This window comes from Maribacter antarcticus DSM 21422 (genome assembly GCF_000621125.1).
Lineage (GTDB): Bacteria > Bacteroidota > Bacteroidia > Flavobacteriales > Flavobacteriaceae > Maribacter > Maribacter antarcticus.
Genome location: NZ_JHZC01000008.1, coordinates 173,014 through 339,358, shown reverse-complemented (window position 1 = coordinate 339,358; position 166,345 = coordinate 173,014). Strand labels below are relative to the sequence as shown.

150 protein-coding genes and 3 pseudogenes (1 of these 153 cut by a window edge) are annotated in these 166,345 nt (G+C 37.9%); 58 read left to right on the top strand and 95 right to left on the bottom strand.

Annotation, left to right across the window (positions count from 1 at the left end):
• From Q360_RS0110010 to Q360_RS22935, 3 genes are all read left to right on the top strand, one after another.
• Positions 1–306: RagB/SusD family nutrient uptake outer membrane protein (locus Q360_RS0110010; protein ID WP_027076971.1), on the top strand; the 306-nt coding region annotated here is incomplete at its 5' end.
• A gap of 828 nt (positions 307–1,134) precedes the next feature.
• Positions 1,135–2,478: a vanadium-dependent haloperoxidase gene (locus Q360_RS0110005; protein WP_027076970.1), complete on the top strand. Its 1,344-nt coding sequence runs from the start codon at positions 1,135–1,137 to the stop codon at positions 2,476–2,478.
• Positions 2,479–2,664: 186 nt separating this feature from the next.
• Positions 2,665–3,534 (top strand): NHL repeat-containing protein, encoded by an 870-nt coding sequence (locus tag Q360_RS22935; RefSeq protein WP_036195575.1) that lies wholly within the window; start codon positions 2,665–2,667, stop codon positions 3,532–3,534.
• Here the strand turns inward: Q360_RS22935 and Q360_RS27180 are convergent.
• Together Q360_RS27180 and Q360_RS27175 are read right to left on the bottom strand one after the other, a co-directional pair.
• Positions 3,531–5,714, bottom strand: a complete 2,184-nt coding sequence (locus Q360_RS27180; RefSeq protein WP_316931511.1) for a BamA/TamA family outer membrane protein — start codon at positions 5,712–5,714, stop codon at positions 3,531–3,533. The genes Q360_RS22935 and Q360_RS27180 overlap by 4 nt on opposite strands.
• Positions 5,617–7,242 (bottom strand): metallophosphoesterase, encoded by a 1,626-nt coding sequence (locus Q360_RS27175; protein ID WP_316931510.1) that lies wholly within the window; start codon positions 7,240–7,242, stop codon positions 5,617–5,619. The genes Q360_RS27180 and Q360_RS27175 overlap by 98 nt, the downstream gene beginning before the upstream one ends.
• 51 nt (positions 7,243–7,293) lie before the next feature.
• On the opposite strand from Q360_RS27175, the gene Q360_RS0109990 reads away from it, so the two are divergent.
• Complete coding sequence (locus Q360_RS0109990) at positions 7,294–8,496, top strand: Pycsar system effector family protein (RefSeq protein WP_027076969.1); 1,203 nt, start codon at positions 7,294–7,296, stop codon at positions 8,494–8,496.
• Positions 8,497–8,499: 3 nt separating this feature from the next.
• Here the strand turns inward: Q360_RS0109990 and Q360_RS0109985 are convergent, their stop codons facing one another.
• Complete coding sequence (locus Q360_RS0109985) at positions 8,500–10,872, bottom strand: cell surface protein (protein ID WP_027076968.1); 2,373 nt, start codon at positions 10,870–10,872, stop codon at positions 8,500–8,502.
• A gap of 112 nt (positions 10,873–10,984) precedes the next feature.
• On the opposite strand from Q360_RS0109985, the gene Q360_RS0109980 reads away from it, so the two are divergent.
• On the top strand, positions 10,985–11,881 hold the full coding sequence (locus Q360_RS0109980) for a metallophosphoesterase (RefSeq protein ID WP_027076967.1): 897 nt from the start codon (positions 10,985–10,987) through the stop codon (positions 11,879–11,881).
• Between the two features lie 16 nt (positions 11,882–11,897).
• Here the strand turns inward: Q360_RS0109980 and Q360_RS0109975 are convergent, their stop codons facing one another.
• Positions 11,898–13,157 (bottom strand): aminotransferase class V-fold PLP-dependent enzyme, encoded by a 1,260-nt coding sequence (locus Q360_RS0109975; protein ID WP_027076966.1) that lies wholly within the window; start codon positions 13,155–13,157, stop codon positions 11,898–11,900.
• A gap of 383 nt (positions 13,158–13,540) precedes the next feature.
• On the opposite strand from Q360_RS0109975, the gene Q360_RS27170 reads away from it, so the two are divergent.
• From Q360_RS27170 to Q360_RS0109930, 9 genes and pseudogenes are all read left to right on the top strand, one after another.
• Complete coding sequence (locus tag Q360_RS27170) at positions 13,541–13,681, top strand: hypothetical protein (RefSeq protein ID WP_316931509.1); 141 nt, start codon at positions 13,541–13,543, stop codon at positions 13,679–13,681.
• A gap of 23 nt (positions 13,682–13,704) precedes the next feature.
• Positions 13,705–14,205, top strand: a pseudogene (locus tag Q360_RS22925) (aquaporin).
• Between the two features lie 151 nt (positions 14,206–14,356).
• Complete coding sequence (locus Q360_RS0109965) at positions 14,357–15,673, top strand: gluconate:H+ symporter (protein WP_027076965.1); 1,317 nt, start codon at positions 14,357–14,359, stop codon at positions 15,671–15,673.
• Positions 15,674–15,735: 62 nt separating this feature from the next.
• A complete protein-coding gene (locus tag Q360_RS27420; protein WP_394331947.1) occupies positions 15,736–15,912 on the top strand; it encodes an isochorismatase family protein in 177 nt (58 codons plus the stop codon).
• Between the two features lie 476 nt (positions 15,913–16,388).
• The gene (locus Q360_RS0109950) at positions 16,389–16,850 is read left to right on the top strand and encodes a RidA family protein (protein WP_027076964.1); all 462 of its coding nucleotides are present in this window, start codon (positions 16,389–16,391) and stop codon (positions 16,848–16,850) included.
• A gap of 6 nt (positions 16,851–16,856) precedes the next feature.
• Positions 16,857–17,969 carry a D-TA family PLP-dependent enzyme gene (locus tag Q360_RS0109945; protein ID WP_027076963.1) on the top strand — a complete coding sequence of 371 codons (1,113 nt, stop codon included), beginning with the start codon at positions 16,857–16,859 and terminating at the stop codon, positions 17,967–17,969.
• 2 nt (positions 17,970–17,971) lie between these two features.
• Positions 17,972–19,036 carry a dipeptidase gene (locus Q360_RS0109940; RefSeq protein ID WP_027076962.1) on the top strand — a complete coding sequence of 355 codons (1,065 nt, stop codon included), beginning with the start codon at positions 17,972–17,974 and terminating at the stop codon, positions 19,034–19,036.
• Positions 19,027–19,773 (top strand): SGNH/GDSL hydrolase family protein, encoded by a 747-nt coding sequence (locus Q360_RS24650; RefSeq protein ID WP_027076961.1) that lies wholly within the window; start codon positions 19,027–19,029, stop codon positions 19,771–19,773. Before Q360_RS0109940 ends, Q360_RS24650 begins: the two co-directional genes overlap by 10 nt.
• 164 nt (positions 19,774–19,937) lie before the next feature.
• The gene (locus tag Q360_RS0109930; protein WP_245603241.1) at positions 19,938–20,480 is read left to right on the top strand and encodes a hypothetical protein; all 543 of its coding nucleotides are present in this window, start codon (positions 19,938–19,940) and stop codon (positions 20,478–20,480) included.
• A gap of 223 nt (positions 20,481–20,703) precedes the next feature.
• Here the strand turns inward: Q360_RS0109930 and Q360_RS0109925 are convergent, their stop codons facing one another.
• From Q360_RS0109925 to Q360_RS26630, 3 genes and pseudogenes are all read right to left on the bottom strand, one after another.
• Positions 20,704–22,902 (bottom strand): acylase, encoded by a 2,199-nt coding sequence (locus tag Q360_RS0109925; protein WP_027076959.1) that lies wholly within the window; start codon positions 22,900–22,902, stop codon positions 20,704–20,706.
• Positions 22,903–22,952: 50 nt separating this feature from the next.
• Positions 22,953–23,324, bottom strand: a complete 372-nt coding sequence (locus Q360_RS26635) for a hypothetical protein (protein WP_027076958.1) — start codon at positions 23,322–23,324, stop codon at positions 22,953–22,955.
• 51 nt (positions 23,325–23,375) lie between these two features.
• Positions 23,376–23,927 (bottom strand): annotated as a pseudogene (locus tag Q360_RS26630) (TPM domain-containing protein).
• A gap of 201 nt (positions 23,928–24,128) precedes the next feature.
• Here Q360_RS26630 and Q360_RS0109905 point away from each other — a divergent pair.
• Entirely contained in the window at positions 24,129–25,865 is a 1,737-nt protein-coding gene (locus Q360_RS0109905) for an ABC transporter ATP-binding protein (RefSeq protein WP_027076956.1), read from the top strand.
• A gap of 112 nt (positions 25,866–25,977) precedes the next feature.
• Here the strand turns inward: Q360_RS0109905 and Q360_RS0109900 are convergent, their stop codons facing one another.
• The 5 genes from Q360_RS0109900 to Q360_RS0109880 form a co-directional block, all read right to left on the bottom strand.
• Positions 25,978–27,051, bottom strand: a complete 1,074-nt coding sequence (locus Q360_RS0109900) for a GEVED domain-containing protein (protein WP_027076955.1) — start codon at positions 27,049–27,051, stop codon at positions 25,978–25,980.
• Positions 27,052–27,215: 164 nt separating this feature from the next.
• Complete coding sequence (locus tag Q360_RS0109895; protein ID WP_027076954.1) at positions 27,216–27,545, bottom strand: 2Fe-2S iron-sulfur cluster-binding family protein; 330 nt, start codon at positions 27,543–27,545, stop codon at positions 27,216–27,218.
• Between the two features lie 75 nt (positions 27,546–27,620).
• Positions 27,621–28,682, bottom strand: coding sequence for an NAD(P)/FAD-dependent oxidoreductase (locus Q360_RS0109890; protein WP_027076953.1), 1,062 nt, complete (start codon positions 28,680–28,682; stop codon positions 27,621–27,623).
• A 76-nt stretch (positions 28,683–28,758) separates the two neighbouring features.
• Entirely contained in the window at positions 28,759–28,998 is a 240-nt protein-coding gene (locus tag Q360_RS0109885; protein WP_027076952.1) for a NifU family protein, read from the bottom strand.
• Positions 28,999–29,009: 11 nt separating this feature from the next.
• Complete coding sequence (locus tag Q360_RS0109880; RefSeq protein ID WP_027076951.1) at positions 29,010–30,149, bottom strand: Mrp/NBP35 family ATP-binding protein; 1,140 nt, start codon at positions 30,147–30,149, stop codon at positions 29,010–29,012.
• Positions 30,150–30,346: 197 nt separating this feature from the next.
• Between Q360_RS0109880 and Q360_RS0109875 the strand changes: the two genes are divergently transcribed.
• The gene (locus tag Q360_RS0109875; protein WP_036195572.1) at positions 30,347–32,020 is read left to right on the top strand and encodes an amidase; all 1,674 of its coding nucleotides are present in this window, start codon (positions 30,347–30,349) and stop codon (positions 32,018–32,020) included.
• 12 nt (positions 32,021–32,032) lie between these two features.
• On the opposite strand, the gene Q360_RS0109870 is transcribed toward Q360_RS0109875, so the two are convergent.
• From Q360_RS0109870 to Q360_RS0109780, 19 genes are all read right to left on the bottom strand, one after another.
• Positions 32,033–32,698: an ABC transporter ATP-binding protein gene (locus Q360_RS0109870; protein WP_027076949.1), complete on the bottom strand. Its 666-nt coding sequence runs from the start codon at positions 32,696–32,698 to the stop codon at positions 32,033–32,035.
• A 48-nt stretch (positions 32,699–32,746) separates the two neighbouring features.
• Positions 32,747–35,161 carry an ABC transporter permease gene (locus Q360_RS0109865; protein ID WP_027076948.1) on the bottom strand — a complete coding sequence of 805 codons (2,415 nt, stop codon included), beginning with the start codon at positions 35,159–35,161 and terminating at the stop codon, positions 32,747–32,749.
• Positions 35,162–35,308: 147 nt separating this feature from the next.
• Complete coding sequence (locus Q360_RS0109860; protein WP_027076947.1) at positions 35,309–35,953, bottom strand: GIN domain-containing protein; 645 nt, start codon at positions 35,951–35,953, stop codon at positions 35,309–35,311.
• Positions 35,954–35,978: 25 nt separating this feature from the next.
• Positions 35,979–38,405 carry an ABC transporter permease gene (locus tag Q360_RS0109855; protein WP_027076946.1) on the bottom strand — a complete coding sequence of 809 codons (2,427 nt, stop codon included), beginning with the start codon at positions 38,403–38,405 and terminating at the stop codon, positions 35,979–35,981.
• Positions 38,406–38,547: 142 nt separating this feature from the next.
• A complete protein-coding gene (locus Q360_RS0109850) occupies positions 38,548–40,998 on the bottom strand; it encodes an ABC transporter permease (protein WP_027076945.1) in 2,451 nt (816 codons plus the stop codon).
• A gap of 52 nt (positions 40,999–41,050) precedes the next feature.
• Positions 41,051–43,432, bottom strand: coding sequence for an ABC transporter permease (locus tag Q360_RS0109845; protein WP_027076944.1), 2,382 nt, complete (start codon positions 43,430–43,432; stop codon positions 41,051–41,053).
• A gap of 29 nt (positions 43,433–43,461) precedes the next feature.
• Positions 43,462–45,864, bottom strand: coding sequence for an ABC transporter permease (locus Q360_RS0109840; RefSeq protein ID WP_245603239.1), 2,403 nt, complete (start codon positions 45,862–45,864; stop codon positions 43,462–43,464).
• A 367-nt stretch (positions 45,865–46,231) separates the two neighbouring features.
• The gene (locus tag Q360_RS0109835) at positions 46,232–47,470 is read right to left on the bottom strand and encodes an alkaline phosphatase family protein (protein ID WP_036195569.1); all 1,239 of its coding nucleotides are present in this window, start codon (positions 47,468–47,470) and stop codon (positions 46,232–46,234) included.
• Between the two features lie 109 nt (positions 47,471–47,579).
• Entirely contained in the window at positions 47,580–47,795 is a 216-nt protein-coding gene (locus Q360_RS27415; RefSeq protein ID WP_394331946.1) for a hypothetical protein, read from the bottom strand.
• 190 nt (positions 47,796–47,985) lie between these two features.
• On the bottom strand, positions 47,986–50,367 hold the full coding sequence (locus Q360_RS0109830; protein WP_027076941.1) for an ABC transporter permease: 2,382 nt from the start codon (positions 50,365–50,367) through the stop codon (positions 47,986–47,988).
• A gap of 159 nt (positions 50,368–50,526) precedes the next feature.
• Positions 50,527–52,926, bottom strand: coding sequence for an ABC transporter permease (locus Q360_RS0109825; RefSeq protein ID WP_027076940.1), 2,400 nt, complete (start codon positions 52,924–52,926; stop codon positions 50,527–50,529).
• Between the two features lie 59 nt (positions 52,927–52,985).
• Positions 52,986–55,415, bottom strand: a complete 2,430-nt coding sequence (locus Q360_RS0109820; RefSeq protein ID WP_027076939.1) for an FtsX-like permease family protein — start codon at positions 55,413–55,415, stop codon at positions 52,986–52,988.
• A 205-nt stretch (positions 55,416–55,620) separates the two neighbouring features.
• Positions 55,621–58,056: an ABC transporter permease gene (locus Q360_RS0109815; RefSeq protein ID WP_027076938.1), complete on the bottom strand. Its 2,436-nt coding sequence runs from the start codon at positions 58,054–58,056 to the stop codon at positions 55,621–55,623.
• A 432-nt stretch (positions 58,057–58,488) separates the two neighbouring features.
• Complete coding sequence (locus Q360_RS0109810) at positions 58,489–60,906, bottom strand: ABC transporter permease (protein WP_027076937.1); 2,418 nt, start codon at positions 60,904–60,906, stop codon at positions 58,489–58,491.
• A gap of 327 nt (positions 60,907–61,233) precedes the next feature.
• Entirely contained in the window at positions 61,234–63,585 is a 2,352-nt protein-coding gene (locus Q360_RS0109805) for an ABC transporter permease (protein ID WP_027076936.1), read from the bottom strand.
• A 49-nt stretch (positions 63,586–63,634) separates the two neighbouring features.
• The gene (locus Q360_RS0109800) at positions 63,635–66,022 is read right to left on the bottom strand and encodes an ABC transporter permease (protein WP_027076935.1); all 2,388 of its coding nucleotides are present in this window, start codon (positions 66,020–66,022) and stop codon (positions 63,635–63,637) included.
• A gap of 396 nt (positions 66,023–66,418) precedes the next feature.
• On the bottom strand, positions 66,419–67,114 hold the full coding sequence (locus tag Q360_RS0109790; RefSeq protein ID WP_027076934.1) for an ABC transporter ATP-binding protein: 696 nt from the start codon (positions 67,112–67,114) through the stop codon (positions 66,419–66,421).
• 62 nt (positions 67,115–67,176) lie between these two features.
• The gene (locus Q360_RS0109785) at positions 67,177–68,427 is read right to left on the bottom strand and encodes an efflux RND transporter periplasmic adaptor subunit (protein WP_027076933.1); all 1,251 of its coding nucleotides are present in this window, start codon (positions 68,425–68,427) and stop codon (positions 67,177–67,179) included.
• Positions 68,428–68,522: 95 nt separating this feature from the next.
• Complete coding sequence (locus tag Q360_RS0109780; RefSeq protein ID WP_027076932.1) at positions 68,523–69,869, bottom strand: TolC family protein; 1,347 nt, start codon at positions 69,867–69,869, stop codon at positions 68,523–68,525.
• 309 nt (positions 69,870–70,178) lie between these two features.
• Between Q360_RS0109780 and Q360_RS0109775 the strand changes: the two genes are divergently transcribed.
• The gene (locus Q360_RS0109775) at positions 70,179–71,543 is read left to right on the top strand and encodes a sigma-54-dependent transcriptional regulator (protein ID WP_027076931.1); all 1,365 of its coding nucleotides are present in this window, start codon (positions 70,179–70,181) and stop codon (positions 71,541–71,543) included.
• A gap of 330 nt (positions 71,544–71,873) precedes the next feature.
• On the top strand, positions 71,874–73,094 hold the full coding sequence (locus tag Q360_RS0109770; RefSeq protein WP_245603238.1) for a sensor histidine kinase: 1,221 nt from the start codon (positions 71,874–71,876) through the stop codon (positions 73,092–73,094).
• Here Q360_RS0109770 and Q360_RS0109765 read toward each other — a convergent pair.
• The 5 genes from Q360_RS0109765 to Q360_RS0109740 all read right to left on the bottom strand — a co-directional run bounded on the left by Q360_RS0109765 (position 73,091) and on the right by Q360_RS0109740 (position 76,766).
• Positions 73,091–73,438, bottom strand: coding sequence for an MGMT family protein (locus Q360_RS0109765; RefSeq protein WP_027076929.1), 348 nt, complete (start codon positions 73,436–73,438; stop codon positions 73,091–73,093). The genes Q360_RS0109770 and Q360_RS0109765 overlap by 4 nt on opposite strands.
• 1 nt (position 73,439) lies before the next feature.
• The gene (locus tag Q360_RS0109760; protein WP_027076928.1) at positions 73,440–74,069 is read right to left on the bottom strand and encodes a LysE family transporter; all 630 of its coding nucleotides are present in this window, start codon (positions 74,067–74,069) and stop codon (positions 73,440–73,442) included.
• A 4-nt stretch (positions 74,070–74,073) separates the two neighbouring features.
• Entirely contained in the window at positions 74,074–74,742 is a 669-nt protein-coding gene (gene trmB / locus Q360_RS0109755; protein ID WP_027076927.1) for a tRNA (guanosine(46)-N7)-methyltransferase TrmB, read from the bottom strand.
• A gap of 273 nt (positions 74,743–75,015) precedes the next feature.
• Positions 75,016–76,080 carry a sensor histidine kinase gene (locus Q360_RS0109745; RefSeq protein WP_027076926.1) on the bottom strand — a complete coding sequence of 355 codons (1,065 nt, stop codon included), beginning with the start codon at positions 76,078–76,080 and terminating at the stop codon, positions 75,016–75,018.
• A complete protein-coding gene (locus tag Q360_RS0109740) occupies positions 76,080–76,766 on the bottom strand; it encodes a response regulator transcription factor (RefSeq protein ID WP_027076925.1) in 687 nt (228 codons plus the stop codon). The genes Q360_RS0109745 and Q360_RS0109740 overlap by 1 nt, the downstream gene beginning before the upstream one ends.
• 224 nt (positions 76,767–76,990) lie before the next feature.
• Here Q360_RS0109740 and Q360_RS0109735 point away from each other — a divergent pair, with 224 nt between their 5' ends.
• From Q360_RS0109735 to Q360_RS0109710, 5 genes are all read left to right on the top strand, one after another.
• The gene (locus Q360_RS0109735) at positions 76,991–78,415 is read left to right on the top strand and encodes a hypothetical protein (RefSeq protein WP_027076924.1); all 1,425 of its coding nucleotides are present in this window, start codon (positions 76,991–76,993) and stop codon (positions 78,413–78,415) included.
• A gap of 106 nt (positions 78,416–78,521) precedes the next feature.
• The gene (locus Q360_RS0109730; protein WP_027076923.1) at positions 78,522–81,359 is read left to right on the top strand and encodes a TonB-dependent receptor; all 2,838 of its coding nucleotides are present in this window, start codon (positions 78,522–78,524) and stop codon (positions 81,357–81,359) included.
• 156 nt (positions 81,360–81,515) lie between these two features.
• Positions 81,516–81,824: a T9SS type A sorting domain-containing protein gene (locus tag Q360_RS0109725; protein ID WP_027076922.1), complete on the top strand. Its 309-nt coding sequence runs from the start codon at positions 81,516–81,518 to the stop codon at positions 81,822–81,824.
• Between the two features lie 179 nt (positions 81,825–82,003).
• Positions 82,004–82,327, top strand: coding sequence for a T9SS type A sorting domain-containing protein (locus Q360_RS0109720; RefSeq protein WP_027076921.1), 324 nt, complete (start codon positions 82,004–82,006; stop codon positions 82,325–82,327).
• Positions 82,328–82,485: 158 nt separating this feature from the next.
• Positions 82,486–83,475: a LuxE/PaaK family acyltransferase gene (locus Q360_RS0109710; protein ID WP_027076920.1), complete on the top strand. Its 990-nt coding sequence runs from the start codon at positions 82,486–82,488 to the stop codon at positions 83,473–83,475.
• Here the strand turns inward: Q360_RS0109710 and Q360_RS22905 are convergent.
• Both Q360_RS22905 and tyrS read right to left on the bottom strand, forming a co-directional pair.
• Positions 83,472–83,921 (bottom strand): hypothetical protein, encoded by a 450-nt coding sequence (locus Q360_RS22905; RefSeq protein WP_051554651.1) that lies wholly within the window; start codon positions 83,919–83,921, stop codon positions 83,472–83,474. The two genes, Q360_RS0109710 and Q360_RS22905, sit on opposite strands and share 4 nt — an antisense overlap.
• 107 nt (positions 83,922–84,028) lie before the next feature.
• Positions 84,029–85,324: a tyrosine--tRNA ligase gene (gene tyrS, locus Q360_RS0109700; protein WP_027076919.1), complete on the bottom strand. Its 1,296-nt coding sequence runs from the start codon at positions 85,322–85,324 to the stop codon at positions 84,029–84,031.
• A gap of 102 nt (positions 85,325–85,426) precedes the next feature.
• Here tyrS and Q360_RS0109695 point away from each other — a divergent pair, with 102 nt between their 5' ends.
• Entirely contained in the window at positions 85,427–86,431 is a 1,005-nt protein-coding gene (locus tag Q360_RS0109695; protein ID WP_027076918.1) for an NAD-dependent epimerase/dehydratase family protein, read from the top strand.
• Here the strand turns inward: Q360_RS0109695 and Q360_RS0109690 are convergent.
• From Q360_RS0109690 to Q360_RS0109680, 3 genes are read right to left on the bottom strand one after another with little or no spacing between them, the layout of a single operon-like run.
• The gene (locus Q360_RS0109690; protein WP_027076917.1) at positions 86,415–86,858 is read right to left on the bottom strand and encodes a DUF4296 domain-containing protein; all 444 of its coding nucleotides are present in this window, start codon (positions 86,856–86,858) and stop codon (positions 86,415–86,417) included. The two genes, Q360_RS0109695 and Q360_RS0109690, sit on opposite strands and share 17 nt — an antisense overlap.
• Positions 86,855–88,192 carry a dihydroorotase gene (locus Q360_RS0109685; RefSeq protein WP_027076916.1) on the bottom strand — a complete coding sequence of 446 codons (1,338 nt, stop codon included), beginning with the start codon at positions 88,190–88,192 and terminating at the stop codon, positions 86,855–86,857. Before Q360_RS0109685 ends, Q360_RS0109690 begins: the two co-directional genes overlap by 4 nt.
• Before the next feature lie 2 nt (positions 88,193–88,194).
• Positions 88,195–88,923: a polyprenol monophosphomannose synthase gene (locus Q360_RS0109680; RefSeq protein WP_027076915.1), complete on the bottom strand. Its 729-nt coding sequence runs from the start codon at positions 88,921–88,923 to the stop codon at positions 88,195–88,197.
• Between the two features lie 129 nt (positions 88,924–89,052).
• Between Q360_RS0109680 and Q360_RS0109675 the strand changes: the two genes are divergently transcribed.
• Genes Q360_RS0109675 through Q360_RS0109665 form a run of 3 tightly spaced genes read left to right on the top strand, consistent with a single transcriptional unit; the run spans position 89,053 to position 92,131 of the window.
• Positions 89,053–90,729, top strand: coding sequence for an ArnT family glycosyltransferase (locus Q360_RS0109675; protein ID WP_027076914.1), 1,677 nt, complete (start codon positions 89,053–89,055; stop codon positions 90,727–90,729).
• Positions 90,726–91,391, top strand: coding sequence for a DUF4271 domain-containing protein (locus Q360_RS0109670; RefSeq protein ID WP_027076913.1), 666 nt, complete (start codon positions 90,726–90,728; stop codon positions 91,389–91,391). The genes Q360_RS0109675 and Q360_RS0109670 overlap by 4 nt, the downstream gene beginning before the upstream one ends.
• Positions 91,388–92,131: a uroporphyrinogen-III synthase gene (locus Q360_RS0109665; protein WP_027076912.1), complete on the top strand. Its 744-nt coding sequence runs from the start codon at positions 91,388–91,390 to the stop codon at positions 92,129–92,131. The genes Q360_RS0109670 and Q360_RS0109665 overlap by 4 nt, the downstream gene beginning before the upstream one ends.
• A gap of 140 nt (positions 92,132–92,271) precedes the next feature.
• On the opposite strand, the gene pckA is transcribed toward Q360_RS0109665, so the two are convergent.
• The 4 genes from pckA to Q360_RS0109645 all read right to left on the bottom strand — a co-directional run bounded on the left by pckA (position 92,272) and on the right by Q360_RS0109645 (position 97,189).
• Positions 92,272–93,888: a phosphoenolpyruvate carboxykinase (ATP) gene (gene pckA / locus Q360_RS0109660; RefSeq protein ID WP_027076911.1), complete on the bottom strand. Its 1,617-nt coding sequence runs from the start codon at positions 93,886–93,888 to the stop codon at positions 92,272–92,274.
• A gap of 263 nt (positions 93,889–94,151) precedes the next feature.
• Positions 94,152–95,282 (bottom strand): glycerate kinase, encoded by a 1,131-nt coding sequence (locus tag Q360_RS0109655; RefSeq protein ID WP_027076910.1) that lies wholly within the window; start codon positions 95,280–95,282, stop codon positions 94,152–94,154.
• Positions 95,279–96,748 (bottom strand): SLC13 family permease, encoded by a 1,470-nt coding sequence (locus Q360_RS0109650; RefSeq protein WP_027076909.1) that lies wholly within the window; start codon positions 96,746–96,748, stop codon positions 95,279–95,281. Before Q360_RS0109650 ends, Q360_RS0109655 begins: the two co-directional genes overlap by 4 nt.
• Positions 96,749–96,805: 57 nt before the next feature.
• A complete protein-coding gene (locus Q360_RS0109645) occupies positions 96,806–97,189 on the bottom strand; it encodes a DUF423 domain-containing protein (RefSeq protein ID WP_027076908.1) in 384 nt (127 codons plus the stop codon).
• A gap of 81 nt (positions 97,190–97,270) precedes the next feature.
• Between Q360_RS0109645 and Q360_RS0109640 the strand changes: the two genes are divergently transcribed.
• Together Q360_RS0109640 and Q360_RS0109635 are read left to right on the top strand one after the other, a co-directional pair.
• Positions 97,271–98,644 carry a saccharopine dehydrogenase family protein gene (locus Q360_RS0109640; RefSeq protein ID WP_027076907.1) on the top strand — a complete coding sequence of 458 codons (1,374 nt, stop codon included), beginning with the start codon at positions 97,271–97,273 and terminating at the stop codon, positions 98,642–98,644.
• 90 nt (positions 98,645–98,734) lie between these two features.
• Positions 98,735–99,205 (top strand): Lrp/AsnC ligand binding domain-containing protein, encoded by a 471-nt coding sequence (locus Q360_RS0109635; protein ID WP_027076906.1) that lies wholly within the window; start codon positions 98,735–98,737, stop codon positions 99,203–99,205.
• Positions 99,206–99,539: 334 nt separating this feature from the next.
• Here Q360_RS0109635 and Q360_RS0109630 read toward each other — a convergent pair whose 3' ends face one another.
• The 5 genes from Q360_RS0109630 to Q360_RS0109615 all read right to left on the bottom strand — a co-directional run bounded on the left by Q360_RS0109630 (position 99,540) and on the right by Q360_RS0109615 (position 104,895).
• The gene (locus Q360_RS0109630; RefSeq protein ID WP_027076905.1) at positions 99,540–100,235 is read right to left on the bottom strand and encodes a zinc metallopeptidase; all 696 of its coding nucleotides are present in this window, start codon (positions 100,233–100,235) and stop codon (positions 99,540–99,542) included.
• A gap of 148 nt (positions 100,236–100,383) precedes the next feature.
• Positions 100,384–101,484: an alanine dehydrogenase gene (ald, locus tag Q360_RS0109625; protein WP_027076904.1), complete on the bottom strand. Its 1,101-nt coding sequence runs from the start codon at positions 101,482–101,484 to the stop codon at positions 100,384–100,386.
• Between the two features lie 142 nt (positions 101,485–101,626).
• Positions 101,627–101,803 carry a PQ-loop repeat-containing protein gene (locus Q360_RS25190; protein ID WP_245603237.1) on the bottom strand — a complete coding sequence of 59 codons (177 nt, stop codon included), beginning with the start codon at positions 101,801–101,803 and terminating at the stop codon, positions 101,627–101,629.
• The gene (locus Q360_RS26620; protein ID WP_245603236.1) at positions 101,761–101,880 is read right to left on the bottom strand and encodes a PQ-loop domain-containing transporter; all 120 of its coding nucleotides are present in this window, start codon (positions 101,878–101,880) and stop codon (positions 101,761–101,763) included. Before Q360_RS26620 ends, Q360_RS25190 begins: the two co-directional genes overlap by 43 nt.
• Positions 101,881–101,916: 36 nt before the next feature.
• Complete coding sequence (locus Q360_RS0109615) at positions 101,917–104,895, bottom strand: leucine--tRNA ligase (protein ID WP_027076903.1); 2,979 nt, start codon at positions 104,893–104,895, stop codon at positions 101,917–101,919.
• Positions 104,896–105,030: 135 nt separating this feature from the next.
• On the opposite strand from Q360_RS0109615, the gene Q360_RS0109610 reads away from it, so the two are divergent.
• The 6 genes from Q360_RS0109610 (at position 105,031) to Q360_RS0109585 (ending at position 110,753) form a co-directional block, all read left to right on the top strand.
• Complete coding sequence (locus tag Q360_RS0109610) at positions 105,031–106,962, top strand: T9SS type B sorting domain-containing protein (RefSeq protein WP_051554650.1); 1,932 nt, start codon at positions 105,031–105,033, stop codon at positions 106,960–106,962.
• A 123-nt stretch (positions 106,963–107,085) separates the two neighbouring features.
• Positions 107,086–107,964 (top strand): cell division protein FtsX, encoded by an 879-nt coding sequence (locus tag Q360_RS0109605; RefSeq protein ID WP_027076901.1) that lies wholly within the window; start codon positions 107,086–107,088, stop codon positions 107,962–107,964.
• Between the two features lie 75 nt (positions 107,965–108,039).
• Positions 108,040–108,303, top strand: a complete 264-nt coding sequence (locus tag Q360_RS0109600) for a DUF3098 domain-containing protein (RefSeq protein WP_027076900.1) — start codon at positions 108,040–108,042, stop codon at positions 108,301–108,303.
• The gene (locus Q360_RS0109595; RefSeq protein WP_027076899.1) at positions 108,304–109,101 is read left to right on the top strand and encodes an undecaprenyl-diphosphate phosphatase; all 798 of its coding nucleotides are present in this window, start codon (positions 108,304–108,306) and stop codon (positions 109,099–109,101) included.
• Positions 109,102–109,270: 169 nt separating this feature from the next.
• On the top strand, positions 109,271–109,975 hold the full coding sequence (gene truB / locus Q360_RS0109590) for a tRNA pseudouridine(55) synthase TruB (RefSeq protein ID WP_027076898.1): 705 nt from the start codon (positions 109,271–109,273) through the stop codon (positions 109,973–109,975).
• 106 nt (positions 109,976–110,081) lie between these two features.
• Entirely contained in the window at positions 110,082–110,753 is a 672-nt protein-coding gene (locus Q360_RS0109585; protein ID WP_245603235.1) for an energy transducer TonB family protein, read from the top strand.
• On the opposite strand, the gene Q360_RS0109580 is transcribed toward Q360_RS0109585, so the two are convergent.
• From Q360_RS0109580 to Q360_RS22900, 7 genes are all read right to left on the bottom strand, one after another.
• Complete coding sequence (locus Q360_RS0109580) at positions 110,736–111,347, bottom strand: thioredoxin family protein (RefSeq protein WP_036195562.1); 612 nt, start codon at positions 111,345–111,347, stop codon at positions 110,736–110,738. The genes Q360_RS0109585 and Q360_RS0109580 overlap by 18 nt on opposite strands.
• A gap of 322 nt (positions 111,348–111,669) precedes the next feature.
• On the bottom strand, positions 111,670–112,035 hold the full coding sequence (locus Q360_RS0109575) for a hypothetical protein (RefSeq protein WP_027076895.1): 366 nt from the start codon (positions 112,033–112,035) through the stop codon (positions 111,670–111,672).
• A gap of 256 nt (positions 112,036–112,291) precedes the next feature.
• Positions 112,292–113,176: a YitT family protein gene (locus Q360_RS0109570; RefSeq protein WP_036195559.1), complete on the bottom strand. Its 885-nt coding sequence runs from the start codon at positions 113,174–113,176 to the stop codon at positions 112,292–112,294.
• A 14-nt stretch (positions 113,177–113,190) separates the two neighbouring features.
• On the bottom strand, positions 113,191–114,594 hold the full coding sequence (locus Q360_RS0109565; protein ID WP_027076893.1) for a TolC family protein: 1,404 nt from the start codon (positions 114,592–114,594) through the stop codon (positions 113,191–113,193).
• A 2-nt stretch (positions 114,595–114,596) separates the two neighbouring features.
• On the bottom strand, positions 114,597–115,949 hold the full coding sequence (locus Q360_RS0109560) for an HlyD family secretion protein (RefSeq protein ID WP_027076892.1): 1,353 nt from the start codon (positions 115,947–115,949) through the stop codon (positions 114,597–114,599).
• Positions 115,942–117,621 (bottom strand): peptidase domain-containing ABC transporter, encoded by a 1,680-nt coding sequence (locus tag Q360_RS0109555; RefSeq protein WP_027076891.1) that lies wholly within the window; start codon positions 117,619–117,621, stop codon positions 115,942–115,944. Before Q360_RS0109555 ends, Q360_RS0109560 begins: the two co-directional genes overlap by 8 nt.
• A gap of 6 nt (positions 117,622–117,627) precedes the next feature.
• Positions 117,628–118,302 (bottom strand): TetR/AcrR family transcriptional regulator, encoded by a 675-nt coding sequence (locus tag Q360_RS22900; protein WP_036195557.1) that lies wholly within the window; start codon positions 118,300–118,302, stop codon positions 117,628–117,630.
• A gap of 143 nt (positions 118,303–118,445) precedes the next feature.
• Between Q360_RS22900 and Q360_RS0109545 the strand changes: the two genes are divergently transcribed.
• The 3 genes from Q360_RS0109545 (at position 118,446) to Q360_RS0109535 (ending at position 119,657) form a co-directional block, all read left to right on the top strand.
• A complete protein-coding gene (locus Q360_RS0109545) occupies positions 118,446–118,835 on the top strand; it encodes a hypothetical protein (protein ID WP_027076890.1) in 390 nt (129 codons plus the stop codon).
• A gap of 18 nt (positions 118,836–118,853) precedes the next feature.
• The gene (locus tag Q360_RS0109540) at positions 118,854–119,237 is read left to right on the top strand and encodes a hypothetical protein (RefSeq protein WP_027076889.1); all 384 of its coding nucleotides are present in this window, start codon (positions 118,854–118,856) and stop codon (positions 119,235–119,237) included.
• 102 nt (positions 119,238–119,339) lie between these two features.
• Positions 119,340–119,657, top strand: a complete 318-nt coding sequence (locus Q360_RS0109535; RefSeq protein WP_027076888.1) for a hypothetical protein — start codon at positions 119,340–119,342, stop codon at positions 119,655–119,657.
• Between the two features lie 7 nt (positions 119,658–119,664).
• On the opposite strand, the gene Q360_RS0109530 is transcribed toward Q360_RS0109535, so the two are convergent.
• A complete protein-coding gene (locus tag Q360_RS0109530; RefSeq protein ID WP_027076887.1) occupies positions 119,665–120,585 on the bottom strand; it encodes a LysR family transcriptional regulator in 921 nt (306 codons plus the stop codon).
• A 615-nt stretch (positions 120,586–121,200) separates the two neighbouring features.
• On the opposite strand from Q360_RS0109530, the gene Q360_RS0109520 reads away from it, so the two are divergent.
• The 5 genes from Q360_RS0109520 to Q360_RS0109500 all read left to right on the top strand — a co-directional run bounded on the left by Q360_RS0109520 (position 121,201) and on the right by Q360_RS0109500 (position 124,610).
• Entirely contained in the window at positions 121,201–121,509 is a 309-nt protein-coding gene (locus tag Q360_RS0109520) for a hypothetical protein (protein WP_027076886.1), read from the top strand.
• 259 nt (positions 121,510–121,768) lie between these two features.
• Positions 121,769–122,731, top strand: coding sequence for a sodium-dependent bicarbonate transport family permease (locus Q360_RS0109515; protein ID WP_027076885.1), 963 nt, complete (start codon positions 121,769–121,771; stop codon positions 122,729–122,731).
• A gap of 36 nt (positions 122,732–122,767) precedes the next feature.
• The gene (locus Q360_RS0109510) at positions 122,768–123,331 is read left to right on the top strand and encodes a DNA-3-methyladenine glycosylase I (RefSeq protein WP_027076884.1); all 564 of its coding nucleotides are present in this window, start codon (positions 122,768–122,770) and stop codon (positions 123,329–123,331) included.
• A gap of 12 nt (positions 123,332–123,343) precedes the next feature.
• Positions 123,344–123,934: a hypothetical protein gene (locus Q360_RS0109505; RefSeq protein WP_051554649.1), complete on the top strand. Its 591-nt coding sequence runs from the start codon at positions 123,344–123,346 to the stop codon at positions 123,932–123,934.
• Complete coding sequence (locus tag Q360_RS0109500; protein WP_156950071.1) at positions 123,921–124,610, top strand: DUF2490 domain-containing protein; 690 nt, start codon at positions 123,921–123,923, stop codon at positions 124,608–124,610. Before Q360_RS0109505 ends, Q360_RS0109500 begins: the two co-directional genes overlap by 14 nt.
• On the opposite strand, the gene aat is transcribed toward Q360_RS0109500, so the two are convergent.
• Both aat and Q360_RS0109490 read right to left on the bottom strand, forming a co-directional pair.
• Complete coding sequence (gene aat, locus Q360_RS0109495; RefSeq protein ID WP_027076881.1) at positions 124,602–125,234, bottom strand: leucyl/phenylalanyl-tRNA--protein transferase; 633 nt, start codon at positions 125,232–125,234, stop codon at positions 124,602–124,604. The genes Q360_RS0109500 and aat overlap by 9 nt on opposite strands.
• A 162-nt stretch (positions 125,235–125,396) precedes the next feature.
• The gene (locus Q360_RS0109490) at positions 125,397–125,774 is read right to left on the bottom strand and encodes a DUF3127 domain-containing protein (protein ID WP_027076880.1); all 378 of its coding nucleotides are present in this window, start codon (positions 125,772–125,774) and stop codon (positions 125,397–125,399) included.
• Positions 125,775–125,904: 130 nt separating this feature from the next.
• Here Q360_RS0109490 and Q360_RS0109485 point away from each other — a divergent pair, with 130 nt between their 5' ends.
• Positions 125,905–127,053: a sensor histidine kinase gene (locus tag Q360_RS0109485; protein WP_027076879.1), complete on the top strand. Its 1,149-nt coding sequence runs from the start codon at positions 125,905–125,907 to the stop codon at positions 127,051–127,053.
• Positions 127,054–127,055: 2 nt separating this feature from the next.
• The gene (locus Q360_RS0109480; protein ID WP_027076878.1) at positions 127,056–127,412 is read left to right on the top strand and encodes a hypothetical protein; all 357 of its coding nucleotides are present in this window, start codon (positions 127,056–127,058) and stop codon (positions 127,410–127,412) included.
• Here Q360_RS0109480 and Q360_RS0109475 read toward each other — a convergent pair.
• A complete protein-coding gene (locus tag Q360_RS0109475) occupies positions 127,399–127,791 on the bottom strand; it encodes an HIT family protein (protein WP_027076877.1) in 393 nt (130 codons plus the stop codon). The genes Q360_RS0109480 and Q360_RS0109475 overlap by 14 nt on opposite strands.
• Before the next feature lie 69 nt (positions 127,792–127,860).
• Complete coding sequence (gene greA, locus Q360_RS0109470) at positions 127,861–128,337, bottom strand: transcription elongation factor GreA (protein WP_027076876.1); 477 nt, start codon at positions 128,335–128,337, stop codon at positions 127,861–127,863.
• Between the two features lie 133 nt (positions 128,338–128,470).
• Here greA and Q360_RS0109460 point away from each other — a divergent pair, with 133 nt between their 5' ends.
• Both Q360_RS0109460 and Q360_RS27165 read left to right on the top strand, forming a co-directional pair.
• Positions 128,471–128,908 (top strand): Rieske (2Fe-2S) protein, encoded by a 438-nt coding sequence (locus tag Q360_RS0109460; protein WP_027076875.1) that lies wholly within the window; start codon positions 128,471–128,473, stop codon positions 128,906–128,908.
• A 135-nt stretch (positions 128,909–129,043) separates the two neighbouring features.
• Positions 129,044–129,199: a VOC family protein gene (locus Q360_RS27165; RefSeq protein WP_316931508.1), complete on the top strand. Its 156-nt coding sequence runs from the start codon at positions 129,044–129,046 to the stop codon at positions 129,197–129,199.
• Between the two features lie 337 nt (positions 129,200–129,536).
• On the opposite strand, the gene Q360_RS0109450 is transcribed toward Q360_RS27165, so the two are convergent.
• The 11 genes from Q360_RS0109450 to Q360_RS22890 form a co-directional block, all read right to left on the bottom strand.
• Entirely contained in the window at positions 129,537–130,442 is a 906-nt protein-coding gene (locus tag Q360_RS0109450; RefSeq protein ID WP_027076874.1) for an ABC transporter substrate-binding protein, read from the bottom strand.
• 26 nt (positions 130,443–130,468) lie between these two features.
• Positions 130,469–131,059 (bottom strand): nicotinamide riboside transporter PnuC, encoded by a 591-nt coding sequence (gene pnuC / locus Q360_RS0109445; protein ID WP_027076873.1) that lies wholly within the window; start codon positions 131,057–131,059, stop codon positions 130,469–130,471.
• Positions 131,060–131,848: a 2OG-Fe(II) oxygenase family protein gene (locus tag Q360_RS0109440; RefSeq protein WP_027076872.1), complete on the bottom strand. Its 789-nt coding sequence runs from the start codon at positions 131,846–131,848 to the stop codon at positions 131,060–131,062.
• A gap of 10 nt (positions 131,849–131,858) precedes the next feature.
• Entirely contained in the window at positions 131,859–134,033 is a 2,175-nt protein-coding gene (locus Q360_RS0109435; protein ID WP_027076871.1) for a TonB-dependent receptor, read from the bottom strand.
• Positions 134,034–134,484: 451 nt separating this feature from the next.
• Positions 134,485–134,658: a hypothetical protein gene (locus tag Q360_RS25755; RefSeq protein WP_156950070.1), complete on the bottom strand. Its 174-nt coding sequence runs from the start codon at positions 134,656–134,658 to the stop codon at positions 134,485–134,487.
• Positions 134,659–134,868: 210 nt separating this feature from the next.
• Complete coding sequence (locus Q360_RS0109420) at positions 134,869–135,174, bottom strand: hypothetical protein (RefSeq protein WP_156950069.1); 306 nt, start codon at positions 135,172–135,174, stop codon at positions 134,869–134,871.
• 91 nt (positions 135,175–135,265) lie between these two features.
• Entirely contained in the window at positions 135,266–136,798 is a 1,533-nt protein-coding gene (locus tag Q360_RS0109415; RefSeq protein ID WP_027076869.1) for a DUF4301 family protein, read from the bottom strand.
• Positions 136,795–137,358, bottom strand: a complete 564-nt coding sequence (locus tag Q360_RS0109410; protein WP_027076868.1) for an AAA family ATPase — start codon at positions 137,356–137,358, stop codon at positions 136,795–136,797. Before Q360_RS0109410 ends, Q360_RS0109415 begins: the two co-directional genes overlap by 4 nt.
• Entirely contained in the window at positions 137,319–137,951 is a 633-nt protein-coding gene (pnuC, locus tag Q360_RS0109405; RefSeq protein ID WP_051554648.1) for a nicotinamide riboside transporter PnuC, read from the bottom strand. The genes Q360_RS0109410 and pnuC (Q360_RS0109405) overlap by 40 nt, the downstream gene beginning before the upstream one ends.
• Complete coding sequence (locus Q360_RS0109400) at positions 137,935–138,195, bottom strand: thiamine-binding protein (RefSeq protein ID WP_027076866.1); 261 nt, start codon at positions 138,193–138,195, stop codon at positions 137,935–137,937. Before Q360_RS0109400 ends, pnuC (Q360_RS0109405) begins: the two co-directional genes overlap by 17 nt.
• On the bottom strand, positions 138,196–138,852 hold the full coding sequence (locus Q360_RS22890; RefSeq protein WP_036195550.1) for a 4'-phosphopantetheinyl transferase family protein: 657 nt from the start codon (positions 138,850–138,852) through the stop codon (positions 138,196–138,198).
• An 83-nt stretch (positions 138,853–138,935) separates the two neighbouring features.
• On the opposite strand from Q360_RS22890, the gene ahcY reads away from it, so the two are divergent.
• Both ahcY and Q360_RS0109385 read left to right on the top strand, forming a co-directional pair.
• Positions 138,936–140,252, top strand: a complete 1,317-nt coding sequence (ahcY, locus tag Q360_RS0109390; RefSeq protein ID WP_027076865.1) for an adenosylhomocysteinase — start codon at positions 138,936–138,938, stop codon at positions 140,250–140,252.
• A gap of 73 nt (positions 140,253–140,325) precedes the next feature.
• Positions 140,326–141,429 carry an SDR family oxidoreductase gene (locus tag Q360_RS0109385; RefSeq protein ID WP_027076864.1) on the top strand — a complete coding sequence of 368 codons (1,104 nt, stop codon included), beginning with the start codon at positions 140,326–140,328 and terminating at the stop codon, positions 141,427–141,429.
• A gap of 31 nt (positions 141,430–141,460) precedes the next feature.
• Here Q360_RS0109385 and Q360_RS0109380 read toward each other — a convergent pair whose 3' ends face one another.
• Positions 141,461–141,796 (bottom strand): CCC motif membrane protein, encoded by a 336-nt coding sequence (locus Q360_RS0109380; protein ID WP_027076863.1) that lies wholly within the window; start codon positions 141,794–141,796, stop codon positions 141,461–141,463.
• A gap of 141 nt (positions 141,797–141,937) precedes the next feature.
• Here Q360_RS0109380 and Q360_RS0109375 point away from each other — a divergent pair, with 141 nt between their 5' ends.
• Both Q360_RS0109375 and Q360_RS0109370 read left to right on the top strand, forming a co-directional pair.
• Entirely contained in the window at positions 141,938–142,459 is a 522-nt protein-coding gene (locus Q360_RS0109375) for a 5' nucleotidase, NT5C type (RefSeq protein WP_027076862.1), read from the top strand.
• 80 nt (positions 142,460–142,539) lie between these two features.
• Entirely contained in the window at positions 142,540–142,887 is a 348-nt protein-coding gene (locus Q360_RS0109370) for a DoxX family protein (RefSeq protein WP_027076861.1), read from the top strand.
• A 5-nt stretch (positions 142,888–142,892) separates the two neighbouring features.
• On the opposite strand, the gene Q360_RS0109365 is transcribed toward Q360_RS0109370, so the two are convergent.
• From Q360_RS0109365 to Q360_RS0109330, 10 genes are all read right to left on the bottom strand, one after another.
• The gene (locus tag Q360_RS0109365; RefSeq protein ID WP_027076860.1) at positions 142,893–143,258 is read right to left on the bottom strand and encodes a DoxX family protein; all 366 of its coding nucleotides are present in this window, start codon (positions 143,256–143,258) and stop codon (positions 142,893–142,895) included.
• 196 nt (positions 143,259–143,454) lie between these two features.
• Positions 143,455–143,637: a hypothetical protein gene (locus Q360_RS27160; RefSeq protein ID WP_316931513.1), complete on the bottom strand. Its 183-nt coding sequence runs from the start codon at positions 143,635–143,637 to the stop codon at positions 143,455–143,457.
• Positions 143,638–143,791: 154 nt separating this feature from the next.
• Positions 143,792–144,313 carry a phytase gene (locus Q360_RS27155; protein WP_316931512.1) on the bottom strand — a complete coding sequence of 174 codons (522 nt, stop codon included), beginning with the start codon at positions 144,311–144,313 and terminating at the stop codon, positions 143,792–143,794.
• A gap of 27 nt (positions 144,314–144,340) precedes the next feature.
• Complete coding sequence (locus tag Q360_RS27150) at positions 144,341–144,472, bottom strand: hypothetical protein (RefSeq protein WP_316931507.1); 132 nt, start codon at positions 144,470–144,472, stop codon at positions 144,341–144,343.
• 99 nt (positions 144,473–144,571) lie between these two features.
• The gene (locus tag Q360_RS0109355; protein WP_027076859.1) at positions 144,572–147,448 is read right to left on the bottom strand and encodes a TonB-dependent receptor; all 2,877 of its coding nucleotides are present in this window, start codon (positions 147,446–147,448) and stop codon (positions 144,572–144,574) included.
• A 284-nt stretch (positions 147,449–147,732) separates the two neighbouring features.
• On the bottom strand, positions 147,733–147,855 hold the full coding sequence (locus Q360_RS26970; RefSeq protein ID WP_262493213.1) for a hypothetical protein: 123 nt from the start codon (positions 147,853–147,855) through the stop codon (positions 147,733–147,735).
• A 73-nt stretch (positions 147,856–147,928) separates the two neighbouring features.
• Complete coding sequence (locus Q360_RS26615; protein WP_245603242.1) at positions 147,929–148,168, bottom strand: DUF3332 family protein; 240 nt, start codon at positions 148,166–148,168, stop codon at positions 147,929–147,931.
• A gap of 212 nt (positions 148,169–148,380) precedes the next feature.
• Positions 148,381–148,641, bottom strand: a complete 261-nt coding sequence (gene rpmA, locus Q360_RS0109340; RefSeq protein WP_027076858.1) for a 50S ribosomal protein L27 — start codon at positions 148,639–148,641, stop codon at positions 148,381–148,383.
• Positions 148,642–148,704: 63 nt separating this feature from the next.
• A complete protein-coding gene (gene rplU, locus Q360_RS0109335; RefSeq protein WP_027076857.1) occupies positions 148,705–149,403 on the bottom strand; it encodes a 50S ribosomal protein L21 in 699 nt (232 codons plus the stop codon).
• Between the two features lie 98 nt (positions 149,404–149,501).
• Entirely contained in the window at positions 149,502–149,957 is a 456-nt protein-coding gene (locus tag Q360_RS0109330; protein ID WP_027076856.1) for a DUF4199 family protein, read from the bottom strand.
• Positions 149,958–150,128: 171 nt separating this feature from the next.
• On the opposite strand from Q360_RS0109330, the gene Q360_RS0109325 reads away from it, so the two are divergent.
• Both Q360_RS0109325 and Q360_RS0109320 read left to right on the top strand, forming a co-directional pair.
• Positions 150,129–151,451 carry a M16 family metallopeptidase gene (locus Q360_RS0109325; RefSeq protein ID WP_027076855.1) on the top strand — a complete coding sequence of 441 codons (1,323 nt, stop codon included), beginning with the start codon at positions 150,129–150,131 and terminating at the stop codon, positions 151,449–151,451.
• An 8-nt stretch (positions 151,452–151,459) separates the two neighbouring features.
• Entirely contained in the window at positions 151,460–153,532 is a 2,073-nt protein-coding gene (locus Q360_RS0109320) for a M16 family metallopeptidase (RefSeq protein ID WP_027076854.1), read from the top strand.
• Between the two features lie 63 nt (positions 153,533–153,595).
• Here the strand turns inward: Q360_RS0109320 and Q360_RS0109315 are convergent, their stop codons facing one another.
• Entirely contained in the window at positions 153,596–154,339 is a 744-nt protein-coding gene (locus Q360_RS0109315; RefSeq protein WP_027076853.1) for a head GIN domain-containing protein, read from the bottom strand.
• A 72-nt stretch (positions 154,340–154,411) separates the two neighbouring features.
• Positions 154,412–155,299, bottom strand: a complete 888-nt coding sequence (locus Q360_RS0109310) for a DMT family transporter (RefSeq protein ID WP_027076852.1) — start codon at positions 155,297–155,299, stop codon at positions 154,412–154,414.
• Between the two features lie 277 nt (positions 155,300–155,576).
• Here Q360_RS0109310 and Q360_RS0109305 point away from each other — a divergent pair, with 277 nt between their 5' ends.
• Together Q360_RS0109305 and Q360_RS0109300 are read left to right on the top strand one after the other, a co-directional pair.
• Positions 155,577–155,921: a heavy-metal-associated domain-containing protein gene (locus Q360_RS0109305; protein ID WP_156950068.1), complete on the top strand. Its 345-nt coding sequence runs from the start codon at positions 155,577–155,579 to the stop codon at positions 155,919–155,921.
• A gap of 2 nt (positions 155,922–155,923) precedes the next feature.
• Complete coding sequence (locus Q360_RS0109300; RefSeq protein ID WP_027076850.1) at positions 155,924–156,349, top strand: hypothetical protein; 426 nt, start codon at positions 155,924–155,926, stop codon at positions 156,347–156,349.
• Here the strand turns inward: Q360_RS0109300 and Q360_RS0109295 are convergent.
• From Q360_RS0109295 to mutY, 6 genes are all read right to left on the bottom strand, one after another.
• Positions 156,342–157,451, bottom strand: a complete 1,110-nt coding sequence (locus Q360_RS0109295) for an MBL fold metallo-hydrolase (protein ID WP_027076849.1) — start codon at positions 157,449–157,451, stop codon at positions 156,342–156,344. The two genes, Q360_RS0109300 and Q360_RS0109295, sit on opposite strands and share 8 nt — an antisense overlap.
• 119 nt (positions 157,452–157,570) lie before the next feature.
• The gene (locus tag Q360_RS0109290) at positions 157,571–158,518 is read right to left on the bottom strand and encodes a pyridoxal-phosphate dependent enzyme (protein ID WP_027076848.1); all 948 of its coding nucleotides are present in this window, start codon (positions 158,516–158,518) and stop codon (positions 157,571–157,573) included.
• Positions 158,519–158,523: 5 nt separating this feature from the next.
• Positions 158,524–159,090, bottom strand: a complete 567-nt coding sequence (gldD, locus tag Q360_RS0109285; protein ID WP_027076847.1) for a gliding motility lipoprotein GldD — start codon at positions 159,088–159,090, stop codon at positions 158,524–158,526.
• Entirely contained in the window at positions 159,080–160,408 is a 1,329-nt protein-coding gene (locus Q360_RS0109280; protein ID WP_027076846.1) for a gliding motility-associated protein GldE, read from the bottom strand. The genes gldD and Q360_RS0109280 overlap by 11 nt, the downstream gene beginning before the upstream one ends.
• 17 nt (positions 160,409–160,425) lie before the next feature.
• Positions 160,426–160,890 carry a single-stranded DNA-binding protein gene (locus Q360_RS0109275; RefSeq protein ID WP_027076845.1) on the bottom strand — a complete coding sequence of 155 codons (465 nt, stop codon included), beginning with the start codon at positions 160,888–160,890 and terminating at the stop codon, positions 160,426–160,428.
• Between the two features lie 27 nt (positions 160,891–160,917).
• Entirely contained in the window at positions 160,918–161,967 is a 1,050-nt protein-coding gene (mutY, locus tag Q360_RS0109270; RefSeq protein ID WP_027076844.1) for an A/G-specific adenine glycosylase, read from the bottom strand.
• A gap of 125 nt (positions 161,968–162,092) precedes the next feature.
• Here mutY and Q360_RS0109265 point away from each other — a divergent pair, with 125 nt between their 5' ends.
• The 3 genes from Q360_RS0109265 to Q360_RS0109255 all read left to right on the top strand — a co-directional run bounded on the left by Q360_RS0109265 (position 162,093) and on the right by Q360_RS0109255 (position 164,806).
• Positions 162,093–162,383: an HU family DNA-binding protein gene (locus Q360_RS0109265; protein ID WP_013306152.1), complete on the top strand. Its 291-nt coding sequence runs from the start codon at positions 162,093–162,095 to the stop codon at positions 162,381–162,383.
• A gap of 262 nt (positions 162,384–162,645) precedes the next feature.
• Complete coding sequence (locus tag Q360_RS0109260; RefSeq protein ID WP_027076843.1) at positions 162,646–164,196, top strand: Rne/Rng family ribonuclease; 1,551 nt, start codon at positions 162,646–162,648, stop codon at positions 164,194–164,196.
• Between the two features lie 124 nt (positions 164,197–164,320).
• The gene (locus Q360_RS0109255) at positions 164,321–164,806 is read left to right on the top strand and encodes a regulatory protein RecX (RefSeq protein ID WP_027076842.1); all 486 of its coding nucleotides are present in this window, start codon (positions 164,321–164,323) and stop codon (positions 164,804–164,806) included.
• On the opposite strand, the pseudogene Q360_RS27145 reads toward Q360_RS0109255, so the two are convergent.
• The 3 genes and pseudogenes from Q360_RS27145 to bioB all read right to left on the bottom strand — a co-directional run.
• A pseudogene (locus tag Q360_RS27145) lies at positions 164,803–165,270 on the bottom strand (DUF6646 family protein). The gene Q360_RS0109255 and the pseudogene Q360_RS27145 sit on opposite strands and share 4 nt — an antisense overlap.
• Before the next feature lie 116 nt (positions 165,271–165,386).
• Positions 165,387–166,235 carry a cupin-like domain-containing protein gene (locus tag Q360_RS0109245; RefSeq protein ID WP_027076841.1) on the bottom strand — a complete coding sequence of 283 codons (849 nt, stop codon included), beginning with the start codon at positions 166,233–166,235 and terminating at the stop codon, positions 165,387–165,389.
• Positions 166,236–166,313: 78 nt separating this feature from the next.
• Positions 166,314–166,345, bottom strand: the 3' portion of a protein-coding gene (bioB, locus tag Q360_RS0109240; protein ID WP_027076840.1) for a biotin synthase BioB. The gene runs 1,063 nt beyond the window's last position; only the last 32 of its 1,095 coding nucleotides appear in the window; its start codon lies off the right edge, out of view; the stop codon is at positions 166,314–166,316.

Genomic DNA, 166,345 nt, shown 5'->3' with positions numbered 1-166,345 from the left:
GCTAACTATGAGATATCTCAATACAACGATGCTTGGACAAATCCAGCGACTGCGCGTAAAGCAGTTCGTTTTGAAACTCGTTTAGAGTTCTCCATGGAAGGTCACAGATTCTTTGATTTAACACGATGGGGAATAGCTGCCGAAACACTTAGCGCTTATGTCCAAAGTGAATCTCAGGGAAGAGTTTATCTTGCAGGTAAGACGTTTGTAGAAGGAAAGCATGAGTATTTCCCTATCCCTTTAGAGGCGATAGAACGTTCTGTAGTTGACGGTGTACCAACAATAACACAAGATCCTGCATACTAATTATAAATAAAAATCTTCTCCGAAGATTTTTAATACCAAAAGCAGTGATTATATTCGTATAATCACTGCTTTTTTGTTACCCAATATTTAAAAGCACCTTACTACAATATGAAGAAAAACCTATCGATTTTATGTATGCTATTGCTATGCATTTATTCCTGTAAAAAGAAAGAGACCAGTTTATTTCTTTTAAAGTGAATAGCATTACAGACCTTATAGAATAGGAGCAAGAACTATGTTCTATGGTACATATGAATATCTAAAAAAACACCCTAGCAAAACCATTGCCATAAGAAGCGCAGTTGAGTACCATACCAAATTTTAAGGTATTGGAAAATGGAACTCTCCTCTATGTTAGTAACTCTTTAGACTATATCAATGGACTAGGGGAGTAATACCTATTCCGGTGGCTCCTTATTCGTGATAAATATGGTATTGCAAACTACACGGAAAGCGCCTAATCTTTAAAGAACCCTAAACGCAATGCGCATCACTTCTTTAGGGGATAATAAGTTTTTAGTAATAGCCAATACTAATACATTTTATATAATTTCAATCATAAAAAAATAGTGCATCTCTAGGAGTATTATTCTCAATATAATGGCTTGCCTAAAATATTCATATGTTAAAGTAAAAAACTAATATTAGATTCAGGTATGTCCTTTCATTTAAAGCTAGTCCTAGCCCTTTTCTTGGATATGGATATATTAAGACCCTCTTAATCTTGCGATCAAAAATAAAATTAGTGTAATTTTACAGACAAATTAAAGCTTGTCTTTAAGAATATATTCTAAAGATTTTCAATTAGCTAATATAATTCACATTTCCATGAAAAGACTATTGATTATCCTCCTCGTTATAATAGCACCAACCTCATGCAAAGATAAAGGAGCTACGAATAATAAAGAGATTATCGTAAGTGCAGAGGATTTACATGCAACGGTCGATAAGGTAACACAAATCATGATTCATGATATTTTTTCACCACCCGTGGCAAGCAGAATTTTTGCTTACCCTAATATTGCGGCGTATGAAATTATTTCTCAGAGTAACTCAGAATACAGATCACTAGCAGGTCAGCTAAACGGTTTAACACCAATCCCAAAAATGGATAGTGTTACTAGTATCAACCCTAACTTATCCGCTCTGATTGCACATATGACAATAAGTAAACAGCTGATCTTTTCCGAAGATAAGTTTGAAGTTTTGGAAGACAGCCTTTATCAAAACTGGCAAACTACCAATGAGGAACAATTTGAAGCGTCAAAAACCTACGGACTCTCGGTTGCAGCGCATATAAAGAGATGGATGGATAAGGATAATTACAACCAAAGCCGGACCATGCCAAAATTTACGGTAGATACAGACAACACTGCTCGGTGGCAGCCAACACCACCAGCCTATATAGAAGGTATTGAACCTCATTGGAATAAAATACGTCCATTTTATCTAGATTCCGCAGCGCAGTTCAAACCGATACCTCCTCCCCCATTTTCACTAGAAAAGGACTCGGATTTCTATAAAGAACTGGTAGAAGTTTATGATATGAGTAATGAAATTACTATAAACGGAGATGATTCCGAAGAGGTTCAAATTGCCCAATTTTGGGACTGTAACCCATATGTATCTGTTTCTCGAGGCCACTTAATGTTCGCCACTAAAAAAATCACGCCTGGTGCCCATTGGATAGGTATTACTAAAATAGCCAGTAGAAAGACCAATAGTAACTTTGACGATACGGTATATGCTTATACTAAAACATCCTTAGCTATCGCAGATGCCTTCATTAGCTGTTGGGACGAAAAATACCGAAGTAACCTAATTCGACCGGAAACTCTTATTAATATACATATAGACGATAGCTGGCGACCCATTTTGCAAACACCTCCGTTCCCAGAGTATACTAGCGGGCATAGTGTTATTTCTGGCGCGGCCGGTCTTGTCCTAACACATATTTTTGGTGATAATTTTGCTTTTGAAGATGATACGGAAGTCCCGTACGGACTTCCAATTCGTAATTTCACTTCTTTTAACCAAGCCGCAGATGAAGCAGCCATAAGCAGAATGTATGGTGGCATCCATTACCGAGCCGCTGTTGAAGTAGGCATAGGCCAGGGAAGAAACGTTGGTGATTTTATGCTTCAAAAAGTTAAAATGAGGACCAACGAGTAATAGCTAAACCATAAAGTAAAAAAGCTAATTCTATCAAGATGTGAAAGTAGGAAAAGTCTATTTGAGTACTGAGTTAATTTAGAGTACTACAAAGTTTAGAAATGAACAACTTAATCATTTACAACACGATTGATTGGTAGTAGAACTATTATAAGAACTGATTTAGCAAAACATATAAACTACATTATGACTAAACCGCTCTTTGCCTTAACGACATTTCTAATCATATCATGTACCAATTTTGGACAATTAAAGCACGTAGCAAATTTCCCCAATGCACTTGACGAAGTTTCAGGAATCTTATATGCAAAGGACAGCACAATTTGGGCTATAGAGGATGGTGGTAACGAGGATGAAATCTATAAAATTGACTTTAATGGGGATATCCTTAAAACCTTTGAAGTAAAGAATGCTAAAAACAACGATTGGGAAGATATAACCAAAGACCAAAATGGTAATGTCTACATTGCCGATACCGGAAACAACGATAGCGATAGAAAAGATATAGTCATCTATAAGATTCCTAATCCGGAAATAGAAAAAGGGAATAAAATTGATGCCGAAAAAATTGAATTTTATTATCCAGAACAAAAAAAATACCCTCCAAAAAAAGCGAATAAAAACTACGATGTGGAAGCGGTGTTCCATTTTAAGGATAAACTTTTTTTAATGACCAGAAACAGGGCAGACCCATTTGACGGAAATGCACGTATCTACACCGTACCGGACACTAAGGGAAAGTATGCCGCTACCCTTGTTGGGACTATAAAGCTTTGTGAGGATTGGAAAACCTGTCAGATTACCGGAATAGCCATTTCTTCAAATGCAAAAAAGATTGTAGCATTGAGTTATGGTAAGCTGTTCGTATTTACAGATTTCACCTTGGACGATTTTTCCAAGGGAACTATTAACACCATCGATATTGGAGCTCGAACACAGCTAGAATCTATATGTTTTGTAAATGATACCACCTTGCTATTAGCAGATGAAGTTTCCCATGGCGGTGGCGGCAATCTTTACAGTTATCAACTATCCGATAAAGCAAAATCCAATTAAAAGGCAAAACCTACTCCAAACGTAAACCGAGGTCCCTCTTCACTATTAAAAACAGCTATTTTAGCCGAAAGTATATCCGAACCATTCACAAAAAAGCCGCCGCCATAAGAGGTATGCCAACGGTTGGAACTATTATTTGGCAACCACACCCGACCATAATCATACCCAGCGAACATTCCTAAGGATGTGGGTATAATACTTGTTTTCACTTTACGTAAGCTAAAGCGTAGGTCCGTGTTTTGATAGTACGCTGTTTTTCCATTAAACCGCTGATTTCTAAATCCTCTTAAACCATCAACACCTCCTATACTTGCGCCTTGGAAAAATTCATATCCATTACCAATATTAAAATGTCCCTTCCATTTTGTGGCAAGTACTAAGCGCCCATTAGGTATTAACTTATAATCAAAAGATAAGCTGGGTATCACATAACCAAAATTCCCTCCTTCGGCACTAATATTCTCCTTAAAACCAACCTTTAATGACGTAGCCATACCCATAGTAGGAAAGCCCACGTTGTCTTTGTTTTCATAGGAATACTCCCCATGTGCTCCTATAAAATCATTTTGCGTTTCATCTCTGTTCTGCTGATAAAAGGTGTTCACAAAACGATTACTCGTCTCTTCAACCTCTATAGCTTCATAAGAAAACCCTGTCTTAAACTTAGCTCCTAATTTACCACGCCAAACCAACGATGGTGAAAATTCAAAACTCTGGATTCGAACCCTATTGAAGTCCATGCCTAGCTCATCATCATCATTTTCGGTATTGTTCCCAAAGCCAAAAAAGTTACTCGCAAAATTTGGACTAGTAAATCTCGAATTGACTTCCAAATTCCAATTTTCGAAAAGTTCTGCAAATTCACCCGAATAGGAAAGGTCAAAACCGCTGGTTGCAAAATAATAGGACGCTTGTATCGTATGCAGTTGCGTAAAAGGATTTTGTCTAAAACCGTTGTATGTGTATGTATTTGAGAATCCTATTTTAATACCGTCATCTGGATTAAAACCTATCGTAGGCAGCAATTGATTGTTGCTGTTACGAATATTTTGCGGAATGTAGGTGTTTACATTATAATCATCTATTCGTTTAACTTTAGCGCCATTTATCTCCTTAAAGGTATTGCGCTTGCTTTTGTAGTCATAAACGGTAATATTTTTACCGTTTTCAATCTCATATACATCGTTGTTCTGTCCGCCAATAAGCCGAACTTTTATACCCGTATGGTTCAGAATATTTTCAACTTGAAAAATATCATCATCGTCTAGGCCGTAGACCCAAATCTCCTTCGTTTCCTTCGAACTGAAAATTTTACCGAAGAATTGCCTTTTCTTTTTCCCATCAATAATTCTATAAGCCTTGACTTCAGTCCTACTTGCGTCCAATCTGGTAATTTCAAACCAGTCGTCCTTATCCGTTCCTGTGACTACTGCATATTTATTCATAATATCATAATAAGCATCAGCTGTGCCATCAATACCTCGTAGTCTAGAGAGTAGGATGCGTTTAATATCTAAAACCGTTTCGTCTCTTACTTCCTTAGGAAAAGCCTCAAGTGCTACATCTATAGCTGAACCATCTAAATTATCCTTTAAATATTGAGCGGCTGCCCTCCACATATCTTTTGTAGTTCCGCCTAACAATGCAAGGTCTAAGACATAGGTTTTTGGAGAGGAGTTGAAACCTTTTACATTTCTTATTTCTTCATTGAAACCCTCCATTAGTCGTAAACCAGGTATGGTTCTGGTCGCTACGCCCATAAATGCCCCATCCCCCATTTTGGAAAAAGCTTGATCTCTATCTCGGGGCACCGGTCTATAGACTATCTTTTTTCCTTCCTTAAATTCTGCCCAGCGCCATTGGTCTACATGCCTATCCCAATCACCAATCACCATATCAAAAAGTCGTGCGCGAATATATGCTTGGGTATCAACGGTATATTTTTCATCGTCCCTTAAATCTTCTAACATACTATTCGTACTCTTCAAATCATTTGAAAACCCAAAACTAGCCAAGTCTCCATGACCGTCTCCAGTATGCTCTTCTATCATATAAAGTTCGTCCCCAAATATGTCATTATAACTACCAAGGGACTTTTGCTTGGGAATATAATACAAAACAGGGGTTCGTATGATAAATCCCAACAGCATCAGATAGCTTTCCAATAACAAAAGGAGCATAAGGGTGGGAACCCGTATAAAAATCCTCTAAAATTTCTTGAGTGTAAGTATCCTTTAAGTCATCCAATACATATTGGTCTTGAAAGGCCATAGACTGCAAATACAACACCGCGCTCTTACGTAGCGCTCGCATGACATACTCCCTACCATCCTTAGCCCTAAGCCGGAGGGATTTTGATTGGTGTCCTCCTCCTTTTTTCACCGGAATCAAACCTCCAAATAAAGTATCTAACCGTACCGTTGGCGCACTTACCTTAGTACCATATAATTTTCTGTATCGCTCTCCCCATACCCATTTAAAAAAACTACTTTTATCTACCTCTTCATTGGTATAGATTGCGGCTTCCATCTCTTTCGGAAAATTCTCTTCATATACTTTTGCCGTATTTTGGAATTCCTCCGGCAACACTTTAGAAGTAAATAGAAATGACTCTTCCCCATTTTGTCCAACACCATAGAAGCGTACTCTAGATGAGCCATCTGTATATACCTCTAAAGTCGCATACCCCATGTGCCCCGTAGAAAAAATACTCCCATTTAAAAGTCTTGAAGCTCCCTTTTTGGCACCTGACCCACTGACAATTTGCGGAGTATTATTCTCTAAGATATATTGCAAGGTGTGTTCATGACCCGAAACAAAAATCACCTTTTCAGAATATTGCGCCAATGTGGTCACCCGTTTTGTAAGTTCCCGATAGCGTTTGTTCTGCAAATCTGCATTGGATGCCCCAGAGGTTCTTCGCAATACATTGATAAATGTCCCTAATACAGGAACAGGAAATGGCAACTTCTTAGGATAAAACTGCTTTTTTAAGGAAAATTGACCTCCATGTGACCCATAACTGGTCATAGGATGATGCATTGCTATTAGCGTTGTTTTCTGGAGATTGTCCTTGATAGCGTCTTCTAATTCTAAAAAAAATCGTTCCCTACTTTTTATATTACATTTGTCATTGATGTTCGTCCTTTTATCCCAGTTAGTCAAATACCACTGTGTGTCAATAACAATTATAGCAAGCTTATCATTTATGTCTACTACTTCTATTGGGCAACCATTTTGAGGTTGAAAAGCCTCCTTATCACCTAGTACTTTTTGAATATATTTCTCCTGTCGCTCTAGGCCCACCAAGCCATCTGCATACCAATCGTGGTTCCCAGGGATAAAAAGTGGCTTTCCCTTAAAATTATTCAAAGTTCTTAATTGAGCGTCCAAATGACTTTTGGCTTCTGCATAAGACCGTGTAGAATCTTTGGAATCCGGTAATCCCGCAGGATAAATATTATCACCCAAAAAAATAGCCGTACTATTCTCGTTGGCGTCATTCAGCCTCGTTTTAAAGATTTTTAATACGGAGTTCATTCCACCAATCGGAGAAAGACCAGCATCGCCTATAAGATAAAAAGTGTGTAGCACTTCTTTATTACCCGCTAAATCTACTGCCTTTTCCGCATGTGCGTACTTAGAGGTATATGTCGCACAACCAGTTAAAACAATGAGCAGTGCCAAGACACTATACTTTTTTTTCATATCGATGTTCTTACGTTCAAATTTTCGTAATTTGGAAACTTATTATAGCGTATGTCTGATATCTTAAAGAAAACTAAACATTATGTAGTGGCATTATTGTCCAAGGACTTAAGTCAAGACTTTTTATACCATAATTTAAGGCATACACAACGTGTGGTTAAAAGTACTAAAGAATTATTGAACGCAACTAGCCTAGACGAACAGGAAAAGGACGCAATCGAAATCGCCGCATGGCTGCACGATACCGGATACATAGCGGGATGTGAAAATCATGAAGCTCAAAGTTGTCTCCTAGCAAGGGAATTTTTGACTAAAGAAGGCTACGCCCCAAATATGATAGCCAAAGTAAACGAGTGCATCATGGCAACTGTTAGATATACAGAGCCTAAAAATTTTCATGAAGAAATTTTAAGGGATGCGGATGCCTCACACTTTGCACAAAAAAGTTATTTGGAAACTTCCGAGTTGCTGCGGGAAGAACTTGGCCTTCTTGGTGTTGCCAAGTACACCCAAAAGGAGTGGTTGGATCTCAATATCAGAATGTTCCGCACAGAACACCGGTTTTACACTGATTACGCAAAAGAAAACTGGCAACCCGGAAAAGACAAGAATCTAAGGCGTTTAATCAAAGAGAAAAAATCCGAGAAAAATATTGCAAAAAAGGAAGCCTTAAAAGCCAAATACAAAAGTGAAAGCCCCGATCGTAGTATACAAACGCTTTTTAGGGTTACGCTAAAAAACCATATTACCCTTAGTGATATTGCAGATACTAAAGCAAACATTCTGCTATCAGTGAACGCAATTATTATTTCATTGGCCATCTCCAACCTTATTCCAAAACTAGATAATCCTTCTAATGATTATCTAATATATCCAACGTTTATATTTATCGTATTTAGCATTATATCTATGATTTTGGCCGTATTAGCCACAAGACCCAACGTTACTTCTGGAGAATTTACCAAGGAAGATGTAGCACAAAAAAAGGTAAATTTACTGTTTTTTGGAAATTTTCATAAAATGAAACTCGATGAATACCAATGGGCAATTAACGAACTCATAAAGGACAAGGAATATATTTATACTTCCTTAACGAAAGATCTTTACTTTTTGGGGCTCGTGCTGAACAGAAAATATAAGCTCCTACGCTGGACCTATACTATTTTTATGATTGGCATGGTAGTTTCGGTTTTGGCCTTTGCGATATTTTTTAAGTTTTTTGGGCCTGAGCGGGTACTAGAAACTTTGTCTTAGACCCTATTCGCTCAAGGTTTTCATTAAATCTTCGTAGGTATAGGTTCGTTCATCCGTTTTATCTATTTTATATAAAATTTCGGCACGAATGGCCTTTAGCCCGGATACTCCTTGTAAACCTTCCAACTCAACAATTTCGACAACATCGGTAAAATACCCTTTGGACCTTAGGAATTTAATATAACGTAGATACTCTAATTCGTCCTTCTTTTGCGAATAGACAATAGTCATTTTACCTGCTTTGGTAAGACGCTCATCAGTACCTTTTATAAACGATTTGTCTATTCTTTTTTTAATAACCTCGTAACGAGCATTGTACGTGCCATCTACATCAAATTGCTTTTCATCCATCCGAAAACGTATGGACAAGGGGGTATTGTGTACTAGTATAAGCGATGCCGTATCTAAGGGTATGGACAACTGTGGTTTTAAATCATAATGCACATTTTCCATCTCACACATCACCTGTAATTGCCAAAGTCGTAAATTATTTAGGTACAAAGGGTTAAAATCCCTGTTATCCGAAATAGCACCTCCTATATACATATTGTGTTCCACACCATCGGTCTTATACCGTTCAAAATAATGTGGAAACATAGCCTGCGCCTCTTCTTGTTTCTTATCAATTACAGCAGCTAACTTTTTATTTATAAACATTACACTCTCGTCATAATTTTTTCTGTGGTCGTAATAAGAACCTGTTCCCATATCTATGCTTGACTCGTAAGAAAGGATATGTTTCGAAATTTTATGGTCCGATTTTTTTAAGTGGGAAAATACTGGAATAATTTCTTCTTTTACAAATTCAAAAATGGATTGCTCGCTATTGGTAAAGAGCATTTCCTTTATACTTTCCAAATGATTATTGACACGAAACATTAATTCCTCATAAATAGGAAGCTTGTGCTTTTTATAAACCTGATGCAAAACGTCATTTATCTGAGAGAGCTGAATCATTAAATCGCTCCGAATAGCCTTATTTCTTGCCTTTGAAGAGTCTTTAATATCTATTTGGCCATATAACGGATGTACCTCATTAAAAACGATTTCTTTAAAAAACGGCTGTTTACCCTCCAACTGGTCATTAATAAACTGTTTGGCCTCTTCTTGAAATTTCCAGTATACAGAAGAATGTACCGATGTACATTCGTTTTGAATGATGGCATCTATTAGGTTTCCTTCTTCTATTTTAGTTCTGACAACTGCGGAAGCGATGTATGGCATTACGTCGTCGAGTTTTTTGGCATTTACAGCGTTAAGAACATTCTTAGAGGTAGAAACTATTTCTAAAACGCCTAATAATTCGCCGTTGAACGCGATAGGTGCAAAAATGGCACTTTCAAAACCTTGATTTCTTAAACTTATATAAGGTTCTACTTCGTCCGTTTCTTTTCCGTACTTGGTCACATCCGCTATAGCAAAATACGTATTTTCCTTTATAAGCTTACTGTAGGAATATTGGCAAAGTGCATCGTTACATGCTTTTTTCCCTTCTCCATTTAGAATAAAACTGCTGATTTTTTTACCATGAACCGGCTCAAACTGATCCTCATTTGGATTATAGATAACAAAACCTACTTTAATTTCTGGTATTTTAAAAAAGGACCTGAAAATATCCTCTAAATCGGTAATAAAATTATCGTTGCCTTTTTTACCGCTGGAAATGAGTTTTGATTTTATCTCAGAAATAGAATGCTCTACTGTTACATCGAACATGTTTGAAATAACGAATCCTTTAGAAATAAAACTATCCGGTGGTATTTTTTCCATCCATAACGCTAAATTAGATGGATTTTCCAACAATTCATCAACATCATCTTGGGTTATCTCCCTTACCTTATCGGTAGGTATAATCTCAAGAAAATCTGCATTGTATAAGATGCGATAGTGCCGCATAACACCTTTTGCATCCGGAATATCATAGAAGAACGGCCTACTAAAATCTAGATGAAAGCCATAGTGAAAATTAAGAATAACAATACAACCATCTATATAATCCATTCCCTCCTGTTGGTTCCTTATCACAGGTGTAAACCCTAGTCCTGCTTCATTTATGATTTTTTGGAATCTGTTGGAAGTATTAAAAAAAACATCGTAGTACGGAAGGGATGCCGCTTTAATTTCGTTATTGCTAAGTAGTGGCGAAAAACTGTCTTGGAGCATAAGATGTATGACATCCTTATGTTTTTCCAATAAAGTAAGATCTTGAAAACCCTCCCTTAGTTCTGGATAAGGTGCTTGTGCTTCTAAAATAACGGTTGCACGGTTGGCTACCACTGTGTCCTCGCTATCCAATAATGCATCGTAATGCGTCAATAGTTTATCAAAACTAATGAATGGTTTTAACGGCATTAATTTATTGGCATCCTTCATCATACCTGCATTAGTCTAACTGTTTTGGTTAAACTTACAAAAGCAGCACTAGTTTTTTGTTAAAATTTAGTGTAGTCGTCACTTAGTTTTTCGGATATTTATAGAAATTCAAAAAATGTCTTCTGCCAATAGACTTTCAAGGGCATACAAAAACGCAAAACGCATCCCGTTTGATGATAGTTCTAAATTTATCCTGTTTAGTGATTGCCATAGAGGAGACAATAGTTTTGCTGATGAATTCGCTAACAATAGGAACATTTATTTTCATGCCTTAAACCATTATCACCAAAACGACTTTCACTATTGCGAATTGGGCGATGGCGACGAACTGTGGGAGAATATTAATTTTGAATCGATATTCCAAGCTCACAAAAACGTTTTTAAATTACTCAGGAAATTCCATTTAAAAAAAAGGCTACACATGATTTGGGGCAATCATGACATGGTATATCGGGACCAAAACTACGTAAACAAACACCTATCAAATTATTTTGAACCTATCGATGATACGGATAAAGAGCTTTTTGAAGGGATTACCTATAATGAAGCTATTGTTTTAGATTACACGGAAACAGGACAAGAACTATTCTTGACTCATGGCCATCAAGCAGATTGGTGGAACTATAGATTCTGGAGATGGGGGCGTTTTCTAGTACGTGTTTTATGGAAACCATTACAAGTATGGGGTATTGCAGACCCTACCAGTCCTGCTAAGAACTACACCGAGCTTATAAAGCTGGAACGTAGAATAAAAAGATGGATCGTACAAAACAATCTCCTTATGACCATTGTGGGGCATACGCACAGACCTCGATTCCCTGAACCAGGAGATATTCCATTTTTTAATGATGGAAGCTGCGTACACCCGCGCAGTATTACGGGAATAGAAATTGAAAATGGTCAGATTGCCTTAATTAAATGGCATATAGAAACGGCTACGGACGGAACCCTTAAAGTCGTAAGAATACTTTTAGAGGGACCGCAAAGACTAGAAGATTATCGAAATGGTTAACATATTATATAGTTCATTAAACCCGCTGCGCTAAAGTTTTCATTGCATTGACAAAAACATCTAATTCCTTTTTTGTCGTATAAACATTAGGCGTAATACGACAACCTTTCACATTAGCATAATCAATCGCTACAGTGAAAATTTTAAACTCATCCAGTAGATTCTTAGCCAAATCCTTTGGGTTTATGTGCGCTATTCCAACATTGGCTATACCACAACTACGTTCTATCTCTTTTGGCGTATTTACGTTTATATACTTTACTTCTCGTAATTGATCACTCCAGTATTTTTGTAAATAGCGTAAACGTTTCTCTTTGCGATTTACACCAATAAGCTCTAAATAATCAATGGCATCATCAATTGCCAAATCCGTATGTACAGGTATAGTCCCCGTATGGTTTAAGCGCTGTATTTCTTTCGTAGCATCATTATAATCCGCAAAAAGGGGCCAAATTTTGGTGATCTTTTCTTTGGCAACATAGAGCATCCCAGATCCCAATGGAACACTTAGCCACTTATGCAGACTACTCCCATAATAATCGCATTGCAATTCTTTAAGGTTTACATCAAAATGCCCAATACAGTGAGCGCCATCTACCAAAACTTCAACCCCATAGGTATGAGCCATATTACTAAGCTTTCTAATTGGTAGTATTTGTCCTGTTATGTTAACCATATGACAAACCATCATCAATTTGGTTCTAGATGTAATCTGGGCTTCATAAAGTGACACAATTTCTTCATCGGATTCAGGATGGTTAGGAATAGAAACTACCTTGTTTATGATTCCATATTTTTTAGACATTAATTGAAAATGATCCTTCATAGCACCATAATCCTGTTTTGCAAATATCGCTTCATCACCTTTTTCCCATGGATAGCCCCCAATTATTAAATCCAGAGATTCCGTTGTATTTCTTGTTATAATAAGTTCCTCCGAAGTAGTACCGACAAGTTTCGCCAATCTGTCTCTGACTCTAGCCTTATTATCCCATTGATCGGTACGCATGTAATAAGAAGCCTCATAGTTAACCATCTTTAGATGCTCAATATATTTTTCCATAGTAGGCTGAGGAATAAAATTATAATACCCATTTTCTAAATTAATGTAATCTGGTTTTAGACAATAATCCTTTCGAATACGTAACCAAAATTCTTCTTCATCCAATGCGTATGGCAAAGAACTTAAATCATCTTGGGCGTTTAGCGAAAGAGGCAGAAAGGGTGTTACTAAGGCTACTTGGCCTAGACGTCTTAAAAATTGTCTTTTTTTCATAATTATTTAGATATTAAAAATATGACTCGTATTTTAGACTAGTAACCGTTTTCCTATTTTGAAAAAAACTTTAGTATATCATTAGAAAATTTACTGCTAGTTCAATCAGTTTTCCCTTTTAAATATAGTAAAAAAAATAATCAAATAGCGCTCTTAGATATGAGTTATTATATTGATATATATATAGTTGTATTATTATAAATAGTATATTTTAAATATGCGAATAGTATTAATATCATCTTAGCAAAAAGTATATTGGTAGCGTTGAAAGCAATTTTAAAAAAGTGACTTTTAACCAATAGTATGGTTTCTCACCATAAACAGGCATTATTAACTTAGCGTAAGTAACACTATTAAATTTTATGCCAAACCATACTTATTCAATGACCAAGAACTTAGAAAATAAAAAAATGACAACAGAGTTTATTGGCACAATCTGGCTCGTTTTGGGAGAATGTAGAAGTGCAGTACTAGCCGCAGGATTGCTAGGATTGTGGGTCGGTTTCGTTGGGGGTTTCCCCTAGTCTTTGGTTTAACACTAGTTACCATGACATATGCAATAGGACATATTTCGGACCGTCATCTAAATCTCACAGTATCCATAGGACTATGGATGGGCGGTCGTTTTGAAGGCAAGAACGTAGTGCTCTATATAATTGCACAAGTTATTGTTGGTATGGCGGGCGGTTTGATACTTTATTTAATTGCAAGCGGAAAATATGGATTCGAGGTAGGTGGGTTTGCAGCAAGCAGATTTGGTGAAAACTCACCAAGCGATTATAGCATGATATCCGAATTGGTAATGGAAGTAGTGATAATATTCATATTTCTATTTGCAATCCTAGGAGTTACACATTGAAATACACCAAAAGTATTTGCTAGATGGGCGATTGGACTGTGTTTCATACTTATTCATCTTATTAGTATTCCTGTAACCAACACATCGGTAAACCCGGCCGAAAGTACTAGTCAGGTACGTATTGCAAGCGGTTGGGCCATAGACCAGCTATTGTTGTTCTGGGCAGCACCAATCGTTGGAGTTATTTGAGTAAATCTAGTATATAAAATACTTTCTTGAGAAGTGACGGATTAAACTAATTTTTGACACGACACTATCTATTGCGCATGCTTTATTCAAAATATAGGGCACGTATTTTTTTGTGGTATCTTAGAAGACAAAATAAACAACCGTTACTTTTATGCCACTGCTCATCGTTATTTCTGGAATACTATTGCTATTTATTCTTATTGCAAAATTTAAACTTAATCCGTTCATAACCTTCATCATCGTTTCCTTGTTCGTTGGTATTGCAGAGGGTATGGAACCTGTCGCGGTTGTGGACTCGATTCAAAAAGGAATTGGGAATATTCTTGGTTTCTTAGTTATTATTCTTGGCCTGGGTGCCATGTTGGGCAAGTTGGTTGCAGATAGTGGTGCTGCCCAAAGAATTACCACTAAGCTAGTCGAAAAATTCGGTAAAAAAAACATACAGTGGGCGGTTGTATTGACTGGTTTTATTGTGGGTATTCCTATGTTCTATTCCGTTGGTTTCGTTATTCTAATCCCTTTGGTCTTTACCATTGCAGCAGCTACAGGACTTCCTTTACTTTATGTGGGATTGCCTATGCTAGCGTCACTTTCTGTTACGCATGGCTATCTACCACCACATCCGGCACCAACAGCGATAGCTGAAATATTCCAAGCTGATATTGGGAAAACCTTATTCTACGGCATCCTTGTAGCCATACCTGCTATTATCGTTGGAGGTCCGTTACTTTCGCGAACCATGAAAAATATTAAGGCGAGCCCTTTAAAGGAATTCATTAACCCTAGCATTTTAAAGGATAACGAAATGCCAGGAACGGGAATTAGTATTTTTACGGCATTATTACCCGTTATTCTTATCGGAATTTCAGCCGTAGCAAGCTTGATGCTCCCAGAGGGTTCAACAGCACTAAAAGCCCTTGCCTTTATAGGTAATCCCGTAATTGCTATGTTAATTTCCGTACTGGTTGCCATTTACACCTTAGGCCTTGCAAGAGGTAAAAAAATGAAAGAGGTGATGGATTCCATAGCTAGCGCTATAACCGGAATTACGATGGTATTACTCATTATTGCTGGAGCAGGCGCGTTAAAACAGGTATTGATAGACAGCGGTGTTAGTGAATACATAGGAGAAATGCTCCAAGGCTCGGCTATTTCACCTTTGATATTGGCATGGCTCATTGCTACGGTAATACGGGTTTGCGTAGGTTCCGCTACAGTGGCCGGGTTGACAGCGGCCGGCATAGTACTTCCCTTAGCTACTGGTGCAAATGTGAGTCCGGAATTAATGGTATTGGCCATTGGTTCTGGAAGCTTAATGCTTTCACACGTTAATGATAGCGGCTTTTGGCTTTTTAAAGAATATTTTAACCTATCCATAAAGGACACCCTTAAAACATGGACCGTAATGGAAACCACTGTAGGGGTAATGGGGTTGGTAGGTGTTCTGGTTTTGGATATATTTGTGTAACCTTAGAAGTGTAAATAAAGCAGATTGAATTCCTAGGTTTGGAATATAGAAAAGCTTTACTAGTGATTGATATGCAAAAAGGCTGCTTCACGCTTAAAACGCCAAGATATGATACCAAAGGAGTTGTTCAGCAAATACATAAACTTGCCCAAGTATTTAGGAAACAAAACAATCCTGTCATTTATACCCAACACGATAGAACTGGGATTGGAGTATTTGAAAAAAACACACCCGACTGAGAAACTTTGGACGATTTAAGCTTGGCATTAAGTGCTATTAGAATTGACAAATATGCTAACGATGTGTTTTTTAAATCTCAACTTCACTCTAAATTGAAAGAACTGAAAGTTGGTAACGTATTCATTACCACTTGTGCAACTGATTTTTAGGTAGAATCAACAATTCAATCCGCTTTAACCAAGGATTACAATAGTACGATTGTGGAAGACGGACAAACAACAGGAGAAAGATTCCATTTGAAAGGAGCGCAAATAATTGAACACTATAATTGGGTGTGGCGAGATATGATACCGATAAAAGAAAAAATTAAAGTACAGAAAACCAACCGAATAGAGCGTTTAATACTGCCGACTATAACAAATGATTAATACTGAATGCGAGTATGCTTGCTTCCATAAGATTTAGTTCCTATTTTACAGAATCAATAAGATAAAACCGATTGCATACCTTAAATCAAAACAAACAATTACAACATATGAAACCATCAGAAAAAATAAAGGAACTCGGACTTTTACTACCCCCAGCCCCACCACCGGCCGGACTTTACAAACCGGTATTGGTTGTAGATAATTTTTTATACATCTCCGGACAAGGCTGCTTACGTGAAGACGGCACCTTGATTCTGGGCCGTGTTGGAGATAATTTGACTTTGGAAGAAGGAAAAGCAGCAGCGCGTCAAACCGCGCTGACTATGCTCGCAACGATTACCACTCATTTTGGTGACGTAGACCGCATAAAACGCCTCGTCAAGAGCTTGGGTATGGTGAACTGCACGCCCGATTTTGGTGACCACCCTCTCGTTATAAACGGCTACAGTGAGCTAATGGCAGATGTCTTTGGCCCTGAAAATGGTGTTGGCGTACGTAGCGCTGTAGGCATGATGCTTCCGGGCGGTATCGCAGTAGAAATTGAGGCGATGTTCGAACTTCATAAATAAAAATAAATGAACCAAAATCAATGGTATAGCGTAAATAACACAGATACGGTAATTTCACCTTCCTTATTGGTATATCCGGAGCGTATTCAACATAATATAGAAACGATGTTGCGGATGGCAGGAGGACCGGAGCACCTAAGACCGCATATTAAAACCCACAAGAACGCGGAAATTATTGCCATGCAACTAGAAAAGGGTATCACAAAATTTAAATGTGCTACCATTGCAGAAGCCGAACTTCTGGCAGATTGCGGTGCTCCCGATGTACTTTTGGCGATGCAACCCGTTGGAGCCAATCAACAGCGTTATATCCAATTGACCAAAAAATATCCGATGATAAGCTTCGCTACACTAGTGGATAACGAGGCAACCATGGACGATTTTGGTGACATTGCAAAAAAACATAGCCTCACTATATCATTATATATCGATTTGAACGTAGGCATGCACCGTACAGGTATTACTCCAGGAAAAGATGCCTTGGAACTATATACATCTATTTCGGAACATCCTCATTTGAAAATAATTGGTCTTCACGTTTACGATGGTCATTTAAGAAATTCGAACGTTGAAATCAGAAAGTCGGACTGTGACGAAGCTTTCCAAACTGTATTGCAGCTCAAAAACGTTATTCTGGAAGCCGGACTTCCAGAACCCATTATAATTGCAGGAGGCTCTCCTACTTTTCCGTTTCATTGTAAACGGGACAAGGTAATTGCCAGCCCAGGAACTACTTTGCTTTGGGATGCCGGTTACGGCGGACTTTTCCCAGAAATGGATTTTCTTCCAGCAGCGGTGCTGTTCACAAGAATAATAAGCAAACCTAAAGCTGGGATTTTATGCTTTGATTTGGGTCACAAATCCATTGCACCGGAAATGGACTTTCCGAGGGTACAGTTCCTCACATTGGAACACGGAAGGCAAATCAAACAATCAGAAGAACATTTGATCGTAGAATATGACGACCTTAAAATTGTTAACGTGGGCGATGAACATTACGCCGTTCCAAAGCACATTTGCCCTACAGTAGCCAAATACGACAGCTTACTCGTTGTAGAAAATGGCGAAATAGCTAAAGAATGGAAAGTCGTTGCACGTAACCAAAAAATCACGATTTAAGTATGTTTATTTTTGATGCACATTTAGACCTTTCCATGAACGCTATGGAATGGAACCGAGACCTCAGATGGCCTGTGGCGGACATCCGAAAAAGCGAAAACGGCCTAACAGACAAACCAGACCGTGGTAACAATACTGTTTCTTTTGATGCCATGCGAAAAGGAAATATTGGCCTATGTGTTGCCACGCAAATAGCACGTTATGTACATAAGAGCAATCCGCTTCCAGGTTGGAATTCCCCTCAACAAGCATGGGCACAGACCCAAGGTCAAATAGCATGGTACAAAGCCATGGAGGCTATTGGGGAACTAACACAGATCACCAGTGCCCAAGAACTTATGAAGCACATTAATGCCTGGAGCCAAGATAAAGAAAAAACGCCCATAGGATATATTCTAAGTTTGGAAGGCGCCGACTCCATTGTAAATTTAGATTATCTGGAAAAATCTTACGAGCAAGGCCTTCGTGCCATTGGACCTGCTCATTACGGCCCGGGAACCTACGCTTTTGGCACAGATTCTGTTGGGGGTATTGGGCGAAAGGGTAGAGAACTGCTTAAAGAAATACAAAGACTAAATCTTATTCTAGATGCTACCCATTTGTGTAACCAAAGCTTTTGGGAAACCATGACCTTTTATGAAGGACCCGTCTGGGCCAGCCATAATAATTGCAGGACTTTCGTAGACCATAATCGCCAGTTTTCAGATGAACAATTATCAGAGCTAATCAATAGAAAAGCAGTCATAGGAATGGCTCTAGATGCTTGGATGATGGTTCCCAACTGGCAACGAGGTGTTTCAAATCCAATAAATACCAACGTTACTTTAGCACATACCATTCAAAATATTGATCATATTTGTCAATTGGCAGGGAATTCCTTACATGTAGGCATAGGTACGGATTTAGATGGAGGCTTTGGCACAGAACAAGGTCCTTCCGATGTAGATACCATTGCAGATTTACAGAAGATTCCACAAATGCTAATAAACAAAGGATACACTCCTGAAGATATAGAAAACATAATGCACGGAAATTTTGTGCGTTTTTTAACCGATACATGGCAGTAGACCGAAGAACATTTTTGCAAACTTCCACGATGGCCGCACTAGGCACACTACTGTGGAATTGTAGCGACACCTATGAAATTCGATTACAAAAAGGGCTTACCATCGCCTGTTTAGGAGACAGTATTACTGCTACTAAGGATGGATACGTACAGATACTACAAGCCTATGTAGATACGAACCATCCCGGTTTGAACCTTACATTTTTGAACTGGGGCAAAAGTAGCGAGACCATTACGGGCCTTACAGAAAAAGACCATCCCGGTCCAAGACCCTATCTTTTTGAACGTCTAGATAGCCTGCTAAACACACCAGCAGTAGATATTATCATTTTCTGCTACGGAATCAATTGTGGTATTTACGGCAAACCATCACCTACCCTATTTAAAAGTTACACAATTGGCATCTATTCTTTTCTGGAAAAGATAAAAGAGAAAGGTATAAAAACAATACTACTAACGCCTCCACCCTTGGTTCTGGAGGTTGTTAAGGATAAAGCAATCTCTATTGAGACCGACTATGGGTATAAAAATCCGTATCCTAACTATCAGGAGGATGTACTTCAAGAATTCGTTAGGATTATATTGAATATTAGTCACGAGACCATATTAGGAACCTTAGATATTCACACACCGCTATTAAATTATAAACACCAATGCTATTCTAACGATCCAATTCATCCAAATAAGAACGGCCATCAACTCATCACCAACACTATCGTTGAAAATTTAACAATTTAACAAGCTCTTAAGCCCCCATGGCAGGGTATTTGTTATCTTTATTTGAATTTTATAGGCAGATGATCAATTACACTTATTTATTCTTCTTATGTTGCCTGTTATGCGGTACAACAGTACTAGCACAAACAGATTTACCCACTCAAAAGCCCTTAAAGATTGAAGCCATGAAAAAAGAAGACCCTATTGGCAACATAAAAAAAAGCCCCCTTTTGAATATTCCGTCGGTAATAAAGGAGCCGATATCATTGGATTTAAGAAGACCGAATCCAGTTAAAATGGTACCCGACGAAGAACTGGTTCAAGCGGGTGCAGGACTCAAAATAGACCCTCGTATAGGTCCAGGTGAGCGACTGGGAGGGTCGGGGCAATATTTTCCAGACCAATATTTGGGAGATGTAAAAAGTGCAGGGAAATTTATTGGTATCGTTTGTAGAGATCATGAATATGTAGATGGAGATCGGGTGAAAATTTGGGTCAACGAAGTTGTAGTAGAATACAATCTTCTGCTAACTGCAGGGTTCAAAGGAATAAATGTTGATCTCCAATCAGGCTTTAATAAAATTGAGTTTGAAGCGCTTAACCATGGATCATCAGCACCTAACACCGCTCAGGTAGATATCTATGATGATAAAGGGAATAAAATTTATTCCAATAAATGGCTGTTATCTTCTGGGTCCAAAGCTTCACTTATTGTTACTAAGGAATAGCTGAATTCTGAAAAATACGATTAAAAGACTTTTCATTTTATACTAATCTCCTTAGGAATAGCAACTATAAATTTTACCTTTTCCCAATAGAATAAAGGTGATATTCCAAACCAAGAAGAATACACTATAATTTTTATCTGTAAATTTAAGAAACCCCTTTAGTAGGACTGTCAGCGGATATGTGCGTTTTGCCTCAAATACTGGCAGAGGATGGGTAAAAAAGTTATTTTCGTTTGCCAGGCACATATGTCTCCTTGGCCCTTTTGAGTACGTCTTCCTTGTAAAAGGCAGCATCCTTCCATTGCACATCGGCATAGGGTTGTATCTGGTCATCAAAATGAGTAGAGGTAGGGTCCCCACTTTGCCCACCGGCCAAGATGGTCTTTGCTTTTACTTTCTCACCAAATTCTACTGCGGCTACAAAACTATTACCACGAGTTCCATAAATTTTCTTGGCACCTTCGGTGGTGTAGCGGGCTCCATATGCGGCAAGTGCTCCCCATCTACCGGAAGCAAAACCAATAGGGATACTAGGTTTGATATCATCAAACTGCTGCCGAATATCTCCTGTTGTTCTCTGATATCGGTTGACTGCTCCCCAAGGGATATTCCATGTCCCAAAATCAGCCGTAAGCTGAGCTATCACCTCTTCAAAAATCTTTCTTTTCTCTCCGTTTGGAGATTCGCTACCCCAATATTGAACACGTTCCATAGGTGACATTCCTTGAGAATAATTCCCTTCTTGGTAGTATCGTGTTCCGTAATAATGTGCCAAGGTCATGGCTACGGATTCTTTAGAGGTTTTAAAATCCCAATCATTTAGCACTTCTATTGCTCCTTGTATTTTTGGATTTCGATCATCATATTCATAATACGCCTTTATCAATCCAGGAATCAAGGCTTCAAATGCAGGTAAATAAGGATCATGGGCCAAGGCTATCAAACCATCGAGCGTTACATCTTTCTTATCTTTAAGTAAACCAATAGCATGTACACCCCTGAAATTCTCTTGATCTTTGGACATATAATACGGATAACCTTCTTTTTTAGGACTAAACTGTAAAGCGGATGTGAATGGTGTGGAATTACAATTCTGTATCCACCCGTTCTCTGGGTTCAAAACCCAAATATTTTCATCTACGGTGTGTAGACCTTGCCAGTCTGTTTTTGGGTTCCAACCCTCCACAGGTTCGGAATAATCAAAAGTAACATCGCGCTTGGGAACAAAATTCCCATGGAAATAAGCAATATTTCCCTCAGCATCCGCATAGACTGTATTATTACTTGAATTGGTCCGTATATCCATCATTTCCCGGAAACCTTTGTACCCTTGTTTTTTAGTTCTTACAAAAGATTGCTCTAGCGCCTTTACCGGTTCCCACATCATTGCAGAGGCTGTCCAATTTCCATCCACAGCATGGGTAATAGGACCGTGATGCGTTCTGTAGGAAGGAAAATCCTTTTCTTTCATACCCTCGGATGTTACATATTTTAAGGTCACTTTTGAGGAATCTACCTTGCGTAGTTCTTCCCCATATTGATATAGCAATTGCCCCTCTTGCTTAACGATACTTTCCTTAAACTCGTCCATCACATCGGTGTAGGTAGAGGTATGCATCCAACCTGTTTTTTCGTTAAAACCTTGATACACAAAAAACTGTCCCCAGGTTACCGCTCCGTAAGCGTTGAGGCCCTCCTCGGAAACTACATGTACTTCACCCCGAAAAAAGAATGAAGTATGTGGGTTTATGAGCAACATGGCGTTACCGGATTGCGTTAAACTACCCGAAATAGCAATACCATTAGACCCTTGTGGTTCTTCCATTTCAGCTTCCTTTTTAAGCTTAATACGTTCCATTTCAGGTAACTCCATATCACTTTCATAAAAAGCTTTTATTTTCTGTGTAGATATACGCTCTATATCGCCCCCAATACTACCCTCGCTAAAATACATAGGCATCCAAGGTTCAAAACGGGTCAGTAATTTTGGTGTAACCTCTGAATGTGTTTCCAAATAATAATTAACTCCGTCAGCAAAGGCATCGCACAGTTCCTTTAGCCAGGCCGGACTCTTATCATAATTAGCCTTCGCTTGTTCTTTAGTCATAAAAAGCTTTGCTCTAAGATCACTATACAGTGCGCCTTCACCTTCAACTTCCGCTAAACGCCCTGTGGCCCAAATATAATTTTGCTCCACGCGATTAAAATCGTCCTCGCATTGGGCATACAACAATCCGAAAACAGCATCGGCATCCGTTTTACCATAAATATGAGGGACTCCAAAATCATCTCTAATAATCGTTACCCGTTCTGCCTTTTGAGCTAGGGACAACGTATCATAATCTTGCGTAGCCGTAGTATGAGGTTCTGTTTTACAGGAAATAATTAGGATGGTAAACAAGAGGTAAGCAACTCGATTCATAGGTGTGGTTTTACCCGATGAAGATACATTAATTTATGCAGTACAAAAAGTTACCAACTACCGCTAGAACCGCCGCCGCTAGAGCTACCGCCACCACGCGAAAATCCACCTGAACTGCTTCTGGAAAAACTAGAACTAAAAGAATGGGAACATGAGGAGGAAAAGATTTTTCTGTAATAGGTTTTGTCATTGTCAATTAACGAGAATTTAAACGCTTCTTTCCCGAAAAACCTAATTTTAATAAACGCTAAGAGCATGGCGATACCTAAAAAAGGGACTAAAAAGTAAAATCCCATTTCAGGACTCTTGATTAATTTTTTGCTCCACACAAACTCAGGCATATAAATAGCAGCAGCAACACCAATTGGAACTATCACGAAAAGAAGCCCAAAAAAAGAAGAGACTAGTCCAGCAACACTCATAAATATTCCTGGGATTACGGCTAACTTTCCAATAAAAATACCTCTAAAAACCTAAATAAGCCCCTTGTAGGCTCTAAGAAATAAAAAACTACCAACTCCCACAAAGACAGACAAAAACAGGCCTAAAAAAATAATCCCAAGCATTCTGTTCTTCTCCTCGCTACGCTGCATATCTGCCTTGAACTCCTCCAATGCTTCCGGGTTGTTCAAAAATAAAATCAATTGCTCGCTTGCACTAGAGATACCGTCATAGTACAGTTCTTCCTTGAACTTGGGAATCATAGTATTTCTAATAATTCTAGACGCGACTGCGTCGGTAATGTATGGTTCCAGGCCGTAACCAACTTCTATCCGTACTTCCCTATCTAATTCAGAAAATAAAATTAACAGTCCGTTGTCCTTGCCTTTTTGACCAAGTAAGTTTTGGTTAAACAGTCCGTGAGCATATGTTTCTATCGTTTCAAAACCCGGTTATTCTATGCTTACTACAACCAATTGATTCGTAGTTTGCACTTCAAAATCGGTAAGCTTTTGTTGTAGTTCAAAAAGCTGATTTGGAGTGAAAATGTTCGCACTGTCCGTTACGATTTCACTGAGTTGCATATACTGCTGCTGCGAGTAAGTGTAAAAAGATACGAGCAACACAAGAAAAGTGATGGACCGCCTTGCCCATTTAATGCGGAGGTGTTTTTTTAATGAATCTGGCACAGACCTTAAAATAATTTACAGTTACTTACATTTTAGTAACGGCAACTATTCTCTTTAATTTCAACTAACTTGCAACTTCTTTTGAAAATAAGGAACATGGCTGAGAAAAAGGTAAGTATTTTAAGTGCATTCAAAACTATTATTTGGCCTAGACGCAATCTCGTTTTTACGGGTCTATTGTTGATTGTTATTAGCAAAGCAGCTAGTTTTGTAGCACCTCTATCGCTTAAATATTTAATGGACGATATTATCCCCAACAAGGATATCGATTTCCTAAAATTACTTGTAGGTGCAGTTGCCATAGCTATTTTGGTACAAGCCGTCACTTCTTTCCTATTAACTAAAATATTAAGTGTACAGGCACAGTTCCTTATATCGGAACTACGGGCGCAAGTACAGAGAAAAGTACTTTCCTTACCCATACGTTTCTTTGACAACGCAAAGTCAGGTGCTTTAGTTTCTAGAATTATGACCGATGTGGAGGGGGTTCGGAATTTAATTGGTACGGGGCTAGTGCAACTTGTTGGTGGAACGATTACAGCGGTAGTCTCGCTTATACTTCTTCTAAGAATTAGTTGGACCATGACGCTCTTTACCCTTGTCCCTTTAGCCATATTTGCTCTAATAGCGCTAAAAGCATTTAAAATAATTCGTCCGATTTTCAGAAATCGAGGAAAAATAAATGCAGAGGTTACGGGAAGATTGACAGAAACTCTCGGTGGAGTTCGCGTAATAAAAGGATTTAATGCTGAGGCCCAAGAAAACAAAATTTTCGAAGAAGGGGTTGAAAAGCTCTTTCAGAACGTAAAAAAGAGTTTAACCGCAACGGCATTCATGACCAGCTCTTCTACCTTTTTATTAGGCATTGCAACAACCGGAATCATGGGTATTGGTGGCTATAAAATTATGATGGACGAACTAACGATTGGTCTGTTTTTGGAATTTACATTTCTATTGGCACTAATGGTAGCGCCTATTGTACAAATGAGTAATATTGGCAGTCAATTAACCGAAGCCTTGGCCGGTTTAGACCGAACCGAAGAGCTTATGAATATGACTCCAGAATCGGACGAAGAAAATCGCACTATTTTATTGGATAAAATGAAGGGTGATATTGTATTTAACGATGTGTCCTTTGCCTACGAGGAAGACAAAGAAGTGTTGCATAACATAAATTTTGAAGTAAAATCTGGTTCGGTAGTGGCTTTAGTGGGTAGTTCTGGTTCTGGCAAAAGTACTATTGCAGGTTTGGCGGCAACATTCTTGAATCCTGAATCTGGTACCATAACTATTGACGGAAACGATATTTCCAAAGTAAACCTCAACAGCTATCGTAAAAATTTAGGGGTTGTGCTACAGGATGAATTTTTGTTTGAAGGTAGCATTCGAAAAAATATTCTTTTCCCTAGACCTAATGCTACAGAAGAAGAATTACAGACAGCAGTTAAAGCCGCATATGTTGATGAATTTACAAATCGTTTTGATGATGGCTTAGAAACCTTGATTGGGGAGCGTGGAGTAAAACTTTCTGGTGGTCAGCGTCAACGTATTGCAATTGCTAGAGCTATTTTGGCCAATCCAAAAATCCTGATTCTGGATGAAGCTACGTCTAACTTAGATACAGAAAGTGAAGCCTTGATTCAAAAAAGTCTAGCCACACTAACCAAAGGCAGAACAACTTTTGTCATCGCCCACAGGTTAAGTACCATTCGAAAAGCTAATCAGATTTTGGTTATTGAAAATGGCAAGATAGCTGAACAAGGAACGCATGACGAATTAATTGCAACCGAAGGCAGGTATTTTAATCTATTTACGTATCAGGCGAGGATTTAAGGGAGACTGCTATCGCTATTGGATGTGAGATTTGAGAAATTAAATTCTTACTTAATATTCTAATGTCTGTTAAGTTGAAGTATAGAATCGTTAGTAGTAGAACAAAATTATTCTAATTTTTATTTACGCTATAGGTAACCCTTCTATTAGTAATTATTGTCTTTGGCCTAACATTTAGCCTACCAGGATTCGAATTTATTGGTGGACACCCTGCTAAGGCATTGGATACAACTACACGATATTCGTAGTTATTCTTGTCTATATCTGAGGAGATAATAGTTAATGACGCAGTCGTGGTGCCGCTGTAAAGTACTCCGTCGTTAATGGCATTAAAACCGATTCCTCCATTAGTCCTTACCTGCCACTGAAACGTGTCAGCATCCGCAGTGCCTGCAGAAAAAATAGCATTATCTCCTACAAAAACTGTTTGATTAACGACAGGCTGAATGTTTATTCTAGTATCAAATACTGACATAGTTATGCCAGTACTAAACGTATCACAACCACTCAGATTATCAAGAGCTCTGACGGTTACCACATCTCCTTCGTCTAAAGATGATGTACTGAAGGTGTTGCTAGCTGACTGGGCCTGCGCACTGCTTCCATTAACATAAAATTCATAGGCATCACCATCTGTACCTGTAAAAGTAACATTATCTCCTTCACAGATTGTATTGTCGACGTCGGTACTCGTTAATACAGGTTCTGGGGGTAAATTAACCGTAATTGTAAAATCAATTATATCACCCCATCCACCGGGAAGGTTTGCACAGGGATTAGTTGTTGCGGTGTTATAAACAAGATGCGCTCTTGCATTGTAAGTAGTTGGTACCGTAACCGTAGGTGCAACAACTGATAAATCTACATTACAACCTCCAGGTCTTGTATAACTACAAGAATCATTTACACTAGTTTCAAACTCACCGTCACAATCAAAATCAAAAAACAAGGTGACGAACTCAATATCTCCAGTTGCTGCTTGATTTGTAGTCCCAGGACCTACACCAATGGTAAACACTCTTGTTTGCCCCGAACAGAATACAGCATCAACAATGGATGAAGGGTCAATTTGCTCATACCCAGAATTAAAAGCCCCAGGTGCACATGGATCGTCACCAGGGCATTGAGCACTCAATATTATAGCGTTCAAAAAGAAAAGAAATACAACTATATATTTATGAGACATACTTTATGGCAACTAGCACAAACGTTTTAAGGGATATTTTGCAACAAAGCACAAAAAAGCAACATGTAAACAAGGTGCACAATACAATGTTGTAAAACAGCTATTTATGTATACCAAACATATGTAAAAGCGTTATTTAATAAAATAAAAAGATACTTTTAATATTATTCAGCAGGCGCCAGTTCTACCTCCAAACCATCCATTACATCTGAAATATTAAGTTGGCAGCCCAAACGGGAGTTCTCTTTTAAATTAAAAGCTTCGGAAAGCATGGCTTCCTCATCATCCGATTTTTCCGGAAGGTGGTGATTTGATTGCACATAGCACTGGCAAGAAGCACACATGGCCATACCACCACAAATCCCAATGGTTCCTTCTGGAGCTAATTCATAGGCCCGCACTACCTCCATGAGGTTCATATTCATGTCGGTGGGAGCATCTACTTCGTGAGAAATTCCTTCTCTATCGGTAATTTTTATTTTGATATCACTCATGTGAGGTTACATATTCAAACAATCCCCTTTCTAGCCCTTAGACTAAGAAGTAGAAAATATTCTTATTTCCTAGCCTTAGTTAATAGCTTTTACCACTGCTTTGGGTGCTTCTTTCTTAGTGCCATCAAATCCTGTAACACCACCTACAGTCGTATATTTCATTACATATTTTTTATCTGGAAAAATACGCTGGTAGGCACTTTGGCACATTAACGTAGCTTCGTGGAAACCACAAAGAATCAATTTTAACTTCCCGGGATAGGTATTGACATCCCCAATAGCATAGATACCAGGGATATTGGTCTGATAATCTAATGTATTATCCACCTTAATAGCATTTTTTTCGATTTCTAATCCCCAATCACCAATAGGTCCCAATTTCGGAGACAGGCCGAATAAGGGTATAAAATAGTCGGTCTCCAACATGATGTTTTCAGCAGCATCGGTAGATTTTCTAATAATAACTGATTCCAAGGTATCGATACCTTGTAACCCTACAATCTCGCCTGGAGTAATTAGTTTAATTTTACCTAAATCCTTTAAATGCTGTACTTTTTCGACAGAATCCAGAGCACCCCTGAACTCGTTACGTCTATGTACTAACGTTACTTCAGATGCCACATCAGAAAGAAAAATACTCCAATCCAAAGCAGAATCACCACCACCGGCAATGACTACCTTTTTATCTCGATATACCTCAGGGTCCTTTATCATGTATGCCACTCCGTTATCTTCATAAGCAGCTATGTTCTCTAATTGTGGTTTGCGCGGTTCAAAGCTACCCAATCCACCTGCAATGGCAACAATAGGCGCCTGATGCTTGGTTCCTTTTGAAGTGGTCACAACAAAAGTACCATCTTCTAATTTTTCAATTGTTTCCGCTCTTTCTCCTAACGTAAACCCAGGCTGAAAAGGCTTTATCTGTTCCATCAGATTATCTACCAAACTTCCGGCAAGTACCTCTGGAAAACCAGGGATATCATAAATGGGTTTTTTTGGATACAGCTCAGTACATTGTCCACCAGGTTGCGGCAGGGCGTCAATTAAATGGCATTTTAACTTTAAAAGTCCGGCCTCAAAAACGGCAAAAAGACCCGTAGGCCCGGCTCCAATTATCAATATATCGGTTTGAATCATCTAAAATTTCTTTTGAAAACACAGCAAAGATATCGTACTTGAAAGGTATTAAAGTATGATATTCATCAGTTTTAAACTATACAACATTAACGACCTCTTCTATTTGTGGAGCGTACTTTTTAATGGTCATTTCAACCCCACTCTTTAAAGTCATTTGGTTTACGGAACAGTCAACGCAGTTCCCTTCCAAACGCACTTTTACAGAGTTTTCATTATCTATAGACAAAAGGGTGATATCCCCACCGTCACTCTGTAAAAAAGGACGTATTTCAGCAAGGGCTTTCTCTACATTACTTTTCAGCTCATCTGAGGTCATTGTAACCATAACTACTTCTTTTTAACGGCGGAACACCCTGCCATTGTTGTTATTTTTATTGCCTCTGTAGGCGGTATATTCGTATTTCTATTCACTGTTTCTTGAACCACATTCTTCGTTATCTCCTCAAAAGCTAGCTGCACTACGGTATCATCTTGTAGTGCTGCCGGTCTGCCTATATCTCCTGCTTCACGTATACTCTGTACCAAAGGAATATCTCCTAAAAAAGGAACTTTTAAGTCTTGAGCTAAGTTTTTGGCACCTTCCTTACCAAAGATATAGTATTTATTATCAGGAAGTTCTTCAGGAGTAAAATACGCCATATTCTCTATAATGCCCAACACAGGTACATTTATGGAGTCTTGTTGAAACATAGCCACCCCTTTTCTAGCATCTGCTAGTGCCACTTCTTGCGGTGTACTTACAACTACAGCGCCAGTCACCGGCATAGCCTGCATAATGCTCAAGTGAATATCTCCAGTCCCTGGAGGTAAATCTAATAACATAAAATCTATCTCGCCCCAGTGCGCATCAAAAATCATCTGATTCAGAGCTTTAGAAGCCATAGGACCTCTCCAGATTACGGCTTGGTCTCGTTGTGTAAAAAACCCAATGGAAAGTAATTTTACACCATAGCTTTCTACAGGTTTCATCTTAGATTTACCGTTAATGTTTACCGCTAGAGGTTTCTCTTGGGCAACATCAAACATAATGGGCATTGAGGGACCATAAATATCAGCATCCAACACTCCTACTTTAAATCCCATTTTAGCCAAGGTTACTGCCAAATTTGCCGTTACCGTAGACTTACCAACACCACCTTTACCCGATGCTACTGCGATAATATTTTGAATACCAGGAATAGGTTTTCCTTTTATCTCATTTGTTTTGGGTTTTACCGGAGCATCTACCTTTATATTTATCTTGATTTTAGCCTTTTCGTAAACCTCTTTGTGGATGATCTTTAAAATCTCTACTTCGGTCTTTTTTCGCGCCTGCAAGCTTGGGTTTGAAATGACAATATCTACCTCTACCTCATCGCCAAAAATCATTATGTTTTTAACGGCGCCACTTTCCACCATATTCTGGCCTTCCCCAGGCACAGTAATAAGTTCCAACGCCCTTAATATATCCTTTTTATCTAGCTTCATTATACATATCAATTCTATGCCACAAAGATAGTTCTTAGGGCTGAGATTATGAAGTTACTGGATTGAAAATGAACATGTCAGTATAAACAATATCTACTGCTATTAGAAATAAAATTTTATTTCATTTAGCAGCGGGTAAAGCAACAATACAATGCAAAAAGCGTACTTTAGAATTAGTAATTAAAATTCAAAAGTATATGTCATTATTTTATAAGAAACTACGTGGATTTATTTTATTGTGCTTTCTGGTATTGCTCCTAACTGACTGTAAACAATCTAAAACTGAATTTTCAAAAGACGATGTGGCTAAAAGTCTAAAAATCATTGGTATAGAATTCAATAAGAAATACATAGACACCCTTTATCCTTATTTAGAGCAAAATAAAGAAGGTTTTGATTCTTTACGAAAATACACATTGGACAATGACGTCTTTCCTGCGATACGCTTTGACCCCTTGCCTAAAGACTTTTCCGCCAGACCACAAGCCGGTTTTCCAGATTGGAACATACCCGTTGGAGTTGAATTACCGAGAGACAAAAACAATCTTGCTTTTTATTCTATTCCCCAACTAGCCTCGCTGATTAAACATAAAAAAATAACCGCAGTAGCGCTGTCCGAATTTTTTATAGAACGTCATAAAAGGTATAATCCGATTCTAGAATGCACCATCACCATTACCGAAGAAATGGCTCTTGAACAGGCAAAAAAAATGGATAAAGAGTTAGCAGAAGGCAAATACCGTGGCATACTTCATGGCATACCTTATGGCGTTAAGGATTTAATGTCTGTAAAAGGCTACAAAACTACCTGGGGCGCTGAACCCTACAAAAATCAAGAAATAGATATGACGGCAACCGTCGTTGAACGACTCCAAAATGCAGGTGCGGTTCTTATTGCCAAATTGGTCTCGGGTTCCTTAGCTCGCGGGGATGTTTGGTTTGGTGGTAAAACAAAAAACCCATGGGATACCAAAGAAGGTGCCAGTGGTTCATCTGCAGGTTCTGGATCCGCTACTTCTGCAGGCTTAGTTCCTTTTGCCCTTGGAACGGAAACCTTAGGCTCCATTACATCACCAAGTACAAAAAATGGTATTACTGGTTTAAGACCTACTTACGGCAGGGTAAGTAGGCACGGAGTAATGAGTCTTAGTTGGTCTATGGACAAGGTTGGACCAATGACCAGAAGTGCCGAAGATTGCGCAATCGTTTACAGTTTTATTACTGGAAAAGATCCGAGAGACCAAACAACAACAGCGTATCCTGACGGTTTTGAACCTCAAAAAGATATCTCGACCCTACGGATAGGTTATCTAAAAAAAGACATAGAAAAAGATACCACTTTAAGTAAGCATAACTCAGAAAGGGCTATTAAAACTTTTAAAAAATTAGGCCTAACCCTAAACGAAGTAGAATTACCGGAAGATATCCCTTACAAAAGCTTTGATATCATACTAAGGGCTGAAGCTGGAGCATTTTTTGACGATTTAGTACGCTCAGGTGATGTGGACCAAATGATGGAACAGAATCAAAAATCTAGAGCAAATTCATTACGGCAAGCACGCCTAATCCCTGCGGTGGAATACTTACAAGCCAATAGACATCGTCAAGTTCTTATCGAAAAAATGAACACCATCATGAAGGAATATGACGTACTTATATCTCCAACTTTTGGTAACCGGCAATTAGTTGTCACTAATCTTACGGGACACCCTGTAATTTCAATTCCCACCGGTCTTGATAAAGAAAAACATCCTACCAGCATTACACTTGTTGGTAATTTATATGATGAGGCAAGCATCCTTTTATTGGCTAAAGCTTTTCAAAAAAATACCCAGTTTGACGAAATGCATCCAGCAGGGTATACAGATTAAATACCCCTTATCTTATACCTTCCGCCCATCCAATAGTTTAAGTATTCTTGAACCATAGGCAGCATTCTTTTCCGAATGGGTAACTTGTATTATGGTGACACCATCTTCTTGATTCAATTTTTTGAATAGCTCCATAATTTCTGCACTTTGCTGTGAATTGAGGTTTCCGGTGGGTTCATCTGCTAATATTAGTTTTGGACTAGCAATTAAAGCGCGGGCAACGCCAACTAACTGTTGTTGTCCACCGCTCAATTGCGCTGGAAACAAGTCTTTTTTCCCCACAATATTAAATCTGTCTAGCATATCTGCTACCATAGCTTTACGCTCCGCACCTTTATATTTTTTATACAGTAAAGGCATTTCTAAGTTCTCTTGAACAGTCAACTCATCTAACAAATGATAGGATTGAAAAACAAAACCTATATATTCTTTATACAAGTTTGCTCTGTGCTTTTCTTTTAAGGTATGAACGGATTCATCCAAAAAGTTATACTCCCCTTCATCAAAACCATCCAGCATTCCAATGACGTTCAAAAGTGTAGATTTTCCAGAACCAGAAGGCCCCATTATTGAAATAAACTCCCCTTCTTCTACCTGAAGATTGATATCCTTTAACAGAAAAATACGTTGGCCTCCTGAATTGACCCATTTAAAAATATTGTTTAATTCTAATAACATAATGAATTGTTTTTACTCCGATTTCCGAAAGGAAATCTATTAATATCTTTACTCGTCTCGTAAGCTATTTACAGGGTTCTGCATGGCAGCGTTTATAGTTCTACCGCCCACCGTGAGTAGTGCTATGCATGTAGCCAAAAATCCTGCTGCTAGAAAAAATCCCATATTCAATTCTATCTTAAAAGGATAATTCTGTAACCATTCCTTCATAAACCACCAAGCAATCGGCGACGCTATTAGAAATGAGATTCCAACAAGTTTGAGAAAATCCTTAGTCAACAAAAATGTAATATTGGCTACGCTTGCCCCAATTACCTTTCTTACCCCTATTTCTTTTGTACGTTGATTTACTATCAATAAAGAAATCGCAAAAAGACCGATACAACTCAAGGCAATAGCTAAAATAGAACCGCTTGTAATCATAGTGGTCATACGTTCTTCTTTTCTAAAGGTTCTATTTATATTCTCATCCAAAAAAGAACCTAAAAACTTAGCGTTAGGTTCAATCTTTACCCAAGCCTGCTCTACTACTGCGTAAGATTTAGCTAAATTCCCAGGAGCCACCTTGACATAGGCGTAGTACAAACCCCATTGCTTATTCATAAACATAGTAATCGGTTCGACCGTCTTGTCTAAATTTTCAAAATTATAGTCCTTTACTACACCAATTACAGGATAATTTAAGGAATCTCTAACGCTTACATACGCTGTTAATGGATCTTCTTCTCCAAACTCCTTAGCCATAGTCTCATTAATGACCACACTTAAACTATCGTTAGCAAACCCCCTATTAAAATTTCTACCAGCTACTATTTCCAAATCCAGCGCAGCTACATAATCATAATCTACGACCAACATATTGGTCTTAACAACCCTATTTTTATATTCAAATCCAAAAACACTTTTGGATACACTCCCATCCTTACCATAGCCCAAGTTATTATCGGCCCCCGTTATTTCTAAAATATCAGGATTTCCGGCTAGCTCGTTTCGTAATAACTCAATGGCTTTATAGCTCTCTCTTTTTCCATCCAAAGGAAAGGAAAGTACATGTTCCTTGTTAAAACCTAAATCCTTATTCCGCATAAAATCCAACTGACTACGCAGAACTAAAGTCCCAGTTATCAATAAAATAGCAATACCAAATTGGGCAATCATTAAAACATCACGCACCCTGTTTTTGCTAGACGCACTCAATTTACCCTTTAAAGATTGTAGGGTTCCTAACTTGCTTAACAATACCGCAGGATAGCCTCCAACTAATAAGGTAATAAGTAATACACCTGCTAAAAAGGATAGAATTAGTGTGGGTGATAGTAGCAAATCAAAAGTGACTTTAGTTCTAAAAACAGTTTTAAACTGATCTATAAATAGCATGCTCAAAACCACACCACATAAAATAGACACCAAGAACACAAACAGGCTTTCGCTCCAAAATTGAAAAAATAACTGTTCCCTCTTAGCACCAAGTGTTTTTCGCATTCCGATTTCTCGAAGCCGCTGCCCACTTTTCGCAACACTCATATTTATGAAATTTACACAAGCAATGAAAAGAATTAAAAAAGCAATACTCAAAACAAGATACGGAGTACTTCTACTAACCTCTGCGTATCCGTTTCTGAATTTTACAAAATTAACATCATTAAGAGGCAATAATTCATAACTAATAAAGCGACCCTCAGCGTTCGCCAGTGCCCCATCGCGTTGGGCATTTTCTATTTGCTCTTTAAAATTTATATCGATTAAAGAGCGGGTCGCCTTCTCAAATTGAACAGGAGAAACTCCTGCGGTCATTTGCACATATACATCATGATATTTAGCGTTCCAAGCGTCTTGGTTTTCTAGATAATCCTCATGTTTTTCAAACCTAACCGCTAGTTCAAACCCTATTGTACTTTGCGGCACATGGTTTGCCACTACCGAGGCAACTGTAAAGGATTGATCTTCTCCATTAATCAATATCTGTACCGTTTTCCCCACTGCTTCTTCATCTCCAAAAAGAGTTTTTGCGGTGTTCTCCGTAATTACAACAGAAGACAACTCGTTGAGTGGACTTTGCCTTTTTCCTTTTACAGAAGGAAATGTAAATATGTTAAAAAAATCAGTATCTACCCAACTGATATCCATGTTAATCTCCTTGTCTCCAAAAGAAACAATAGCCTCATCCTGTACATACCGAGAGGCCATTTCAATTCCGGGAACACCCTCTTTTAAAGAAGTTATCAATGGGGCCGGATGACTTACACTTGCTTGGGGACCTTTAGTGGTTTGCTCAATAGCGTATACCTTATAAATACGATCTCCGTTCTCGTGGAATTTATCATAGGACAAATCAAAAAACCCAGCCATTGCCAAAAGAATAGCCACCCCAAAAGCAACCGAGAGTCCTATGACATTAATGGACGTGAAGGCCTTATCCTTCGATAGGTTGCGAAACGCAATTTTTAAATAGTTCTTAAACATAATTCTTGTCTATATTCCGCTCTTAAGGCATTAACCTAAAATTAGATAAATTTGTTGTCTACTTTTCAATTACTCCTTAGACACCTTACTGGAACCAGAAGATTTACTATGCATTTTTTCTGGGTTTCCGTGATACTTAATGCTACTCTATCCCAGACATCTTGAATCAATTAGGCTGTTAACTGCAATTCGAATATTAGAGGAGCCAGAAGGTCTAATCTCGGCGGTATTCAATATTAATTCCAAAGCCCTTAGATTAGATGAGCCTGAAGCCGTGATATCCAAACTTTCAGCGCTACCATCCAAAGTAATAGTACTGGAACCAGAAGAAATTACCCCAATTCGTTTCGCCTTCAACTTCAGTTCTGCATTTCTAGACCTTGATGTATGCACTTTAAAATTTGACGCCTCCAGCGTTAAGGAAGAGCTTACTTTCCCCGAACCAGGTAATCTAATTGCATTTATCTTATCCACGGGAATGGCAATAGAAACCTTCTCTACTAGAAATCGCTTCAATTGCGTATGATCCTTAGATTTTATGGTTAAGGTACTGACTCCTAGCTCCGGGTCTGTGTATTCTAACATATTATCTTCAGTAGTCATGGTAATGCTGCCTTCTTTCCCTTCCACCAAGGTTACTTCGTAAAATACACCCTCAGTAATACCCTCATAGTTTCCCACTTTTCTTTCTGCAGTAACCACGTTTCCATTCCCTTTTGTTTTTTTACAACGTTGGGCATGAGTCCATGAGGCACATATAATTAGTGCGAAAAATGGTAGTATAGCTTTCATGATTTATTTGTTTTTTGATTGGTTATTATTCATCTCTAAGTGAATCTACTGGATTGGTGACCGCTGCTTGAAAACTCTGCCAACTTACAGTTAACAAGGCGATTAAAAGTGCTGAAATTCCCGCCAAAGCAAACACCCACCAACTAAGTGTTGTGCGGTATGCAAAGCCTTCTAACCATTGATTCATGGTATACCAAGAAACAGGCACTGCAATAACAAAAGCCACACCTACCCATTTAACAAAATCCTTATTTAAAAGTGCAAGCACTTGTGGTATGGTCGCCCCATTTACCTTACGTATGCCTATTTCCTTTTTACGTTGCACCACAGTGTAGGATGTAAGTCCAAACAAGCCCATGGCAGCGATAAGAATTGCTATAACAGTGAAAACCTGAAAGGCAGACCCAAAGGCTTTATCTTCTTTGTATTGTGCTTCAAATTTTTGATCTAAAAAAGTATAGTTGAACGTACTTTTTGGGAAGATTCGGGTCCATACTAATTTTATTTGTGACATAGAAGATTCGATACCTGAGAGTGATGCCGCAGAAGGGTCTAGTTTTACTAACAGATTACTTACATCACTCTGATAACGAATAATCATAGGCAACACGGGGCTTTTGAGTCCAAAATGATAGTAATCCTTAATTACACCGGCTACCCTCCATTCATCATAGCCCCAAAACCCAAGTGTTTTATTCAGCACATCATCGGCAGATGAGATACCCATATTCTTAAGAAAGGTTTCGTTGACTATAACCTGTCGTCCCTTCCCTTCCGATGAGGCAAGAAAGGTTCCGCCGGCCAAGAATTCAATATCCATTAAATCAAAATAATCGGGCTGTACGTGATAGGTATAGAATAACTTGTCCTCTTCGCGTTTCCCATTTGGTAATGAAATCCCACGGGTAGAGGATAGATTATCAAAACTATCGCCAGGATAGGTTTGTGCAATAGCCACTTTTTCCACAAACGGCAGTCTTTTCAACTCTGCCTCCAAAACCTTGTAATCATTAATTAACAAAGAATCTGCCTTTGCAGTTATTACTTCACCCTTTAATGCGATAACTTGATTGACGTTGGTGCCAATGGGCTGACTTTCCAAAAAATTAATTTGTTTGGTCACTACAATAGTGCCTATCAATAAAACAATCGTAGCTAAAAACTGGGTAACGAGGAGCCCTTTCCTAATGGCTAAACCTTGTGTAGAAGTCTGTATTTTTCCTTTTAACGCTTTGGCGGGAGAATAGCTGCTCAGTAAAAGTGCAGGATATAGGCCTGCTAGAATCATACCCAATAAAATAAAAAGGAAGTAAGGCAAAAAGCTGCTAATATTTGATAAACCTGAGCTGAGCTCCTTACCAGTAACGGCATTATACAAGGGCAGTGTTATAGCCACCAGCACTAAGGATATTGAAATAGCAATAATGTTTAGCAATATAGATTCAATTAAAGATTGAAGTATCAGTTGTGATTTTTGGGCTCCAGAAACTTTACGAATACCCGCTTCCTTTGCACGCTCCATAGATTTTGTAGCGGAAAGGTTTACGTAATTTAACCACGAGAGAATAAGAATAATAAATGCAATGGCCGTCAAAAATTTGATTCTGGTAACGCTGCCGTTCGCGGAAACCTCATAGGGCTTATCCGAATACAAATGAATATCTTCAAGAGGTTCAATATTGTGTTGTTCCTCTGTATCTTGCTCTAGATCACTATCCATTATTTTTTGGCGTAAAAGAGATACGTTGGCATTTGGATCTAGTTTTAGAAACGTATAATAATTGTTCGCATTCCAATTAAGTTCGTGTATCTCAGTGCCATAATAGGTCCACGTTTTCTCAGTTTCATATGATATTAAAAAGGAGTTTCTATAATGCGCGGTTTTTGGCATATCGACCATTACTCCCGTTACGGTGAGTATTGCTTTTTCCCCATCTCTAAATGCAGAAATTGTTTTTTGCATTGGATCTTCGGTTCCAAATAATTTCTGTGCAAAAGATTGGGACAGTACAATAGAATAAGGCTGAGATAGCACCTTTTCTTTTTCTCCTTTTAGCAGTGGGTAGTTGAAAATATCAAAGTAGGAAGGGTCTGCCAATGAACCTAGCGGCTCTTCTAATATGCGCTCTCCTAGTTGAAAGGTCATTTTTTCAAAATAGAACAATCTAACGTAGTCCAACACTTCCGGGAATTCCTCCTTTAGAGAAGGTCCTGTCGAATTATAAGTTTGGGCATCTCCTGCTACAAAAGTATCGCCTTCTAGGTAATCCATGTAGGCTCGATAAACGTTCTCAGATCCTTCAAATTTATCATAACTCTGTTCGTAATTCACATAGAGCATAATGAGCACGAAAGAAGCGATGCCGATAGCCAGTCCAAAAATATTAATGAAAGAATAGAGCTTATTCTTAAGTAAATATCGTGTTGCGATTTTTAGGAACAGTTTATACATCAATTGATTTTAGTGGTTCTTATAAAACGTACCCTATTATTATGCCATAATACAACCTACTGATATTCAATATTTTGAATATCATATAATTCAAATACTGTCAAAATATTTTACAGTATTTGTACATTATTTTTACAGACCATTATTCGGACCGAAGGCTTTTTACAGGATTTACCCTAGCAGCTGCAATGGTTCTAATACTTATAATAATCAAAGCGATTACAAGCATGGCAAGTCCGCTACCCACAAATACCCACCAACTCATATTGGTCTTAAAAGCAAAACCCTGTAACCAATTGTACATGCCCCACCATGCTATTGGTATTGCAATTAAGAACGCAACGCCTACCACCATCAAAAACTCTTTACACAACAACATATTCAGTTGTAGCAAAGAAGCCCCTACTACTTTTCGGATTCCAATTTCCTTGATACGCCTTTGCGTGGTGTACATCACCAATCCCAAAAGCCCTAAACAACTAATTAAAATCACCAGGCCAGTAGCCCATCTCAAGAGCACAGAAACTTTGCGTTCTTGGGCATAAAACCGCTCAATGGTATCGTCCATAAAACGATGCTCAAAATCGGAAGCTGGATAAATACCCTTCCAAATACTTTCAATTTGGGCGATGGTTTCCGGCCACTGAGAACTGTGTTCTGTAGCCAATTTAAAACTTACGACCCTAAATTGAGAACGTCTACTCCCATTTGTATCGCCCGTAAATGCCATGGGTTCTATTTTTGTCTTTAAAGAACGCTGATGAAAATCTTGCATTACCCCTACAATGGGGTGGTTCTCATCATCTGCCTTAAATGTCTTTCCAATGATACTTTCCGGATTTTCAATACCTAATTGCTTTAAATAGGTTTGATTCACTACATATTCTCGTATGGTATCATTGAGCGGTAACCGACCTGCAAGTAATTGAAGGCCGTAGATATTGAAATAATCGGCATCGCCATAAATGAGCTGTAAATCTGAGTTGACTTCCTGATCGCCCTGTTGAAATAATACACCCATAGAATGGGTACTAAAAGATGCCGGTGGATTCCCTCCTAAGGTTACCTCGGTAATCATAGGCAAGGCTTCCAATTTGGCAATAAAGCGTTCTTTCTTCTCTGGTGCAGGGTCGCTCCAAGGCGTATAGAAATAAGCAATGGCATCAGTCTTGAAACCCATGTCCTTTTTCATTATATAGTGCAGCTGTTTCCCTACCAAAAGTGTCGCGATAATAAAAATCTGTGCAATAGAAAACTGGAATACCGTCAAGTACTTCCGAAGCCCAGCACGCTGATTTGCTTTTACCCCCTCATTTTTTAAGACGGAAATAGGTTTGTAGCCCGATAAGATTAATGCGGGATAAAAACCCGAAAGTAAGGTAACTATAAGCAATAAGGTCACAATACCTAAGATAGGCAAGGCATCATAATACAAACTAAGATCGATACCAGCCGGAATATAATCACTAAAAATACCGAGCAGTCCATTTGCTAAAACTAAGGACAGCGCCCCTGCCGCCATTGTTAATAATAGCGTCTCGCCCAAAAACTGGAAAATCAATTGTTTTTTAGACGAACCTAAGGTTTTACGAATCCCAATTTCTTTGGCACGCTGTGAAGCCTGCGCAGTATTAAGATTGATAAAATTAATACAGCCTAAGAGAAGTAAAAATAACGCGACGAGCCCTAAATTTCTAAGCACCAGAAGACTTGCCCTCTGATCATCAAAATCAAAGGTATTATAGTTACTATCAAAATGTAAGTCGGACAAGGGTTGCATATAAAAGGAATTAGACCGGCCTATTGCTACGCGTTCCTTTGCTTCATGTTCTTTGGATATGCCATCCAACACTTTTTGAACTTCGATTTTACTGGCGTTTGGGGTAAGTTTTACAAACAATTGAGAAGCAGAGTTGGTATTATGCCAATGCGCATCTACGACGGCACTGGTCATATCCTGTACATCTGCCGTTTTTAAGGAGAGGAATTCCTCAAAGACCAAATCGGTTCTCTGGGTAAAGTTGGCGACTATACCGGTTACTAGGGCAGGAATGGTATCGTTATAAATTAAAGTTTTACCGATAAGTGAGGTAAGTTCTTGATCTGGAAAATATATTTGAGCCCGAGCTTCGGAAAGTACAACCGTATTGGGTGCACTCAATGCCTCTTTTTGAGTGCCGGCCAACCAGATATAGTCCAAGGTCCTAAAATAGTCGTCATCTGCATAGATAACAAACTCAGGATTTTTAAAGCTAAAATCCAGCTTCTTGTTCTCTACACGTAATGGGTATGCAGTAAAAAATGGTGCTACTGTTTCCAGTTCGGGCATATTCAAATCGCTAAGGGCTCCTGCCAAAGGAACCGTTACCCCTGCATTATAAAAATCACCTTCTGGACTCAAGAATGCTGTCGTGATTCTGTAGATACGTTTGCTATCCGAATGGAACTTGTCAAAGGTCATGTCGTAATAAATAATCGCTCCAATGACAAAAGCCGCACTTAAACCAATGGACAGACCAATAATATTGATTAAAGAAAACACCTTATTTTTTAAGATGTTTCTCAAAGCTATTTTTAGATTATTTTTAAACATAGGTTTCTATTTTTTTAAGATGCATCTATCCCTTTCGGATTTGATTATTGACTTACTCCGTCCTTAAACTCTTAACCGGATTCGCTAGGGCTGCTTTTATGGCTTGAAAACTCACCGTGAAAAGTGCAATCCCTATCGCGACAAAACCGGCCAGCACGAAAATCCACCAAGGGATATCTATGTGATAGGCAAAACCTTCCAACCAGTTATTCATCAATATATAAGCTAATGGAAAAGCAAGCGCGATGGAGATAAGTACTAATTTAGTAAAGTCGATGGTTAGCAATCGAGTGATCGTTACTATGGAGGCACCTAGTACTTTTCGTATCCCAATTTCCTTTCTTCTTTGTTCCGCCATAAAAGCAGTTAGACCAAAAAGTCCCATTGCGGCAACAAAAATGGCCAATAGACAGAAAATGATGCTTATTTGACCGGCACGCTTTTCACGCTCGTATAATTTTTCTAGTTGCTGATCTAGAAAGGAATAGCTAAAATCTAGCGTTGGCAAGACCTTTGTAAAAGCTCCCTTTAACTGTTCCATCGTATTACTTAGATTACCCGTTTTAAAACGGACTAGCATATACGATTTACCTTCATCTGTATTATTATGAAAGGCATACGCACCAATAGGTTGATGCAAAGATTCGTAATTAAAATCATCTACCACGCCAACTATCGTATTAGGTACCCCAATGTAAACCTCTTTCCCGATGGCTTCTTCAGGTGAAAAACCCAAATACTGAACTGCTTTTTTATTCAATACGACTTCCACTAAGGTATCTTTTTCGTTTTTATTTTTCGGCAATGTAGTTCCTGCCAATAGTTTTAATCTAAGCACGTCTAAAACCGCTGCATCGGCCACATTCGTTTGTATGTTTAAGGATTGTTTTTGGGTAACAGTTTTACGCAAAACACGTCCACTTACATCAATTCCAGGATAGCCTTGAGCAAAGGCAACAGATGATACATCTACCAAACTATTAAATTCTGTTACTAAGGCATTTTTGTTTTCCGCACCTCGCAGTCCCTTTACAGAAATTGCCACAACGTTATCTGGCTTAAAACCTAGGTTTTTATTCTGAATAAATTGGGATTGTTGGTAAATGACCAATACCCCAACGATTAAGGCGGCAGATGCTGCAAACTGAAGCACCACAAGACCTTTTCTTACCAGTGTATTACCTTTCCCCTGTTTTAAGGAAGGAGAAAGAATCTCCTTAGGCATAAACCGAGATAGATATAAAGAGGGGTACAATCCAGAAACTAAGGTCGTGACTAACCAAATCCCAATGATGATCATTAAAAACGAACTATTGAACAATACACCTATCTCTAATTCTTGATTGGTGATATTATTGAAACCAGGCAATACTAAAACGGCCAAAACAAACCCCAAAACAATAGAAATTGCCGTGATTAGTCCCGTTTCTATATAAAAACGTGCTACAAGAGATTGCGAAGATGCGCCCAAAGTTTTGCTCATACCCACTTCTTTAGACCGTTTCTGTGACTGTGCCGTGGTAAGGTTCATATAGTTCATACAGGCAATCAAAAGAATGAGAACCGCTAGATAACTAAGGTTGAGCACCTCATTGATGTCTCCTATCCGTGATACGTATGAATTACCGTACGTCGCAGAATACAGATGTATTTCATTTAAGGGCTGTAACGAAAACTGATACCACTGTTCCTCTTTTTCTACATTGGCATCCAACATTATTCCCATTTGCTTCTTGGTGGCTTCCAATGTTACCTTGTCCTTTAGTAACACATAGGTTTCAAAACTAGCATTGGACCATGTTTTTCTATCGTAAAACCAATAGCCGTTGCTCGATGCCAATACCTTTGCGTCTATACTGCTATTTTTAGGGAAATCCTTATATATACCGGTAACCTCCAGTTCCTTGCTATTATCTATTTTTATAGTCTTCCCCATAGGGTTCTCTCCCTTAAAATAAAGTGCAGCAGCAGTTTGTGACAAAAGCACCGTATTAGGTCTTTCCAATGGGTTTGTACCATTCTTCTCTACTAATTCTACATCGAACATGGATAGCAGCTCCTTATCAACCCAATAAAATAGGTCCTCTGTGAAATTCTCATCATTTACCCTGACGGAGGTAGTTCCCCCAAAGTCATGCTTAAACACCCTTGCGGCAGTTTCAATATTGGTCACCTCCTCTTTTAGTGCGGTAGCGGTTACTGGTGGCGCAGTTGCCCATATGTCAAAACCAAAATCGCCATCAGTCTCTACCAAAACTCTATGTATGCGGTCCTTTTTAGAGAACATCGTATCAAAGCTTCGCTCATGCGAAATATGAAGGAATAATAATATCACTATCGCCAAACCAATAGATAGTCCAATAATGTTTATAGCGGAAAACAACCGATTGCTCTTCAAGTTCCGCAAGGCGATTTTAATATGATTTTTAAACATACTATTTCGTTTTTTGATTGATGAATAATTTATTCAGACCGTAAACTCTGCACAGGATTAACGGTGGCTGATTTTACTGCCTGTATCCCCAAGGTTACCGATGTGATTACAAAAGCGATGAGTCCTGCCAAAGCAAACATCCACCATTGTATGGAAATACTATAGGCGAAACTGCCCAGCCAAGCGTTCATCATATACCAAGCAATAGGAAAGGCAATCAGTGCTCCAATACCTACGAGTAGGATATAGTCTTTAGACAGTAATACCACTATTTTCAAAACACCTGCGCCCAATACCTTACGGATGCCTATTTCTTTTATCCTTCTTTTTGCCATGAAGGAAATAAGTCCGAACATGCCCAAGCAGGAAATAAAAATGGTCAGCAAGGCTACTATATTGACTGTTTTCAGCATACCTTCTATCAAGCGGTATTGACCACTTACTTTTTCAGTCAGGAAGCTTTGGGCAAAGGTTTTTCTAGAATCTATTTTGGCAAAGGCAGCTGCCATGATATCTTGTACTGCTTTTTCATGTCCTTCCACGACGCGGACGCTGAGATAGCGATGTGCTGCCAAATCTTTTTCGTCATTGTAATAATGTACCAAAGGTTCTACTACATTCTGTAAGTCCTGATAATGAAAATCTTCCATTACACCTACAATTCGGTGACCGTTAGAATCATCATTCTTCCACTTTAGACGTTTTCCTTCAATGGATAGCCACCCAAAAGCTTCCATGGCGCTGCGATTGATGATTACAGCGCGCTCGGCTCCATTGTCCCTTACACTATCAAAATCCCTACCTTCCACTATCGGAATTTTAAGGGTTTCCAAGTAACCGTCATCCGTATAGGAGCGACGAATGCGCACATCGGTATCTGTATTGGCATCGTAAAAGCTAGTGTAATTAAAGTAATAATCAGATGGAATAGCCTGACTCGTGCTCACATTAGTGACATAGGGATTGGCCTCTAAATCATCCAAAAGGACATTAAAATTAGAGCTTGCGGCATCAATATTTTTATAATCAAGGTCGATGTTGCCTACGATAATATTTTCGCGCTCAAAGCCTAAATCGGCCTTTTTCATAAATCCAATCTGACTATTCAAAATAATGGCGACACAGATAAAAAGTATGGCAATAGAAAATTGAAGAATGATAAAAGTGTTTTTAAAGAAGAAATTTCCTTTTGCACTATCTATTTTTCCTTTAATCCCTTGGGAAACTGGCAAAGAAACAAAACGCAGCGTGGGTGAAATACCTACCACCAAAGTTACTGCCAGCCCTAATGCTACAGCCCCTAACACCACGGGGTAGTCATCTGTAAAACTAAAGTTTATAGTACCAAAATCGGCACCAAAGACACCATTCAACTGAGGCAACAAAACGCCGAGGAAGAGTCCGCCAGAAATTAATATAGACAACAAAACTAAAATACCATTTTCCAAACAAAACTGGGTGATTACACCTTTTTTACTTCCGCCCAATATTTTCCTGACCGCAATATCCTTAGTTCTCCTGAACATGGTAGAAGTATTCAAATTCAATAGGTTTACCAGCACCAATAGCAGCACAAAAAATGAAGTAGCCATATTGCCGCCAATAATAATACCTACTACAGGAATATTGTCAATTCGCAGTTCTTTATGCGGCATCAGTTCCATTCTTGAAATAACGGTAGGGTCCGAATAATTATCCTGTACCAATTGATTAATTCTGCTTTCTAATTGCGGAATATCAGCATCAGGACGTAACTTTAGAAATAGGGGCGAAAAACTATTGCCCCAATTTGTCTGCCTTTTAAAAATAGGATTGTCTTTTAACAAGGTATTCGGCAGTAAAACCCCCATCCTGAAAGAAGAATAGGGACTAATGGGCTCTAGAACTCCTGTTACGGTCAGGTTTAGGGTATCGGCAGCTAGTAACGTCTTTCCCACTGGATTTGTGGCCCCATAAATTTGCTGACTTACCTTATCGGTCAAGACTATAGAATACTTTTCGGTTAAGGCCGTACTTTGATTTCCGTGTTTTAATGGTAGTCCAAAAACTTCAAAAAAATCGGGCTCGGCATAGTTCGGCTCTTTCTGAAATTCGGTATCCCCTACTTCCAACCAAATATTTCCCCAGCCATGCAAATGGGTGCCCGCCTCTACCTCGGGAGAGGTACTAATTATTTTATCTAGTAACGGATAAACGGCCTCATTATAGTCGTTTCCGTCATTTAGATGAGTTTTTACATAGTAAATTTGCTCTTGTTCGACAATATTATCATCGGCAATGTAATAAGCGTATGTGGAAAACATTAGCGTTAACACACTTCCTATTCCAATGCTCAGCCCCAGAAGATTTAAAAAGGAGAGCATTCTGTTCTTCCATAGGTTTCGAAACGATAATCTTAAGTGGTTAAGTAGCATCAGTATGTTCTTTGTCATTCCCACCCTTGTGCCGTCCCGAGACTTCGGGAGATTCAGTAAAGAAGGAAATCTGTATATTTATATCAAAAAAAATCTACGGTCTTCAAAAGTTGTCCTCTTGTTCACTTGTACATGAAATCGATTTTCATGCCATATTTTTAATATACTGAAAATGTGATACTTACCTGATATTATAAATAAAATAGGCTTTTTTTATGTAAAATTTTTGGACAGTTTTTGTATAAGAATTTTACAGTGAATTATCCTATTCGCTCTATTTGATTAAAGGTAATTATAAAAAAAGGCTAACATGGAAAAGCAGTTGAACGTACCAATCTTACTACGACGATAACCGATCTTGAATAAAGCAATAAACACCTTTTGCCTATTTCTTCTTTAACCAGCGCGTAATGGAGTTATGTTCACCTTCAAGGACAATTTTGTAGAAATTTGATGGTAAATGAGACATATTTATACTTGCTTTTTCGTCCTTGATTTTGACCTCGGCGATACGTATGTATTCATCCACACCCCCTTTTTTAAAGGAATTAGTTGGACTCATCCAGACTTTAAGTTTTCCTCTTTGGTCATATGCGTCCCATGTCAAATTTAAAACATCATCCTTAAAAACAGCTTCGACGCTAGAAACGGAAATTTTACCGGTTAGCGGTACGCCATCTATTTCCCAAAGCTGTTCCTTTTCGGGTTTGATATTCAAAGTCCGCAGTATCGAAGGCATAATAGCGACAATACCGGGTCGTTGCTGCCTGAAATAGTCATTTAGTTCCTTGGCATTGGTCACAATCCACGTGTCACGCTCCCGATCTGACTGACCCCCATGTCCTTTTCCATCTTTTGCAACTCGCCCATGATCGGTGGTAATCCATAGCTGCCAATCTTCGTTGAAGTTTTTTGTTCTGTATTGGGTCGCTTCCCAGATGCGACCAATTTGACTGTCCATTATTTTTATCGCGTCATAAAACTGTTGGCTATCTCCATATTTATGCCCCATATCATCCGTGTATTCTAAATATACCCAGGAAAGGTCCGGGCCCTCCATTTTAACATATCGGGCTGTTTCGTTTGTGACATGTTCGTCTATCTTGTGAATGTATAACGTATCATCATCATGGGGAAATGCAATGGTGTCTAGTTCAAATCCGTCAAAATGATAGTCCAGTTTGATGTTTCCGTTAGCTGGCAGTTCTTCTCCTACCAATTTGGTGCGGTTGTCTAACCAAGTAGAAAAAATAGCTGTTTTTAATTCTGGCCTATGTTCTTTTGCAAACCTAAAAATGGTCCAATAGTTATAATTTGGAGCTTTGATGCTATTTCCCCAAACATTATGTTTATTAGCCCAAGTACCCGTAAGTAAGCTATTGTAGCCCACAGATGAAATGGTCGGGCTTTCAGAGTATCCGTCTTTTTGGCCACCAACATAGGCACGGGTGTACCCTCCTTCCTTTGCCAAGGCATCAAGGTTTGGGGTTTCTACTTTTTCGATGGCATCAGAAGAAATACCGTCAACAAGCACAAAAATTACTTTTGTTTTCGACTCTTGTGAAAAGACAAAAACACCTATAAAAATTACAACTATTAAAGAAAAGGCGTGTTTTATCGACATATGTTTAATTCTAATTAGCTACTCCAGCAGATGTACCCTGACGTTTCCAAATCGGTTGATTCTCAATACTAGATGCGGTAAATATAAAATTTTTGTTTTTGATACAACATCAAACCAAATTCGTCCTTATGGGATACAAAATATCTGATGACCCTTTCCTATAAAAACCAGCATCGCTCCCTAAGGTCTCCATCGGCCCTGAAGTTTCTACGAATAAATCAAATTCTTCCTGTTTATGAAAAATCCAAAGCCTTTGAACGGTATCTCCCTTATCCTTAAAATACTTATAAATCGTACCGATACCAACATTGGCCTCTTTTACAATATCATTGATTTTACAGTATGTAATACTTTATGGACTATACGCTTTAATGATGCCCTTAAAATCAATTCTATTTTTTCCATCCTAAAATTCAATCTACATGGCGAAGATAGCATTTATACAACGTGTCTGACTTATTCATTTAACCTTCCAAAACTATCATTAGTTTCAGTTTAAACGGGATAATAAAAGTTTATTCAGTTCGTAAACTCTTTACCGGATTCTGTTTGGCAGCTTTAAAACTATGCCAGCTTACCGTTAACATCGTGATTAAAATAACAATACTTCCTGCCATGAAAAACATCCATAGACCTATATCAATTTTATAAGCAAAGGCTTCCAACCATTTGTTGGCAGCAACATATGCGATGGGCATGGACACTACAAAAGCAACCAATACCCATTTTAAAAAATCAGTATTGAGCATAACTAGTATTTCTGAAATACTCGCCCCATTTACCTTTCGTATGCCTATTTCCTTGAACCTGCTTTGAGACATCATTAAAGAGAGCCCCAAGACGCCCATAGCACAAACAAACACGGCAATAAGGGCAAAAATTAAGATCAAATTTTTCTGTAGCAACTCTGTTTTATACTCGTTTTGATACAGGGTACTAACCTCAAAATATTCCATGGGATATTTTGGAAACATTTCTTTCCATGCTTTTTCAATAGCGGCTACAGCCTCCGTTTTGGAAAACGGTGTGTAGGAAATCGCAATGTTTTCCAACCAACTATTATCCCTTTTAAAAAGCACCAAGGGTTCCACTTTAGTCTGTAACCCGGAGAGATGAAAATCTTCGACTACCCCAACTATTTTCCCTTTTGGAATAGCCACGCCTTCCACAGGAGAAATTAGAGCAAAATCTTTACCGATTACAGCACTGGCTTCCTGAAAACCTAAATAACCTAAAGCCGTTTCATTGATAATATATTCCCCATTCCCATCTTCATCTGTATTACTCTTGGTGAAATTTTGTCCCCCCAAAAACGGTAGGGCAAATACATCTGTAAAAGAGTAATCACAAGAAAACACACCAATGTATTTAGTATCTGTGTTTGGAATACCTTGCATGGTAAACGCAAACATGTCATTTGTCTCACCCCCAGGTGGAGCCATCATTGCGGAAACCGAACCGATGCTGTTTTGTGTTACCAATTCTGACTTAAAAATATCAAACTTCTTCTGCACCTCAGCATGAACAAAAGGGATACATAGCACATTATCTTCTTTGGCTCCCATAGAATTACCAAGCGCATAATCCGTCTGGCGCGAAATAACAATAACACCCACCAGCAATACAATCGCTAAGGCAAATTGAGAGACCAAAAGTATTTTATGTGTCTTTACGGTTCCTTTTCCCTTCATCTTTTTATCCAATGAGAAGTGCTGAAAATGGCTTTTGAAAACGGGTTGTATTCCTGCGAATAAACTCAAAAAGGAAAAAAATAAAATAACGCCAGCTGCAAACCATCCATTTCCTTCCGATAGATTCAATTGGTAGCGGTCGAAAATAAACTGATTCAGTTTTACAGCACCAAATAGCACCAAAACCAAAGAGGCAAAAACCATAATTCCACTCTCCAAAAGAAAATAACGAATCATGATACGTTTAGAAGAGCCTAGTATTTGATTTAAAGCCAAAAACTTGCTGAGATACCCCGCCATACCCAAATTTAAGCTGGTGAAATTACTCAGCGAGATAAAAAGCAAAATGAATGCAGAAATCCCAAGAAGGTATAGATTGGCCATGCTTCCATTCGGTTCTATCTCACGCAGCAGATTTGAGTTTAAATGAATCTTTTTTATATTCATTAAATGCCCCTGCATTTTTGCCTCCTTATCGATTTCAATTCCCTGCAATTCATTTAAACTTGTGGAAATCTTATCGGCAAGACCCGTAGCCTTTACCTTTTCTTTTAATAGCAGGTAAACATACGCCCAACCCGCAATAGCATCGTTGCCTGGCATAATTAGTAAATCTGGATGTAAGTGACTTTGCTGAGCAAAATCTTCCATGACACCCGTTACCGTAAAATCCGTTTCCAGTGAATTATAATGCCCTGGTGGCAACGAAATAATCTGACCCATGGGATTTTTATCTCCAAAAACCTTTTGTGCCAAGGAACTTGATAGTACTACAGAACCAGGTTCAGCTAGAGCAACATTAGCATCTCCGTCTATAAAACGAACATCAAAAACTTGTAAAAACGTATCGTCTACAGCAAAGGCTTGGGCTATGGCGTAGTGTTGTTCTCCTTTTAGAATAAGTTTATCGCGCAAGGGCATCAATCGCACCGCAGTTTCAATTTCAGGAATTTGCTTGGCGAGTTCCGGAATTATTTTTGAATCGGAGACACGTGCAAACTCATTCCCCTCAAAAATATCAGGATGCGTAATGGTTAGCCTATATATTTTATCAGCATTCGTATGGGCCTTATCATAGCTGAATTCGTTCTTTAGAAAAAGGGCAATAAACAACACTCCACATAAGCCTAAGGATAAGCCTACTAGTTTAATTCCATTTAAAATAGGTCGCTTCCGTATATTCCTAAGTGCATATTTTAAAAGCATAGTTCTCTTTTTAATATTTTAAATTTAGGCTTTCTTAGCTGCTTGATATGTTGGTTTTTAGACCCTAGATACACCATTGTGCTTCGACTGTGCACAACGTGCTATGCCATAGTGTAACCCTATATCCTAGGACTACTGTGCATGGATTTAGCGGTTTTTCTATTCCATCCTTAAACTTTTTATTGGATTCTGTTTCGCCGCCTTAATTGCTTGGAAACTCACCGTAAGTACGGTTACTCCCATGGCACCGAACATAGCCAATGCAAAAATCCACCATTTTAGAATTACTCTATATGGGTATTCCTGTAGCCATCCATTCATAACATAATACGCAATAGGTATGGCAATGCAACAGGAGATGATTACCAATTTTAAAAAGTCTTTGGAAAGCATATTCCATACATTGAATACAGTTGCACCTAATACTTTACGTACACCAATTTCCTTTGTGCGCTGTTCAGCTACAAAAGAGGTCAATCCAAAAAGTCCCAAGCAACTGATTAGAATCGCTAAGGCCGTAAAGATTCCAGATAAGGTTCCTATCCGTTCTTCTGATGCAAATTTCTCTCCATATTGATCGTCTACAAATTGATATTCAAACGGTACATCTGCAAAATGTTCCTTAAATACCCGCTCCACAATAACCAAATTCTTACTGGCGCTCTGCTTTGGATTTAACCGTAAATTATAATAGCTCCCATTATCGGAGCGGTCATACACATACATAGCCTGTTTTACAGGTTCGTATGGGGACTGTGCAATCATATCCGCTACTACGCCAATAATCTTTAAAGGTGGGTTTGGATCTTCTTCGCTATCATCCTTCAATAATTGTCCTATCGGATTTTCCATACCTAGATATTTTTTAGCGGTTTCATTAATTAAAACACCCAAGGAATCTGTAGCGAAATCCCTAGAAAAATCCCTTCCTTCCACTATTTCCAAACCTAAGGACTTGGCATACTCGGGAGAAACTTCGGTCCATGCAAGATCTTCTTGAAACCCTTCTGGTTTTCCTTCCCAAGTAAATCCGCTTCTATTGGACCATATTTGTGTAGTGGGGCTACTGGAGGTGGACATTTCTAGCACTGCGCCAGAGCCTAGAAATTCAGTCCGCATCAATTCTGTCTTCCCTGAAAAATCTTGACTAAAGGTTGGTATTTGAATCAATCCTTCCTTATCATAGCCAATAGGTCGGTTCTTAGCATAATTAATTTGTTGCATTACGATAACCGTTCCAATGATAAAAGCTACGGATACCGTAAACTGTATCACTACTAAAATTTTTCTTGGTAGCCCGGCATATCGCCCCACTTTAAACGTTCCTTTTAATACATCAACAGGTTTAAAAGAAGAAAGATACAAGGCCGGATAACTCCCCGCCAATAATGCCGTAAAAATGATAAACCCAACGGATATACCCCAAAAAGAACCACTTCCCCATGGGAATACAATTTCCTTTCGGGCTAGTTCATTAAACCCTCCAATACATAACAACACAATGACTAAGGCTATGACGTATGCCAAAACAACTACCAAAAAAGACTCGCTCAAGAACTGATAGATCAACTGCCCTTTCTGCGACCCAATAGATTTTCGGATGCCTACTTCTTTTGCTCTTTTCTCTGACCTTGCCGTACTTAAATTCATGAAATTGATACAAGCCAATAACAAAACAAAAGCACCGATAATACCAAATAGCCATACGTATTTGATTCGACCTCCTACCTGTTTTCCATTCTCAAACTGACTTCTCAGATGCCAATCCTTCATTGGAAATAGAAATAATTGCGGATTAAATTCCGCCGCATCTTCCGCTAAATTCTTTTTAACATCTTTTATAGTAGCCGTAACATTAGCTATAGTATTATTGTCCGCTATCTGTGCGAACATCTGAAAGGAATTATTGCCCCAGCTATCCTCGGAATTTCGTACCCATTCCCGCGTAGCCAAATATTTCTCCCACGGAATGATAAATTCAGTATCACTAAAAGCATTGTTAAACGGAATATCGGTGTAGACAGCACTTACGGCCAGGTCAAATTCATTACTCACCTTCACTACTTTCCCAATAGGGTCCTCATTACCAAAAAGAGCAGTAGCCGTAGATGCTGATAGCATTATGGAATTAAGTTCCCTAAGCCCGTCTTTTTCTCCTTTTATAATTTTGAGATTGAAAAGTTCAGGTGCTTCGCGCTGCATATAGTTCCCTGGTCTAGACAAGCTTTTATCACCATACTTCAAATAACTATCATTGGTCCATGAAGCCATAATAAGGTGCTTAAAATTATCCTTGTAACCGTCCCTTAATGCCTTTTCCAACGGTCTAGGAATGGCGGGGCCTGTTCCCGTATTTCCATTAAAAGTTTGTGACTGGAAGATTTGTGCGATTTTTTCCTTGTTGGGAAAGTAATTGTTATAGGAAAGCTCGTCCTGTACCCAAAGCCCAATAATCAGCGTAACGGCCATTCCTAATGCGAGTCCGCCAATATTGATGACCGAGTAGCCCTTATTGTTCCAAAGGTTCCGCCAGGCGATTTTTAAATAGTTCTTAAACATGATTGATGATTTTGATTGCTGTTGTTCTTATCAAAAGAGTCAAATTGCTGCTAAATGTTTCACTCTGTTCGTAAACATTTTACAGGGTTGGTAATTGCAGCTTTGATACTTTGGTAGCTTACGGTTAAAACAGCAACACCAACTGCCAATAAAGCGGCCAATGCAAATACCCACCACCCTATCTCTATACGATATGAAAAATCTTCCAACCATTTGTTCATTACGTACCACCCTAAGGGCAGTGCGATGAGAATGGAAATACCTACCATTTTTAGGAAATCTGTTGTAAGTCGATAACTAATCTGGCCCACGGTGGCACCCAATACTTTTCGGATACCTATTTCCTTGGTACGCTTTTGGGCATTGAAAGCAGCCAATCCAAATAACCCCAAGCAGGCAATTAAAATCGATAAGAATGTAAACACCGTAAATATTTTACCTAAACGCTGTTCTGCATCATAGGTAGCATTGAAAGATTCATCCATAAATCGATAATTAAAGGGTTGGCCTGGTGCCATCTTGTTCCAAATACTTTCGATATTGGTAATTGCCCCCGAAAAATCGCCTGCCTTCAACCGTATCGCCAAGTTTCCAGTTGATTTATTAAGAGACATGCCTAAGGGTTGAATATTTTCCCGTAGGGATTCGTAGTGAAAATTCTTTACCACGCCAATGATGGTATAAAAAGGAGGTACGTCCATATCTACATCATCCGAAATCTTAATACCCAAGGCATCTTGAGCACTGACGCCAAGAATCGGCAGTGTAGCTTCGTTAATGATAACAGACAGGGAGTCACCCACTAATTTTTTATTAAAATCGCGTCCAGCAATCAATTCTATATCCAAAGTAGCCAAATAATCAGCATCTACCTCCCAATCCTGCATGTGTATAGCATTCTCCTGATCTCTATAACCTTCCTTAAAAAAAGAACTATTGGAACGCCATGATGGTGTTGGCAAAAATCCACTTATAGTAGCATTTTCAACTTGCCCCAAAGCTGTAATTTCATTTTTAAAGGCCCTGATTTGACTTCCCAAACTATTGGTGTCGTCTAAAATCAAAACTTGATTTTTGGTAAAACCAAGGTCTTTTCCCTGGATAAAATTCAATTGCTGAAAAACCACCAAAGTACTAACAATGAGGAATACAGAAATAGCAAATTGAAAGACAACTAGGGCATTTCTCACTTTACCACCTCCAACACTACTTTGTCCTCCTTTCAGTGTTTTTACCGGCATAAAGCGGGACATAAAAAATGCAGGATAACTACCAGAGAATGATCCTAACACAACGGTGGCCATTACAACACTAGCCCAAAATAAGGGACTTGTAAAGGGGATGGAGATATCTTTCCCTGAAAGTTCATTGAAAAACGGAAGCAATAGCGTACTCAACAGAATACCTGCTAGGAGCGACAACAGCGAAATCAAAACTGATTCCGTTAGGAACTGCCAAACCAAATCGCCCTTATTGGACCCCAATGTTTTTCGAACTCCGATTTCTTTAGCCCTTTTTAGGGAATGTGCGGTGGAAAGGTTCATAAAGTTCACACTTGCCAAAATCATCAAAAATAGTCCGATAAAGGACAAAATATATACGTTTTGGATACTGCCATTAGCACTAAGTTCGAAATCTCGTTGGGAATACAGATGAATGTCGGTTAAGGGCATCGTGTGATAACGTATATAATTTCCGGAGGCAGCAAAGGTTTCTGCCGTCATACCTGGAAAAAACTCTTGTGCCCAAGGCAGCATATAATCCTCTAGCATACCCAGTAATGGCTTCTGAAATTCTTTTATATTGGCGCCGGGTATTAATTTTATAAACGTGTAAAAATTATTACCACCCCAATTATCCTCTTTAGAAGCAGGGTGACCTTCCATAGCCATGAAAATAGAATAGTCCCGTAGAAACGAATTTTTTGGCAGGTCTTCTATGACCCCACTAACCGTAAAGGTATCGGTATTATTAAGTAGCAAACGTTTTCCCAAAGCGCTTTCCTTGCCAAAATGTTTGGTTGCCGCTGTTTGGGTCAGTACCAAGGTATAAGGTTTGGCCAAAGCTGTATTGGCGTCACCGGAAATTATATCGATTCCAAAGAATTCAATAAAAGAGGCGTCGGCGAAAGCAACATCTGTCTCCTTGGCATTAGCATCTTCCCCCACAGGCCTTACCAGCGCACTGCCTCTGCTCCTTAGCCTTACGGTTTGCTCCACTTGAGGAAAATCCTTTTGCATTGCTGCTGCCATTGGAGCGGCAGCTTCAGAGGCTTTCATTTCTGCACCCCCAAACTTGATGTCCGTATCTATACGGTAGATGCGATTGACATCAGCGAACATTTTATCATAACTGAGTTCGTCATAGATATAGAGCGAAATCAAAAGGGCACCGGTAATTCCAATAGCCAAACCAAAAATATTGAGCAGCGTAAAAAAAGATTGCTTTTTTAAGCTTCTCCAAGCGATTTTAATATGGTTTTTAAGCATGATTGTTTTGATTGATGTTCATATGTATTACATACCTATAAAGTCCATTTTCATGCCAAATGAATAACTAGCTAATTATTAGATAATAAAATAAATAATTTTAACTGTAAAATAACTGGACATACCTTGTATACTATAGTTACAGAAATAGATTGATAACCAACCTGTTCTACTTCTTTTTTTAGGTGAAAATTTAAAACTGTATTTATTCCGTGCGCAAACTTTTAACGGGGTTCGCAATCGCTGCTTTTATACTTTGGTAGCTTACCGTTACGACAGAAATTAGAACTGCCAAGAAAGCCGCAAGTACAAATATCCACCATGGTATATTTATGCGGTAGGAGAAATCCTCTAACCACTTGTCCATAGCAAACCAACCTAAGGGTAGAGAAATTAAAATAGCAATCCCTACCAGCTTTAAGAAATCTAAAGTAAGCTTCATAGATATTTGGCCTACACTTGCACCCAATACTTTGCGCACCCCAATTTCCTTAGTTCGTTTTTCAGCATTAAAAGCGGCTAAACCAAACAAACCCAAGCAAGCAATTAATAGAGACAGAACTGTGAAAATGATGAAAATATTACCCAACCTTCGCTCACTTTGATAGGTGTTATCAAAGGCATCCTCCATAAAATAGTAATCAAATGGTTCCCCAGGCACTATGCTATTCCAAATACCTTCTATTTGTGTAATCGCATTTGGAAAATCACCTGCCTCTATTTTTACCGCCATAGCATAGGCTCCATCTCCTAAATGTAAACTTACTGCATCAATATCTTCCTTCAATGAGGCTATGTGAAAATTTTTCATAACCCCTATAATGGTAAAATAGGTTGGGTTTTCTGAACTAATGCCTGATGTGTATCGCTTGCCCAAAGCTTCTTGTGGACTCATTTTCATTACCCTTACCGCTGTTTCGTTTATAATAATGGAAGTAGAATCATTTCCGAAATTTTTATCAAAATCACGACCTGCTACTAGTTCAAAACCCATGGTAGTAACGTAATCATAATCAACACTCCACGTCTGCATACTCACCGCATTTTCTTGGGTAGTTTCGCCAGTTTCAGGGCTAAAAGTAGTATCACTACGGGATGATGGAGTTGGAAAAAAACTACTTAAGGTAGCATTCTTAACAAAACCTAATTGTTTTACCTGTTCTTTAAAGGTAGTACCCTTATCACCTGCTGTGTATATATCATTAATGATTAAGACCTGATCTTTTGAAAAACCCAAATCCTTACCCTGTATATAGGTTAACTGTTGGTAAACCACCAGGGTACTCACAATTAGGAAGACTGAAATGGCAAACTGAAAAACGACGAGGGAATTTCTTATTTTTCCGCCACCCACGCTACTTTGCCCTCCTCCTTTCAGGACCTTAACGGGTTTGAAACGCGACATAAAAAAAGCTGGATAACTTCCTGAGAACACTCCCAATACCGCTACTGAACCTAGTAAAATCAACCAAAAAATAGGGCTTGTAAACGGAATGGAAATATCCTTATTGGCCAAGGTATTAAAAAATGGTAATGCTATCAAGCTAAGAACAAGAGCCAATGCTAAGGATAGGAAAGATACTAATCCTGATTCTACCAAAAACTGACGTATTAATTCTATTTTATTGGACCCTAGGGTTTTACGAACACCTACTTCCTTAGCCCTTTTAAGAGAGTGGGCGGTCGACAAATTCATAAAATTAACACTTGCCAAAACAATAAGAAAAATTGCTATAAATGAAAGAATATAGATACTTTGCATATCATTATTAGCACTCATTTCTGCAATTCGACTAGAATTCAAATGAATATCAGTTAAAGGTATAGTGCTGTAAACTAAATGATTGCCAGCCTCTTTAAATTGTTTTTCAGTAATACCAGGCATAACTTTTTGTACCCCAGGTACCACATATTTTCCCAAGAACCCACGCAGTTGCTGCTGTATATCTGCGGCATCAACACTTGGTATTAATTTAATGAAGGTTTGATAATTATTACTACCCCAATTCACCACTTTAGCATCATCGTATCCTTCCATTGATTCAAAAATGGAATAGTCTCTTAAAAATGAATTTTGTGGAAAATCATTTATGACTCCTACTACGGTATAGAGTTCTTCATTATCAAGTAGCAAGTTTTGTCCTATTGCACTACGTACGGCAAAATGCTTTTCTGCAGCAGTTTTGGTAAGTATGATTGTATTTGGGTCCTGTAATGCCGTTTTTACATCCCCTTCCAATAATGCTACACCAAACATTTCAAAAAATGTTGGATCCACATAAGTAGTCTGCTCTTCTTTTACATTAGTTTGGTCATTTGCTTTACGCACTAGTGCGCTACCCCGTGTTCTAAAACGAGTAACTAACTCTATTTCCGAAAAATCATTTAGTAATGCCTCTGCCATAGGAGCAGGCGTTACTGCGAATTCTCTAGCGTTTCCACCAAATTTAATGTCAGCATCAATTCTATGGATACGATCCGCGTCAATAAACATCTTGTCATACCTTAATTCATCATAAATATATAATGAAATAAGTAAACCTCCGGCCATACCAATAGCAAGTCCGAAAGTATTTAGGAAGGTAAAAAAAGGTTGCCTTTTTATACTTCTTAGAGCTATTTTAATATGATTTTTGAACATGATTGATGATTGTTTTGATTGATGCTCTTATGTATTACATTTTTATAAAGTCTATTTTCGTGCCAAATAAATAACTAGCTAATTATCAGATAATTAAATAAAATAAACTATTTTAACTGTAAAATAATTGGACATACCTTGTATAATATATTTACAGAAATAGATTGATAACCAACCTGTTATACTTCTCCCTTTTGGTGAAAATTTAAAGTTGAGCAAAAACAAATAATAAAATGGCAAGGCAGCTAACTGTTCCTATGGTAAGTCATAATACATTTATAATGGTCTGCTGTTTATTTTTGGTTAGATTCCTCCAAGCTATTTTTGTATACTGCTTTATCATGATGCGTTCGTTTTTCTTGTGCTAAACTTGTTTTAGTACATTTTTGATTGATTTTTTAAAAGCTTCCCTTTTGGCAATTGTGAGGCCGTTTACTCCGCTCGTAAGCTTTTTAAAGGTTTTATCAATGCCGCTGCAACAGATTGATAACTAATGGTAGAAAAAGCAATAATTAGAGCGATACAACCTGCCACCAAAAATACTTCCCAACCTATACTGATGCGGTATGCAAAATCTTCCAACCATCTGCCCATCAAAAACCAACCCAAGGGTATCGCAATAGCTATAGATATCAAAATCAGCTTCATAAAATCCAAAGTCAATAACTGGTAAATGCTTTTGAAAGGTGCGCCCAATACCAAGCGGATACTGATTTCTTTTTTTCGTTGTTCTACCATAAAAGCGGAGAGGGCAAAGAGTCCCAAACAGGCTACAAAAATGGCGAAAAGCGCAAAGCTGTTGAAGATGTTACCCATGCGTTGCACATCTGCATGCATCTGGCTAAACTCTTGGTCTAAAAAACTATACTTGATGGTTTGGTTGGGTACGTTCCTACTCCATATCGCCGCTATTGCGACCAAAGCCTCGTTGACATTCCCTTTTTCGAGTTTTATAGAAACTGTACCATTGTCCTTACCGATAACCAAAGACAAGGAAGCGATATCTTCCTTTAAAGACTTAAAATGAAAATCCTCCAGGACTCCGATGATAGTCCAATCCCTGTCGTTATTATTTATCTGCTTGCCTAAGGGGTCAGTCAGTCCCATCTCTGCAACCATTTTTGAATTAATGATAATAGAGTTTATAGAATCGGAAGCGAATTCCTTTGAAAAGTCGCGGCCTTCTTTTAGTTGTATGCCCAGCGTTTTTAAATAATCATAATCTACCCGCCAAATTTGAGCAGGAGTACTAGCTCCCACATTACCTTCATTGGCCCTTCTAAACGTATTCCCATTTCTATTGCCCCCAGCTATAGGTAAATAATTTGTAGTCGTTGCTTCTTTTACTTGGGGCAATTGCAATAGCTGTTCTTTAAAGGAATCGGAACGATCACCCAGAACACCTGTTCCTTCCAAAATCACTACCTGTTCTTTATCATATCCCAATTCTTTCTTTAGAATATAATCCATTTGCTTATAAATGATTAAAGTACCGATAATCAAAACAACCGATGTAGTAAATTGAAAAACCACCAAACCACTGCGTAGTCGTCCGCTTTTACTACCCACACTAAGACTACCTTTTAAAACGTCTACCGGTCTAAAAGCTGATAGGTAGAACGCCGGATACAACCCTGCAATAGCTCCGACCAACAGCGCAGAAATCAGTAGCGTTGGCAAGAACCCCCATACCATCCATGGCATTAATATCGTCTTGGCAGCAAGGGTGTTAAACGATGGAAGTAACACCCAAGCCATAAGAACACCAAGTACAAAAGAGATAAAACTAAATAGAACGGATTCGGTCAGAAATTGGGCCACAAGATTATGTTTGAAAGCGCCTACTGTTTTCCGAAGTCCTACTTCCTTCGCCCTATTGGCTGATTTGGCGGTTGATAAATTGATGAAATTTATAATCGCCAAGAGTAATACAAAACCGGCAATGGCAGCGAACAACCAAACAAAGCGGATATCCCCATGCTTTAGGCCATCTCCCATTTTAATATCTGAATACAAATGGATATTGGTTACAGGTTGCAATTTGTATTCTATCCCGCGAAGTACTTCGATAAAATCTGGCGCACGACCTCGTTCCATTTGTGCAGGAATGATATAATTCTCTACAATAGATTTCATTTTCTGCTCCAGTTCTGGAATACTTGCTTTCTGATCTACCAATACGTAAGTAAAGTAGTTCTGGTTGGTCCAACCACCGTTAGTATCCACAATCGGAAGTACAAAATCAAATTTCAAATGCGAATTTTCAGGCACTTCTTTCATCACCCCCGTAATTCTGTACGGTTTGGCATCATCATTATCTAGAATAACGGTCTGGCCTAGGGCGTTTCCGTTTGGAAAGTACTTCTCTGCCTTAGCCTTGGATAATATCATACTTCTGGGATCGGTCAAAGCAGCATCTGGATTACCTTGCTCCAACGAAAGCTCCAAAATCTCAAAGGCTTCTTGGTCCGCAAGAATAAAGCTTTCCTCAAAATTATTCTGTGATTCTCCTTGCAAACGCATACCACGTTTTCCAGCACCAAAAATCTCAATAGTATTGACTTTACCCGCTTTTTCGATTTCTGGAAAATCAGCCTGTAGTGCATCCGCAAAAGGTAATTGAAAATGGGTGCTTTTAAAAAGCTCGCCTTGAAACTCTCCCTGCATCACCACCCTGTAGATTTTATTTTTGTTGGTATAATGTTGATCGTAGCTTACCTCATCTCGAATGAACAAGGCAATTAATAGACATGCAGCAATACCTACGGCAAACCCTCCAATTTTGATTGTAGTAAAGAATTTGTCCTTTTTAATGCTTCTCCAGGCAATTTTAAGGTTATTTTTAAACATGACTGTTTGATTTTTGATTGCTATAATGAATTATATACAAGTCGATTTTCATGCCATATACTCAATTCCTTTAATATCGTATAGTTGCGTTGTAATATGAATACTCCACTGTAAAATATTTTGACATAATATGTACAAAATATTTACAAGATTAGCCATAAAAACTAGCTGCTTTTTATTGATGCCTCGTGTTGTTCTTTTGAAGAACTTATTTCAGTATTTGTTACTGAGTTAATTCCCTATCCATGTTTCGCGCTTTCACAACTCCATTGCGACTAAACCATCGCGCCTCCTACTATATCAGCGGCACCTCTTAAAAGTGAAGATTTATTCCGCCCTCAAACTCTTTACAGGGTTTGCAATAGCCGCTTTAATCGCTTGGAAACTAACGGTTAAAAGAGCGATGAGAATAGCCACAACTCCGGCAATTACAAACACCCATATATTAATCCATATACGATAAGCAAAACCTTCCAGCCACGTATTCATAGCCCACCAAGCCAAGGGGCCAGCTATCAAAAGGGCAATGAGCACTAGCCGCATAAAATCTTTTGACAACAACGTTACGATACTAGAAACAGTGGATCCTAACACTTTTCGCACGCCAATTTCCTTTTTGCGCTGTTCTGCTGTGTAGGCGGCTAACCCAAATAATCCTAAGCATGAAATCATAATGGTCAGAAAAGCGAATATCTTAGAGAGGTCACTCAATAATTTTTCACTTTTAAACTTCGCGTTGAAGGCGTCGTTAACGAACTCATATTCAAAAGGGAATGCAGGGTTGTGTTGTTTCATAACTCTTTCCATAGCTGCCAATGCAGTAGTACCCGACGCATCAGATTTTGTTTTTACATACATGAAATTAGCATAATTAGGATTGTGAAAATACATCACTGGACCACTAGTATTATACATATCACCATATAAATAATCCTTTACGACCCCAATAACCTTAAGCGATTGTCCGCGGGTCACTACTTTTCCCACGGGACTTTCCGTTCCCATCAAACGCGCAAAGGTTTCTGAAATCAATATATTGGAACTGTCTTTTGCTACATCTTTTCCAAAACCTCTTCCTTCGATAATTTGCATACCTGTAGTTTCAAAAAAATTAGGAGTAACGTGTCTAAATGAAATCAGCACGTCTTCCGCATCCGTAACTCCTTTCCAGTCAAAACCAGATCCGTTATTGCCATCGGAAAGAATATTGGAATTATTAAGTGCCACATTCTCAACAAGACCAGTAGCAATCATGTCGTTTCGGATGGGGTCAAAGTTCATCACCACATCCCCATTAACTGGCATTTTTATAAGGTTTTCTTTATCATATCCTATATCCCGACCTTTTACATGTTGTATTTGTTGGTAGACGACAATAGTGCTTACGATGAAGATATTGGAAACAACAAATTGAGCTACCACCAGTCCCTTTCGTAAAACCACCGCACCACTTTTTTTGGATTTCATACCATTTATGACCTCTACTGGCTTAAAGGCCGATAGAAAAAAGGCAGGATACCATCCAGCCAGAAGACCACATGTAAGCGTAATCCCTAGCACAGTTCCTATATGTGCCGGTTCCCAAAGTCGGAAGGCCAGTTCTTTACCCACCATGATATTGAATTGAGGTAGTATTAATAGCAGCAAAATAATACTGATAACCGCTGCAAGCATCGCAGTAAGTAATGCCTCGGTCATAAATTGTATAATCAATCTTTTTTTAGTGGAACCAAGTACCTTTCGCACACCCACTTCCTTAGCTCTCTTTTCGCTTCTAGCTGTGGATAGATTCATAAAGTTGATACAGGCAATGAACAGTATAATAAGCGCAATCAGCAGAAACATGCGCACATAAACGATTTGACCCCCTACAATTTCCCCACCTTCAAAATGAGACCTTAAATGCCAATTCTTAATAGAATGCAGAAACGCATAGGTATCTAAGTTTCCTGTTTTAGAAGGTAGCATCTTTTTGACCTTTTCGTTTACCTCTATTAAATCCGCACCGGGCGCTAATGCTACAAAAGTATCTGTAAAATTACTTCCGTATTCCTGCATCCATGCTACACCAGCGGAGTAGCGCTCAAAAGGGGCCAACCAATTAAAACCAAAACTAACGTTTACCGGTAAATCCTTTACAACCCCCGTAATATGGTAATTATCGGTGTTATTGACTCTTAAAGTCTTATTCATCACCTGAACGTTTTCTCCAAATAAGTCAGCAGCTGTCTTTTGTGTTAATACAATCGCGTCGGGCCTAGTGAATGCGTTATCCTTACTTCCTTCTACGAATTGAAGGTTGAAGATGTCGAAAATATCCGTATCCGCGTACCTCCCGTTTCTATTAATTCCATTTTTGCCTTCTGTAAAAAGTAAATTTTCCGAGGAGGTGGCAGCCGCCTTCTTTATTTCCGGTATTTCCTGTTTTAAATCACGAGCTAATAACATTGGCGTGGAATAATAGGTATTCCATTCTCCTTCATATTTCTGGTTGGTGGGTAGGTAATAAACCGTTTCCTGTTTTGGGAAAACGGTATCAAAACTTAGCTCATCGGCTACCCAAAGAAGTATGAGACTTGCACAGGTAATACCGATGGCCAAACCAAAAATATTTAAGGCACTATAGCCTTTATTCTTCCAAAGATTTCGCCAAGCGATTTTTACATAGTTTTTGAACATAGTTCTCGTTTTTCTTGCTTTTTTAAGCGCTACTTTTAAGCTTAGAAACCTATTCTGTCCTCAAACTTTTAACTGGATTAGCCCTCGCTGCTTTTATCGCGTTAAAACTTACTGTTGCTAATGCGATAGACAATGCTATGCCTCCAGCCAAAGCGAAAATCCACCAACTAATATCTATTTGGTAGGCATATACATGAAGCCATTTATCCATGACATACCATGAGAAGGGAGTGGCTACAACGATGGCTATCAAAACCAGCTTAATAAAATCGATAGATAATAGCTTTACGATACTGGACACCTCAGCACCTAAAACTTTACGGACTCCTATTTCCTTGGTGCGTTGCACGGCGCTATACGTGGCTAACCCCAACAGACCCAAACAGGCAATAAAAATAGCCAAGAAGGAAAATAAAGTAAATAATTTTCTAAACTTGATGTCGGCCTCGTATTGCGTATTAAAGGATTCATCCAAAAAAGTATAAAGAAACGGACGGTGCGGAGCCAGTTCTGCCCATTTTTGCTCAATATTGGAAATGCCCTGTTGCATGTTGCTGGATTTGACTTTCATTGATAGGTACTTGCCAAATTGAGAATAACGCAAGGTCAACGGTGCCACAGCTTGATGTAAAGACATGTAATTAAAGTCCTTTACCACACCAATAATAGTTCCTTCTCGGCCCCATTGTTGAAAACGTTTCCCAATAATATCCGCAGGGTTGGCATAACCAAAACTTCTGGCGGCCGCTTCGTTGACCAATAAAGAGGAAACAGAATCTGTCACGAACTCCCTTGAATATGCTCTTCCGGCCACTACTTCTATGTTGTAATGTGGAATAAAGTCAAAGTCTATCTCGTACAAAAAAGGACTAAAATTTTCCATACTGCCCTCAAAAGTTTCAATATCTGTTCCTGCGCCAGGAAAGTGACTTCCAGGCACGGTACGGGAACCTGCGACCGAAACTACTTCTTGAAGGTTCATAAACTCACTTTTAATGGTTTCCATATTATCAAGTACTTGACCATCCCAATTAAAATCGATGACCAGTTGTTGCTCCTGATCAAAGCCTAAATTTTTATTCAACATAAATCCCAACTGAAAATAAACAATAACCGTGCTGGCGATCAGAGCAATGGAGAGTGAAAATTGAAAAATAACCAAACCCTTTCTTAGGTTGGTGCCCTGTTTTGAGCTTTTAAAAACTCCTTTAAGTACACTGGACGGTTTAAAATTGGACAGTACAAAAGCGGGATACAAGCCTGCTAGCAAACCTGTCAACAAAGCAATGCCAAAATATAATGAAAGACTAAAAACATTAAAAATTTCAGAAGAAAGAAACGCTTTACCGGTAATATTCCGCATAGTGGGAAGACATATCATTACCAATACTAAACCTAAAATGGAAGCAAGCAGCACCATAAGTAGGGACTCCCCCAAAAACTGATAACGCAAGCCTTTTTTATCCGCCCCAATTACTTTTCTCACCCCTACTTCCTTGGCCCTTTCCAAAGACCGCGCAGTGGCCAAATTCATAAAGTTGATACAGGCAATAATCAGGATAAACAGACCTATGAGCGCGAAAATATAAATATTGGCGAGGCTACTTGTAACACCAGGCTGGCGTGCAGCAGCCGATTTTAAATAGGTGTCTTTTAAGGGTTCAAAAGAAAGGTCATAAAAATAATCTGCATTCTCTTCGGGACGATTTCGTTTTAAAAATTCAGGCATTTTCCCTTGGAAAGCTTGTTGATTAAAATTATCGCTTACCAAAAAATAGGTATAAAAATCTACATAGCCCCACGACTCAAAAATTTCTGATCGCGACTGATAAAAAGAGCTCATGGACATAAGCACATCAAAAGAAAAATGTGAGTTAGCAGGTACGTCCTTCATAACACCAGTGACTGTATAAATACCATCATTTGCTCTCCCTCCAACACCATCCATAGTTTTACCAATAGGATTCTCGTTTCCAAAATACTTTTTAGCTGTACTTTCCGTAAGTACTATAGTATATGGGTCTTTTAACGCAGTTTTGGGATTGCCAGAGCGCAAGGGCCAACTAAAAATATCAAAAGCGGTCTCATCCACATAAAATGAATTGCCTTCTTGAAAAGAACGTTCGTTGTATTCCAACAAAATATCCGACCTACCAGAAAATTGAACTATTTCTACCACCTCAGAAAAATCCTTTTTTAACGCAGGGCCGACAGGAGCATTTCCCCAAATCTGTTTACCCTCATTGTCATGATGGACAATCCGGTAAATATTATCCCCTTTTTCGTGGTAGCTGTCATAGGAAAGTTCGTTTCTAATAAACAGAGCTATTAGCAGAAAACAAGCCATTCCTATGGCTAGACCGCCAATGTTAATTATGGAATATCCTGGATTCTTTACGATGTTCCGCCATGCAATTTTAAAATAGTTTTTTATCATGATGTTCAGCTTCACTTACTGTATTGGTTTCCGTATTTCTGATTGATAAATCAACCATACTTTCAACGCACTTCAACTGCTCCAAATGACCGTGATTAATGGCCGATTGTAATACACTTTGATTTTTATGCTGAACCTAGTTCAACATAGATTGATGAATAAACTCCTAGTGTTATTTTATTATGCTATCCTAGTTTTAAGCAAGCTTGAATGGATAGCTTTTACAAAAGAAAAAGCAGATTAATCTCTAAACTTGATTAAAAATTCCTCTGGCTAAACTAAAGTGACCCAGCCGGCTTACCCTTCAACATTGCTCGGGAAGACAGGGAGCACTTTTTACTCATTCCAGCCAATTCCTAGCATGTAATTCTCCGGCGATGAATGGCTAGATGGATTTTACATCATGGCTCCAATCGCTCTATTTTGACTCTCTGTTACTACTTGACCATCAAATAAATTAACTATCCTATGGGCATAATGTGAATCCCTATCAGAGTGCGTAACCATCACTATGGTTGTACCTTCTTGATTCAGTTCCGTAAGTAGGTTCATAACCTCTATACCATTTTTGGAATCCAAGTTACCGGTTGGCTCATCCGCAAGAATTAGTTTAGGATTGGTCACTACGGCTCTAGAAATAGCGACACGTTGTTGCTGTCCCCCAGATAATTGCTGTGGAAAGTGTTTTTCCCTATGCGCGATTTTCATCCGTTCCAATACTTTCATTACTTTTTCCTTACGCTCCACTTTTCCCATTTTTAGATAGATAAGTGGCAACTCTACATTCTCATAAACGGTAAGTTCATCGATTAGATTAAAACTCTGAAACACAAAGCCCAAATTCCCTTTTCGTAATTGCGTCCGTTGACTTTCCTTCAACCCAGCTACTTCATGACTAGCAAAGTTATAACTGCCTTCCGTGGGGTTATCAAGCATCCCTATAATATTCAACAAAGTAGATTTTCCACAGCCCGATGGTCCCATAATGGCCACAAATTCGCCATCTTCTACTTTCAGGTTTACGTTATTCAAAGCAAGCGTTTCTACCTCCTCTGTTTTAAAGCTCTTTTTTAAATCTTTAATTGTTATCATTTTGTTACGCTTTTACTATTATTAGGATTGTTTTTATACTACTGTTTGTGATTTTTTCAAATTTATTTCAACACGATACGCTCTGCCTCTCCAAAGGAATCATAATTACTCGTAATAACTTCTTCTCCGGCCTGTAGTCCTTCCAATACCTCATAGTGCCTCGCGTTCTGTTTCCCTACTCTTATGTTTCTTTTTATAGCTTCATCTGTTCCAGGCGTTACAACAAAAATCCATTGCCCTCCTGTACTTTGAAAGAAACTTCCTTTGGGCAATAACAGTGCATCACTAGACTCGCCCAATTGTAATTTGATGTTATAACTCTGTCCGGCACGGATGGTTTCTGGTCTATCTTCGGTAAAAACTAGATCTACCCTGAACCTACCGTTTCGAACTTCTGGATATACTTTTCTAACCCTAAGTTTGTAATCCTTTCCGTTACGTTCCAATATGGCACTCAAGTCTCTTTTTACACGATCTATATAATGTTCATCTATATCTGCCTCTATTTTAAAATCTGTCAGCACATTGAGCTGACCTATACGTTGCCCTTGGGCAATATTCTGTCCTATTTCGGCATCTAAAAAGCCCAATTGGCCATCAGCAGGAGCGCGGACATTGAGATGATCTAAACGCTGATACACCATACCTAAGGTTTTTTGCATTCTGGCTAAATCCGTATCCAACCCTGACAAGGACGTTATACGTAGCTCATCATCATTTACCGTTTGCATTTTAACAATATCATATTGTTTTTGGGAGAGCTCATAATTTTCTTTAGACAATTGAAATACCTCTTGAGAAATAAGCTCATCTTCCATAAGCGCCTTATTTTGCTGAAAATTTCTTTTGAGACGTTGCAAATCTGTACTGGCCGTTGCAAGCGATCTTCTGCCCTCTACCTGACGCGAATCGAAGGTTAGTTTCGTAGACCTTAAATCGTTTTGCTTTAGTGCCAAATTACTTTCACTGGCCAAAATCTGCTCGTATAGATTCATGTTTTCGAGCTTTAGTATGATATCTCCCTTTTTGACCATGGCACCCTCCTCTATCAGTTTCTCGTTCACTCGCCCACCTTCATAAGCATCCATATATATAGTAGTGATCGGAGCAACGTTCCCGTTAATGGTAATATAATCATCGAACTTGCCCTGCGTAACTTCGGCAATGGAGAGTTTGTCTTTCTCTGTTCTAAACGTAGAGACCGAGGTAGCAAAAATGAGCTGGTACCCCACAAAGAGGAGTAATATTCCCAACGCGATATACCCGTAATGTTTTGGTCGTAATCCTTTTTTCTTTTCTAATTGTATATCCATGGTAATTAAACTTCTTTTGTTTCATTCCCACGAAGGTGGGAATCTTTATATTTCAATACTCTATACTGTCCTTTACTTAGGTCTCTTTCTTTTTATTATTTTATAGCAAACACTGGCAATCCATTATAAAAATTCAACGTATTCTTATTGATTTCTGAACGGAGCCGCACTTGTAAATTTTCGTTTTGCGCACTTGCAAAAAGGTTTTTTGCCGTAAACAACTCTATCCCATTAATCATCCCTTTTTCATAGCGTTTTTGGGCAATAGTAAATGCCATTCGTTGTGCAGCTACATTTTGATCACTCTGACCCCGCTCTATTTGCAGCGCATTGTACTGTTGCACCAATTCTTGAATGGTTTGAAAAAGTACCTGTTCTTGAACCTGAAGGTTATTCTCTTGCCGAAGTCTTTCGATTTTTGCCTGTTTAACACGTGACCGCCCAGACCACCCGTTGCTGATGGGAACATTCAGGTTCAGACCAAAAAATCGAGAAAAATTATCACTAAATTGTTCTTGAAAAGGAAGGGTGCTGCCCAAACTATCTCTAAACGTTTCAAAATAACCCGTACCCATACCTGCAAAAAGGGATAAGGAAGGATAAAGCCTACCTCTCGCAACGCCCACTTGTTTTTTTGCGGCTTGCGCCCTTAGTTCTTGCGCCTTTATCAATGGTAAAAACTCACGTGCTGTAGCATATACAGAATCCGATTGCATCTTTGGTGCGATTTCTACTTCGGCTACTGCCTTTAAGTTGGCTATAATTTCAATCTCTGAGGTATCCTCTAAATTCATTTCTTGAATCAAGGCCAATTCTGCGGCAGCCAATTGGTTCCTACTTTGGGTTAGGTTTAATTCATCGGACAGCAGGGCGGATTTTGCCTCATACCTGTCGGCACCAGCCATAAGTCCTAGTTCAATTTGCTTTTGGACCAATTGAAAATTGGTTTTTGAAACACGTACCTGTTCCGTAGCAATGGCAACCAATCCTTCAAAAAACCGAATATTATTAAATGCTTGCATGACTCTAAACGCCAAAAGATATTTTTGCTGTAAGCTCTCTTCTTTGGCCGCTTGGTATAAAAATTTAGAAGCCTTGATGGAATTGATTTTTTGAAAGCCTTGAAACAAATCAATGTTAGACTGTATCGAATAATTGTTAGAGAAAAAGTCTTGAACCACAAAGGTTCCTGTATTAGGATCCTCTGCCCTACCAGAATTCACTTGATAATTCGAATTCGCATTTACTTCTGGTAAAAGATTACGAATAGATTGTCTGTAGTCTTCTCTGTTGGAATCATTGGTATACTGAAAGTCCTTTAATAGTAGATTATGCTCCAAAGCGTAAGCAACACAATCATCTAAAGTCCATTGCTGTTGCGCAATAGTCTTAACGCTAAGAGTAATGAAAAAAAGGAACGCTATTCTAATTTTTAAATTCATATGTTTATTACTGTTCTAAACACTATACTAGATGCGTGCCATAAACTTAAGTATTTGATTTTCAAATTTTTAAATTGATTCGCAAGTGTTTACCTAAAATGAAGTGTAAAATAAATATACATATATTGTCCAAAATTTTGACAGTGTTTGCTATATATTAGTTTTCATTTGTAATTTTAGGGTGTGTTTAAAGAAGTACACTAATCAACTGGGACTGAAGCCTGAATACTTTTTAACGATAGCAGAGAAGATGAACGCAACGGGAAGATTCGTACTCCAAATTTTGAAATCAAAAAATAGAACTATAGCATGACCGATGCAAACATCCTTGTAATAGACGATAATAAAAGTGTGTTAAGTGCTTTGGAGATACTGCTACAGTTTGAGCATAAAAGTGTGCAGACTATTTCCAATCCCAATCAGATTTCCTCATTCCCCAACCTTAAGGGCATAGATATAATTTTATTGGACATGAATTTTTCGGCAGGGGTAAATACGGGAAACGAAGGACTATACTGGTTACGGGAAATAAAGAAAAAAGCACCCCATATATCGGTCATTATGATGACAGCTTATGGTGCTATTGACCTTGCCGTAGAAGCTTTAAAGGAAGGCGCATCCGACTTTATCCTTAAACCTTGGAACAACGAACGGTTGTTGACTACGGTAAAATCGGCCTACGAACTTCGAAAAAGCAAAAAGGAAATTACCCAACTAAAACAACAGGAAAGCAACCTAAAACAGCTTATCAATCAGAACAAAAATTATATCGTTGGCACCTCTAAAGCGTTAAATTCAGTACTAAACCTTGTTCAAAAAGTAGCTAAAACAGATGTGAATGTTCTTGTTACCGGAGAGAACGGAACTGGAAAGGAGCTTATTGCTAGAGAATTACACAAGCGCTCTGCGAGAAACAATGAAGTCTTTATTTCGGTAGATATGGGTTCCATTTCAGAAAACCTATTTGAAAGCGAATTGTTCGGGCATGTAAAAGGTTCCTTTACAGATGCCAAGGAAGACCGAGCAGGGAAGTTCGAAGCTGCGAATGGAGGCACCTTATTTTTAGATGAAATAGGCAACCTCTCCCTACAAACACAGGCCAAATTACTATCTGCTATACAAAATCGTGTTGTGGTAAGAGTAGGTTCCAACAAACCCGTCAGCGTAGATATCCGATTGATATGCGCTACCAATTGCAATCTAGACCAAATGGTAGCCGATGGACTTTTTAGGGAAGATTTATTGTATAGAATTAACACCATACGCGTAGAGGTACCTCCTCTTAGGGAGCGGGAAGGGGATATCCTTGTTCTAGCTGATTTTTATCTTAATAAATTCGTGAACAAATATGGAAAACCAGGTCTTAAAATAAATCAAGCTGCACAGGAGAAACTAATGGCCTATCATTGGCCAGGAAATATTAGGGAACTGTTGCATACTATGGAACGTGCAGTAATCCTTTCTGAAGGTAATGTACTAAAACCTACAGATTTCCTTTTAGAAGTTGGGAATGCCATATCTATGGAGAACGGGCCAAGCACCTTAGAGGAAATGGAATTACTTATGATTACGAAGGCCTTGAACCAGAATGACGGCAATTACAGCGCTGCTGCGGAGCAACTAGGAATTTCTAGGCAGACGCTCTATAATAAGTTGAAGAAAAAGAATGGTTAGGGGCTAGTTCGTAATAAAAAAACTAAGCGAGGAGCGCAATGAAAGATGAAGTAAGGCTACCGCTTCGAAGCAAATTGTTGAAACGTTGGACACCTAGCAAAGTCGTCTCAGTAAGGAAATTAAAATGAAGCAGACAACATAATAAAGCTTTAATGAACACTCGTGTTTGTGTTTCATTCTATATTTAAATCTTGAACATGAAAAATGGTAAGTAGAAACTTATATATACAATTGGTATTCCGAGTTGTTTTTATGTCGATTACAGTGGTTCTTGCCACATATTTTTTTTTCAACAAACAATACATCGCAAGTAGTATTGGAGCAATAGTTATGATTTTTCAAACAGCGGGACTCATCAATTACGTAAACCAGACCAACCGTAAAATCGCCTATTTTTTTGATGCCATAAAAAACGAGGATTTCACCTTACGATTTCCCGAAAAATTAAGTGTTAAATCCTTGGAAGAGCTTAACCATAGCTTGAATATGCTTAACTCAATGATTCAGGATATCCATCTAAAAAAACAAGCACAGGAACAGTACTATCAAGAAATACTACGACAGGCGGATATTGGTATGTTTACCATAAATTCTAAAGGACATATCCTATACGCTAATCCTACAGTGCAAGAACTATTGAACTATAGACCTTTGAATCATGTGAAGCAACTGAAACAAGTTGATGATGATTTATATAAGTTGTTTGAAGACCTACAACCGTTCGAAAACACCATCTTTAAACTAGGGAACGAGCGAGGCAAAAAGGAACTAAGTTTAAAATGCACCCCTATTACCATAGAGGGCAAACAAGTGCTTTTAGTAGTTGTGCACGATATACATAAAGAACTGGATGAAAAAGAAACCGATTCTTGGGTTAAGCTAATCCGCGTACTCACCCATGAGATTATGAATACGATTACACCCATAACGTCCATTTCAGAATCTATTCTTAACTATTTTAAAAAGGGTAACAATCCCGACATTCCTACCCATTTTTCCGAACAACAAATTAAAAACACAACGAAAGGTCTGGAAGTGATTAAAGAACAGGGATTAGACTTAATGAGTTTTGTACAATCCTACAGAACCTTTTTAAGTATTCCAGAACCTGACAAAGAACTAGTGCCAGCAAAAGCACTATTAGAGAAGATTACATTATTATTGAACGAGCAAAAAGAAGAAATACATATTAAAATAGAAACTATAATAGAACCCGTAGATTTAGAATTTTATATAGACCAAAAACAATTGACACAGGTCTTATTGAACCTAGGTAAAAATGCGAAACAATCCCTGGAAGGTATAGATGACGGTATGATTCTATTTACTGCAGGCATTAACTCGATAAATAAAAAGTTTATTCAGGTAAAAGATAATGGTGCCGGAATTCCTGAAAATTTAATTGATGAGGTTTTTGTTCCCTTCTTTACTACTAAAAATACAGGAACAGGTATTGGACTTAGCCTTTCCAAACAAATAATGCGGCTACATGGTGGCAGCATTAATGTAACTTCACGGGAAACAACACAATTTACACTTACGTTTGACTAGAGATCTTGTGGCGTTCCCAATTCTTTCCAAGGATCCCATAAGTACATATCCAGATTCTGAATCTGATTATCTATAACAACGACCCCCTCGCTCTCTAATAATTGCTGCATTAAATTAGTACCTCCAAAATGATGCTTTCCGGTTAAGAGTCCTTGTTTATTGACCACTCTATGGGCTGGCACATCTTCTATACTGTGCGAGGCGTTCATGGCCCAACCAACCATCCTTGCGCTTCGGGCAGCACCTAGGTATTTAGCGACGGCACCATAAGAAGTAACACGACCGTAAGGTATCTGTTTAACGACAACATACACCTTTGAAAAAAAATTATTACTATCCTCCATATTATGTATTGTATACTCTTCCTATGGTAATGATAAGTAAGAGCAACATTAAAAACCCCAGTATATAATTTGCATTCTTAGCGAATTTGTGGGTTTTGTGTTCTAGCTTGTTAAAATAGAACACATACAGGTAAAGGACGGAAAAGGTTCCCGTACCCGCTGCTAAGACAAAAGTAACAATATCCCACACCTGAAATTTTATCCAACCAGAAGCGTTCCACATAATATTCAATCCGCTATAATAAGGAATCGTTAACAGATTAACTCCAGCTAAGAATATTCCTTTAAAGTAACTACTGCGCTTGCTTATTTTTATTTCCTTAATTTTCTTCTTTTTGTTGCTTTTAGCTGCCATAAAAAAGTAGACGGCCAAAGCTGCAAAGACCACAATAGCAATTTTAAGCAGGACGGCAACAACCTCTGGGTTTTTATGTAAAAATTTGGAAATAAAAACAGCAACCGTGGCCTGTAGCATAATCATGGTAGAAACCCCCAAACTAAAGACAACACCGTTGAGTTTATTTTTCTCCACACTGGTTTTTGCAGCGTTTACGTTCAATAACCCCGGCGGAACCGTTGCCATAAAAGCAGCAGAGAAGGTAGCGAAAAAAAGAATCAACAAGTGCTGCATAATATCAATTTATCCGAAACTGGATGTAGGTGATTGGTTTTCCTTTTTCAAGATACTGATTTTCATAGAAAGTTTGAAGTTCTAATACTTCTTTAGGACTTCCCTCGTTTTTATAGACGTCATGGTTGGCATAAATAATTTCGTGTCCAATCCCTTGTAACAATCCCAAGGTATACCCGTGCATAAATTCACTGTCGGTCTTTAAATGCATTAATGCGTTTGGTTTTAGAACCTTTTTGTACCGGTCTAGAAAAACCTGATTTGTCATCCTGTGTTTGGTGCGCTTATACTTGATTTGAGGATCTGGAAAGGTAATCCAGATTTCAGAAACTTCGTTTTCTGCAAATAGCAAGTCAAGGAGTTCAATCTGACTTCGTAGAAAAGCAACATTGTCCAAACCATCTTCCAAAGCAGTCTTGGCACCGCGCCAAAAGCGCGCTCCTTTTATATCTATCCCAACGAAATTTTTCTCTGGGAACAATTTTGCAAGTCCCACGGTATACTCCCCCTTGCCGCAGCCTAGTTCCAAAACAATAGGATTATTATTCCCGAAATGTTCGCTCCATGTTCCCCGTTGGGAAAAACCTTGTTCAACTTCTGCCCTGGTAGGCTGTAGTACATTTTTAAAGGTTTCGTTTTCCTTGAATCGTTTAAGTTTATTCTTGCTTCCCACAATTTTCTATATAAGTGTACAAAGCTAATAAATGCACTAGAATTGCTAGTCTATCCCTATAGAAAAATTTAAAATGAATGAATTTGAGAGGTATATAGCAGAAGTGGACAGAAAGAATGAATTTTGCGCAGCATTCAAAAAACCTGAGTTTTGCACTTAGCCTTCCGTCTGAGAAGCACTCTTTTATTGTGGGACACGAATTCAACAGACTGTTTCGTATTGATAAGAATCCTCGCGATAACGAATTCGCTAAAAATAATGAAACAAAATACCCTAAGGCTCATTTATAACTTCCGGTATACTCTTCTCCAAGGTAAACGAAAATTCAGAACCTACATCAACGACACTTTCAATATAAATTTTTTCTCCATGTGCCTCTATGACATGTTTTACAATAGCCAGCCCGAGACCAGACCCACCTTCCTTTCTGCTACCGCTTTGGTCTACCCTATAAAACCGCTCAAACAATCTTGGAATATGTTCCTTTGGAATACCATCACCGTTATCGGTTACCCGCACAATAACCTTGTTCTTTACCAAATTTTCTACACTTACCTCCGTAGTTCCGTTATCATTCCCATATTTTATGGAGTTTACTAAAAGATTGGTAAGTACTTGCTGGATTTTTTCTCGGTCGCCATTGACCATAATAGGCATGTCGTAAGAAATATCGAACGTAAGAACAATATTATTTTTTGCGGCCTTCATCTCTAAAAGATCAAAAACACTTTGTATGAGTTCGATAATATTGAGATCCTCCTTTTCTAACCGCAGGTCTCCAACTTCCAGTTTGGTAATCAAATCCAAGTCTTTAACAATATATATAAGTCTGTCTACCGCTTTATTAGCGCGTGAAATATACTTTTTACGAATATTTTTATCCTCAATGGCACCATCTAAAAGTGTCTCTAAATAGCCTTGCACGGTAAATAAGGGAGTTTTTAATTCGTGGGAAACGTTCCCTAAAAAATCCTTCCGATATTCTTCACGAATCTTTAAAGTATCGATTTCTATTTTTTTGTCTTTAGCGAATTTTTCAATTTCTGCGATAAGAGTCCGCATATCCGTAGTAATAGGATCTGTGGTCAAGGTAGAGGATTCCAATAAAGCGACATCATCATAAATTTTTTTGATGTGCTTGTAAATAAACTTTTCGATACGTACTTGTAGGGTAACAAAGGAAATTAAATGAATAAAAAGGAGCAAACAGATGAAAAACCACCAATTTAAAAACTGAAACTGCCAAAACAAAAAGCCCAAACAAAAGGCAGATAAAAACGTAATGTAAAATGCTGTCCTAAAAGCAAACCGATAGGATTTCTTAGCTTTTAGAGGCATTAAAGTACAAACTTATATCCAACTCCCTTAACCGTCTTAAAATGCTCCTCGCCAATTTTCTCACGTAGTTTCCTAATATGTACGTCTATCGTTCGGCCTCCAACCACAACTTCGTTTCCCCAAACTTTATCTAGGATAACCTCTCTCTTAAATACTTTACTAGGTTTGGAAGCTAATAAGGATAACAATTCAAATTCCTTTCTTGGTAGAATAATCTCTCTGCCTTTTTTGACAATTTTATACTCTTCTCTATTGATAATGATATCCCCAACCTTAGTAATATCTTCTTCAGGGTTTTCATCCTTTAAATGCCTACGCAACAAAGCGTTTACTTTACTTACCAAAACTTTTGGCTTTATAGGCTTGGTAATATAATCATCTGCTCCAGCATCAAAACCTGCCATTTGAGAGTAGTCCTCTCCACGGGCGGTTAGAAACGTGATCACGGTATTTTCTAATCCGCTGGTCTTTCGCAATAGTTCACAGGCCTCTATCCCATCCATCTCTGGCATCATTACGTCTAAAATCACAAGATGAGGTTGTTTCTTTTTTGCCTTTGAGACCGCTTCCAAGCCGTTTTTAGCGGTGAACACTTCATAGCCTTCTGCAGTAAGGTTGTAGCTTACTATCTCTAAAATATCTGGCTCATCATCTACTAAAAGTATTTTAATGTCCTTCTTTTTCATACTAATATGGTGAAGTTATTTTCTCAAAAGTAAAGATAATACCCTTACCAAAGAGTGGCTTAACATTCATTTAATGTAGTAACGTTTAGCTAACGTTAATAAAATAAAGGTTTAACGTACACGTAACTCCACTTTTACAACATGCTGTTTTCTTTGCATGAGAAAAAATATCACCACAACAAAAAGTGGTAGAAACCTAAAATGAATTTTAAAAATTAAGGAAAATGAAAAAATTAACTTTTACTAAAAGAATGCTGAGTCTCTTGATGGTTTGTGGTTCTTTAACCTTCATGGCATGTAGCAATGATGATGATCCAGTTATACCAGAGCTTGAAGTGGATGTAGATTTTGACAATGATAATATAAATGATGACATTGATAACTGTCCTGGTGCCGCTAATGCAGATCAAGCAGATACGGATGGTGATGGCATTGGCGATGTTTGTGACCCCATAGATAACGGTGCAGCACCTACTACAGGCGCAACTGTTGTAGTAGATTCCGATATCTCTGCTGACACCACGTGGTCTTCTGATTCTATTTATAATTTAGATGGTAGAATTTTTGTGACAGATGGTGCTACACTAACGATAGAAGCAGGCACTCTTATCAAGGCTAATGCAGGATCAGGTGTTAATGCATCTGTTTTGGTCATAACTAGAGGTAGTAAAATTGAAGCTTTAGGAACGGCATCTGCTCCAATAATATTCACCTCTGCTTCAGATAATATTGCATTCGGTGAAACTGTAGGAACCAACCTTGATCAAAACGATCGTGGGCTATGGGGAGGATTAATTTTATTAGGTAATGCTCCTTCTTCTTTTGATGGTGATGCAGAATCTGCACAGATAGAAGGTATCCCTTCTGACACTGATGGTGACAAAGGTCTATACGGAGGTTTAGATACTGCTGATGACTCTGGTACCATACAATATGTATCAATTCGCCATGGTGGTGCGTTAATTGGTCAAGGAAACGAAATTAACGGACTTACGCTAGGTGGTGTTGGCTCTGGAACTACTATTGACAATGTTGAAGTAGTTGGTAATGTGGATGATGGTATCGAGTTCTTTGGTGGATCCGTTAATGCTACCAACCTATTTGTATGGGCAGTGGGTGATGACGGTCTTGATATTGACCAAGCTTATTCCGGTACGATTGATAATGCTATTGTAGTGCAAGGGAACATTTCTGATCACGCGTTAGAAATTGATGGTCCTGAAGGTTCGCTTGCTGGGTCTTATACATTAACAAATGTTACGCTTATAGGTCTTGACAATAATGTTGAGAATGGAGAAGTAGCCGATTTTAGATCTGGTGCTACAGGAACAAATAGCAATATCTTGGTAACGGGCTTTACAGGTGTAGGAACAGATTTACAACTATCTGATGTAGAATTAGATAATGATGGTGTAGCCGCCAATTATACCGCTGGTCTTTTGACATTCCTTGATTGGGAGATTGTACTGCCCACAGGAGTTGCCACTTCCAGCGAAATATTTGATGACCGTTCCGATATAGGTTCCACATTTGAGGCAGATGCTGCTAACTTCTCTAGTGCTGTTGTTGCTGATGCAGCCAACGTAGGTGCAGATACATCAGCGTTCTCATGGACCTATTCAAATACAAAAGCTAGTTTAGGTTTCTAGAAAAGCGTGAACTAACTATTAATCATTTTAAATTGCTCGTCTTAAAACTTTTTAAGACGAGCAATTTACATATTTAAAGACAATTGTTTTAAACAACATTTTTCAGATGAAAATCAAACTATTATTATTTTGTTTAACGGTACTTTCTTTACACTCTATTTATTCACAAAACGGTATTATATCAGGAACAGTAAACGATGGTGAATTCAATGATGTGTTGCCGTTTGCAAATATTCTTATAAAAGGAACAACTAAGGGAACTACATCAGATTTTGATGGTAAATACGTGTTGGAAGTAGCTCCTGGAATATACACAGTTACTTTTTCATATTTAGGTTATGGAACTATGGAAATTTCACAGGTAGTAATTGAACCTGGAGCTGAACAAATTATTGATATAACTTTAAATCAACTGGCAAATGCACTGGATGGTGTAGTTGTGACTACCACTATTTCAAAAAACACAGAGGCATCTGTATTAAATATTCAAAAAAATTCCGTTGCATTGTTAGACGGACTTTCTATCCAGAGTATCAAAAAATCTGGTGCAAGCGATATTGCCAGTGCCATTAAATCAATCCCTGGTGTTTCTGTTCAAGGTGGTAAATTCGTATATGTCCGTGGTTTGGGCGATCGTTACACCAAATCAATATTAAATGGTGTTGATGTGCCGGGTTTAGATCCAGATAGAAATACACTACAGTTAGATATTTTCCCAACAAACATTTTGGACAATATTATTGTGATTAAATCTGCAACTGCCGATCAAGCAGCTGATTTTACTGGAGGTGTTGTAGATATTGTAACCAAGGATTTTCCTACCAGAGCTGAATATAGTCTTTCAGTTGGTCTTGGATATAATTCAACTATGCATTTTAATAATGACTATTTAAGTTATGAAGGTAGTGCTACAGATGCCTTGGGCTTTGACAATGGTCTAAGAGATTTAGTCCTTCCTCAAAGTGTTGAAACTCCAGTTCCAGCTGAAAATGGTGCAAGAGCAAGACAATTAACACAACTATTCCAACCAAATTTAAAAGCACTACAAGAGCAAAGTCCAATGGATTTCAACATAGGGTTTACAGCAGGTAATCAATACAATTTAAATGATGATGGTAGTAAAAAAATAGGGTATTTAGCCTCTCTTACCTACAGGAATAGTACAGAATTCTATGAAGGAATAGTAAACGGGCAGGTATTTAGAAAACAAGATCAGGATAGGTCCGTTCTTGAATTAATCGATGATCGTACCCAATCTGGAAATTTAGGAGTTAACAATGTACTCATAAGCGGCCTTGCAGGCGTTTCTTTCAAAGGATTGAAATCAAAATACAAACTGAATGTACTTCATATTCAAAATGGAGAATCCAGTGCTGCCTACATTAGGCAGGACAACTTCAATGTAAACTCTAACGTTATTTTTAATGATGCCTTGACATATACACAGCGCTCTATTACCAATGTATTATTAAACGGTGAACATGCGAATGAAGACGGTTCTTGGAAGGTTTCTTGGAAACTTTCACCAACCCTATCTAAAATTTACGACAAAGACTTTAGAACCACACCCTTTAGGTTCAATGACGAAACAGGAAATTTCTCAATATCGCCAAGTGAATCTGGTGAACCCAGCAGAATATGGAGAAATCTTGAAGAAATAAATATCGCGGGAAAATTAGATTTGACCAGAAAGCATAAATTATTTGGAAGAGATGCTAAATTCAAATTTGGTGGAGCCCATACCTTAAAGCAAAGAGAATTTATCGTAGATCAATTTTCACATCCTGTGCAATCAAGACAAGGTAATTTTAGCTTAGGCTTTGGGGGGGATGCAGACCAAGTTTTAGCTCCTGCCAATATTTACAGCACCAATTCTAGGGAAGGAACCTATGTTAGACGTGATTCAAATGTTTCTGATTCTTTTGACTCAGAAATCACCGTATCTGCAGGCTATTTGTCGGACGAATTTAAATTTTCAGATAAATTCAATGCTATTATCGGTTTGCGTCTAGAAAAATTTGATTTGCTTTATTCAGGAGAAAACCAAGATGGAGAAGTTTTCGACAACGCTAATATCCTAGATAAAATGGACTTTTTCCCGTCCGCTAATTTCATTTATGAATTAAATGAAGAGGCAAATAAAAAGGTAAGAGCATCTTTCTCGAGTACCACGGCAAGACCTTCGTTTAAAGAAGCCTCCAATGCCCAAATTTTTGACCCTGTCTCAAGTACATTTTTTATTGGTAATATCAACATACAACCTACATACGTAAATAACTTTGATTTACGATTTGAATCCTATGGGGCGGGAACTAACTTTTTTGCTGTAAGTGCATTTGCAAAAACCTTTCAAGACCCTATAGAATTATCTTTCATTAGAGAGGCACGAGGACAGTTTATTCCACTGAACTTAGGAGATGCAAAGGTATTTGGAGGTGAATTGGAAGTAAGAAGAAGTCTAGATTTCATTCCTGGATGGCAGAATTTCTCTTTTAACGCAAATGTTTCTATTATCGAATCGCAACAAACCTTTACCGATGATGAAGCAGAAGCGAGAAGAGACAATTTAAGGGAAGGAGAAACGCTTAGGGATAATCGTCAATTACAAGGTCAATCTCCATTACTGTTAAACATAGGTTTTAATTATGACAACAACGAAAATGGTTGGCAAGGGGGACTTATCTTTAATGTTCAAGGTAAAACTTTAGAGATTGTTGGTAATGGAGATATTCCAGATGTATTCACTCTTCCGTTTAATAACTTAAGATTTAATTTGAGTAAGGAATTTGGAAAGGAAAAGAACAGTAAAATTTCGCTGCGATTTGAGAATATCCTAAATGATAAAATTGAAAGTGTTTATCAGTCTTTTGGTGCAGAAGACCAACTATTTTCCTCCAGATATCCTGGTCAGGCAATATCTTTAGGTTATAGCTACCAATTTTAAAACAAACCCTATCATTATTTCCAAAATCACAAAAAGTCCACAAAAAGTGGGCTTTTTTGTATTTCATCGAAAAAAAAAGAATAAACAACACCCTGCTTTTACAATCAGTCGGTAGTTTTCCTATCTTTATGGTATAGCATATGTAACCAGCTATATATGAAGCAAATCTATTTTATCATTTGTTTTCTTTTTATCTCCTTTAGTTATGGACAATCTGTTCCAAACAATGGAGATATAGATGGTTTTAATATGTACCCAAATCCTGTGACAACAGGTAAGGTTTATATTTCCACTACTAAAAATGATGCTAAACAAATTTTGATTTACGATGTGCTGGGGACACTAGTTCTAAAAACAACAATCCTAGGAAAAGAACTTTATGTTGGCGACCTAGATGCTGGAGTTTATGTTCTTCGCGTATTCGAAAATAATAAAGTTACCACTAGAAAGTTGATTGTTAAATAAATTTTTCTGCCTCTTTTTTACGTATTCCTTTTTTGTTTTATATCGACCATCGGTAGAAATAATCGATAAAGAGCAGGACGTGTTCTGTTGACCTACAAAAAACTAGCTTTCACAACATTTTTAGACAAACCCTTACTTGCTGGTGTACCTTTACTGTATTGATCCCAAATCAATACAAAATGAAGAAAATCTACTTTATCCTATTTTTAGGCTTTAGCCTTGCATCGTTTAGCCAAGACGATACACTACTGCCAAATAGTAGAAATACAGAAATATCAGGTTTCAAATTATATCCAAATCCAGCAACAGCAGATATTGTTTACGTGACCACTGAACAGAATTCGGTCAAACAAGTACATATTTTTGATGTGTTCGGAGAACTAATCCTTACAGACAGAATTTCCAGTAAGGCTTTGGATATTTCTCGGCTTTCTCCAGGAGTCTATGTGGTTGAAGTAATAGAAGAAAATAAATCAATTAATCGGAAATTAGTGGTACGCTAATTTTTAGATTGCTTTAGACATAGTACATACATCTTTTTCATACCAGCTTTTGATCATTTAAGAGGCCTAACACTACTTCGTTGTTAAACCTATACCGCAGCATCAACTTTTTGCTACAGCTTATATCATTTCTATAGGTGTTCCCTACCTTTGCATTCATGGGAAACGAATCACGCAACAACGTCCTGTTTCAAATAAACACTGAGGCGGAATTCTTGATAGCCGCTTTGGATACATTTCGTTTCCAATACGCCCATAATAAAGTATACCAGAAGTTCTGTAATTATCTTAAAGTAACACCACACCACGTCCAAAATATAGGCGATATACCATTTCTACCCATTCACTTTTTCAAGGAAAAGCAAATAGTAAGTAATACGGATTCCGTTACAGCTACCTTTACTAGCAGCGGCACCACTGGAAGCATGACAAGCAAACACTTTGTTACCGATATAAGCTTATACGAGGAAAGTTATCGTAGCACTTTTGAAAGGTTCTATGGCACACCTTCATCTTTCTGCATTCTAGCGTTATTACCTTCCTATATGGAACGGGAAGGCTCTTCCCTGATTTATATGGTAAATGACCTTATAAAAAAATCAGGACATCCAAAGAGTGGCTTTTTTCTACATGATGTTGAACGATTAAAAACTCATTTGACAGCTTTAGAAGCAATAGGAACAAAAACCTTGTTGATTGGAGTATCTTTTGCACTTTTAGATTTTTGCGAACAATATCAATTTACACTAAAAAACACAACGGTTATGGAAACCGGGGGTATGAAAGGCCGGAGAAAAGAGCTCATACGAGACGAACTTCACGCGCTGCTTAAAACTGGTTTTGGAGTTGACTACATACATTCAGAATACGGGATGACGGAACTACTCTCTCAAGCATATTCTAAAGGAAACGGTCTGTTTGATTGTCCGCCTTGGATGAAAGTATTAGTGAGAGATACCGAAGACCCGTTTTCTTATCAAGCTAATGGTAAATCTGGTGGAATTAATATAATCGATTTAGCGAATCAAAACTCATGTTCCTTTATTGCTACACAAGATTTGGGTAAAAAATACGGCGATGATAGTTTTGAAATAATAGGAAGGTTCGACCATTCCGATATTAGAGGTTGTAATTTGATGGCACTTTAATCTTGAACCAAAATATAATCTAACCCAGGACCATTACAAGCCATCCAAGTATTGGCTATTTCTGTATTTGACTGATAAATTAGTATTTCCGTTTGGTCGCCAGAGCAGTTTCCAATCAATCCAAAACCCTCTTGATAGGTAAGTTCTAAATAATCGGCCTCGTCGTTATCGTACTCCACCACTTCAAAAATTCCAGTTGCTTTTGAAATAATATCGCCATTCGAACGTGTTTTTTGGAAAGTACCATCAAGGCTAAAGAGATAGTGCTCCTGCCATTCCATATCCGAGCCTATTTTCGTAGAATTCACCCTTTTACCTGACATACGTACCAATTCCCATTTTTGGTCGGCGAATTTCACTTCAGCATCATCCGCCTGAGAGATGTCCGGCTGGGAGCAGGAGAATAATAGGAGAACAGATATAAATAAGAAGTATACCTTTTTCATTACAAAAACCAAGGATTTAAATACTTAAGATAAAAAATAGCTATAATGGTTGCGTTAGCTTTATGTTAAGTTTACTAAATCACACTAATGTAGACTGATACATTGCGCTAATTAACCACCAAGAGGTAATAATTTTTTTTACCACGTTGCAGTAGCACAAATTTTCCGTTGATCAAATCGTCTTTGGTAATCTTATACTCCTCGGTTACTTTTTCTTTGTTTACGGAGATTGAATTTTGTTTAAGTTCACGGCGCGCTTCCCCATTAGAATCTAAAAATCCGGTTTGAGCAGCAAGCGCAGCAATCATATCTAGTCCGTCACCCAGTTTGTTTTTAGAAATTTCAGCCTGCGGTACGCCTTCAAAAACATCCAAAAAAGTTTTTTCGTCCAAGCCTTTTAAATCAGTTCCGGTAGACTTCCCAAACAGGATGGCACTTGCCTTCACAGCATTATCTAAATCGGCTTGAGAGTGCACCATTACAGTAATCTCATCTGCCAAACGTTTTTGTAATAACCGCTTGTGAGGAGCTTCGACATGTTCCGTGGTTAATTCCTCTATTTCCTCCTTAGATAGGAACGTGAAGATTTTAATATATTTCTCGGCATCGGCATCAGAAGTATTGAGCCAATACTGATAAAATCGGTAAGGCGACGTTCTATTAGCATCCAACCAAACGTTCCCACTTTCGGTCTTACCGAACTTGGTACCATCGGCCTTGGTAATCAAAGGACAGGTAAGAGCAAAACCTTTGCCGCCGCCTATTCTTCTAATCATCTCAGTACCTGTGGTAATATTGCCCCATTGGTCGCTACCACCCATTTGTAAGGTGCAATTATAGTTTTTGTATAAATGTAAAAAATCATATCCCTGTACTAGCTGATAGGTAAATTCAGTAAAGGACATTCCCTCTTTAGCCTCTGAGGATAAGCGTTTCTTAACCGAGTCCTTGGCCATCATGTAATTTACAGTGATATGCTTGCCCACATCTCGTATAAAATCTAAAAATGTAAAATCCTTCATCCAATCGTAGTTATTCACTAAAACTGCGGCATTCTCGGCATCACTTTCAAAATCCAAGAAACGGGAAAGCTGCTCTTTTAATGCATTTTGATTGTGACGTAAGGTTTTTTCATCTAAAAGATTTCTTTCGGTCGATTTTCCAGAGGGATCACCAATCATTCCTGTGGCACCCCCTATAAGTGCAAACGGTTTATGACCTGCCAATTGAAAATGACGCAACATCATAGCAGCAACTAAATGACCAATATGCAAAGAATCTGCAGTGGGGTCTATTCCAACATAGGCAGCTTGCATTCCTTCTAGTAGATGTTCCTCGGTGCCAGGCATGGCATCGTGCAACATTCCTCTCCATTCCAGTTCCTTAACAAAATTTAAAGTCATTCGTTTCATTCTTAGATATTGTGCAAATATAAAAGGAAATCTGCAGGGCATCTACCTGAATTTAGAGGGAATTTATTTATGCGTATTGCCTAACTTTGTAATATGATTTTAGTTACCGGAGGCACAGGGTTGGTAGGCTCACATCTTTTATTGAAGTTGGCACAGACAAATACAGAAGTTAGGGCAATTTATAGAACGGAATCTAAACTAGATAACGTAAAAAAAATATTCTCCTACTACACACCAAATCCCCAAACTATCTTTGATAAAATTGAATGGGTTAAAGCGGATGTTTTAGATATTCCCGCATTGGAAATTGCTATTGAAGGTGTCGATTATGTATACCATGCGGCTGCCCTTATCTCCTTTGACCCGAACGATTTTGATAGCCTCAAGAAAGTGAATGTTGAGGGTACCGCAAATATTGTAAACCTCTGTTTGGCACACCAAATAAGAAAACTATGCTACGTAAGTACGATAGGCACTATTGGCAGAAGCCTTACTAATAAGGAAGCAACGGAGGATAGTGAGTGGACGGATCAAAACACCAATGTTTACGCTCGGACCAAATATGCGGCAGAAATGGAAGTCTGGAGAGGCTCACAAGAAAATCTAGAAGTCGTTATCGTAAATCCAGGAGTTATCGTGGGACCTGGTTTTTGGGGAACCGGTAGCGGAAAACTATTTAAAACCGCAAACAAGGAATACAACTATTATCCGCCAGGTGGGACTGGTTTTGTAACCGTTTCTGATGTCGTTAATGCAATGATTGGTTTAATGACATCAAATATTGTGGGCGAACGGTTTATTCTTGTTTCCAAAAACCTTAGCTTCAAGGATATACTTACAAGAATTACACTAGCCATGAATAAAAAACCACCAACTAAGGTTTTACAGCTTTGGCAGTTACAATTTGGTAGATACCTAGATATATTATTACATCTACTAACAGGAAACGGACGCAGAATAACAAAAAACACTATCTATTCCCTTCTAAATATCGAAGTTTATAACAACTCTAAAATAAAAAATGCTTTGAATTTTAAGTTTCAAGTATTGGACGAGGCCATCAAATTAAGCGCCGATTGCTTTATTTTTGATCACTAGAAATCTTTACTGGAATTCCTTTTATACTATCATTTTTTTTACTCAACCTCATCCGCTCAATTACGTTAAGGCTATCCTTCATTTTCTTGGCTTCATCCATAACATTTTTTTCTTTCGTTAGCAAAGCCTCTATCTCCTCGTACATACTAACATATTCTAGAGGCAAGGAGGCATAATACCTGTCACTCTCAACAAAACCCGTAGAATCAATATCATGTTTTTCGAAAAGATGTTGTGTTGGTTCTATTCCATTTTCCTTTAGAATACGAATATTAGATTTCGTTGCTTTAGCAGCATTTAAAATAGCCATATCCTTGAGAATAGCTATCATTTTATCCCTTGGGATTAGGTTGTCCGGTTTCTCAATTAGCTTCTCTACACAGGAAACTACCCCTAAAGAAAGTAGTAGGATTATAATTTTTTTCATGGTCTATTGAACGTAAGTCTTTTAGCATTTCGTTTCTCGGAAAACATACCATTTTCGTACGCCAAATGTCCATTTATAAAGGTATGTGTAACTGAAGCTTTGAACGTTTGATTTTCAAAAGGAGACCAACCGCACTTATATGCAATATTTTCCTTAGTGACCTTCCATGGACTATTGAGATTAACAACCGCTAAATCGGCATAAAATCCTTCACGTACATACCCTCTCTTTTTTACCTGAAATAGTATTGCAGGGTTATGACACATTTTTTGGACCATTGTTTCTAAAGATATTTTACCTTCAAGATGTTTTTCCAACATCGCAGGTAACGCATGCTGTACTAAAGGTCCCCCGCTTGGTGCTTTTGTATATACATTATCCTTTTCTTCTAATGTATGCGGTGCATGGTCTGTGGCAACAACATCTATTCTATCATCTAAAAGTGCCTCCCAAAGCGCATCCCTATCTTCAGCCGTTTTTACCGCTGGATTCCATTTAATAAAGGCTCCTTTTTCTTTGTAATCGACATCTGAAAACCACAGGTGATGAATACAAACCTCTGCCGTTATTTTTTTCTCAGCCAAAGGAATATCATTTCGGAACAAATCCATTTCCTTAGCCGTAGACAAGTGAAATACATGCAGTCTTGCTCCCGTCTTTTTAGCTAATGCAATGGCACGTGAAGAAGATAAATAGCAAGCTTCCTCACTTCTAATAATAGGATGGTATTCCATTGGAATATCATCACCGTACTTATCCGTATACTCCGCTAAATTCCGTCGAATAGTATTTTCATCCTCACAATGCGCTGAAATAACCATTTCAGTACTGCTGAATATTTTTTCTAAAACGGCCTCATCATCTACCAACATATTTCCCGTAGAGGACCCCAAAAACAGCTTGATACCGGAACAAGAATTTTTGTCCAGTCGCTTTAACTCTTCCAGGTTGTCGTTGGTTCCCCCAAAAGGGAAGGAATAATTAGCAAAAGCAGTGTTGCGTGCCGTTGTAAATTTTTGCTCTAACTTTTCAATCGTAGTCGCTTGCGGAACAGTATTTGGCTGCTCCATAAACGTAGTAATTCCTCCGCCTAGCGCTGCTCTACTTTCCGTAGCTATAGATCCTTTATGTGTTAGACCAGGCTCTCTAAAGTGTACTTGATCGTCTATAATTCCGGGTATAATATAATTACCGTTTATATCTATTACTGTGGCGCTTGTATCCGAAATATTGGCTGCTATTTTCACAATCAACTCCCCGTCTAACAATATATCAACCTCCTGTATCTTGCCTTCGTTAACAAGCTTTCCGTTCTTTAAAAGCGTTTTAGCCATAATTAAAATTTATTTCGTTGAAATAGACTTTTTATTTTCATTGAGAAGACGCCCCAAATAGCTTCGGTAATAATCGAAGAACTCATTTTGGATTTACCCCTTACCCTATCCCTGAAAATAATTGAAATTTCCTGTATGTTGAAATTCTTTAAATATGCCCTAAATTTCATTTCGATTTGAAAAGCATAGCCCACAAAACGCACAGAATCCAAATTGATACTTTCCAAAACGTGTCTTTTGTAACAAACAAAACCCGCTGTTGGATCATGAACTCGCATACCTGTAATCATCTTTACATAGAATGATGCTCCATAAGACAATAACACCCTGTACAAAGGCCAGTCTACTACGTTTACACCTTGCTTGTATCTAGACCCCACAGCTACGTCTGCTCCGCTCTCACATGCTTTAAGCAAACGCAACAAATCTGTTGGATTATGGGAAAAATCGGCATCCATCTCAAATATATAATCATATTCTCTTGCAATGCACCATTTAAACCCGTGAATATATGCTGTACCCAAACCAGATTTTCCCATGCGGGTTTCCAAAAACAAAGTCTCGGAAAATTCCTTCTGCAACTTGTTAACGCTTTCACCTGTACCGTCAGGCGAATTGTCATCTACAATCAGCACATGAAAATCCTTTGGCAACTCAAAAACAGCCCTTATTATAAGTTCAATGTTTTCAATTTCGTTATAGGTTGGAATTATTACAATGCTGTTGGCCATAAATACTACCGTATATGCACAAAAATACTATTTTAATGACGGTAGAAAAACACAGTGGTACGCTTTATGATTTTTTTAAAAATTGCGTAATGTTCAGAAGTTGTAATTTTGTCCTAACTAAAACCGACTATGTTAAAGGAAATACCCAAGCAGTTTTATTGTTTTTTAGCCGTTATTCTGGCACTAAACCTAGTTCAATCCTATTTTACGGAACTGATTTACGACGAGGCATATTATTGGTATTATAGTCAAAACATGGCCTGGGGTTATTTTGACCATCCACCCATGGTGGCTTTGCTCATAAAAATCAGTAGTTTCTTTTTTAACGGGGAACTGGGTGTCCGTTTTATGAGTTGCGTACTATCCACAGCAAATATCTTGGTTTTATGGCTTGTTGTGGACCATCCAAAAAAGAATGGATTTATTCCTCATTTTTTTATTCTTGTCTTTTCTATGACCTTGTTGAACGCTTACGGTTTTTTAACTTTACCAGATACGCCGTTACTGTTTTTCACTTCCTGTTTTTTATTAGTTTATAAAAAATTTATTGAAAAGCCTTCTTTAGCGGTGTCGGTGGCACTAGGAATCGTAATGGCTTGCTTAATGTATAGCAAATACCACGCTGTATTGGTCATCCTTTTTGTGCTATTCTCCAACTTACAACTCGTTAAAAATAAATTTTCATGGTATGCCGTTGTAATCGCATTATTGTGCTATGCGCCCCATTTTTATTGGCTATATGAACATGATTTTGTCTCTATAAACTATCATATTTATGAACGCCCTAACGGTGCTTATAGTTTTGAAAAATACACTTTAGGTTTTTTTGTGAACTTGCTAGCTATTTTTGGATTAACGTTTCCATTTATATATCAAGGCCTATTTAAGACCAAAACAAACGGTCTTTTTACCAAAGCACTTTTGTTTTTGACCTATGGTGTTATCCTCTTCTTTTTCCTTTCTAGCTTTAACCGGAGAATACAAGCGCAATGGGTTATTATCATTTGTATTCCAATGGTAGTCTTAGTGTTTCAATATATGTTAGACAATAAAACCAGCACAAAATGGATGTATCGTTTAGGGCTCGTTAATATTGTCATAGTGCTCTACCTTCGTATTGGTTTAGTGCATCAACCCTTACTGTTCAATATTTATTACGAGACACATGGGAATAAGGAATGGGTAAAGCAAGTTGCCAACGAAGCGGGAAGTACTCCTGTAGTTTTTGAAAACTCCTACCGAAATGCACCCATGTATAGCTTTTACAGTGGAAACACTTCTTTTTCGCTCAATAATGTTCGTTACAGAAAGAACCAATATTCCCTTGACGATTCGGAAGAAACCGTACGAAACAAAGACATACTTTACATATCTAAATATAGTAAGGATGGCCCTTTTCAATTTACGAAAATGTCCGGCACTGAATTTATTGGCAACCACATTACAAATTTTAATTCGTACCGGAAACTCAATTGTATCATCGACACAGATGAGTACGAAATTAATTTAGGTGAAAGTCTTGAGTTAAAAGTACACAACCCGTATAATTTTCAGATTCCGCTTACCGAATTAAAGTTTGGAATAGCTTATTTAAATAACTACAAAAAGGTAAAGGAAATTAAGCCATTAATAGTGAGCACGCTTAAAGCAGATACTGAAGTATTACAAGCCAAAGACACTACTTATTTTAAAATAACGCTTCCTACCCCTTACGAAATAGAAAAGCCAGCTTATTTTAGAGTAGTTATTTCGGAGAACAATCTGTATTTTGGACTTAACGGCAAACCTGTACCTTTACCTCAATGAATCCCATTTTAAGAACTCCTGAATCGCTAGATTGGATTACCCTAATTATATTTGGCAGTCTACTTTTTGTGCTGATAGCCAAGGCCCTTTATTATGTTCGTTTTTTAAATTATATTGTGTTGCCGTTCAACAACAAGTATATTTTTATGTACAACAAAAAAGAACGTTTACTCAACTGGTTTCATGTTCTGTTTACCCTTTTTCAAGTAATCAATACGGCGCTGTTTCTTTTCTTCGTTTTCAAAAATTTAATAAATTCAGGAAATAACCAATACCCTTTTTTATATCCATTACTGCTCGCAGGTTCTTTTTCGTTCCTGTTGGCAAAGATGGCGTTACAACTAACAAACGGCTTTATTTTTGGGTGTCAATCCATTTTTAGCGAAATAATCTTCAAGAAAACATCATATTTAAACTATGGTGGTATCCTATTTTTCTTGGCAAATATCTTACTAGCTTATGTTAATATTAGCCCTAATGTTGTGATTTTCATAACTATATCCTTATTCTTAGGTATTAATATGATAGGCTGGATACTAGTACTGAAGAATTATCAAAACTTCTTTGCAAATTATTTTTTCTATTTTATTTTGTACCTTTGCACACTCGAAATTGCACCCATAGTAATAATAGGAAGCCTTCTCAAACAGTGCGCCATATGAAAGTAAAAACGATTTTGGTCTCTCAACCAGAACCAAAAATGGAAAATTCTCCTTATTCCAAACTTATTGACAAAGAAAAGATTAAGGTAGACTTTAGACCGTTTATACATGTAGAAAGTGTGGATGCTAAAAGCGTCCGACAACAAAAGATAGACCCTAAAGAATTTACTGCGATTATTCTTACAAGCAGGAATGCGGTAGATCATTTTTTTAGGATTGCTGAAGAGATGCGATTTAAAGTACCTGACAGTATGAAATATTTTTGCCAGTCGGAAGCCGTGGCTTATTACCTGCAAAAATATGTTGTGTATAGAAAGCGTAAAATTTATGTTGGAAAAAGACAGTTCTCGGAATTAGTGCCGCTTATTAAGAAGTATAAGGACGAGATTTTTCTTTTACCGTCATCAGATGTTCAAAAACAAGACGTTCCAGACCAATTAAATGCTTTAGGCATCTCATGGAAACGCGGTATTTTTTACAAAACGGTTATCAGCGATTTATCCGATTTAAGAAATGTCTACTACGATATCTTGGTTTTCTTTAGCCCTTCTGGAATTGAGTCCTTACTACAAAATTTTCCGGACTTTGAACAAAACGAAACAAGAATTGCAGTTTTTGGAAACTCTACTGTAGATGCAGCCACCTTAGCAGGTCTTCGAATAGACATTAAGGCACCAACACCCGAGACACCTTCTATGACTATGGCGTTACAGAAGTATGTTATAAGTGTTAATAAATAGCAAACCCTACTATAATAGATACAGTATAAAAAACCCAGCAAGATTGCCGGGTTTTTTATGCTTAACTTTTATCTAAGAAACATAGATTACTTCGTGGTTAACAAAGAGGGCTAAAACGAGTATTAAAACAACGGACTTTTTTAAAATCCGTAGCGCTGTGGACCACCTCGTCTGATTTCTTCGCTAGCATAGCTTTCGAACTTTTTAAAATTCTCCCTGAACGCGTTCGTAAGTTTAAAAGCTGTAGAGTAATATTTTTGATCATCGTTCCAAGTAGTTCTTGGACTTAAGACATCTGTTGGAACACCAGGGCATTTCCTGGGCTGCGCAACTCCAAAAACAGAGTGTATATGGTAGTTATTATAAGAATACAATCCCAAGTCTCCGTTGAGAGCTGCACTAATCATGGCTCTTGTATATTTTAATTTCATTCTAGTTCCAACTCCGTAAGGTCCACCTGTCCAACCTGTATTTACCAACCAAACGTCCACACCGGTTTCTTTCATTTTCTTACTTAACATTTCGGCATACTTTGTTGGGTGTAAAGGCATAAAAGGAGCACCAAAACACGCGGAAAACGACGGTTGTGGTTCGATAACACCGGCTTCGGTACCAGCAACTTTTGCAGTATAACCAGAAATAAAGTGGTATGCCGCCTGGCTAGGGGTTAGTTTTGATATTGGAGGCAGCACTCCAAAAGCATCTGCGGTTAAAAAAAAGATATTCTTAACATTTTTCCCAATAGAGGGTTGCCTTATATTTTCAATATGGTAAATAGGATAACTTACACGCGTATTTTGTGTTATTGAGGTATCGGCAAAATCAACATTATTTTTGTTATCCAAAACAACATTTTCTAATATCGCACCAGGCTTAATAGCTCCGTATATCTCAGGTTCTTGCTCCTCCGATAAGTTGATAACCTTCGCATAGCACCCACCTTCAAAATTAAAAACGGTATTCTTGTTGGTCCAGCCATGTTCATCATCTCCTATCAGTTCCCTGTTTGGATCCGTGGACAATGTTGTTTTTCCAGTACCGGACAATCCAAAGAATATAGCAGTATCACCTTCTCTTCCCACATTAGAAGAACAGTGCATAGGTAAGGTATTCTTCTCCACAGGTAGTATAAAATTCAAGGCAGAAAATATACCTTTTTTAATCTCCCCAGTATATCCTGTACCACCTATCAAGGCAATCTTTTTGGTGAAGTTTAGAATAGCAAAATTATGTTGTCTAGTACCATCTTGGATTGGATTAGCCATAAAACCGGGAGCATTAATCACTGTCCATTCTGGTGTAAAGTCTTCCAACTCTGTCTCCGTAGGCCTTAAAAACATATTGTACGCAAACATGTTAGACCAAGGATATTCATTTATAACCCTAATATTAAGTTTATACTCTGGATCTGCACAGGCATAACTATCCCTTACAAATATTTTCTTGTCGTTCAAATAACTGATTACCTTTTTATGCAAGGCATCGAACTTATCTGCCGGAAAAGGAATATTAATATTTCCCCACCACACTTTATCTTTTGTATTACTATCTTCTACAATAAATCTGTCCATGGGAGACCGACCAGTGAATTCACCGGTATTTACAGCCAAAGTACCATTAGCGGTTTCTACCCCCATTTTGTTTTCTACAGTTATGGCCTGTAGTGCCGCAGGAGATAATTGGTAAGCTATATTCTCGTGCGTAATACCATAATCTTTCAACGAAATCGTTTTCGTATTTTGGTCGGATGCAGTCATAAAGTTATTGTTTAGTTTGCACAAAACTATTGAAATTATATCTCAAGCCTGTTAATTTATAGCTTTAATCAACGGAATATCTGTTGAATTGTGGTATTCCTATCCCACAACAAAATCTATTAAAAATAATAATGACTATTTCATCAGAGCTTATGTTTAAATCGATAAATCGTATGTTTTATTGTGATTTTAACAAAATAAAATCCCTTTTTTATGATTTTCTTATTTTTTAAAGGTAGTTTGATGTCTGTTATATCTTAATATCAACCTATGCTTTTACAGAATTTCTCTACCGAAAGTACCATCAAATCTTGTGCATTTTTCATATTGTAAGCTAGTGTTTTGTCCGCATCTTGAATTTCGATAACATACTTTACGCCCATCTCCGTTAGCGTAGCAGTATCTACATCTAATTGTCCGCAAATAGCAACAACAGGTATGTTAAATTTTTTTCCCAAGCTCAAAACACCTTGCACTAGTTTACCGCTAAGGGTCTGTGTATCTATCTTACCTTCACCTGTAATAATATAATCAAACGTATCGGACGCCAAGATGGTTTCGATTCCAGATAGGTGAAGTATAAAATCGATTCCGTGTAAGAACTTGGCATTTAAAAAACTTTTAAGTCCAAAAGCCGTTCCTCCTGCGGCACCAGCTCCAGAAAGTAACGAATTATCCTTTCCGAATTGACGTTTTACCACCGCATTTAAATTCTGGAGGCCTTTATCTAAGGCAATAATAGCATTCGAAGTAGCCCCTTTTTGCTTAGCATAGACAAAGGCAGCACCATCTGACCCAAATAACGGATTAGTTACATCGTTCACTGCAAAAAAAGTCACCTTTTCCAAAAGTAAAGAAACATTGGTGGTATCAATTTCTCGAATATCTATTAAATTTTTACCCACAGGCTCCAACACAGCACCCTTCTCATTTAGGAATCTATATCCCAATGCATGGGCGATTCCTATACCTCCGTCGTTCGTAGCACTTCCGCCTAAACCTACGTAGATATTCCGTGCTCCTTTTTCAATGGCATCCTTGATTTGTAATCCCGTACCGTAGGTAGACGTTTCCATAGGGTTACGCTCCTTGGCACTAAGCAACTCCATCCCCGAGGCTTTTGCCAGCTCTATATACCCTGCCACTTCTGCTTGATTATACAGGTACGTTGATACCCTTGCCCTGCCCAAGGGGTCATCACACACCGTTTGAATGCCTATACATATCTTATAGCGTGCAATCGCATCTAAAAACCCATCTCCACCATCAGAAGCCTTAATGATATGAAACAAAGATCTTGGTAGTACCTTTTCTACGCCACATTGTATAGCACGAGCCACCTCCTCACTAGTGAGTGAACCTTTAAACTTATCAGGAATCAATAGAAATCTCATTTTTTTAGCTGTTCAGGAAAGGTGTCAATAATAAAGTCCGACAACTCTGGCAAAGCAAAGTAAACGAATAAGGTAACAGTGAAAATGGATACCACATTCATGAAAATTCCTTTACGCACCATATCGGGAATGCGAAGATATCCAGAACCAAATACCACGGCGTTTGGCGGCGTCGCTACCGGGAGCATAAAAGCGCAGGAAGCAGCAACAGCCCCTCCAAACATCAAAATAAACGGATGTACATCTATAGTCAAAGCCATTGGCACCAGAACTGGTAAAAGCATAGCGGCAGTCGCAAGGTTAGCGTTTATTTTAGTTAAGAAATTTACCCCTGCAACTAACACGAATATCAGCAATAAAATGAGAAGCCCGGAGAGTGCTGTCATTTGACTACCTATCCAAACGGCAAGTCCACTACCTTCAAAACCTTTAGCCAAGAACATTCCGCCGCCAAAAAGTAATATAATACCACAGGGCATTTTTACAGCTTCTTGCCAATTAATAAGTTGTTCCCTTTTGTTTTTAGCAGGAATCAAAAACAATAGTATTGCAAAAAATACAGCAATAATCGTATCATCCAGCGCAGGTAAGACTTTTTGAAGTAAAAAGGAACGCGATATCCAACAAAATGAAGCAAATGCAAAAACTAGGGCTACCATTTTTTCCTCGTAGGATAGTTTTCCTAACTGACTCAATTGATTTTTAACCTCTTGCTTACCAACAGGAAACTCAGTTTGTTTAAAATGAAACGCATAGCGCGTTAAGTATTTCCAGCAAACAAAAAGTAAAATAATAGAAATTGGTAGGCCAAAACTAAACCACTGCATAAACGTAATCTCATAAGCATAGGTATCTAAAACTACCCCTGCCAGCACCAAATTGGGAGGCGTCCCAATCAAAGTAGCTACACCACCAATAGAGGCACTGTATGCTATGGCCAACATCAATGCCTTCCTAAAAGTCTGATTTAAATCTTCAATCGTATCCGGATTGTCTTTGAGCTGTTTGGTAATAGCCATACCGATAGGCAGTATCATTAGCGTAGTGGCTGTATTAGATATCCACATGGACAAAAATGTAGTGGCCACCATAAAACTCAAAATAATTTCACGAACGTCCGAACCAATAAAATTGATAGTGGTTAAGGTGATGCGCTTATGAAGGTTCCATTTTTCAATAGCAATAGCGATGATAAAACCGCCCATGTATAAAAAAATATATTTATATTTAAAAGAAGCAGCTGCAGGTGATAAATCTAATCCACCTGACAACGGGAACAGTACCAAGGGTAACAGCGCAGTAACTGCAATTGGTATTGCTTCTGTAATACACCAAATGGCAATCCAAACGGTAGAAGCCAAAACAGCATTCGCTGCTTGGGAATAGCCTATAGGATGAAAAAAGTTGAGTATCAGAAAGAAAGATAGTGGCCCTAAAACTCGTCCTATCCCTTTTGTCATGTTCATATCGCAACTCTTTATGACCCGTAATTATCTAAGATACTTTAAAAAGAAACTATAGTCCTATTTACTTTTGTATATACTAATCCCTAATATTGCCCAAGCAGCAATGAGTAAAGCACCTCCTATCGGAGTTATAAACGCGATTACCTTAAAATCAAAATCGAACAAGCTATTAATTGCCAAGAGATAAATAGAGAAAGAGAATAGCGCAACACCGCCAATCACTAAATAAAAGACAATTCGTTTTATACGTTCAGTTACGCCAGGTAACAGCCCTAGTACAAATAACAAACAAGCATGATACATCTGGTAGCGTACTCCAGTTTCAAAACTGGCAACGGATTTGGCCTCCACAAGCTGCTGTAGCCCATGTGCACCAAATGCACCCAACACCACGGCCAAAAGACCTAAAACACATGCCGCTACAAATATTGTTTTGTTCATAACTTAACTCTGTTGATTTTTTATAAATGTAACAATTTGATACCTTAGTTCGGCATTCAATAACAAACATAAGCAATACACATGTCTAGAAAAATTTTGGTAGTAGGTGCTGGTAAATCCACCTCATATTTATTGGATTATTTCTTAGAGAAATCAGAAAGTGAATCTTTACATCTGACCATTGGAGATTTGAATCCCGAATCCATTTCAACAAAAATAACATCACATGCGAACTGCACTGTTCTAGTTTTAGATGTATTTAAGGATGACGAGCGCGCAGCTGCCATCCAAAAAGCGGATATTGTGGTTTCTATGCTTCCTGCTAGATTTCATATAAAAGTTGCTGAGGATTGTATTCGCTTTAAAAAACACTTAGTCACCGCATCTTATGTAAGTCCAGAAATAATGGAACTAGACAAAGTAGCCAAAGAAAACGGGCTTATTTTTATGAATGAGATTGGGCTAGATCCTGGTATTGATCATATGAGCGCCATGCAGGTTATTGACCGTATTAGAGAAAAAGGCGGTAAAATTCTTTTATTCGAATCCTTTACCGGAGGCCTAGTTGCCCCAGAATCAGATAATAACCTCTGGAACTATAAGTTTACTTGGAATCCTAGAAATGTAGTACTGGCAGGACAAGGCGGAACTGCAAAGTTTATTCAGGAGAGCACTTATAAATTTATACCGTATCATAAATTATTTAGGAGAACGGAGTTCTTTAAAATTAAAGGGTATGGCCGCTTCGAAGGTTATGCGAACCGAGATTCCTTAAACTATAAGGAAGCCTACGGTTTACAAAATGCACTTACTATTTACAGAGGCACCGTGCGTAGGGTAGGTTTCTCCAAAGCATGGAATATGTTCGTACAATTGGGAATGACAGAAGATAGCTATAGCATTGAAGATTCTGAGAACATGACCTATCGCCAGTTCGTAAATCTATTTTTACCTTATTCTCCAACCGACTCCGTAGAGCTTAAATTACGTCACTACCTAAAAATAGATCAAGACGATATTATGTGGGACAAGCTAACAGAGCTAAACATTTTTAATACTAAAAAACGTGTTGGACTTAAAAACGCTACACCTGCCCAAATCCTCCAAAAAATACTAGAAGATAGTTGGACATTAGCACCTGAAGACAAAGATATGATTGTCATGTACCATAAATTTGGCTACGAAATTAACGGCAAACAAGAACAAATTGACTCGAATATGGTAGTCATAGGTGAAGACAGAACTCACACCGCCATGTCAAAGACTGTAGGACTTCCTGTTGCAATTGCCACGCTGCTAATTTTAAATAAAAAAATAACAAAACCTGGAGTACAAATTCCTATTACAAAAGAAGTATACAACCCAATACTCAAAGAATTGGAAAACTATGGTATTACGTTCAAGGAGCACCATGTTCCTTATTTGGGCTACAATCCAGATTCTGTTGCCAGTTAAGCACCTTTCCTAAACCTGTAACACACCTTCTCTGAACGAACAATGCGAAGGTATTTTGTTTACTTTTGATTTCAACTTAATATGCTATTTATGAAATCACCTAATAAAAATGTTAAAATTGACGGTATAGACAAGAAGATTTTAAGATTTTTAATGGAGGATGCACGTAAACCAGTTTTAGAAATTGCTCGAAACATTGGTATATCAGGCGCTGCAATACATCAAAGATTACGAAAACTTGAGGCTTCTGGACTTTTAGCCGGCTCTAAGTTTGTAATCAACCCTAAAGTTATGGGCTACACCACAATGGCCTATATTGGAATTTATCTGGATAAGGCCATGAGCAATCCTGTTGCGGTAAAACAATTGGAAAAAATACCGGAAGTTTTAGAATGCCACTACACGACGGGAAACTGGTCTATACTCATTAAGATTTTATGTAAGGACAACGAACATTTAATGCATGTTCTAAATAAAGAAATTCAGCAAATTGAAGGAGTTTCCAGAACAGAAACCTTTATCTCCCTTGCCCAGCAAATAGATAGGCAGATAACAATTTAATACAATCATTTGACCCAAAGTGAATGTGCCGCAAGCAGGTATATAAAACACTCGCAAAAAAATCAAATAAAGACAGCTCAACGTCACCTATTAATTGTGTATTAAACAACTATTTGATAAATTATAGATTTAATCTTATACTTGATTTAAGTGATATATTTTTTGATTTTTTAGTAATTAAAATTTAGGGTTTTACTTTCAAGCCCTAGGATAGTTTTTAAAAGTAACCGAGTACTTTATAACGTACTTCTTTTTTAAAATAATCTAATCAAATTCGCACAAAAAAAGCCTGTACAGTATGAAACCGACAGGCTTTATATTCTTTAAATAAGTTTTAATCTCTACCTCCAAAAACCTGCAGTCCCCAATAGACCAACGTTGCTAAAGAACCGATAGCAGCAACCAAATAGGTTCGTGCCGCCCATTTTAAAGCATCCTCTGAACCTGCATATTCGGCTTGAGTAACTATGTTCTTATCCTTTAACCACGCTAAAGCTCTATTACTGGCATCATACTCAACTGGCAAGGTTATAAAACTGAAAAGCGTTGCAAAACTCATCATTACCAATCCTGCCACAGCAACCCAATACCCCAAACCGAAACCCGCTGCCGCACCAAGTATCAAGCCGCCAAAAACTACCCAAGTAGACATGCTAGAGGTAACACTTACAATAGGCACTAACTTGGAACGCATTCCCAACCACTCGTATGCCTGAGCATGTTGCACCGCATGGCCAACTTCGTGAGCCGCAACAGCTGCTGCAGATGCATTTCTTTGGTTATAAACACCCTCACTTAGGTTTACCGTTTTATTTTTTGGGTTGTAATGATCGGTTAACATCCCAGGAGTAGATACTACCTTAACATCTCTAATACCGTGATCATCTAGCATTTTCTGTGCAATCTCAGCGCCACTCATTCCATTTTGCAAGTGGACATTAGAGTAGTGCTTGAACTTGCTTTTTAACTTGCGACTTACCAACCAGCTTACCAAAGCAATAGCACCTATCAATATATAATATCCCATCATAATCTTTCAATTTTTTGAATTCAAATTAAATATACTAAAGATTCCTCTTTGTTATCGAAATCCAATAATTGAAAGCAAAAACCTCGCCAAATCCCTTTATGACTGTAAAAAGACCCGCGAGGTATATTACTACTGACAAAATGTACTCTTAAACAAAGCCTTTTTCCCAGCCAAATGCTTCAATAATTTCTTGATATACTACTTTACCAGAAACTATATTCAATCCTTTTTTAAGACTTTCATCCATTTCACAGGCTGCTTCCCAGCCTAAATTGGCCAAACGCAAGGCATAAGGCAAGGTAACATTGGTCAAAGCTATAGTAGAGGTGTAAGGCACGGCTCCTGGCATATTAGCCACGGAATAGTGTACGACATCGTCTATTATGTAAATAGGGTCTTCATGGGTTGTTGGCTTTGTTGTTTCCACGCAACCACCTTGGTCTACTGCCACATCTACGATTACAGTTCCAGGTCGCATTTCCCTAAGCATATCCCTTGTAATAAGGTTAGGAGCCTTTCTCCCTTTTAATAAGACACCACCAATAATAAGGTCATGTGTTTTGATATGTTTTCTGATGTTGTATTCGTTGGAAAATTCTGTAATCACGTGTGGCGGCATCACATCGTTAGCATATCTAAGACGCTTCATATTGATGTCCATTAAGGTCACGTGAGCCCCTAAACCTGCGGCCATTTTAGCAGCTTGTATGCCTACCACTCCGGCACCTAACACCAACACTTTACCAGGAGCTACGCCAGGAACACCGCCCAAAAGGACGCCTCGGCCCTTTACTGGTTTTTCTAAATATTTCGCTCCTTGCTGAATGGCCATTCTTCCCGCAACTTCAGACATTGGGGTTAATAATGGTAAGGTTCCTTCCTCGTCTTCGACAGTCTCATAGGCTATACAAATTGCTTTTTGTTTTATCATGGCCTTGGTCAATGGCTCACTCGAAGCAAAATGGAGGTACGTAAACAAAATTTGGCCCTCGCGTATTAAATCATATTCTTCAAGTATAGGTTCCTTAACTTTTACAATCATCTCTGCAATCGCATATACCTCTTCAATTGTTTCTAAAATTAAACCGCCAACCTGTTGATAGTCGGCATCAAAGAAGCCACTACCATCTCCTGCCCCAGTCTGAATATATACAGTATGGTTGTTTTTTACCAATTCAAAAACACCAGCAGGTATTATACCCACTCTACTTTCGTTGTTCTTAATTTCTTTAGGAATACCAACAATCATGATTATACGTTTTTAATTAGACCACTAAGTTGTGATAATTAAAACGATTTCAAAATAATTACTCGGTAAAATACAGAGGCTTCTATTTACAATATGCTATATAATCACCATATACCCCTAAATATATAGGGGTATATGGTGATTATTTTTGTTTCATTTTTAATAAAGTGATAAATAAAAGTAAAACTACTGTGATTGTATTTGCTAAAATAATTGGTAGGCTTTCTAAAAACCGCTGTATGTCAACAAAAGTAATACGACGAACAACAGAACAAGTTACATCATCAAGAAAATATCCTTCCTTGATTTTTCTTTCCATGTTTTATGCAGCTGAGGAACAAAAGCAGCCGTGTTTAGGGTAGCGGCTACTAATCCTAGTATTTCTATATAGTCCATTTGTTACTATTACAACCTAATTAGCTTCTGTTATCATTAACCAACAATATTTACAATTTTGCCTGGGACAATAATAACCTTTTTAGGGATTCTGCCTTGTAATTGGTCTTTTGTTTTTTGATGCGCCATAACAGCTGCTTCGATTTCATCCTTGCTTAGAGCTAATGGCAACTCTAGTTTAAAACGCATTTTTCCATTAAATGAAATCGGATATTCCTTGGCGCTTTCCACCAAATAACTTGGCTCAAATTCTGGGAAAGGCGCTGTGGAGACAGATTCAATATTTCCTAACTTCTCCCAAAGCTCTTCTGCAATATGAGGTGCATAAGGAGAAACCAGAATAGCTAGTGGTTCCAGAATACCCCGACTCGTACATTTTTGACTGGATAACTCATTCACGCATATCATAAACGTAGAAACCGATGTATTAAAGCTAAAGGTTTCTATATCCTCTTCTACTTTTTTGATGGTTTTGTGGAGTGTTTTCATAGCATCCTTCGTAGGTTCCTCTTCCGAAACCAAAAAAGAACTTTCAGCGTCAGAATGAAACAAACGCCATAATTTTTTCAAGAACGAATGCGTTCCTGTGATTCCAGCCGTATTCCATGGCTTAGACTGTTCCAAAGGGCCTAAAAACATTTCGTATAATCGCAGACTATCTGCCCCATATTCCTCACAAATAGCATCCGGATTGACCACATTGTACTTAGACTTAGACATTTTTTCTATTTCGCGGGAAACTTTAAAAGTTCCATCTTCCTCTGTTATGAATTCCGCCTCCGAATATTCTGGTCTCCACTTCTTAAACCCTTGTATATCCAACTGATTAGAAGAATCTACCAAAGAGACATCGGTATGAATTGTAAAAGAATCTGCAAGAACAATTCTAAAAGTGGTTAATTTTGAATCATATTTAGCTAAAAAAAAATCACTAAGCTGTTTTTCTAATTCAATTACCAAACTAGGCATCCCTTTTAGCTCTTCAAACTTAGATAATGATACGAAAACGTGGTTTAAACGATTAATTTCATTACTACTAAAGGCTACTTCTTTGTCAAAACCGGGCTGAATTCCGAGCTTACAAACAAAAGCACTAGTACCTGTAATCATTCCTTGATTAATCAGCTTCTTAGCAAACTCATCTTTTGGCACCAAGCCTTTATCGAACATGAATTTTTGCCAAAAACGAGAATACAATAAATGCCCTGTAGCGTGCTCGCTACCGCCAATATATAAATCTACGTCTTGCCAGTAGTTGATGGCTTCTTCTGAAAAGATAGCGTTTTCATTTTGTGAATCCATGTAGCGGTTAAAATACTGGGAACTACCCGCCCAACCAGGCATAGTGTTTAATTCTAATGGAAATACCGTTTTATGATTTATTAAATCATTAGAAACAATAGTATTCTTTTTCGTGTCCCAAGCCCAAACAGTTGCATTTCCTAACGGAGGCTCTCCTGTCTCCGTGGGTAAATATTTCTCTACTTCAGGTAATGTTATAGGCAGAAACTCAGCGGCAATCATTTGAGGCATCCCGTTCACATAATAGACCGGGAAAGGTTCTCCCCAATAGCGCTGGCGACTAAAAACGGCATCGCGTAGGCGGTAATTTATCTTGCCTTCGCCCTGACCTAAAGTCTCGAGTGTTTGAATCGCTATTTTACTGGCTTCCTTCTGCCCTAATCCGTCTAAAAAGTCGGAATTCGTAATCACTACTTTCTCCTTATCAGCAAAAGCCTCTTCCGTAATATCTACCCCTTTAAAAATATTAGGAATAGGAATATTAAAGTGTTTCGCGAAATCATAATCACGCTGATCTCCGCAAGGTACGGACATGACGGCACCAGTTCCATACCCTGCCAAAACATAATCCCCTATCCAAATAGGCACCTGTTCTTTTGTAAACGGATGTTCTGCAAAAGCACCTGTAAAAACACCTGAAATGGTTTTAACATCTGCCATGCGATCTCGCTCAGAACGTTTTGCAGTAGCTTCTATGTAAGCCTCAACTTTAGCTTTTTGTTCGTCAGTAGTGATTTTAGCTACCAAATCATGCTCAGGTGCTAAGGTCATAAACGAAACTCCAAAAATAGTATCCGGCCTTGTTGTAAAAACATCAATAACAGCATCGTGACCATTTACATTAAATATAGCCGATGCACCTTGAGAACGACCAATCCAGTTAGTTTGTGAATCCTTTAATGGCTGTGGCCAATCTATTTTCCCCAAACCATCTAGCAAACGCTGCGCATATGCAGAAATACGCATACTCCATTGCGTCATTTTCTTACGGATAACGGGGTACCCTCCCCGTTCGGAAACTCCATTTATAATTTCATCATTTGCTAATACCGTTCCCAATGCGGGACACCAGTTGACTTCGCTTTCAGCCAAATACGTCAACCTGTATTTTAATAGGATTTCCTGTTTGTCAGTATCAGAATACGCTGACCAATCCGCTACCGTAAATTCTTCTGTAGTATCATCACAAACTGCATTTATCCCTGTATTCCCAGCCAACTTAAAAACGGCAATTAAGGTTTCAATATCTTCGGCTTTATTGGTTTCCTTATTGTACCATGAATTGAATAGCTGAATAAAAATCCATTGTGTCCACTTGTAATAACTAGGGTCGGAAGTTCGTACTTCCCTGCTCCAGTCAAACGAAAAGCCCAATTGATCTAGTTGTCGTCTATATGTTTTTATATTCTCCGCAGTTGTTATAGCAGGATGCTGACCCGTTTGTATCGCATATTGTTCTGCTGGTAATCCAAAGGAATCATATCCTTGCGGATGCAGCACATTATATCCTTTATGTCTTTTATAACGGGCATAAATATCACTAGCAATATAGCCTAAAGGATGACCTACATGGAGACCTGCACCTGAGGGATACGGAAACATATCCAAAACATAAAATTTTTCTTTATCAGAATTGTTCTCTGCCTTAAAGGTTTGGTTTTGGCCCCAATAGCTTTGCCATTTCTCTTCTATTGCATTAAAATCGTAGTTCATAGGATACGGTATAAAAACAAAAGCTCGTGCTTAGAATATCAGGTATCGATACTTTTACATGCCCTTATTTTACGGGACAAAAATAGGCGTAATCGATGAAAATTAAAAAGATATTAACGATTAACACTTTTAGCTATGGAATTACGCGGAAAACAAAACATGATACCCAAAAACAGTACCTTTAAAGGTGTGAAAAAAAATCCCTTAAAATCCCTCTTCCTCTTCTATTGTATCATTGGATTTTTCTCCAAGGAACTTAGCGGGCAACTGGGCTTTTGTAGTGGAAACTCAGGCAGTCCTATTTTTACAGAGGATTTTGGGTCTGGCCTTACAAATGGCCCTGCTTTACCAGTAGGTACCACTACATATAACTTTGTAACAAGCATGCCGAGCGATGGGAATTACACTATTTCTAGTACTACCAACTTTTTTGATTGGCACAATGTACCAGATCACACGCCTGGAGATGTTAACGGTAAAGCCTTTGTGGTTAATGCCAGTTTTACCGCTGGGGAATTCTACCAACGACCGGTAACAGGCTTGTGCGAAAATACAAGTTATGAGTTTTCTGCTTGGCTCATAAACCTACTTCCACAGAGTTCTTGTGAAGCTATAGGTATTCCAGTAAACGTACGCTTTCAGATTTGGGACGAAACGGACACCAATCTTTTGGCACAAGGCGACACGGGCGATATTCCCAACCGCAACGCACCGTTATGGGAACAGTATGCTCTAGTATTCAAAACACTTCCAGGACAGACCTCCGTAATTCTAAAAATGCGAAATAATAGTAATGGGGGCTGCGGAAACGACCTTGCCATAGATGATATCGCTTTTTCCTCTTGTGGAGATGCCATTACCTTATCCAATGATCAAAACGAAATGGGTATTATATCTTGTGAAGGGCAAGGCGGAATTACAACGACATTAGAGGCAACACCTGATGGTTCTATCTTTACAAGCTATGCTTATCAATGGCAGCAAAGTAATGATCAAGTGCTTTGGATTGATATTCCAGCGGCAAATAACAGTACTTTTAGCACACCAACGATAAACACTACGACCTATTTTAGGACCAAGGTGGCGGAAGATATAATAAACCTATCCAACGACCTTTGTAATGTGATATCCGATGTTTTTGAAATAATCTTAATACCTACGCCACAGCCACCAGTTAGTAATGGTAATGTTAGCCTATGTGAAAATGAGGAGACACCCTTGCTAGTTTCCGTTCCTGTTGGAACCGCTGTTAATTGGTACGACGCACCAACAGGTGGTGCGCTTTTAGCAGAAAAGACCGTCAGCTTCACACCTACTGTTTCTGGCACCTACTTTGCTGAAGCATTTTCTGGAAGTATAGATTGCTCATCGGACACGAGAACAATGCTAATCTATACCATAAATCCAATACCTCGCATCATTGACGAAGTCATTGAGATTTGCGATGGAAGCACCATTATCATTTCTGCGGATTTGGACAACGTCAGTTATGTATGGAATACCGGGGAGATTACAGAAGAGATTTCCATAATAACGCCAGGAGAATATACGGTTATGGCAACCAACCTCGAAGGTTGTTCCAACACTAAAAGTATTTCGGTAGTTCCTGTTACGCTTCCCATAATCAAGAACATTAAGTCAGATGGCTCCAATATCATCGTTGATTTGGAGAACACAGGACAATTTGAATTTACCTTGGACAACGGTGCATTTCAAACAAGTCCTTTATTTGAAACAATAATAGGAGGTAGATACACGATTAATATCCGTTACGGCGATAACTGTGGTATGATAAGTCAAGAATTTATCCACTTGGTAGTTCCTAAATTCTTCACTCCGAATGCTGACGGAAACAATGATCTTTTCTTACCAGAAGGACTGGAGTACTTTACCTCCTATGAGCTATCCATTTTTAACCGATTTGGACAACTCCTAAAAAATACTAGCCAAAACAACCCAGCTTGGGACGGCACTTTTAATGGAGCTCAAATGCCTTCAGGAAATTATTGGTATCGCTTGCGTGTAGAAGGTACAGTACGCAACGGTTATTTTGTTTTAAAACAATAGTATTTTATTTTGATTAGAAATCATTCTTAAAGCCAGTTACATATCTTGTTAAATAATAGCATTGTTAATTATTGAGGCTCATTTCACATTACTTTCCTACTTTTACAATACTTAAACAGGCCTATGAGTACTTCTTTTGAAAATTACCAAAAGCGAAAGCTGATTTCCTCCTATTTTTCGGTAGTACTTAGTATAGCCTTGGTGCTTTTTTTGTTGGGGATATTGGGACTTTTGGTTTTGAATACCAAAAAAATGGCAGACCGCTCCAAAGAACAGATTACCATTTCTATATTTCTTAAAGAAAATGCCAAGGAGATAGAGATAGAACAATTGCAAAAAACTTTGACCCTGGCGGACTATGCCAAATCTGCTCTGTATGTATCTAAAGAAGAAGCTGCTAAAAAACATAGCGAAGCTATTGGGGAGGATTTCGTGGATTACCTTGGTTACAATCCCTTAAAAAACTCTATCGACGTAAACCTAAAGGCCGATTTTGTAACAGAAGAAAAAGTAACAGAAATCGCTAATACACTAGCTGAAAAAAGTTATGTGGACGAGGTAAGCTATGACAAGATATTGGTAGGCATGGTAGCAAAAAGTGTTGAAAAAATCGGTTTTTGGATTTTAACCGCTAGCGCTATTTTTACACTCATCGCTGTATTATTGATTAATAGCTCCATTCGCTTATCTATCTATTCCAAGCGATTCGTCATTAAAACAATGCAAATGGTAGGAGCGACAAAAACCTTTATTCGAAAACCTTTTATATGGCAAAATATAAAACTAGGCATGTTAGGAGCCCTTTTGGCTTTGATAGCGATAGCTGGCGTGCTGTATTACGTAAATACTAATTTTCAAGATTTAGGACTTTTAGATGAACCTTATATAATTATAAGTTTACTTGTGGGTGTTTTCGTATTAGGCATCCTTATTTCTTTGACCAGCACTTATTTTGCTACCCAACGATTTTTAAACCTTAGAACGGACGAGCTCTATTATTAAGCATTACCTACGGGACACTATCCTTTTATTTGCTGAGACTAATATACTTATGACCAACTTTGCTAACTTTGTATTATGAGTAAAAAGAAAATTATACCCTCCTCTGCAAAACAAGAATTTATATTTCAAAAGAAAAATTACCTTTTCATGGGTATAGGCCTAGCCTGTATTACATTAGGTTTTATACTAATGAGTGGTGGAGGTACAGACGACCCTAATGTATTCAACCCTGAGATATTCAATTTTAGAAGAATTCGTTTAGCGCCCACATTGGTGCTTATAGGACTAGGCATAGAAGTATACGCTATTTTGTTAAATCCGCATAAAACTAAAAACTAATTGGAAATTTTAGATGCCATTATCCTAGGTATAATCCAAGGACTAACAGAGTTTTTACCGGTTTCATCCAGTGGCCATTTAGAATTAGGTAAAGTTATTTTAGGAGATAATTCCGTGCCGGAGGAAAGTCTGTTATTTACCGTTATACTTCATTTTGCAACTGCACTGAGTACTATTGTGGTGTTTAGGAAAGATGTTTGGGAAATTCTGAGCGGACTTTTTCAGTTTAAATGGAACGAGGAAAGTCAGTTTTCCGTTAAAATAATTATTTCCATGCTACCAGCAGTTTTCGTTGGATTGTTCTTTGAAGAGCAGTTAGAAGCTTTTTTTGGTGGTAATATTCGCTTTGTTGGCTTTATGCTCTTGATTACCGCAGTACTACTTTATTTCGCAGACAAAGCAAAGGATACAAATAAGAAAGTAAGATTTGCAACTGCCTTTATCGTAGGAATTTCACAGGCCATTGCAATGCTACCAGGAATTTCTAGAAGTGGCGCCACGATATCTACCTCTGTTCTTTTAGGAGTCGATAAATCAAAAGCGGCCCGCTTTTCTTTTTTAATGGTAGTTCCTTTAATTTTTGGAAAAATCGCAAAAGATTTACTTAGCGGCGACCTTACTTTTAATGGAGAAAACAATGTAGCTATGGGAGCAGGGTTTATCGCAGCCTTTATTGCCGGACTTGCTGCCTGTACATGGATGATAAAATTAGTACGGAAAAGTAAGTTGAGCTATTTTGCCATTTACTGTTTAGTTGTTGGGTTAATTGCCATTGTTTACGGCTTTATGAGTCCCTAAAATTACACCAAGTTAAATAGGAGTTCTGTAATCGATATTTGGCAAATTTTAATGCTTCTTTTCGCTTTCCTAAAACTTCAGATTAGGCTATTTCTTTTGGGTTAATTTATAGGCAGGAAAGCCGGTTTCAACAAAAGCGCACCGCGAAAACATAATTACTTAAAGGAGCTTGAAAACAAAAGAAGACTACTTAAACGGCCAAATATTATTGATAGACAAGCCCTTGGGGTGGACCTCTTTCCAAGCGGTAAATAAGTTAAAGTGGGTTTTAAAAAAACGCTTTAGCTTGAAAAAAATTAAAATAGGCCATGCTGGAACCTTAGACCCTTTGGCAACCGGACTGTTGATTATCTGCACGGGCAAATTCACTAAGAGAATACATGAGTTTCAAGGACAAGAGAAAGAATACACGGGAACTATAACACTTGGGGGAACAACACCTTCCTACGATCTTGAAACTGCTGTAGATAAAACGTTTACCACAGACCATATTACCGGAGCACTTGTACATGAGACCACCAAAAAATTCATTGGCGAGATAGACCAAACTCCACCAATGTTTTCCGCTCTTAAAAAAGATGGGAAAAGATTATATGAGTACGCACGTGAAGGCAAGAAAGTAGAGCTACAAACCAGAAAGGTAACACTGACCAAATTTGAAATAACTGGGATAGAATTTCCCCATATTACGTTCCGTATTGTTTGTAGCAAGGGAACCTATATTCGCTCCATTGCCCATGATTTTGGAAAAGCCTTAAACTCAGGGGGGTATTTATCTTCACTTAGAAGAACCAAAATAGGGGTTTACAACGTAGATAAAGCCATAGACCCAGAAGTCTTTGAAGAAATAGTACTAAAAGAGTTAGACACCTAAGCCTTATACATTTGACTTGTTTCTTGCACTATTTCTTAAAAAAAGAAGTTGTATATCCATGAATTTAAGCAGGCAACAATTAGCTTTAATAATTACCATATTCTCGATGTCAATTGTTGTATTGGCATTATATGCTATTCAATTAGGGGAGAAAACGGAGAAGGATGAAGACTATATCGTTGAAATGATCCTGGACGAAGAATTGTTGGAGGAAATCCTTAAAAAAGAAATTGCCAAGGAACAGTCGCAAGCTATAGAGACCCACACAGCCTTCAACGAGACTGCCAAGCCTAGCTACGGAAATCCCGAACCCTTAAAGACGCTAGACGAAATTTTAGAAGAAAAAGCAGCTTCGGAGACAGGGAAGCCATCTGAAGATTTAATCGCCGACTCGGAATATGCAGCTAGAGTAAAAGAACTTACTAAAAAACGGGAAGAAAAAAAACAGCTTTTAGGAGAAAAGGAAGCACAAAAAAAAGAATTTACAAATTATCTAGCCGAAAAAAAGACCACTATATCCTACTCCTTGTTAGAACGCAATAATTATAGGCTTCCGCCTCCTATCTACACTTGTATAGAAGGAGGGAAAGTAGTAGTAAATATAGAAGTAGACGCTAATGGTTATGTTACCGATGCTAGTTTTAACGAAAAAAGTTCAGGCACTTCCAATGGATGCTTGGTAGACAATGCCATTGCTTATGCCTTAAAAGCAAAATTCAGCAGTGCATCCAAAGTACTTCAAAAGGGCACCATTACTTATCTATTTCAAAGCAAGTAACGCTACTAATTCCTTTAAAATACTCTGCCCTTTATCGGTATTGTACCAGATTTGCAGCTCTTCCTTAAACCCTGGTAAGATAGTGCCATGCAATCCCTTATGTTCTTCAACTAGTTTTGCGGCATTTTGGGAGCGTGGACCCCAACTTCCAAGCACGTTTTGGCTGGTGTTATCCCAAACGATAAGTTTAGGTATAGACATGCCGCCGTTGGTCAAAAACCGATTCATGAGCAACACATTTTCATCCCTTAGAATAACTTTTAAGTTAATAGCAGTACTCACAGCAGTTACTTTTTCCATAACCGGAAGGGCAGGAGACGCGTCTCCACACCAACTTTCGGTTAAGACAAGCCAGGTGTGGTTTTTAGCAGTATTACGAATAGTTTGCGTAGCTGTCTCGTTAATCTTAAATAATTTATCCCAGCGTTTCATTCGCCGGTCGTTCAACTTGGTATACTTTGCCAAATCATCTGTCTGCGAAGGACCGGTTGATTTACTATCCTTGGCTAAGTTGGCAACCAAGTCTCTATATTGAGAATAAGACATTGCTTTAGGCAAAGATTCTTGTACAAGCTCATCTATTGACTTTATCATAAAATTGGTTGTGTATGTCTATATTTCTTTAAATATTCAACGCAAATTACAAACTTAATAAACGGTGTTTTCCTATCAAAGTTATGTTGGTGTAAGCTCTACTTTAAACCTTACGCTGAAGTTTAATGTTTTTTATAATGACCGGATTTCACACTAGTTTTAATCGGAAATAAGAACTAAAGATGTATCAACAACTACAAGTTGGCTATGGCACGGCAATGTTCAGGCAGTTTCAAACAAAATAAGGGTTCCCTTTATTACAAAATATAATGCCAAAAGCTAAACGTCTTGAGTTTTTTAGAACGTATTGATGTATGTATAACTAGACGTCTAATAGTTCAAATGAGCTATGCGACTTTTTAATTTCAGCGAAAATATGAACTATATGCTTGGCGAAAGGAACGTCTCCTTTCCTAGCTAAAACCGCGTAGGACTCTCCATTTTTCATTTTTAAAACACTCCTTACATAAACTTCAATTCCTTCAAAATCTAACAACTCCCTTAAGTTATCCAAACTATGTTTTTTAAAATTAAGTGAGGGATATATATACTCATAATACCTATTGGATGGACTACCAATTTTCAATTTATGACTGGGTCTAATATCCTGCCATCTAACGTCAACGGTGTTTGACATATTTTCATTACCGATAAATTCTGGAAACAATACAGGTCTACTCTTTTTCATGCTTTTGTCTTTTTACATTTCTGCTATAAATAGCCTAGGTTATTTACCTAGTATATTGAGTAAAAATAGTTAAGAAAATTCATAATGAGAGTAATAGTCCGTTAAACAATAGTTAATATATCATTTATCAATAGTATTGCTATCACAGTGTAGCAAAATCAACTGTTACATCACTACCATTCATTCCGTGAAATATATTTTGAGTACTACATAAAGTGGAGAAATACAGTATTAACTAATAAACGTACCGCATAGGTCAAATAGCCCTTTTCTTTATCATGCCGCCCCTTGTGTCGTTTATTTTACTCATGACTACAAAAGCTTTGGGGTCTATTTTTGTAATTTCAATATTAAGCCTTCTTATTTCTAACCTTGTAATTACGGTAAAAATAACATCGTATTCGTTACGCTCTCCTTGCCTTCCATAACCACCTTTTGCCTTATAAACGGTAAGCCCCCTTTCTAATTTCTCAGTAATCATCGCTCTTATTTCCTCGTTCTTATCGGAAATAATCGTTACACCGGTATACTCCTCTATTCCTTCTATGACAAAGTCTAAAGTTTTGGAAGCTGCTAAATAGGTGAGCATGGAATACAACGCCGTTTCTATAGAAAGTAAATAAGCAGCAGCTAAAAACACTAGAACGTTAATAAGAATAATAATATCCCCAATGGTTGTTCCTAATTTTCTACTAAGGTAAATGGCAAGTACTTCAGTACCATCCAACACACTTCCGCCCCTTACGGAAAGCCCTATACCAGCTCCAAGAAAAAAGCCTCCAAAAACAGCTACCAGTAATTTATCTTCTGTGATTTCTGGAAAATCAACCGTAAACAGCACCAATGCCAAACCCAATATGGCAAAGGCAGTCTTGACTGCGAATACCCTTCCGATTACATTGTACCCTAGAACTACAAATGGAATGTTTACCAACATGATGAGAATGTACAAAGGTACGTCGGCAACTTCTGCAATCAGAAGTGAAATACCTGTTGCTCCGCCGTCTATAAACTTATTGGGAAGTAAGAAACTATCTAATCCAAATGCTGCAGAAAAAATACCTAGCACAATAAAGAATGAATCCTTTAACCACTGCTTGTAGTCTGCTAGTTCAAGCTTTTCGATGTTTTTATTTGGCATATAAATGCTAATATTTAAAGATTTTCTGGGTTCACGGCCAAACTATTGAATAGTTTGGCCTTGGCGGAGTAGTACTTATTTTGTACCAAATTTTGTTTTAGCACCGCATCGATAAGTTTACTTTCTCGTGTATTAATTAAAAACAAAGAACTTTCTCCAAAGCTAAACTTCCTTTCCTCAGCAGAAAGTAGTGCTCTGGTATTAGTGACAATATCCTGTATCAATACATTTTGCGTTTGAAAGGAAACTAGCTCGTTGTAAATAGCAAAAACCTTGTTGCGTATCTCGATTTGTGCGTTGTCAAACTCAAACTCCGCATCTAGCAATTTAATTTTTGCCAACCTCAAATCTCCACGTTCCTTTCTCAAGAACAAGGGCATTTGAAGGGTGAGCCCACCCTTATACTGGTCCGTTACAAAGGAGTTACTGAACTCAGGTGTTTCCGTTAAGAAATTATAATCTATGTCTATAGTAGGTAATAATTTATTAATCTTTAATCGTTTATCCACCTCTAAACCATCTATTTTAAACCCTAAGGATTTAAGTTTTGGGTGGTTTTGAACTGTAAAACTATCTAATGGTTTTCCTAAAATCTCTAGTGTACTATCAATGTCGGCCGCAATATCCTCCTCAGGAATTACATTGGACTGAAGTTCTAAAGGAATATTATCATTAAGCCATAAAAAATTAGAGAGTTCCAAGGACTTGTTTCTAAACCTAACCCTTGCCTGCTCTAATTCCAAGGCTCTACTTTGAACGGCAATTTTTGCTTCTACGGTATCTATAGCTGCTATTTCTCCAGCTTGGGCGCTTTTCTTTATGCCCTCAAACCTAATTTGTGCGTTGTTGAGGAAGTTTATAAAAACCTTACTGTCCCTATATGCTTGTAGCCAATCAAAATAGGTTAAAGAGGCATCGAACAGTATTTGATTGACCAACAAATCACGATCTGCTATGGTCTGTTCCCTAAAGAATTTTGCTTGCTTTAGTGTTGCCATGCGTTCATTGATCCAAGAACCCCTTCCCAAGGAAACCGCTACACCAGCACTATAGAGGCCTTGCGTAGGAACAGTTTCGGCAGGATTCAAAAAGGACCCTTCGTTCTGTTCAAAATTACCTTTTAAATCTATCCCGTACCATGTGGGAATCTTAAATGTTGCATTCAATTCGTCGTAATACTCTGTACCCTTGAATTCCTTTCTCGCATAATCAACCTCTATCTTCGGGTCAAATCCACCTCTAGATTTCATGAGGTTTGCTTGCCCCATACCTATAGCAAGTTCTGCCTGTTTGGCTATAGGATGATATTTTTTTACATAACCAAGATACTCGTTAAACTGCAACACAATTGAATCCTGTGCTTGAAGTCTAGGTGTAATAACCATTAAAAAAAATAGAATTAAAACTAGGTTCCGCATCGTTATCTCTTTATCGGGTTAGCTTGGGCGCCAAGAGGCTGATAATAGTTTGGCGGGAACCCGTTCAATTGTCTCCAAAGTTCGAACCAGATAGAAACGTCCTCTAATAAAGCTATAGTATTTGCGCCAGAACCTACCCTAATATCCTTAGGCCAAGCATAATCATCTTTATCGGGAGCTAACAAAACTCTATATTTACCATTGGTACTTATAAAAGTTTCTATAGCCACAACAGTGCCCCCATAAGTTCCATAAGAGACGTTTGGCCAACCGCTAAAGATAATAGCTGGCCAACCATCGAACTCTATTCTAACCTTCTCTCCCAAATGTATTAATGGTAAATCTATTGGCGCTACGAAAGTCTCCACGGCCATTTCATAATCCGATGGCATAATACCCACTAACGGATCACCCTCTTTAAAGGTCTCTCCTATACCCCCTTGTATGGCCCTGTTAATAAAACCATTCTGAGGTGCTTGAATATAGTACAAGGAATTACGCATTACGTAATTCGTCCTTTCATTTTCTAATTTGGTGACCTGCGCTTCCGAATCCAACTGACTGGACTGTGCGGTAAACATATCACTTTGGGCCTTTGAAATTTTGTCCGTGTAAGACGCCTTTACACTATTGATTTCTACCTCAGCATTTATAACTTGGTTCTTGGAAGCTAATAATTTATTCTCCTGCGAAATTAACTTTGCTTGCGTTTCCTGTAATTTTAATCGTTTTTCTTCTACATCGGTGACTGCTTTTAAACCTTCACTTTCTAATAACTCCGTACGTTCAAACTGGCGTTGGGCAATTTTTATATTCGTTTTTGCAGCCTCCAAATCAATACTATCACTTTGAACCTTTAATTTTGCTTGCAATAACTTATTTCGTGCTTGCTCCAACTTTAAACCACGTTCAGTACCTAGCGCACTAATTTGATTATTCAAAGCATTCACCTTGCCTTCATAAGACACAACAGAAGCCGATTTAGCCCTTATTTGATCTCCTGTCCTTTCTACTAACATGGGATCAAAATATTCGCTCTTAATTTCAGATATAAATAGTATCGTATCACCCTTTTTAACATAATCACCTTCGAGTACATACCATTTTTCTATCCTTCCTGGTATTTGAGATTGTATGGTTTGTGGGCGCTGATCTGGGGTAAGGGTAGTCAAAAACCCTTTACCGCTTACATTCTGGGTCCAGGGTAAAAACAATATGATTACCATCACCAGTGCAAACACCTTAAGAAACTGGTTAAAGCGTTTGTAATGTCTTTTATGAAAAACCTTCTCTGTAGATTTAAAGCCAGAAAGATTTACCTTCTTGTATAAGCCACTCCTTGAAATATTAAGCATTGTTTTGGATATCGCTAATTAATTTTCCGTTATCTAAAGTCAGTACCCTTTCACATCGTTCTGCCCATCTGGGGTTCTTGCTAACGATGATGAGCGCCCATTTATGCTCTGGCAAAGTTAGAAAATCCATAATCTTATTTGCTTCAAGCTCATCAAGATGATCTAATGGCTCTTGGAGAATAAGAACTTTAGGCTTTCGCACAATACTTCGCGCCAAAACGATTTTTTTCGCTATTGTAAAGGATATTTGTTTGCCCTCCGGGTAAATCACAGTATTTAACCCCAAGGGTTGTTTCTTAACAAATTTGTTTAAACCTGTATGCTCCAATACCCAATATATTTGTTCTTTTGAGATGGAGGTGTCTCCGAAAGTAATGTTATCCAAGAAAGTGCCTTCAAAAGGAGATTCCTCGGATAACGATTGTCCTAGTTGAGCCCTATAACGGTTTAGGTTAACACCCTTTAGGGAGACCTCATTCACATAGATACTCCCTTCAATAGGGTCTGCTATGCCCGAAATAAGACGTAACAGGGAAGTTTTTCCAGACCCCGCAGAACCCTGTAATAGGATAGAACAGGAGGGGGTTATAGTGAACGAAATATCGTCGATTATCTTTGACTGGGATTCTGGAACCCCATAAGAAACATGGTCTAACTCTATAGTAAGCCCCTGCTCCTCCCCAAAAGATTCTTGACCTTCTTGGGGTTCTAAATCCTTGTCTACTACCTGACCTAGTTTTTCTAAAGCTGTCAACACGTCATAAAAGGACTCTAGACCCATTATTAGTTTTTCCACGGAGGCGATAACCAATAAAATAATGATTTCCGCAGCAACAAATTGTCCAATGTTCATTTCTTGGTTAAGCACCAACAACCCACCTATTAAAAGAAGCCCAGCAGTAACGAGCACCTTAAAACCAATCATTTGAATGAACTGCAACACCAGAACCTTAAAATGGCTTTCCCTGGCATCAAGATACTTTTCTACCAAACCATCAGTTTTCTCTAAGGCATGGGAGGTTCTTCCAGATAACTTGAAACTTACAATAGATCTGGCCACCTCTTGTATCCAATGTGCCATTTTATACTTGCTCTTGGATTCTACCAAACTAGTTTTCAATCCCTTTTCTATAGTAAACTTAAATACCACATAAATGAGAACCAAAAGCAATATCCCGTAAACGATAAAAAACGGATGGTAAAAAGACAGCAGTAAAAGCCCGAATATTATCTGTAGTAAGGCAGCTGGAAAATCCAGTAAAAGCTTAGATAGTCCCTTTTGAATATTAAGCACATCAAAAAAGCGATTCGCTAGTTCTGGAGGATAATTGTTGTAGAGCTCACGCATTTTCATTTTTGGAAACCGATAGGCGAACTCAAAAGAGGCCCTAGTGAAAATCTTCTGCTGTACATTTTCTATAATACGTATCTGCATCAACTGTAATGCTCCTACGAAGGCTACTCCTAAAGTGACCATAATCACCAATATAACCCAAGAAGTACTTACCTGTGCACCTTGTATTAAATTGATAATAGCCTGAATACCCAAGGGCAGGGAGAGGTTAACCAACCCTGCAAAAATAGCATAATAAAAAATCTGAAAAATATCGCGCTTGTCTAAACGCAACATCCCTATAAGCCGCTGCCAAGCGGTTAATATATTTTTTGACATCTTCTTTTAAGATTTAAGCACGGAGAACACAAGACTAGAAAAATACTTCCCCAAATCATCATTACCCCTACAATCTGTTAAAGAACTAAAATGATTCTTTAAAAAATGTTGATGTAGTGAACCTTCCAAAATCGTACTGGCCAAACTAGAGGGATATTGATAGTCTGGGTTTAAATTCTTTATCATATCCTTTAGGCGATTAACCAACCTTTGATAAATTACAAAATAACCCTCCTTGTTTTCGTCATCCACTTCCTTAGTAAGGTAGGACTTGGAGTACTCGTTAATTACAATTTTATTCAAAAGCACTTCGTTTATATGTGAAAAAGCATTGTCTTCTACTGTAGTTTTGGTGACTATTTCTACAGCGGCAGCTAATTTTTCACGCTCATCCTTGATTCCATTTGTAGCAAAAACCAATTGATATTCCAACCATCCCCAATACCATGAAGTTAAGTATAATAGTAATTTGTGCTTATTTTCAAAATACCGATAAATAGAACTTTCATTAGAACCAATCTTTATACCCAACTTTTTAAACGTAAAGCTTTCAAAGCCCATCTCATTTATCATAAGGATACTATTTTCTATAATTCTTCTTCCTAAATCAGAAGACTCAGGATCCTTAACATAAATTTTTTTATTAATCCCTATTTTAACTGTTTGTAGCAAATGCTCCATACATATCTATTTAAATTTCAATGCAAATATAATAGTATTACTACTATATTATGATAGTTTAACCAATATTTAACGAGCGCTATGCGTTTAGTAATTTACTTTTTCAATATATTTATCATTGAATATGTGTTAACAGTCATGTTATGAAAAAAATACTACTCTATATATTTTTTGGTTTAACAACAACTATGGTAGGGGCTCAAGAGCTTTTTCGCCTCACCTTTGAGCAGAACCAAACTCCGATAAATACTACATTAGTAGGTACGAATGAAATTAGTTTGCCAGTAAAAGGCGCTACAATTATTGTGGGAGGAGTCAACGATTTGGACGGAATGGGAAACTACCTTAATATATATGGAAGCAAACTTATCGTAGATAGCTTGGATATCGCTTCAGATGGAACACAAAACGTAGTATTGAGAAGGGAAGATGGGAATAACTTTTTCAATCTGTATTCCACAATGAGAGCGAAGTTAACACCTGTGCGAAATTTAGAAAGCAAATCGATACTTGAGGTAAACATAATACCATAAACTCAAATATTTATAGTTATGAAAAAATTAGGCCTTTATCTGGCATTTATAACATCTGTAGGTTTGTTAAATGCGCAAGAGCAAGACAATACTATAGCCATAGGAGATGTTTTAGTGTTAAGTCAACCCTCTAGTTCTTCCTACCAATACATAGACTTTCCTAAACCAAATATTATTATCAAAAGAGGAGCTATTGCTACTTTTAATAATTTGATTGGTAAAAAGCTTATCGTAATAGAAATCATAACCACCGAGGACGGCAGTAAAGATGTGGTACTTACAAGAAAAGATGGTCGAAATTTCTTTAGATTCTTTCCTAAAGTGACATCAAATTTAGATAAAGCACTTGCTAATAAAGAGTTGAAAACCCTAAAAAAGGAAAATATAATAGCACAACATTAACCTACTTACACCATAAATACAGGCTGTACTTAAGCGCTATTGCGCTAGTAGGCCAGCAATTATTACAAACGACCTTAGGTCGTTAACGGTAAACCTTAAGTTATGATTCTAGCACACATTATGGCCAATAATCAGGCACAAGCCCTGGACATTATCCGTCTTTTAATGGATAAAAAACTATTATTACAGGCCGCTATTTCCGAAAAAATAATCTTTCAAAAGAAAGCAGAAAACGGAGAAATGGTAAGGGAAAAACGAACACTTATCATAGGTAAAACTAAGGCCCTATTATTCTCCACTATAAATGAAGTTCTCAAAACGTCATTCAAGGATAAGATGCCTATGCTGTATGCAGTTCCGATTATTTATATGGATGATTCATTAGCCCATCTATTGCGAGAGAATACAGCTAAAGTTTAGTGTTATATTAACTAGCATAGACCCAGCTAAAATGATCTGCTATTATCTGCTTTTTTTCTAACTTTACGTACTCTAAAAATGCAGTAGCCGCAGGTGATAATTTTTTAGCTGTGAGCCAAACTAGGTTCCATGTAGTGCTTATAGGCAAGCCAACTACCTCGATAATTTGCAAATCTTTATTCCGCAATTCGTTTTTGATACCAATCAGAGGCATTATCGAATAACCTAAACCTGACATTACGGCTTGTTTCACGGCCTCGTTGGATGTAAGTTCTATTTTTTTTGATGTAGGTAGCTTATTGCTCTTAATAAACTCCTCCATCACTACGCGTGTTGCCGAACCTTGCTCCCTATAAATTAGGGGTAGTTGAGCAAAAATATTCTTATCAATTTTCTTTTTTATTTCCTTTTTAGTGCCCCCTACAAGAAATAACTTGTTTTCCATGAGCTCAACACAGCTGACCTTCAGATGATCAGGAACTACCGAAACCAAGGCGAAATCTATCTCGTTCTCCTCCAAGCATTTTACAACCTTGGATTTATTAGTAACATCCATAAACAGTTCTACTCCAGTATTAGCATTGATAAAGTCGCTTAAAAAATATGGCATCACGTATTGTCCCGTAGATACAATGGAAATCTTAAGCTTACCAGACAAACTACCTTCATATGCCAAAGACTTATAGTTTATCGCGTATACCTGCTCTATAATTTTTTCAGCGGCCTCTGCAATTTCGATACCAAAATCTGTTACATATAGTTTTCTACCTACTACTTCTGTCAAAGGAATAGAAAACTGATCCTGAAAGTTCTTCAATTGAATTGATACCGCTGGTTGCGTCAAAAATAGTTCCCCGGCAGCTTTTGTAATGCTCTTCATCTCTGTTACCTTCAAAAAAACCCTTAATTGATGTAGCGTATAGTTCATAAAAAATATTTATACATTGGATAATAAAAATAAATAAAAATTTTATAATAAACTGACTATAAAACTAAAAATAATTACCGCTGTATTTATCACAACAACTGGCTTACAAGCTCATAGCCAACTAGCCTATTATGTTTTAGAAATTAGCACTCTCCTAAAACCAAAAATACCGATAATACGTAAAACAACTCGAGTATCCATTCCGGTTTCACCCGAGCCCCATCCACTTTGACAATCAAAAAATTTAATAGAAAGCGTATTGTTAAACTACTTAGATAAGAGTGAACATGGCTTCCCTAATATTTAAACTCGATTTATTCAAAAAAATAGTGTGACTACAAAAATAATCCCTCGCCCTAAAGCCAAATAATCTTTAATGCCAACATTTTACAGAACAAGTAAAACATGATTTTTGAATGGTTAAAACCTGTGGGTTTTAATATTGAAAACCTACTTAGCATTCCAAATACCCCTAAAGGGTATGGACCTTTATTAAAAATTTAAAGAAGACACCTCCGACGTATAATTAAAGTTTATATACCATATAACATATATAAATAGAAATCTATTGATAATTAATACCAACTTAGTAGCAGATTCAAATTACATAACACCATGAAAGTAGCAAACGTTAGTATAAATAAAACCACCACGCAAAAAATTCAGTTAGTAGAAGGAGACTTCACTGTATCAGAAGCCACAGACATTATTGTGTCACTCATTGATGAAAAACTAAATTTCCACAAGTTACAAAGACTATCGCTAAGCGAGGGCTATTCTGGTGCAGACACCAAATATCCAGATGGGAGAATTGGAGAATTGGAACGCGAAAAAGCAACAGCGCGGGAATTTTTTGCTGAAATGAGAAAGTCAGGTGCGAAAATAACAATAAACGGAACCTTAGAAATCTCTATTAGTGAGTAACCAGACTGTATAGAAATAAATTTCATAAGAGATAAAATAAGTAGTTATATGCTCGGGTTAATTAACCTGAAATTTTTTTGATACTAGTAGAAATTCGCATTTTAAATGAAGTAGATTATGGTTGCAAAATCGAATCTAAAACAGATGTTTATTTTAAGCTTTAGCACATACTTTATGGAGTAAATGTTTCATAAACTACATATATTTTATCTCCAGAGCGCAATATGTCCCCTATAAATATCCCAACCCAAAACTTAAAATGGACTTACATTTATTACTGGACAATCTAACCAACCCAGCCCTTCTTTTCTTCTTCCTTGGTGTTTTGGCTGTACAACTTAAAAGTGACCTAGAAATACCTCCTAACTCTTCAAAATTTATATCCTTATATCTTATGTTCTCCATTGGGTTTAAGGGTGGGCTTGAACTATCCCATAGCAATTTGGATATGGAGATTTTTTGGTCGTTACTTTTCGGTGTTTTTTTAGCGCTTTTCGTTCCTATTTACACATACTTTATCCTGAGAAAAAAATTTAGTGTTGCCAACTCTGGTGCCATTGCCGCAGCTTATGGATCAGTTAGTGCAGTAACATTCGTTACCGCAGTATCATTTTTGGAATTGGAACAAATACCCTTTGGAGGGCATATGGTTGCCGTAATGGCTTTAATGGAAGCACCCTCCATAATCGTAGGAGTCCTCTTAATGTCCTATTTTCAAAAAAACAAAAAGGATAAAATACGTTTACCTAGTGTGGTAAGGCACTCCTTGACCAACGGAAGCGTATTGCTTATAATGGGTAGTCTTGTGATAGGTTTTTTAGCCAGTGATCAGCAAGCTAGAGGAATAGAACCTTTTACTACTGATATTTTTAAAGGATTTTTAGCTGTTTTTTTGCTAGATATGGGAATAACTAGTGGTAAAAAATTGGCGGATTTCCTTAAAAAAGGATGGTTTGCATTTTTGTTCGCTATCGTTATTCCATTGATCAATGGAATAACTGTTGCAATTATTAGTTCGGCATTTATCGATAGTATTGGAAATCGGTTTTTGTTTGCGATCTTAGCAGCGAGCGCATCATATATTGCTGTGCCCGCCGCCATGCGTTTAGCCGCTCCTACTGCTAATCCTAGCTTATACTTACCCATGGCATTAGCTATTACATTTCCTTTTAATATAACCATTGGAATGCCCCTTTACCTGCATATTGTACAAACATTCTAAGCTATTGCCTTATCTTTAGTAGGGTAATCTAATCTTATGTTAAAGAATAAATGTGAATGGTGCAAAGGCAATGCGCTTTATGAAAAGTATCATGATGAAGAATGGGGTGTTCCTGTAAGAAATGATGACACCCTTTTTGAATTTTTGATGTTGGAAACTTTTCAATCCGGACTCAGTTGGATTACCGTGCTCAAAAAAAGAGAAAATTTTAGGGCCGCGTTCGATAATTTTGATTGCAAAATGATTGCGCTATACAAGCAATCCGAAATTGACAGTTTGTTACAAAATCCGGGAATTATAAGAAATCGTTTAAAGATAACGGCAACTATTTCCAATGCAAAAGCGTTTATAGAAATACAAAAAGAACATGGAAGTTTCAGTAACTACATCTGGGCTTTCGTAAACCATAAACCGATAAAGAATGGTGTCAAAAACTATAAAGACGGACCTGCTAATAACTTACTATCCGAAACCTTAAGTAATGACCTAAAAAAAAAGGGAGTTAAGTTTGTAGGAAGTACCGTTATCTATGCATATATGCAAGCTACCGGAATGGTAAACGACCACGAAATAAGTTGTTTTAGATATAACCAAGTATAAAACCTTTAATACATGTTCGCAACATTTAAAATTTTCATCACTCCTGTTTTGGTATTATGTGCCTTTTTTTCTTTTGCTCAAAACAAATACGAGCGCGAATTTCGTATAAAAAAAGACCAATTTCCGACAGTAGCCAAAGACCTTGTCGATACCCATGTAAAAAATACAAAACGCTTAAAGTTTTATAAGGAAACTGATAGTACTAAAAGTAGTTATGAAGCAAAATTCAAAAAAGACAAGCTTTGGTACAGCATGGAATTTGATGTAGATGGTGCGCTTGAGGATATTGAAATAACTATTGAACCTGTAGACATTCCTTCGGACGTGCTGGCGAATATAACTATGTATTTTAACAAAGCGTTCAATAAACATCGTGTAAAAAAAATACAGCAACAATACCTAGCATCCGCGGAAGAAAAATTACAAAAGACACTAAGGAATGCGTTTCAAAATCTACTAATACCTAGCTTAAATTATGAGATAATTGTATCAGCTAAAGAAAACAAAAGCTATTTGGAATACGAAATTCTTTTTGATGCCCAAGGTAACTTTATAAACAAAAGAAAACAGTTGCCCCCAAACTATGACCATGTGCTTTATTAAACATAGCTATCTATTTTTGCTGTTCTTTCTATGTACTTCATCTGTTCTTGAAGCACAGGCTAACCTAACGGGATACTGGCAACCAGATGTAGCCATAAATTACAAAGTAACACCCAACTACGTTCATAACTTTTCACTCGCAAAACGAAGCTATATTCTTAAGGACGACCAAACACAATTTACCGTAAGGCAATTGGATGTCGTACATTTCTCCAATCTTAAAATTGGAAATGATAAGAGTGTTGGGCTTGGAGTACTGTATCGTTTTAGAGATATTTTTGAAAGAACAAAGGAAAATGAACTACGATTTATACAACAGTATAATGTAACCAAAAGCACTAGAGGCGCGCGCTTAGGAAATCGCTTTAGATCTGAACAACGTATTACAAAAAGTTCTACCATTCACAGATTCAGGTATCGTTTTGCACTCGATTTTCCTTTGCAGGGCGAAGAACTTGATGTAGGCGAATCCTACATCATAGTATCTACCGAAGCACTACTAAGCGTTGCCAAAGCAACAGTACCAGAATACGACCAAAGATTTACTGCCCATCTAGGATGGCTGCTCGACCAGAACACAAAACTCCAAATTGGGACGGAGTACCGCACGGAGAACTATACGCAGGGTACGGAGCACGTTTTGTTCCTACTCACAAGCATTGTCCTATCACTTTAGGAACTGAACAAACTCCTTTCTAGGAATTTCCATTGCTCCCAAACTAGCCAAGTGATCCGTATGGAGTTGGCAATCAATAAGCTTGTAGTTTTTTTCCTTTAGCTCCTCTGCAAGTTTTATAAATGCGAATTTAGACGCATTGGTCTTTAAACTAAACATGCTTTCGCCACAAAAGATTGTCCCCAAATCCACTCCGTATAAGCCCCCTACCAATGTATCATCTTCCCATACTTCGTAAGATTTAGCAATTCCCCTCTCGTGAAGGCTCAAGTAGGCATCTCTCATTGCCTTGGTAATCCATGTGCCTTCTTGTTGTTCCCGTTTTACGGTAGCACAGTATTCTACCACTCTTTCAAAACAAGTATTCTGGGTTAATCTAAACGTTTGTTCTCGCAGTACTTTACGCATACTTTTAGAAACCTTTATGTGCTCTGGAAACAGTACCATTCGTGGATCTGGACTCCACCAAAGAATCAGCGAATCTTCATTAAACCAAGGAAAAACACCGTTTTTGTAAGCCATTAGAAGTCTTTCTGGGGAAAGATCTCCGCCAACAGCCAATAGACCTTCTCTATTTGCCTGCGATACATCAGGGAATACCAAGCTGTCTGACAAAAACGCGATAGATTTATATTGCTCTCCTTCTTTCACAACGGTTTAATTTACAAATTAACCAAAAGCTTAAAAACAAAAAACCTGTTCAACGTTTTAAGCCAAACAAGTCTCATAGTTCCAAACAAAACGAAAACCGCTATAAACAGATTTGTTTTTAGTGGCTATATTTTTTTAAAAGGGAAGGTCGTCGTGATCTTCCTCGTTTAATTTATCTGCAGGTTCAAATGCTTCCATAGGAGGAACAGGGGGCATACCGGCTGCAGGAGCTTGCTGTTCAGCGGTTTCTATGCGCCATCCTTGAATAGAGTTGAAGTACTTTACCTCTCCTTGTGGGTTGGTCCATTCTCGTCCCCTTACGTTAATACCGACTTTTACATCTTGCCCAACACCGCAACTGTTCAACAGATCACATTTGTCCTGCACAAACTCTACCAAAATATGCTGGGGGTATTGCTCGTCTGTAGTTATGACCAATTCTCTTTTTCTAAATCCGTTGTTACCAAAAGTTTTGGTCTCTCCAACTAATTTTACTTTTCCTTCTAATTCCATCTTAAATGCTCTTTTATACAATCGAATTTCAAAAGTACATAAAATGATGCGGTAATAAAACTAACACACTGTAATACAACACAACAATTATTTACAATTTGGGTTATCTTTAATAACAGAAAACAATTGGATGAAATTTAACCCTAAAAGCAAGACTGCTAGCAATTTTCTTATAATAGGGTCCTTTATTTTAGTTAGCCTTATTCTTTGGAATACCAATAGCTTTTTCAAAACCTTTAAAGAAGAGGAGCGACTTAAAATGGAGATATGGGCTACGGCGCAGTCAGAATTTTTACAATCCTCAGAAAACGTAGAGTTAGGAAACCTTCATCTTCGTGTTTTTCAAAACAATACGTCTACACCTATGATATTAATCAACAAGGATAGTTCTATCCGTGTAAACAATATCCCTAAGGAAAAAGTAACCGATTCCGTTTTCATTCAAAAAAAGTTACATGAATTCCAAAGGGAAAACACCCCAATTTCAGTGGATCAACAAGGCGAACATTTAGCCACCTTATATTATGGAAATTCTGAGGTTTTGAACAAACTAAAATACTACCCTATTGCTCTTCTTTTAATTATTTTCCTTTTTGGCGCCGTTATCTATTTTCTATTCAAGACCAACAAATCGTCTGAACAAAACAAGTTATGGGCAGGTATGGCAAAAGAAACCGCCCACCAGATTGGGACTCCTTTATCCTCCTTATTGGGATGGAATGAATTACTAAAAATGGAACAAATAAACCCAGATATAACTAAAGAAATTGAGAAAGATATTGCTAGGCTAGAAACCATTACAAACCGCTTCTCTAAAATTGGCTCTCTACCCAAATTAGACCAAATGGATATTGTTAAAGAAACTGAGAAAGCGTACGAATATTTAAAAAGAAGAAGTTCTAAGCTCATCCATTTTTCATTCTCTAGTAAAATAGAAACGTTACCAGTACTACTTAATAGCTCCCTATATAACTGGACGATAGAAAATCTAGTAAAAAACGGTATAGATGCCATGCGAGGTAAAGGAACTATCGCGATAGAAATTATTCCTAATGGTAAATTCGTTAAGATTTTGGTCGCAGACACAGGCTCTGGAATTCTAAAAACTAACTTTACTACTATCTTTAATCCTGGGGTTACGACAAAACAAAGAGGTTGGGGTTTAGGCCTATCCCTTGTTAAAAGGATAGTGGAAGAATATCATAACGGAAAAATAAAGGTACTTTCGTCAGGAAAAGAGGGAACCATTATGCAGATATCTCTAAAAGTGGCAAAGTAATCATGATAAAAGAAAAGTTAGTCATTATAAAGGAAGCCAACCTGGCCAATAACTGTCCGGAATGTTTTAACCAAGACTTAAACCTTAGCTTTTATCAAAAACACACCTATGACCGTTTTTTCCATAAAACCACTGCAAAAGTTTCCAATAAACTGGTATGTAATAAATGTAAATCTAATATCTATCCCGTAAGTTGGACGCAGGATATTGAACGGATGTTCAACTACTATGAAAAAACCGTGGTGCCTGAGCAGAAATCTTCAAAACCCACCGTATTCTTTTATGTATTGCTACTATTTTTGATAGCGTTGGTAGCCGCCACTATTTATATTTTCTTATCTGGCCCTATTGAATATTAGACTGAATACTTGCTGCCACCGACTCAAATTCTTCTGATGTTAGTTGTGCTTTATACTGAAAAGTAGCGTCTTGCAAGCTGTTTAAAGGAATTAAATGAACATGTGCATGCGGCACCTCCAAACCAATAACTGTAATACCTACACGCTTGCAATCTATAGTTTCACCAATCGCTTTCCCCACTTTTCTAGAAAATACCATTAATGCGGTAAAGTGATTTTCCTCCATATCAAAAATATTATCTACCTCTATTTTTGGGATACACAATGTATGACCCTTAGCGTTAGGATTAATATCCAAAAAAGCTAAAAAGTTAGCGTCCTCAGCAATTTTGTAGCAGGGTATTTCCCCATTTATGATTTTTGTAAATAATGTTGGCATAATTTCGTCTTTAACCTAAAAAACCCTAACTCAATAAGAAGGAGTTTAAATATACCAAATTAACGGTGCTTATTCTCTGGTGATTTCTATAATCTCTAATTTTAAATTGCCATTTGGAACGACAATCTCTGCGACATCGCCTACTTTTTTACCCAAGAGACCTTTGCCAATAGGAGAACTGACCGATATTTTACCCGTTTTAATGTCCGACTCGCTTTCGGCTACCAGTTTATATTTCATCTCCATACCGTTATTCTGATTTTTCAGTTTTACGGTAGACAATACCAGCGCCTTAGAAGTATCCAATTGAGATTCATCTATTAATCTTGCGGTAGCCAATATTCCTTCCATCTTCGAAATTTTCATTTCCAGCAAGCCTTGCGCCTCTTTTGCAGCATCATATTCTGCGTTTTCAGAAAGATCTCCCTTATCACGGGCTTCCGCAATAGCCTGTGAAGCATTAGGGCGCTCCACATCTCGCAATTGATTTAGCTCGTCCTTTAACTTTTTAAGTCCTTCCGCGGTATAGTAAGATACGTTACTCATAATAGCGTCGTTTATTAAATAAAAAAATCCTCTGCATATGCCTTATTTGTAGGCTTTTTTAGAGAGGATTTAGCACAAATATACATATTTTTTACGCATTTTTGTTTACCTTTTGTTAAAACCATATATAGAAATGAAACGTATTTTCCTACTAGTGCTACTCGGTATATCTTGTGCTTGTGAAAGTGAACGTACCAATAGAAATCCGTTCTTGCAAGAGGTGGGTTTTCGTTTTGAGGTCAACTTAAACCTTCCTCTGTATAGTCCGCTTACAAATACGGGCACAGCGGTATTAATACGGCAGGACGGCGTGGGAACACGAGGTGTATTCGTCATCAATACAGGCTTTAACCAATACAGGGCTTTTGAGGCGAGTTGTCCCAACCATGCCCCTAATAATTGTTCGACGATGAACTTTATAGGTCAAGTGGCCACCTGTACATGCGAGGACTATGAATACAGTTTGTTTACAGGTCAACAGTTAAATAGACCGGATGACGGCAACCGTTATTATGACATGTTAGAATATAGGGCGAATTTTAGCGGGACTTCTGTGAACATTTCGAATTGAGAGTAGATAGACTTAAAATTCATATGTAGTTAGTAGTATTGCGCCTTGTTATAGTATCACTGTGTTAGTGGTAAAGGCAAAACAACAATAGCAACAACCAAAATTAAACATCAGAATCCTTAAACCGTGACAACTATGCTCAAGAGTATCAATCCGATATTACCGATGAGAAACAAAACCCTAAACAAAGACTTTTACCTGAACACCTTGGGTTTTGAAGAAACCGGAGATTGTGGAGACTATTTAATGCTTAGAAAAGACACCATAGAAATTTATTCTTTTTCAATTTAAAAACTAGACCCCAAGGAAAACTATGGTCAAGTTTATATTAGAACTGATGCTATTGAAACGCTTTATCAGTCCTTGCTTGATACTAAAATAGCTATACATCCAAATGGAGGCTTACAAATAAAACTTTGGGAACAGAAAGAATTTATCTTACTTGATCTAGACGGTAATTTACTAACCTTTGGAAAAGCCCTATAATCGGTAATAAAACTAAACCGGCACAATAAAAAGCAGTACCTAATTACATTGTACTATTACCTATAACAATCTATATGGGTAAAGCACTAAAACAAAGACATTCGCCTCAGTTGGTTAATCACCCTGTAGGCTGAATCAAACGTTAAAGCAACCCAAAAAACACCAAATCCTTCACTGCAAAAGGCTGCTCCTCCAACTTGTTATCCAACAACCAATCCAAGTACTGTGCTACTTTTTGTTTTTCCAAAATACCCCAATTCTCAGCAGTGCCGTAAAACGGGGATGAGCATTTCTGACTCTGCACTAAATCTATATTCTTATCTTGTTTCGCCACAAAGGGAGCAAAACATTTTACTGCTTCAGCCGGATTTTCTTGGGCAAACAAATAGCCTTTTTTAGTGGCTTCCAGAAAACGGGTGTAAGCATCCTTTCTTTCGGTTACTTCTTTTTCGCTAGCGAAAACAATTGGGGAATAACCATAAGGAATACCATAATCCGCCATTTTAAAAAGGTTCAAATCGATTCCCTCATTTTCAGCCTGTATGCCTTCCCAGTTTCTGAATATCCAAGTCGCGTCGGATTTGCTTTTAAGTATGGTCTCCCAGATACCTAGTTTTTCAGGGTATACTATCTTAAAATCACCCCTGCCACCATTATTCTTTATCATCTGCCTTACAATTTCATCCTCATAGCGTGCTTTATAAGAGGCATACACCTTTCCATCCAAATCGGACGGACACTGAATTCCACTACTTGCCAAACTTGCTATGGCACTCACATCTTCCTGAAAAATAGTAGCGATGGCAACAGCATCAAAAGCCTTATTTTTAGTACGATAGCTGACCACACTCTCAAAGGGACAAAGTGCCATATCTGCCTGTCCCAATTCTACTTTTTTTGCAGGAGTACGGCTGTAATTATCCATATCCGGCGTATCTATACGTACTTCCAATCCTAATTCTGTATAAAATCCTTTCGCTTTAGCCACATAAAAACCGGTATGGTTCGTATTTGCTGTCCAATCCAATGAAATCGTAAATTTCTCCATATTCCAATTCTTTAGCTAAAACTTGATTAAACTCGAATGCTCGCTACGTTGTATTTTTTTCTCCATTGCCAAAAGCCAAAAAACGAGAAGGCAAAATATACCACGGTAAGTAGCGTATAGATATTAAGGTCTTTTGATAGGTATAAAAAAATAGTAGCCCCGTTAATTACAATCCAAAATAGCCATGCGGCAATGTATTTTTTAACTTCCAAATAACTAGCCACAAAGCTGAAAGCCGTTGTAGAAGCGTCAAAGTATGGACTGTCCGCATCTGAATAGTTTGTAAAGAACCACCCCAAGGACACCGCACCTAAGCTCCCAATAATTAAAGTGAGTACAAGAACTTTTAAAGGAATTTTAGTAATTTTAATAGATACATTCTGTTCGTTTTTCGCTGTCCATAACCAATAGCCGTAGACCCCGATAATAACATAATACATGAACAGAATAGCTTCCGAATATAAACTGTTCTGGTAAAAAATAACAATACTAAATAGCGAAGAAGCTATGCCGAACAACCAACATATCCGTTTTTCTTGAATCAAAAAAAACAAATAGGCCAGTCCAAAGACTACTGCACTAATTTCCAATCCCAAGGCTATTGTTTCGGCTTCCATCTAGAACTGATTTAAGTAGTGTTGGTAATACTCCGAGCCACTTCCTTTAAATGAACTCAGCTCTAAAATAGCATCTGGTTTGGGTATAGAGAAGAAGGCAAACGAAAACCGCTCTTCGGTTCTATTTTCCGGCAACACCACACCATGTTTTAAGGCCCTTATTTTTCCCTTGGTCAACAGTTCCATAAAATAACCTGGAAACAGCACCATCTCATCTATTGTGTCGAGTACTACTTTCTCTCCGGTTGGCTTCTCGTGTACGAAACCAGACTCCAGTCCAAAAAGAAAAACTGAAAATAAGGAAACATCGGTATGAAATGAAAGTCGGTCTGCAGGCATTATTTTTTGAGTAGCCACATCTAATTCTGGATAAAAATTACAGGAAACCATGTGTTTAATATGTTCTTCATAGAACACCCTAGATTCCGGAAAACCCAAAGTTTTAAGCACTTCCTTTTCCAATTTCCTAATGAATACCAACTGCTCCAGAAACTCCTGTTTCAGGTACTTCTGAAACGCTTGTGGAAAGCTTTCTTCTCGACTGATATTAGATAAGACAAAAGAATGCAACAGGTCCTTATCATACTGATTAAGACTGTCCTTCTGCCCTATATAAGAATACCCGTCAAATGCAATTGAAAGTTCCTTCTGGGAATATTGCTGCTGTTCCAATGAGGGTAATGCTAAGAACCGCCGCAAAGCGGTTCTTAGCACCCCATCAGTATAAGCGGGAATATTGGTACTAATAAAACCCCCATCCCTAATTTTTAGCTTCAAATCTTTGAACATCTCTTTTGACCTAAAAGTTCAATGTAGCCCCCAACAAGAAATTAGTGCCCGCCTGTGGATAAAACCCAGCCCCTTCAACGGTGGTTATAGTATTCGGAGTTGTGAAGTCGTCATCAAACGTAAAAAAGTATCCATTGGATTCAAATTTTGCGTCAAAAATGTTATTTACCAGACCTGAAAATACAATGCTCTTTAAAAATCCGTCGCATTTTAATTCGTACTGCACGTTAAAATCAGTTTGGGAATAGGCATCTAAAACAGATGTATCAGAATCTATATTTCCCATATATTGCTTACCCACATATTTGGACAATAAAGAAACCTGAAAATTAGTGGTAGGACTATAAACGAATATATTCCCAAAGATAACATTGGGTGAAAAAGCGATATTGGTATTGCCCAATTCCTCTAACTCCCCATCCCTTTCGAATACGAAATTCCTATTCTGATTGCTGCTTAAAGTCACATTGGGTCGTAAAGCAAACTTCTCCCCTAGGCTTATATTCGCATCAATTTCTAAGCCTAATCGGTAGCTATCTCCAATATTTTCTCGTAAAGGAGCACCAACATCATTTAACTGTCCCGTTAGCACCAACTGATCTTGATATTGCATGTAATAAATGTTGGTATTTACTTGCACACTCGGAGAAACATAGCGCCAACCCAACTCATAATCCTCTAACCTTTCTGGTTTTGGATTACCACTTTCATAATCGTTTCTATTCGGCTCTCTATTTGCTACCGCATAGGAAAAATAGAAATTGTTGTTCCTATTCAAATCAAAGGTAAGACCTGCCTTAGGGTTAAAAAAGTTAAAGGTATCGTCTACCAAACCTGTTTCTTCCCCATTAGCGGTGTATCCTACCGTTCTATACTGTAAATCCCCATAAAGCGACCATTGCTCATCCAAGCTATAATTTGCTTTGGTATAAAAATTAAAATCCGTCTTTGTAGAAGTATCATCATAATACCGGTCCCTTATTTCACTATCACTAGCAAAACGTGCCCAAATAACCTCACCAAAATGGTCACCCTCGTAACGGTTCCAACCACCACCCATGATAAGGTCCAGTTTATCTTTTTTGTAATTAGCCGAAAATACAGTACCATAAAAATCATTATCCAACCATCGTCTACGAATAAGATCTGTGGTGTTTACCTCAGCTCCATTAACCGCTAATGGTTGAAAACCATAAGTCGCGAAATCATCATCTTCTTTAAACTGCTCAAAATAACCCCTACCCCTGGTGTAATGCAGGGCAATATTAGTACTCCAATATTCGGATATTTGCTCGTTCCATAATAATTGAGCATGGTCTTGCTTGTAATTATCTACCTCATTATCATAGAATTGGGTTTCTCCGTTTTCATCTGTGTAAATTCCGGAAGGATTAAAAGTCCTATCACTTTCCAAGGTTTCGGCATTGATACCGTACCACGCTTGGTAGGTGATTTCGTGCCCTCCGAAAAGCAATGCTTTTATGACGGTATTGTCATCTTTATACGCACCTTGCAAGAAATAGGAATCCATATCGGCCCGTGCCCTATCGACATACCCGTCAGAATTTATTTGAGACAAACGTCCAGAAATTTCCACATGGTCGTTCAGCATTCCTGTGCTGAACTTTATATTGTTGCGCATGGTATTAAAACTACCTATTGATGACCCTATTTGGGCAAAGGCATCCTCAGAAAAACCATCGGTTAATAAGTTCAGACTGGCACCAAAAGCACCGGCACCGTTGGTGGATGTTCCTACCCCACGCTGTAATTGCAAACTCTCGGTAGAGGAAGCAAAATCGGGCATATTAACCCAAAACGTTCCCTGGGACTCCGCATCATTAAACGGTATTCCGTTAATGGTTACGTTCACACGAGTTGCATCACTGCCTCTTACCCGAATACCGGTATACCCAATACCAGCACCAGCATCGGATGTAGTTACCACAGACGGTAAAAAATTCATTAAAATAGGAATATCCTGCCCAAGGTTTCTGGGTGCTATTTCCTCCTTGGTAAGATTGGAAAATGTTACTGGCGATGCTTTGGTAACCCGTATGGCCGAAACAAAGACCTCATCCAAGTCCACTTTTTTTCCTTGTAAAGAATCGGTTGGTTGTTGCTGGGCCTGTAGACCCATGTTCATCGCAAGAAGTGCGGCAATTGTAAAAATAGATAGCTTCATTCGTACTAAAATTTAGTCACGAATAAAAGGGGCTATTATTCTAAGTTAAAGATTTATTTTTGGTCTAGTTAAAGACCTTGTAATCCATAATGAAGTAAGCCATCTTGCAGGCCAACCCCTCGCTAAAAATATCAAAGACATTTTTTTAACGCTCGGTCCCTTAGCAGCATTACCTGCCCAGGTTCATTGGGTATAATCTCAGCTTCATCCTGAACGCGTTTCAGGACTTGCCTGATAGTTGTTCGGGATTTGGCACCCCTTTGAGATGCTGCAAATGTAATACTCATTTTTTGTCTTTCATAACAGAAAATGAAAAAAATATTGTTATTAAAAAAAGCTAAAGAGCTAGCGAGGTAACCTCTTATTACAACCAAAAAAATTAATTTAAAAACCGTTGTTACTATAGCTAAATGCTAGCCTTAGATAAAATTTGAACGAGGGGTTTAACGTTTTAGATTTTAGTGGTGTTGCCTTCATAATAAATGGTTAGTATTCCTACGAAGGTTATTTGTTTATTACCGGTAATATTAGTTATGTTTCTTGTGTAATTTAAAAGTATAGAGACTGCCAACCATATAGTTACGGTGAGGACTCCTAAAACAATAGGATTTACAATTTCACTCATTCTAATTTGAGTTTACCCTATTCCTAATAAATTTTAGCTATGACGCAAAGTGATGTTACAAATACTAGGGTACCTACTTAGGCGAATATTACCGATACCATATTTCAATTTCTTTTATTCTAAAGGATAAGACACTACTAGTTTCAAAAGGTCACTTTTGGGTTTAAAAAAAGCTGCTAAAAAGCAACTTTTTTTAAATACTAACATTAATTATTTTTTATTCAGCCAATTACCATTGTAATCTATATACACCGTTCTTCTGGTGCCGCTCTGTAACACCATAATAAGTTTAAATTCTCCTTTGGAATTTTTATAAACCCCACCTAATTTTGAAGTTGGGTATTCTTTTAAAAGTTGTTCTATAACCTTTGGTGTAAGTTCCTTTGAAGTTACTTTTTTGAACTCCTCAGTAGAAAAAATAGCTACTTCATTAATTACGGCACTTACCGTTTCGTTTGCTGTTGCACTAAAGATTGTTCCAATCACCATAAGGCCTACTACTATATATTTTTTCATGCTGTAAAATTTCATCGTTACTATTTGTATCGTGCCTTATTTACGGAAGAAAAACGAGTTTAGATTTTAACCAAGATAAATTTTGGTTTTTTTAACCTTGATGCGATGGTTTTAAAAGATCATTAACTGTTTTGACAGGATTAAAGGTGACCAAGGGAACCTCAACAAAAATAGTGTTCCAATAGGCCATGGCGCCGTTCCAGAGTCCTGGAAGCTCCAACGCTTTTAATTCTTTTCCATCTTTTGTTTTTTCTGTAATAAAACCTTGTTTATGATCTACGAAATCTAACAGATTGTACTTTTCTCCATTATGATTACGCACGCCACAGACCAAATCTACCGGATTAAAATGGGTCGAATTCTTAAGGATAGCGACTTGTTCCGCGTTGTCCATATTTATTTGAGCAGATTCAATAATCTGCAAAGAGCGTTCTCCTTTTGCATTGGTAATCCAAAAAGGGCCACCTCCCGGCTCACCTTCATTTTTTACCATGCCACATATTCGTATGGGTCGCTGTAATTTTGCCAGAAGTATATTTACGCGGTCTTGACGAGACATGTCGGAATACCCTTCTGGTAAACTAGCATTAAGTTTTGTTTCTACGAATTGACTAGTATGATTAAGGGCATCGGCAATTCCATTCTGCAACTGTTTAGTATAAGCGAAAGCTTTCTCTTGAGCATCTAACAACACTCCTGCCAATATTTTTTTACTTTCGGCTACGGCATCTGCATCTCGCATTACAGCAACATTGTCTATGTTTTTAATAAAGATAATATCCGCATCTTGGTCGTTCAAGTTTTCTATTAATGCGCCATGACCTCCCGGACGGAATAATACCGAACCATCAGCATTACGAAAAGGATTGTTAGCCATATCTACCGCAATCGTATCCGTTGCCGATTTTTGAAAGGAGTAATCTACATAAAAATTCGTCTTAGTATCCAGGATTACTTTTTCACGTACTTCATTGAGTTCAAAATTGAACATGGCCTCGTGCTGTTCCGATATCGTAAAATGCAGTTGGGATTCTCCGTTAGAACTTGCATATAAGGCACCTTCCTTTAAATGCTCTTGAAAAGGTGTCACCGTATCGGTCCCATATTGATGAAAAGGCAAGAGCCCTTTTGGATAAAATCCGTAATTAAGTGAATTCTCATCTAGCAGTTCTCTTACGAAGGCATACAATTTTTCTCCTTCGGAGCCAGCGCTCCCCTTCAAACGACTTTTGACATCCGCATAAAACGGAAACTTTTCCAAGTCATCCGCAAATACTTTAATGTCCCTGTCCTTTGCTCTTTCTATATAGGCGTCTAATGTTTCTTCCTTTGGATTGTATGCGTCCAGAAAACTAAATAGCGCCTTAAACATGCGGGAAGCGGCACCGGAAGCCGGCACAAATTTAAGCACATCCAACTGTTTTGAATTTTTGGTATAAGTTGCTACCAACTCCTTTTCTTCTTCCTTTGAAAATCGATAAATTCCGTCCCCGACTACAGCAGCTCTTTTTAAATGTACAAAAGGAATTCCTTCACTAAACGTTTCTATTTGCCCTATTACTTTATTCTCGCTAATTCCTTTAGCAGCGAGCTGTTTCTTGTCCTTCTCCGTGAGTTCCATCATTTTTTAAGTAGCTTTTCTATATGTTCAATAGCGGTTTGTAATCGCTCTTTTTTATCGCCCTTTAAGATAATGAAATTACGATTATATTTCTCCAAAGTTTTTTTAAAATAAGTAAACATTTCTTCCCGTTCCGTAGGCTTGTCCCTTAGGTCATCTGCTTCCCATGGGATATCTATATACGTAAGAAAATAAAGATCATAGGTATTCTGCAATGCGTGCTTCTCCAACATAGGGTCACAATCCCCAATATAATATGCCTCTGAATAGACTTTTGTTTCCAGTAAGTCCGTATCACAAATTAAAATGTTAGTAGCTTTTTTAGTCAGTTCATTTTCCAATTTCATCTGACCTTCAGCAATAGGAAGTAAATCCAGTGGCTCGCAGGTTTTGCGTTCGTTGTTCCATTTACGCTGTAAGTAATCGCGTGCATATTCCGGCACCCAAACAGTATGATAGTGTCTTGCCAATTGCTCGGAAAGGGTGGTTTTTCCAGTAGATTCGGGCCCAAAAAGGACCACTTTTAAGATTTCTGAAGGGTGTTGTCTATACTTTTCTTCCATGCGAAATAGGCCTGTGTGGCGAGAATTGTAAATATAAGGTATTGCAGGGAAAGCATGCCCCAGCCTCTATAGGCGTATAGCGGTATGGTGATAATATTCGCGAATATCCAGAGTGTCCAATTTTCTAGTTTTTTTAAAGCCATATACCACATTGCCGTAAAAAATATGCCTGAAGTAAAAATATCGATATAATTGCTTGTTGTTATTTCAACATCAAATACGTTGTACACGCCGTAGGTAAACACCATGGTTAATACAAAAAGAGCAAAACCGATACCTTTCTCTCTAGTACTGGTTCTAGAAATCCGCACCAGTTTTTTACTGTTCTTGGTTCGGGACCAGTTCCACCAGCCATAAATACTCATGACGGAGAAGTAAAAATTCATGGCCATGTCTCCCATGAGTCCGTCCCGAAACAATAGATATACTGTTAGTACTGTTGCAATCAGACCTGTAGGATATACCCAAATATTTTCTTTTTTAGCAAACCAGACACTCAAAATTCCAAAGACAAAAACTATCGCTTCCAGAATAATAACATAAGCTTCCTTATTTCTGTAAGGATCTATAAAAAATTCAGAAATGAGGTTCATAATCGCTTCTATCGGATTTTACCATCTTCATATATAAAAGCCCTTTATCCATCAATTCAAAAGCTATTTTAATTTCTTTTTGTAGTACAGCCATGACGTCATCATAGCTGCCATAAACTTGTGTACTCAGGGGATTCTCTAAAACGGTTAATCCAGAACTTCTCAATTTTTTTATAAAGCTGATGATGTGTTCCTCGAAATCATTCTGGAGTGGCGAAAAGGTTAATTCTACAGATATCTTCATTTATTGTTGGGTTATTGAGTTATTGTCTAAAGGAAATGCATAAACACAGGTAAATCCTTCAAACTCCATAAAACAAATATGGTAGCTGTGCGTATCGCCTTTGTATTGGATTGTAGCGGTTGTCTTTTTATCATCAAATAAAAAATCGCTCACGAATATATGTTCCAGAAAACTAAGTCCTTTTTGGCCATAAATCTTATAGAGCGATTCCTTTGCACCCCAAACAATAGTCAATTTTCGTACTACAGCTTCGGTATTAGCGAGCGTTCTATATTCATTTACGAGCGTAAATTTATGTGCTATTCTCAAAATTTTATCACGCTGCATTTCAATATCGATACCAACCTCATCTTTCCTTCCAATAATAATCGCGGTAAAATGGTGAGAATGCGTAATGGATATATGGGTGCCGTCCTTTAAATATGGTTTCCCAGCTTTACTGTAGTGGAGGTCCTCATCCACATAACCGTAAAGAGCCAATAAGTGCCGTATACTCAAAAACGCCCTGCGGTGTATTTCGGATTTCATTCCGCTAAAACGTTTTTGACAATGTGGAGACAATGTAATACCCTTTTGAAGTTGCTCCTGCGTTTCTTCCACCTTCCAAATGGTAATGGAGGTATGTTCGTTTACTGTTATTGTTTTGTGAAGCGGCATGGAATTCCTTGTCTATTTTGTACCTTTGCAGCGCAGTAAAAAAAGCTATACGCCTACGAACGAAAGTAAAAAGAAAAAAAGATATGAGCACCAAAACTATTCCATTTGTACCCTATAAGGTAAAAGATATTAGCCTAGCCGGTTGGGGAAGAAAAGAAATTGAGTTGGCCGAGGCAGAAATGCCTGGACTAATGGCATTACGAGAGGAGTATAATAACGAACAACCTTTGAAAGGTGCACGTATTGCAGGCTGCTTACACATGACCATACAAACAGCGGTGCTTATAGAAACGTTGGTTGCTCTTGGAGCGGACGTTACCTGGAGTTCTTGCAATATATTCTCTACACAAGACCAAGCAGCAGCAGCTATAGCGGATACCGGTGTTCCTGTATATGCTTGGAAAGGAATGAACGAGGAAGAATTTGACTGGTGTATAGAACAGACCTTGTTTTTTGGTGAGGACAGAAAGCCGTTAAACATGATTTTGGACGATGGCGGTGACCTTACCAACATGGTACTGGATAGGTATCCGGAATTGGCTGCTGGTATTAACGGACTATCCGAAGAAACAACGACTGGGGTTCACAGGTTATACGAACGCGTAAAGAACGGCACCTTACCTATGCCTGCTATCAACGTAAACGACTCTGTTACTAAATCAAAATTTGATAATAAATACGGATGCCGTGAAAGTGCTGTAGATGCAATACGAAGAGCTACAGACACTATGCTTGCAGGAAAAAAGGTAGTAGTTGCGGGCTATGGTGATGTTGGAAAAGGAACCGCTGCTTCTTTTAAAGGCGCAGGATCTATAGTAACGGTTACTGAAATCGATCCAATTTGTGCCCTACAGGCTTGTATGGACGGTTTCGAAGTGAAAAAATTAGAGAACGTTATTGGTAAAGCTGACATCGTAATCACAACCACAGGAAATAAAGATATTATTAGAGCGGAACATTTTGAAGCACTTAAAGATAAAGCCATCGTTTGTAATATTGGACATTTTGATAATGAAATTGATATGGGGTGGTTGAACACAAACCACGGTGCTACTAAAGACGAAATTAAGCCGCAAGTAGACAAATATACTATTGACGGTAAGGACATTATAATTTTAGCTGAAGGCCGGTTGGTAAACCTAGGATGCGCAACAGGCCACCCAAGCTTTGTAATGAGTAATTCCTTCACCAACCAGACCTTGGCACAAATAGAGCTATGGAAGCACAAGGATAACTACGATAATGATGTATATATGCTACCAAAGCACTTGGACGAAAAAGTTGCAAAATTACACCTTTCTCGTTTAGGGGCTGAACTTACAGAACTGAACCAAGACCAAGCTGCATATATTGGCGTAACTGTAGCGGGCCCCTTTAAGCCTGAATATTACCGGTATTAATATCAAGTAAAAAACGGCAAAGCCCTTATCCCTGTTTAGGAATAAGGGCTTTCTATTTAAGATACCCAAATAAATGACTATTCTTCTTACAGGTGCAACAGGCACATTAGGTTCCAGAATCCTTTTCTCACTTCTAGAGGAGAAGTTTCATGAGATAAAACATATTTACCTACCTGTACGGGAACGGAAATCAAAAACTCCGGAAAGTAGAATAGCAACTATGCTTGCAAGTAGCTTTGCTCCAGATTTTATAAAAAAGAACAGCGAAGCAGTCCTATCTAAGATTACTGTGGTTTCGGCCAATAGGCTACTAAGCCCAAATGTATTTTTAGGAAACATTAGAATCACGCATTTCATACACTCGGCCGGACTCGTAAACCTTTCCACAGCACCCGAAGCCAAGGAAGAGATATTTGAGGAAAACCTGGAGTTTACCAAACGTATTTTTAACACGTATAAAGATTTAATAGACAAGTTTATCTACATTAGCACAGCTTTTTCCGTAGGTAACATTGAAGGACTCATTCCTAACGACTACCTGTCCAACGAACCCAAAGCTCATAGAAACCACTACGAGGCGTCCAAATATGCAACGGAAAAATTTGTAATGAAGGCTAGTGAGGAATCTGGTATTCCCGTCCAAATTTTAAGGCCGAGTGTCTTAGGCGGTAATATTATAGACACGCCAAGCTTTTTTATCTCCAAATACATGGTCTTTTATTTGTTTGCTAAATTCTTTCATAGAAATACTACCGCGGATAGCATTCGCATTACAGCAAATGCAGAAAGTGGACTAAATATTATACCCACCGATTATGCAGCAAAGGTCATAGTAGCAGTTTTTGATTCCAAAATTGAACAATTGAATATTGTCCATTCCAAAACAACCCACATCACCAGAGGTATCTCAAAAATTTTGGAAGCTGTCGCCTTTACTAATTATAAGCTCACAAAAAATATTATTAATACCAACACTGGATTTGAATCCAAATTAGAAAAATTCTATTATAAAACTATTGGCATACACCTTACACCTTACCTAACCTCTAAACCTTGCGAATGGGACACGACGGTACTAGAAAATATTTTACCCATGCCCAGTTATAATTTAGAAGAATATTTAAGCGATACCATTAAATTTGCAAAAGCAGAAGGATTTAAGAACCAACAGTGGTAATAACACTAAATCGTGCAATTTAATTCAGCATTTAGTACCCACCATTAGTATCTAAACCAGCATTCCATTTTCGCACAAATTCATCTGACCATGCATCCCAGCCAATGGTCGTTAGTGTCCATATTGCAATACCCATAATCATCAGATTTAACACAAGGGCCACAATGGCTATTATTTTTCCTTTTTTAATAGTCGAAAAATTACTGTAACTCTCGGGGTTCGCTACATAAATTTTTTCAGATTTCCCAGCTAATAAGTACGAAATTACAGCAGGTATGACTCCTATTCCTGCAAAACAAAAAACACATATACTTAGTAAGGCCAGAAGATAAACTGCAGTAGCATTGGGTAGTTTTTTGGTTGTCATTTGAATATTGGTTTAGGGTAAGTTAAGCATATTTGGTAAAATATTCCAATGCCAGATATCAATTATTATCTACAATCTGTTGTTTCAGAATTATTTCCCTATTCTATACCATTTAACGAACTTTACATAAAAAATAAAGTTATGAGAATATTTGTAGATATGGACGAAGTAATGGCGGATACCTACGGTGCGCATATAGAAATGTACAACGCCGAATTTGACGGTCGGCTTACCGCTGAAAAATGCGCAGGAAATGAGGTTTGGAACATGGTACCCGAAGCACACCAAGACAGTGTTCGTAAACACGCGAGGAGACGTGGCTTTTTTAGAGACCTTAAACCCCTTGACGGCAGTATAGCGGTATTGAAACAACTGGCCTCTCAACACGATATCTATATTGCATCGGCAGCCATGCAGTTTCCCAACTCCTTAGAAGAAAAAAGTGATTGGCTAGACGAGTTCTTCCCATTTATCTCATGGCAAAATAGAATACTCTGTGGCCATAAGCACATTCTGAACGGAGATATATTGATTGATGATCGCAGCTATAACCTTGAAAACTTCGACGGTAGAGGCATATTATTCACATCTCCACACAATATAAATACGGAGGGATTTGAACGCGCAGATACTTGGCTAGAAATTGGAGAGAAATTATTTTGAAGTACCTAATTAAAATAATCCTTACCTTTTTTGAGCAAGAATGCCGAGCCTGCGTAAGTTAGTCTATCTTTATAATCGTCATGAGTTTACTAAATATACTTGTACTTTTCTCAGCCTTTTCTTTTTTATTTTTTGGCCTAGGATGCTTTTTATCTCCGCGAATGAAAACGGAATTCATTAGATACGGTTTAAAGCGGCAACGGACTTTTGTGGGCCTATTGCAGCTTATTGGAGCTATCGGTCTTCTTGTTGGTTATTTTCATCAAGTCACGATTATAATTATTTCTGCTTTTGGGTTATGCCTCTTGATGATTTTAGGTTTCGGTGTACGCTTAAAAATTCGGGATTCCGTTTTACAATCCGCACCAGCATTTTTCTATGCTCTTATCAACGGATATATCTTTTTAAAGCTAGCAAACCTTATTTGAAGTTGTTACGATAGAAAAGTCAAATAAAGACACATACATAGAAATAAAAATGCCGGAAAAGATTTTTTGATGGGATCCTTTATTTTTAGATGCATTAGAATGGAGCCCGCAAGTAATAGTGCCAAACCTAGGGCTGCAGGCTGAAGTAATTGTGGAAACCAAATCGCAGCTATCAATGCAATAGCCAATGCTACTTTAAGAAACCCAATAACATAACAAGTCCAATCGGGTAAACCATATACCTCAAATTCTTCTTTTATAGTTGTTGCATTTCCTCCACGCCATTGGGTAGGTTTATTATACTGGATGAGCCAAACATTCAAAATACTCAACCCAACTATGAGTTGCAAGGCAATAGTAATATATTCCATAAAGTTATATAAATTTAAATCAAACTGTAATTAATCTATTTCAAATAAAGTTAGTGACTAAAAATGAAAAAGAAGATTATTGTACTATATAATATTGACTCATAAGAATTATTCTTAAAAAGAATACAGAAAACTACTGAACTCACTTAACCAACTATTGTACAACCATCTTCGCTTTTGAAAGAAAATAAGGCGCTTATTCATCAAGATTTAACTTTCCTAAATCATAAAAGTAAAAGTTCTTCTCATCGTTCATAGCAACAAAAAGTCCGTTGGGAAAGGTGTCGTTTAAAGGAAGGGTAACTACATCGCAACCATCGGTCTCTAGCGTACTCAAGTTTATAGCCTTTATAAAGTAATTATCTTTCCTCGAAAAAATATTAAACTCTCCCTGTTGCTGATTTGATACAATTAAAAAACCATGCCCATCAAGCTAATTAGCAATTGCTATTCCTTCTATATCTTCCAAAAAGTATTCGCCTCAAAAGCAGGAAATCTCGGCGTCTCCGAAACTAGGTACCGCATAATATTTTTTAATACATACCCCCTTCATCAGAATAATAAATAAATCCGTTTTTATCATCTATAGCAATGGCTTCTATCTCTTTCTCACCACTAAACGAACCGAATTTCCTCACAAAATTAGCTTGTACACCGGTACTATCCGATTTCATTTCATACTGATATAAATACCCTGTTGAAGGACCCGTATTTCTGCCTACGATAGCATACACTTTCCCATCCTTTGAGGATTTATATAAGGCCACTCCCATGGGTAACTTATTTTCAAGTATTTTCTCATCTTCAAATACTTTAAAGCCTCCCAAGTCTAATGATTCAATTTCTGGGACAGAAGAAACCCTTATTTGCTGTTTCTCTCTTTCCGTAAAAACAAGGATATCGGTCGTTGTAGAATCGTTCAATTGAAAGCCATATTTGAGATCTACATTATTAGGCCGTTCAATATTCCTGATAGTTTTAGATTCGATAATTTTTCCATTTAAATCAAATGCATAAAGTGCACCGTTTGTTTCTTTGTCAGTGCCAAAAACTATACTTTTTGATGCGTCATCTGGATTGATTCATATTGCTGGGTCATCGGTATCGTTAAGCGTGAATTCCATAATAATATTAGGCGCAATAGCTGGTAATTTAATTGGGTTGCACGCACTTAAAATAACAAGGACAAGTACCAGATATGGTAATTGTTTCATTATGATAGGTTAGTATATTATTTCAAAAGAATCTGATTAATTTTTTTCGGTACAAAGCAATAAAAGGATTACTTCTAAATACGTGCTACAACGCCATATTTATTTCTTAAACAAATCGTACTTTAAACCGAAAGTGAGCCGTTGCCCATAAAATTCTACCTGCTGCGTACGCTCTTTAATACCTTGGTAATAGCGTAAAGGCTGGTTGGTGATATTATTCAAATCAGCATATACACTCAGGCTGGAGTTAATTTGATAAGATGCATTGAAATCCAAGAACAACTGCGTGTCATAAAACCTATCCTCAAAATTATTTCCTCCAATTTCATCAACATACGAATCGGAAAAATTAACGGATAAACGCGTCCTAAATTTTCTATCGGCATAACCAAGGGAGCCATTGAACATGTTAGGAGCGGTATTGGGCAAATCTATATCGTTCCGCACATCACCATCCTCGTTGGTAATCCCGTCCGCACTTGAGGTCAAGTAAGTGTAATTGAGGTATAGACTAAAATTACGTGCAAAACCGGGAAGAAAATCCAATTGGCGTTGAAATGCGATTTCTGCACCAAAAATAGTGGCATTGTCACCGTTCAAGGGCTGAAACAAATCATAGCCAACCGCATCCGTTCCAAATGAATTATCCATTACTTCTGTAATACTAGTGAATGTAAAATCTTCGATATCCTTATAGAATAAGCCGCCGGAAATCAAACCTACACTCTCAAAATAATGTTCCGCCATCACATCAAAATTTGTAGCCGTAGTCGCTTTTAACTCTGAATTTCCTATCACAATTTCGTCATCCTCATTTATAATCTCTACCCGAGGAATGAGATCCACATAGTTCGGACGGGCCAAAGTATTGGTCCAAGCAAAACGGAAGATAGTCCTATCCGATATATCGTATTTTAGATGAATCCCGGGAAGAATATTGGTATATGAATTTTCATCACTTACCTCTTCCACCACAATTTCTTCCTCAATACCATTATCCTCATCTTCTTCTATAAACGTTAAGCTAAAACCATCAGAATCCAATTGAGTATTTTCTAAGCGAACACCTGCAAGAATACTTAGCTTATTTGTTATCTTTTGATTAAACATGGCGTAGCCTGCCCAAACATTTTCAGTTACATCATAATTCTCTGCCAAGAATTCGTCCTGCAGTAATTCACCATTCGAAAGGTCTAATTGTCCCAACCAAACCTCATTAGGAAATATCCCAGCCTGATACTGACTTCCGGCCAGAAAATTACCATCGGTTTCATCTGTAATAGGAACAGCTGCCAAGGTAGGAAAGGTATCCTCCAAATCGACTTCAAAAAAATCGTTATCCCTGAACTTATTCTTGAATCTTCCTCTTGCACCAAACTTGATGAAACCATCTCCACTTCCAAAGAAATCTACAGGTAATTCAAAATTCACAAAGATATTGATATCCTCCTCTTCGGTATACTGGTTCTCATTGGTAAACTCGTCATACTCAAAACCTTCCAAATTATTTGCATCGGAATTATTTTCCGCCGTCATCAAAGGAAATTCGGAATCGCTATTATTATTGTTCACTATATATTCCGATGCAAAAACTGCGTAACGTTCGTTCAGGCGCTCTTCCGATGCCTTAGCATAAGAGGTCATCCAATCCATCTTTAAAGTCCCAATCAAATGATTACCACCAAGACTATAATTCTGCATGCGCTGGTCCTCCAACCTTCTATTTTTACTACGCTTGTCATCCAGTCCCCCTTTGGTTTCCCGTACCGCTTCTACTGGAAAACGCGTGGGATTACCGTCGATTATAGTGAAATCTCCCTCAGCTATGTCTTCCGCATCCAATAGTTCTTGAGCCAGCACATATCTATTTTCACGATCATCCCGCCAATTATACATAGTTTTTAAAAAGATGGTATTATTGGCATCGAGCTTGTAGTCCATATTGGCAGAAAAGCTACGCCTAATTCGCTGCACCAAATAGGAGCGTTGCTCGTTTACATTGGTATATGGATTAACAGCTACCCCTTCCAATATATCTTCTCCATCAGCATCTTGTATGCCCGTATTGAATTCAAATTCGTCTGTCCATTCCGCCTCTACGTTATCAGAACCAAAATCATTGTCATTTCCAGAAACGGAAACCATCCATCCAAACTTATCGTTCTTGCTTCTATCCCCTAGAAGAATTGAACCATTTAGAATAGGCTTATCCGTAATAAAATTGATTCCTGACCCTAGTGTAGCAGATAGTCTAAACCCTTGTGGGGAAGTTCTTGTTATCAAATTTATTGATCCGCCCAAGGCATCCGCATCCATATCCGGTGTTACTGCTTTACTAACTTCAATGGTTTGGATCATATCGGCCGGAATCAAATCCATCTGTACATTTCTATTATCGCCTTCGGCGGAAGGTATCCTACTTCCATTTAAAGTTACAGAATTCAATTGTGGCGAAAGTCCACGGACAATAATATTCCTAGCTTCTCCTTGATCAACTTGCATAGTGATTCCAGGAATACGTTTTACGGCGTCCCCGATGTTGGCATCAGGAAATTTTCCAATCTGATCGGTAGATACCACATTAGTGATGTTCAAATTATTTTTTTGCGTATTCAAAGCCTTAGATTGTCCGCCCAATCCATAAGCGCTAACTTCGACGCCATCTAGCTCCATACTTTTTGGCTCTATAAACAAGGAGATTTCAGTTGTCTCATTTGATTTCACTATAACTTCCCGTTCCATATCCGAATAGCCCAAATACGATATTTTTAAGGTATAGCTTCCTTCCGGAATATCTACAAGCGTAAACCTTCCATCAAAATTAGAAATCGCTCCTTTTGGTAATGCAGCGATAATGACATTTGCACCGGGCAAGTATAGTCCGTTTTCATCGGATATAGCACCCTGTATATTTCCTACTTGAGACCAGATTAAGAATGGCAAAAGTAAGAGTGTAAGCGAAAGATTATTTTTCATTTTCAGCATGGTTCAGTTAGACCACAAAGAAATTAGAAATACTAGGGAAAGGTATTTTCTTAATCTGAAGCTTATATTAAGCTTGATGTATGATTTAGATGGTTATCATTTATTTTTACACTAACCTAACTTTTAGTTAAACTAAAATAGCCCATGTCTTGGAACAAGGGCTATGTCTTCTTATTGTTTTACTATCGTAATTTTTAGCAAGCATTCCTTCTAAATAACAACAATCTGCTTGCTCTTAAAGTAGCACTAGCCCTTGTTCTTTATGCTCTAGTGGATTAATCTTCTTTTTTACTATTTGGCATGTAAACCATGTAGAAACCATCTTCAAAAGCAGAAAGATGAATGATTTTACCATTAGGCCGTACTGCATTCCATGATTTTTCATTGGGCTTGTCCACTAAATCAATTTTCTTTCCTTTCTTTGGACCCTTTCACAGCCGTAACTTGAACTCTATTTTTAGTCGCAGTCATTTAAAAGGTATTCCCGGCTTTTTTTACCAGTTGTACTTCTTCATCCCCTTCCTCCATTGCTATTGGATTTGAGCCTGACCTAAATTCAATCACATTAAAAATAACTGCATCTCCAAATAAAAACAAACCGTATACAGCGATTATATTCAATCCCCAAAAGACAAGATTATTAACAAACGTATTGTCAGATGCGTCTTGGTTCCATTCCTTTAAATTATTAAAAGCGCTAAATGAACCTATGCAGCTAGAAAAACGACAGACTGGACATTGCTATACAAGTGATAAATTTTTTTATAATACCTAATATTTTTTGTTAGCCCTAAGAATAATTCAGCGGCTATCATAAAACTAATCTTAACACAAAGGTTATTAACTCTAATCGAAACTTAAGAGGTTATTTACAAACAAAAAACCCCACCAAATGGCAGGGTTTTTATTCAATATGTTATATTCTATGCTTCAAAGGGCTCAATGGAAACAAAAGATTTTCCACCAGCTTTCTTTTGAAACTTTACCAAACCATCTACACGAGCGTGCAATGTATGGTCTTTCCCAGCGTAAACATTCTCGCCAGGATTATGTCTTGTTCCTCGCTGTCTAACTAAAATGTTTCCTGCGATAGCAGCTTGACCACCAAAAATCTTAACACCTAAACGTTTCGATTCTGATTCCCTACCGTTTTTAGAACTACCTACACCTTTTTTATGTGCCATTTTTTTACGGTTTATATTCCCATTACATCACGGAAATAAAGTTATACTTAAAGCGGTTGGCTATTATGCCTTACCACCGTCTAATTCGTCTTGCCATTTCTTTAACTCATCCCACTTGCCTTCAGCAGCCATTTTAGCTTGTGCTGGCCAAGTATCCGTTACGTGATTCCCACGAACATCTGCAATGATTTCAGAAATTCTTGCTGGCTTGGCTTTTGCCAATTCAGCAAAAGTTGTAATACCTGCAGCGCTCAACGTTTCAGCGATTTTTGGTCCAATTCCTTCAACCTTTTTAAAATCGTCTGCTTTAGTTGCCTTTGATGCCGCGACTTTCTTTGGGGCTACATCCTTTTTAGCGGCTACAGCTTTTGGAGCGGCTTCTGTTTTAGGAGCAGCTTCTGTTTTAGGAGCGGCTTTTCTGGTTTCAGCTACTTTTGATTTTTTTGCACCTTTCGCAACAATACTTTCTATTACGATTTCAGTCAATGACTGTCGGTGTCCGTTTTTCTTTCTGTAACCTTTACGTCTTTTCTTGTGAAAGACAATTACTTTGTCACCTCTTAGGTGCTTAATGACTTTAGCCTCAACAGCGGCTCCGTCTATAGCTGGGGCGCCAACAGTAACGTTCGTACCGTCATCTAAAAGAAGAACATTGTCAAAAGTTACCTTTTTTCCTTCTTCTGTTTGCAAACGGTGAACGTACACTTTTTGGTCTTTTGCAACTTTAAATTGCTGCCCTGCCATCTCTACAATTGCGTACATATCGTTAAAAATGTGTAATTAAAACCTATTGGATTTTTTCCAAAGGCGGCTGCAAATATACTTCTTATTGATTAATAGACAATAGTTTTATCGAAATTTTACGGTTTATTGACAGTCAGATTATTAGTTGTTTTAAAAAGCTGCATAAAGGTGAGTGTAAGTACGACTGTCGTACTAAAACCCATTACCGCAACCACAAAGAAAACGATGGCCTCAAAACTTTGGTATTCACTAGCCCATTGAGTGGAAAGAATTTCTAAGAACCCCGGATTGAGCTCTGTGGAATAAAGTGCAAAAAAAACAGTAAATATAATGGTAGCCATTCCGCCAGTGGTTAACCCCGTAGTAAAACCCATACTGTATCTAAATGCTTTTCCGTTTTCTAGTTTGTAATACTTTATCGCTTCATAAATTCCAAAACCTGTAATAACGGCATTGAAGAGACTAAAGAACACATTGGTATGCAATCCTAACAAAGAGAGTATTAAAAAATAAGCAATTAAACTACCGCTAGTAGCAATACCAAAACGAATAGGTAGCGTAAAATTTTTCATAGCTGGTTTTAAAGTTGAGGATAAGATAAACAATAAAGAGCAAAAAGCACCTTAATCGCATGTTAAAGAAAAAATTAAATCAGAATATTCCTCTTACAAAAGTTGAAATTCTTGTAACTTTAATATCCATCACCATACAGATGATGCGCAAGATTATTAAAAACTAGAAAAATGAAAAGCAAACTACTTATGGTCTTTGCCCTTCTGTGTTCCTTCATAACTATTATCGCACAGGAAGTAGCTTATGAGGAATATGACCTAGACAATGGTTTACATGTAATCCTTCACCAAGACAATACCGCACCTTTGGTTACTACAGCGGTCATGTATCACGTAGGAGGAAAAGATAGGACCGAAGGCAGAACAGGAATGGCACACTTTTTTGAACATTTACTATTCGAGGGTACAGAAAATATCGAAAAGGGGAAATGGTCCGAAATTGTTTCTTCTAACGGAGGAACCAACAATGCAAACACCTCTCAAGATAGAACCTACTATTATGAAGTGTTCCCTTCCAATAATTTAAAATTAGCCCTTTGGATGGAATCTGAAAGAATGTTGCATCCTATCATCAACCAAGACGGAATAAATACTCAGAACGAAGTTATAAAAGAAGAAAAAAGGTCGCGTTACGACAACGCTGCTTACGGAAAACTTCTCTTTTCTGTTTCGGAAAACCTGTTCAAAAAACATCCTTACAAAGACCCAAACATAGGCTACATGAAAGATTTGGATGCAGCCACATTAGAAGAGTTTATAGCTTATAAGAATAAGTACTACATTCCTAACAACGCCGTTTTGGTTGTAGCAGGAGATATAGATATTGCCCAGACAAAACAATGGATATTAGACTATTTTAGCGCTATCCAAAAAGGAGACGACATCGTGCGCAACTATCCGCAAGAAGAAGCTATTACAAGCGAAATAAAAACGAAATTTTACGACCCAAATATTCAAATTCCGGCCACTATTATTGCTTACCGTACCCCAGGTTTTAAGAATCGAGACGCTTATGTACTGGATATGTTATCCTCTTATTTAAGCGACGGCCCTTCCTCTAAGTTATATAAAAAAATGGTAGATGATCAAAAAGAAGCACTGCAAGTAGGCGCCTCTAATGTTGGACAAGAAGATTATGGGATGTATCTCGTGTTTGCTTTGCCTGTTGGCGAAACTACTTTGGAAACACTAAATATATCCATTGAGGAAGAAATCGCTAAAGCAAGAACTGCAATAATGTCCGAAAACGATTATCAGAAGCTACAGAATAAATTCGAAAACAGATTTGTAAACGCCAATTCGAGCGTTGTTGGCATTACTGGTTCTTTGGCAACTAATTACACGCTATATGGTGATACGTCACTCATTAACAAGGAAATAGAAATATACCGTTCCATTACAAGAGAAGAGATTATGGAGGTAGCAAAAAAATATCTAAATCCAAACCAAAGGGTGGTTATTGATTATATACCCGAGGAAACACCAACAAATTAATCATCGATATGAAAAAACTATATTTAGTGTTTATAGCGCTACTTTCAGTACTAGCAGTACAGGCGCAAGTAGACCGTAGTAAAATGCCAGAACCAGGACCCGCTCCCAAAATTAACTTTAAAGAGCCCCAGAGTTTTAAGCTTAAAAACGGTGTTAACGTATTGGTGGTTGAAAATCATAAATTACCAAGAGTTTCCATACAGCTGACTATAGATAACCCACCCATATTAGAAGGAAACAAGGCCGGTGTTTCTAGTATGGCTGGAAGCCTTATGGGAAATGGATCAAAGAACATACCTAAGGATGCGTTTAATGAGGAAATAGATTTCCTTGGGGCTAGAATGAGTTTTGGGAGCCAAGGTGCCTACGCCAGTTCTTTATCAAAATATTTTCCAAGGATGATGGAGCTTATGGCTGATGCCGCCATTAATCCGAATTTCACACAAGAGCAATTTAATCAGGAAAAAGAAAAGATTGTTACAGCCCTCAAAACCCAAGAAAAAGATGTTGCTGCAATAGCTTCCAGAGTGCAACTAGCTTTGAGTTATGGAAAACACCATCCTTACGGGGAGTTTACAACCGAAGCTACGGTAAGCAATATAACACTTGCAGATACTGAAAGATTTTACCGTAATTACTTTGTCCCCGCTAATGCCTATTTGATTGTTATTGGGGATGTAGAATTCAAAGATGTACAGAAAATGTGCGAGGAGTATTTTACCCCTTGGACGAAAGCGGCACCACCATCATTTAGTTTTTCTAAGCCAAGTGATGTGCAGTACACGCAAATCAATTTCGTTGATATGCCTAATGCTGTACAATCAGAAATCTCCGTTCAGAACATGGTAAACTTAAAGAGGAAGGATGAAGATTATATTGCAGCACTATTAGCTAACCAAGTTTTAGGTGGTGCTAGTGAAAGTAGATTGAACCTTAATTTGAGAGAAGATAAAGGCTATACCTATGGTTCATACTCGAGTATTGGAAGTGACAAATATGCTTCGTCAACGTTTAGTGCAACCGCCAAGGTAAGAAATATAGTTACAGATAGCTCGGTAGTTGAAATTCTGAAAGAAATAGAGCTCATTAATACAGAACCTATTAGCGAAAAGGAGTTAAGTAGAGCGAAAGCAAAATACGCAGGAAGCTTTATCATGAATTTAGAAAACCCGCAGACCATTGCAGGTTATGCTTTAAACATTGAAACTGAAGACCTTCCCAAAGACTTTTACAAAACTTTTTTAGAAAAACTGGAAAAAGTGAGTAAAACAGACGTTGAAAACGCCGCTAAAAAATACTTCAGCGTTACAAACGCAAGAGTGGTAGTCATTGGAAAAGGAAGCGAAATTTTGGACAACTTGGAAAAAGCGAACATAAATGGCTCCAAGATCCCTGTATTATTTTTTGACAAAACTGCAGAGAAAGCAGAAAAGCCAGACTACAGTGCTGTAATTCCGGAAGGTCTAACAGCCACAAGCGTCATAGAAAAATACATAGAGACTATTGGTGGAAAAACTGCGTTGGAAAAACTGGAGTCCTACTATATGGTGGCTACGGCAGAGATGCAAGGAAGGAAAATGGAGATGAAAATGAAGAAGACCTCTAAAGGTCAATTTATGCAGGATATTAAAATGGAGGGGAATTCCGTGAGCAAACAAGTCTTGGACGGAGATAAGGGCTATATAATAGCTCAAGGACAGCGAAAGGATTTTTCTGCAGAGGAAGTTTTAAAAGTCAAAGAAGAATCCGCCCCTTTCCCTGAGCTAAAGTATCTTACCGCTGGATATGTTACCTTAGCAGGTACCCAAGCCGTAGGCGGTAAAAAAGCCTACGTGGTAAAAATAGGCGATAAGAAAACAGCGTATTACGACATGGAGACCGGGCTAAAACTACAAGAAGTACATACAATGAAAATACAAGGACAGCAGGTACAACAAACGTTCCTGTTCGACGACTATAAGGAAGTATCGGGCATCTTATTTCCGTTTAAACTTACACAGCATATGGGCCCACAAAATATTGACTTTATCTTCTCTGAAATAAAAGTGAACGATGGGGTTTCTAACTCAGATTTTGAATAATAACGCAATACATTGCAAAAAAAAATCCCACGCTACGGTGGGATTTTTTATTTTAAAGAACACTTATCCAATCTTTCTGACCTTGGCCTCGCCAATAATAATACCGTTATCCACATCTGGATCACCTTCGTAGTTAATAGTTGTCTCTCCGTAACACGTAACTTTTAATCGATCTGAAACCTTTACTCTAAAATTACTTTGTCCATAGGCAGTAATCTTGGTTTCCTCATTTTCCATTCCAATAGTATTTACTTCACTTTCACCGTAGGCTCTAAAGACTTGACGTTCTACATTACCTTTTGCTATTTCTAAATACGAAGAACCATAAATAGCGACCGTAAGCTCATTCAACACCAAACCTTCAAAATATACTTTAGTTTCTCCGTAAAGTGATATTTTAAGTTCATCTTCAGTTAAATCGCTCTTACATTTTACTATTTCTTCGCCTCGTATAGAAAGATTCTTTAATGTTTTATAAGTGATAGTGGCCGTAGCCATGGTGCCGTTATAAATAGCTCTTTTTCCCTTCCATTTATCAGAAGAAACCCGTTCTGACTTTGTAACTGTCTTTGCGCCATCCAAATAGACCCGCAAGGTATTCCCTTCTACTTCGACATTAATCTTATCCATGGAAACCTTCGCGTTTTCTATTGCAACGGAGGTCTCATTTCCTGCAACGAGGTTTACTTCTATATGTGGACTAATAATAACCTTGTCAAAATTCTTAACGTTAAAGATTTTCTCTTGTGCAGTGCTCGATGTAATGGTAAAAATTACCACTAAAAACGTTAGACTTACTGATTTCATATTGGCTCGTTTTTAAATTGATTTCCACTTAAAGACTAACATAACTATTGTTTGTTACAGTGAGGGATAAAATTAAGTTGCTTTTTTCTTTTTTTTATTCACCAAATAGACCCCTGCCAAAATCAAGAGCGATGCCCCAAATTGTTCCAAGGCAAATGCTTCACCATCCATAATACCCCAGAATATCCCCACAATAGGTATCAAATAGGTCACCGATACAGAGAAAACAGGACTAGAAATCTGTATCAATTTATTGAACAGTACCTTGGCGATACTAGTGCCAATAACACAAAGTAAGACAATATAGCCAAGGGAACTCCAAAAGAAATCTCCGGAAACAACTACGGAATTAAAGGTTCCTGCAATAGGTAAGAGTGCTAGGCCTGGTAAAAGGATACAAACAAAGTTCCCAACTGCAATTCCCATAGGACTAACTCCTTGTAATTTACTTTTGATGATATTGGCATTACTCGCATAACAAATCGTTGCTATAACTACTAAGCCGGCATACCAGTAATTTTGTTCTGGATTCATACTACTGCCAAAAACCACCAACAACAAAGCACCAAGTAAGCCTACCAAAACGCCCAATAACTGATTTCTTGTAAACGAAATCCCAAAAGCAAAAAGACCAACAAACAACGTGAACAAAGGCACTAAAGAATTTAAAACTGCCGTTACACTACTATCGATTTCAGTTTGCGCAAAAGCAAAGAGGAACATAGGAAAAAAGCTGCCTACAAAACCCGAGAGGGCCAGCCACTTCCAGTCCTCTTTTTTAATAGTTTTTAAAGACTTGAAGCCTATAAGCAATAAAAGACCTCCGGCTATGATAATACGAAGAGAAACTAATTGCAAAGGGGCAAACCCTTCTAAACCTTTTTTTATTAATATATAGGAAGTACCCCAAATGAACGATAAAATAACAAGGTAAAACCATTTGCGTTGTTGAAGACTCACAGTACTTAAATTTTTTTACAAAAGTGAGACTTATTTATGAGTAAAAAATAAAGGTGTTCGCGTATTTAATGTAATTTTTCCTCTGTTTTCTAAATTAACCTACCATACCTGTATCTGTTTTATCAAGAGCATCTCCAAATCAAAGATTAGAAAAACGCATTAATTTTAAGATCAAGCTACTAAGTGCGTTTTCAATATTTGGTATCTTTACAAGACTATCAGGGTTTACATGTGTCTTTTACAAATAAAAACCCTTAATTAATAAAAAATCTAACGCATGAAGCTGTTTATAAGCTTTTTAACCTTGTTTCTTGTTGTCAGCATGTCTTATAGTCAAGAAAATGAAAACGATTCACTAACCAGCCAAGAACAAAAATTAAGCAATGCTGTTATGGGTATTGAGGGTATGGCTTGCCAAAAAGGATGTGCAGATAAAATCGCTATGAATTTAACAAATACGGCAGGTGTAATTTCAGCAGTAGTGAGCTATGAAACAAAGGAAGCTGTAATTAAGTTCAAGTCAGATTACGTATCCGTATTAGCATTGAAATCGGTTATTACCAGCACCAAGGTAAAAGAGTATGTTTATACTATAAATACAGTTACCCTAAAAAATAAATAAAAATGAAAAAAATAACGGTATTGCTAGTAATAGCTTGTTTACTTACTGTTTTTTCTTGTAAAGAAGAAAAAACAGCCAAAAGTCCATCTCAAATGCAACAGGTGATGGCCGTACATGATGAGGTAATGCCAAAAATGAGCAAATTAGGTCAGCTTGTTGGAAAACTAAAGCCTATTGCCGATTCTCTTGGTATGGATTCCCCACAAGGCAAAGCAATGCGTGACTTACAAGACGCCAACAAATCCATGATGGATTGGATGCAAGGTATTGGTAAGCGATTTGACGCCGATGAAATCATGAAAGGCAAAGCACTTACTGAGGAAAAACAAAATTGGCTGGACAAAGAGGAAGAAAAGGTGAACGCAGTAAAGGAAGAAATAAACTCTAGTATAGCGAATGCTGAGGCCTTGCTAAATGCCGCTAATTAATCTTTTCCCACCAGCTATCCTTAGTAAAATCTGGCGTATTGATATAAATTGGCACTCCGATTTTTGGGACTACGACAGGAATTCCTAACGCTAATGCTTTTTTAGAAACCCTTTCAACTGGTTCAGTCCACGGGTGAAGCGCTAGTTTAAATGCGCCCCAATGAATGGGCATTATCGTAGTTGCTTTAACGTCAAGACCTGCTTGAGCGGTTTCCTCCGGAATCATATGTATTTCCTTCCAGAGTTCGTTGTACTGTCCGCATTCCATCATAGCAAAATCAAAAGGGCCTAAACGCTCACCTATTTCTTTAAAGTGAGGTCCATAGCCACTATCACCGCTAAAAAATATATTATCCTTGTCAGATTGTATAACCCAACCACTCCATAAGGTCTTTCCTCCATCCGTCAGTCCACGGCCGGAAAAATGTTGGGCTGGTGTGCTTTTAAATTTAAGTCCTTTGTATGCTACCTCATCCCACCAGTCTAGCTCCATAATCTTAGTCTCAGCAACTCCCCATTCTGCTAAGTGAGCGCCAACACCCAAAGGAGTATAGAACATATCAACGTTATCTTTCAGCAGTTGAATAGAACCGTAATCCAAATGATCATAATGATCATGGGAGAAAATAACAGCATCTATTTTAGGTAGTTTTTCTATTTCAATAGGCAGTGATTTACTAAATCGTTTACCACCCAACATAGGATGCGGGGCAGGCACATCCCCAAACATAGGGTCAATTAAGATATTATTGCCCTCTATTTGTAAGAGGAAAGTAGAATGCCCAAACCATACCAAGCGTGATGAACCTGAGTAATTGACAATGTCCATCGAGTCAATTTTCGAAACTGTAATATCTATAGTAGGAACAGTATTTGGATTTTCTGCAAAATAACCGCCAATCATTTTTATGAATTTGCCAAAACTCATATCCATTTTAACATTGCCAATATTTCTGAAGACTCCATCCTTATAGTTGGAAGATCGAGCGTAGGTTTCTCTTTGTTTTTTGGAAGGGGGGCTGCCAAACTCAGGACTTAGATTAACGAATAAGGCCACACCAATTATTAGAATAAATAATAAACCTACTAGAAATTGTATCATTTTTTTAAATACCTTTTTAAATTTTAATTTCAATGGTTTACATGATTTTATTTGGGCACATTTTACCCGTATTATTCCGGAGATTATCCTCATTGGAATAATAACGCTTATCCCTTTCTTTAAAAGGGTAAGTTATTCAAATCCACATTTCCACCAGAGATTATAATCCCGACCTTTTTATTTCTATAAACCTCTGGAAACTCTGACGCATCTCTAAGCAAGGCTGCCACAGTTACTGCACTAGAAGGTTCAATAATAATCTTCATACGCTCCCAAACCAAGCGCATGGCGGCAATTATTTCATTTTCGGTTACCCGTATGATTTTAGAAACATGCTTTTTGATTATGGGAAAATTCTTGTCGCCCAAGGTTGTTTTGAGTCCGTCTGCAATTGTATTTGCCGTATCGTTACCCTCTATTTCTCCGCTTATTAAAGAACGGTAAGCATCGTCGGCTTCAAATGGTTCTCCGCCTATAACTTGGCAATTGATTCCAAAATGTATCGCAGCTAAAGAAGACCCTGCAATGAGTCCACCACCTCCAACAGGACAAAAGATAAAACGAAGTTTAGGCTCCTCTCTTAATAATTCCAATGCGGCAGTACCCTGGCCCATAATTACATTCTCATCATTTGAGGGGTGTAAAAAAGTAGCACTGGTTTTTTGGCCAATTTCATCTGCCATGGCCTGCCGTGCTGCTAAAGTAGGCTCACATTTATAGATGTGTCCGCCATATTCCCTTACCCCAACTCTTTTAATCTCGGGAGCGGAAGAAGGCATTACAATATGTGCGGTTATGTCAAGACTTTTTGCTGCCAGAGCAACGGCTTGTGCAAAATTTCCAGAAGAATGTGTGACCACCCCATTTTTTCGTTGGGCGTGGGTCAAAAGTAACATGGCGTTTGTAGCTCCCCTTATTTTATAAGCGCCAGCCCGTTGAAAATTTTCACATTTGAAATAGACAGATGTACCTATAATTTGGTTGATAGCACTAGAAACCATAACGGGGGTATTATGAACATATGGTTCAATTCTATCATATACTTCCAAAAGGTTTTGCTTTTGCATTAGGGCTATTTTAATTCCTTCCACCGAAGAGTTTCCATAATGTTACGAATATCGTTTTGAAGATAGGCCGCTGCAGGAAGTATGGAATCGTAATTAGGTTTGGTATAAAAGTAAACCGAACCTGTTAAAAAATGGGTAGTACTATCTGTTACAAAAAACTGAGTTTGCGAGGCAGCATTCCCCTGTACCTCAAATAAAGAACCGTATACTTTTGATTCTGAATTTACAAAAGGCTGCTCTACGATATTATCGGCCTTGACCGCATGTTCATAGCTCAATCGCTTCGCGTCTTGCGTCAATTTGTCCAAATCATTATCTAATTGCCTGTAGCTCAAAAAAATAGCGCCTTTCATCTCAGGATATTCCAAGGTATACGCCATATCCTTGTTTTTCTTAGGGTTGGCTAACTGGTTATAATTGATAGAAAAATTAGCAGTCTCCAAAGTGGCCAATTGCCCTTGGGCGTATTCTAATCGTATTTGTGCTTTTGGTTTTGGAATTGGGGACTCCTCCTTACATCCTATAATAAAAACAAAGCACAAAAGACAAAAGACAAAATATTTACAATTCATGCGGCAACGTAACTTTAATTTGTTTTAATCTCTTCTTATCCAAGCTTTCTACCACAAACCTAAAATCTCCAAACAAAACCTCCTCACCCCTTTTTGGAAAACTTCTAGCAATTTCCAGCACAAAACCAGCTATGGTTTCCGACTCTCCTTTATTTTCTTCAAAATTAGTTTCGTCCTCTATTTTCACCACCCTATAAAAATCCTTTAGCGTGGTTTTCCCTTCAAAAACGTAATTCAGGTCATCCAACTTAGAAAAAACAAGGTCTTCATCATCGAACTCATCACTGATATCCCCAACAATTTCTTCGATAATATCTTCTAAGGTAACGATTCCAGATGTACCCCCATACTCATCTACAACTACGGCTAGATGATTTTTTTTAGCTTGAAATTCTGCCAGTAGATCATCTAGTTTTTTATTCTCGGGCACAAAGTAGGGTTCGCGAATCAAAGTTATCCAGTTAAACGATTTACGATCCAGATACGGCAAAACATCCTTCACATATAAAACACCCAAAACATTATCAATATTTTCAGAAAATACAGGGATTCTAGAATATCCGTTTTGCCTTATTTCTCCTAGAACTTCGGGAAATTTCATTTGATCGTTCAAGCAAAAAATATCTATTCGTGGGCGCATTACTTGTTTGGTATCCGTATTCCCAAAATTTACGATACCCTCTAATATTTTCTGCTCTTCTTTAGTAGTATCACCTTCTGAGGTAAGCTCCAGGGCTTGTGACAAATGATCAACGCTAAGACTAGATTTTTCCTTTCCCAATTTATTGTAAAGAAAAATAGTTCCGGAACGCATCGGTAAACTTAGTGGTGAAAATAGAAAATCCAAGGTTCTTAACGGATAGGCCATAAAATTAGAAAAACTCATCCTATTTCTATTGGCGTAAACCTTTGGTAATATCTCGCCAAACATCAATATTAAAAAAGTAGCAACAATTACTTCTAAAATAAAACGAAGAGAAACCAATCCAAAGAGAACCTCGGTTATATTAAAAAACAAAGTGTCCCCTATCATATTAAAAAGTAATACGATACCAATATTAATGGCATTATTGGCAATTAGTATGGTCGCCAATAGTTTTTTAGGCCTTTCCAACAACGTTACAAGAATATTACTTTGGGGTGTATTTTGCTCGTTTATTGTATTGATTTCTGTAACAGAAAGGCCAAAAAGAGCCACCTCTGCACCTGAAATCAGCGCCGAACAAGATAGCAATACAATCAGTACCAAAATATTGCCCGCGAAAGCTCCATCCATTACCAAAAAATTGAGCATATAACTTAAAGGGTCAGAATCCAATGGTCAGTTTTATAGTTTTAAAAGGGAAGGTCATCTTCCTGTTCAGGTTCGCTAGTACTGGTGGCCGCGTTCTGTTGAACTGGAGGATTCAAGGGTGTCGCGGTAGTGCCTGAAGACTGCGCTTGATTGTTTGCCATACTATCCTTCTTGGTAGAAAGAAAGGTGAATTCCTGTACATGCACCTCTGTAGTATATCTTGTGTTACCATCTTCGCCCTGCCATTGTCTATTCTTTAGTCTGCCTTCAACATATACCTTATCACCCTTACTTAAATATTTTTCACAAATCTCCGCTGCCTTGTTACGTACAACAATGTTGTGCCAATCGGTGTTGGTCACACGCTCACCAGTCTGTTTACTAGTATAGGTTTCATTGGTAGCAATTGGAAACCTACCAATACTCCCACCACCCTCAAAGTAGTGCATTTTAATCTCATCGCCCAAATGCCCAATCAGCATTACCTTATTTAATGTACCACTCATATCAATAATTTCTAGAGTTCAAAAATACTAAAATTTAAATGCATTCATAAAGGTGGATATCAAAACCGGAACAGGATATTTTTCCAAATTGCTAACAGGAACGGCATTGGCTATAGGATTATCAATTTCTATAATCCAAAATTTTGTAAATAAATGCTGATGGGACAACTTATGCACGACAGAATCCGAATTAAACAAAGTAATTGTTGGTTGTCCTTTCAGCTCCAGAACTTCACTATATACTTTTTCGATGGCTTTAATATCGATTTCATCCTCCGACTCCAATAAAGGAAACTCCCATAAGTTCTGCCATATTCCCTTTCCAGTTCGTTGTTTAATCACCGTACATTTTAGTCCATTTTTATCAACAAAAAATGGCACCAAATAATTAAAGAAGCGTGTTTTAACCTTTATCTTCTTTAATTTTACTGGTAAGCTATCCGTTTTCCTTTCTTTTAATGCTATGCATCCATTTTGCAATGGGCAGTTTGTACAATTCGGATTTTTAGGGGTACATTGTATGGCTCCAAACTCCATTATCCCTTGATTATAATCCCCTACATTACTTACGTGTAATACTTCTTGTGCTAATTTTTTAAAGTATTTTATACCCTCCGTGCTATTAATTGCTGTAGCTATACCAAAATAACGCGATAATACGCGATACACGTTACCATCTACGACCGCTTGGCGTTCATTAAAACAGATAGAGGAAATTGCACTTGCCGTATAATCCCCTACACCTTTGAGCGTCATAAGTTTTTCGTAAGTATTAGGAAACTCACCCCCATAATCATCTACCACCATTTTTGCAGAGGTATGCAAATTCCGTGCTCTGGAATAATACCCCAGCCCCTGCCATAATTTCAACACGGTTTCTTCCTTTGCTTTCGCTAAATCTGTTACTTTGGGAAAGGCTTTAACAAAACTTAAATAATAGGGTGTTCCTTGCGCCACTCGGGTTTGCTGTAGTATGATTTCAGATAGCCATATTCGATAAGGGTCGGTTGATTCACGCCATGGTAAATCGCGCTTATTTTTGCCGTACCAATCTAGAATTTTAACCGAAAAAACCATCAACTTTAATACTAAGGGATAAAAGTAGCAGTTTATATACTTAAAATTAGCCCTTTAGAAAGAAATATTGAATTTAATTTATATATTTGCATCCCGAAAAAATACAGTAAATCTAATAACGAAAGATGACGAAAGCGGAAATTGTATCTAAAATCTCAGACAAGCTGGGAATTGAAAAAGGAGATGTACAGGCGACTGTTGAATCCTTCATGGAAGAGGTGAAAACATCTTTGGAAAGTGGCGACAATGTGTACCTTAGAGGTTTTGGAAGTTTTATTATTAAAACTAGAGCAGAAAAAACCGGAAGAAATATTTCTAAGAACACAACGATTAAAATACCAGCCCACAATATACCTGCATTCAAACCTGCAAAGGTTTTTGTAGAAGGAGTAAAGAGCAACGTACAAGTTAAATAATAATCTTAAAAGAATAATTCTATGCCGAGTGGTAAGAAAAGAAAGAGACATAAGGTAGCGACACACAAGCGCAAAAAGCGCAGAAGAGCTAACCGACACAAGAAAAAGTAGTTTTAAAACTACTTTTTCTTTTTACCATGTTCCTTGACATAGAGGTTCCAAAGATGAACCTCGGCAGGTTTGTAAAAATCTGTTTATGATACTGTTTAATCAATTTATCTAGCTTACAATTGTAAGCGCTGATAAGTACAAATAAAATCAGGTGAATAGAGAATTAATCGTAAGATCTAGTTCCGATGCCGTCGATTTTGCCTTACTAAAGGACGGAAAACTCACTGAGCTTTATAAAGAAGAGGACAATAACGATTTTTCCGTTGGTGATATTTTTTTAGCCAAGATACGGAAGCCAGTAACAGGTCTCAACGCTGCATTTGTAAACGTTGGATATGAAAAGGATGCATTCTTGCATTACCACGACCTTGGTCCACAGTTGTCTTCTATGTTAAAGTTCATAAAACAAGTGAGCTCTGGAAAACTTAAGGATTACTCCCTTAAAGATTTTCCTTCTGACAAAGACATTGATAAGCATGGTGTAATAACGGATGTCGTTAAAGCCAATCAATCTCTTCTAGTGCAAATTGTCAAAGAACCCATATCCACCAAAGGACCAAGAATTAGCTCCGAGCTATCTATAGCAGGTCGCTATTTGGTCATGGTCCCTTTTTCTAATCGTGTTTCCGTATCTCAAAAGATAGAAAGTAACGAGGAAAAAGATAGGCTTAAAAGACTCGTAAAGAGTATTAAGCCAAAAGGATTTGGTGTTATTATAAGAACAGTTGCCGAAGGCAAAAAAGTAGCAGAATTAGACAAAGATCTAGAAAACTTGCTGGACAAATGGTCCGCAATGTGCAAAAAATTATATCGCGCACAAACACCTTCTAAAGTATTAGTGGAGCTCAATCGAGCTTCCTCTATTTTAAGAGATGTTTTCAACGACAGCTTTACCGGAATACATGTAGATAATGCTGATTTATACAATCAGGTAAAAGATTATGTGGTAGAAATTGCCCCTGATAAAGAGTCGATTGTTAATCATTATGATTCTCAAGTTCCAATATTTGAAAAATTTGGCATAGACAGACAAATAAAAACCTCTTTTGGCCGTACAGCGGTAATGAGTAGAGGTGCCTATTTGATTATTGAACATACCGAAGCTTTGCATGTAATAGATGTGAACAGCGGTAACCGTTCCAATAAAGCAAAAAATCAGGAAGATACTGCACTAGAGGTGAATTTAATTTCAGCTTCCGAAATCGCAAGGCAACTTCGCCTAAGAGATATGGGAGGTATCATTGTCGTAGATTTTATAGACATGGTAAAAGCACAGCACCGAAAAAAGCTTTTTGAACATCTAAGGGATGAGATGAAAGACGATCGTGCCAAGCATAAGATTTTGCCGCCGAGTAAATTTGGTCTTATCCAAATTACCAGGCAACGTGTTAGACCTGAAATGAATATTAAGACAACGGAAGAGAATCCTAACCAAAAAGGTCAGGAAATAGAGGCTCCCATTGTTTTGATAGACAAAATCAACGCAGATCTAGAGCGACTTTTAAAAGGCCCTGCAAAGGACAAGAAGCATATTACTTTAAATATACATCCGTTTATTGCAGCCTATATCACAAAAGGTTTCCCATCGATGCGTACCAAGTGGTTCTTGGAGCATAAAAAATGGATTAAAATACAACCAAGAGATGCGTATACGTATCTTGAATATCGTTTTAAGAATAAGGACGGTAAAACAATCTATTAAAAATTTAAAGCGACCCCGAAAGGAGGTCGCTTTTTTTATTTGTAGGGTAATCAATTCTCTCTAATTGTTTAACTTGTAAACAGCATCGCATCTTAGATATAACTGGTTGAAATAATAAAAACACTTGAATACAAAAAGAATCAATAGCACTGCCTACTCCCTAAAAGAAGCCACCAGAAAACTTGAAGGTTACTGCGCTTACCAAGAGCGTTGCCACAAAGAGGTAACAACCAAACTAAGGGATATGGATATGATTCCCATCGCCATAGATGAAATCATCGGACACTTGATACAAGAGAATTTTTTGAACGAAGAACGCTTTGCCTGTAGTTTTGCCCGAGGTAAATTCAATATAAAAAAGTGGGGAAAAAATAGAATTGTAAACGAACTTAAACAGCGTGATATTACAAAATACAATATCAAGATAGCACTAAAGGAAATAGATGCCGAAATCTATTTGGAAACTTTAGAGCAACTTGCTGAAAAACGGGTTGGACAGCTTACAGAGACCAACGTATTCAAGAAACGTAAAAAAGTGGCAGATTATCTTCTATATAGAGGATGGGAAAGCCCCTTAGTATATGAAATAACCAAGAGGCTTATACCTTAATATTTTAAATGGGCAGTCTCAAGATTGAATACTGCCCCTATTCCATATATAAACTGATTGTTCAACAGTTGCTCATTTGAAAGTGTTCCGTTTTCGTATTTTGCAAAGGGTATGGAGAATTCAGTGAAGACTCCAAAACCATCGCTAAAAAAATAATGACCTCCTACATGTCCGCCAAACTATCTCAGAGACAGCTTAAGTCTTGGATAGATGTCCACTACATCCCCAAGATTAAGAACGTTCCCAATATTAACATTGAATCTAGCTATTAAATTAATTCCATCGACAAAACCCACATCAATATCTGAATTTGATCCTAAAACATAACCCTAGGAAAGACCTATTGAAAAATTTTCTCCCAAACCCTTATCGTAAGTAGTCGTTATCCCAGCGCTATTTGATTGTAAGCTAGCGCATACTTGAAATATTAAATCTCCTTTACCATCAAAAGCTTGTGCGCTCATAGCGGTAACGCCAAAAAACAACACAACAGGCAAACTTAAATTTTACATATGTATTAACATATAATTAGCTTTTAACAGCTACAAATATTTTATCCCCACATCATGTATGTAACAAATTACACCTTAGTTCTTTCTATTGATTTCCTGTTCTTCCAATCAATCCAGTTTTGACCCTTTAATTTTCGCATCAACACATCAAAATGTCTCATTACAAAAATATTATACGCCGCACGGGTTAAATTAAGTGGATTCCTGGCCAAAGCGCGTAGGCTCATTGAAAATCCTGGTGTATTATATTTCATATAATGCCAATAGCCCTCCGGCATATAAAGCACTTCGCCGTGTTTTAAAATGGTGCTATAGCCATTTGCCTTTTTTAACGCGGGCCATTTTTCTAAATCCGGGTTTGAAAAATCGATACTCTCGTGCGTAATAAGCGAATGAGGGACCTTATAAAGATATTTGTTCTGCGATTGCGAAAAGAGAATACACTCCTTTTCCCCTTCAAAATGAAAATGGAAAATATTTGCAAAATCAATATCGTAGTGCATAAAGGTATGAGAGTTCTCCCCGCCAAAAAATAACATAGGCACTTTCCTTAATAATCGTATACCAAAATCTGGATAGCTAAAATCCTTTTGTAGCACTGGGACTTCTTTTAAAACGTTCCAAAGAAAAATTCGAAACTTTGTAGGTTTCTTTTTTAGCAGGTCCACATAGGCTGCCATTTTCATGGTAGCATGTGGCTCGTTGAACCCGTCTTTATGCTGCACTGGGCGATTATCATAGAGCGGAACCATTTTATCTCCAGCTATTTCCTTCATATAGTCTAGGGACCACTTCGAATGCGCTGCCCAGTTGCCATCAAAGGCTTCTATAACAACAGGAATCTGCGGTTTTAAATAGGAAGCAATAAAGTCTTGCTTAGAAATCGACTTTACCCTTGTAATTTCTACTAACTTCAATGTTGCATAGATTTTTAGGAGGCCTAAAGTTAGGTAACCTATAGAAAACAACTAATCTAAAGAGGGAATAATGTAGGTTTAGTCCGTTAATTTAACCTTTTGTTTGGCTA

What these genes read in the sequence shown, in the direction of transcription:
- pnuC (WP_051554648.1), bottom strand. Translation starts at nt 137,951, where the DNA reads ATGAACCTCATTTCTGAATTTTTTATAGATCCTTACAGAAATAAGGAA.
- Q360_RS0109975 (WP_027076966.1), bottom strand. Translation starts at nt 13,157, where the DNA reads ATGAAAAAAAGACAATTTTTAAGACGTCTAGGCCAAGTAGCCTTAGTA.
- Q360_RS0109275 (WP_027076845.1), bottom strand. Translation starts at nt 160,890, where the DNA reads ATGAGTGGTACATTAAATAAGGTAATGCTGATTGGGCATTTGGGCGAT.
- Q360_RS0109460 (WP_027076875.1), top strand. Translation starts at nt 128,471, where the DNA reads ATGAAACGTATTTTCCTACTAGTGCTACTCGGTATATCTTGTGCTTGT.
- Q360_RS0109675 (WP_027076914.1), top strand. Translation starts at nt 89,053, where the DNA reads ATGTTAAAGGAAATACCCAAGCAGTTTTATTGTTTTTTAGCCGTTATT.
- Q360_RS0109630 (WP_027076905.1), bottom strand. Translation starts at nt 100,235, where the DNA reads ATGATGGGATATTATATATTGATAGGTGCTATTGCTTTGGTAAGCTGG.
- Q360_RS0109585 (WP_245603235.1), top strand. Translation starts at nt 110,082, where the DNA reads ATGTCAATTGTTGTATTGGCATTATATGCTATTCAATTAGGGGAGAAA.
- greA (WP_027076876.1), bottom strand. Translation starts at nt 128,337, where the DNA reads ATGAGTAACGTATCTTACTATACCGCGGAAGGACTTAAAAAGTTAAAG.
- Q360_RS0109945 (WP_027076963.1), top strand. Translation starts at nt 16,857, where the DNA reads ATGAACCAAAATCAATGGTATAGCGTAAATAACACAGATACGGTAATT.
- Q360_RS27165 (WP_316931508.1), top strand. Translation starts at nt 129,044, where the DNA reads ATGCTCAAGAGTATCAATCCGATATTACCGATGAGAAACAAAACCCTA.
- Q360_RS0109610 (WP_051554650.1), top strand. Translation starts at nt 105,031, where the DNA reads ATGGAATTACGCGGAAAACAAAACATGATACCCAAAAACAGTACCTTT.
- Q360_RS0109540 (WP_027076889.1), top strand. Translation starts at nt 118,854, where the DNA reads ATGAAAAAATTAGGCCTTTATCTGGCATTTATAACATCTGTAGGTTTG.
- pnuC (WP_027076873.1), bottom strand. Translation starts at nt 131,059, where the DNA reads ATGGAAGCCGAAACAATAGCCTTGGGATTGGAAATTAGTGCAGTAGTC.
- Q360_RS0109825 (WP_027076940.1), bottom strand. Translation starts at nt 52,926, where the DNA reads ATGTTTAAGAACTATTTAAAAATCGCCTGGCGGAACCTTTGGAACAAT.
- Q360_RS0109830 (WP_027076941.1), bottom strand. Translation starts at nt 50,367, where the DNA reads ATGCTTTTAAAATATGCACTTAGGAATATACGGAAGCGACCTATTTTA.
- Q360_RS0109640 (WP_027076907.1), top strand. Translation starts at nt 97,271, where the DNA reads ATGTCTAGAAAAATTTTGGTAGTAGGTGCTGGTAAATCCACCTCATAT.
- Q360_RS0109290 (WP_027076848.1), bottom strand. Translation starts at nt 158,518, where the DNA reads ATGCAAAAGCAAAACCTTTTGGAAGTATATGATAGAATTGAACCATAT.
- Q360_RS0109480 (WP_027076878.1), top strand. Translation starts at nt 127,056, where the DNA reads ATGATAAAAGAAAAGTTAGTCATTATAAAGGAAGCCAACCTGGCCAAT.
- Q360_RS22935 (WP_036195575.1), top strand. Translation starts at nt 2,665, where the DNA reads ATGACTAAACCGCTCTTTGCCTTAACGACATTTCTAATCATATCATGT.
- Q360_RS0109400 (WP_027076866.1), bottom strand. Translation starts at nt 138,195, where the DNA reads ATGAAGATATCTGTAGAATTAACCTTTTCGCCACTCCAGAATGATTTC.
- Q360_RS0109785 (WP_027076933.1), bottom strand. Translation starts at nt 68,427, where the DNA reads ATGGATATACAATTAGAAAAGAAAAAAGGATTACGACCAAAACATTAC.
- Q360_RS0109685 (WP_027076916.1), bottom strand. Translation starts at nt 88,192, where the DNA reads ATGGCTAAAACGCTTTTAAAGAACGGAAAGCTTGTTAACGAAGGCAAG.
- Q360_RS0109925 (WP_027076959.1), bottom strand. Translation starts at nt 22,902, where the DNA reads ATGAATCGAGTTGCTTACCTCTTGTTTACCATCCTAATTATTTCCTGT.
- Q360_RS24650 (WP_027076961.1), top strand. Translation starts at nt 19,027, where the DNA reads ATGGCAGTAGACCGAAGAACATTTTTGCAAACTTCCACGATGGCCGCA.
- Q360_RS0109690 (WP_027076917.1), bottom strand. Translation starts at nt 86,858, where the DNA reads ATGAAAAAAATTATAATCCTACTACTTTCTTTAGGGGTAGTTTCCTGT.
- Q360_RS0109535 (WP_027076888.1), top strand. Translation starts at nt 119,340, where the DNA reads ATGATTCTAGCACACATTATGGCCAATAATCAGGCACAAGCCCTGGAC.
- tyrS (WP_027076919.1), bottom strand. Translation starts at nt 85,324, where the DNA reads ATGACTTTAAATTTTGTTAAGGAACTGGAATGGAGAGGAATGTTGCAC.
- Q360_RS0109510 (WP_027076884.1), top strand. Translation starts at nt 122,768, where the DNA reads ATGTTAAAGAATAAATGTGAATGGTGCAAAGGCAATGCGCTTTATGAA.
- Q360_RS0109840 (WP_245603239.1), bottom strand. Translation starts at nt 45,864, where the DNA reads ATGACAAAGAACATACTGATGCTACTTAACCACTTAAGATTATCGTTT.
- ald (WP_027076904.1), bottom strand. Translation starts at nt 101,484, where the DNA reads ATGATTGTTGGTATTCCTAAAGAAATTAAGAACAACGAAAGTAGAGTG.
- Q360_RS0109320 (WP_027076854.1), top strand. Translation starts at nt 151,460, where the DNA reads ATGAAAAAACTATATTTAGTGTTTATAGCGCTACTTTCAGTACTAGCA.
- Q360_RS27170 (WP_316931509.1), top strand. Translation starts at nt 13,541, where the DNA reads ATGACCAAGAACTTAGAAAATAAAAAAATGACAACAGAGTTTATTGGC.
- Q360_RS0109305 (WP_156950068.1), top strand. Translation starts at nt 155,577, where the DNA reads ATGAAGCTGTTTATAAGCTTTTTAACCTTGTTTCTTGTTGTCAGCATG.
- Q360_RS0109760 (WP_027076928.1), bottom strand. Translation starts at nt 74,069, where the DNA reads ATGCAGCACTTGTTGATTCTTTTTTTCGCTACCTTCTCTGCTGCTTTT.
- Q360_RS0109515 (WP_027076885.1), top strand. Translation starts at nt 121,769, where the DNA reads ATGGACTTACATTTATTACTGGACAATCTAACCAACCCAGCCCTTCTT.
- Q360_RS0109865 (WP_027076948.1), bottom strand. Translation starts at nt 35,161, where the DNA reads ATGTTTAAGAACTATTTAAAAATTGCGTTTCGCAACCTATCGAAGGAT.
- Q360_RS0109770 (WP_245603238.1), top strand. Translation starts at nt 71,874, where the DNA reads ATGATTTTTCAAACAGCGGGACTCATCAATTACGTAAACCAGACCAAC.
- Q360_RS0109575 (WP_027076895.1), bottom strand. Translation starts at nt 112,035, where the DNA reads ATGAAAAAGAGTAGACCTGTATTGTTTCCAGAATTTATCGGTAATGAA.
- Q360_RS0109505 (WP_051554649.1), top strand. Translation starts at nt 123,344, where the DNA reads ATGTTCGCAACATTTAAAATTTTCATCACTCCTGTTTTGGTATTATGT.
- Q360_RS0109805 (WP_027076936.1), bottom strand. Translation starts at nt 63,585, where the DNA reads ATGTTCAAAAACTATGTAAAAATCGCTTGGCGAAATCTTTGGAAGAAT.
- Q360_RS0109880 (WP_027076951.1), bottom strand. Translation starts at nt 30,149, where the DNA reads ATGAAGCTAGATAAAAAGGATATATTAAGGGCGTTGGAACTTATTACT.
- Q360_RS0109475 (WP_027076877.1), bottom strand. Translation starts at nt 127,791, where the DNA reads ATGCCAACATTATTTACAAAAATCATAAATGGGGAAATACCCTGCTAC.
- Q360_RS0109325 (WP_027076855.1), top strand. Translation starts at nt 150,129, where the DNA reads ATGAAAAGCAAACTACTTATGGTCTTTGCCCTTCTGTGTTCCTTCATA.
- Q360_RS0109775 (WP_027076931.1), top strand. Translation starts at nt 70,179, where the DNA reads ATGACCGATGCAAACATCCTTGTAATAGACGATAATAAAAGTGTGTTA.
- Q360_RS0109930 (WP_245603241.1), top strand. Translation starts at nt 19,938, where the DNA reads ATGAAAAAAGAAGACCCTATTGGCAACATAAAAAAAAGCCCCCTTTTG.
- Q360_RS0109555 (WP_027076891.1), bottom strand. Translation starts at nt 117,621, where the DNA reads ATGTCAAAAAATATATTAACCGCTTGGCAGCGGCTTATAGGGATGTTG.
- Q360_RS27150 (WP_316931507.1), bottom strand. Translation starts at nt 144,472, where the DNA reads ATGAAACAATTACCATATCTGGTACTTGTCCTTGTTATTTTAAGTGCG.
- Q360_RS0109870 (WP_027076949.1), bottom strand. Translation starts at nt 32,698, where the DNA reads ATGTTATTAGAATTAAACAATATTTTTAAATGGGTCAATTCAGGAGGC.
- rpmA (WP_027076858.1), bottom strand. Translation starts at nt 148,641, where the DNA reads ATGGCACATAAAAAAGGTGTAGGTAGTTCTAAAAACGGTAGGGAATCA.
- Q360_RS0109365 (WP_027076860.1), bottom strand. Translation starts at nt 143,258, where the DNA reads ATGGAATATATTACTATTGCCTTGCAACTCATAGTTGGGTTGAGTATT.
- Q360_RS0109545 (WP_027076890.1), top strand. Translation starts at nt 118,446, where the DNA reads ATGAAAAAAATACTACTCTATATATTTTTTGGTTTAACAACAACTATG.
- Q360_RS0109450 (WP_027076874.1), bottom strand. Translation starts at nt 130,442, where the DNA reads ATGGAGAAATTTACGATTTCATTGGATTGGACAGCAAATACGAACCAT.
- Q360_RS0109355 (WP_027076859.1), bottom strand. Translation starts at nt 147,448, where the DNA reads ATGAAAAATAATCTTTCGCTTACACTCTTACTTTTGCCATTCTTAATC.
- Q360_RS0109905 (WP_027076956.1), top strand. Translation starts at nt 24,129, where the DNA reads ATGGCTGAGAAAAAGGTAAGTATTTTAAGTGCATTCAAAACTATTATT.
- Q360_RS0109380 (WP_027076863.1), bottom strand. Translation starts at nt 141,796, where the DNA reads ATGACAACCAAAAAACTACCCAATGCTACTGCAGTTTATCTTCTGGCC.
- Q360_RS0109900 (WP_027076955.1), bottom strand. Translation starts at nt 27,051, where the DNA reads ATGTCTCATAAATATATAGTTGTATTTCTTTTCTTTTTGAACGCTATA.
- Q360_RS0109410 (WP_027076868.1), bottom strand. Translation starts at nt 137,358, where the DNA reads ATGGAAGAAAAGTATAGACAACACCCTTCAGAAATCTTAAAAGTGGTC.
- Q360_RS0109665 (WP_027076912.1), top strand. Translation starts at nt 91,388, where the DNA reads ATGAAAGTAAAAACGATTTTGGTCTCTCAACCAGAACCAAAAATGGAA.
- Q360_RS0109765 (WP_027076929.1), bottom strand. Translation starts at nt 73,438, where the DNA reads ATGGAGGATAGTAATAATTTTTTTTCAAAGGTGTATGTTGTCGTTAAA.
- Q360_RS0109520 (WP_027076886.1), top strand. Translation starts at nt 121,201, where the DNA reads ATGAAAGTAGCAAACGTTAGTATAAATAAAACCACCACGCAAAAAATT.
- Q360_RS0109330 (WP_027076856.1), bottom strand. Translation starts at nt 149,957, where the DNA reads ATGAAAAATTTTACGCTACCTATTCGTTTTGGTATTGCTACTAGCGGT.
- Q360_RS0109435 (WP_027076871.1), bottom strand. Translation starts at nt 134,033, where the DNA reads ATGAAGCTATCTATTTTTACAATTGCCGCACTTCTTGCGATGAACATG.
- Q360_RS26635 (WP_027076958.1), bottom strand. Translation starts at nt 23,324, where the DNA reads ATGAGTGTTGCTGGACTAGTCTCTTCTTTTTTTGGGCTTCTTTTCGTG.
- Q360_RS0109800 (WP_027076935.1), bottom strand. Translation starts at nt 66,022, where the DNA reads ATGATAAAAAACTATTTTAAAATTGCATGGCGGAACATCGTAAAGAAT.
- Q360_RS0109315 (WP_027076853.1), bottom strand. Translation starts at nt 154,339, where the DNA reads ATGAAATCAGTAAGTCTAACGTTTTTAGTGGTAATTTTTACCATTACA.
- Q360_RS0109385 (WP_027076864.1), top strand. Translation starts at nt 140,326, where the DNA reads ATGACTATTCTTCTTACAGGTGCAACAGGCACATTAGGTTCCAGAATC.
- mutY (WP_027076844.1), bottom strand. Translation starts at nt 161,967, where the DNA reads ATGGTTTTTTCGGTTAAAATTCTAGATTGGTACGGCAAAAATAAGCGC.
- Q360_RS0109965 (WP_027076965.1), top strand. Translation starts at nt 14,357, where the DNA reads ATGCCACTGCTCATCGTTATTTCTGGAATACTATTGCTATTTATTCTT.
- Q360_RS0109740 (WP_027076925.1), bottom strand. Translation starts at nt 76,766, where the DNA reads ATGAAAAAGAAGGACATTAAAATACTTTTAGTAGATGATGAGCCAGAT.
- Q360_RS0109635 (WP_027076906.1), top strand. Translation starts at nt 98,735, where the DNA reads ATGAAATCACCTAATAAAAATGTTAAAATTGACGGTATAGACAAGAAG.
- Q360_RS22890 (WP_036195550.1), bottom strand. Translation starts at nt 138,852, where the DNA reads ATGCCGCTTCACAAAACAATAACAGTAAACGAACATACCTCCATTACC.
- Q360_RS0109570 (WP_036195559.1), bottom strand. Translation starts at nt 113,176, where the DNA reads ATGCCAAATAAAAACATCGAAAAGCTTGAACTAGCAGACTACAAGCAG.
- Q360_RS0109615 (WP_027076903.1), bottom strand. Translation starts at nt 104,895, where the DNA reads ATGAACTACGATTTTAATGCAATAGAAGAGAAATGGCAAAGCTATTGG.
- Q360_RS22900 (WP_036195557.1), bottom strand. Translation starts at nt 118,302, where the DNA reads ATGGAGCATTTGCTACAAACAGTTAAAATAGGGATTAATAAAAAAATT.
- Q360_RS0109890 (WP_027076953.1), bottom strand. Translation starts at nt 28,682, where the DNA reads ATGATTCAAACCGATATATTGATAATTGGAGCCGGGCCTACGGGTCTT.
- Q360_RS25190 (WP_245603237.1), bottom strand. Translation starts at nt 101,803, where the DNA reads ATGGAAAGAAAAATCAAGGAAGGATATTTTCTTGATGATGTAACTTGT.
- Q360_RS22905 (WP_051554651.1), bottom strand. Translation starts at nt 83,921, where the DNA reads ATGAAAAAGGTATACTTCTTATTTATATCTGTTCTCCTATTATTCTCC.
- Q360_RS0109980 (WP_027076967.1), top strand. Translation starts at nt 10,985, where the DNA reads ATGTCTTCTGCCAATAGACTTTCAAGGGCATACAAAAACGCAAAACGC.
- Q360_RS0109440 (WP_027076872.1), bottom strand. Translation starts at nt 131,848, where the DNA reads ATGTTCAAAGATTTGAAGCTAAAAATTAGGGATGGGGGTTTTATTAGT.
- Q360_RS0109820 (WP_027076939.1), bottom strand. Translation starts at nt 55,415, where the DNA reads ATGCTTAAAAACCATATTAAAATCGCTTGGAGAAGCTTAAAAAAGCAA.
- Q360_RS0109940 (WP_027076962.1), top strand. Translation starts at nt 17,972, where the DNA reads ATGTTTATTTTTGATGCACATTTAGACCTTTCCATGAACGCTATGGAA.
- Q360_RS0109745 (WP_027076926.1), bottom strand. Translation starts at nt 76,080, where the DNA reads ATGCCTCTAAAAGCTAAGAAATCCTATCGGTTTGCTTTTAGGACAGCA.
- Q360_RS0109420 (WP_156950069.1), bottom strand. Translation starts at nt 135,174, where the DNA reads ATGAAAAAATATATAGTAGTAGGCCTTATGGTGATTGGAACAATCTTT.
- Q360_RS0109300 (WP_027076850.1), top strand. Translation starts at nt 155,924, where the DNA reads ATGAAAAAAATAACGGTATTGCTAGTAATAGCTTGTTTACTTACTGTT.
- Q360_RS0109780 (WP_027076932.1), bottom strand. Translation starts at nt 69,869, where the DNA reads ATGAATTTAAAAATTAGAATAGCGTTCCTTTTTTTCATTACTCTTAGC.
- Q360_RS0109695 (WP_027076918.1), top strand. Translation starts at nt 85,427, where the DNA reads ATGATTTTAGTTACCGGAGGCACAGGGTTGGTAGGCTCACATCTTTTA.
- ahcY (WP_027076865.1), top strand. Translation starts at nt 138,936, where the DNA reads ATGAGCACCAAAACTATTCCATTTGTACCCTATAAGGTAAAAGATATT.
- Q360_RS0109600 (WP_027076900.1), top strand. Translation starts at nt 108,040, where the DNA reads ATGAGTAAAAAGAAAATTATACCCTCCTCTGCAAAACAAGAATTTATA.
- Q360_RS25755 (WP_156950070.1), bottom strand. Translation starts at nt 134,658, where the DNA reads ATGAGTGAAATTGTAAATCCTATTGTTTTAGGAGTCCTCACCGTAACT.
- Q360_RS0109895 (WP_027076954.1), bottom strand. Translation starts at nt 27,545, where the DNA reads ATGAGTGATATCAAAATAAAAATTACCGATAGAGAAGGAATTTCTCAC.
- Q360_RS0109730 (WP_027076923.1), top strand. Translation starts at nt 78,522, where the DNA reads ATGAAAATCAAACTATTATTATTTTGTTTAACGGTACTTTCTTTACAC.
- Q360_RS0109710 (WP_027076920.1), top strand. Translation starts at nt 82,486, where the DNA reads ATGGGAAACGAATCACGCAACAACGTCCTGTTTCAAATAAACACTGAG.
- Q360_RS0109835 (WP_036195569.1), bottom strand. Translation starts at nt 47,470, where the DNA reads ATGTCGATAAAACACGCCTTTTCTTTAATAGTTGTAATTTTTATAGGT.
- Q360_RS0109580 (WP_036195562.1), bottom strand. Translation starts at nt 111,347, where the DNA reads ATGATAAAGTCAATAGATGAGCTTGTACAAGAATCTTTGCCTAAAGCA.
- pckA (WP_027076911.1), bottom strand. Translation starts at nt 93,888, where the DNA reads ATGACTGCATCCGACCAAAATACGAAAACGATTTCGTTGAAAGATTAT.
- Q360_RS0109735 (WP_027076924.1), top strand. Translation starts at nt 76,991, where the DNA reads ATGAAAAAATTAACTTTTACTAAAAGAATGCTGAGTCTCTTGATGGTT.
- Q360_RS0109375 (WP_027076862.1), top strand. Translation starts at nt 141,938, where the DNA reads ATGAGAATATTTGTAGATATGGACGAAGTAATGGCGGATACCTACGGT.
- Q360_RS0109530 (WP_027076887.1), bottom strand. Translation starts at nt 120,585, where the DNA reads ATGAACTATACGCTACATCAATTAAGGGTTTTTTTGAAGGTAACAGAG.
- Q360_RS27175 (WP_316931510.1), bottom strand. Translation starts at nt 7,242, where the DNA reads ATGAAAAAAAAGTATAGTGTCTTGGCACTGCTCATTGTTTTAACTGGT.
- Q360_RS0109415 (WP_027076869.1), bottom strand. Translation starts at nt 136,798, where the DNA reads ATGATGGAACTCACGGAGAAGGACAAGAAACAGCTCGCTGCTAAAGGA.
- Q360_RS0109790 (WP_027076934.1), bottom strand. Translation starts at nt 67,114, where the DNA reads ATGATAACAATTAAAGATTTAAAAAAGAGCTTTAAAACAGAGGAGGTA.
- Q360_RS26620 (WP_245603236.1), bottom strand. Translation starts at nt 101,880, where the DNA reads ATGGACTATATAGAAATACTAGGATTAGTAGCCGCTACCCTAAACACG.
- Q360_RS0109885 (WP_027076952.1), bottom strand. Translation starts at nt 28,998, where the DNA reads ATGACCTCAGATGAGCTGAAAAGTAATGTAGAGAAAGCCCTTGCTGAA.
- Q360_RS0109500 (WP_156950071.1), top strand. Translation starts at nt 123,921, where the DNA reads ATGTGCTTTATTAAACATAGCTATCTATTTTTGCTGTTCTTTCTATGT.
- Q360_RS0109605 (WP_027076901.1), top strand. Translation starts at nt 107,086, where the DNA reads ATGAGTACTTCTTTTGAAAATTACCAAAAGCGAAAGCTGATTTCCTCC.
- Q360_RS0109560 (WP_027076892.1), bottom strand. Translation starts at nt 115,949, where the DNA reads ATGCTTAATATTTCAAGGAGTGGCTTATACAAGAAGGTAAATCTTTCT.
- rplU (WP_027076857.1), bottom strand. Translation starts at nt 149,403, where the DNA reads ATGTACGCAATTGTAGAGATGGCAGGGCAGCAATTTAAAGTTGCAAAA.
- Q360_RS0109720 (WP_027076921.1), top strand. Translation starts at nt 82,004, where the DNA reads ATGAAGAAAATCTACTTTATCCTATTTTTAGGCTTTAGCCTTGCATCG.
- Q360_RS0109875 (WP_036195572.1), top strand. Translation starts at nt 30,347, where the DNA reads ATGTCATTATTTTATAAGAAACTACGTGGATTTATTTTATTGTGCTTT.
- Q360_RS0109645 (WP_027076908.1), bottom strand. Translation starts at nt 97,189, where the DNA reads ATGAACAAAACAATATTTGTAGCGGCATGTGTTTTAGGTCTTTTGGCC.
- Q360_RS27180 (WP_316931511.1), bottom strand. Translation starts at nt 5,714, where the DNA reads ATGCTCCTTTTGTTATTGGAAAGCTATCTGATGCTGTTGGGATTTATC.
- Q360_RS0109985 (WP_027076968.1), bottom strand. Translation starts at nt 10,872, where the DNA reads ATGATGAAGGATGCCAATAAATTAATGCCGTTAAAACCATTCATTAGT.
- Q360_RS0109860 (WP_027076947.1), bottom strand. Translation starts at nt 35,953, where the DNA reads ATGAAAGCTATACTACCATTTTTCGCACTAATTATATGTGCCTCATGG.
- Q360_RS0109725 (WP_027076922.1), top strand. Translation starts at nt 81,516, where the DNA reads ATGAAGCAAATCTATTTTATCATTTGTTTTCTTTTTATCTCCTTTAGT.
- Q360_RS0109370 (WP_027076861.1), top strand. Translation starts at nt 142,540, where the DNA reads ATGAGTTTACTAAATATACTTGTACTTTTCTCAGCCTTTTCTTTTTTA.
- Q360_RS0109850 (WP_027076945.1), bottom strand. Translation starts at nt 40,998, where the DNA reads ATGTTTAAAAATAATCTAAAAATAGCTTTGAGAAACATCTTAAAAAAT.
- Q360_RS0109565 (WP_027076893.1), bottom strand. Translation starts at nt 114,594, where the DNA reads ATGCGGAACCTAGTTTTAATTCTATTTTTTTTAATGGTTATTACACCT.
- Q360_RS0109990 (WP_027076969.1), top strand. Translation starts at nt 7,294, where the DNA reads ATGTCTGATATCTTAAAGAAAACTAAACATTATGTAGTGGCATTATTG.
- Q360_RS0109680 (WP_027076915.1), bottom strand. Translation starts at nt 88,923, where the DNA reads ATGGCCAACAGCATTGTAATAATTCCAACCTATAACGAAATTGAAAAC.
- Q360_RS0109815 (WP_027076938.1), bottom strand. Translation starts at nt 58,056, where the DNA reads ATGTTCAAAAATCATATTAAAATAGCTCTAAGAAGTATAAAAAGGCAA.
- Q360_RS0109950 (WP_027076964.1), top strand. Translation starts at nt 16,389, where the DNA reads ATGAAACCATCAGAAAAAATAAAGGAACTCGGACTTTTACTACCCCCA.
- Q360_RS0109485 (WP_027076879.1), top strand. Translation starts at nt 125,905, where the DNA reads ATGAAATTTAACCCTAAAAGCAAGACTGCTAGCAATTTTCTTATAATA.
- Q360_RS0109295 (WP_027076849.1), bottom strand. Translation starts at nt 157,451, where the DNA reads ATGATACAATTTCTAGTAGGTTTATTATTTATTCTAATAATTGGTGTG.
- Q360_RS0109810 (WP_027076937.1), bottom strand. Translation starts at nt 60,906, where the DNA reads ATGTTTAAAAATAACCTTAAAATTGCCTGGAGAAGCATTAAAAAGGAC.
- Q360_RS0110005 (WP_027076970.1), top strand. Translation starts at nt 1,135, where the DNA reads ATGAAAAGACTATTGATTATCCTCCTCGTTATAATAGCACCAACCTCA.
- Q360_RS0109655 (WP_027076910.1), bottom strand. Translation starts at nt 95,282, where the DNA reads ATGAGATTTCTATTGATTCCTGATAAGTTTAAAGGTTCACTCACTAGT.
- gldD (WP_027076847.1), bottom strand. Translation starts at nt 159,090, where the DNA reads ATGAATTGTAAATATTTTGTCTTTTGTCTTTTGTGCTTTGTTTTTATT.
- Q360_RS0109265 (WP_013306152.1), top strand. Translation starts at nt 162,093, where the DNA reads ATGACGAAAGCGGAAATTGTATCTAAAATCTCAGACAAGCTGGGAATT.
- Q360_RS0109650 (WP_027076909.1), bottom strand. Translation starts at nt 96,748, where the DNA reads ATGAACATGACAAAAGGGATAGGACGAGTTTTAGGGCCACTATCTTTC.
- Q360_RS0109845 (WP_027076944.1), bottom strand. Translation starts at nt 43,432, where the DNA reads ATGTTTAAAAATCATATTAAAATCGCCTTGCGGAACTTGAAGAGCAAT.
- Q360_RS0109670 (WP_027076913.1), top strand. Translation starts at nt 90,726, where the DNA reads ATGAATCCCATTTTAAGAACTCCTGAATCGCTAGATTGGATTACCCTA.
- Q360_RS0109490 (WP_027076880.1), bottom strand. Translation starts at nt 125,774, where the DNA reads ATGGAATTAGAAGGAAAAGTAAAATTAGTTGGAGAGACCAAAACTTTT.
- Q360_RS0109855 (WP_027076946.1), bottom strand. Translation starts at nt 38,405, where the DNA reads ATGTATAAACTGTTCCTAAAAATCGCAACACGATATTTACTTAAGAAT.